This window comes from Streptomyces sp. NPDC002868, from assembly GCF_055563295.1.
In genome coordinates this window covers 1-228,748 of the sequence record NZ_JBVHDR010000011.1, presented here as the reverse complement: position 1 = coordinate 228,748, position 228,748 = coordinate 1, and the positions used below count along the sequence as shown (strand labels likewise).

Here is a 228,748-nt window from a genome sequence, read left to right as displayed (position 1 = left end):
GTCGGCCTCGCCGTGGTCAACATTCCGATGCTCACCAAGATGGGCTTCGCCGCGGCCGGCACGGTCGTGATCGCGGTACTCATCGCGCTCACCCTGATTCCCGCGCTGCTCGGCTTCGCGGGCAACCGGGTGCTCGGCCGCAAGGTCCGCAAGGGCAAGCCGGTCGGCGAGAAGCCGAACATGGGCACCCGCTGGGCACGCTTCATACTGCGCCGCCCGGTCACCGTGCTGCTCGCCGGTGTGGTGGGCCTCGGCGCCATCGCGATACCGGCCGCCTCGCTGGAGATGGGTCTGCCCGACGACGGCTCGCAGCCGGTCAGCACCACTCAGCGCAAGGCGTACGACCTGCTGTCCGACGGCTTCGGCCCCGGCTTCAACGGCCCGCTGCTGGTGGTCGTCGACGGCGACAAGGCCGCGGCCGACCGTACCGTCAAGGAGATCAAGGGCCTCGACGGTGTCGCGGCCGTCACCCCGCCGGCGCTCAACAAGGCCGGCGACACCGCGATGGTGACGGTCGTACCGAAGGACCGGCCGTCCTCGGTCGAGACCGAGGAACTCGTCCACTCCATCCGGGACGGCAGCGGCGGCGATGTGCTGGTCACCGGCGCGACGGCGATGAACATCGACTTCTCGCAGAAGATGAACGACGCGCTGCTGCCCTATCTCGCGCTCGTCGTCGGACTCGCCTTCCTGCTGCTGATGGTGGTCTTCCGCTCGGTGCTGGTACCGCTCAAGGCGGCCCTCGGCTTCCTGCTCTCCGTCGTCGCGGCACTCGGCGCGGTCGTCGCCGTCTTCCAGTGGGGCTGGCTCGGCTCGCTGTTCGGCGTGGAGCAGACCGGCCCGATCATGTCGATGATGCCGATCTTCATGGTGGGCGTCGTCTTCGGTCTCGCAATGGACTACGAGGTCTTCCTGGTCACGCGGATGCGTGAGGCGTACGTCCACGGGGAGCGGCCCGGCGAGGCGATCGTCACCGGCTTCAAGCACGGGGCACGCGTGGTCACCGCTGCCGCGGTGATCATGATGGCGGTCTTCTCCGGCTTCATCGGCTCCAGCGAGCAGATGGTCAAGATGATCGGCTTCGGCCTCGCGATCGCGGTCTTCTTCGACGCGTTCGTGGTCCGGATGGCGATCGTGCCGGCGGTGCTGGCGCTGCTGGGCCACAAGGCGTGGTGGCTGCCGCGCTGGCTGGACCGGGCGCTGCCCAATGTGGACGTGGAGGGCGAGAAGCTGCACAAGGAGCTCGCCGACCGTCCCGAGGGCGCCGACCCCGAAGACCCGGACGAGGAGCGGCAGTTGGTACGCGTCTGACGCACACGCGTCTGACGCACAAGGCCCCCGGGGGTGCGACCAAGGGGCGCGGCGTAGCCGCTCCAGTGGAGCCGGTGCTTGCACCGGGGGAGCGCGCGTCCCCGGTAGCGCGACGGCACCGTGGGGACGGGGGCCGTCGCGGAACACAGTGGCCGTGCTCGTCACCCATGGGTGACGGGTGCGGCCACCGCGTATGTGTGGCGCAGGAAGCGGATCAGCGACTTGGAGTCGAACTGCACCACCGCTACGCCATCCGGGGTATGGAACTCCACAACCGCCTGGACCCGGCCGCAGGGCCAGATCTCGACATCGCCCCGGCGGGCGGGCGCGCGCAGCCCCGTCTCCAGCAGTTCACGGGGGAAGGTCCACTCGCGGCCGCTGGGGAAAGCGAAGCGCACCGAATCCGGGCTGTCGCCGGGGTCGTAGCGGAGGGCGACGCGGACGGACCGGTGCTGCGGAGCGTCGGTGACGATCCGGGCCAATGCGTAATCTTCGACGACTGTGGACATCGCCCGCTCCTCACACTCGCCTACCTTGTCCTCTAATGTCCCACATTTCGGGGCGGAGGCTCGAACGTTATTCGTGACAGACACGCTCTTGCGAACTGTTTGCAATAAGGCACTATCATTGAACAGTTATTCATCTGTCCGAAGCGGAGCCCGACATGCATGTCCCCGACGGATTCATCAACGCCCCGGTATCGGTGGCCGCCGGAGTCGCAGCCGCCGGTGCCGTCGCCGTCAGCCTGCGCGGCGCCCGCCGTGAGCTGGGTGCATCCCCGGTCGCGCTCGCCGGCGCCGAGCGGACCGCGCCGCTGGCCGGGCTGGTCGCGGCGTTCATCTTCGCCGTACAGATGCTGAACTTTCCTGTGGCGGCCGGCACCAGCGGACATCTGCTGGGCGGCGCGCTCGCCGCGATCCTCGTCGGCCCTTACACCGGCGTGCTCTGCATAGCCGTCGTCCTCCTGATGCAGGGCATCCTGTTCGCGGACGGCGGCCTCACCGCGCTCGGCGTGAACATCACCGTCATGGGCGTGGTCACGGTCGTCGTCGCGTATGTGCTCTTCCGCGGCCTGGTCAAGGTGCTGCCGCGGACCCGCCGCTCGATCACCGTCGCGTCCTTCGTCGCCGCGCTCGCATCCGTACCGGCCGCGGCCGGCGCCTTCACCCTGATCTACGCCATCGGCGGGACGACGAACGTGCCCGTCGGCAAGGTCCTCACCGCGATGGTCGGCGTCCATGTCCTGATCGGCATCGGCGAGGCCGTGATCACCATGCTGACCGTCGGCGCCGTCATCGCTGTCCGGCCCGACCTGGTCTACGGCGCGCGGGGTCTGTCCACCCCGCTCAAGCTGCGCGTCGGCGGCGAACTGGTCGACGCCGAGCCCGCCGCCGTGCCCGCACCCGTGCCGGTCGCCGCCCGCTCGCCGAAGAAGGTCTGGGCCACCGGCCTGGTCACCGCCCTCGCGCTCGCGGGCTTCGTCTCCTTCTACGCCTCCGCCAGCCCCGACGGCCTGGAGAAGGTCGCCACCGACCAGGGCATCGACAAGAACGTCGAGGAGCATGCCGCCGCCGGCTCCCCGCTCGCCGACTACGGCGTCAAGGACGTTTCCAACGCCCGGATCTCCGGCGGTCTCGCGGGGGTCATCGGCGTCGGCGCAACGGTAGTGGTGGGCAGCGGGGTCTTCTACGCGGTGCGCCGCCGCCGTACGGACGAGCCCGCATCCGCCCCCGTACGCGAGACCGTCTGACATGGGGGCCGGCCACACCCACAAGCTCTTCCGGCACGGGCACTCGCCCGTCCACGCCCTGCCTCCGCACTGCAAGCTCGTGGCCGTCTTCTGCTTCGTGCTCGTCGTGGTCTCCACACCGCGCGAGGCCGTGTGGGCTTTCGGCCTGTACGCGGCGCTGCTCGCCGCGGTCGCGGCCGTCGCCCGCATCCCCGCCGGATTCCTGCTGCGCCGTCTGCTGATCGAGATCCCGTTCGTGGCCTTCGCGCTGCTGATGCCGTTCGTGGTGCCGGGCGAGCAGGTCTCCGTACTGGGCATCTCGCTGAGCGTCCCCGGCCTGTGGGGCGCGTGGAACATCCTCGCCAAGGGGACGCTCGGCGTCGCCGCGTCCGTGATCCTGGCCTCGACGACCGAGCTGCGTTCGCTGCTGCTCGGACTGCAGCGGCTCAAACTGCCGCCGATGCTGGTCCAGATCGCGTCCTTCATGATCCGTTACGGCGATGTCATCACCGACGAGATGCGCCGGATGTCGATCGCGCGCAGGTCGCGCGGCTTCGAGGCGCGCGGAGTGCGCCACTGGGGCGTCCTCGCCAAGTCCGCGGGCGCGCTCTTCATCCGCTCCTACGAGCGCGGCGAGCGCGTCCATCTGGCGATGGTGAGCAGGGGGTACGCGGGGACCATGCCGGTCATCGACCAGGTGACCGCCTCCCGGGCCCAGTGGTCGTACGCCGTGGCCCTCCCGCTGACCGCGCTCGCCGTCTGTCTGCTGGGATGGACCCTATGACTGCGTCTCCTGCGTCTCTTGAAGTGCGGGGCCTCGCCTACGCCTACCCCGACGGCCATCAGGCGCTCTTCGGCGTCGATCTGACGGTCGGGCGCGGGGAGCGGGTCGCCCTGCTCGGGCCCAACGGCGCGGGCAAGACCACGCTCGTCCTGCACCTCAACGGCATCCTGGCGGGCGGTGTCGGCTCGGTGTCGGTCGCGGGCCTGCCGGTCGCCAAGGCGAATCTCGCCGAGATCCGCCGCCGGGTCGGCATCGTCTTCCAGGACCCGGACGACCAGCTGTTCATGCCGACGGTCCGGGAGGACGTGGCCTTCGGCCCGGCGTCGTCGGGCCTGCGCGGCGCGGAGCTGGAGGCGCGGGTCGCATCGGCCCTGACCCAGGTGGGCATGGCGGAGTACGCGGACCGGCCGCCGCACCATCTCTCCTTCGGCCAGCGCCGCCGGGTCGCGGTCGCCACGGTTCTCGCAATGGAGCCGGAGATCCTCGTACTCGACGAGCCCTCGTCCAACCTCGATCCGGCGTCGCGGCGCGAACTGGCCGACATCCTGCGGTCGTTGGACGTCACCGTGCTGATGGTCACGCACGACCTGCCGTACGCGCTGGAGCTGTGCCCGAGGGCGGTGGTGCTCAGCGAGGGCGTGATCGCGGCGGACGGGCTTACGCGGGAGCTGCTGGGAGACGAGGACCTGATGCGGGCGCACCGCCTGGAGCTGCCGTTCGGCTTCAACCCCTGGGCAACGGTCTGACCGGGGCTCCGCCCCGAACCCCGCGCCTCAATCGCCGGCGGAAACCAAGCCCGTTGGGGGTCCCCCCCGGACGAAGTCTGGGGGAGATTGAGGACACTCCCCCTACGCCCGGAGGGCGTGGGGGGACCCCCAGAAGGGCGTACGGGGGTCCGGGGCGGAGCCCCGGTTTCGGGAAGGGGCGGGTAGGGGAACAACCCACCCCCCGCGGCCTCGCCGCGCGCCGCACCCGCACCATGGAGGCATGAGAACCGCAGTCCAGGGCACCGTGGCCGCCGGCTTCGAGCCGGTCCGGCACGCCTTCGTACGCAACTTCCAGCAGCGCGGCGAGCGCGGCGCTGCCGTCGCCGTCTACCAGGACGGGCGAAAGGTCGTCGACCTGTGGGCCGGCAGCCGGGACGTGGACGGGCACGAGCCGTGGGCCGTGGACACCGCGCAGGTCGTCCGTTCCGCGACCAAGGGCCTCGCCGCGGCCGTCGTGCTGCTGCTCCACCAGCGCGGCCAGATCGACCTGGACGCCCCGGTCGGCACGTACTGGCCGGAGTTCAAGGCGGCCGGCAAGGAGCGGGTCGTCGTACGCCAGCTGCTCTCGCACCGCGCCGGGCTGCCGGTCCTCGACCGCCCGCTCACCCCGGCCGAGGCGGCCGACGGCGTGACCGGCCCCGCGAGGATCGCCGCGCAGCGCCCCGTCTGGGAGCCCGGCACCGACCACGGATACCACGCGCAGACGTACAGCTGGCTGCTCGGCGAACTGGTCCGCCGCGTCACCGGCCGCACCATCGGCCGCTGGGTCGCCGAGGAGATCGCCCGCCCGCTCGGCCTCGACTTCTGGATCGGGCTGCCCGATGACGAGGCGGGCCGGGTGGGCCGCATCGGTCCGGTCGATGAGCCCGCCGCGGCCGACGGCGGCGGCCTCAAGCTGCGCCCCAAGCCCGCCGTCTCCGAGGCCTACCGCAACCCCGAGTCCCTCACCCGCCGCGCCTTCGGGGCGATCGACCCGGCCGCGGACGAGAACGACCCGGCGTTCCGCGCCGCCGAACTCCCCGCGTCCAACGGCATCTCCACAGCCCGTGCGCTGGCCCGCTTCTACGCGTCGACGATCGGCGAGGTCGACGGCGGCCCCCGGCTCTTCGCCCCGGCCACCCTCACGCTCGCCCGCACGGAGGAATCGGCGGGCCCCGACCGCGTCCTGGTCGTCCCCACCCGCTTCGGCCTCGGCTACATGCTGCACGGCCCCGCATCCCCGCTGCTCGGCCCCGGCTCCTTCGGCCACCCTGGCCGCGGCGGCTCGCTCGGCTTCGCCGACCCCGAGTCGGGCATCGCGCTCGGCTACGCAACCAACGGCATGCGCAAGGGAGTTACGGCGGATCCGCGGGCCCAGGCGCTGATCAGGGCGGTACGTTCAGCGATATGAGCGGCCAGATGAGCAGCCAGACGGGACGTTTCGAGGGGCACGGCGTACTGATCACGGGCGCGGCGCGCGGCATCGGCGAGGCGACCGCGCGCAGGCTCGCCTCCGAAGGAGCCCGGGTCCTCGTCACCGACGTGGACGCCGAGCGCGCCGCGAAGACGGCCGGGGACATCCCGGGGGCCGCGTCCTTCGGCTGCGACGTCGCCGACCGTACGGCGGTCGAAGCGGCCGTCGCGTACGCCGTCGAGCGCTTCGGCACCCTGGACGTGCTGGTCAACAACGCCTTCTCGTGCAGCCTCGACACCCCGATGTTCGAGGACCAGCCGGACGACACCTGGCGCCGGGACCTGGACATCAGCCTGACCGGTGCATTCCGGTGCGCCCGCGCCGCGCTGCCCTACCTCGCCGCGTCGGGCCGCGGCGCGATCGTCAACATCGGCTCCGTCAACGGCGAGCAGGACTTCGGCAACCACGCCTACAGCGCGGCCAAGGCCGGCCTGGCCTCCCTGACCCGCACCCTGGCGGGCGACGCGGCAGCCCGCGGCGTCCGCGTCAACCAGGTCAACCCGGGCACGGTCCGCACGCCCTCCTGGTCCGGGCGCGAGGCACAGCTCGACGCGGTGAGCCGCCTCTATCCGCTGGGCCGGGTCGGCGAGCCGGAGGACATCGCGGCTGCGGTGGCGTTCCTGGCCTCGCGCGACGCGGCCTGGATCACGGGCACGACGCTGCGCGTCGACGGCGGACTGCTCGCGGTGAACACGCCATTCGGCCAGGCTCTGGCAGGGGAGTGACCCGCAGTCACTGCGCCGGTCCGGCGGCCACGCAGAACTCATTGCCCTCCGGGTCGGCCATCACGATGTGATGGCCGTCGAACTCCTCCAGGACGCTCCCCCCGGCCTTCACCAGCCGCTCGGACTCGGCCCGTATCCTCGCCCACCGCTCCTCGGGGCTGCCGTGACCAGGCACCCGGATGTCCATATGGAGCCGGTTCTTCGCGGTCTTCGGCTCGGGCACCTTGAGAATGCACAGCCGGGGCCCGACGCCGTCGGGATCGCAGAGCCACGCACCGTCGTCCTCGTCCTCGTCGTCGTCCAGGTCGAACTGCGCGAGCCACTCCTCGCGGGTCTTGAACGGAGCGGGCGGCGGCTCGTCGATGTACCCCAGCGCCAGCTTCCAGAACTCCGCGAGCAGCTGCGCGTCCGTACTGTCGAGCGTCAAATCGATTCTGGCTGCCATGACTGGACCGTACTGCCCGCCTATGACAATCGAGGCTCTGCACGGCGCTGCCCGGCCGCCAGCACGAACGTGACGGAGATCAGCAGCGCCCACGCCCCGAACTTCGCCACGGACACCGGCTGCCAGCCGGTGAGCTGGTCCGGATAGCTCCAGGCGCCCGCATACGTGGCGATGTTCTCCGCGACCCAGAGGAAGAAGCCGATGAGGACGAACGACAGGGCGAGCGGCATCCGGTATTCCTGCGCCCCGACGCGGAAGCGCACCCAGGTCCCGGCGGTCGCGCACAGCAGCGCGGCGGCCAGCGCCCAGCGGAGGTCGGGCAGCCAGTGGTGGCTGAAGAAGTTCAGATAGACCGCACCGGCGAGCGCAGCCATGATCCGTGGCCGGTAGTCGTCCAGGCGCAGCTCGAACAGATGCCAGGCGCGGCAGACGTAACTGCCCACCGCCGCATACAGAAAACCGCCGTACAGCGGCACACCGGCGACCTTCGTCAGCGCCTCCTCCGGATAACTCCAGGACCCCATCCGCACCTTGACCAGCTCGAAGAGCAGCCCGATGAGATGGCATCCGACGATCACCGCGGTGTCGCGCGCGCTGTCCCAACCGAGCTTCCTGGCCAGCGCCGCGAGCAGGATTCCGTACAGCAGCACCAGGTCGTAGCGCGCGATCGGCAGCTCGGGCAGCAGGCCGGAGACCGCGATGCCGCCGACGAGCGCGAAGGCGAAGGCGCAGCAGCGGGCCTGAAGCCAGCCGAAGCGGAGCAGCTGACGTGTCCAGTGCGTGATCGTCCCCATGGCGGGAAGGACGCCCGGAGCACGTCCCGCGGTTCGATCGGCGGTTCGACCGGCGGTCCGGGTGGGTCAGCTCGCGCGCAGCATCAGGCCGATGCCCACGACCATCAGCCCCGCCGCCGCGATCCTGGGACCGCCGAACCGCAGCACGGGGCGGGACCGCACCTCTCGACGTGCCACCGCTACCGGGCCCGCCCGTCGTTGCGTACGCCGACCTCCACATCGAAGGGCTCACCGACGGCGACGTGCGTGGCGGCGCCGTCCGCGGTGAGCGCCGGGCGCTGACCGGTGTCCAGGGTGGTCGCCCGCAACTCGTCGGTATTGCTGCGGATATCTGGTCCGGTGGAGGGCCCGCCCGGCTTCGGCACCAGCCGCAGAGCGCCCGACGTACCCTGCGTGCCCCTCTCCAGGCCGGGAGGCATCATCTCGTGGACCCAGTAGCTGAAGGACGCTTCGCCCACCTGCTCGCCCACGCGGATCCTCAGTGGAGAGCTCAGCCCGTATGTCGTGCCGGGGACCACAGGCGTGGCGATCTCACAGGCAACGGTCTGGTAGCGGAAGCGCTCCTTCGGCTTGGAGTAGACGCAGTTGCTGTGGTCGCCGAGCATCTCAAGGCCGCCCTGGAGGTCCGCAAGAACGATGTGGATGACCTTCGGGGCGCGTCTGCCGACGTTGCGAATCTCCAGGGGCACCTCAAACGTGCCTCCGGCCGCGACGCGCGCGCGGTCCGGAGGCGCGGCGAACACCACCTCAGAGTCCGTGCCTCTCGGTTCCGGCCCGCCGGGCGTCTTCCGCCCTTCCGAACACCCGCCCAGCATCAGGGCCGCGGCGAGAGCCAGGGCGGCGGACCGGGGGGTGGCACTGGTGCGGCAGAGCATGCGGGATCCCCATGGTGTGCGACGGCGTCGTGCACGGTTGGACACGTGCGCTGGCCCAGGGGTTGTACCCGCCCAGCCGCGGAGCTGGGCCATGCGAGCACGTATTCGCAGTGGGACGTCAGCGAGCGTTCAGCACCTGGGCGACCACCGGTCCTGCCGCGTCGCCGCCATGCCCGCCGGACTGCACGACCGCGGCCGCGGCCAGGTCGTCGGCGTACCCGGTGAACCAGCTGTTGGACTTGCCCTGTCCGTCGACCTCCGCGGAGCCGGTCTTGGCGCCCTTGTCGCCGCCGACGCCGGCCATCGCGGACTGGCCTGTTCCGTACTGCGCGGTGGCGCGCATCATTTCGCGCAGCGCCTGTGCGATGGAGCCGGGCAGCGGCTCTGCCTTGGCCAGCTCACGGTTGTCGAGGGACTGCGGGACGATCACCGGCTGGCGGAAGCCGCCGCTCTTCGCGGTGGCGGTGATGGACGCCATGCTGAGGGCGTTCATCGTGATCTTGCCCTGCCCGATGTACGAGGCGGCGGTCTCCGCACCGGCCGACTCGGGCACAGTGCCGTCGACGGAGACGATGCCCGTCTGCCAGTCGAGGCCGATGCCGAAGTACTTACGGGCGGTGTCGCCCAGCGCCGTACCGGCGATGTTCTTCTCGGTGAGGGGCTTGATGGCCTTGATGAAGGCCGTGTTGCACGACCGCCGGAAGCTGTCCTTGAAAGTGCCGCCCTTGATCTCGAACTTCTTGAGATTCTCGAACGTCACCCCCTCCCACGAGACGGTGGGCGGACACTCCACCTTCGCCCCTGGGCCGCCCACGATCCCGTTGTCCATCATCATCGTCGCGGTCACGATCTTCATCGTGGAACCGGGCGCCTGCGCGCCCATCATGGCCGTGTTGTAGCCCTCGGCCGGGCTGTTGGCGACGGCCCTGATCTCGCCCGTGCTGGGCTTCATCGCGACAACCGAGGCGTGGCTGTACTTCTTCACCGCCGTCTCGGCGGCCGCCTGCACATCCGCGTCCAGGGTGGTCTTGAGCGTGCCCTCCTTGCCCTTGGTCAGGGTCAGCAGGGTCTGGTCGGGCGTGGATTCGTTCGTGGAGGTGATGGCCAGTTCGACGCCGGCCGTGCCGCCCGCGTCCTCGCCGTACTTCTTGCGCAGCGAGTCCAGAATCGGCCCGAGCGACGGGTACTTCTCCTTCGTCAGCTCCCGGTCCTTGCGGTCCACGGCCTTGATCGGCGGGGCCGAAGCCTTGTCCGTCCTGAGGGTGGTGCCCTTCGTCAGCTTCGGGTGGACGACGGTCGGCGCCCAGTTGACCAGTGGCCTGCCGGTGGTCAGCCCGCGAACCACGGTCAGCTCGGAGGAGTACGCCCAGGGCTTGCTCTGCCCGTCGTACGTCACCGTCGCCTTGACCGTGAACGGCACCTTGGCGCCGACCGCCTTCCCCGGCGTGATCACGGCCTCGGAGACATGAGCCTGCTCGCGGTACCCGGCGATCAGCGGCTCGGCCTCCGCCGCGTTGTTGGTCAGCTGCGCGGCGTCCGGCGCGTTGCCCCCCGCCCACGCGGCCAGAAAGTCCTTCGCGGTCTTGTCGATCTCATCGGCGTCCGGCGGCCCGGTCTTCTTGGGCGCGGATGCGGACTTGGTGTCCGCGCCGTCCCCGCCGGTCAGCCCGCTGTACAGGTTGTAGCCGCCGTAGCCCACGCCACCGGCGACCACCAGGAATACGCCGCCGACGACGGCGACCTTCGCTCCACTGCGCATCTGTGCAGTCCCCCTCCCCAGGAGCTCCTTGACTGCGCCTATTGAAAAGCGTGTTCAAGGACATGCAACCCGTGCACTCTACGGGACAGGGGTGACAGGAGCGTCGGCCTTTATCGGACCGCGATGCCCTGGCCCGGTTCCAGCAGGTGGGCCTCATCCGCCACCTTGGACTCAGAGGCATCTCCTCGGCGCGGCTGACCGAGGCGCAGACCATCGCCCCGGTCGTCCTTGTGCAGTCGTACAACCAATGGCTCCCCGATGTCAGACACAGGGACGAGCACACAGGCGGTCCGCGCCCCTAGCGTTCGCACCACCCGAGAGGTGAGGGAGCACGTAGCGATGCCCGAGAGCGCAGCGCCACAGCAGTACTTCGTGGTGATCGGCAGCGACATGGCGCGCAGGGTATGCGGTCTGCTGCAGTCGGCCGGACACCTCGTGCGCCACCTCGACCGTCCCACCGACGAGGATCTGCGCCGGGCGCTGCGGCGGGAGGTGGCCGGCGTCGCGGTGCTCCTCGAGGACGACGTCGAGTCCTTGCGCTACGCGCTCGCCGTCGAGCACATCCGCCCCAACGTCAAGCTGGTCGTGACGGTCTTCGACCGGACGGTCGGCGAGCAACTCCTGCGCGTACTCCCGAACTGCCAGGTCACCTCGCCGGCCGATGTCGCCGCACCCGTTCTCCTGGCCGCCTGCCTCCAGCCCGGTCTGCTGAGCCTCACCCGGACACCCGCGGGCCACACAGGCGCCCGCTGGCACGACGACGCTGTGCACCTGGAGCCGTGGCGGCCCCCACGCTCGCTGCGATGCCGGGCCCGGCTGGGCAGGATCCGAGGGCAGCTGCGACCGCACGACGGCAGCTCGCGGATCATGCTGACGGGTCTGGCCGGGCTGCTCACGGTGCTGCTGGCCGACTGGGCCTGGGCCGTGGCATTCCACCACCGCCCGCCCGTCGAGGCGCTGTTCGAAGCAGCGCGAACAGTATCCGCCGTCGGCCCGGCAGCCGCCCATGGCTCGGACACCTATCTGGCGTTCTCTGCCGTCGCGATGCTCGTCACCATTGTTTTCACTGCGGTCTTCACCGCGGGCATGGTCGATCGCCTGCTGGGGCCGCGCGCGGTAGGCATCGTGGGCTCTCGTGCCCTGCCGCGGGCCGGGCATGTGGTCGTCGTCGGGCTCGGACAGGTCGGCCTGCGCCTGTGCACCCAGCTGCAGGCTCTGGGCATCGGCGTGATCGCGGTCGAGCGGAATCCGGCCGCGCCGAACCTGCGCCTGGCCAGGGCGCTGGGCGTGCCCGTGGTCGTCGCCGACGCGACCGACCGGTTCGTGCTGAGCACGCTCGGTCTGCCGCAGGCCCAGGCGCTGGCCGCCGTGGCCTCCGACGACCTGGACAACATCGCCGTATCGGTGGCGGCACTGGCCGTCGCGCCCGAGTTGCGCGTGGTCATGCGCGCGGGCGAGCACGAGGCCATCGCGGAGACCCGCTCCCTGTTCCGGATCGGCGACGTCCACGACCTCAACAGCCTGACCGCCGCGTATACGACCGCGAGCCTGAGCGGGCTGCGGCCGCGGGGCGTCGTGACACACGGCAAGCGGCTGCTCGTGCAGCGCGGGGACGGGGCTTTCGTGCCGTGGCCACTGGCAGACCGCTGCGATCACCCGCAGGAAGGCGACGTCCGCGCCCAGATCGCCGCCGCGCATCTCCCCGGCTGACATCCGACCACCTGGCCGTCAATGTCCCAACAGCCACCGGCTGCCGGGACCTTTGCCGTATCGCCGTCGCCGCGCCGTCGCCGCGCCGTCGCCGCGCTGTCGCTGTGCTCGTAGGGCGAATTCCGCCGCAGATCCGCGACCACGTTTGAGCATGTGTCTGAACAGAGCTCTGGCGGGCGTGACATCTGTCCATGGTGGCCCGGCCGCGTTCGCTCCTACCTTCTGTGTACCCCGATTCCGCGCGCCGGGTCACCCCCCTGGCGTTCCCTACCGTCACGTGTCCTCGCCCCCGGCGGCTCCTTGTACGCGAGCCCGATCGGCCGGGCGGCCGTCCTCACCCGACACGTGGGCACCGGCAACGGCGAGCAGGCTGCGAACAGGCAGACCTGCTGCGCCGGGTCGGCCTTCCGGCCTTCCCCGTGGTCGTAACACACCGTCGTCCCACCCGTGCTCGGCACGTGCACGACCGACAGGCCGGTTTTGCCCCGATCCTTCTCTCTGTAAGGACTGAGCATGAGCGCGCAACCCACAAACACCGACGTGGCTCCGTCACCCCGTGAGAGCAGGCAGACGCCTTCCGCGGACGGCCTCCGTCCCGGGCTCAAGAACCGTCATCTGTCGATGATCGCGATCGGCGGTGTGATCGGCGCCGGCCTGTTCGTCGGTTCCGCCTCCGGGATCGCGGCCGCCGGCCCCGGCATCCTGCTGTCGTACGCCCTGGTCGGCACGATGGTCGTCTTCGTCATGCGGATGCTCGGCGAGATGGCCGCGGCCCACCCCACCTCCGGCTCCTTCTCCGCCTACGCCGACCGGGCACTGGGCCGCTGGGCCGGCTTCTCCATCGGCTGGCTGTACTGGTTCTTCTGGGTCGTCGTCCTGGCCGTCGAGGCCACTGCAGGCGCGAAGATCCTCCAGGGCTGGGTTCCGGCGGTCCCGCAGTGGGGCTGGGCCCTCATCGTCATGGTGGTCCTCACGGCGACCAACCTGGCCTCGGTCGGCTCCTACGGCGAGTTCGAGTTCTGGTTCGCCGGGATCAAGGTCGTCGCCATCGCCGGCTTCATCCTGATCGGCGCTCTGGCGGTGTTCGGCGTACTTCCCGGCTCCGGCCACGAAGCCACGGGCCTGGCCAATCTGACCGGCCACGGCGGGTTCCTGCCCAACGGGCCCGGGGCGATCCTCACCGGCATCCTGATGGTCGTCTTCTCCTTCATGGGAAGCGAGATCGTCACCCTCGCCGCCGGTGAGTCCGAAAACCCGCGACGCGCCGTCACCAAGGCCACCAACAGTGTGATCTGGCGGATCGGCGTCTTCTACCTCGGCTCGATCCTGGTCGTGGTCTCTCTGCTCGCATGGGACGACCCGGCGATCAAGGAGAAGGGCTCGTACGTTGCGGCGCTCGACGCGATCGGCATCCCGCACGCCGGCCAGATCATGAACGTCATCGTCCTCACCGCCGTGCTGTCCTGCCTCAACTCCGGCCTGTACACCGCCTCTCGTATGGCCTTCTCGCTCGGCGAGCGCGGCGACGCGCCCGCAGCATTCGCCCGCACGAACAGCCGCGGTGTGCCGCAGGCCGCCATTGTGGGATCGGTCGTGTTCGGCTTCGTCGCAGTCTTCTTCAACTACCAGTGGCCCGACACGGTGTTCCTGTTCCTGCTGAACTCCTCCGGTGCGGTCGCCCTGTTCGTCTGGCTGGTCATCTGCTTCACCCAGCTGAAGATGCGCGCAATCCTGCTGCGCGAGTCGCCGGACAAACTGGTCGTACGGATGTGGCTCTTCCCGTACTTGACGTGGGCGACCATCGCGATGATCTCGTTCGTCCTGGTCTACATGCTGACCGATGACGCCGCTCGCGAGCAGGTGATCCTTTCCGTACTGGTGGCAGCGCTGGTCGTGGCGACCTCGGTGGTCCGGGACCGACTGCGCACGGACACCAGGCAGGCGCTCACGAAACCGTAGTGCGCCCACCGAACCGCTCGGGCTCGCCCGGACCGGACCTGCCCGAGCGGTACGAAGGGTGACGGCAACGTTGAGAAGCCGTTGTCGTACCGAACAAGATCGTTTGAGTTTCCGCTGAGTGGGCGTGAACTCCGTCTCGGCGAGAGAGACATCGCGGTTGGTCATCGCGCGGGAGACCGTGACCGAGGTGCTGTCCCCGCCCGCCGATGCGCGCGTGCGCCCTCATCGTCGTAGTTGCCGCTACACCGACCGAGTAGCTGCCCTTGCGCCTAGCCGGTGGGCCGGGGCGGCCCAACCATACGAAGGGCTCGCCCGGTCCCGAAGAAGAACGTAGGGAAGGTTGAGTGGCGCGCTGGAGATCCAGTTGGCGGCGGTGGCGGCACACGCGTACGCCGGCCGCCCGGAGCCGGTGGCGGAGCTGACCGAGCGGCTGCGCACACTCCTCGCCGCCCCGCGATACACCCCCGTCGAGCTCCCGGTGTCCGGGACGGTGCTGCACGCCCTCGGCCTGGCCGGAATCGCGTCCGGGGCCACCTCCGCCGTACGGCTGATCGCGCTGGCCGAACGGATGCGGGTACAGCGTGAGTTCCAGCCGACGATGTCCTCGGCCCGCGCCCGGCCGAGGACGCGGACGGGGCGGCGCACGCCGACGCGGTGTCGGAGTACGCCGCCCTGGGGCGGGACGGGCTGCGGGAGGTGGCCCGCGCTCTCCTGCCGGCTACTTCGGGTCGCGGTTGAACTTCGAGGTCGACCAGAAGTAGCCGAGCACCGCGAGGCCCAGGCACCAGGCGACGGCGAGCCACCCGTTGTTGCCGATCTCGCTGCCGAGCAGCAGCCCGCGCAGGGTCTCGATGGCCGGGGTGAACGGCTGGTACTCGGCGATCGGCTGGAACCAGCCCGGCATCGCGTCGATCGGGACGAAGGCGCTGGAGAGGAGCGGCAGCATGATCAGCGGCAGCGCGTTGTTGCTGGCGGCCTCGGCGTTCGGGCTGATCAGGCCCATGCCGACCGCGATCCAGGTGAGCGCCAAGGCGACGAGTGCGACCAGCCCGAACGCCGCCAGCCACTCCAGGGCCGTGGCATCGGTGGAACGGAAGCCGATGGCCACGGCGACGGCGCCCACGAGCACCACGCTCGTGATCGACTGAAGCACGCTGCCGACGACGTGCCCGATGAGCACGGACCCGCGGTGGATCGCCATCGTGCGGAAGCGGGCGGTGATGCCCTCGGTCATGTCGTTGGAGACGGACACCGCGGTCCCGACGACGGTGCCGCCGATGGTCATCATCAGGATGCCCGGGACGATATACGCGATGTACTCGGAGCGGTCCGCGCCGCCGCCGCCGATGCCCGCGCTCATCACGTCGCCGAAGACGTAGACGAAGAGCAGCAGCAGGACGACCGGGGTGAGCAGCAGGTTCAGGGTGAGGGACGGGTAGCGCCGCGCGTGCAGGAGGTTGCGCCGCAGCATCGTGTTCGAGTCGCGCACGGCGAGGGAGAGGGAGCTCATCGGACGGTCTCCTTGGGCTGGTTGGGAAGGTGGCTGCTGCTGCCGCCGGTCAGGGCGAAGAACACGTCGTCGAGGTCGGGGGTGTGCACGGTCAGCTCGTCCGCCTCGATGCCGGCCGCGTCCAGCCAGTCGAGGATGGAGCGCAGCTCGCGCTGGCTGCCGTCGCTGGGGATCTGCAGCGACAGCGCCTCGTCGTCGCGGGTGACGTCGCGCAGGGCGAAGGCGGCGGACTGGTACGCGGACGGGGCGGAGAAGCGGAGCCGGACATGCCCGCCGGGGATCAGCCGCTTCAGCTCTTCTGCAGTGCCCTCGGCTGCGATCTTGCCGTCGTTGAGCACGGCGATACGGTCGGCGAGCTGGTCGGCCTCCTCCAGGTACTGGGTGGTGAGGAAGACGGTGACGCCGCCGGAGACCAGCTCGCGGATGATCTGCCACATGTTGTGGCGGCTGCGCGGGTCGAGGCCGGTGGTCGGCTCGTCGAGGAAGATGATCCGCGGGTTGCCGACCAGCGTCATGGCGAGGTCGAGGCGCCGCTTCATGCCGCCGGAGTAGGTGGAAGCGGGCTTCTTCGCGGCCTCGACCAGGTCGAAGCGCTCGAGCAGCTCGGCGGCGGTGCGGCGGCCCTCGCTGCGGGAGAGGCGGTGCAGGTCCGCCATGAGGAGCATGTTCTCCTCGCCGGTGATCAGGCCGTCGACGGCGGAGAACTGCCCGGTGACGCCGATCGCGGCGCGCACCGCCTGCGGGTCGGCGGCCAGGTCGTGGCCGCCGACGCGTATGTCGCCGGAGCCGGCGTCGGCGGAGATGAGAGTGGAGAGGATCTTGACGACGGTGGTCTTGCCGGCGCCGTTCGGGCCGAGCAGCGCGAAGACGGTGCCTGCCGGGATGCGCAGGTCGATCCCGTCGAGGACGAGCTTGTCGCCGTAGGACTTGCGCAGGCCGACGGTGGAGACGGCGGCGGGCGGCTCCTGGCCGTTGGCGCGCTTGGGCGTGGACATGACAGATGAACGCATGCGACTCTCCCGATCGAAGGCTGGAATGGAGTGAAGGGTGGACTCTCAGGCGCGGGCGCGGGCGCGGCGCACGTCGATGTTGCCCCAGCGGGTCCGGGCGCGGACCTCGACGGTGTCCTCGGTCTTCTCCGGGGGTCCGGAGGCGTCGAGCGTATTGCGCACCTGCCCGCGGCCGGAGCTGACGTCGAGCCAGGCGGCGGTGCCCTCGCGGATGCCGACCTCGATGGCGCCGTAGGAGGTCTCCAACTGGACGGTGCCGCGGGCGACTTCGGCGACGCGCAGGGTGCCGTGGGCGGTGGTGGCGGCGACCGAGCTCTCGGCGCGCTCGATGTCGATGTCGCCGTTGGCGCCGCTCACCCGCAGGTCGCCGGTCGCGGCGCCGACGGTCGTGGTGCCGTGCGAGTTCTTCAGGACGGCGGGACCGTCGACGGTGCCGACGCGCAGGCTGCCGGAGCTGGTGGTGATCTCGGCCATGCCCTCGATCCGGTCGACGGTGATCGAGCCGTGGGAGGCGGTCAGCTGGAGCGGCCCGGTCGTGTCGAGGCGGACGTCACCGGACGAGGTCTTCACTCGGACCTCGCCGAGCCGGCCCTCGCCGAGCACCTGGGTCCAGGCGCCGGTCATGTCGACGCGCGAGCCCGTGGGCAGTTCGACGGTCACGTCGACGGTGCCGGGGCGCCCGAGGGGATTGCGTGGCTTGGGCGTCCTGACGGTCAGGACGCCGCTCGCGTATGTGACCTCGGTCTGGTCGGCCGACCGCACGTCCTGGTCCCGCTTCGGGTCGCGGGGCTGCACCTCGACGACCGTGTCGAGGCGGTCGCCCGCGGTGAACTGGATGGAACCGGCGTGCACGTGGGCGTTGACCGAGATCGGCTGGGGAGTGTCGAAAGAAGGCATGGCTGTACCGTCCTTATGAGTCGTTGAGTCGTCCCCGCTGGTGGGACGTGGTGTGGGTGAAGTGGGGCAGGCGCGGGCGCGGGCTAGCTCACCCAGCCCGTGAAGTTCTGTCCGATGGTGCGGGTCTTCTCCGTCGGCCGCGGCCGCGTGCCGCCGTCGACCGCGGCCGACACGACGCGTACGAGCCATGCGTTGACCGACAGGCCCTCGCTGGCCGCCGCCTCCTCGGCGCGGGTCTTGAGGTGGGCGGGCAGGCGCAGATTGACGCGGGCGGTGCCGCCCTCGTCCGTGTCGGCGGGGACCGGGGCCGGTGCGGGCGCCGGTGCGTCGAGCGGTTCGGTCCGGTCCTCGTGCTGCGGCAGCACCACCACGAAGTCGGGGTCGAGGCCACGCAGTCGTACGTCGACCGAGCCGGGGGCGAGTTCACGGGTGATCTCGTCCGTGGCGGCGGACAGCACATTGAGCAGGGTCAGGCGGGTGGCCGACTCCAGCGGCGCGGTCAGCCGCTCGGCGAGCTCGCGGGCTTCGTCACCCCCGGCTTCGGCGGCCACCGCCAGTTCCCTGCGGAGTGTTTCGACGTACGGCGTGAGGTCCATGGCGCAATAGTGGCACCAATGTGGCGCCCCAGGCAAGTCTGGTGGCACCTTGCGCGAGGTGGACTTGAGGATGGTCGCTCTGACCTGCGGAAACGTGAAGAGGGCGACCTGAGTCATTGTGACGCCATGCGTGCTCATGTGCTTTTTGGAGCACGGAATGGCACCGAGTGGCACCGGACGGCGCCGAACGGTGCCACTCGGCGCCATGTGATGCCATGTGATGTCGCAAGGGGGTGGTCTGCCCCCGCCTCGCGGTCTGCCGCTGGGCCGAGCCCACCCGAGGCGGCACGATCGGGCCCGCCCCGCCTAGCGGGTGTCGAGGTTCGAATCCTCAGGGCAGAGGACAAGACAGCCTGCGCATCAGCTGCCGAGGCGGCAGGGGTGCCGGCTGGTCCGGGGTGATTATTCCGGCCTGTTCCATCCGGCGGAGCTGATACGCCACCGATGAGGTGTTCGACAGGCCGACGCGGCTACCGATCTCGCGAATCGTCGGGCCCTCCGCGTGATCAGCGATCCACTCCGTGATGCACCGAATGATGCTCACCTGCCGCTCGGTGAGGTGATCGGCCATGGGTCTCCCCTTCCTTCTGTGAGCGGACACGCTCGCGCAGCTCCACCCTGGCCGCCGGCGACCGGCCATGATCGGTGCCCCAGAACGGATGCACAGCGAGACGGCAGGACAGCCGCAGCAGACGGCGGCGCAGTGCTGTGTAAGGGACCTGGCGGTCAGCAAGCTCCGCGTAGGTGCGGTTCCAGGCGCGCTGGGCCTCCATCAGGTCGGACGGGAATGAGGTGTGGGCCATGCTCTAATTCAATCATGTGTTCGATTTAAGGCGCATCAGAGACACACGCCTCCATGAAGGTCGATCTGGCTGGCCGACCCGGGCGGAGACGGGACCCGCTTCCTTGCGCGTGCTGAAGCTTTTGAGGCGATTTAGGCTGAGATCCCGGCGGCGGAGGAGGCGGCTCATGCCCAGGCCCGTATGGAGCGGCGCTATCTCGTTTGGCCTGGTCACCATCCCTATCAAGGTGCTGCCGGCCACCGAGAACCGCTCGATCAGCTTCCATCAGTTCCATGTGGAGGACGGGGGGCGGATCCGTACGCGCAAGGTGTGCGAGATCGATGGCGAGCAGCTGCGGGGCGACGAGATCGGCAGGGGTTACGAGGTCTCGAAGGACACCATCGTCGAGGTCACTGATGAGGACCTGGACAGCATGCCGCTGCCGACGGCGAAGGCGATCGAGATCGTCGCGTTCGTGCCTGCTGACAGCATCGACCCGGTGCGGATCGGGGACTCGTACTACCTGGCCGCAGACGGGGCCGTTGCCGCCAAGCCCTACGTGCTGCTGCGCAAGGCGCTGGAGCGCAGCGCGAAGGTCGCCGTCGCGAAGTTCGCCTGGCACAACCGAGAGCGCCTCGGTCTCCTGCGGATCAAAGAGGACGCGATCGTCCTTCACGCGATGCGGTGGCCCGACGAGATCCGCGACCCGGCCGAGCTGACGCCGAAGCCGATCGAGCTGGACGACGAGGAAGTCGACGCCGCGATCCAGCTCATGGAAACCATGGCGACCGACGACATCTCCGGATACACCGACCACTATCGCGAAGCCCTCGAAGAGGTCATCGCAGCCAAGGCCGCAGGGAAGCAGCCGCCCAAGGTGGAGGGCGAGCCGGAACCTGCCGGACAAGTCGTCGACCTGATGTCCGCGCTCAACGCCTCCGTCCAGGCGGCGAAGAAGTCGCGTGGCGAGAGCGGCGAACATGCCACCGTGCATGAAATGCCGAAGAAGCGCACCGCGAAGAAGACAACGGCCACGGCCAAGAAGAGCACGGCGGCCGCCAAGAAGACCACGAGCAAGAAGACGGCTGCCAAGAAGGCCGCCGGCAGAAAGCCGAAGAGCGCCTAGCCTCGGACAGGCGCGCAAGGCGCTCGCTACTGGGCCGTCTGTGGGCCGTCCAGCGGCGGCCCACGACGACCAACGAGGGCCGACAACGACCACGGTGGGCACGACATCTGTGGGAGCCGTTCCCGCCTCGTTGCTGCTAGACCCAGGTGTCCAGCCACATTCTGTTCCGCCAGTCCTCCAACGGGATCGTCGTGCCCGTGTACAGCGGATAGAAGTAGATGAAGTTCCAGATGATCAGCAGCACCAGCACGCCCGCGCCGATCGCCCCGATCGCCCGCCGTCGTTCGTCCGAGCCCGGTGGGCCCAGCATCGCGCCGATCATCATCGCCACCGCCAGGCACAGGAACGGCACGAAAACGACCGCGTAGAACAGGAAGATCGTGCGCTCCTGGTAGAAGAACCAGGGCACCCAGCCCGCCGCGACCGCGCAGGCGATCGCGCCCGCGCGCCAGTCGCGGCGGAACAGCCAGCGCCACAGGATGTAGCAGATCGCGAAACAGGCCGCCCACCACAGCAGCGGCGTGCCCAGCGCCAGGACCTCGCGGGCGCACTTGTCCGCCGCGTCCGACGGGCAGCCGTCCACGCCCGCCTTCGGGTCCTCGTAGAAGTACGAGACCGGGCGCCCCAGGACGATCCAGCTCCACGGGTTCGACTGGTAGGTGTGGCCCGAGGTGAGGTTGACGTGGAACTCGTAGACCTCGTTCTCGTAGTGCCACAGGCTGCGCAGCCAGTCCGGCAGCCAGGTCCAGCTGCCGCCCTTGCCGTCCGTCTGCGCCCAGTTCCGGTAGTAGCCCTTGTCAGTGACGATCCAGCCGGTCCAGGAGGCGATGTACGTGACGATCGCGACCGGCACCGTCGACACGAAGGCCGGTACGACGTCCTTCTTCAGCACCGCCTTGTACGGCTGCACCGCGCCCGCCGTCCGGCGCGCGCCCACGTCCCACGCCACCGTCAGCAGGCCGAACGCGACCATCACATAGAGGCCGTTCCACTTGGTGCCGGCGGCCAGGCCCAGCATCACGCCCGCCGCCAGGCGCCACGGACGCCAGCCGAGCCGCAGGGTCTCTGCGACCGTGGCGTCCGGGCGCAGCAGGCCCTCTTCGTCCGTCGGCAGCGCCGCGGCGAGGCGTCTGCGCGCCCAGTCCCGGTCGATGAGCAGGCAGCCGAAAGCAGCCAGCACGAAGAACATCAGCACCAGGTCGAGCAGCGCGGTGCGGCTCATCACGAAGTGCAGCCCGTCCACCGCGAGCAGCGCGCCCGCCAGGCAGCCCAGGAATGTCGAGCGGAACAGCCGACGGCCGATCCGGCACAGCATCAGCACCGACAGCGTGCCGAGCACGAAGACCATGAAGCGCCAGCCGAACGGCGTGAAGCCGAAGAAGTGCTCGCCGAGGCCGATGACCCATTTGCCGACCGGTGGATGCACCACATAGCCGGGGTCGGTCGGGATGGTGACCTTGTCCGGGTTGGCCAGGATCGCCTTGTCGATGTCCTTCGGCCAGCTGGCCTCGTAGCCCTGATTGATCAGCGCCCACGCGTCCTTGGCGTAGTACGTCTCGTCGAATATCACCGCATCGGGCTTGCCCAGATTCCAGTACCGCAGCACGCCCGCGACGAGCGCGACCAGCAGCGGCCCGCCCCAAGCCGCCATGCGCAGGAGCGGGTTCACCACCGTCGGCGGGATGCCGAAGACCGGCCACACCCGCTCGGAGGGGCGCGTGTATGGCGGCTCCAGGCGTTCGCGCAGCCCGATCACGGGCCGGGGCGCGTAGCCGAATCTGCGCAGCCGCTGCTGCCAGCCGGGCGGCTGTGGATCGGCGTCCTTGCCCTGAAGGGTCTGTGGCGCGGTACTGGTCACCGCGCCATCGTAGGGAACGCGACTGTGCGAGTCGTACGTCCGGTCCTGCGAGGATGGCGTACGTGAACGGAATGCTGGTACTCGCAGGGACTCCCATCGGCGATGTCGCGGACGCGCCGCCCCGGCTCGCCGCCGAGCTGGAGAGCGCCGACATCGTGGCCGCGGAGGACACCCGGCGGCTGCGCCGCCTCACCCAGGCCCTCGGTGTGCACACGCAGGGGCGGGTCGTGTCGTACTTCGAGGGCAACGAGTCCGCCCGTACGCCTGAGCTGGTCGAGGCGCTGGCCGGCGGCGCCCGGGTGGTGCTGGTCACCGACGCCGGAATGCCGTCCGTATCCGACCCCGGCTACCGGCTGGTCGCCGCCGCCGTCGAGAAGAACATCAAGGTCACCGCGGTACCGGGACCGTCCGCCGTGCTGACCGCGCTCGCCCTGTCCGGGCTGCCTGTGGACCGCTTCTGCTTCGAGGGCTTCCTGCCGCGCAAGGCGGGCGAGCGCCTCGGGAGGCTGCGGGAGGTCGCGCAGGAGCGGCGGACCCTGGTGTATTTCGAGGCGCCGCACCGGCTCGACGACACGCTCGCCGCGATGGCCGAGGTGTTCGGCGCCGAGCGCCGCGCCGCCGTCTGCCGCGAGCTGACCAAGACATACGAGGAGGTCAAGCGTGGCGGCCTCGGCGAGCTGGCCGCCTGGGCCGCCGACGGCGTACGTGGCGAGATCACCGTCGTCGTCGAGGGCGCGCCGGAGGCCGGACCCGGCGAGCTCGACGCAGCCGAACTGGTGCGCAGGGTGCGGGTGCGCGAGGAGGCGGGGGAGCGGCGCAAGGAAGCCATCGCGGCGGTCGCCGCGGAGGCGGGGCTTCCCAAACGCGAGGTGTTCGATGCCGTCGTCGCGGCAAAGAATGCGGATCGACCGGCCCCCGCAGACGGTAAAGGTCTATCGTGAAAAGCAAAGCGCAGACCGCGTCCTGGGCCTTGCTGGCATGGGAACGCCAAAGACCACACCAATAATCGACAGGCGCTGATGCGCTCCCGCCGGAATGGGCGTCCACTGAATCAGTGGAGAGGAGCTGGCATGAGTGAGATCACAGGCCCCGCCAAGGTCCACGAGGCGTACGCCTTCGCCTGCATGCGCTGCGGGCACGGTTGGGAGCAGTCCTACGAGATTGAGCACCACATCGACGGCTCGGGCCAGGAATACGTTGTCTACAAGGCCGACGGCCGACGGGTGCCGTCCCCGCTTTCGAGCCCGACCTGCCCCACCTGTGGCGGACATGTCGTACGGATCATGAGGGCGGGACAGGTCTCCTCGGTCCGGGACTCGATCATGAACATGTTCAACCCGAGCCTTGAGAAGAAGACCGTGACGGAGGCCGGGTCGGCGCCCGCCGAGGCCGCCGACCGGCCCGGGCACGCCGCGCGTGCCGATCAGCCTGCGAAGTCCGCGGATCCCGAGCGGTCCGCGGAGCCCGAGCAGTCCACGCAGCCGGAGCCGGCCGCCGGACAGCCGGAGCCGGCCGAAGCGCCTCGCCACTGGCATCTCTCCGACCTTCTGCACCCCTTCAACCGCAAGTGAGGCCTTGGGCGCGGGCCTCGTAGGATCGCGCCCATGAGTTCGAAGTCCGCCCCGCCGCCGCTGCCCGAACCGCTCAGCGTGCCGGTCGCCGATTCGCACACCCACCTGGACATGCAGGAGGGCACGGTCGAGGAGGCGCTCGCCCGGGCCGCCGCGGTCGGGGTGACGGCCGTCGTACAGGTCGGCTGCGACATCAAGGGCTCTCACTGGGCCGCACAGACCGCTGCGGCCCACGACAGCGTGTACGCCGCGGTGGCCCTGCACCCCAATGAGGCCCCGCGCATCGTGCTGGGGGACCCTGACGGGTGGTCGCGGCAGGGGGCCCGCGAGGCCGGTGGCGACAGCGCCCTCGACGACGCGCTGGGCGAGATCGACCGGCTGGCCGCCCTCCCGCAGGTTCGCGCCGTCGGTGAGACGGGCCTGGACTACTTCCGTACGGGCCCCGAGGGCATCGCCGCCCAGGAGCGCTCCTTCCGTGCGCACATCGAGATCGCCAAGCGGCACGACAAGGCCCTGGTCATCCACGACCGCGATGCGCACGCCGACGTGCTGCGGATCCTCGCCGAGGAGGGCGCGCCCGAGCGGACCGTCTTCCACTGCTACTCCGGTGACGCGGAAATGGCCGAAGTGTGCGCGGCCGCAGGCTACTTCATGTCCTTCGCCGGCAATGTGACCTTCAAGAACGCCCAGCCGCTGCGCGATGCCCTCGCCGCCGCCCCGCGGGAACTCGTACTCGTCGAAACGGACGCGCCCTTCCTCACGCCGGCGCCGTACCGCGGACGGCCCAATGCGCCGTATCTCATTCCGGTCACGCTGCGCGCGATGGCGGTGGTGAAGGGGCTCGACGAGGACACGCTGGCCGCGGCGATCTCGGCCAATACGGCGGAGGCGTTTGGTTACTGAGAGGCAGCGGCGGACAGGGTAGCGTCGCGACGCTGCGTAGTCGAATTGCTTTGGAGAGTGACCGAGGTCCGCTAGTGTCCCGGCCCGCAGCGCCATCAGGCGGACCGGACCTTACGGAGCGTCGTGAGCAATTCGCAGGGCAGTCACCATGCCGTACGCGGCGGTCTGAGTGCCGCCACCGGGACAGCAGAGCCGTACGAAGCGCCCGAGACGTCGTACGCGTACGAAGCGCCCGAGACGTCGTACGAGGCCTACCCGCCGCCCCTCGTGCCCACAGCGCCGACGCTGCCGCGCCAGGGCTCGGCTGCGGCCCCGGCCCCGGCCTCGGCAGTCTCCGGGACCGGCGGCCGCGCCGAAGCCCGCCGGGCCGCCCGCCGCCGCAAGGCAGGCGAGACGCCCGACACCCTGCGCCGGCTCGTCCCGCATGCCCTCGTCGTCGCCTTCCTGGCCGGCGGCACCTCGGCGTTCGTCGCCAGTGACAAGGCGGTGCGGCTCACCGTCGACGGCGTACCGCGCACCATGCACACCTTCGCCGACGATGTGCAGGAGCTCCTCGACGACGAGGGGCTCGACGTCAGCGCGCACGACATCGTGGCCCCTGCCCCCGCCGCGGCCCTCGCCAGCGGTGACGAGATCGTCGTCCGCTACGGCCGGCCCGTCACCCTCACCCTGGACGGGCAGCGCCAACGCGTGTGGACCACCGCCCGCACGGTCGACGGCGCACTGCGCCAGCTCGGGGTGCGCGCTCAGGGCGCGTATCTGTCCGTCTCGCGCTCCATGCCGATCTCCCGCGACGGCCTTGCCCTCGATGTGCGGACCGAGCGGACGGTGACCTTCATGGCCGACGGGCGCGAGCACACCATCCGTACGAACGCGGCGAGCGTGCGTGAGGCCCTGGACGAGGCCGGGATCGCGCTGCGCGGCGAGGACACCACGTCCGTGCCGCCCGACAGCTTTCCGCGCGACGGGCAGACCGTCACCGTCATGCGGATCACCGGCACCAGGGAGGTGCGCGAGGAGCACATCGACTTCGACGTCGAGAAGGCAGAGGACCCCTCGCTGTTCTCCGGCACGGAGGTCGTCGTACAGCAGGGCAGACCGGGCGCGCGGCGGGTCACGTACACCCTGCGCACCGTCAACGGCGTCAAACAGAAACCGCAGAAGGTCGCCGAGGAGGTGGTGCGGGAGCCGGTCGTCCAGCGGGTGAAGGTGGGCACCGAGCCGCTGCCGAACTCGGTGGCGGGCGCGGACCGGCTGAACTGGGGCGCTCTCGCGCACTGCGAGTCCGGCGGGCGGGCGGGTGCGGTCGACCCGTCGGGGACGTACGGCGGGCTGTACCAGTTCGACACCGGGACCTGGCGGTCGCTGGGCGGCAGCGGGCGGCCGCAGGACGCGCCCCCGGAGGAACAGACGTACCGGGCGAAGAAGCTCTACGTGCAACGGGGGGCGAGTCCGTGGCCGCACTGCGGCCGTAGGCTGTATCAGTGAGCACCACTGAGCCCGACGCACTCCTCGGCCCCGCCGACATCCGTGAACTGGCCGCAGCGCTGGGCGTACGCCCCACCAAGCAGCGCGGCCAGAACTTCGTCATCGACGCCAACACGGTCCGCAGGATCGTCCGTACGGCCGGGGTGCGCGAGGACGACGTGGTCGTCGAGATCGGCCCCGGGCTCGGGTCGCTGACGCTCGCCCTGCTGGAGGCGGCTGACCGGGTCGTCGCCGTCGAGATCGACGATGTGCTTGCGGGCGCGCTGCCGTCGACGATCCTGGCCCGTATGCCGCAGCGAGCCGCGCGCTTCTCGCTGGTGCACTCCGACGCGATGCTCGTCGAGGAGCTGCCGGGACCGCCGCCGACCGCGCTGGTCGCCAACCTTCCGTACAACGTCGCCGTGCCGGTCCTTCTCACCATGCTGGACCGCTTCCCGACGATCGAGCGCACGCTGGTGATGGTGCAGGCGGAGGTCGCGGACCGGCTCGCGGCGCGGCCCGGGAACAAGGTCTACGGGGTCCCGTCGGTCAAGGCCAACTGGTACGCGGACGTGAAGCGGGCGGGCTCGATCGGGCGCAATGTCTTCTGGCCCGCGCCCAATGTCGACTCGGGACTGGTCTCGCTGGTGCGCCGCGATCCGCCGAAGACATCGGCCACGAAGGCGGAGGTCTTCGCGGTGGTCGACGCCGCGTTCGCGCAGCGGCGGAAGACGCTGCGGGCGGCGCTTGCGGGCTGGGCGGGGTCGCCCGCCGCCGCGGAGACCGCACTGGTCGCGGCGAGGATCTCACCACAGGCGCGCGGCGAGTCCCTGACGGTGGAGGAGTTCGCACGGATCGCGGAGGCCAAGGCGTGAGCGTGACGGTACGAGTGCCGGCGAAGGTCAATGTCCAGCTGGCGGTCGGCGCGGCGCGCCCCGACGGCTTCCACGACCTCGCCAATGTCTTTCTGGCCGTCGGCCTGTACGACGAGGTCACGGTGACACCGGCCGAGTCGCTGACGATCACGTGCTCCGGCCCGGACGCGTCGCAGGTCCCGCTGGACCGTACGAACCTGGCGGCCCGCGCGGCGGAACTCCTCGCCGGCCGCCACGGCATCGATCCCTCCGTCCACATCCACATCGCGAAGGACATCCCGGTCGCGGGTGGCATGGCGGGCGGCAGCGCGGACGGCGCGGGCGCGCTGCTCGCGTGCGACGCGCTGTGGGGTCTTGACTCGCCGCGCTCCGAACTCCTCGCCATCTGCGCCGAGTTGGGCAGCGACGTGCCGTTCAGTCTGGTGGGCGGCGCGGCGCTGGGCACGGGCCGCGGCGAGCAGCTGACCGAGCTCGAGGTCGGCGGAGAGTTCCACTGGGTGTTCGCGGTGGCGGACGGCGGCCTGTCGACGCCGGCGGTGTACGCCGAGTTCGACCGCCTCAACGAGGGCGTCGCGGTCCCCGCCCCGGCCGCGTCCGGGCCCCTGCTCGAAGCCCTCCGCACCGGTGACGCGACGGCCCTGGCGGCGGCCCTGACGAACGATCTACAGCCCGCGGCCCTCTCGCTGCGCCCGTCCCTGGCCGACACCCTGACGGCGGGCACGTCGGCGGGCGCGCTGGCGGCCCTGGTCTCGGGCTCGGGCCCGACGACGGCGTTCCTGACGAAGGACGAGGAGTCGGCGGTGGCGGTGGCGGAGGCGTTGCTGCGCTCGGGCACGTGCAGGGCGGCGAGGGTGGCGGTGTCGCCGGCGCGTGGGGCGACGGTCGTCCGGTACGGGGTTTCTCCCCGACTCCGCCCCTTGCCGTAACTGGGGGCTGCCCCCGGAGCCCCGGTCCTCAGGCGCTGGACGGGCTGAATCCGTGGGCCCCGGGGCCTGCGGGGCGTCCGGGGCGCTGATGCCCGGTCGCAGCCCGGCCCGAGGCCGTGCTGCGACCGGACTCCGGATCAGGCGCCCCGGATCAAGGGGTGTTGATCAGATCGTGCGGGGCACCGTCACCGTGCGGGCGCCGGGCTTACAGCCCAGCACGACCTTGCGGAGCGCGATGTTGTTCTTCAGGTTCTCCTGGAGGCGGTGTTGGGGGTTGGCGATCACCTGGATGTAGTAGGTGCCGTTCGGCAGGCTGGTGACGTCGAACGACTGGCCGCCTATAACCGTCCACGTGTGCGATCGGTTACGGGCGGCTTCGAACGATCTTCCTTGCGGCGGATCCGCCTTCGCCTCCGCGGCCGTGGACTTGGCCTGACGACGGCGGTGGCACCCGTGGCGACTAGGCTGGAGGATCGATCGATCCCCTCATCTGGAGTGTTGATGGCCGTTAACTTGGTCAATGTCGAGGCAGTCAGCAAGGTGTACGGAACACGTGCCCTGCTCGACGGGGTCTCCCTCGGCGTGTCCGAGGGCGACCGCATCGGCGTCGTCGGCCGCAACGGCGACGGCAAGACCACCCTCATCCGGTTGCTCGCCAAGCTGGAGGGGCCCGACACCGGACGGGTCACCCAGAGCGGCGGGCTGCGGCTCGGGGTGCTCACGCAGCACGACTCCCTCGACCCGGCGGCCACCGTTCGGCACGAAGTCATCGGCGACATGGCCGACCACGAGTGGGCCGGCAACGCTCGGATCCGCGACATCCTCACCGGGCTCTTCGGCGATCTGCACCTGCCGGGCTTCGAGCAGGGGCTCGACACGGTCATCGGCCCGCTCTCCGGCGGAGAGCGCCGCCGTATCGCGCTCGCCAAGCTCCTCATCGCCGAGCAGGACCTGATCGTCCTCGACGAGCCCACCAACCACCTCGACGTGGAGGGCATCGCCTGGCTGGCGAAGCATCTGCGGACGCGCCGCTCGGCGCTCGTCTGCGTCACCCACGACCGCTGGTTCCTCGACCAGGTCTGCACACGGATGTGGGACGTCCAGCGCGGCTCGGTCTTCGAGTACGAGGGCGGCTACAGCGACTACGTCTTCGCGCGCGCCGAGCGCGAGCGCATCGCCGCCACCGAAGAGGCCAAGCGGCAGAACCTGATGCGCAAGGAGCTGGCCTGGCTGCGGCGCGGCGCCCCTGCCCGTACGTCCAAGCCGCGCTACCGCATCGAGGCCGCCAACGAGCTGATCGCCGATGTGCCGCCGCCCCGCGACACCAGCGAACTGATGAAGTTCGCCAACGCCCGCCTCGGCAAGACCGTCTTCGACCTGGAGGACGTGACCGTCCAGGCCGGGCCGAAGCTGCTGCTGAAGCATCTGACCTGGCAGCTCGGCCCGGGCGACCGCATCGGTCTGGTCGGCGTCAACGGCGCCGGCAAGACCTCGCTGCTGCGCGCGCTCACCGAGGCCGCCCGCAGCGGCGGCGATGTGCAGCCCGCGGCCGGGCGGATCGCCGTCGGCAAGACGGTGAAGCTGGCTTACCTCTCGCAGGAGGTCGGCGAACTCAACCCCGCCCTGCGGGTGTTGGAGGCCGTACAGCAGGTACGGGACCGCGTCGACCTCGGCAAGGGCCGGGAGATGACCGCGGGCCAGCTGTGCGAGCAGTTCGGCTTCACCAAGGAGAAGCAGTGGACGCCCGTCGGCGACCTGTCCGGCGGTGAGCGCCGCCGGCTCCAGATCCTGCGGCTGCTGATGGACGAGCCGAACGTCCTCTTCCTCGACGAGCCCACCAACGACCTCGACATCGAGACCCTCACCCAGCTCGAGGACCTGCTCGACGGCTGGCCGGGTTCAATGGTCGTCATTTCCCACGACCGGTTCTTCATCGAGCGGACGACGGACAAGACCTTCGCGCTGCTGGGCGACGCCACTTTGCGGATGCTGCCGCGCGGCATCGACGAGTACCTGGAGCGCAGACAGAAGATGATCGAGGCCGCCGCCCCGGCGCCGGCCGCCGCGCCCGCCGCCCCGACGACCGAGAAGTCGGCGGCGGACGTGCGCGCCACGAAGAAGGAACTGCAGCGGATCGAGCGGCAGTTGAACAAGTTCTCCGACCGGGAGACCAGCCTGCACGCCCAAATCGCGGACAACGCCACCGACTTCGAGAAGGTGGCGAAACTGGACGCGGAACTGCGTGAACTGATCGGCGAGCGCGACGAGTTGGAGATGCGCTGGCTGGAGCTGGCCGAGGATGCGTAGAGGCGGCGTGCAGGTCTCGTAACGAGGGCATCACGGGCCGGTCCTCCCTTGGGAACAGGGGTGGACCGGCCCCTCGTTGCAGGGCCCCCGAGTGATAGAAATAAGCCCCGCTCGACTGACTTGATACAGCGGATCCATGTCCGAAACGCTCCTTTCCGGGTCAAGTGCCTGCCGGAATAGCGGGGGAGACCGGCCGGGCAACGGACCGTACGAAGGGGGAAGCGCTGATGACTCAGCCGCCCAGCCAGCAACCGCCGCAGGGAGGCTACGGGGGAGCTCCTCAGGGCCCTCCTCCCGGCGTGCCCCAACCGCCCGCGCAGCCGCCGCAGATGCCGCCCGCTCCCCAGGGCCCGCCGCAGATGCCGCCCACGCCGCCGGCCGACGCGTCGGCTCCGGCACCGGCTCCGGCTCCCGGTTACGGATATCCGCAGACGCCGCCCGGACAGCCCGGCTACGGCTACCCGCAGCAGGCCCCCGGCCAGCCCGGTCCGTACAACCAGCCGCCCGGCCCGTACAACCAGCAGCCGGGTCCCTACTCCGGCTACCCGGCGCAGCCGCAGTACCCGGGCGCGCCCGTCCCGCCCGGCGGCAGCGGCGGCGGCAACTTCTTCACGAGCAAGCCCGGCATCATCATCGCCGCGGCTGTGGCCGGACTGCTGGTGATCGGCGGCGGCACCTGGTTCGCGCTCAGCGGCGGTGACGACAAGAAGGACGACAAGAACGTCAGCAAGAGCGATGACCCCAAGCCCTCCGGCTCGGAGTCCGTCGACCAGGGTGACGGCAGCGGCGACGGCCGCGAGGCCAACGACGACCTGAACGCCGGGCGCAAGCCTGGCGAGGCGAAGGTCATGTTCCTCACGAAGAACGACGTCGACCTGCCGCGCAACGGCGCCGAGGTGTTCGGCCCGTGGGTGGTCGGTGACACCGTCGTCAAGGGCATGTACAAGGAGGTCGTCGGCTACTCGGCGACCGACGGCAAGAAGAAGTGGACCCTGCCGCTCGGCACCGAGATCTGCTCCGCGCCGAGCCAGACCACGGTCGACGGCAAGATTGTCGTGGGCATCAAGGACGGCCTCACCGAGAAGTCCAAGTGCCTCGATCTGCAGATGATCGACCTCAAGACCGGCAAGGCGGGCTGGAAGAAGCCGATACCGAAGGCCAGCGGCGCCTTCAGCTCGCTCTCCGACTTCACCCTGTCGATCAGTGGTAACACCCTTGCTGCGGGTGGCACCGGCAACTCCTACGGCTTCTCGATCGCCGACGGCCGGCAGCTCTTCAAGGGACCCACCGAGGGCTGCAAGCCGTTCGCCTTCGCCGGCGGCCCCAAGCTGCTCGCCGCCGCCAGCTGCCCGACGTCGGACTACAACAAGCCCAAGCACCAGCTGTCGGAGGTCGATCCCACCACCGGCAAGGCCAAGTGGACGTACAACGCCCCCGCCGGCTGGGAGATCGACAAGGTCTACTCCGCCAGCCCGCTCGTCGTCTCCCTGACGCAGCGTGAGCCGAAGAAGTGGTCGATCGTCGCGCTCAAGGACAACGGCACGCTGCGCTCGCAGATCGACGGCGGCAAGGACAAGTTCCAGCCGCGCTGCGGCGGCGCGTTCGTGATCTTCGGCCAGAACCTCGAGGGCTGCACCGGTGTTGCCGCCGACGCCACGAGCTTCTACATGGCCACCGAGACCGCCTACGGCACCGCCAACGAGGTCGTCGCGTTCAGCCTCGACACCGGCAAGGCCAAGTGGCGTTCGTCCGCCGACGGCAAACGCCAGATGACGCCGCTGCGCACGGAGGACGGGAACGTTCTCGTCTACATGAACGCGTCGTACGACGCGGGCGGTGCGGTCGCCACGATCGCGCCGACGGGTGGCGCGCCGAAGGTGCTGCTGCAGCACCCGGCCTCGACCGCCCAGATCGAGAGCTCCTTCTACTCCCCGAAGTTGGTGTACTCGGACGGCCGGTTGTTCATCGCCAGCGGCCGGGTCAGCGCCGGCAACGACGCGGAGGAGAAGGAGACGAAGACCATGATGGCCTTCGGCAAGTGACGCGTCCTGAGCCTTCCGACCCACTTCCTTTCTCCACGCATCCTTTCGAGGTAAGCACGCCATGACGCAGCCGCCACCGCCGCCGAACCAGCCCCCGCAGGGAGGGTTCGGGGCGCCCCAGGACCCTCCGCCGGGAGGCTTCGGAGCCCCCACGCCCCCGCCCCCGCAGAACCCTTCGTACGGCTATCCGCAGACGCCGCCGCCCGCTCAGCCTCCGCAGGGCCCGCCGCCGGGACAGCCCGCTTACGGCTACCCGCAGGCACCGGGTCAGGCACCGGGTCAGGCACCGGGTCAGGCGCCCGGTCAGCCCCCCAACTACGGCTACCCGCAGGGTCCGCCGCCTGCCCAGCCGGGCTACGGCTACCCGACCCAGCCCATGCAGCCGCAGCCTCAGTACATGCCGCCCCAGCCCGGCGGCCCCGGCAGCGGCGGCGGTAAGAAGCTCAGCACGCAGATGCAGATCATCATCGCGGCGTCCCTCGCCGTGGTGCTGATCGTCGCCGGCGGCATCTGGTACGCCTCCTCCAACGACGGTGGCGGCGGCAAGAAGGACGAGAGCAAGAACAGCTCGGACGCCGGGCCCGCGGGCTCCACCGGCGGCGACAGCGGCGGCAAGGCCGCCGATGGCCCCGGCAAGGAGAAGGCGCCCGCGAACGTCAACTCCAAGGTGGCCTTCCAGCTGCCGGAGCCCGCGCGCACCGACATCACCAGCGTCAAGGGCTCCTGGGTCACCGACAAGGCCTACGTCAAGCCCGGCGTGAACTCCCTCGTCGGCTACGACGCGGCCAAGGGCACCCCGCTGTGGACCCTTTCGCTGCCGGGCCAGATCTGCGCAGCGTCCCGCCATGTGTCCGAGGACAACAAGGCCGCGATCGTCTACGAGGCCACCAAGCGGGTCCCGCCGAAGAACTACCAGCCGTGCACCGAGGTCGGCGTCGTCGACCTCAGCGCCGGCAAGCTGCTGTGGAGCAAGTCCGTCAAGGGCACGTCCCGGGGCGACGAGAAGATCAGGTTCAGCGAGGTCACCCAGAGCGGCACCACGGTCGCCGCGGGCGGCACCGACGGCGGCGCGGCCTTCGACCTCACCAGCGGCGGCGTCCGCTGGAAGCCCACGGCCAACGCCGAGGGCTGCTACGACATGGGGTACGGCGGCGGCCCGGCGCTCGTCGCGGTCCGCAAGTGCGGTTCGTACGACAGCCCGCAGGTCATCATCCAGGGCCTGAACCCGGACAACGGCACCCCGGCGTTCTCGTACAAGATGCCGGCCGGCGTGGAGTACGCGAGCATCCTCTCCAGCAAGCCGCTGGTCGTCGCCGCAGACGTCGGCGACACGGGCTCGGGCGGTATCTCGGACTTCTTCTCGCTCGACGACAAGAGCGGGACGCTGCGCGCCAAGATCCCGGCCACGGGCGACAAGTACCAGGCGCGGTGCGGCTCCACCGAGGTCGAGACCTGCCAGAAGGCCGTCGTCGGCAACGGCCGGCTGTATCTGCCGACCGCTGACCACGAGGGCACCGGGGAGTACGGCGACACCAACGAGATCGTCTCCTTCGACCTCGCCACCGGAAAGCCGACCAGCGGCCGGGCGGACGCGGGCGACCGGTACACGATGTTCCCGGTGCGCATGGACGGCGGCAACCTCATCGCCTACAAGTGGCCCCCCTACGACAAGGGCGGCCAGGTCGTCAGCATCGACGGCAGCACCTTCAAGCAGACGGTCCTGATGGAGAATCCGGCCGACAAGGCGGTGCGGGAGGCGGAGACCAGCTTCTCCTCGGACCACGCCGAGTACCGCTATGCCAATGGGCGGCTGTATGTCGGGGCGGTTCTGATGAGCAAGCCGTCGTCTTCCTCGTCGTCCTTCGGGAAGAAGTACCTGGCTGTCGCCTTCAGCACGGCCGACTGATTTCCGGACAACTGGGCAGGTGGCCCGGCACATCGGTTTTCCGATGTGCCGGGCCACGGCCATAAGTAGCCCTGTTTGGAGAAGAATTCGGCACTCTGGGGGGCTTTTGCCGAGTTAGGGGAGCGCGATGTCGAACAAGCGTGTAGCTTGCCGGGGCAGGAGGGCCGGGGGGCCAGCTCCAAGGGGGAGGGTTGCTCGATGGGCGTGCGGCTCATGGTGCTCGATGATCACCGACTGCTCGCCGAGGCACTCGCCTCGGCCTTGAAGCTGCGTGGGCACCGGGTGCTCGCGGCGGCGGCCCCCGCGGCCGGCGCCGCCGACCTGGTGGTCAGCAGGGCGCCCGAGGTGTGCCTGCTGGGCACCGCGACGCCCGCGGAGCCGGGCGCGTTCGACCCCATCGTCAAGATCAAGCGGGAGCGTCCGCAGGTGGCCGTGGTGGTGCTCGGTCCGGTGCCGAGTCCGCGCGGGATCGCCGCGGCCTTCGCGGCCGGCGCCTCCGGTTACGTACGCCACGACGAGCGCATCGAGGGCGTCGAGCGCGCCATGGTCAAGGCCCGGGCGGGCGAGGCGGTGGTGGCGCCGCAGCTGCTGCAGGGTGCGTTCGCGGAGCTGCTCAACCCGGTCGCGCAGCCGGACGACGAGGGGCAGCGGCTGCTGCAGCTGCTCACCCCGCGCGAGGTCGAGGTGCTGGTTCGGGTCGCGGAGGGCGAGGACACCCGGCTGATCGCGGCCGGCATGGGGATCGCGCCGAGCACGGCCCGTACGCATGTGCAGCGGGTACTGATGAAGCTGGGGGTCGGCTCCCGCCTTGAGGCGGCGGCGCTGGCCGCGCGCACCGGGCTGCTCGACCGGGCGGCGATCGTCTCGTCGGCGCCCGGTCAAACGGCGGATTAGGACCGACCGCATCCAGGAGTACGTGCGCTCGATCACCCAGCGCTTGCCGGCCTGGATCGGGCCGGAATGTCCCGCCGGGCTGTCAGGTCCTGCGCGTCGGTCGAGCGAACTGCGGCACCAGCCGTTCGAGTTCCCGCGTCGGCAAGGCCAGCTCCGCCCAGATCACCTTGCCCTCTGCGGTGTACCGCGTCCCCCAGCGTTCGGCTGTCTGGGCGACGAGGAAGAGCCCGCGGCCGCCCTCGTCCGTGACGGCGGCGTAGCCCAGATGCGGTGACGTGCTGCTGGTGTCGGAGACCTCGCAGATCAGCGTCCGGTCGCGCAGCATCCGCACCCGGATGGGGCCCGTGGCGTGCCTGATGGCGTTGGTGATCAGCTCGCTGAGGATCAGCTCGGCCGTGAATTCCACCTCCTCCAGGCCCCATTCCGCCAGCTGCCGGGCGGCCTCGGCGCGCATGCCCGCCACCGCCGCGGGATCCGACGGCACGTCCCAGTCGGCCACCTGATCAGGGCTCAGCCCGCGCGTACGGGCGACGAGCAGCGCGATGTCGTCGGTGGCACGCGGGGGCAGCAGGGCGTCGAGCACCACCCGGCAGGTCTCCTCCGGCGGCCGCTCCGCACTGGCGAGGGCACTGCGCAGCAGCTCCAGTCCGACGTCGAGGTCCCGGTTGCGGCTCTCGATGAGCCCGTTGGTGTAGAGGACCAACTGGCTGCCCTCGGGCAGCTCCAGCTCCGCCGCCTCGAAGGGCAGGCCTCCCAGGCCGAGAGGCGGGCCGACGGGCAGCTCGGCGAATTCCACGGTGCCGTCCGGGTGGACGAGCGCGGGCAGCGGATGTCCGGCACTGGCCACGGTGCAGCGGCGGGAGACCGGGTCGTAGATCGCGTATAGGCAGGTGGCGCCCAGGACGCCGCCGACGGCGGCGCCTTGCTTGCCACCGTGGTCGGCGCCGCCGATGTCGGCCGCCGCCTCGTCCTGGTCTATCCGGGCGACCAGTTCGTCGAGGTGTGAGAGGAGTTCGTCAGGCGGCAGGTCCAGCGAGGAGAAGTTGTGCACCGCCGTACGCAGCCGCCCCATCGTGGCGGCCGCGTGCAGCCCGTGCCCGACGACATCGCCCACGATCAGCGCAACGCGCGTGCCCGGCAGCGGAATGACGTCGAACCAGTCGCCGCGCACCCCCGCCTGCGCGGGCAGATAGCGGTAGGCGGCGTCGACGGCGTTCTGCTCGGGCAGGCCGCGGGGCAGCAGACTGCGCTGCAGTGTCTCGGCCATCGTGTGCTCGCGGGTGTAGCGGCGGGCGTTGTCGATGGACACCGCCGCGCGGGCGACCAGCTCCCTGGCGAACGACATGTCGTCGGGCACAAACGATTCCCTCCCCGTCAGGCGGTAGAAGTTGGTTGTGCCCAGCACGACGTTCCGGGCGCGCAGCGGAACGGAGATCGTCGAGTGGAGGCCGTAGTCGATCATCCTCGCGGCGCGCTCGGGATGCGGTTTTCGCCACAGTGCCCAGGCCGGGCCGCTCAGGTCCGGGATGACGACCGGCTCCCCGGACAGGAGATCCCAGGGCATCCCGGGCGGCCCGTATGGGACGAGGTCGCCCACCTTGAGGAGGGGATGGTCCTCGGCGACTCCGCTGAGTGCGGTGCGGAGCATCTCGCCCACCCCGGTCGGCGGATCCTCACCCCGCAGCACGTTCTCGAACAGGTCGACGGTGACGAAGTCCGCGAACCCTGGGGCGACGTACTCCGCCAGCTCCTCCGCCGTACGCCGCACGTCGAGCGTCGTGCCGATCACCGCCCCGGCGTCGTACAGCAGCTTCAGGCGTCTGCGCGCCAGTTCGGCCTTGCCCGAGAGGGCACGCAGCTCGGTGGCGTCGCGCAATGTCGCGACGCCGCCGGGTGGGCCGCCGGCCCGGTCGGTCGGCCGGTGGTTGACGGCCAGCAGTCGGTCATGGCCCGAGTGCACCTCGTCGATGGCCTCGCGCTCCGAGGCGAGCAGAGCAGCCAGCGTCGGGGCGAGGCCGAGATCGCTGACGTGACGGCCCTCCGCGTCGGGCGGCAGCTGGAGCAGTCGGCGGGCCTCTTCATTGGCGAGTATCAGCCGCCGGTCCCCGTCGGTGACCAGCACACCTTCGCGGACGGATTGGAGCACCGCGTGCTCGTACGTTCGGGCCGTCTCGGCCGGATCTGGACCGTGTGTCTGGCGCCGCAGCCGTTTGCGCACCAGCGCCGTCACGGCGGTGGCAAGGGCGAGCGCGGCGGCCGCCGCTCCGAGTCCGACCGGAAGCCGGCGGTCGGCCAGGCCGCTCACGCTCACGGGCTCGAGTCCGAGGGAGAATATACCGAGGCGGACGGGCGGAGCCCCGGATCGGTCGAAAGCGTTGACCATATCCTCATTATCGGATATTGGCTGCTATTTGGGCCGAGGCGATGGCCATCAGGCCGATCACGCCCGCCTCACGTTGGGGGGCCTGCCGCCCCATCCGCGCCGGCCAGACCTACGTTCAGGGGTTCATTCGGCGAGGGGCCTCTTCGTGCGTGGCCAGGCGGGATGTGGAGTGCCGGCCGCGGCAGTAGGGGCCCCTGGATATGGCTAACGGCGACGTGTCCTCGGACGTGGCCCTTGGTCCTGGAACCCAGTTCACTCGTGAGAGTTCTAATCCGACCTCTTGTTCGTATCTGCGTGCAAGCGCTCTCTGTGTTCCGCCCACCCATTGACGTCACTGTTGGCTCGTGGTTTGTTATGTGCGGTTCTGTTTGGTGGGAGTGAGGGGCTCCACGGTGAAGAAGACGTCGACCCGGCTTGCCGACGGTCGTGAGCTGCTCTACTACGACTCCCGCGACGACGCCGTACGGGACGCCGTTGACCGGCGGCCGCTCGATCCCATCTCCACCACCTCCGAGGTCCGCCGCGACCCGTTGCTCGGCGACTCGGTCGCCATCGCCTCACACCGCCAGGGCCGCACCTACCACCCGCCGGCCGACGAATGCCCGCTCTGCCCGTCCCGGGACGGCCGCCTCAGCGAGATCCCGGCCGCCGACTACGACGTCGCCGTCTTCGAGAACCGCTTTCCCTCCCTGGCCGGCGACTCCGGCCGCTGCGAGGTCGTCTGCTTCACCTCCGACCACGACGCCTCCTTCGCCGACCTCAGCCAGGAGCAGACCGCGCTGGTGCTGGAGGCCTGGACCGACCGCACCGCCGAGCTCGCCGAACTCCCGCAGGTGGAGCAGGTCTTCTGCTTCGAGAACCGGGGTGCGGAGATCGGCGTGACACTCGGGCACCCGCACGGCCAGATCTACGCGTACCCCTTCGTCACGCCGCGCACCGCGCTGATGCTGCGCTCGGCCGCCGAGCACCGGGCGAGGACCGGCCGCAACCTCTTCGACGACATCGTCGAGCGGGAGCGCGCCGAGCGCGCACGGGTGGTACTGGAGAGTGAACACTGGGTGGCCTTCGTGCCGTACGCCGCGCACTGGCCGTACGAGGTGCACCTCTACCCTCGGCGGCGCGTGCCGGACCTCCGGGCGCTGGAAAACGCGGCGCGCACAGAGTTCCCACAGATCTATCTGGAACTGTTGAGGCGCTTCGACCGGATCTTCGGGGAGGCCGAGCCGCCGACGCCGTACATCGCCGCCTGGCACCAGGCGCCCTTCGGTCAGGTCGACCGGAGTGATTTCGGGCTGCATCTCGAGCTTTTCACCATCCGACGGACTTCCGGCAAGCTGAAGTTCCTCGCGGGTTCCGAGTCCGGTATGAGCGTGTTCATCAACGATGTGCCGCCGGAAACCGCGGCCGAGCGACTGCGAGAGGTAGCGAGCGAGTGAGCAAGTACTTGGTGACGGGCGGGGCCGGATACGTCGGCAGTGTGGTGGCGCAGCACCTGCTGGAGGCGGGGCACGAGGTGATCGTCCTCGACAACCTCTCCACCGGCTTCAGGGAGGGCGTGCCCGCGGGCGCGGCCTTCGTCGAGGGCGACATCCGCGACGCCACCAAGTGGCTCGACGCCTCGTACGACGCGGTACTGCACTTCGCGGCCTTCTCGCAGGTCGGCGAGTCTGTGATGCACCCCGAGAAGTACTGGGCGAACAACGTCGGCGGAACGATGGAGCTGCTCGCGGCGATGCGCTCCGCGGGGGTGCGCAAACTGGTCTTCTCCTCCACCGCGGCCACGTACGGAGAGCCGGTCTCGACCCCGATCACCGAGACCGACCCGACCGCGCCGACCAGCCCGTACGGTGCGTCGAAGCTGGCCGTCGACCACATGATCACGGGTGAGGCGGCGGCGCACGGTCTGGCGGCCGTGTCCCTGCGGTACTTCAACGTGGCGGGTGCGTACGGCAGTTGCGGCGAGCGCCACGACCCCGAGTCGCATCTCATCCCGCTGGTGCTGCAGGTGGCGCTCGGCCGACGCGAGTCGATCTCGGTGTTCGGGGACGACTATCCGACGCCGGACGGCACCTGCGTACGCGACTACATCCATGTCGCGGACCTCGCCGAGGCGCATCTGCTGGCGCTGGGCGCGGCGACGGCGGGGGAGCATCTGATCTGCAACCTCGGCAACGGAAACGGGTTCTCGGTGCGCGAGGTCATCGAGACCGTACGCAAGGTCACCGGGCACCCGGTCCCGGAGGTCGTGGCCCCGCGTCGCGGAGGCGACCCGGCGGTACTGGTCGCCTCCGCGGCCATCGCGCGGGAACGGCTGGGCTGGCGGCCGAGCCGCGCGGACCTGGCGGGCATCGTGTCGGACGCCTGGGACTTTGCCCGGGGGAGGGAGAGCGTGTCATGAGCGAAGGTGTGTGGGCGGCACCCGGCAGGGTGAATCTGATCGGTGAACACACCGATTACAACGACGGTTTCGTGATGCCCTTCGCGCTGCCGCACACCACCGTCGCGACGGCGGCCCGCCGGGACGACGGCGTACTGCGGCTGCACTCGGCGGACGTCCCCGGCGGCATGGTCGAACTGCGCGTCGACGACCTCGCGCCGGGGCGGGGGCCGGGCGGCTGGACCGACTATCCGGCGGGTGTGGTGTGGGCGCTGCGGGACGCCGGCCATGCGGTGGGCGGCGCGGACTTCCACTACGAGTCGACGGTCCCGGCGGGCGCCGGGCTCTCGTCCTCCGCCGCACTCGAAGTCGTCACGGCCCTGGCCTTGAGCGACCTGTACGAACTGGGCCTGGAGCGGGGGCGGATGGCCCGGCTGTGCCAGCGCGCCGAGAACGTCTACGTCGGCGCGCCCACCGGGATCATGGACCAGACGGCCTCGGCGTGCTGCACCGCGGGCCACGCGCTGCACCTGGACACCCGGGACCTGTCGCAGCGCCAGATCCCGTTCGACCTGGCGGCGCTCGGCCTGGAACTCCTGGTGGTCGACACCCGGGTCAAACACGCCCACAGCGAGGGCGAGTACGGCAAACGCCGCGCGGGCTGCGAGGCGGGCGCGGCGGCGCTGGGGGTCCTCGCACTACGGGACGTCTCGTACGCGGACCTTGCGGCGGCCCTGTCCCTGCTGGACGACCCGGAAGTACGCGCCCTGGTCCGCCACATCGTGACCGAGAACCACCGGGTGGAACGGGTGATCGCCCTGCTGGAGGCGGGCGAGGTCGAAGCGATAGGCCCGGTCCTCACCGAGGGCCACGCGTCACTGCGGGACGACTTCCGCGTCTCCTGCCCGGAGCTGGACCTGGTGGTCGAGGCGTCGCTGTCGGCGGGCGCGCTGGGCGCGAGGATGACGGGCGGCGGCTTCGGCGGCTCGGCGATCGTCCTGACGCAGACGTCGACGTCGACGACGCTGAAGAAGTCGCTCCTGGAGGCGTTCGCGTCGACGGGTTACGAAGAGCCACGGATCTTCCCGGCAGCCCCGTCCCCGGGAGCGCGCCGCGTGTCCTGAGGGGAAGTTGCCCACCCACCCGCCCTTGAATCGGGGCCACGGCCCCCACGCCCCCCGCGGGCAGCCACGGCAGCTTCGCGCCAGGCGGATGCGCTTGCCGGGTTGCGGCGGCGTCGTGCCGCGAGGGGGCGCGTCTGTTGCGGTGGCTCCGCGCCGGGCTGGGGCGCGGGCAGCCACGGCAGCTTCGCGCCGCGAGGGGCCGTCTGCTTGCGGCGGCTCCGCACCGGGCGGTTGCGCTCGCCGGGTTGCGGCGGCTTCGTGCCGGGCGGTTGCGCTCGCCGGGTTGCGGCGGCTTCGTGCCGGGCGGTTGCGCTCGCCGGGTTGCGGCGGCTTCGTGCCTGGGGAAGCCCACGCGCAGGGTTGAGGCGGCGTCGCGGGGAGGGGCGCGTCTGTTGGGCGGCTCCGCGTCGGGCTGGGGCACCCCCCACTGCGCCCCCGCGGGGGGTTGCGGCAACTTCGCGCTGCGAGGGGCCGTCTGCTTGCGACGCATGCGCCCGCCGACTGCGGCGACGCACCTGGGGAAGCCCACGTGCCGAGTTGCGGCTTCGTGCCGCGGGGAGGGACGCGTCAGGTTGCGGCGGCTTCGCGTCGCCAGGCGGCCCGCCTGCCGGGGCGCACGTTCGCGCCGCGAAGCCGGCGTCTCGGGGGCGTGGGGGCGTCAGCCCCCGCCGTCCCCGTACCCCCTTGGGGGTCTGGGGGCTTGCCCCCAGTTCGGGAAGGGGCGGGGAGGGGAGAACGCCGCCCCCTCAACCACCGTCCCCCAGCCGCTTCACCAGCAAGAACTCCGTCGCCCCCGGCGGATACTCCTCCACCCGCCCCACCACCTCATACCCCCGCCCCCGGTAAAACCCCGGCGCCTGAAAGTCCCACGTCTCCAGCCGCGCATACCCGCACCCCCGTTCCTCCCGCGCCAGCCGTTCCGCCTCCCCCAGCAGACGCTTGCCCAGCCCCGCGCCCCGGTGCGTCTCCGCCACCCACAGCAGGTCCATGTGGAGCCAGCGCGCCCACGTCAGGGCCGTCAGGCCGCCGGCCAGTTCGCCCGTCCCGTCCTCCACCGCCCAGACCTCCAGCGGCACTTCCTCCTCGTGCGGCGTACCCCGCAACCTGCGTATCGCCGGGGACCGTTCCGCGTTGTCGGACTCCAGCCGTTCACCGAGCAGCCTGCGTCGATCTTTGTCGACTTCCGCCTCAATACGAAACATGTGGCACACCCTAAACACCCTGGCCAATCAGTTCTGCAAATAGCCTTCCGCTCCAGCCACCCAGCCGTAGTCTGATGCTCAGCACCGGTGGGGGCCGGTGTCGATCAGGGGGCGAGACAGTCGGGTACGACGCCCGGGGCGGGGTATCAGTCACAGCACGGCGGCGGCCGAGCGACCGCTGTACTACCCCATTTCTCCGGGCGCCGTACCCGCGCCGGTCTCTCCTCCGACACTGGGGGTGTCTGTGGTTCGTATCCGGGTCCTGGTGGTGGACGACCACCGAATCTTCGCCGAGTCGCTCGCTGCCGCCCTCGCGGCCGAGCCCGATGTCGACGTCGCCGCGGCCGGCAGCGGCCCCGCCGCGCTGCGGTGTCTGGAGCGGGCGGCCGCCGAAGGGCGCAGGTTCGACGTCATGCTCGTCGACGCCGACCTCGGCGCCCAGGTCGTGCCCGGCGCCCGTGCCGTCGTCGCCCGCGCCGTGCCGGACAACGGCGAGGACGGCCTCGTCGACGGCATATCCCTGGTCGCGGGCGTCCGTTCCGGCCAGCTCGCGGTCCGTACCGTCGTGCTCGCCGAGAAGGACGACCCGCGTCGTGCCGCCCTCGCGCTCCAGGCCGGCGCCTCCGGCTGGGTCGCCAAGGACTGCTCCCTGCAGCGGCTGCTCGCGGTGATACGAGGCGTCCTGCGGGACGAGACGCATCTGCCGCCCGCCCTGCTCACCGGCGTACTGCGGGAGTTGACCGCGGCGCGCAAGCACCGCACCGAGAGTGAGCGGCTCGTGGAGTCGCTCACGCCACGCGAGCGCGAGGTGCTGCGCTGCATGGTCGCCGGTCTGGGGCGCAAAGCCGTGGCCGAGCGCCTCTTCCTGTCCCCGCACACCGTCCGGACGCATATGCAGAACGTTCTGGGGAAGCTGGGCGTGCACTCCACGCTCGCCGCGGTCGCCCTCGCCCGCCGCGCCGGCGTCGGCCCGGTCGACCTAGCCGGGGATGTTGTCGAACGGGGCGGTCAACTGGCGTAGCAGCGCCGCCAGTTCCGCCCGCTGCGCCCGCGACAGCTCCGCCAGGATCGCGCGTTCCTGCGCGAGCAGCCCGGCCAGCGCCTGGTCCGCGCGGTCCCGCCCCTCGGGCGTGAGCCGCACCAGCACCCCGCGCCGGTCGGAGGGGTCCGGCAGTCGCTCCACCAGGTCCTTCTTGGCGAGCCGGTCGATGCGGTTGGTCATGGTGCCCGAGGTGACCAGCGTCTGGGTCAGCAACTGGCCGGGTGAGAGCTGGTACGGAGCCCCCGCGCGCCGCAGCGAGGTCAGTACGTCGAACTCCCACGGCTCGAGATTGTGCTCGGCGAAGGCGAGCCGGCGGGCCCGGTCCAGATGGCGGGCGAGCCTGGAGACGCGGCTGAGCACCTCAAGCGGTTCCACGTCGAGGTCGGGGCGCTCACGGCGCCATGCTGCGACCAGTCGATCGACCTCGTCCTCCATGTCGATCAGTGTAGAGGGTCTGTCGATGTGAAGTCTCTTGACATCAAGATATATTCGGGTTCAGGCTTGGGCATGGTCGGGCCGGGACATCGTTCCGTTTCGGCGCACCGTTCCTGCAAGGGGGCTCGAACATGCATTCCGTACCAACCTGGGATCCACATCAATACCTGCGTCACGCCGGGCATCGCACCCGCCCGTTCATCGATCTGCTCGCCCGGATACCGCAGCTACCGAATCGCGATATGCCCGCCCGTATCGCGGACATCGGCTGCGGCCCCGGAAACGTCACCGCACTCCTCGCCGACCGCTGGCCCACCGCCCACATCACCGGCTTCGACCTCTCGCCCGAGATGCTCGCCATTGCCGACAAAGAGCACGCCGGCACCACATTCGGCGGCGGCTGGCTCGACTTCAGGCCCGCCGACGCCGCGCACTGGACACCCGACGAGCCTTACGACCTGATCGTCTCCAACGCGGCCCTGCAATGGGTGCCCAACCACCCCGAATCGTTTCCTCTCTGGATCGAGAACCTGGCCCCGGGCGGCACCCTCGCCTTCCAGGTCCCCGGCAACTTCACCTCACCCAGCCACGCACTCCTCGGCGAGCTCTGCGGAACCCCGCAGTGGCGCGCCCGCCTCGGCGACCACGGTCGCCGCTTCGTACACATACTGGAGCCCGCCGACTATCTCGCCCGCCTGGTGGACCTCGGCTGCCGGACGGACACCTGGGAGACCACGTACTACCAACTCCTCACCGGGGACGACCCGGTGCTGGACTGGGTCAAGGGCACCGCCCTGCGCCCGGTCCTCACCGAGCTCGCGGACGAGCCCGACGCCGCGGACGAATTCCTCGCCCAGTACCGCGATCTGCTCCGCAAGGCATACCCGCCGGGCCCGCACGGCACGGTGTTCCCGTTCCGCCGGATCTTCGCCGTCGCACGAAGGGGGTCGTGATGCTCGCCGCCGTCGACCATGTCCAGCTGGCCGCACCTCCCGGGTCGGAAGACGATCTGCGGACGTACTACACCCATGTGCTCGGTATGACGGAGATCCCCAAGCCTCCCCTGCTCGCGGCCCGCGGCGGCGTCTGGTTCCTGGGGCACCTCCCACGCCGGAGGCTGTGGGGGACCGGGCTCGTCCGGCTCCATCTGGGCATAGAGGCGGATTTCAGGGCCGCGAAGAAGGCCCACCCGGGGCTGCGGGTCGCGGACATAGAGGCGTATGCGGCACGACTGGAGGAGCGCGGCGCCAAAGTGGTCTGGGACGACAACCTCCCCGGCCACCGCCGCTTCTACTCCGAGGACCCGGTCGGCAACCGGCTTGAGTTCCTGGAAGCGGTCACCTGAGCGCGGCAAGCCGGCTGATGCAGGACGGGCCGGAGTCAGCCGTACCAGGTGGCGTTGCAGATGTAGACGCATGCATGGTGGGGCACCGAGAGGAAGCTCATGACGCCGCGGCCGCCGAGAAGGTCGAATTCCCGAAGCCCGCCCTCCCGGTCGACGGGCCTGCCGACCTTCCCGGCGTCGCGCCCGAGCGCCGCGAGTTCCGTGGCGAGCCGCTCGACTTCCGCCACGACGCCGGGCGACAGCCCGTCGGTGATGTACTCCGCGCTGGGGTTGTAGTCCCAAGACCAGTCCGTCACAGGCCTGCCTCTGCCTCTGCGGTCTCTCGGATCCGTCGGATCTCGATGATGGCCTCCGCCGGGTCCTGCTCCCCGGCGTCCACGATCCATTCAAGCTCGTGCAACCGCGCGGCTCGCTCCGGATGCCGCTCGGTCGCGACGAATACCGCCCAGGAGTGCACAAAGGCCCGCAGAGGGGCGAGGCTCTGCGTCTGCTGCGCGTTCGTAGTCGCCTCGAACAGGTGCTGCGTGAGCGCCGGAATCCGACTGGGTGCGATCCGTGCGACCGCGGCCCGCAGTGCGTCGGGCGTGAGCTCGGGCATGGGAATGAGGGGCTCGTACGGGCCGTCGGGCTGCTCGCTCACGCTTGACCTCCGTTGCGGGCGGTTCGGTCCTCGTACCGTACCTGCCGGGCTCTGCGCGGGGTGTGCGTACGGCCCCGGCCGGAGCCGGTCACTGGGCGGCGCCGGTGTCCGGCCGTGCTCCCCGGCTCTCGGCGATACGGAGCGCGTTGCTCAGGCTTAGATCAGCTGGCCCGCCAAGACGCGTAGGTCTACTCAACTGTGTCCGCCCGGTCAGACTTTGATGGCAAACAGTCAAGGTGCAGGACGCCGGACAAGGGTGGGGCGAAAGGGCGAGCACACGGAAGTGAAGCGCCCCGCCCCCACCGGACATTCGGTGAGACGGGGCGTTCCGTGCCGACGCTCAGATTCAGCACAGCGTGCAGTACGTGTGCGACTGCGTCGAGGTGCCCATCGGGGACGGCACGACCGGGATCCGTGACTCGAAGGCCACACCGGGGCCCGTACTCGCCTTCACCACCGACGCGTTCGCCGCGTTTCTCAGCGAGGTCAAGGGCAGCGGGACCTGAACCCCTGCCGTCTGACACGACCACCTCCGGAACAAGGCGATGAGGACTGCCCCAGTAGGGACACCGTTGGGAAATAGGGTTCGGCCACGGACGCATCCGGCCAGACGTGAAACCGGCGCGGTCACGCCGACGCTGCCATCACCGTCGCCCCGTGCTGCCGGGGGGCTGGTCCCGTCCGTGCTGCTGATCGTGATCCGCGACATCGTCACGACCGTGGCCAGAACCAGCATCAGTGGCCTGATCCTGAAGGTGGGTCAGGGCGACTGCACGCCCCGCCATTCCCAAACCGCAGCGTCCGCACTGCTCACCGCTCTGATTACCCATGACGACGGGACCATGCACCGTTCTACTGCCGCTTGGCCGACCAGGCCGGTCAGTACCTGCCGCAGCATGCCGAATACTGTCAACATCCCGTACTACCGCTACCGCACGATAGCGCTCGCCGGATAGCGAGGGCGGCTCCCAGCATCAGCACCCACCCGCACGGTTGGCAAGAACGAGGGCGTCGCGGTAGCGAATGGCGGGGCCGTCGATGGTGAGACCGGGTGAGACCGGTCTGAACTGGACAATAAAGGTCCTCTTTAAGCCGAGGAACTTGCAGCTCTGCTCATGTCGATACAGTTCAGGAGACAACGAAGGTATCGGGGAAATGCCTACGGTGCCTGATAATTGGGGGGACCATGAATTACAGACTCACTGTCAGCACGAGCAGACATCCGGTGCGCGCTCCGCGGCGTAGTTTGACGCTGTTAGCCACTGTCCTTGTGGCTGGCCTGCTTTCCGGAGTATCCCCAGCTTACGGTACCTCGGAGGAAGCCTCATCTGTACCCCTCAGTGAAGTCGATTCTGCTGCCCTCGCGGAGGCAAGCAGAATTCATCTGCAGCGCCGGGCGGATCTCGTGACCGACACCGGAGAGCAAGCACAGCAATCCATTTCTTCCTCCGCTTTGGGGTCGGCTGCCAAGCAAGAGCTCCAGCAGGCCGCCGTTGCCCTGAGGCAGCGCGGACAACAGCTCAAGGAGATCAATGGGGGCTACACCAAGGCCGAGGTCGCGGTCACCGTGGACAGCGCTGAGGAGTCCGCCGGTACTGCCACGGTGAAGGTCACGGAGGACACGAAGCTCTACTTTCCAGACGTTCAGCCCGGAGAGCCCGAGTTTGAAGAGTTCGAACTCCCACACGTGCTGACCTTCAACCGCACGGAAAACGGCTGGCTTCTCCATGCTGACCAAGCAGAAGTAGATGTCAACGGTCCAGCGGCCACCACGCAGCTGAACACTCCTGCCCCCATCATCCACCCCGAACCGCCGTACTACCCGCGTCCCACCGACCCTCCTACAGAACCGGAGACCGTTGAGGGGCAAAGGGAGGAAGGGGCGGCGTCGACCGAGCGACCTGCCGTCGTGGAGTCCGGCAACAAGATTACTGCGGCAGGTCTTTCCTACAGCAAAATGGCTCAGTACGCCGACAGGTACTGGAAGCGCCCGAACAGCGACTATCGCGTGTACGGCAACGACTGCACCAATTTCATATCCCAGGCCATGCGCGCCGGTGGATGGGGCACGACGTCGGGGAGTGCGGCGAGCCGGAAGAACAACAAGAAGTGGTTCTACGGCAGCTTCACCTGGACAACGAGTTACACCTGGGCGGGGGCAGAGAACTGGTACTGGTTCGCGTCACGACACTCGAAGCGGACCAAGCTGCAGAACAACGTGTGGAAACTGGCATACGCAGATGTGCTCCAAGCTGACTGGAACAGAGACAATACGATCGACCACACAATGATTGTCACGGCAACCGGCCACAACGAGCGCTACCTCACCTACCACACCAGTAACACGCATAATCGAAAGCTCAGTTCGCTACTGGCCGCCCGCCCCAATGCCTGGTGGTACGTGCACCGCACGTGACCAGCGATTTGTCAGGAGGAGAAGGTGAAGAAACGGTCGGTCATGGCTCTGGCCTCGTCCTTTGCTGTTTCGATCGGCCTGCTCGCCGGCTGCTCTGGTGCAGCAAGTGGTGACGCAGGTGCGGAGACCGAACGTGGTGCTGTCGACGCTTACGTAGACGCCCTCAACTCCGGGGATGAGGAGGCGCTTGCCGGACTGGCGCCTCCTGGGAATGAAGCGGAGGAGGAGGCGGCGACACTCATCCGCGAGAACGGCGGGCGCTCCCTGAAGGTGGAGCAGGTCGACATCGCGCACGAGTTCGGCCCCGATTTCGCGTCGGCAACCCTGGTGGCACGGGACAAGAGCGGCGACGAGCTCCGAGCCACCCTCAGCCTGAGCAAGGCGGACGACAACTGGTACGTCGACATCGGCGAGAACCCGCAAGGGCGACAGAAATCACCGGCCGCGACATCGACTCCGTAACCACGCTCGGGAGAGCTCTGAGTGGTGCCTGCGGGGCTCGCCCCGCAGGCACCAGAACGCGGCCTCTGTAGTCAGCGGTGCTGACAGCGAACGAGCCCCGCCAACGGGAACGCCGCGTCCCACCGGACATCCGGTGGGACGCGGCGCAGGGTGCGTCTGCGGATGAGCGCGTGGCTCAGTACAGCGTGGTGTACGTGTTCCAGCCGTTGCCGATCTTGGCCTTGGCGTTGAACCCGCCCGTGGCCCTGGCGGTGTAGCGGTACAGCTCTCCCGCGGCGTTGGCGCCGACCAGGTCCGCCCGGCCGTCCCCGTCGAGGTCGCCGGGGGCCGACAGCTTGGTGTACGTGTTCCAGCCCGAGCCGATCAGCGTCCTCGCCTTGAACGGCGCCGAGGCGACGCCCGTACCGGCGTACAGATACAGCCTGCCGTCGGTGCCGCGGGCGATCAGGTCGCTGCGGCCGTCGCCGTTGATGTCGCCGGCTCCGACCAGCTTGTTGAACCCGTTCCAGCCGCTGCCGACCTTGAGCCGGGCGGCGAACTTCGAACCAGTGCCGTCCCCGCGGTAGAGATACAGCGCACCGGAACCGTCACGCGCCAGCAGGTCGCCCTTGCCGTCGCCGTTCAGGTCGCCGGGGCCGGTGAGGAGGTTGTAGACGCCCCAGCCGGAGCCGATGACAGCGGCCCGGTCAGAGGGGTAGCTGTGGTTGTACAGCGTGCCGTTGTACAACTCCAGAATGTCCCCCCAGCCGTTGCTGTCGAGGGACGACGCGAAGGTGAGCTTCGCGCCCTTCCAGCCGCCGACGACGCCCACCTGGTAACGGGCGCTCAGCAGACCGTTGTTCAGCGCGTAGTAGGTGAACAGCGTGCCGTTGGTGTCCAGCCCGAGGACCTCGTCCTTGCCGAGGTGCGGGTTGTTGCCCGCGCCGGCGAACTGCGCCACCGCGTTCCAGCCCGACCCGCCCGACACACGGGGGAGGAACTTGCCCGTCCCCGTGGACTCGTAGGTGTAGAGCAGGCCCGATGGCGTACGGGCGACGAGGTCGCCGAGACCGTCGCCGCTCTGGTCGTCGAGGCTGAGGATCTGGTTGTAGCCGTTCCAGCCGGGGCCGACGCTGACGCGGCCCTTGAAGGGCGAGTCGGGGTTGGGGTTGCCGGAGTAGAAGAACAGCTCGCCGCCCGGCGTACGGGCGAAGAGGTCGGCGATGCCGTCGCTGTTGACGTCGTTCACGCCGATGAGCTGGTCGTACCCGCCCCAGCCGGAGCCGACCTTGACCCGGGCGGCCATGGGGGCGGCTGCCCCCGGGGTCGTCCGGTACAGATACAGGTCGCCCGACGGCGTACGCGCGAGGATGTCGCCGCTGCCGTCGCCGGTCAGGTCGCCGGGCGAGAAGACCTTGTTGTACGCCTGCCAGCCCACTCCGGACCAGATGATCGTGCCGTGGTCGGGGGAGCTCCGGTAGGCCGAGAGCCGGCCGCTCGACAGCAGGGTGAAGTGGACCGGTCCTGCCGCCTCGAGACCGGCGACCGAGAAGACGTCCTTGAACGTCTCGTTCGCGGTCTCACTGGTGTCGAAGAGGTACTCGTAGGAAGTGGTGCCGCTGGTCGGCGCCACATAGATCCTGCCGTTGCCGGCACGGTAGAGAAGATCGGTGAAGCCGTCGCCGTCGATGTCGCTGCGCGGCTTGGCGACCGGGACGTCGGCCGCGTCCGCCGCGGAGTGCTGCTTGGCGCCGTGCTTGGGAAGCGTCAGCTTCGGCTGCTCAATGCTCGGCCTGGTCTGCTCGACCGGCGCCGGCGGCGGCACGCTGTCGTCCGCCGCCGCAGGGACGGTGAGCAGCATGCCTGCCGAGACGGCGAGTGCCGTGCAGGCCGCGATCCTGCGGGCGCGTCTGAAGCGCACGCCGACGGGACGGCCGGGTTCCACTGAAGACAAGGTCCCCCCCTGGGGAAAATGGTGGAACCGGGTTGAAGACGTTCGCAGTTGCTCTTTTTGAGTGGCGAACCGTTCCCCGGATAGCCGCAAATTCTACAACTGTGGAATCCGGGCCGGTAGATGGGCAGGGGACCGAAGAGACGTCAGTTCTTGCGGTGCCCTATCAGTCGCGGCTTCTGCTCAAGACCGTCCAGGCCGTGCCACGCCAGATTCACCAGATGTGCCGCGACCTCCGCCTTCTTCGGCCGGCGGGCGTCCACCCACCACTGGCCGGTCAGCGCGACCATGCCGACCAGTGCCTGCGCGTACAGCGGGGCGAGCTTCGGGTCGAAGCCCCGGGCCTTGAACTCGAGGCCGAGGATGTCCTCGACCTGGGTGGCGATATCGCTGATCAGCGAGGCGAAGGTGCCGGTCGACTGGGCGACCGGAGAGTCCCGGACGAGGATGCGGAACCCGTCCGTATACCTCTCGATGTAGTCGAGGAGCGCGAACGCCGCCTGCTCCAGCAGCTCCCGCGGATGCCCCGCGGTCAGCGCGCTCGTCACCATGTCGAGCAGCTGGCGCATCTCGCGGTCCACCACGACGGCGTACAGCCCCTCCTTGCCGCCGAAGTGCTCGTACACCACCGGTTTGGAGACGCCCGCCTTCGCGGCGATCTCCTCGACCGACGTGCCCTCGAAACCCTTCTCGGCGAACAGGGTGCGGCCGATGTCCAGCAGCTGCTCCCGGCGCTCCGCCCCGGTCATCCGGACCCGGCGCGCGCGCCGGCTCCCGGAGGGCCGGCTCTTGTCCGGTTTGCTGGTACTGCCGTCGATCGCCACGTCGTCAATCATGCCGCGTCGGCGGTGTGGCTCTTGCGGCGGGCGTCGATACGGGACGCATCGGGCCAGCGCACGTCGTACGCCCAGCCCAGCTGCTCGAACCAGCGGATGAGCCGGGCGCTGGAGTCGATCTGGCCGCGCAGCACGCCGTGGCGTGCGCTCGTCGGATCGGCGTGGTGCAGGTTGTGCCAGGACTCGCCGCAGGACAGCACCGCGAGCCACCACACATTGCCCGAGCGGTCACGGGATTTGAAGGGGCGCTTGCCGACCGCGTGGCAGATGGAGTTGATCGACCACGTGACGTGGTGCAGCAGGCAGACGCGGACCAGCGAACCCCAGAAGAAGGCGGTGAACGCCCCCCACCACGACATGGTGACCAGACCGCCGACCAGCGGCGGGATGGCCAGCGAGAGGATCGTCAAGTAGATGAAGTCGCGGGAGATCCGGCGGATCGCCCCGTCCTTGATCAGATCCGGCGCGTACTTGTGCTGGGGCGTCCGCTCCTCGTCGAACATCCAGCCGATGTGTGCCCACCACAGGCCCTTCATCAGCGCGGGGACGGTCTCGCCGAAGCGCCACGGCGAGTGCGGGTCGCCCTCAGCGTCCGAGAACTTGTGGTGCCTCCGGTGGTCGGCCACCCAGCGCACCAGCGGGCCCTCGACGGCCAGCGAGCCCATGATCGCGAGCGCGATGCGCAGCGGGCGCTTCGCCTTGAAGGCGCCGTGCGTGAAATAGCGGTGGAAGCCGATCGTGATGCCGTGGCAGCCGATGTAGTACATCGCCACCAGCAGCCCCAGATCGAGCCAGCTCACGCCCCAGCCCCAGGCCAGCGGCACCGCCGCGAGCAGGGCGACAAAGGGCACCGTGATGAACAGCAGCAGGGCGATCTGCTCGATCGACCGCTTGCTGTCCCCGCCCAGGGTGGCGGAAGGGAGGTCGGGCGACGGCGTCTGAGGGACGTCGTCCAGCAGATCAGGGCTTGTCGTCATGGGGTTCCCCTGTGGGGTGAGAGTTACAACAGAAACCGCATTACGGACGCGTAACCTACGGCATCGTAAGTATGGCAGCGCGCAGCCTCGCGGCAAGAGACCTGTGGATAACGTCAGGGAAATGGACACCTATCCTGGGTGTCGTCGGACAGCGCGGTCCGCAGCCTCCAGAACCCTCCAGACGTGCTCAAACACTGCAAGGAGCCGCACCTGTGAGCAGTGCCGACCAGACCTCCACCGCCAGCGCCGAAATGCGCGCCGACATCCGCCGCCTGGGCGATCTACTGGGCGAGACCCTCGTCCGGCAGGAGGGCCCCGAGCTCCTGGAGCTCGTCGAGCGGGTCCGGGCCCTGACGCGCAGCGACGGTGAGGCCGCAGCCGAGCTGCTCGGCGACACCGACCTGGAGACCGCGGCCAAGCTGGTGCGCGCCTTCTCCACCTACTTCCATCTGGCGAACGTCACCGAGCAGGTGCACCGCGGCCATGAGATGCGTGAGCGGCGGGCCGCCGAGGGCGGGCTGCTGGCCCGTACCGCGGACTGGCTCAAGGACGCCGACCCCGAGCATCTGCGCCAGACCGTCAAGAATCTGAACGTACGGCCGGTGTTCACCGCCCACCCGACCGAGGCGGCGCGGCGTTCCGTACTGAACAAGCTGCGCCGTATCGCCGAACTCCTCGAGGCCCCGGTCAGCCCGGCCGACCGGCGCCGGCACGATCTGCGGCTCGCCGAGAACATCGACCTGATCTGGCAGACCGACGAGCTGCGTGTGGTGCGGCCAGAGCCGGCCGACGAGGCGCGCAACGCGATCTACTACCTCGACGAGCTGCACGCGGGCGCCGTCGGAGACGTGCTGGAGGACCTGTCCGCGGAACTGGAGCGGGTGGGCGTCGAACTGCCCCCGGAGACACGGCCGTTGACCTTCGGCACCTGGATCGGCGGCGACCGTGACGGCAACCCCAATGTCACCCCCGCGGTGACGTGGGAGGTGCTGATCCTGCAGCACGAGCACGGCATCGGCGACGCCATCGAGGTCATCGACTATCTGCGCGGACTGCTCTCCAACTCCATCCGCTACGCGGGCGCCACGGAGGAGCTGCTCACGTCGTTGCAGAGCGATCTGGAGCGGCTGCCGGAGATCAGCCCCCGCTACAAGCGGCTGAATGCCGAGGAGCCGTACCGCCTCAAGGCCACCTGCATCCGGCAGAAGCTGGTCAACACCCGGGAGCGGCTCGCCAAGGGCACGCCGCACGAGGAGGGCCGCGACTACCTCGGCACCGCCGAGCTGCTGCACGACCTCACCCTCATCCAGACGTCGCTGCGCGCGCACCGCGGCGGCCTCTTCGCCGACGGCCACATGGACCGTACGATCCGCACGATCGCGGCGTTCGGGCTGCAGCTCGCGACGATGGACGTACGCGAGCACGCGGACGCGCATCACCATGCGCTCGGGCAGCTCTTCGACCGGCTCGGCGAGGAGTCCTGGCGGTACGCGGACATGCCGCGGGACTACCGGCAGAAGCTGCTCGCCAAGGAGCTGCGCTCGCGGCGGCCGCTGGCGCCGACACCCGCGCCGCTGGACGCCGCGGGGCAGAAGACCCTCGGCGTCTTCCACACCGTCAAGGAAGCCTTTGAGCGCTTCGGGCCCGAGGTCATCGAGTCGTACATCATCTCGATGTGCCAGGGCGCGGACGACGTCTTCGCCGCGGCGGTGCTGGCGCGTGAGGCCGGGCTGATCGATCTGCACGCGGGCTGGGCGAAGATCGGCATCGTGCCGCTGCTCGAGACCACGGACGAGCTGAAGGCCGCGGACGTCATCCTGGACGGGATGCTCGCCGATCCCTCGTACCGGCGGCTCGTCTCGCTGCGGGGCGACGTCCAGGAGGTCATGCTCGGGTACTCCGACTCGTCGAAGTTCGGGGGCATCACCACCTCGCAGTGGGAGATCCACCGGGCGCAGCGCAGGCTGCGTGATGTGGCGCACCGGTACGGCGTACGGCTGCGGCTCTTCCACGGCCGCGGCGGCACGGTCGGCCGCGGCGGCGGCCCCTCGCACGACGCGATCCTGGCGCAGCCGTGGGGCACGCTGGAGGGCGAGATCAAGGTGACCGAGCAGGGCGAGGTCATCTCCGACAAGTATCTGATCCCGTCGCTGGCCAGGGAGAACCTGGAGCTGACGGTCGCGGCGACGCTGCAGGCGTCCGCGCTGCACACGGCCCCGCGCCAGTCGGACGAGGCGCTGGCGCGCTGGGACGCGGCGATGGACACGGTCTCGGACGCGGCGCACTCGGCGTACCGGCGCCTGGTCGAGGACCCGGACCTGCCCGCGTACTTCTTCGCCTCCACGCCGGTGGACCAGCTGGCGGATCTGCACCTGGGCTCGCGGCCGTCCCGCCGGCCGGACTCGGGGGCGGGCCTCGACGGTCTGCGGGCCATCCCGTGGGTCTTCGGCTGGACGCAGTCGCGGCAGATCGTGCCGGGCTGGTTCGGCGTCGGCTCGGGCCTGAAGGCGCTGCGTGAGGCGGGTCTGGACACGGTCCTGGACGAGATGCACGAGCAGTGGCACTTCTTCCAGAACTTCATCGCGAACGTCGAGATGACGCTGGCCAAGACGGACCTGCGGATCGCCCGGCACTACGTGGACACGCTCGTCCCCGATGACCTGAAGCATGTCTTCGCCACGATCGAGGCGGAGCACGCGCTGACGGTCAGCGAAGTCCTGAAGGTCACGGGCGGCGAGCGGCTGCTGGGCTCGAACCCTGTGCTGCAGCAGACATTCGGCATCCGCGACGCATATCTGGACCCGATCTCCTACCTGCAGGTCTCGCTGCTTGCGCGCCAGCGCGAGGCGGCGGCCCGGGGCGAGGAGCCGGACCCGCTGCTGTCGCGGGCGCTGCTGCTGACGGTCAACGGTGTGGCGGCGGGGCTGCGCAACACCGGCTGACGACACGCGAAACGGCCCCCTCCCCGCGCGGGGAGGGGGCCGTTCCTGGTGTGCGTCAGTGCCTTGGCACTCGTCAGTGCTGCTGGGCCTTGCGGCGGCGCGCGATCAGGTAGCCGCCCGCGCCGACCAGGGCCGCGGCGACCGCCGAGATCGCGCCGATCGGGGCGCTCGAGCCCGTCTCGGCGAGGTCACCGCCGCCGGCCGGGGACGGGGACGGGGCGGCCGTCGGAGCCGTGGAAGCGGAGGAGGTGGGCTTCGCCGTCGGCTCCTCCGAGGGCTTCTCGGAGGGCTTCTCCGAAGGCTTGCCGGTCGGCTCCCCGCTCGGCTCGCCGTCGTCCTCGCAGTCGGTCCAGAAGACCTTGTGCTTGGCCTTGCCGTGCTCACCGTCGAAGTTCCAGACGAGCTTGTAGTGCCCGTCGGGCAGGGTCTTGTCGTCCGTGCGGCCGTGACCCTCGCCGTCCAGGGTCAGTGAGCCGCTGTCAGCGACCGTGCCCTTGGTGCCGGTGGGCGGCATCTCGACGATCTTCCAGTCGACTTCCTGGCCGCCGTCGAAACCGAAGGCGTCGAGGTAGAAGGAGCAGACGTGCGGCTCGTTCTTGCGGAGCTCTTCGCCGGTCTTGGCATCGTGGATTTTCACGGTGCCGTTGTCGCCGGGCGGGGTGGCGAACGCGGATGGAGCGGCCGACAGCGAGAGCGCCGCTGCTGCCACCAGGGCGCCTGTGGACGTAAGGGTGCGCATGGGCAATCCAACGTGAGAGAGGGTGGGTGCCGTGGGGGGCGGCTCAGCGTCCTGTGAACTCGCGCGCCCGTCAAGCCAACTAGTGACGCATCTGCACCAAGAGTCAGCACTTGTCCCTATAGTCCTGGATAACGATCAGGTGAATGCGGGGTTCAGGCAAGGGGGTTGGGGGCTCCGGGAGTCCGGGCTCAGAGCGCGAAGAACGCTCCCATCAGCAGCGCGCCGCCCGCCGCCGCCGTCGCCCAGGCGAGCCGGGTCAGTCTGAGGCCGCCGCCGATGACAAGGGCAGCGAGGAGTAGTGCGCCGCCGAACGGGAGCCAGGCGTGAAGGGCGCCCGCTGTGCCTGTGCGGACCACTTCCTCCGTGCCCGGCTTCACCACCACCGGGAGCTTCGCGCCCTTCTTCACGGCGATCGACTTCTCGATCGTCATGCCTGTGCGGGGCGCGGCCGAGCCCTCCGGGTCGTACGGTCCTGTGCAGGTGTCCGCGCCGCAGCCGGCGACCGTGAGCGTGCCGTGTTCCCGGCCCTTCGCGAGCAGGACGTGCTGGGCCGTGCCCCACGACGACCAGAAACCGGCCACCAGTAGCAGCGCGGCGACACAGGCCATAGCCGCCCGGCGACCGTAGAGGAGCAAGTGAGTCCGGTTCACAACGCGCGATCCTTGGCCATGCGACCGCGCTCGGTCAACCTAGGGCCCGGCCTTATCAGGAGTTGTACGTACTTTGCGCCCGCTCCAGGCCCTCCGCCATGAGGCACTCCACCGCGTCCGCCGCCCGGTCCACCAGGTAGCCGAGTTCCTTGCGCTCCGTGGACGAGAAGTCCTTCAGTACGAAGTCCGCGACCTGCATCCGGCCCGGCGGGCGGCCGATCCCGAACCGCACCCGGTGATAGTCCGCGCCCATCGCCTTGGTCATGGACTTCAGGCCGTTGTGCCCGTTGTCGCCGCCGCCCAGCTTCAGCCGCAGCATGCCGTAGTCGATGTCCAGCTCGTCGTGGATCGCGACGATGTTGGAGACCGGCACCTTGTAGAAGTCGCGCAGCGAGCTGACCGGGCCGCCGGACAGATTCATGTACGACATCGGCTTGGCGAGGATCACCCGCCGGTTCTCAGGCCCGGGCGCGCCGATCCGTCCCTCCACGACCTGCGCCTGCGCCTTCTGTGCACGTTTGAACTTGCCGCCGATGCGCTCCGCGAGCAGGTCGGCGACCATGAACCCGACGTTGTGCCGGTTCGCGGCGTAGTCGGGCCCGGGATTGCCGAGGCCCACGATGAGCCAGGGGCTGTTCACCTCGGACATCTGCGCTGCGTCTCCTCGCGTAAGGCGTAAGGGCGTTCGTACCCACAGGGAAACGGGGTGGCGGGCCGCAGCCCGCCACCCCGTCAAGCCAAGCTCAGGCAGAGCTTACGGCTCAGGCCTCGGCGGCCTCTTCACCCTCGGCCTCGGCCTCGGCGGTCGGCTCCTCGGCCTGCGCGGCCAGGACCTGCAGGACGACGGTGTCGTCCTCGACGGCCAGGGTCGTGCCGGACGGCAGCGGCACGTCCTTGGCGAGGATGGAGTCACCGGCCGCGAGGCCCGCGATGGAGACCGTGACGGACTCGGGGATGTGCGTGGCCTCGGCCTCGACCGGCAGGGCGTTCAGCACGTGCTCGACCAGGTATGCACCCGGGGCCAGCTCGCCCTCGGTGTGCACGGGGATCTCGACGTTGACCTTCTCGCCGCGCTTCACGATGAGCAGGTCGACGTGCTCCAGGAAGCCCTTGATCGCGTCACGCTGCACGGCCTTCGGGATGGCCAGCTCGGTCTTGCCCTCGATGTCCAGGGAGAGCAGAACGTTGGACGTACGCAGGGCGAGCAGCAGCTCGTGGCCCGGCAGCGTGATGTGGATCGGGTCGGAGCCGTGACCGTACAGAACACCGGGAACCTTGTTCTCGCGGCGGACGCGACGGGCCGCACCCTTGCCGAACTCGGAACGGATCTCGGCGGCGAGCTTCACCTCGGACATGTGCACTCCTCGTATTGCAGAAAAAACTCTGGTGGCGGTCACCCGGCCACGACAGGCCTGCTACGAAGAGCGCGTCGATAACGGACCGCCGCACCGAAAAGTGCGGCCTCCCTCGCCGAGCAACTTCGACAGTCTACTCGGAGTGCCCCGAGCCACCCAATTCGATCAAGAGGTCCCGAGCTCAGCCACCGGCAGGGCATGAGAAAGGGCCGCTCCCGGCGGGAACGGCCCTTTCTCGTACGTCCTTCAGCCCTGCTCCTCGAAGAGGCTCGTCACCGAACCGTCCTCGAACACCTCACGCACCGCACGCGCGATCGTCGGCGCGATCGACAGCACCGTGATCTTGTCGAGCTCCAGGTCGCCCGGGTCGGGCAGCGTGTTCGTGAACACGAACTCGCTCACCTTGGAGTTCTTCAGACGGTCCGCGGCCGGGCCGGACAGGATGCCGTGCGTCGCCGTCACGATCACGTCCTCCGCGCCGTGCGCGAAGAGTGCGTCCGCGGCGGCGCAGATGGTGCCACCGGTGTCGATCATGTCGTCGACGAGGATGCAGACGCGGCCCTCGACCTCACCCACGACCTCGTGGACGGTCACCTGGTTGGCGACGTCCTTGTCGCGGCGCTTGTGGACGATCGCCAGCGGGGCGTCGAGGCGGTCGCACCAGCGGTCGGCGACGCGCACCCGGCCGGCGTCGGGGGAGACGACGGTGAGCTTGTTGCGGTCCACCTTCGCGCCCACGTAGTCGGCAAGCACCGGCAGCGCGGAGAGGTGGTCCACCGGGCCGTCGAAGAAGCCCTGGATCTGGTCGGTGTGCAGATCGACCGTGAGGATGCGGTCGGCGCCCGCGGTCTTCAGCAGGTCGGCGATCAGCCGGGCCGAGATCGGCTCGCGGCCACGGTGCTTCTTGTCCTGACGGGCGTAGCCGTACGACGGGATGATCACGGTAATGCTCCGGGCGGAGGCCCGCTTCAGAGCGTCGATCATGATCAGCTGCTCCATGATCCACTTATTGATGGGAGCCGTGTGGCTCTGCATCAGGAAGCAGTCCGCACCGCGGGCCGACTCCTGGAAGCGGACGTAGATCTCGCCGTTCGCGAAGTCGAAGGCCTTCGTCGGCACCAGGCCGACACCCAGCTGGTGTGCGACCTCCTCGGCCAGCTCGGGGTGGGCGCGGCCGGAGAAGAGCATCAGCTTCTTCTCGCCGGTCGTCTTGATCCCGGTCACAGCACTGTCTCCTCAGACGTGTTCTCTGGCCACGGGCGTACTGAGCGTGAGCCAGCCGAATTTGTGTGCACGTATCACGGTACGCCGAGATCGACGCACCCGTTTCCGGTCAGTTCTCGTCGGCGACCGGTTCCGTTGCCACCTGCGCTGCTTGTGCGGCGGCGCTTCCGGGGCGCTTCCGAGCCACCCAGCCCTCGATATTCCGCTGCTGGCCGCGGGCGACGGCCAGCGAACCGGCCGGTACATCCTTGGTGATGACCGAGCCCGCCGCGGTGTACGCGCCGTCCCCGATCGTGACGGGAGCCACAAACATGTTGTCCGAGCCGGTCTTGCAGTGCGAGCCGATCGTGGTGTGGTGCTTGGCCTCGCCGTCGTAGTTCACGAACACGCTCGCGGCGCCGATGTTCGTGTACTCGCCGATCGTCGCGTCGCCGACGTAGGAGAGATGCGGCACCTTTGTGCCCTCCCCGATCGTGGCGTTCTTCATCTCCACGTACGTACCGGCCTTGGCCTTCAGGCCGAGCCGGGTGCCGGGACGCAGATACGCGTACGGGCCGACCGACGCCGACTCCCCGATCTCCGCGTTGTCCGCCACCGTGTTGTCCACCCGCGCGCCCGCGCCGACCGTGGTGTCCTTCAGCCGCGAGTTGGGGCCGACCTCGGCGCCCTCGGCGAGATGGGTCGCGCCCAGCAGCTGCGTCCCGGGGTGCACGATCGCGTCCGGCTCGAACGTCACCGTCACATCCACGAGCACCGACGCCGGGTCGACGACCGTGACACCGGCCATCATCGCCCGCTCCAGGAGACGCTCGTTGAGCAGTTTGCGCGCTTCGGCCAGCTGTACGCGGTTGTTGATGCCCAGGATCTCCCGGTGGTCGCCGGCGACGGACGCACCGACCCGGTGACCGGCCTCGCGCAGGATGCCGAGGACGTCGGTGAGGTACTCCTCGCCCTGGCTGTTGTCCGTACGCACCTTGCCGAGCGCGTCCGCGAGCAGCTGCCCGTCGAAGGCGAAGACCCCGGAGTTGATCTCCCGGATCGCGCGCTGCTCCTCGGTGGCGTCCTTGTGCTCGACGATTGCGGTGACGGCGCCGGTGACGCCGTCCCGCACGATCCGGCCGTAGCCGGTGGAGTCCGGAACCTCGGCGGTCAGCACGGTGACGGCGTTGCCGTCGGCGGCGTGCGTCGCGGCGAGCGCGGTGAGCGTCTCGCCGGAGAGCAGGGGAGTGTCGCCGCACACGACGACGACGGTTCCCTCGGGGGTCTGGCCGAGCTCTTCGAGGGCCATCCGGACGGCGTGCCCGGTGCCGTTCTGCTCGGCCTGGTAGGCGGTGCGGGTGCCGGCGTACTGCTCGGCGAGATGTCCCTTGACCTGCTCACTGGCGTGGCCGACGACGACGACGAGGTGCTCGGGGTCCAGCTCGCGCGCGGCGGAGACGACGTGTCCGACGAGCGAGCGCCCGCAGATTTCGTGCAGGACCTTGGGGGTCTTCGACTTCATGCGGGTGCCCTCACCCGCTGCGAGGACGACGACGGCTGCCGGGCGGTTGGCGCTCACGGGAATGCCCTTCGGCTTCGGGTGGTGGACATCCGAAGGATACCGGGGGGTTTCAGGAGTGAAATAAGGGCGGGTCCTGACAGTGAGAGTCAGAACCCGATGAAAGAGGCTCCCCCGCCAGGACTCGAACCCGGACTAATGGCACCAAAAGCCACTGTGCTGCCAATTACACCACAGGGGATAGCTGAGTCGATCATTCCGGACATTACCCCCGGGCTGCCGACTGGGCACCCCACACTATGCCGTACCACCCGCCCTCGGTGCGACGGTACTTGTCCTCAGGCTGCCCCGCACTCCCCACAAAAGCCGCCCCGCACTCCCCGGAAAATGAGTCGCACCCGCCCGTAGGCTGGAAGGCATGACCACAACGGGGGAACACCAGGACGGCACGGGCACGACCGCCCGTGGCTGGCTGTGGTGGAGACGGTGGCGCAGTGTCGCGTTGGACGTGGGGCTCGGGATCGTCTCCGCTTTCGAGTGCGCTCTGGAGGGTGTGGGGTTCGCGGACAAGGCCGCGATTCCCGTGCCCGTCGGGGTGCTGTTCGGGCTGGTCGTCGGGTCCGTGCTGGTGCTGCGGCGGCGGTGGCCGATCGCCGTGGTGCTGGTGTCGATCGCGACCACGCCCGCCGAGATGGGCTTTTTGATGAGCATCGTCGGGCTCTACACGCTCGCCGCGTCCGATGTGCCGCGCCGGATCACCGCGACGCTCGCCGGGATGTCGCTGACCGCGACGCTGATCGTGTCGTTCGTGCGGGTACGCCAGGAGGTGCAGTCCGCGGACTTCGATCCGGAGCCCGGCGCCTGGTACGTACCGACGATGGCGGGCTTCATGTCGCTCGGCCTGACCGCGCCGCCGGTGCTGCTCGGTCTCTACATAGGGGCCCGACGCCGGCTGATGGAGAGTCTGCGGGAGCGCGCGGACAGCCTGGAGCAGGAGCTGTCGCTGCTGGCCGACCGGGCCGAGCAGCGGGCCCAGTGGGCGCGTACGGAGGAGCGGACCCGGATCGCGCGGGAGATGCACGACGTCGTGGCGCACCGGGTGAGCCTGATGGTCGTGCACTCGGCCGCGCTGCAGGCGGTGGCGCTCAAGGACCCGCAGAAGGCCGTGAAGAACGCCGCGCTGGTGGGGGACATGGGCCGGCAGGCGCTGACCGAGCTGCGCGAGATGCTCGGCGTGCTGCGGGCGGGCGACGACGAGCAGCGGTCCGCGAAGCCGGTGCCGCTGGCCGCGGTGGGCGTCGCGGCGGCCGCAGCCGCGGCCGCCGCCGCCGAGGACGGGCCGTGTCTCGCCGACCTGGAGGGTCTGGTCGGCCAGTCGCGGCAGGCGGGGATGGTGGTCGAGCTCGTGGTCCAGGGCGAGGGGCGGGAGTATGCGCCGGAGGTCGAGCAGACTGCATACCGCGTCGTCCAGGAGGCTCTGACGAACGTCCACAAGCACGCGGCCGGCGCGAAGGTGATGGTGCGGCTCGCGCACCGCGGGGCCGAGGTCGCCATGCAGGTGGAGAACGGCGCCCCGGACGCCGACGGTGCGGCAGCGGCCGCGAGGCTGCCGAGCGGCGGCAACGGCCTGGTGGGGATGCGGGAGCGGGTGCTTGCGCTGGGCGGGGTGTTCGTGTCGGGGCCGACCGACGTGGGCGGCTTCCGGGTGTCGGCGGTGCTGCCGGACCGGGACGGGTACGGCGAGCAGCAGCTCTGACCTGTACTGGCCTGTACTGGCCTGTACCGGCCTGTGCTGACCTGTACTGATCGGCCTCGGTCGGCCCCTGGCGGCTCCGGTCGGCCCTGGGCTCAGCCGAGCATGAGCCGGGCCGGCTGGGCGCCCGTGACCAGCGTGGCGAGCGCCTGGTCGATGTCCGGGCCGAGGTACCAGTCGCCGGTGTGGTCGAGGCTGTAGACCCGGCCCTCGACGTCGATGGCCAGTACCGCCTGGTTGTCGCCCTCCTCCCCGAGCGGGGAGATCTCGGTGTCCAGCGCGCGCCCCAGATCGGCGAGGGTACGGGCGAGGTGGAGCCCGGCCAGCGGGTCGAAGCGCACGGGCGTGGGGGCCGTCTGCCGGCCGGGGCCGGGCGCCGTGACGCGCAGCCCGCCGAATTCCGCCCAGGCCTCGACGGCCGCGGGGAACACCGCGTGCCGGTGGCCGGCCGGCGAGGCGTGCGCGCGCAGCGTGTCCGCCCAGTGCTCGGCCAGCTTGATGTCCCAGCGGCCGGGCTGCCACCCCGCCTCGCGCAGGGCGGCGTCGACCGCGACCGGGAACCGGGTGGTGCTGAGGTGGTCGGGCATCGGTGCGGGTTCAGCCGTTCTTGGGTGCGGTCGGGGCGACGGGGCGTACCCCGAAGTGGTCGAGCATCGCTGTACAGGAACGGCAGGGCGGTGCGTAGCTGCCGTGCAGCGGGTCGCCGTCCTCCCGGATGCGGCGTGCGGTCAGTTTCGACTGTTTGAGTGTGCGCCGCGCCTCGCTGTGGGTCAGCGGCTTGCGCTGGGCCCGCTTCGAGCGCTGCGACTCGGCGGCGGTGAGATGGCGCGAGAGCAGGATCGCCTCGGGGCAGCGGCCGGTGAAGCGTTCGCGCTGGCCGCTGGTGAGGGTATCGAGGAAATCCTGTACGAGCGCGTGAAGCACGGGCGGCTGGTCGCCCTTTCCCGCGGTGCAGGTGAGGGTCTCACCGCGGACGGAGAGGGCGGCGGCGACGGCGGGCAGGATGCCGTCGCGGCGGTGGTTCAGGGCGGGCGGGCGGTGGGCCTCGGTGCTGCTCCAACTGAGGCGTGGATCACCTGAGGTGCCAGACGTACTTGGTTGCGCTGTGTGCATGGTGCTGTCGTCCCCTCCCCTGCAATCCCCCGAGTTGCGGGGACAGCCTGCCAAATGGGGCGGGGGGTGCGGAAGCTGGGGCACTGAAACGTGTCGACCCGTCGGCAAACGGTCACTCGATTGTGACTGTTCGTGACGGAACCGGAGCGTCGGTTCTCCCTATTGCCGCACCGCATAGGCTGTCCTGAACCAGCCGGAACGCAGCAGGGGGCATACCGCCATGACGACAGGTCGGCAAGGGCTGGGGGCACCTCCCGGCCCCCGGGCCGGGGGACAAACCGCGCCACCTAACGCGGCCTACGCCGGGCAGGTCGTGAACTTCCCGGATCCGGTCCGGGCCTCTCGCCACCCTAGAGGTGTGCGCGTGGACGAGAACGGCTATCCGGACTTTTCGCTGTACGCGCGTGCCGCCGCGCAGATTGCCGAGCCCCCGGAGGGCTTCGGCGTCGATGAACTGCGGCTCACCGACTATGTATCGGCGAATGCGGCGTTGCACGCCGACGGCCATGCGCTGTGGGACACGATTCCCGCGGTCGCCACGCCGCACGGCTGGACCTGGCACCACGTGCCGGGCACCCGCCGTCTCGAGCTGGTCCCGGTAGAAGTGAAGGCGCTGCTGCGGCATCACGGCGGCCTGGCGACGACGCCGGTGGACCAGAGCAAGCGGGGCACCCGGCCGCTGCAGGAGACCCGCCCCGCGCACTTCGGCCTGCCCAAGGGCGTGGTGTCGGTGACGGAGCATCAACTGCTCGGTGTCGAGGAGGACTTGGGATACCGCCTGCCGGGCGCCTACCGCTCCTTCCTCAAGGCGGCGGGCGGCTGCGCCCCGGTCGGGGCGGCGCTCGACGCCGAGTTGGGGCTGCTGGTCGACCAGCCGTTCTTCACGGTGCGGGACGAGGCCGGGGCCAATGACCTGGTGTACGTCAACAAGTGCCTGCGGGACCACCTGACCAAGGACTACCTGGGCGTCGCGTTCGTCCAGGGCGGGATCCTGGCGGTCAAGGTCAAGGGCTCGGCGGTCGGCTCGGTGTGGTTCTGCGCGTACGACGACGCACGGGACCAGGACGGCTGGAGCGTGCAGGAGCGCGTGGAGCGGCTGCTGCTGCCGTGCGGCGACGACTTCGACGGTTTTCTGCAGCGCCTGGCGGGCAATCCGCCGGAACTGGAGACCGTGGCGAACCTGATGGTGGACGGCGGCTTTGCGCACGCCGTCCCGATCTCGGACGAGGGGTGACGGTCCGATGGTGACCTTCGCGCAGGCGCAGGAGCGCGCGGAAGAGTGGGTCAACGGCGATGTGCCCGCGTATCAGCACCGTGAGGTGCGGGTGCGGGAGTTCGAGCTGGGCTTTGTGGTCTGGGCGGAGGACCGCGAGGGCGGGGCCCGTTCCGACGGCGGGCAGCAGCGGCTGGTGATCGCCCGCGACAGCGGTGAGGCGACGCTGTGGCCGGGGCTGCCGGTGGGTGAGGTGATCCGCCGGTACGAGGAGGAGTACGGGATCCAGGAGGAGGCCGCTGCCGCGCCGGAGCCGCCGCAGCGCATCGACCTGAATCAGACGTCGTTCCTGTTGAGCCCGCCGGAGTGGCTCCAGGAGGCGGCGGACAAGCTGGGGATCCCGGACCGGCGGTCGCCGGAGTCGGGCGCGGCGGCTTCGGGTTCGGCTTCGGGTTCGCCGGAACCGGCGGGTGCGGGTGCGGGTGCGGGTGCGCCGTCGTCCGGGGCCGACTGGTCGGCCCCCGCTGCCGCTTCGGATGCGACCGGCCCCAACGCATCGCAGGCGGGCGGGAGTTCGTCCGCCCCCGGGGCGGCGTGGCCCGCGGCCGGGTCCTCGGGCGGCGACGCCTCTCAGGGCGGGTCGCTGTGGCCCAGTGCCGGTGGCGGCGGCGACTACGAGCCGACGGCATCCGACGGTGTGCCCGCCACGCCGTCCGGGGCCGCTGCGTGGACGGACACCAACGCCGCGGGGTCGGACGACGCGTCCGTGCCGCTGCCGGCCACGGTGTTCGCGCCGCCGATCTCCGGCACCGACGACGATGACACCCCGCCGCCCGTGGTGGGCGCGGATGCGCCGACGGCGCTGATGTCGGGCGGCAGCCAGTTGCCGCGGACCGCGGTCGCCCCGGCGCTGAACCAGCAGCCTGGGGGGCCTGCCGGTCCGGGCGCGGCCGACATCGCCGACGCGGCGACGAGCAAGGCGGTCCTGCCGCCGCGTGGCTCGCGCGGAAGCGGTCCGACGACTCCGCCGCCGCCCGGTGCTCCCGGCACTCCGGGCGCGCGGCCGGGGGCGACGCCGCCGCCGTCGGGGCCGGGTGCTCCCGGTGCTCCGGCGGCCGGCTATCTGCCGACGCAGCTCGTCTCGCAACTGGGTCCGGAGGGGCCGCAGCCGCCCGGCCCGCCCGGTGCGCCCGGTGCTGCTCCGACGCCTCCGGGTCCGCCCGGTGCGCCGACGCCCCCCGGTGGGCCCGGTGGTGGCGTGCACCATGCCGCGACGATGCTTGCCGGACCCGCCCAGACGGGCTCCGGTGCGCCACAGCCGCCTGGTCCGCCCGGCCCTCCTGGTGGTACGCCGCCGCCCGGTGGTGGCGTGCACCATGCCGCGACGATGCTTGCCGGACCCGCCCAGACGGGCCCCGGTGCGCCACAGCCCCCTGGTCCGCCCGGTGCTCCGACGCCCCCGGGGCCGCCCGGTGGTGGCGTGCACCATGCCGCGACGATGCTCGCCGGACCCGCCCAGACGGGCTCCGGTGCGCCACAGCCGCCCGGTCCGCCCGGCGCGCCCCCCGGCCCGCCGCCCGGTGGTCCCGTACAGCATGCGCCGCAGCCACCCGCGTACGGCTATCCGCAGCAGCAGCAGCCGCCGTCCGGCATGCCGACCGTCGGCCCCGGCTACCAGGCCGTGCTGCGCTACCGCGCGCCCGACGGCTCAGAGGCCCAGCTGATCCGCCGCTCGGCGCCCGGCACTCCGCACCCGGAGTGGCAGATCCTGCATGAGCTGCGCGCCATGAACGTGCCGCCGCAGCAGGTGCTGGAGCTGCACACCGAGCTGGAGTCGTGCGAGCTGCCCGGCGCCTACTGCGCGCGGATGATCCGGGAGACCTGGCCGCAGGTGCGGATCACCTCTGTCGCTCCGTACGGCAGGGATCACGCCAGCCGGCAGCAGGGCATGCAGCATCTGCTCACCCACCAGGGCGAGTTGCACCAGGTCGCGGACGGCCCGGCGCGGCCCGCGCCGGTGCGGGCGCCGCTGCCGCAGGTGGCGCCCGCCCCGCCGATCCCCCCGGAGGGGATCGCGCAGGAACTGGTGGGCGCGTTCGGACCGCAGGGCATCTGCCGGTTCGACCAGCGGGCCGTCTCGCGTCAGGGAGTGCCGGAGATTGTCGCGGCCACGCTGGTGTGGGCGGGGCTGCCGGGCGACTTCAACCCGTTCTTCTGGGCACAGCCGGCCCAGCCGGTCGTCCCGACGCTCGCGGAGCTGGCGGCACAGCGGCAGATCCAGCCCGCCTCCGACGCGGGTTCGTACCTCGTGGTGGGCAGCGACTTCGGCCGCGCGATCTGCGTTCAGTACGGCACGGCGCATATCGTGGCGGTGCCGGTGGAGGCGGGCCCGGGCGGTCAGCCGGTGGCGCCGCAGTTCGTGAACAGCGGGCTGCCGGAATTCACCCGCTGCCTGGCGCTGCTCGGCCGGATGTGGCGGCTGCGCTTCGGGCTCAACCCTGAGCAGGCCGGCCGCTGGACGGTCGACTTCCAGGCGCAGCTCGCCGCGCTGGACCCGGCGGCGCTGGCGTCGCCGGAGAGCTGGTGGTCGGTGCTGCTCGAGCAGATGTGGGACGGACTGCTGTAACGCCGTACGTGACGAGTCACCGGGGCGCCCGGCCTGCACATCAGGCCGGGCGCCCCGCCGTTTCTCCCGATTCCGACTTCTTTCGCAAAGTGGCGCACCCTTGACCGGTGTGCATGGGAGGAGTGTTGCGTTTTGAGCACTTCACTTGGATCCAGGAGGATATGAGTCAATCGCGTTGTGTGTCGGAGAGAGGCTTGAAGGATGAGTGCTGCATCGGTGTCACCTCACGGCTTCGTCGCCGTACGGGGCCGTGGCTACCCGCTGAAGGAGACCGACGCCTACGTCACCTCCCTGTCCCAGGACCGCGACGACGCCTGGGAACGCGCCGCGCGCCTCACCGTCCTCGCCAGAGAGATGGAGGCGGAGGCGGCCGGTCTGCGCGAGAGGGTCGCGGCGCTCGCCCCGCCGACGTACGAGACACTCGGCCGACGCGCCGAGTGCCTGCTGGCGCTGGCCGTTGAGGCGTCCGAGGAACTGCGGGCCACGTCCCAGGACGAGGCGCAGGCGGTGATCGAGGCGTCCGACGCGGCCGCCCGCCGGACGCGCGACGCGGCCCGCGAGCACGCCGATTCGGTACGGGCGGACGCCGAGGCGCGGGCCCAGCAGATCCTGCTGGCCGCGCAGGCCACGGCGGACGAGACCCGCATCGAGGCCCGCCGCGAGGTCAAGGAGCGGCGCGGCGAGGCGGTTGCTGCGTGGAAGGAGATGCGCCTGCGCACCGAGAGCGCCCTGGCCGACCTGGAGACGGAGCAGGCCGGCCGCTGGGAGGCGGTGGAGCGCGAACTTGCGGACTGCTCAGCCGAGTTGGACGCGCGCCACGCCGAACTCACCGCCGACGCGGAGGCGGGCCTCTCGGAGGCCAAGTGCATCTTCGCCGAGTCGGAGGAGTACACCCGCCACGGCCAGGAGGACGCGGAGGCCAGGGCCGCAGAGCTGCTCGCCGACGCCCAAGCGTGCGCGGAGCGGATCGCGCGCGAGACGGAGCGGCTGCTGCGGGAACACGAGGAGTCCCGCGAGGAGATGGAGGCGCACATGGCGCACATCAGCAACAGCCTGGCGGCCCTGACAGGCCGCGCGGCGGCGGAGGGCTGAGGGGGCCCTCCGCCGATTGCGCGGGGCTTGTTATTTCACCGAGGCGGGCGGCTCGACCGGGACGACGGGCTTGTTCTGGCAGCCGAAGGACTTGGCCACGACCCGGGCGGAGTGCAGCAGGTGAGTGAAGTGGGTGCGGGCGCTCGTGTCCCCCGTGAGGGTGTCCGACATCGATCCCTCGATCGGTACGCCGTTCTCCTGCTTCGCGGGCGTGCCGGGGATCTTGCACTTGACGAACACGAAGTATCGGACCTCGTCGTCGAAAGGCCGACGGATCAGTCTTACGTCGGAGTTCACGGGTATCACAGTCGGTTTGCCCTCCTTCCCGGAATCAGGGAAGGGGACATCAAAAGCGAGAATGGAGGGGCCGTACTCAATGGCGAGCTCCTTTCCCGGATCATTGACGTCCATACTCGCCCTGCATACGTCGGCTTCCGCGAACGAAGGGATCCCGGTGCTGTCCGGATCCCAATTGCCCGCCTGCTCGTAGAACAGCGAACGGGCTTTCTTCAGATCGACGTTGCTCTTCATACGGGCCTTCCCCGGGCCTCCCGTACGTTCTTCCAGCCAGTTCACACCGGCGCTGCCCAGGAGTTCTCTGCAGGTGGCCTGCTCGGCGGCTGCAGAGTCCTCGCTCTTGTCGGCGGTGCATGCAGCCATTCCCAGCAGCAAGAGCGCCAGGACGGGCAATCGGACGGTCTTCAACATCAGTATCCTCGGGCGTTGTCGGTGTCACTGCGAGCCCTGCCGGCCTGGTGTTCCTTCTCCGCTTCGACCGACAGATCCCATATCTCATCGCTGGACATGCCGTGCTGCTCCGCCCAATTCAGGAGCGGAGTCATCGCGTTGCGCTCGCCCTCGTCCCTCGCCTTGGCGATGCCCTCGAGCGACTCGTCGGTGTTGTCGAACTCGTTCTCCTTGAGCCAGTCGATCGTCTGGGTCGCAAACTGGGTTTCCGCAGCGCCCCCAACCACCTCGAAGGCAAGGGGGACGGCGATGGCCGCGGCGGCACCGGTGGGAACGACAACGGCCGCGCCCACGCCTGCGGCTGTCCCGATGACGGCCTCGGCCGCGAAATTGCGCCACTCGCCCTGCTTCTCGAGTTCCCTGTTCCGATCCTCCTTCACACCGTGGAATTCCTCGCCGATGCTCTCGGAGCGAACCTCGTCCAGCAGCCCGTGCATCTTGATGCTGTGCATGCCGACGCGCTTCGCGTCGCCCAAGTCGTCGCCCTGCGCGGCCATCGCGCTGGCGCCGTAGATCTGCTGGGCCGTGGACACCGTGTCGTACGAATCCTTGTCGGACGCCAGCGCCCTCAAGAAGCTCGTGCTGTCCATCGAGTCGAAGTCGCGGAGATGGTTCTTGCCGGCGCCGAAGAGGTCGTCCCGCCCGGCGCGCTCTCCGCTGCCGCCGAAGTTGGCAGTGGAGTAGTTCAGGCTGTCGATGTGCCCGGCCGCCATGTTCGCCAGGCTGTCGCGGACTCCATCCTGTTTGTCGATGGTGTCGGCCGTCTTGTAGTGGTCCACGACCCGCTCCATGAGCTCGGTCCGCTGATCACGCGCCGCGATCTGTTCCTTGGTGTCCATCGGCGGGATGGACGGATTCTTGTCGTCGTACGCGTACCCCAGCGTCGCCGACTCCAGCGCATGCCCGAGATTCGTGTACCCCGTGGTCTTGCCGTCGTCGTCGGTCGGCCACTTGCGTGCGTCCTGGCTGTCCTTGTCGACCAGGTAGTCCCAGTTGCTGAGGGTATCGAGGTCGTCCTTGGCGCCGCGGCCGGAGGAGCCGTTGAAGAAGTCCATTGAGGCCTCCGGGTTGCGGCCGAGGGCCTCCAGGAATCCGGCGACCGGGTCGCTGTCCGGCTTGGTGGAGCCGGGCGGGTAGTTGAGCTGGGCCGGGTGGGCGGGGTTGTCCCAGACCCAGTGCGGGCCGCCCAGCTTGCTGTTGCTGCGCTCGAAGTCGACCAGCTTCTCGCCGTACGTGTTGAGGAAGTCGGTGTCCCACTTGCCCTTGGTCATCAGGCTGCTCATGACCTGGTAGCCATACGGGGCGCTCATGATCCCGGAGTGCTTGATGCGGTCGTCGCCCGCCGCGATGATGCCGTCCTTCCACTCCCGCATGTCTCGGGAGTCAACATGCGATGCGGTGGCCAGGGTGATGCCCAGGTTGTCCTGCACCGTGGCGAGGATCTTCGCGCGGTCGCCGGTCGGGGTGTCCCCATGGCCCGGGTCGGCGAGGCTGCGCCAGAACTGGAGCGTGCCCTCGGGGCCCATCTTGGTCGCGAAGCGCTCGGCGAAGGCAGGGTTGTCGCGCTGGTACTTGGCGATCTCGTTGAAGTGCTTCAGCTCGGCGTCGGTCATCTTGTCGCGTTTGGCGGCGAGCCTCGCCAGTTCGTCGGCGTCCTCGATGCCCTGCTGCCGGTCGGCGTCCCTGAGGCCCTTGAAGCCCTTCTCGTCAAAGTCGTACTTGCTCTCGGCGTGCTCGCGCAGCGCCCGCGCGGCGATCCGGTCGGTCTCGTTCGCGCGGGCCAGGATCCTGCCGACCTCGGCGGCGGCCGTGTCGACCTCCTCCTGGGTCGGCGGTTCGAGCTTCGCGTTGCCCGAGACGGCGGACGGCGGGAGGGCGGAGCTCGCTCCGCCCTTTTCATTGATGTAGATGTGCCTCTTGGACCACTTGTCGATGGTGGTCCGCATGTCTTCCTTGTGCTTCTTGAGGTCGGAGTGGGCCTCCTGCAGGATCTTGTGAATGCTGCGGGCCTCGGTGACCATGTCGTCGAACTGGCGCGCCGTCGCCGTGGTGAACGCCTTTGTGACGGCGGCGTTGTCGCCCTTCCAGTCCGCGGCGTTGGCCTTGCGCTCCAGGTCGGCGGCGTTGATGCCGCCGTCGCCCCCGTCGGCGAGCGTGATCAGCTTGTTGAGCATCTGCTGCCACTGCGTGACCGCGGTGTTCAGTTTGCCGAGGTTCAGATCCTGCAGTTCCCAGCACGTCACCATGTCGAGCTCCCCGTTTCCCCGTTGCCCTCGTCTTTACTTGATCTGGTCGTAGATGCGCGACACGGTCATCGTCTTGCCGTCCAGGGCCTGCATCCCCAGGTTGATCTTTGTCTCCTGCTTTGCATGTGTGGATCGTGAATAGTCGAGGTGGTTGGAGATGTGCCCGCAGGCCTCTTTGAGGGTGGCCAGCTTGGTGCTCCAGGCGTCGTGCACCTCGAGGAGGCCCGCGCCCATGTCCAGGCCGCCGTTGAAGAGCTCGTTGGAGGCTTCGAACGTGGCCACGCGTGCGTGGTCGCCGTCGGTCGACAGCTGCTCGCGCAGGGAGCGTGCCATGTCGCCGAGTTTGCCCAGCTCGTCGTCGTGGACGGTCAGATCACTCTGCCCGCCGCCTCCGCCGCCGCCTTCAGCGGGCAGTTGATTGAGCCGTGTCTGCGCCGAACCGGACTTGGCCTGCTCCCACTCGTCCCACGCCATGGGCTGCCCCCGTCATAACTCTTGTGATGTGCATGACTTCACTCCGTTCCACCGTAGTCGGGCATCATGTGCGAATGGCAAGCGGGCAAGCCCGGAGCGGTGAGAACTTCACGAAGATCGCACAACAGATCCTCCCCGGGCCGTTTCCTGAAGCACGCACGCGGTGGCTACTTCTCGGGCTGGTCGGCGATGATCGGGAAGCGGCGCGGGGCGACGAACACCAGGACCAGCAGGGCGACTCCGGCCGCCGCTGCCGCGCCCACGTAGACGTAGTCGACCGCAGTCGCGACCGCACGCCGCAGATGGTCCGCCGACTCGTCCGTAGCCAGCGTGCGCGCCACCGAGTCGAGGTCGCCGCCGCCGAGGCGAGCCGCCAGCACTCCGTTCGCGATCGCACCGAAGAGGGCCGCGCCCACGCTCTGGCCGACCTGGCGGCAGAAGAGGACGGACGCCGTTGTCGTACCCCTCTCCGCCCAGGGGACCGTCGACTGGACGCCGACGATCAGCGGGAGTTGGAAGAGGCCGAGCGCCGCGCCGAGGAGCAGCATGATCAGGGCCGGCTGCCAGGGTTCGGCGGGGTGGGGGAGCAGCGGGAAGGCCAACAGGATCAGCATCGCGAGCGTGATCCCGACGACCGCGGTGAGCCGGAAGCCGATCCGCGTGTAGACCCGGTTCGACAGCGCCGCGGTGATCGGCCAGCTCAGTGTCATGACGGAGAGTACGAATCCCGCGGCGATCGGCCCGAGGCCAAGTACTGACTGGGCGTACGTCGGGAGGAAGACGGTCGGGGCCACCATGAGCAGGCCCAGCGCGCCGAGCGCCAGATTGACCGCGGCGATCGTGCGGCGGCGCCAGACCCAGCCGGGGATGATCGGCTCCGCGGCCCGCCGTTCGATGACGACGGTCACGGCGACGAGGACCGCGCTGCCGCCGAGCAGTGCGAGCGACGGGGTGGAGAGCCACGGCCAGGCGATACCGCCCTGCACGAGCGCGAAGAGCAGCAGGCTGCCGGTGAGGAAGACGGCCAGTGCGCCGGGCCAGTCGATACGGGGGCGGGGTCCCCGTTCCCGTACTGGCTCGGTGAGATGGCGGGCGACCAGCCACAGCGCCACTGCCCCGACCGGCAGATTGATCAGGAAGATCCAGCGCCAGTCTGCGTACCCGGCGAGCAGCCCGCCGATCGCCGGCCCCGCCACCGCCGAGACCGCCCACACCGTCGACAACTTCGCCTGGATCTTGGGGCGTTCCTTGAGCGGGTAGAGGTCGGCGGCGATGGTCTGCACCGTGCCCTGGAGCGCCCCGCCGCCCAGGCCTTGCACGACCCGGAAGGCGATCAGCGAGGCCATGTTCCAGGCGGCGGCGCACAGCAGCGAGCCGGCGAGGAAGAGGATGATGCCGGCGATCAGTACCGGCTTGCGGCCGAAGGTGTCGGAGAGTTTTCCGTAGACGGGGAGAGAGACGGTGACGGCGAGCAGATAGCCGGAGAAGAGCCAGGAGAAGACCGAGAATCCGCCGAGGTCGCCGACGATCTGCGGTACGGCGGTGGACACGATGGTGCCGTCCAGTGCGGCGAGCGCCATGCCGAGCATCAGGGCGGCGACGACCCGGCCGCGGCGGCCGCGCGGGGCGGCGGTTGCAGCAGATGCCTTCGACGTGGACGCCTCCGCTGCCGCCGCCCCGCTCGCCGCCCCGGATGTCTCGCCGTCGGCGCCCGTGCTGCCCGTACTGCCGCCCGTGGCGCTCACCCCTGAATCCTTTCCCCCTGCACGTATTTCCCGGGACAGCCTCTCACTTGAACCTCACGCAGGGGGAGGGTGCAGGCTCGACCCGTGCCGTTCCACCCGGAGGTGGAGTCCCCCTAGGGGCTCCTCCTTACTGATGGCCAGGGGTGGTTCGTCCCGGGGGACGACGAGGTGGCGGGGGTCAATTCCTTAGCTTGGTCTTACGGCCGCAGCTGAGGCCCGCACCACCGGGGGGTGGGGAAAACCCCCGGTTCAAGACTGCGCTGCGCACCAGCGCGCCGGACCGCTTCCGCCGACAGACTCGAACCCGTACTCGCATCCGTACTCGCATCCGTACTCGGACCGTACGCGGCGACACCAACTCATCACCGATTTAGGAGACATACCGTGACAACGGCTGTGACCATTCCCCGGCACGGGGACACCGGAGGGCGTACGGCCGTCGCCGCGCGAGGGCGGCAGGTCGTCAAGGCGTACGGCTCCGGGGAGACCCGCGTCGTCGCGCTCGACCATGTCGACGTCGACATCGCCCGCGGGCAGTTCACCGCGATCATGGGCCCGTCCGGGTCCGGCAAGTCGACGCTGATGCACTGCCTGGCCGGCCTCGACACCGTCACGTCGGGCGAGATCTACCTCGACGAGACCGAGATCACCAAGCTCAAGGACAAGAAGCTCACGCAGCTGCGCCGGGACCGGATCGGCTTCATCTTCCAGGCCTTCAACCTGCTGCCGACGCTCAACGCGCTGGAGAACATCACGCTTCCCATGGACATCGCCGGCCGCAAGCCGGACGCCGCCTGGCTGAACCGGGTCGTCGAGACGGTCGGCCTCATCGACCGCCTCAAGCACCGGCCCACCCAGCTCTCCGGCGGTCAGCAGCAGCGCGTGGCCGTGGCCAGGGCGCTGGCCGCCCGACCCGAGATCATCTTCGGCGACGAGCCGACCGGAAATCTCGACTCCCGCGCGGGCGCCGAGGTGCTGGGCTTCCTGCGCCGCTCGGTCGACGAACTGGGCCAGACCATCGTGATGGTCACGCACGACCCGGTGGCCGCCTCGTACGCGGACCGGGTCCTCTACCTCGCCGACGGCCGGATCGTCGACGAGATGTTCCGGCCGACCGCCGACGCCGTACTTGACCGTATGAAGGACTTCGACGCGCGGGGGCGGACGTCGTGACTGTATGGAAGACCTCGATGCGCAACTTCTTTGCGCACAAGGGGCGAATGGCGCTCTCGGCCGTGGCGGTGCTGCTGTCGGTGGCCTTTGTGTCGGGGACGCTTGTCTTCACCGACACGATGAACACGACGTTCGACAAGCTCTTCGCCGCGACCGCGTCCGATGTCACCGTCAGCCCCAAGGGCTCCGGCGACGGCGGCGACGACAACGACAACCCGCAGACCGGCAAGCCCGAGTCGCTTCCCGCCTCGCTCGTCGAGCGGGTGGCGAAGGCCGACGGCGTGAAGTCCGCCGAGGGCGCGGTCGTCAGCATGAGCGTGACCGTCGTCAACTCCAAGAACAAGGACATGGGTTCCAGCAGCGGCGCTCCGACGATCGCCGGCAACTGGACAGAGAATGACCTCAAGTCGATGGACATCACCTCCGGCCACGCACCGCGCGGACCCACCGAGGTGATGGTCGACGCCGACACCGCCGAGAAGCACAACCTGGGGCTCGGTGACGAGCTGCGCACCATCGCCGTCACCGGCGACTTCACCGCCAAGATCTCCGGCATCGCCTCCTTCAAGGTCACCAACCCGGGTGCGGCCGTCGTCTACTTCGACACCGCCACCGCGCAGCGTGAACTGCTCGGCAAGGAAGGCCTGTTCACCCATGTGTCCGTCACAGCGGCCGAGGGCGTGAGTGACGAGCAGCTCAAGCAGAACGTCGCCACGACCCTCGCCGGTCCCTTCAAGCTGCAGACGGCGAAGGAAGCCGCCGACTCGAGCCGCGAAGACGTCGGCTCCTTCCTCGACGTGATGAAGTACGCGATGCTCGGCTTCGCCGGGATCGCCCTCCTCGTCGGCATCTTCCTGATCGTCAACACCTTCTCGATGCTGGTCGCCCAGCGCACCCGCGAGATCGGCCTGATGCGGGCCATCGGCTCGAGCCGCAAGCAGGTCAACCGCTCCGTGCTCGTCGAGGCGCTGCTGCTCGGCATCGTCGGCTCGATCGCGGGGGTCGCCGCCGGCGTGGGGCTGGCCGTCGGGCTGATGAAGCTGATGGGCTCCATGGGCATGCACCTGTCCACCCAGGACCTGACCGTGAAGTGGACCACCCCGGTGGTCGGACTCGTCCTCGGCATCGTCGTCACCGTCGTCGCCGCGTATGTCCCGGCCCGGCGGGCCGGCAAGGTCTCCCCGATGGCCGCGCTGCGCGACGCCGGTACCCCGGCGGACGGCAAGGCCGGCTGGATCCGGGCCGGTATCGGCCTCCTGCTCACGGGTGCCGGTGCCGCCGCGCTCCTGGTCTCCACCCAGGCCGACAAGGCGAGCGAGGGCTCGATGTTCCTCGGCCTCGGCGTGGTCCTCTCGCTCATCGGGTTCGTGGTCATCGGCCCGCTGCTCGCGGGCGTCGTGGTCCGGGTGATCAGCGCGGTCGTCCTGCGGATGTTCGGCCCGGTCGGGCGGCTCGCGGAGCGCAACGCGCTGCGCAATCCCCGTCGTACGGGAGCGACCGGCGCCGCCCTGATGATCGGCCTCGCCCTGGTGGCGTGCCTGTCGGTGGTCGGCTCCTCGATGGTCGCATCGGCGACGGACGAGCTCGACAAGTCTGTCGGCGCGGACTTCATCGTCCAGTCGGGCAAGGGCCAGCCGATCATGCCGCAGGTCGAGAAGGCGCTGAAGTCGGCCCCGCACATCGAGCACGTCACCAACTACAAGGGCGTGCAGACGAAGCTGACCTCCCCCGACGGTAAGACGGAGGACGAGGAGATCGTCGCGGCCGACCCGACGTACGCACAGGATCTGCGCCGCGAGACCGTCGCGGGCGAGCTCTCGGCGGCGTACGGGAAGAACGCGATGTCGGTCGGCGACACCTACGCCAAGAGGCACGGCGTGAAGGTCGGCGACAAGATCAAGGTTGCCTTCAAGAACGGCCGGACGGCCGAGCTGAAGGTCGCGGCGATCACCTCCGACGACGGGAACGTCGACAAGGGCGCGATGTACACCAACATCACGACCGCCGCGCAGTACGTCCCCGCCGACAAGATGCCCAAGAACCTGATCATGTTCGCGAAGGCGGAGGACGGCAAGGAGAAGGAGGCCTACGCGGCGCTCAAGGCGTCGGTCGCCAAGTACCCGCAGTACAAGGTGCAGAACCAGACCGACTTCAAGCAGGACCTGAAGGACCAGATCGGCCAGCTGCTGAACATTGTCTACGGCCTGCTGGCGCTCGCGATCATCGTCGCGGTGCTGGGCGTGGTGAACACCCTCGCCCTGTCGGTGGTCGAGCGGACCCGGGAGATCGGCCTGATGCGCGCCATCGGCCTCTCGCGCCGCCAGCTGCGCCGCATGATCCGCCTGGAATCGGTGGTCATCGCCCTCTTCGGCGCGCTGCTCGGCCTCGGCCTGGGCATGGGCTGGGGCACGACGGCGCAGAAGCTGCTGGCGCTCGAGGGCTTGGGGGTCCTGGAGATCCCGTGGCCGACGATCCTCACGGTGTTCGTGGGGTCGGCGTTCGTGGGCCTGTTCGCGGCACTGGTGCCGGCGTTCAGGGCGGGCCGGATGAACGTGCTGAACGCGATCGCCACGGAGTAGGGGGGGCGGCGGCGCGTTACGGTAGGGGGTCCTGGCCCCGGGGTGTTCCTCCAAACACCCCGGGGCCGGGGTGTGCTCCCGTACGAATGCCTCCCGGACCACGTCCTGGGCCCCATGGAGAGCCCCGGTCATCAGGTGCACCTGCCCGACCTGCTGTTTCATGGGGTGCGGCGCAGAACTCCCCGGACTCCTCGCCGGTCGATGCGGCTCCCGGTGGACGCACGCGTGAGGGTTCCGGACGCGGCTGTCACCGCCGCGTCGTACGCTGGAGACCCCCGGCCCGTTCGACGTGTCGGGCGGTTCGCGTTGCCCACCCCCCGCCCCGGATGGAAGCCCTTCATGAGCCTGCACGGTCTGCTCGATGCCGTCGTACGTGACCCGGCGCTCGCCGACGCGGTGAAGGCTGCCGGTGACGGCCACCGTATGCATGTCGACCTGGTCGGCCCGCCCGCCGCCCGCGCCTTCGCGGTGGCCGCGCTCGCCCGCGAGTCCGGGCGGCCGGTGCTGGCCGTCACGGCGACCGGGCGTGAGGCCGAGGATCTCGCGGCGGCGCTGCGCTCGCTGCTGCCCGAGGAGGGCATCGCCGAGTACCCCTCGTGGGAGACGCTGCCGCACGAGCGGCTGTCGCCCCGTTCCGACACGGTGGGCCGCAGGCTCGCGGTGCTGCGCAGGCTGGCCCACCCGGCGGAGGACGACCCGGCCGCCGGACCGGTCTCGGTCGTCGTCGCGCCCGTCCGTTCCGTGCTGCAGCCGCAGGTCAAGGGGCTCGGCGACCTGGAGCCTGTGGCGCTGCGGACCGGGGAGAGCGCCGATCTCGGTGAGGTCACGGAGGCGCTCGCCGCCGCCGCGTACTCCCGGGTCGAACTGGTCGAGAAGCGCGGCGAGTTCGCCGTCCGCGGCGGCATCCTCGATGTCTTCCCGCCGACCGAGGAACACCCCCTTCGGGTGGAGTTCTGGGGCGACGACGTCGAGGAGATCCGGTACTTCAAGGTTGCCGACCAGCGCTCGCTCGAAGTCGCCGAGCACGGGCTGTGGGCGCCGCCCTGCCGCGAGCTGCTGCTGACCGACGACGTACGGCAGCGGGCCGCGGCCCTCGCCGAAGAGCACCCCGAGCTGGGCGAGCTGCTCGGCAAGATCGCCGAGGGGATCGCGGTCGAGGGCATGGAGTCCCTCGCGCCGGTCCTCGTCGACGACATGGAGCTGTTGATCGACGTCCTGCCGAAGGGCTCGATGGCTGTCGTTTGCGACCCGGAGCGGGTACGTACCCGGGCCGCGGATCTGGTGGCGACGAGCCAGGAGTTCCTGCAGGCGTCCTGGGCGGCGACCGCGGGCGGCGGGGACGCCCCGATCGACGTCGACGCGGCCTCGCTGTGGGGGATCGCGGACGTACGGGACCGGGCGCGCGAGCTCGGCATGATGTGGTGGTCCGTATCCCCGTTCGCCGCCGACGAGGAGCTGTCGGACGACACGATCAAGCTGGGGATGCACGCCCCGGAGATGTACCGCGGCGACACGGCCCGCGCGCTCGCCGACACCAAGGGCTGGCTCGCGGACGGCTGGCGCACGGTGTACGTCACCGAGGCGCACGGCCCCGCGGCCCGTACCGTCGAGGTGCTGGGCAGCGAAGGCATCGCCGCCCGCCTCGACGCCGACCTCGCCGAGCTCTCCCCGTCCGTCGTCCATGTCGCCTGCGGCTCGATCGACTACGGCTTCATCGACCCGGGCCTCAAGCTCGCGGTGCTGACCGAGACCGACCTCTCCGGCCAGAAGGCGGCCGGCAAGGACGGCCAGCGGATGCCGGCCAAGCGCCGCAAGACGGTCGACCCGCTCACCCTGGAGGCGGGCGACTACATCGTCCACGAGCAGCACGGCGTGGGCCGGTACATCGAGATGGTGCAGCGCACCGTGCAGGCCGCGACCCGCGAGTATCTGCTCGTCGAGTACGCGCCCGCCAAGCGCGGCCAGCCCGGCGACCGGCTCTACATCCCCACCGACCAGCTGGAGCAGGTCACCAAGTACGTCGGCGGCGAAGCTCCGACCCTGCACCGGCTCGGCGGCGCCGACTGGACGAAGACCAAGGCGCGCGCGAAGAAGGCGGTCAAGGAGATCGCCGCCGACCTGATCAAGCTGTACAGCGCCCGGATGGCCGCCCCTGGCCACGCCTTCGGCCCGGACACACCCTGGCAGCGGGAGCTGGAGGACGCCTTCCCGTACGTCGAGACGCCCGACCAACTCTCCACGATCGCCGAGGTCAAGGAGGACATGGAGAAGACGGTCCCGATGGACCGCCTGATCTGCGGCGACGTCGGCTACGGAAAGACGGAGATCGCGGTACGGGCCGCGTTCAAGGCCGTCCAGGACGGCAAGCAGGTCGCGGTCCTGGTGCCGACGACCCTGCTCGTACAGCAGCACTTCGGCACCTTCTCCGAGCGCTACTCCCAATTCCCGGTGAATGTACGGGCGTTGTCCCGCTTCCAGTCCGACGCGGAGGCGAAGGCGACCCTGGAGGGCCTGCGGGACGGCTCGGTCGACATCGTCATCGGCACGCACCGCCTGTTCTCCGCCGAGACGAGGTTCAAGGACCTGGGACTGGTCGTCGTCGACGAGGAGCAGCGCTTCGGCGTCGAGCACAAGGAGCAGCTGAAGAAGCTCCGCGCGAACGTCGACGTACTGACCATGTCGGCAACCCCCATCCCGCGCACCCTGGAGATGGCAGTGACCGGCATTCGCGAGATGTCGACGATCACAACGCCCCCGGAGGAGCGGCACCCCGTGCTCACCTTCGTCGGGCCGTACGAGGAGAGGCAGCTGGGCGCGGCCATCCGCCGTGAACTGCTGCGCGAGGGCCAGGTCTTCTACATCCACAACCGGGTCGAGTCGATCGACCGGGCCACGGCCCGGCTGCGCGACATCGTGCCCGAGGCCCGCATCGCGACCGCGCACGGCCAGATGCACGAGTCGGCGCTCGAGCAGGTCGTGGTGGACTTCTGGGAGAAGAAGTTCGACGTCCTCGTCTCGACCACGATCGTCGAGTCGGGCATCGACATCTCCAACGCGAACACATTGATCGTCGAGCGCGGCGACAACTTCGGTCTCTCGCAGCTGCATCAGCTGCGCGGCCGGGTGGGCCGGGGCCGCGAGCGCGGTTACGCGTACTTCCTCTACCCGCCGGAGAAGCCGCTCACCGAGACCGCCCACGAGCGCCTGGCGACCATCGCGCAGCACACCGAGATGGGCGCGGGCATGTACGTCGCGATGAAGGACCTGGAGATCCGCGGCGCGGGCAATCTGCTCGGCGGCGAGCAGTCCGGCCATATCGCGGGCGTCGGCTTCGACCTGTACATCCGCATGGTGGGCGAGGCGGTCGCCGACTACCGCGCCGCGGTCGAGGGCGGCGTGGAGGAAGAGCCCCCGCTCGAGGTCAAGATCGAGCTCCCGGTCGATGCGCATGTCCCGCACGATTACGCACCGGGGGAGCGGCTGCGCCTCCAGGCGTACCGCGCGATCGCCTCCGCCAACTCGGAGGAGGACATCAAGGCGGTCCGCGAAGAGCTCACGGACCGCTACGGCAAGCTCCCCGAGCCGGTCGAGAACCTGCTCCTGGTGGCGGGCCTGCGGATGCTGGCCAGGGCGTGCGGGGTCGGCGAGATCGTGCTGCAGGGCTCCAACATCCGCTTCGCGCCGGTGGAGTTGAGGGAGTCGCAGGAGCTGCGGCTCAAGCGTCTCTACCCGCGTACGGTCATCAAGCCGGCGGTCCACCAGATCCTGGTGCCCCGCCCGACGGCGGGCAAGATCGGCGGGAAGCCGGTGGTGGGGCGGGAACTGCTGGCGTGGACGGGCGAGTTCCTGACGACGATTCTGGGGTCTTAGCCGCCGTGCTTCCGCGCCGGCAGGAGGGCCGGCAAGGTCGAGGACTACGAGGTGGAGATTTTCGGCCAGCACATCCCGGTGGCACCGTCCCGGTGGAGCCACCGCCCCTGCAGGTCACGGGAGCCGTGGCCACCGGGACCGGGCTGGCACTCTCCGTGCGCACCTCACCCGACCACGCCGACCAGCCCGTTCGCGTCACCCCCTATGGTGCAGCTGTGCCTGCAAGAGAGTCACGCCGGGGAACGTCGCATCAGGCTTGGCGGCGTACGAGAAGAGCCTGGCAATGTGCACTGGGTCGCCGATTTCGGGGCCTTGCATCATAAGTACGGCTTGAGTGCATCTCCGGTGCCCCTCACCAGCCAGGTCAGCCGGGCCGGTTCGGCGGCTCCTCGTCCTCGCCCTCATCCCTGAGATCGGCCTCGCGCAACGCGCGTGCAGCGCGGCGCCAGGAATCCAAAACGCCAGGGAGTTGGTCCAGAATGCCCTTGACGACGAAGAGCGTCACAGTGATCACGCCTGAGATCGTCAAGATAGCGAGGGTAAGGCTGTCTCCCATGGTCCGGCCTCTCTGATGAGTGGCCGAACCTCTCCCGACGGGATCAGTTCGACCATTTCTAAACATGGTCGAACCGACTTCCCGCCGGCACAGAAATTCAGTTCGGGGGCAGGGAGCCCCCTGTGCAGGTACTGCGGGTCATACGTGGAGCAGGGGTGGCCTTGCGAGGGCCAACAGTGCACACAGGAAGTGGTGCCGGCCACTGATCCCGCATACATCTGTTCTTCCTGGCACCCCAGCTCTGAGGCCGGGCCGCCCAGGGAGCGGACAGGCCAGTCAGTGACGGACCTGAGATTGCTTGGACTCTAGCGGGGGCTCGCAGCGGCAGTGGAGAATCGCCGATTGCGGCGCAGGGCACAGTCCCTTGTGCGATCCTGGCCCGCTGTTCAAGTGCCGAGGCCGAGCTGACTCCGTCGTGCTGTGTTGTCTGGAACGGGGCTCTGACCTGGGCCTCCTCATGAAAGTCGTGGCCGTCCCTGTATGGGGGGAGGGCTCCGGGGCGGGTGACCAGGGGCGTTCCGGCGTCGTGCGGAACTCGCGTACTGCGCTTGGGAGGTGCCTATGAAGGCGGTGAACTCGCGGGTGACGCGCTACCGGTGCAAAGTCGGTGGGTAACCGGAGTGATGCGCGTGCCTGCGGGTTCACCCCCTTCCTGAAGCAGCTCGTCCCAGTCGGTGTGGGGGAGCCATGCCTTGCCCATGAGATCTGCCTGAAAACCATGACTTCATGAAAGAAGGGATCAAGCGAAGACAGCGTGACCGCGGCAGGCCCCGCTGGGCGCCCGTCCGACCTCAACCCTGATACGTGCGTGGCTAGTTCCCGAGGATCGTCTCCCGCGCTGCGCGGGCCAGGACGGCTTGCTGGCGCGCGTTGAGACCCATGCGATTCCAGTGAAAGATGACGTGGCGGGCCAGGACGTTGCGTGTACCGAGACCGAGCCGTCCTTCGCGACCGGCGAGGGCGAGGGCTGGGCGGCACCGAAGGCCGGCCGCCACCGCGCGACTGGAATCCACCGACCACACGCCCGCGTGCGTACGCCACAGAGGCAGTTCGGTCCACTGCCGCACCGCGTGCTCGATGAGCACCTCCGGCTTCACCCACACCGGATGCCCGTTCCCCTCGGTGACGGCGAGGCAGGCGAGCAGGAAGTCTCCGAAGCTCATCCCCTCGGGATGGGCCACGTTATAGGCGCCACCGGTTGCCGCAGACGCCTGATCCACGGCGAAAGACGCCACATCGCGCACGTCGACCGGCTGGATGAACCGGTCGACGGGAGCCGGCGCCAGTACCTGTCCGCCCAGGCGAGCCCGGTTCAACCACCACGGCAGCCGCCCCACGTACTCCCCTGGTCCAAGAATGACCCCCGGCCGCAGAAACACCGCCTCGTCGCCGAACGCCCGGTCCCCGCCGGCCTTCTGAAACTCGTACTTGGTGGGTGAACCATCCACGCCGGTATAACCGAAGGACTCGTCCGCGTCCGACGGGCACTCCAGCATCTCGGACGACTCGGTCAGGGGCTGGTGCGGCCACCCCGCGTACACCGACACGGTGGAGACATGCACCCACCGGGATGCCGCATCCCGCAGTGCCTGTGCAGCCAGACGCACGTCGCGCGGCGGCAGCTCGGAACTGGACGTATCGATGACGGCGTTCCAAGGGCCCTGGCTGGAGAGCCGGTTGAGGTCTGCCGTCTCCGTTCGGTCTCCGTGAATCGCCCGCACCCCTGGTGCGTCCTGTCCCGACCGGCCGCGGTTGAACGCCGTCACGTCCCAGCCGCGGCGCAGCGCCTCTTCGACGACGCTCTTGCCCAGGAACCACGTGCCGCCCAAGACCAGAATCCTCATGCCCAAGATCCTGCCTTTCCCGAGGTCCCGGACCGGCGGGTCAGCCGGCGGCGGGTCCGGTGCCGGGGCCGACCGCTGCGGCAAGCTCCCGGAGCCGGTCGAGAACCTGCTCCTGGTGCCCCGCCCGACGGGTCGCGAATTCGAGAGCGTTACGCAGAGAAACTGCGTGCCTGGAGCGGGTGTCCTGGGTGATAGAGCGCTCGGGCACGGGCAGAGTCGATTGGACCGTCCCCCTGGATATGCAGGAAATGGTCCAGCTGCCACGCCTGTGAACTGCGGGCTTGGCGATTGGTCGTCGTAACCCACGGCGGGTAGACGCGGAACGCCCGCTTCCCGCCGGAACCGTTTCTTGATACGACGTCCCGTTCGCAGAGCACGTCTCGCGGAAAGACGAACTGTCCGAAATGGTGGCTGTCACGGGTGCTGATGACGAAGAGGTCGACGGGGTCCTCAGCATCGAAGGGCTGGATCGGCCCGCCAGCGGACCTCTTCCATACGGTGACGAATTGGCCGGCCTTCGTCGGGGTTGTCTTGGCTACACGGAACCTGATGGAGAAGCCGTCCAGAGTGAATTCGTGGGCTCCGTACTCAGCACTCTCCGCCTCGGGTACCGGCCGTGAGCAGCTGAACCCGTTCGGGTCATAGACCAACGTCTTCGCCGAGAGGAAGTCGCTATGGATCGGTCCCGTTGTCATTCCTTCATCCTGTCATCGGCGATCGCCGATGACGTTGGCGGGGAGCGGGCCCTGGTGTGCCCTGAAGGTCAGGCCGGTCAGGGCGCGGAAGACGTCCTCCGCAGAGCGGCCCTCCAGTTGCCGGTCCAGGTTGTGGCTCAGCAGCAGCGTGGCGAAGCCGTGGGCGATCGACCAGGCGGCGATGCCCATCAGGTCGGCGTCCTCGGCCGGGGCCGCCTTTTTCTCGACTCCCGCGCGGAGCTGTTCCGCCGCGCGGGCCTTGGCCGCCAGTAGGTCCGGGTCGTCCGGGCGGAGCAGGTCCGGCTGGAACATGACCTGGAAGTGGGCCGGGTGATCCATCGCGAAACGTACATACTGCACGCCCCGTTCGCGCAGGTCCGGGGCGTCGGCGAGGGAGTGGGCCAGCAGGTCGTAGCCCTCCGTCGCGATCGCGGTGAGCAGGCCGCCGCGGTCCTTGAAGTGGTGCGCGGGGGCCGCGTGCGAGACGCCCGCGCGGCGGGCCAGGTCGCGCAGGCTCAGGGCTGAGGGGCCCTCGGTGGCGATGACGTCGAGGGCGGCCGTGAGGACGGCTCGCCGCAGATCGCCGTGGTGGTAGGTGCGCTGGCTGGTCATGGTCAGCAGGTTACGCCCAATCTAGGCGTTGACAAGTTTGGCGTCGAGGAGGAATCTAGCCGGTGACAAGATAGGGATGGGTGGAGGAGGAGACATGTCGGAGGAGCTGGGCAGGGTCCGTCAGATGTGGCATCTGCTGGAGCCCCTGCACGCCGTGCTCTACTACGCGCCGGAGGCCTTCGAGGAGGCCACCGCCCTCGGCTACAAGACCGACGAGCGCTGGCCCAGCTACTTCGCCTGGCGTGCCGCGCCGCTGGGGGCAGCCGGGGCGGGGCGGGTGACCTCGGCGTTCTACAGCTTCAGCCCGCGGATGGTCGGGGAGTACGTTCCCGCCGCGTGGGAGATCGCCTCGCCCGGCGACGTACTCGACGCGCGGCTGCGGGCCGTCGACCGCACCTACCGGAAGATCTTCGGGGAGCGGGTTGACGCGCCCGGGACCGCCGAAGCGGCCGTGCTCCTTCGGCGGGCCGCCGAGGCCGCGAATACCGCCGGGCGGCCCCTCGCCGCCGCCAACGCCGAACTCGCCTGGCCGGACGAACCGCACCTGGTGCTCTGGCAGGCCGCGACGATCCTGCGTGAGCACCGCGGGGACGGGCATCTCGCCGCACTGCTCATCGCCGGGCTCGACCCGGTGGAGGCGCTCGTCTCCTTCGCGGCCATCGGCGCGGCCTCGGTGGAGCGGTTCGCCAGCCGCGGCTGGAGCCCGGAAGAGTGGGCCGCGGGGCGTGAACGGCTGGTCGTGCGCGGGCTGTTGGATGTGGAAGGCGTGGTCACGGAAGCCGGGCGGGAGCTGCGGGCCGAGGCCGAGCGGCGTACGGACGAACTGGCCGCCGCGCCCTGGGCGGCCCTCGGTACGGAAGAACGGGACCGCCTGGCGGATCTGCTCGGCCCCCTCTGGGTCGAGGTGCTGGGCGCGGGCGTGCTGCCCGCCGAGAACACCCTCGGCATCGGCAAGGTGTGACGCGACCCTGCCCGGGCGCGGGAACGTGACACCGCCCGCGGGGGCCGGCTCGGCTCCGGGGGCGGTGCGTGTGCGTGTGTATGTGTGCGTATCGCTGTCGTAATGAGATGCCTTCCGCAGGGGGTAGGGACACTTTCGACGCTACGCGCACCCTCCCCCTCGCGCGCGCTGGAACCTGGCCCGGTTGAGCCATAGCGGTGCACACCAGGGCAAATATGCCGTGATACGGGCGAACTGCTTTGCTGCGTACGCCACTTGGGCTCAGTAGGGTACGAAGGTGAACAGACCCGGGGAACGAATATCGCACGTGCTCGCGGCCGTACTGACGACTGCGGTCGCCGCGGCGGTGCTCACCGGCTGTGACGGATCCGGGCTCTCGGGTGACTCCAAGCCCTCGGGCTCCGGACCGGGCTCCGGTTCTGCGCCGGCCCCCGCCGGCAGTGGCACCAGCCCGCTGGCCAACCCCGAAGGCACGAAGCCAGGCCTGGCCCCCCTCACTTCCGAGCAGGACAGGGCCGCCGCCCGCCGGTTGATCGAGAAGGTGACCATCAAGGGCCGCGGCCCCAAGACCGGCTACGCCCGCGAACGCTTCGGCTACGCCTGGATGGACACCGCCGACGGCGTCCCGCTGGCGGGCAACGGCTGTGACACCAGGATTATCTCTATGCTCCGATCCCTGACCGAGACGTTCTCGCAGCGTATGCAGGGGGTGGCCTGCTGTGGGTACTGAGAGGCACACGGGTCACAGGTCTGCCGTGTGTACCCGCTGGATGAGGCCGGTGCTCGGCGCGGCCGTTGCCGTGGCGCTCCTCGCGGGATGTGACGGCCTTGAGGCGGGCGGTACTTCCTCGGGTTCCGGATCCACCGCAACCGACGGGCGGGCAGTGAGCCCGTTGGAGAACCCCGACGGGACGAAACCGGGGCTCGCTCCTGTTACGTCAGCGGAGGAAAAGTCGCGGGCCCGCAAGCTCATCGAGGAACTACCCACTAAGGGCCGTGGCCCGAAGACGGGCTATGCCAGAGACGAATTCGGATACGCGTGGATGGACACGGCAGACGGGGTGCCGCTGGCGAGGAACGGCTGCGACACTCGAAATGATCTTATGAATCGCGACGGTGAGGGGCTGCGTTTCCGGGACGGTTCCGACTGCGTGGTCGCCTCGATGACGCTGCACGACCCCTACACAGGCCGCACCATCGAGTGGCGAAAGCAGGATGCCATGGAGGTGCAGATCGATCACGTAGTGCCGCTGTCGTACAGCTGGCAGATGGGTGCCGCCCGCTGGCCGGAGGGCAAGCGTCGGCAGTTGGCGAACGACGTGCTCAATCTGCTTCCGGTCGAAGGACGCGCCAACTCAGCCAAGCAGGACTCCGGACCCGCCTCCTGGCTCCCGCCGAACAAGCGGATCCGTTGCGCCTATGTCGTGCGGTTCGCGCAGGTGGCCGAGAAGTACGCGCTGCCGGTGACGGCCCCGGACAAGGACATGATGCTCGCCCAGTGCAGTGGCTGACGCTGCGGTCCTGGTTGACCAGGCGCCGAGATGGCTGGCATCAACCGCTGTGCCGGGGTGGTTCCCAGACTGAGCAGTCGTGCGCGAAGAGCACGCGGCGGGGGTCGAACTCGGTGAGCCGCTCCAGCCATGACTGATAAGTGGGAAGCGGCGGTTCGAGGCCCTGGAGGGCGGCCTGGCGGGCCAGGTGGTCCGAGGCGAAGTGGGATGCGAAGTCGTGTGCCTGGCCGGCGAGGACCACGGTGCCGTCGTTCTCCCGGATGACGAGCGACTGGTGCCCGGCGGTATGCCCGGGGGTCGGGACGATCCGGACTCCTGGCCAGACCTCGGCTTCTCCGGTGATCTCCTCGTAGGTGGCGCCGGGGAAGTCGACGAGTTCGTCGATGGTGTAGCCGCCTCGGCAGGCAGTGGCCAGCTCCACGGACTGCACGAGGACGGGCTTGCCGCCCAGCAAGGGATTCCCGCCGCAGTGGTCGAAGTGGAGATGGCAGTTCACCACCAGGGAGATGTCCGTGAGGGTGACTCCTGCGGCCGCGAGGGCTGCCTCGAGTGGCCTGCGGTGAGGGCGGTAGTGGGCTTCGGTTTCCGGGTCGGCAGCGCCGACGCCGGTGTCGAAGAGGAGCAGTCCCTCGTCACGCTGCACGAGATAGGCGAGGACGGGTTCGACTCGCGGCTGCGAGCCACCGGTTTCCGATGCCGGCCGGACGAAGTAGCCCAGGTCGAGTCGGCGTAAAGCCGTCTGCTTGCTCATCGGGTCATGCTGGCAGGCGGCAGCGTCCCTTGCCGGGGCTTTCCCCGACAGCGGACTCGGGTCGGCCCGCGGGCGGTCGTCGGCGCCCCTGGACGGGCCGACGCACCGGAGGCGTAGTGGTTGTCGGAGACGGGCCTCCGACGACCACTCGGCGTCAGTGGTTCGGAACTGCCTGCATCGCCCTGCGGAGACCTGTGCGGGCAGCGGCGAGTTCGTCCTCCGACGTGTGCAGGCGTTGCTCCAGCACGGTTTGGCGATCCCGGGCCTCTGCCAGTTCGCGGCTCAGCGCAGCATTCTGTCGCTCCAGCTCCTGAACTCTGTCGATCAGATGGCTGCGGTTCGTTTCCTCCAGCTCCGCCCCCAGCGAGAGCTGTACGCGTTCACGGAGCCGGCCCCGCTCCTTCTTGAGGTCCTTGATCTCGTCCCGTGCCAGGGCAAGTTCCGTCTGCAGTCCGGCAGGCGACAGCTGTTGCCCACCACGTGGGGCAGGGCAGGAGAGGCCCTGCTCGCGTTGGGTGGTCATGGCGCCCTGAACGGCGTCCCGTACCTGAGGCTGGTTGTAGATGAACCAGGTGGATACCGATGCGTCTCGGGCGACTTGAGCGATGTTGATGCGTTGGCCTGCGCTGAGCAGGTCACGTACGACGGCGAGTGTGCGCGCGGTCTTGGCCTCGCTGTCCTGGACACGGCTGGCGCGCAGCCGTTCCACTCGGGCGTCCCGGCTTTGTGTGTCGGAAGTCGGTGTCCGCTTCATTCGGGGCTCCGTGTCGTCAGCGCCTCTACGGGGAGGAAGCTTGCGGCCGAGCGGGCCTTGCGAAGCTCGCGTGAGGCCGATTCGACGGCGGCCCGTTCCTCGGTGGGCATGGCGTCGAGCTTGCGTCGCATCTCGACGGCCGACTTCGAGTAGGCGTGGATCTGGTCGTCGAGGTTGCGCACGACCCACTCAGCGGCGTCCATGGCCAGGGCGGCCTCCTTGTCGGCCCGTAGGTCCGCGATCTGTTGTTCCAGGGCGGGGAGATAGGAGGGGTCCGGCCGATAGAAGTCGCAGCCGGCGCACTGGAAGCGGATGCGGCAGTGCCCGCCACCGGCTTTGACGTTGCTCGGCTCGGTGCAGCCGCCGTACGGAACTCCGACGCTCTCCACCTCGTAGGCCAGGGGATCGCCGAAGGCACGCGAGTCGCCGTGCCGGTCGACGGCGAGCGCCGCGACCGTCCTGACCGCCTCCTGTTTCCGGCCGAGGGAGATTCTGTAGTAGCCCATGGTGACGTCCAGCGAACGGTGGTCCATGAGTTCGCGCAGCACATCGGGGCGGGTCCCGGCGTCCGCATGGCGCTGGGCGTACGCGTGGCGGAAGCCGTACGGGACGATCTGGGTGCGGTCGTACGCGAGCGGCTCGCCGTCGTCGTCCAGGCGCTCGTCCACGAGGTCCGGAATCAGCTCGTCCACCCAGTCGCGGAAGACCCTGCTGCAGAACTGCGAGGAGGTCAGATTGCCGCGACGAGGGCGGTTGCGCTGCCCCGGGGAGGGAAACAGCCACTGCGCGCAGGCCGGCACGGTGGGTAGCCGGTCGAGTTCCTTCTGCCATGTCTCGATCGTCTTGGCGGTCCTCTCCGAGATCGGCAGCCGACGTCCGTGCCGCCGCCGCTTGTGGTTGTCGTAGATCAGCGTCGGCTTGCCGTCGACCCACTCCAGGCAGTCGCGGCGCAGGCTCGTGACCTCACCGGGGCGGCGGCCGGTGTCCCGGAGGATCAAGTAGGCCACCTGATACATCCGCGCGAAGTCGGTGGCTGTCCAGCCACCGCTCTCGTACGCCGTCGAGGTGCCCAGCAAGTCGATGTTCGCGTCGAGTTGGGCAATAACGTGTTCAGGGAGAGCTCGGCCGATGTCGTCCTCGGACACCTCCACCGCGGCTATGGTGTGGAAGCGGGGGTTGAGCGCGAAGCCGCCGGGCAGGTGGTCCATCATCCCGGCCTGTCGCGCGTATTCCAGGAACGTGCGCCAGTGGCGGAGGAGCGCCCGGCGGTGGCTGGTGGAGTAGTCGTGGCCGTCCTCAGGGCGCTTCGTGATGCGGAACAGGTCCACCACGGCGTTCATATCCGCCATCGCCAGCCGCTGCGGTTCCTCGCCGTACGGGCGGCTCGCCAGGGCGCCGGAGGCGATCGTCGCTGCATACACGGTCTGCCTCAGATCCTGGACGTTCGGACGAGCTGTACGGCCGTACTCCTTGACCAGTTCCCGCAGCCAGCTCTGCCGCACGGGCCGGAAGTCGATGTCACCGCAGTCGATGCTCACGCAGTGCGGCGGCTAGCCTGCCCCGCATGCAGCTGATCATCACGACGCTCGCCGAGCGGCCCGAACTCCAGGGCCCCATGTGGCAGATGCTCGACACCTGGCCGAAGTTTGTGATCAACGACCCGGTGGGCTGGGCGAACATCGGGCGGATCGTCGCCGAACTGCCGGAGTACGTGCTGGTCGCGACCGACCCGGACGGCCGGGTGGTGGGCCGGGCGTTCAGCGTGCCGTTCCTGATGGCGGCGGAGGGGCGCGGCGGGCTCCCCGAAGGCGGCTGGGACCAGGTGATGCTGTGGGCCTTCTCCGATCTGCGGCACGGGCGTACGCCGGACACGGTGAGCGCGATCGAGATCACCGTCGCCGAGGACCGGCAGGGTCAGGGCATCTCCGGCCGGATGCTGGCCGCGCTGCGCGAGAACGTCCGCAGGCTCGGCTTCCAGGAGCTGGTCGCGCCGGTGCGGCCGAGCGCGAAGAGCGGTGAACCGTACGCCCTGATCGAGGAGTACGCGCACCGCACCCGGGCCGCCGACGGTCTGCCGTACGACCCCTGGCTGCGGGTTCATGTCCGGGCCGGCGGGGTCGTCGAGTCGGTGGCGCCGGCCTCCATGACGGTCTCCGGGTCGCTGAAGCAGTGGCGTGAGTGGACCGGGCTGCCCTTCGAGGAGTCCGGTCCGGTGGAGGTGCCGGGCGCGCTGGTGCCGGTGCACTGCGAGGCGGAGCGCGGGTACGCGGTGTATGTGGAGCCCAATGTGTGGGTGCGGCACCGGGTTTGACGCGAAGAGGCCGCCTCACGGGCGGCCTCCAGCGGTTGTACTTCACTGCTCGCGGCTGTACGTCACTGCTCGCCGAGCTTGTCCAGGTCGAGGATGTCCTTGGCCGCCGGCTTCTTCGCCGCGACCGGCTTGTTGTACGCGGAGAAGGTCATCGTGCCCGGCTCCTCGCCGCCCACCTGCTCGACCTTCAGCAGATACGGCTCGCCCTCGGTGGCGACGTACAGCGTGTAGGTCGCCTCGCCGTCCGACTCGGTGAGCTTCAGCGCCTTCTGGCCGTTGACCGTGGTCTCCCCGGCCCGGCGGGCAGCGTTGTCGTTCGCCTCGAGTTCGGACAGCACGCTGTCGAGGTCGCAGAGTTCGAGGCTGTCCTTGGCCTCGGGGTCGGAGACGTCCGTCAGCATCCAGCGGCCCTTGAGCGTCTTGATCACGGCGTCGGCCTCCGCGGCCGGTTCGCCCTTGCTCTGCTCCCGGAGGAAGGCCTCGTCGAACCGCATGTACGCGGTGTTCCCCGTCTTGATCAGCTCGACCGTGCCGTCGCTGCCGACGGACAGCGTGCCCTTGCAGTCGCCCTTGGTGCTGATGGCCATGAAGCCCTTGGTGGGTCCGTCGGCCGTCTTCATCGTGATGTCGAGGGTCAGGGAGGTGGCCGCCTTGGTGGCTCTGGCCGCTCTGTTGGCTATCTCGGGGCCGGACAGGCCCGCGAACGGCTCGGTGGCCTTCTTGTCCTTGGCGTTCTCCTTGGCGCCCTTCGAACTCGCGGAGCTCTTCGACCCCTTGGAGGCGGGCTCCGGGTCGAGCGGTCCGCAGGCCGCGCCGCCGAGGGCGACAACGGCGGCGAGTACGGCGAAGGCGGTGCGACGGCGGCGGGCGGGAGCGATGGCATGCATGGCGTGTTCTCCGGGTGGAAAGGGGGGTGGGTCAGGGACGGGTGTGGCGGATCAGAGCTTCAGCTCCCACTGCGAGGCGTCGTACGTCAGACCCGGGCTGACCTCGACCGTCAGCTCCTTGGCGGCGGCCGGGGCGTCGAAGGCGAACCGTACCGTGGACTTCTTGCCGGGCAGGATCGTGCCGCTGAAGCCGCTGCCGACCTTCTCGTCGAAGATCTGCTCGGCGTTGACGCCGTCCTTCCCGGCGCGGGCGTCCGTCGTCAGCAGCGTGGTGTCGAACTTCTTCTTGCCGCCGTTCTCGACGACCACGGTCACCTCGTACGCCTTGTTGCCCGCGGTGTGACCGGCGGCGAACTCGCTCGGGGTGTACGCCTTGGGCGCGGAGACCGTGATCTTGAGGTCGTCGTCGTAGACGGCGGTGTCACCGGCCGCGAGGCCCGCACCCTTCCCCTTGGCGTCGCCCTTCGCCGCACCGTCGCTCTTGCCGGCGGCCGGCTCCTTCGACGCGGTGGTGCCGGTGGCCGCCTTGTTGATCTCGTCGACCGCCTCGTCCACGGCCTTGAAGGTGAGTACCGCGCCGACGACCGAGAGGATCAGCGCGACCAGTCCGAGGACCGCGCCGGTGGTGGTCGCACCCTTGTTGGCGGCCTCGCCGCGCTTGACGCGGCCCCGTCCCGACAGGCCCAGGATCAGGGCGATCAGGCCGAGGATGCCGGCCAGCCAGAAGAAGAACGGGATCAGACCGGAGACGGTGCCGATGATGCCGAGCACCAGCGCGGCCGTGCCGAGGCCGTTGCGCATCGGGACCGGGGGCGGTGCCTGCTGCCCGAACTGCGGGGCGCCGTACTGCGGCTGCTGCATGGAATGGGACATGGATGTCCTCCGGGGACGTGGAGTGTGGTGCGGACTTGCCGAAAGTCCCGTGTAGCGACGGGTTAATGAGACCAGGGGCTGTGAACCGAGTCAACACGATTCACGAGATTCCGGTTCACTCACACTGTGAAGGGATGCATCATTCGTGCGCCGGTATGCTCGGCGACACAGCAGACGGGCAGGACCGGCTGGCGTGGGAGAGGGAGGCGGCCAGGTGCCGGAGAACGCAAGCGAGGTGACGGCCGCCGGGATCGCCCGGCTGGCAGGAGTCGGACGGGCCGCGGTCAGCAACTGGCGGCGACGGCACGCGGACTTCCCCAAACCCGTGGGCGGCACCGAGACCAGTCCGTCGTTCGCCCTTGCAGAGGTCGAGCAGTGGCTGCGTGACCAGGGGAAACTCGCCGAAGTCCCGCTGCGCGAACGGGTCTGGCAACTACTCGCCGACCACCCGGCGACAGCCGCCACCGCACTGGTCCAGGCAGGCTGCACCCTGCTGCTCGTACGGGACAGGCCGAGCCTGTGGCAGGAGCTGACGGCCGCCTCCGACAAGCGCATGGCGGAACTGCTGCCGACCGCGATGGAGCCGGTACTGGCGGCGCGCTTCGGCGAGGACCGAGGTGACCTCTTCCGTGAGCTCGGGGCCTCCGAACGCTCCTCGGGCGTGCCCTCGATCGCCGGAGGGGTTCACAGCGTGCCCCTGCTGCGCTCGGTCGCCGAACTCGCCGCCGAGCTGGGCCACCGGGAGACCTACGAGTTCCTGCTCGGGCGCTTCCTCGACACCAACCTCCGCCAGTACACCCTCACGCCTCCCGGCCCCGCCGCCCTCATGGCTGCCGTCGCCGGGCCCGCCGCCACCGTGCACGACCCGGCCGCCGGAGCAGGCACCCTGCTGCGCGCCGTCGAGAACCCCTCCGCCCTGTACGCCCAGGACGCCGACCCCGACCTCACCGCGCTCACCGCGCTGCGCCTCGCCCTGCACTCCGACGCCACGGTCCGCGCCCGCTGCGGCGACACCCTGCGCGCCGACGCCTTCCCCGAGGCCTCCGTCGACGCCGTGCTCTGCCACCCGCCGTTCAACGAGCGCAACTGGGGCCACGACGAACTCGCCTACGACCCGCGCTGGGAGTACGGCTTCCCGGCCCGCACCGAGTCCGAACTGGCCTGGGTGCAGCACGCGCTGGCCCGACTGCGCCCCGGCGGCACCGCCGTCCTGCTGATGCCGCCGGCCGCCGCGTCCCGCCGCTCGGGACGCCGTATCCGCGCGGGCCTGCTGCGCCGCGGCGCGCTTCGGGCCGTCGTCTCGCTGCCGGCCGGCGCCGCGCCCCCGTACGGCATCCCCCTCCACCTCTGGGTGCTGCGCAGGCCCGAGGCGGGCAAGCCGCCCGCGTCCGAACTGCTGCTCGTGGACACCGCCGAGCTGGCCGGAGCCGGCGGCGGCCGCGACAAGCTCGACTGGCAGGCCGTCCAGAGTGCCGTCCTCGACGCCTGGCAGCCCTTCGACCGGCACGGCACGGCCGAGGAGCGGCCGGGCGTCAGCCGCGCGGTCCCGGTCATCGAACTCCTCGACGACGACGTGGACCTGGCCCCCGCCCGGCACCTCCCGCCGCCGGCCGCGGGCGGCGGCGCGGCCGAGCTGCTGCGCGTACGGGACCGGCTCGCGGACACCCTCCGGCTGACCGGCGAACTCACCCCGGCGCCGTCCGCCCACGACCGGCCCGCGCCCTGGCCCGCCACCACGGTCGGCGAACTGGCCCGCGCGGGCGCGCTGGTGATCCGGGCCGGCGGCACGGGCGCGTCGTCCGGTGCTGCCGTACCCGTACTCAGCGAGCAGGACGTCCTCGCCGGCACCGGGCCTTCGGGCACGCTCCCCGAAGGACCCGACGAGGAGGCCGTACTCGTCGCGGAAGGCGATGTCGTCGTGCCGGTGCTCGGTGGCGGTTCGGTCGTACGCGTCGTCGACGCGGCGACGGCGGGCGCGGCGCTCGGCCGCAACCTCCAGCTGCTGCGCCCCGATCCGGCGGCGCTCGACCCATGGTTCCTCGCCGGGTTCCTGCGCGGTACCGCCAACACCCGGCAGGCCAGCAGCTATGCGTCCACCTCGACCCGGCTGGACGTACGCCGACTGCAGCTGCCCCGGCTGCCGTTGGCCGACCAGCGGCGGTACGGTGAACGCTTCCGCGCACTGGCCGCGTTCGAGGACGCGCTGCGACTGGCGGGGCGGCTGGGGGAGCAGCTGGTCCAGGGTCTGTACGACGGTCTGGCGGACGGCAGTCTCACGGCGTGACCGGTTCGACAACGGTTCCGTACAACCCGGCAGCCGTTGTCCGTGTCGGTGTATACGCTCGTCCTCGCAAACCGCCTCGTCCCCAGGCCTTCAGGAGCACCAATGCATGGCCCCGGCTATATGCCGCCGCAGCCTCCGCGCGACATACCGACGTCGGTGATCGTGCTGCGGGTGCTCTTCGCGATACTCCCCGTCTTCAGCTGCGGGATGCTGGCCTGGGGCACGATGCTGCGGCTCGCACTCGTCACCAAGCGCGCGCTCGACTGGGTGCTCTTCGCGGTGGTGCTGGTCTCCTTCATTGCCTGCTTCGGCACGTTGCTGTCGGACCCCACCGAAAACCTGACCATGACCCGGTCGGATGTGTCGATCGGCATCATGCTCGCCGTTGCCCTGGCCGTCGTGCCCTACTTCCTGTACGCGGACATCAAGCACTTCTCTTCCCGGGTCGCGCAGCCGTACTACGGGCCCACCGTGCCCTACGGCCTGCCGCCGCAGGCACAGCCGCTGGCGCCGAAGCCGCCCGTGGCCGGATACGGCTACCCGACGGTCCCGCACCAGTCCCAGCCCCAGCCGCAGTCCCAGCCCCAGCCCCAGCCCCAGCCCCAGCCCCAGCCTCAGCCGCAGTCCCAGCCCCAGCCGCACTCCCCGTCCGACAAGCCCCGCATCGACCAGGTACGCGCCGAGCTCGACGAGCTCAGCGACTACCTCCGCAAGGAGCAAGGCCGGGAGCAGGGCCCGGAGCAGGGCCGGTGAACGGACGCGTCATCGCGAGCCGTTACGAGCTCTCCACCGTCATCGGCCAGGGCGGCATGGGCCAGGTCTGGACGGCGTACGACAACCGCCTCGACCGCCGCGTCGCCGTCAAGCTGCTCCGCCCCGACCACATGGCCGCGGCCGCCGCCGCCGACGACATGCGTCGCCGCTTCGTTCGCGAGTGCCGGGTCACCGCCCAGGTCTCGCACCCCGGTCTGGTCACCGTCCATGACGCGGGCAGCGACGGCGAGGAGCTCTTCCTCGTCATGCAGTACGTCGAGGGCGCGGACCTCGCCGACCATCTCGCCGAGCAGGAGCCGTACCCCTGGCCGTGGGCCGTCTCGGTCGCCGCCCAGCTGTGCGCGGTGCTCGCCGCCGTGCACGCCGTGCCGATCGTCCACCGCGACCTCAAGCCGCGGAACGTCATGGTGAAGCCCGACGGTACGGTCACGGTCCTCGACCTCGGCGTCGCGTCCGTCATCGACGTGGACACCACCCGCCTCACACACACCGGATCGCCCATCGGCAGCCCCGCCTATATGGCCCCCGAGCAGGCGATGGGCGGCGCGGTCGGCCCGTACACCGATCTCTACGCCCTCGGCGTGCTGCTGCACGAACTCCTCAGCGGGAACGTCCCGTTCGCGGGCTCCACCGCGCTCGGTGTGCTGCACCGCCATCTCTACGAGCCGCCGCTCCCGGTCCGCCAGCTGCGCCCCGACATCCCCGAACCGCTCGAAGCACTGGTCCTGCGGCTGCTCGCCAAGGACCCGCAGCACCGCCCGACGGGCGCGCAGGAGGTGTACGAGGCTCTCGCGCCGCTGCTGCCCAGCCGCGGCGCCCCCGCAGGACCGCTCGACCCGACCCGGCCCTTCCTGCGCCCGCACGCCCCCTGGCCGGACCGCGTCACCGCCCCGCCGCCGCCCATGACACCCCCGACTCCGCCGGCGCCACGCCCCGATGTCGCGGCCGCCGTCGACGAGGTCAAGCGCCTCCTCGGCGAGGGCAGCATCACCCAGGCCGTGGACATCCTCGGCGGGATCCTCCCGGCGGCCGCCGCCGAACACGGCGAGCACTCGCCGGTCGTACGGATCCTGCGCAAGCAGTACGCGACGACGCTGATGGACGACGGGCAGTACCGCCGTGCGCTTCCCGAGCTGCGGCGGCTTGCCGACGACCGGGCCGCCGAGGCGGGCCCGGCCGACCCGCAGACGCTGCAGTACCGCTACGACGCGGCGCAGTGCCTGGAGCAGCTGGGCGAGGCGGCCGCCGCGCTCGCCGAGTACCGCGCCGTCCTGCCGTACTACGAGAACAAGCAGTCGGGCGGCGCGGACGCGGCCCGCGCCTTCGACGTCCGCCACCGGATCGGGAATCTGCTGCTCGCGGTGGGCGACCACACGGCGGCGAGGCACCAGCTGCAGGGCCTGCTGTACGACGCCGAGCGGGCGTTGGGGCCGTACCACCAGCTGCCGGTCGAGCTGCGACGCGCGCTCAACCGGCAGCAGCAGTTCCACAGCAAGTAGCCGCGGGAGCAAGCAACCACGGGAGCACGTACCCGCGGGACTCTCGCCGGACGATCAGTTCGCGCGCAGATACGCCGAGGTGGACACCCGCCCCAGCAGGCTCAGCCGCGAAGTCCCGCTCGCCAGGTGCTTGTCCAGGGCGTCCTGCACCCCGGGCCAGGCCTTGTCGCCGTAGTCGTCGAGGACCACGATCCCGCCCGGGGCCACGATCTGCTCGACCCATTCCAGATCGGCCCGCACCCCGTCCATGGAGTGATCGCCGTCCACCACGATCACTCCGTACTCCCGGTCGGAGACGGCGGCCCGCACCTCCGGATCACCCGAGAAGCCCTGCTGGATTCGCGCGTCGATCACCGAACCGACGCCGCCGAGTGCCAGGTTGGCCCGTACGACGTCCTCGCGCACCGGCGTGCCGGTGGGATCCGCGCCCTGCGGGGCGGCGCCGGGCTGAAGCTGCGCGCCCGCCAGCGGATCGACGATCGTCAGATGCGGTTCGAGCCCGGACCGGTGCAGCATCCGCAGCAGTCCCGCGGCGAACATCCCGTACAGGGTGCCGATTTCGAGGACATTGCCGTTCGGCGGGGAGAGCAGCGGCACCGTGGCGAGCTTTCCGCACACGTTGGAGGTGGACCCGGCCAGCCTGCCCACGCCGAGTGACTCCAGGGCGATCACCGTGCGATAGGCGACGGTCACATTGCGGAGAGCGTGTTCACTGCCGTCCGCCACGCCCTGGATCTGACGCGCGAGGGTGTCGATCTGGGCGGCGGTGGGCGTCCGGTGGCCGCTTCGACCCGTCCCGTCGACGAGCAGGCCGAGTCCGTACTGCGGGTTCTGCAGGGCGGCCACTTTTCGGTGGAGAGCGTCGAGATCGGTCTGCAAGGCCTGCGTGGCACGCTTCACATGCTGCTCGATGCGCCGTTCGATCATGGTGTCGGCTGGGCTCAAGACCCACTTCGCCAGCCGGTTCCGAAGGAGAGAGGGCATGCCGGGGAAGGTACGCCGGAGCGCCGCCGCGCGGGCCACGGCGGGATGCTGCGCAGATGAAGTCCTGATGGCTTTGCGGCGGCGGAATTGTGACGTCGTTACGACGGAATGCCGCGTCCCCCTTAGGGGGCTCCGCCCCCGTTGCCCGGTCCTGGGGCGCTGGACGGGCTGGATGTGCTGCCCGTCCAGCGCGCCCGCAGCAGGGGCAGCAGAGCGAGGCCCCCAAGTGCCAGCAGCCCCGCGGCCCCGATCGCCGCGCCCGCCTTCAGGCCCGGTGGGCGGAACGAGCAGTCGACCGTCGTCGCCTTGCCCTCCAGAGGTACGGCGACGAGCCCGAGGTAGGAGTCCGCGGGCCTGCCGTTGCAGCTCCAGCCCGCGATCCGGGGCGCGGCGAGGACAGCCGTCCTCTGGGTGCCGGGCGGGAGTTCGGCCCGTACGCCGCTGTCGGTGACGTTGAGAGACACCGGCCCTGTCGTCTTCAGCTGGTCCACCGCGGCGGTGAGCTTCGCCCGGTCCAGACAGCCCACGGTTGTACGAGGGTTGCCACGGCTGTAACTGATCGTCGCACCGGGGGAGTTCACTGTTCCGAGCGAGGTGAGCACGGCACGCCGCTTGGGCTGTCCGCCGCGCAGCGTCACCTGCTCGTTGTCGCCGAGGCGGGCCTTGCCGGTGTAGTTCGGCGCCCAGAGGAAGACCTCGCTGCCGACCGGGCAGGAGCCGTTCACCGGAGAGTCGTAGACCTGCGAGCCGAGCAGCAGCTCCTGGTTGCGGAACGGGTTCCAGTTGTAGCGCCCCGCGGGACCTGCGGGCCGCACCGTCAGCAGCGGCGGCGTCCGGGCGGCCCGAGTCATCTCCGGGTGCTGTCCCGGCTTGGTGCGTACCCGTGCGCCGACGGCGAAGATCGCGTCCGTGACCGGGTTGTCCAGGGACTGCACACTGCGGCCGTTGGACGTCCAGCCCGCGCCGAGCGCGGCCAGCGTGCGGGTGTACACATCGGGCGTGTGGCTGCTGTAGTACGCGCCGCCCTGGCCGCCCATCAGGATCGGATCGTTGCCGGTGATCTGGTCGCGGCCCGGGTCGGTGCGGTAGCGCGGCCAGCCGTCGGCCTTCGCCACGGCCGCCGCCCGCTCGCTCTGCGGCTCGCCCCAGGCCGGGTAGTCGTCCAGCCTGCCGAGCCGCTGCCGGTCGGCGTACGCGGTGGTCGCCGCTGCCTGCCCGATCAGAGCGCCGCTGAGCAGCAGCGCCGCGACCACGGCGTACTTGCCGCGCCTGGCGAGCAGCAGACCGCCCGCCACCGCCGCGATCCCGGCCGCGAACAGCGGGAAGGTCCAGGCGGTGACGAGGTCGCTGGTGGAGGCGGTGAGTGCGATCACGGCCACCACGGCGCCGCCGCCGACCAGGGCGCGCCGCCCCGGCCAGTCGTACGAGAGGCAGATCCAGGCGGCGATCACGAGAATCCCGGCGAAGACGAAGGTCTGCCGGTACGGGCTGCCGTTGGGCGTCGCGAAGACATGCCACACCAGATGCGTCGGCGCCCACTGGAGTGACACCAGGGTCGCCGCCGCGAGACCTGTCCACACCCACCGCTCGCTCCGTGGCACCGCGCTGTTGAACGCGAGCGTGCAGGCCAGCAGCAGCGCGCCGCTGCCGAGGAAGACCGCGGGCGTGAAGAAGCTGTACGTCGCCGGCAGCGTGCGGGCGAACACATCGGCCCAGCCGGCCGGCGCGAACTCCTTCGTCCACCCCGGATAGGCGTGCTTGGAGCCGAGGAAGACGGGGATCAGGACGGGCGCGGCCAGCGCGATGCCGAGCAGTACGGCCCGGGCGGCCCGCAGCAGTGCCCGCATCCGGTCCCGTACCGCCGTCTCCTCCAGCAGCAGCCGCACGAGAAGCACCAGCGCGGCCCCGATGGTCGCCATGTACGCGGTGTAGAAGTTGGCGATCCACACCACCGCGACGACCATCGGGCCGAGAACCGGCCGGCGTGCCGTGCGTGCCCACTCGCCGACCAGGCACAGCAGCGGGAAGGCGACGAGGCCGTCCATCCACATCGGGTTGTACGAGGCCTCGACGACCGACCAGCCGCACAGCGCGTACGAGCCGCCGAGCACCGCCGCCATCCACCAGCGCCCGCCCGTGTCCTTGCGCAGTGACAGCAGCAGCCAGGTCATGGCCGCGGCCGCGGTCGCCATCTTCAGCAGCGTGATCACATAGACGGCGAGGTCGATCCGGTCCCGTGGGAAGAGTCCGACCAGTAGCGAGTACGGGCTGGTCAGATAGGTCCCGAGGTCGGGCAGAAAGCTGGTGCCGTATCCGGACTGCCAGTTCAGCAGCAGTCCGCCGTCGGCCCGCCCGTGCAGCAGATCCCACAGGTGCGCATGAAATGGCACAAACTGATTGCCGAGGTCGTTCACGCTGCGGGTGTGCGGTCCGAAGGGGAAGCTGCGGGCGACGGCGTCACCGGCGCACACGGCTCCCACGGTGATCAGCGCGGCGAGGGCGGCGGCGCGGCCGCGCGCGGATTGCAGAGTCGACATGATTCCTCGAATATGCCAGCGTGGATGGTGAAAACATGTCGTGGGAAGCCCAGTTCACGAAATGGTCGCCTGAGCGTCATGCAGGGAATCCGCATGGGACATTCGGGTGGGTTGTTGTTCTTCCGTGCTGATCTCGATAGTTGTTCCGTGCTTCAACGAAGAGGAGATCATCGGCCGCTTCCATGAACATGTGACCGCAGAACTCTCCCTGCTCGGGCAGGAATTCGAGTTGGTCTATGTGGACGATGGAAGCCAGGACCGGACGCTCCCTCTCCTCGAGGAGATCGCCGAGGCCGACCCTCGTACCCGCTATGTCTCCTTCAGCCGCAACTTCGGCAAGGAGGCGGCGATGCTCGCCGGGCTCCAGCATGCCGAGGGCGACGCCGTGGTCATCATGGACGCCGACCTCCAGCACCCGCCGGAGCTGGTCAGGCGCATGCTGCAGCTTCATGAGGAGGGCTTCGACCAGGTCATCGCCCGCCGCACGCGCAAAGGCGACCGGGTCACCCGCACCCTCACCGCCCGCGCCTACTACTGGCTGATCAACCGGCTCGTCGACGTCGAACTCGTCGACGGCGTGGGCGACTTCCGGCTGCTGTCGCGCCGCACGGTGGACGCGATCCTCGAACTCACCGAATACAACCGCTTCTCCAAGGGCCTGTTCGCCTGGGTCGGTTTCCGCACCACGACCTTCGAGTACGAGAATGCGGTGCGTGAGCAGGGCCGCTCCAAGTGGAGCTTCGGCAAACTGCTCAACTATGGCCTCGACGGCCTGCTCTCCTTCAACAACAAGCCGCTGCGGGCCGCCGTCTATCTCGGGCTGCTGCTTGTCACGCTCGCCATAGCGTATTCCGCCTGGATTGTCGGTGTCGCCCTGGTGAACGGCGTGGACACCCCCGGGTATGTCACCCTTCTGGTGGCGGTCACGGCACTCGCCGGCGTGCAGATGCTGATGCTGGGGGTGGTCGGCGAGTACGTCGGCCGTATCTACTACGAGGTGAAGCGGCGACCGCACTTCCTGGTGAAGGCCACCAACGCCGGCCTTCCGCACCAGCAGGAAGGTGAGCGGCACAAACGCAACGGGGAGCTCGTAAGACGATGACGGTCCGGGTCCAGCTGGTCAGGTTCGCCCTGGTGGGGGTGGTGAACACCGGGACGTACTACGGCCTGTATCTGGCCCTGCTCACCTGGCTGCCCTATGTGGCGGCGCATGTCGTCGCCTTCGCGCTGAGCATGGTCGGGTCCTTCTTCCTGACCTCGTACTTCACATACAGGACCCGTCCCACCTGGCGGAAGTTCCTCCTCTTCCCGCTCACCAACGCGGCGAACTTCGTCGTCACCACGAGCGGCGTCTATCTCCTGGTGGACGTGTTGCACTTCGGCAGCCGCTACGCCCCGCTGATCGCGGCGGGTGCCGCCGTCCCGATCACCTTCGTCGTGTCCCGGACGATCATGCTGCGCCCGGAGCCGGCTCGCCCGGCGGCGCAGGTTGAACGCCATGTGAACGTGTGCGTCGCAACTTCCGGCGAATCGTCGGTCGAATCAGTGGCCCAGGCCAGGGAGACTGCCTAACATCGATCACCGCAGGGTCTTGTGCATCGTCGCACAATCACGCCGCACGCCGGGAGGCTCCTTTGCACCGCCGCCGTCGCACCGCGCTCACCGTCTCAGCCGCGCTGCTCGTCGCCGCGCCCCTCCTCGCCGCCTGCGGCAGTGAGGCTCACCCAGGGGCCGCCGCCGTCGTCGGTGGGGAGCGGATCGAGGTGTCCACCGTCCAGGCGAAGGTGAAGGACGTGCGCGCCGCCCAGCAGCGCTCCCCCCAGTCCGCCCAGCTCATCAAGGACAGCGGGCAGCTCAGCCGCGCCAAGCTCTACGACCTGATCGTCGAGCGGGTCGTCCAGCGCGCCGCCGACGACGCCGGGGTCGAGGTCAGCCGCAAGGAGATCCAGGACGGGCGGACCGCCCTCGTGCAGCAGTCCGGTGGCGAGGAGCAGCTCGCGGCCATGTATCTGCAGCAGCGCGGCGTCGCCCCCGACCAGCTGGGCGACGTCGTACGCCGCGACATCCTGGTAAGCAAGCTCGCCGAGGCCCTCGGCGCGACCAACACTCCCGAGGGTCAGCAGAAGCTGAACCAGGCATTCACCGCCGCCGCCAAGGCGCTGGACATCGACGTCAACCCCCGCTTCGGCACCTGGGACGACCGGAAACTCGAGCTCGGCAACTACAAGGCCCCGTGGATCACCCAGGTCAGCAAGGAGCCGGAGCCCGTCGAGGCGGGTGCGTAGCGGCGCGAGGTAGGTTCGAGGGGTGACCACAGAAGCACCAGTCGCCCCCGGCCGAATCGTTCTGCTCACCGCAAGCCACCGCGTCGCGCCCGGGCTGCTGTCCTGGCCCGCGTGGCAGACGCTGCACGCCGCCGACCGGGTGCTCTGTGCCGACGGGGCCCACCCCCAGCTGCCGTATCTCCGCGAGGCCGGTGTCGCCGTGGAGATAACGGCCGTCACCGCGCAGGAGCTGGTCGACGCCTGCGCCGGGGGTACCTCTCAGGCCGAAGGCTCTGGGGGAGGCCGCACCGTCGTGGTCGTCCCCTCCGGCGAGGGCGATACGGCCCTGACCGACGGGCTCGCCCGGCTCGCCGGGTCCGGGCGGGTGCAGATGCCGGACCTGGAGCTGCTCCCCGGCTCGTACGACCTGCCCGGCGCCCGTCTCCTCGACCTCGTCCAGGTCATGGACCGGATCCGCGCCGAGTGCCCCTGGTCGTCGACCCAGACCCACAAGGGCCTCGCCAAATACGGCATCGAGGAGGCGTACGAACTCGTCGAGGCGATCGAGGACGGCGACCGCGACGAGCTGCGCGAGGAGCTCGGGGACGTACTCCTGCAGGTCATCTTCCACGCGCGCATCGCGCAGGAGGACGAGGAAGAGCCGTTCTCCATCGACGACGTCGCCGGGACGATCGTCGAGAAGCTCATCCACCGCCACCCGCACGTCTTCGGCGACGAGCACGCCGAGACGCCGGAGGACGTGAAGGAGCACTGGCTCCGCACGAAGGCGATCGAGAAGCAGCGCGACTCCGTGACGGACGGCGTGCCGCTGGGCCAGCCCGGCCTCGCCCTCGCCGCGAAGCTCGCCGGCCGGGTCCGTACCGCCGGCCTCGACGTCCCGCTCCCCGCCGGCCCGGGCACCGGCTACGAACTGCTCGCCCTCGCCGTCCGGGCGGAGGAGTCCGGTACCGACCCCGAGGCCGCCCTGCGCGCCGCGGCCCGCGCCTACCGGGACGCGATCCGCGCCGCCGAGGGACAGGAGTGAGCGCTCAGCCCGAGCTGTTCACCTGGGAGTTCGCCACCGACCCCTACCCCGCCTATGCGTGGCTCCGGGAAAACTCGCCGGTCCACCGGACCACCCTCCCCAGCGGGGTCGAGGCATGGCTGGTGACGCGGTACGCCGATGCCAAGCAGGCCCTCGCCGACCAGCGGCTCAGCAAGAATCCCGCGCATCACGACGAGCCCGCCCATGCCAAGGGCAAGACGGGGATCCCCGGCGAGCGCAAGGCTGAGCTGATGACCCATCTGCTGAACATCGACCCGCCGGACCACACCCGGCTGCGGCGGCTGGTGTCGAAGGCGTTCACCCCGCGCCGGGTTGCCGAATTCGCCCCGCGTGTACAGGAGTTGACGGACCGGCTCATTGATGGGTTCGTGGAGAGGGGGGAGGCGGATCTGATTCATGAGTTCGCGTTCCCGCTCCCCATCTATGCCATCTGCGACTTGCTCGGCGTCCCGCGCGAGGACCAGGACGACTTCCGCGACTGGGCCGGGATGATGATCCGCCACGGCGGCGGGCCGCGCGGCGGCGTCGCCCGTTCTGTGAAGAAGATGCGGGGCTATCTCGCGGAGTTGATCCACCGAAAGCGGGAGGGGCCCGGGGAGGACCTGATCTCGGGGCTGATCCGGGCCAGCGACCACGGCGAGCACCTCACCGAGAACGAGGCCGCTGCCATGGCCTTCATCCTTCTCTTCGCGGGTTTTGAAACTACCGTGAACTTGATCGGCAATGGGGTATATGCCCTGCTTCGTAATCCGGAACAGCGGGAGCGGCTCCAGACGTCTCTCGCCGCCGGTGAGACCGAGCTACTGGCCACCGGTGTCGAAGAACTCCTGCGCTACGACGGGCCCGTGGAGCTCGCCACCTGGAGGTTCGCCACCGAGGCGCTCGTCATCGGCGGGCAGCGGATCGCGGCGGGCGATCCCGTACTCGTCGTACTCGCCGCCGCCGACCGGGACCCGGAGCGGTTCGCCGACCCGGACAGCCTCGATCTGTCCCGGCGGGACAACCAGCATCTCGGGTACGGGCACGGCATCCACTACTGCCTCGGCGCGCCGCTCGCGCGTCTCGAGGGGCAGACCGCGCTCGCCACGCTGCTCAGGAGAATGCCGGACTTGCGGCTTGCAGGCGATCCGGCCGATTTGCGGTGGCGTGGGGGTCTCATTATGCGCGGATTGCGCACTCTGCCGGTTGAGTTCACTGCTCGACAGATCTGACGCTTTGTCAAGACTGTGACTTTCACGTGATCTCCGCTGCATCGACTTGTGACTTCCGTTCGAATGCGGCTACGTTCACCGTCGTCTCAGTAGTCACGTGAAAGGCAACCGCATGCGTTCCGGGAACGGGCGACACCGCCGACCTCGTCAGGCTCCTGCCATTGTTGTCGCGGCAGGGGTGACGGGATCGGCCATCGCCATCCCCCTTCTCGGCGCCGGTTCGGCCTCCGCCGCCGACGCCTCCATGTGGGACCGCGTCGCGGAGTGCGAGAGCGGCGGCATGTGGAGTGCCGACCTCGGCAACGGGCACTACGGCGGGCTGCAGTTCTCGCAGGAGGCCTGGCAGGACTTCGGCGGTACGGACTACGCGCCCCGCGCCGACCTCGCCAGCCGCTCGCAGCAGATAGCGGTCGCCGAGAAGGTCCTCGACGCACAGGGCCCCGCGGCGTGGCCCGGCTGCGCGGCACTCGCCGGCCTGAAGAACGACGGCGCCGCCACCGGCGTCGACCCGGGCATCGTGCCGTCGTCCGAGCAGAGCACCCCGGTCGAGTCGCTCATACCCACGACCCCCTCCGCCGAGCCCACCACGGCGGCGTCTGCCGAGCCGACCGCGGACCCGGCCGAGTCGGCCGAGCCCGCCGAGTCGGCGGCCGCGGACGCGGCGCTGGGCGCCGACAGTGGCAGCGGCAAGCACCGTGGCGAGGCCGCCCCGGAGCAGACCGAGCCGGGCAATGCGGACAATGAGCGCGAAGTGGGTCGTCATGCCTCGCGAGGTGACGGTTCGGCACGCGACAATGCGGGCAACCCGGATGAGGAAGGCGAGACGGGCAATGCGGACGCCGCGCCCGGTGAGTACACCGTCCGGCCGGGCGACAGTCTGTGGGCCATCGCCGACAAGCAGAAGCTCTCCGGCGGCTGGACCGCGCTCTACGAGGCGAACCAGCAGACCGTCGGCGCCGACCCCGATCTCATCCTTCCTGGCCAGAGCCTTGATCTGGGCGTGAAGTAGGGGTAATTCGCCGCCAGTTCAGGGTCAGTTTCGCGGGCATATGTCCGAGTCTGCGCAAGTGAGACAAGGGTCTCTTTGTCCCAACTGCTGTGACTTGCCCGGCGGAACCACTCATTCCGCCCTTCACCTGCGGAAACGGGAGTGACTGGGGCGGCGAGATGGGCGATTTCTCCCCGATGTTCACCTTTGAACATCGGGGAGAGGTGTGTTTACGGTCTGATCGCTCGCCACCGCGGGCACCGCTGACCGTCACGCCGAATCCTGCCGACGGTCGGGGGGAGTAGTCGTCGCGCAGAGCGCCGAAGGCAGGAGCGGGGGACCCAAGGTAAGTGCCGGCCCCGGCCGTTGAGATCGACGGCTCCAACCGGCTTGGGGTGAAGCCGCGCGCAGGACGCGCGGCCGGGCAACTCGTCGGCCCGAACCCGACAGCTCACCTCGTAGGCGTCGGTGAGGAGATGTTCCATGCTGTTTTCCAGCAAGGGCAAGCACCGTCGCCCGACCGTTTTCAATCGGACTACGCGTTTCGCCGCCATCGCCGGCGTCACCGGTGCGGCCGTCGCCGCCCCGCTCCTCGGCGCCACCTCGGCGTCCGCCGCGACCACCTCCGAGTGGGACCAGGTCGCCCAGTGCGAGTCCGGCGGCAACTGGTCCATCAACACCGGCAACGGCTACTACGGCGGCCTGCAGTTCTCGGCCTCCACCTGGGCCGCGTACGGCGGCACGCAGTACGCCGCGAGCGCCGACCAGGCCTCCAAGTCCCAGCAGATAGCGGTCGCCGAGAAGGTCCTGGCCGGCCAGGGCAAGGGCGCGTGGCCGAACTGCGGCGTCAACCTGTCCAACGCCGCGAACGACGGCGGCTCCGCCGACGCCGGCACCACGCAGCCGGCGCAGCCGAAGCGTGCCGAGGTTCCCACCACCCGCTCCGAGCGCCCCGCCGCTCCGGCAAAGCCCGCGAAGCCCGCCGCGAAGGCCAAGGGCTTCAAGAAGGGCGACGGCGAGTACAAGGTCAAGGCCGGCGACACCCTCGGCAAGATCGCCGAGACCGAGAAGGTCAGGGGCGGCTGGCAGAAGCTGTTCGACCTGAACAAGGACATCATCGACGACGCGGACGTCATCTACCCGGGCCAGCAGCTCCACCTGAGCTGACCCGCTCCGCCCGAGCCGGCTGCCCCGGCTCCGCCCGAGCTGACCCCCCGGGCCCCAGAGCACCCCGGTCCGGCGCGCTATCCCCCGTACGCGCCGGGCCGGGGTTCTGCCTTGTCACTGCCTGTTCATGCCCTTTTCCGTCCCAGCGGGCGGGCACCGGCCGACCGATGCCCCGGAGCCGGTTAGGCTCTTGCCGCAAGGCCACGGAGACCCTGCACTGCCCTGCACTGCTTGTGTCCCACTGCTTGAGTCACATTTAGCGTCACATCCCAGAAGGAGATGCTCGTGCCGTCCATCGACGTCGTCGTAGCCCGGGAAATCCTGGACTCCCGAGGCAACCCCACGGTCGAGGTCGAGGTTGGCCTCGACGACGGCAGCACGGGTCGTGCTGCTGTTCCGTCCGGCGCCTCCACCGGTGCGTTCGAGGCTCTTGAGCTCCGCGACGGTGACCAGAACCGCTACCAGGGCAAGGGCGTCGAGAAGGCCGTCCTCGCCGTCATCGAGCAGATCGGCCCGGAGCTCGTCGGGTACGACGCCACCGAGCAGCGCCTGATCGACCAGGCGATGTTCGACCTGGACGCCACCCCGGACAAGTCCTCGCTCGGCGCCAACGCGATCCTCGGCGTCTCCCTCGCCGTGGCGCACGCCGCCTCCGAGGCCTCCGATCTGCCGCTCTTCCGCTACCTGGGCGGCCCGAACGCGCACCTGCTGCCCGTTCCGATGATGAACATCCTGAACGGCGGCTCGCATGCCGACTCCAACGTGGACATTCAGGAGTTCATGATCGCCCCGATCGGCGCGGAGTCCTTCTCCGAGGCCCTGCGCTGGGGCGCCGAGGTCTACCACACCCTCAAGAAGGTCCTGAAGCAGAAGGGTCTGTCCACCGGCCTGGGCGACGAGGGCGGCTTCGCGCCGAACCTCGACTCCAACCGCGCCGCGCTGGACCTGATCCTCGAGGCCATCAAGGAAGCCGGCTACGCCCCCGGCAAGGACATCGCGCTCGCGCTCGACGTCGCCGCGTCCGAGTTCTACAAGGACGGCTCGTACGAGTTCGAGGGCAAGTCCCGCTCGGCCGCCGAGATGACGGAGTACTACGCGGAGCTCGTCGCGGCGTACCCGCTCGTCTCCATCGAGGACCCGCTGTTCGAGGACGACTGGGCCGGCTGGAAGGTCCTCACCGACAAGCTGGGCAGCAAGGTCCAGATCGTCGGCGACGACCTCTTCGTCACCAACCCGGAGCGCCTCGCCCGCGGCATCGAGGACGGTGCCGCGAACGCCCTGCTCGTCAAGGTCAACCAGATCGGTTCACTGACCGAGACCCTGGACGCCGTCGAGCTCGCCCAGCGCAGCGGCTTCAAGTGCATGATGTCGCACCGCTCCGGCGAGACCGAGGACGTGACCATCGCCGACCTGGCGGTCGCCACCAACTGCGGCCAGATCAAGACCGGCGCCCCGGCCCGCTCCGAGCGCGTCGCCAAGTACAACCAGCTGCTGCGCATCGAGGAGATCCTCGACGACGCCGCGGTGTACGCGGGCCGCTCGGCGTTCCCGCGGTTTCGCTATGCGAACTAATAAGCACAGCAAGGGCTGACGCTCTCCCTTACGTACGTCCCCGGCCGCGGTCCCGTACCGTGTCCGGGGACGTACGTACGTATTGGGGAGGCGGGACATGGCCGGGCAGGACCGCGATCGGTTCTCCACCGCGACCAGGATTCGGCTGCTCGGCGAGCAGACCGCCGCTCGCGTCTACCGGTCGCAGAACCGCAGGCAGGCCCGCCGCTCCCGGCTCACCGGCCGCGCGGCCTTCCTGGCCCTGGTGGTCTGCTCGCTGGCCGTCGCGCTCGCGTATCCGATGCGGCAGTACGTCTCCCAGCGCGCCGACATCGCCGACCAGGAGCGCCGGATGGCGGACGCCAAGGAGCAGGTCGAGCGGCTGAGGGACGAGAAGGCGCGGCTCCAGGACGACATGTACATCCGGCGCCTCGCCCGCGAGCACCTGCATCTCGTGGTGCCGGGAGAGACCGGCTACATCATGATCAACCCCGAGGCCGCCGAGAAGCGCCGCACCGAAGAGGGGGCGACCGACCGCCCCTGGTACTCGAACGTCTGGGACGGCGTCGACAACGCCGACCGCACCAAGTAGCAGCCACACAGAAGCACCGCTAGAACCAAGGCAGGCATGGAAACGCCCCCTCCCACCACCGCCCCGACCGAGCCCACCGACGCGGACATCGCCGCGTTCAAGAAGCAGCTCGGCCGTCCGCCGCGCGGACTGCGCGCCATCGCGCACCGCTGCCCGTGCGGTCAGCCCGACGTCGTCGAGACCGCGCCGCGGCTCCCCGACGGCACCCCCTTCCCGACGCTGTACTACCTGACCTGCCCGCGGGCCGCCTCGGCGATCGGCACGCTGGAGGCCAACGGCGTGATGAAGGAGATGAACGAGCGCCTCGCGACCGACCCGGAGCTGGCTGCCGAGTACCGCGCCGCCCACGAGGACTACATCGAACGCCGCGACGCCATCGAGGTACTGGAGGGCTTCCCGAGCGCGGGCGGCATGCCGGACCGGGTGAAGTGCCTGCACGTCCTGGTCGGCCACTCGCTCGCGGCGGGACCCGGCGTCAATCCGCTGGGCGACGAGGCGATCGCGATGCTGCCCGAGTGGTGGCGCAAGGGCCCGTGCGTCACGCCGTTCGAAGGAGGGGACGAGAAGTGACCCGGGTCGCCGCCATCGACTGCGGTACGAACTCCATCAGGCTGCTTGTCGCCGACGCGGATCCGGCCACCGGTGAGCTGGTCGACCTCGACCGGCGGATGACGATTGTCCGGCTCGGCCAGGGCGTGGACCGGACCGGGCGGCTCGCCCCCGAGGCGCTGGAGCGGACCTTCGCGGCCTGCCGCGAGTACGCCGCCGTGATCAAGAAGCACGGCGCGGAGAAGATCCGCTTCGTGGCCACCTCCGCCTCGCGCGACGCGTCCAACCGGGACGACTTCGTCCGCGGAGTGCTCGACATCCTGGGCGTCGAACCCGAGGTGATCACCGGGGACGAGGAGGCGGAGTTCTCCTTCACCGGCGCCACGAGGGAGCTGCCGGGCCACGAGGAGCGCCTGGTGGTGGACATCGGCGGCGGCTCGACCGAGTTCGTCGTCGGCCATGAGGAGGTCGAGGCCGCGCGGTCCGTGGACATCGGCTGCGTACGGCTGACCGAGCGGCACATCCGGCACGATCCGCCGACGCCCGAAGAGGTCGCCGCGATCCGCGCCGACATCGAGGCCGCGCTCGACCTCGCCGAGGAGACCGTCCCGATCCGTGAGGCGCAGACGCTGGTCGGCCTGGCCGGGTCGGTGACGACGGTGGCGGCGATCGCGCTCGGTCTCGACGAGTACGACCCGACGAGGATCCACCACGCACGGGTCCCCTACGCCCGGGTCAAGGCGATCAGCGACGCGCTGCTGAAGGCCGACCACGAGCAGCGCGCCGCGCACCCGGCGATGCACCCGGGGCGGGCCGACGTCATCGGGGCCGGGGCGCTCGTACTGACCGCGATCATGGAGCGGATCGGGGTGCCCGAGGTGGTCGTGAGCGAGCACGACATCCTTGACGGGATCGCCTGGTCGATCGCTTAGAAGCGGCCTCTGAACCGGCCTCTGAATCAGCCTCTGAACGAACTTCGTGAAGTTCTTCACAAGGAAAAGGCCCCTGACGGGCCCTGTGGGGGGCCGAAAGGCCCCTCCGGCCCGTCCGCCCCGTCCCGTGGGGTGTATTCGGGGCGGTGCGGGGCGCGTTACGGGGGCGTGTACCGGGCCGCTGGTTCACCTACGGCAGGTCCCTTAGGGTCCAGCTCACGAGGGGTGAACAACGCTTCCCCTTATACCGTGGTTCCCCCGCCGCGCCATGACCTCGGTCACGTGGGCCGCGCAGTGTAGCAGAGGTGGGTCGACACCTTGTGAAGGGGCTCACGAGCACCCCCCCTGAGAGGGGTGGATACTCGATGGCATGAGCACCACGGAGCGTCCCAGGATCCTCGTTGTAGGCGGTGGGTACGTAGGCCTGTACGCAGCTCGTCGCATTCTGAAGAAGATGCGCTACGGCGAGGCGACCGTCACGGTCGTCGACCCGCGCTCGTACATGACGTACCAGCCCTTCCTCCCCGAAGCTGCCGCCGGCAGCATCTCGCCTCGGCATGTCGTCGTCCCGCTGCGACGCGTGCTGCCCAAGGCTGAGGTGCTCACCGGCCGGGTCACCACCATCGATCAGGACCGCAAGGTCGCCACGATCTCGCCGCTGGTCGGCGAGGCGTACGAGCTGCCCTTCGACTACCTGGTCGTCGCGCTCGGCGCGGTCTCCCGCACCTTCCCGATCCCCGGCCTCGCCGAGCAGGGCATCGGTATGAAGGGCATCGAAGAGGCCATCGGCCTGCGCAACCACGTACTCGAGCAGCTCGACAAGGCCGACTCGACGACCGATGAGGACGTCCGCCGCAAGGCGCTGACCTTCGTCTTCGTGGGCGGCGGCTTCGCCGGCGCGGAGACCATCGGCGAGGTGGAGGACCTGGCGCGCGACGCGGCCAAGTACTACACCAGCGTCAAGCGCGAGGACATGCGCTTCATCCTGGTCGACGCGGCCGACAAGATCCTTCCCGAGGTGGGTCCGAAGCTGGGCAAGTACGGCAAGGAGCACCTCGAGGGCCGCGGCATCGAGATCTACCTGTCGACCTCGATGGACTCCTGCGTGGACGGCCACGTGGTGCTGAAGAACGGCCTCGAGGTCGACTCCAACACCATCGTGTGGACGGCCGGCGTGAAGCCGAACCCGGCGCTGGCGCGCTACGGCCTGCCGCTCGGCCCGCGCGGCCATGTGGACTGCACCGACAAGCTCCAGGCCAAGGGCACCGACTACATCTGGGCCGCGGGCGACAACGCGCAGGTCCCGGACATGGCGGCCCGCAAGGCCGGCGTCGAGAACGCCTGGTGCCCGCCGAACGCCCAGCACGCGCTGCGTCAGGCGCGGGTGCTCGGCGACAACGTCATCTCCGGCATGCGGGGCTTCCCGCAGAAGGAGTACAGCCACGCCAACAAGGGTGCGGTGGCCGGTCTCGGCCTGCACAAGGGCGTCGCGATGATCGTCATGGGCAAGATGAAGATCAAGCTCAAGGGCCGTCTGGCGTGGTACATGCACCGTGGCTACCACGGCCTGGCGATGCCGACGTGGAACCGTAAGATCCGGGTCTTCGCGGACTGGACGCTGGCGATGTTCCTCAAGCGCGAGGTGGTCTCGCTGGGCGCGATCGAGACGCCGCGCGAGGAGTTCTACGAGGCGGCCAAGCCGGCTCCGGCGGCGGTAGTGCCGGCCCCGGAGAAGGCGAAGGCCTCCTAGCTCAGGCAAGCCCGCGAAGGGGCCGCCCGCCATCCGTGGTGCGGGCGGCCCCTTCGCTGTGTCCGGGCTCGTTCGCTGTGTCCGGGCTTGCCCGCGAGCCCGTCCTCATCCCCGAACGCGTGGCCGTTCCGCCAAATACATGTGGCGAGCATGTATTTTGCCTGGGCATTGCGCGCCGCCGGGAAGCACGCACAGTGGTCGGATTGTTCTCAGGAGTGCACCGCGCTGCCACCGCAGCCTGGTGCAGGAGCATTTCTGGGATCCATCGTCACGGAGGTGTGCGCCATGGGCGACGCCGCGCTGCGGCTGACCACTCTTGCCGAGGAGTTGCTGGGAACCCCGCTCCCGGTCCGTATCCGGGCCTGGGACGGTAGTGAATCCGGACCTCCAGACGCTCCCGTACTCGTCATCCGGCACCGCCGTGCCCTGCGCCGGCTGCTCTGGCGGCCTGGGGAGCTCGGGCTCGCGCGGGCCTGGGTGGCCGGCGAGATCGATGTCGACGGGGATCTGTACCACGCCCTCGATCTCCTCGCCGGGCTGATCTGGGTTCGCGGCGACGGGGGCGAGGACAGCAGCAACCGGATTCTCGACCCCAGGCTGCGCGCCGCAGCCCGCGGTCTGCTGAAGATCGGCGGGGCGCTGCCCCCGCCGCCACCGCCCCCCGAGGAAGTCCGGCGGCGCGCCGGGCCGTTGCACACCAAGCGCCGTGACAAGAAGGCCATCAGCCACCACTACGACGTCGGCAACAACTTCTACGCGCTCGTCCTCGGCCCTTCCATGGTCTACTCCTGCGCCTACTGGCAGGACGGCGGCACTCTCGAAGACGCCCAGCGCGACAAGCTCGACCTCATCTGCCGCAAGCTCGCCCTCAAACAGGGCGACCGGCTCCTCGACGTCGGCTGCGGCTGGGGCTCCATGGCGGTCCACGCCGCCCGCGAGTACGGCGTCCAGGTCACCGGCGTCACCCTCTCCCGCGAGCAGGCCGCCTACGCCCGCAAGCGCATCGCCGAAGAGGGCCTCACCGACCGGATCGAGATCCGCGTTCAGGACTACCGGGACGTCAGGGACGGCCCGTACGACGCCATCTCCTCCATCGGCATGGCCGAACACGTCGGCCAGGTCCGCTACCACGAGTACGCCGACCAGCTCTTCTCGCTCCTCAAGCCCGGCGGCCGGCTGCTCAACCACCAGATCGCCCGCCGCCCCGAAGGAGACGAATCCGCCTACCACGTCGATGAGTTCATCGACCGATATGTTTTCCCCGACGGCGAACTCGCTCCCCTCGGCCGTACCCTCGCCACCCTGGAGGAAGCCGGTTTCGAAGTCCGCGACGTCGAGTCGATCCGCGAGCACTACGCCCTCACCCTGCGCCGCTGGGTCGCCAACCTGGAGGCGAACTGGAGCCAGGCCGTGCGGCACAGCTCGCCGGGCCGGGCCCGCGTCTGGCGGCTCTACATGGCCGCGTCCGCGGTCTCCTTCGAGCGGAACAGGATCGGCGTCAACCAGATCCTGGCCGTGAAGACCCCCGAGAGTGGGGAGTCCGGGCTGCCGCTGCGGGCCCGCGACTGGCACTGAGCGCGTACGCAAGGGGCCCCGCGACCGACTCCCGGTCGCGGGGCCCCTCGCATCCCGTACTGCTACTCCGTCTTGATCGCCGTCAGCATGTTCAGCTTCGCTGCACTGCGGGCCGGCCACAGGGCGGCCAGCACCCCGACCACTCCGGCGAGCAGCAGGAAGATCCCGATCCGGTCCCACGGCACGACCAGCGCGTACCCGGGGATCTCCGACTTGATCGTCTCGCCGATCGCCCAGGCCAGGAAGGAGCCGAGCGCAACACCGATCACCGCGCCGAAGAGCGAGATCACCACCGCCTCCAGGCGGATCATGCGCTTGACCTTCCGGCGGTCCAGGCCGATCGCCCGCAGCATGCCTATCTCCTGCTGACGTTCGAAGACGGACATCGCGAGGGTGTTGATGACACCGAGCACCGCGATGATCAGGGCCATCGCCAGCAGTCCGTACATGATGTTCAGCATGGTGTTGATCATGCCGCCGAACATGTTCCGGATGTCCTGCCGGTCCATGATGCTCATCGCCGGGTTGTCACCCAGCGCGTCCACCAGCGCCTGCTCGTTCGCCTTGCTCGCGCCGCCGTCCATCTTCACCCAGACCTCGGGGATGTACGGCTTCGGCTCGTAGGGAGCGACCAGCGACGTCGACAGCAGGACCGGCGAGAGGAACTCGTTTTCCTTGTAGACCGCGCCGACCGTCAGGGTCTTCGTATCCGCCTTGCCGCCGTCACTGTCATTGCCGAACCTGACCGCGACCGTGTCGCCTGCCTTCCAGCCGTTCGACTTGGCGGTCTTCTCGGCGACCGCGATCTGGCCCTTGCCGAGCGTGGTCATGGAGCCGGAGACCGTCTGCAGATCGAAGACCTTCTCCACGTCCCCGGGGGTGACCGCGGAGGCGGAGTGGAACTCGTCCTTGATCTCCACCGAGGTGGCCTGCTGTGGGGAGACCGCGCTGACGCCCTTCGCCTTTTCCAGTGCGGTGAGCGCCGACTTGTCGAGGGCGCCGCCGCCCGCCATGGTGACCATGTAGTCGGCGCGGATGTTGTCCGTGGTCAACTTGTCGATGGCCTGGCCCAGCGTGACACCGATGACCGTGAGGCCGGTGACCAGCGTGAGGCCGATCGCCAGCGCCGAGGCGGTGGCTCCGGTACGGCGCGGATTGCGGACCGCGTTCTGCCCGGCCAGCTTGCCGGACACCCCGAACACCCGGTGCAGCAGCGGCCGTGCCAGCGCGATGACCGGGCGGGACAGCAGCGGGATCAGCACGATGATGCCGATCAGCGTCAGGAACGCGCCGACGCCGATCACCATCCGGCCCGCTTCCTTGCCCATCGCCGCACCGGCGAGGATCGCCCCCGCACCGGCCAGCGTGATGACACTGCCGAGGGTGTTGCGTACGACCAGGGACTTGGTGGTCGCGGGCAGATGGGCGCTGCCCATCGCCGCCACCGGCGGGATCTTCGCGGCCCGGCGGGCGGGCAGCCATGCGGCGAGCACGGTGACCAGTACACCGACGGCGAGTGCGGAGGCGATCGCGGTGGGCGAGACGACCAGTGGACCGGCGGGCACCTTCGCACCGAAGGAGCCCATCGCGGACCGCAGCCCGGTCGCCAGCCCGATACCGAGGACGAAGCCGATCACGGCGGCGAGCGCGCCGACCACCAGTGCCTCGAGCATCACCGAGCGCTTGACCTGCCGGCGGGAGGCGCCGACGGCGCGCATCAGCGCCAGTTCCCTGGTGCGCTGGGCGACCAGCATGGTGAAGGTGTTGGCGATCAGGAAGATGCCGACGAAGAGGGCGATGGCCGCGAAGGCGAGCAGCATCGTGTTGAGGTTGGACAGGCCCTGCTCGATCTCCCGGGCCTGGTCGTCGGCGAGCTGCTTGCCGGTCTGCGCCTCGGCGTCCTTGGGCAGCAGCGGCTTGACCTCGTCCAGGATCTTCTGGTCGGAGGCGCCGGCCGCGGCGGCGATGGTGACGTCCTTGAAGTAGCCGGGCTGCAGATAGAGCTTCTGGGCGACCGGAGTGTCGAAGAGGACGAGGCTGCCGCCCGCGTTGACGGCGCCGTCCTCGGTGGTGAAGACACCGGAGAGGGTGTAGTCCTTCGCCGGGCCGTTGGTCGCCACCCGCACGGTGTCCCCGACCCGGTACTTGCCCTTGGCCGCGGAGTCCTCGTCGAGGGCGATCTGACTGTTCTTCACCGGGCCCGAGCCGTCGGTGAAGGTGTACGCGGCGTCCTTGCCGTCCTTGCCGGGGGCGAAGTTGGCGCCGGTGTTGGACCAGCCGTTGCCGATCAGCTTGCCGTCCTGGTCGGCGACCCCGGCGAAACCGGAGACCCGTCCGGTGGCCTCGGCGACCCCGTCCAGACCGCGGATCTTCTCCAGGGTCTTGGTGTCGATGTTGGCGTTCTTCTGGCCGTCGGTCTGGTCGCCGAAGGTGGTGACGGCGACCGCGACGTTGTCGTAGCTCTTGGCCGACTGCTTGCGGTAGGCGTTGCCGAGGGTGTCGGTGAAGACCAGGGTGCCGGAGACGAAGGCCACGCCGAGCATCACGGCGAGCACGGTCATCAGCAGCCTGGCCTTGTGCGCGAGCACATTGCGCAGGGCGGTTCGGAACATGTCTGTGTCAGTCCTGGGGTGAGAGCCGGAGGGTGGGGAACAGCGGTCGTTCAGCTGGTCCGGCCCTTGGCGTCGAACTCCTTCATCCGGTCGAGGACGCCGTCGGCGGTGGGGTGCAGCATCTCGTCGACGATCCGGCCGTCCGCCAGGAAAATCACCCGGTCGGCGTAGGAGGCGGCCACCGGGTCGTGGGTGACCATGACGACGGTCTGACCGAGTTCACGCACGGAATTGCGCAGGAAGCCCAGTACCTCCGCGCCCGAGCGCGAGTCCAGGTTTCCGGTCGGCTCGTCACCGAAGATGATCTCCGGCTGCGAGGCGAGGGCGCGGGCGACGGCGACGCGCTGCTGCTGGCCGCCGGAGAGCTGAGTGGGGCGGTGGCTGAGCCGGTCCTGCAGGCCCACCATTTCGATGACCTGCTGCAGCCACTGCTTGTTGGGCTTACGTCCCGCGATGTCCATCGGGAGAGTGATGTTTTCCAGGCCGGTCAGCGTCGGCAGCAGGTTGAACGCCTGGAAGATGAAGCCGATCTTGTCCCGGCGCAGCTGGGTCAGCTGCTTGTCCTTGAGGGAGCCGAGCTCGGTCTCACCGATCCGTACGGACCCGGAGCTGAAGCTGTCCAGGCCGGCCACGCAGTGCATCAGCGTGGACTTGCCGGAGCCCGAGGGGCCCATGATCGCGGTGAACTCCGCCTGCCGGAAGTCGACGGTGACCCGGTCGAGCGCGACCACCTGGGTCTCGCCCTGTCCGTACACCTTGGACAGATCCGTGGCGCGGGCGGCCACTGCGGTGGCGCGGTGAGCGAGGGGGGTGGTGGTCACGAGTGGGCTCTCCTGTCGAGGTGATCTGCGGGGACGAGACCATCCTGTCCGCCGTTCGGCGGCGAGTCGTCAGCCCCGGTGCCCGTTCCGGGGGCCCTCTTCAGTCGGACCGCAGCGCCGGATCGTCCTCCTTTGGTATGACGGCGTCCCTGAGACCCGGCGAGGGAGGGGGCGTGGAGGAGGCGGCGGAGGAGGGGCGGCGACTTTCCGTCATTCCCGCGCGCGGACGGTGGCGGCCACGGGCCGGGCAGGGCGGGTACGAATGCCCCCTTACCTGCACTGACGCACCCTCAGAAGTCAATAAAATAAGACAACATCGGGCCACTGGTGCCGCGGACCGGGGGATCTACCCGGATAGGCTCAAGTGCCAACGCGAACCCGCGCGCCACGCCCGGATGGTGGAATGCAGACACGGCGAGCTTAAACCTCGCTGCCCCTCGGGGGCGTACCGGTTCAAGTCCGGTTCCGGGCACCACACCGCCCTCTGCGCCAGGCGGTGCCCGCCCCGGCGGACGCCGCTGCGGTCACGATCGCGGAAAGATCCTCCCCGAGCACTAGGGTGCTTCTTTTGCTCCCGCATTACTCTTGACTCCAAGGCCGCGCAGGGTGGCCATGGAGGAGTGAGATGAGGAGCAGTAACCCGGTCTTCTCGCGACGGGGGTTCAGCCGCGACAATGGCTACGCGGGGTTCAACGCGCAGCAGCCGCAGGCCGGGGGCCCCGCCGTAGGAAACAACCCCTACGCCCAGGGCACGGCCGCCCCGTACGCGACCAACCCGTACGCACCCGCGGACACGCAGTTCGGCGCGGGCCCGCAGGCCCCCGCCCGTCCCAATGTGATGACCATCGACGACGTCGTGGCGCGCACCGCCATGACGCTCGGCACGGTCGTCCTCACCGCCGTACTCTCCTGGGTCCTGCTGCCCGTCGACGAGGCCAACATCGGCAAGTCGTACGGCATCGCGATCGGCGCGGCCCTGGTGGCCATGGTCCTTTCGCTCATTCAGGCCTTCAAGCGCAAGCCGGTGCCGGCGCTGATCCTGGCCTATGCCGCCTTCGAGGGTGTCTTCCTCGGAGTGATCTCCAGCGCGGTCAGCACCTACATCAGCCCGGGCACAGTGATGCAGGCGGTGCTCGGCACCATGTGCGTCTTCGCCGGTGTGCTCATCGCGTACAAGACCCGGCTCATCCGGGTCAACCGCCGCTTCTACGGCTTTGTGATGGCCGCGGCCATGGGCTTCATCCTGCTCATGGTGGTCAACCTGCTGTTCGCCGTGATCGGCGGCGGTGACGGCCTCGGCTTCCGCAGCGGCGGCCTCGGCATCCTCTTCGGTGTCATCGGCGTCATCCTCGGTGCGTGCTTCCTGGCCCTCGACTTCAAGCAGGTCGAGGACGGGGTCGCGTACGGCGCTCCGCGTGAGGAGTCCTGGCTGGCGGCCTTCGGCCTCACCCTGACCCTGGTGTGGATCTACCTGGAGATGCTGCGACTGCTGTCGATCCTCAACGGCAACGACTGACCGTCCGGGACCGGCTCTGTCCGGGACCGGCCGTCCAGGCCGTGACGAAGGGCCCGCGGGGGTTGCCCGCGGGCCCTTCGGCGTCTCGGGACCTAGAGCAGTTTGCGCGCGGCGCGCCTCAGGTCGTACTCATGGATGATCGCTTTGGCATGTCCGTACGCGAGGTTGTGCTCGCTCCGGAGCCAGCTGACCTTCTCCTCGAAGCGGAAGAGGGAGGGGCCTTCATCGACGGTGCGGAGCCAGTCGGAAATTTCACGACCGGTGCAGTGGGGGATTCGGGAGAGCAGGTTGCGATGGGTCTCTTCGGAGAAGACTTGGGACATCGGCGCCTCCGGACGCTTTGCGCGTGTGGTCCTTAACGCCACCGTGCCTGAGGGTTCGCGTATTGGCAACAGTGCCGGGGTGGCGCGTAGGGTCGCGGAGTGCTTGATACCACCGAGCTGACGGCCGCCGTAGACCGCTTCGCCGACCGTCTGCGGGCCGCCCCGCAGAGCCGGCTGAGCCGGGGTGCGGCGGCCGAAGGGCTGGCGCTGGCCAGGGAGTTGGCGGTGCGGGCCCAGCGGATCGAGGCGCCCGGGGAGGCGCCGCGGATCATGCCGGAGGCGGGCCTGTTCGCAGTTGCGGATCAACTTAACGTCGCCGGGAACGATTTGGCCGAAGCGCTGCGAACGGCCCCGTCCCGGTCCCTGAGGGAGGTGGACGAGGCCGTGGGTCTCGTTGAAGCGGCCGCCCGGCGGGCGGGGCTGTAAGCCCGTGAGCGGGTCTACAGCGACGCGATGACGCGGTCCGCGAGGATATAGACGCTCTCCTGGCCGCACGCGAAAGTCAGGGCATAAGCGCCCGCGACGCCGGAGCCGCCCAGCAGCACCGGGGTGTCGCCGGCCCGCAGCGCCTCGGCGAGCTGCTCGGCGGTCTCGCGGTGGCCGGGGGTCAAACAGAGCGTCGTGCCATCTGCGAAGACGTACACATCGAGCGTGCCGAGCGGTCCCGGCCGTACGTCGGTGAGGGCCGTGCGCGTCTCGGCGAGCTCCTCGAGGCGGGCCACGGTGCGCTCGTGGTCGGTGACCACCGGGGTCTGGACCGGGACGAAGTCCGGGTGCGAGGGATGGCGGCGGCGGGCCGCGGCCAGCTCGGGGGAGTCCTCGGCGAACTCCGTCACCTCGGGCAGGTCCGCCAGCTCGTCGAGCGCCTCGGCCGCCTCGAAGTCCATCGCCTCAAGGCCGGCGAAGTCAGACTGGCGCGGGACGTAGAAGGGCAGCTCGTCGCCCGGGGCGGCCAGGCCGCCCAGCAGGGAGGGAGCGTCCGCCGCGTCGCGGGACTCCTGCGCGGCCCAGAAGGCGCGCGCCTCGGCCAGTTCGCGCTCCCGCTCCTCGGCGAGCGCCTCGGCGACGGCGGCGCGTATCTCGGCAGCCGGGGCGGTGCGGGCCTGCGGTACGGAGGCGATGCGGCTGGTGCCGTGCGCGGTGACCAGTTCGGTGCGCAGGGCCGTGACCTGCTTACGGAGCCCGTGGGCGGCGTGCAGGGCAGCGGCACCCACGGCCGTGGCTGCGGCCGTGGTCAGCAGCAGGGCAAGAGACATTGCGCTCACTGACTTACTCCCGGTTTCACTCGATCCCCCCGACTTCCTACATCAGCTTGCGGTCAGCGCGCGCCCCCTGTCAGTGCATTACGTCACGAATTGGACAGGACTTTGTGTCCCGTGTTTAGCGTGAATGTAGTGCTGACCTGGGAAAAGGGCTCTCCCCCAGGAGGTAGGTCACATCCTGGGGGAGATTCGGTCACGACTCGAGTTCCGCGCAGGCCCGAAAGCCCTAGCTGAGGCGCTCCAGGACCATGGCCATGCCCTGGCCACCGCCCACGCACATCGTCTCCAGGGCGAACTGCTTGTCGTGGAACTGGAGGCTGTTGATCAGCGTGCCCGCGATCCTGGCGCCCGTCATGCCGAAGGGGTGGCCGACGGCGATGGCGCCGCCGTTGACGTTCAGCTTGTCCAGGTCGACGCCCAGGTCGCGGTAGGACGGGATGACCTGCGCGGCGAAGGCCTCGTTGATCTCGACCAGGTCGATGTCGCCGATGGTCAGCCCGGCGCGGGACAGCGCCTGCTTGGACGCCTCGACGGGTCCGTAGCCCATGATCTCGGGAGAGAGGCCGGAGACGCCGGTGGAGACGATGCGGGCCAGCGGGGTCAGGCCCAGCTCGCGCGCCTTGGTGTCGGACATGATCACGAGAGCCGCGGCGCCGTCGTTCAGCGGGCAGCAGTTGCCGGCGGTGACCAGGCCGTCGGGGCGGAACACCGGCTTGAGGCCCTGGACGCCCTCGAGGGTGACGCCCGCGCGCGGGCCGTCGTCCTTGGAGACGACCGTGCCGTCGGGGGTGGTGACCGGAGTGATCTCGCGCTCCCAGAAGCCGTTCTTGATGGCCTCCTCGGCGAGGTTCTGGGACCGCACGCCGAACTCGTCCATGTCCTGGCGGGTCACGCCCTTGAGGCGGGCCAGGTTCTCGGCGGTCTGGCCCATCGAGATGTACGCGTCCGGGATCAGGCCGTCCTCGCGCGGGTCGTGCCAGTTGGCACCCTCCTGCTCGGCGCGGGCGGCGGTACGTGCCTCGGCCTCGGCGAAGAGCGGGTTGTGGGTGTCGGGCAGGGTGTCGGAGTTGCCCTTGGTGCTGCGCGAGACCGTCTCGACGCCCGCGGATATGAAGACGTCGCCCTCGCCGGCCTTGATGGCGTGCAGCGCCATACGGGAGGTCTGGAGGGAGGAGGAGCAGTAACGGGTGATGGTGCAGCCCGGGAGGTGGTCCATCCCCATCTGCACGGCCACGATGCGGCCGAGGTTGTGCCCCTGCTCGCCGCCGGGCAGACCGCAGCCGAGCATCAGGTCGTCGATGTCCCTGGGATCGAGCTCAGGGACCTTGGCGAGCGCGGCCTGGATGATCGTGGCGGTCAGGTCGTCGGCGCGCAGCTCCTTGAGGGAGCCCTTGAAGGCCCGGCCGATGGGGGAGCGGGCAGCAGAGACAATCACGGCTTCGGGCATCACAGCTCCATAAGGGGCGAGGCGGTGGGGCAGGACTGTCTGGGAAGTTACCCGTCCGTATCGCTGGGGTCACGGGCCGGGTCGTGTGATGCGGACCTCTTTTCTAAGCGATCGCTCAGCTCCTCCAGTATGCGCCCGCGCTGCGCGGGCGACGGCAGCTTCCCGCCGCGCCGCCCGGGACGCGCCCGCGCCGTCCGCGCTATGCCCGCCGTACTTCCGACGGCGACGGTGCCGGTGCCGGTTCCGTCGTCGGGGGCGGCTCCGGGAGGCGACGCCGGCGACGGTGCTTCAGGAGCGCCCACGGGGCCCTCGCGCCCGTGACCTCCGTGCCCGCCTCCGCCGCCGCCGTGGCCGCCGCCCGCGCCACCGGGAGCATGTCCTCGTCGCGGTCCGCGTCCAGGTGGTCGGTCTCCGGCCACAGGCCCAGCACCGCGCACAGAGTCGGCAGCATCGCCATCGCCGCCGTCGCGTAGCCCTCCGCCGACGGGTGGTAGTTGTCCGCGCCGAACATCTCCCGCGGGTTCGCCGCGAACTCCGGGCCCAGCAGGTCGCCCAGCGACACCGTACGGCCGCCCTGCTCCACCACCACGATCGTCTGCGCCGCCGCCAGCTGGCGCGAGACCCGGCGGGCCAGATAGCGCAGCGGCTGGTACACCGGCTCGATAGTGCCCAGATCAGGGCAGGTGCCCACCACCACCTCCGCGCCCGCCGTACGCAGCCTGCGCACCGCGGAGGAGAGCAGCCGGACGGAGTGCGTGGGCGGCATCCGGTGCGTCACGTCATTCGCGCCAATCATGATCACGCAGACGTCCGGGGTCCGGGACCGGTCCGCGAGCAGCACCGTGACCTGGCGCTCCAGATCGGTCGACTGCGCGCCGGGCAGGGCCACATTGCACACCTCGACCGGCCTCTCGGCCACGGCCGCGAGTCCGGACGCGAGCAGCGCCCCCGGCGTCTGGCCCGCCCTGCGTACGCCCTGCCCCGCCGCCGTGGAGTCCCCGAGCACGCCGAGGAGGAGCGGATCGCTGTGCCCGAAGGCCAGTCCGTACAGGCCGTCACCGCGCGGCGGGAGCGGGGCCGTGCCCCCGCCCACCGAGCGTTTCGCCAGCTGGACCTCCGCCAGTACCAGCCCCACGGCCGCCGCTCCGAGCAGCCCGATGCTGCCGCCGCCGTAGGCCGCGCCCGCGGCGATGCGTCGTGCCACCCTCGCCCTCGACACAGTCCGAGCCACCTCCTCGTAGCCGCCTCGTAGCTCTGCGTCGCAGCTCTACGTCGTCATCAGCTAACTGCCCCGTGGCTACCGTCGCCCAATCACGCGCTGCTCCGCTTACGCTGGCCGCATCACTACGGAGATCCCGGAGAACATTGTGCGCATCCACCACTCGATGATCAGTCTCGTCGGCAACACCCCGCTGCTGAAGCTGAACAGCGTCACCGCAGGCATCCAGGCGACCGTCCTGGCCAAGGTCGAGTACTTCAACCCTGGCGGGTCGGTCAAGGACCGGATCGCCCTGCGCATGATCGAAGCGGCCGAGGAGAGCGGAGCGCTGCAGCCCGGCGGCACGATCGTGGAGCCGACCAGCGGGAACACCGGCGTCGGTCTTGCCATCGTGGCTCAGCAGAAGGGCTACAAGTGCATCTTCGTCTGCCCGGACAAGGTGTCCACGGACAAGATCAATGTGCTGCGTGCGTACGGCGCCGAGGTCGTCGTCTGCCCCACGGCCGTCGACCCCGAGCACCCCGACTCGTACTACAACGTCTCCGACCGGCTGGTGCGGGAGACGCCCGGCGCCTGGAAGCCCGACCAGTACTCCAACCCGAACAACCCGCGCTCGCACTACGAGACGACCGGCCCCGAGCTGTGGGAGCAGACGGACGGGCGGATCACCCACTTCGTCGCGGGCGTCGGCACCGGCGGCACGATCTCCGGCACCGGGCGCTACCTCAAGGAGGTCAGCGACGGCAAGGTCAAGGTCATCGGCGCCGACCCGGAGGGCTCCGTGTACTCCGGCGGCTCCGGCCGGCCCTACCTCGTCGAGGGTGTCGGTGAAGACTTCTGGCCGACCGCGTACGACCGGACCGTGACCGACGAGATCGTCGCCGTGTCCGACAAGGACTCCTTCCAGATGACGCGCCGGCTCGCCAAGGAGGAGGGGCTGCTCGTCGGCGGCTCCTGCGGCATGGCGGTGGTCGCGGCGCTGCGCGTGGCCGAGGGGCTCGGCCCGGACGACGTGGTGGTCGTGCTGCTGCCGGACAGCGGCCGCGGCTATCTCTCCAAGATCTTCAACGACGAGTGGATGGCGGACTACGGCTTCCTGGAGGACTCGGGCCCGTCCGCAAGCGTCGCGGATGTGCTGCGGCACAAGGAAGGCGGCAAGATCCCGAGCCTGGTGCACATGCACCCGGAGGAGACGGTCGGCGAGGCGATCGAGGTGCTGCGGGAGTACGGCGTCTCCCAGATGCCGATCGTGAAGCCGGGCGCCGGTCACCCGGACGTGATGGCCGCCGAGGTCATCGGCTCGGTCGTCGAACGGGAGCTGCTGGACGCGCTGTTCGCGCAGCGCGCCTCGCTGGGCGACCCGCTGGAGAAGCACATGAGCGCGCCGCTCCCGCAGGTGGGCTCGGGCGAGCCGGTCGGCGACCTGATGTCGGTGCTCGGCGCGGCGGACGCCGCGATCGTGCTGGTGGAGGGCAAGCCGACGGGTGTGGTGAGCCGTCAGGACCTGCTGGCGTTCCTCGCGGGCGGCGGCAAGTAGCAGCCGGGGGACGGGAGTTCGCTCTGTGCGCGACCGGGGCGCTGTCGGGTGCGACCCCCGCTGCGCCTTCCGGGGATGACCCCCGGCCCCCGCGGAGGGCCCTGGTCGCGAAAACGGTACGAGCGCGACACGTACGCGCAGCACCCGCTTAACACGCGTCCGGCACATTGGTGGATGTCGGCAGGGGGCCCGGGCAGGGATCCCGGCCGGCACCCAATGCGGCGTCTAGGACCTCCGGAGCGGCTCCCGGACCTCCCAAGACGCCCTGGACGCGGAGACCGGCCCTGACCCGGGACCGTGTCCCACGCGGGGACCGCCGTCGTCCCGCCCCCCGGTTCACCGGGGGTGCGGCGGTCCCCGCGTCCTATCTTTTTTGTGGCTCGGTTCTCCCCCTACCTTCGGCGGGGGGACCCCCACGGGGCGCCGCTGTGCCCATCAGCGGCCTCCGGCCGCGGGCGGTGTCGACGGTCGATCGTGCTCGACCTCCCCCAGACTTCGTCCGGGGGGACCCCCAACGGGCTTGAATTTCCGCCGGTCCGGCTTGATCTTCCGGCGGACGAGGTGAAAAACAGCCCCGCCGGCGATTGAGGCGCGGGGTCCGGGGCGGAACCCCGGGCTACTCCTCCCAGCCGGACTTGTCGCGCTCGCGCGACCCCCGCAACCACGGCCAGCCCCGCGCCGCATGCACCGCGTTCACGCCGACGATCCCGAACCAGGCAACGACCAGGCCCGGCAGGTCGGCATTGACCACGGCGATCGCCGAGAGCGGGACGGCGAGGATCATCGAAATGATCCCGAAGCCGAAGCGCTCCCCGAAATTGGCCTCCGCGGACTGCGGCGGGCGGGCGCCCCGGGCGACCACCATCTGCTGTTCGGCCAGTTGGCGCCGGACACGGCGGTCCACCGCGCCGTCGAGGCGCTGCTCGACCTTCTCCAGGAATGATTCGACGAGCGCGGAGTCGTACTCTTCCCCCAGCTCGCGGCGGGCGTGCAGGGTGGCGTCGAGCTCCTTTTTGAGCTCAGGGTCGCGGGCTTCCATAACGCTTCACGCTACGGGCGGGTGGCAGCCGCGTCAGTGGGGGTAGCCCCACTGTTTGTCCCTAGGGCTACCTGGGGGGTGAGGATCGTACGGTCCGCGATGAGCCATCGGTTTCAGCTTCCCTTCCTGGCGAGCCCGTGCTGCTTCGCCCAGGCGTTCGCGACGTCCTCCGGGTCCTTCTTGTCCTTGTCGACCTGCCGGTTGAGCTCGGTCAGCTGCTCCGTGGTCAGTACGGCGCCGAGCCGGGCCAGCGCCTTGCGCACGGTCGAGTCGGCCTTGCGGTCCGCGATCAGCGGGACCACATGCTGACCGGGGATCAGGTTCTTGGGGTCGGCGAGGACCACCCAGCCCTCGGCGGCGATGTCGGTGTCGGTGGTGAAGAGGTTGGCGACGTGCACGTCGCCCTTCTTCAGCGCGCCCTTGACCAGCGGCCCGGAGGAGTCCAGCGACTTGAACTCCTTGAATTCCACGCCGTATTCGTCCTTCAGGCCGATGACGCCGACGACCCGCTTCTTGACCTCCGGGGCCGCGCCGATGACCAGCTTGCCGTTCTGCTTGGCGAGGTCGCCGAGGGTTTTGAGGCCGTACTTGTCGGCGGTCTCGCGGGTGACGGCGAAGGCGTCGGAGTCCTCGGCCAGGCCGTACGGGAGGATCTGCAGGCCCTTGGGGAGGACTATGGCGAGGGCGTTTTGCATCTCGCCCTCCTCGGTGCCCTTCGCCTTCGGGTCGAGGTAGTGCAGCAGCGCGCCCTGGTACTCGGGGAGCAGATCGATGTCGCCGCCGCGGAGTGCCGGGATGAGGATCTCGCGGGTGCCGAGGTTGGGGCGGACCTTGGTCTTCACACCGGCTGCTTCGAGCACGGCCGCGTACAGGTAGCCGAGTATCTGGTTCTCGGTGAAGTTGGCGGTGCCGATGGTGACGCCGTCCTTGCTGGAGCCGCCTCCTGACACGTTGCCGCCTTCGCCTTCGAGGGAGGTGATGCCGCTGCTGCAGGCGGCGAGAGCGGGGACGGAGGCCGCGGCGAACAGGCCGCCGAGGAGGGTACGTCGGTTCATGGCTGAAGCTCCTCAGTGAGCGGCGGTGCGGTGGCGGAAGAGGACACGCTGGAGGGCGGCGAGCCCCAGGTCGAGTACGACGGCGACGATCGCGACGAGTACGGCTCCGCCCAGGACCTGGACGAGGTCGCGCTGGGCGAGGCCGTCGAAGACGTACCGGCCCAGTCCGCCGAAGCTGACGTACGCGGCGATGGTGGCCGTCGCCACGACCTGGATCAGGGCGAGCCGCAGCCCCGTCATGATCAGCGGCAGCGCGAGCGGGATCTCGACCTGGAACAGGACCTGGTGGCCGCGCATGCCCTGGCCGCGGGCGGCGTCCTTCACCTCGGGGTCGACGGCGGTCATGCCGGCGTAGGTGTTGGTGACGATCGACGGGACGGCGAGGGCGACCAGCGCGACGTACACCGGCGTCATGGACAGGCCGCTGGCCAGGAACACCAGGACGACGAGGCCGACGGTGGGCAGGGCCCGGCCGAACGACGAGAGGTTGATGGCGAGGAACGCGCCGCGGCCGGTGTGCCCGATGAGCAGGCCGACGGGCAGCGCGATGACGGCGGCGATGAGGGTCGCGAGGAGCGAGTACTGGAGGTGCTCGGTCAGTCGGTGGCCGATGCCGTCGGGTCCCGTCCACTGCTCGCCGCTGACCAGCCAGGAGCCGAGGTTCTTGAAGAGCTCGTACATGTCGTCAGGCCCTCTCACGCTTTGAATGTTGCAGCCTGGTCCAGGGGGTGAGGACGTACTGCACGGCGACGAGCAGCGTGTCCGCGATCAGCGCGAGGAGGAGGGTGAGGACGACGCCGACGACCACGGGGGTGGGGAAGTTGCGCTGGAAGCCGTCAGTGAAGAGCTGGCCGAGGCCGCCGTCGCCGATGTAGGTGGCGACGCTGACGAGCGAGATCGACATGACGGTGGCGATGCGCACGCCGGCCACGATCACGGGCAGCGCGAGGGGCAGCTCGACGGTGAGGAGGGTACGCAGGGGGCGCGTCCCCATCGCTTGGGCGGCTTCCTTGGTCTTGGCCGGCACGGAGTCGAGGCCCTCGACGGTGTTCCGGAGCAGGACGACGAGGGTGTAGATCGTCAGGCCGATGACGGTGGTGGTGCGGGTCAGCCCGGAGACCGGGAGGAGCAGCACGAACACGGCGATGGAGGGGATGGTGAACAGGACGTTGGAGAGCCCGAGGAGGAATCCGCGGAGCGGCTTGATCCGGTGGGCGACGACGGCCAGGGGGAGGGAGATGAGCAGCCCGAACAGGACTGCGGAGAGGGCGGCTTGGAGGTGGGAGAGAGTGAGGGTGGTGAGGTCGCCGGCGTGGTCGGATATCCACGACCATTCGATGGTCACGAGGTGCCGCCCTTGAGGGGGGTGGTCGCGGTGTCCGTCGCGGACCCGGCCAGGTCCGGCCCGGTCCCGGTCGCCGCCGAGCCGTGCCACTCGCCCGCCTTGTCGTGGATGACCTCTCGTGCGCTCACGCCCGTCAGGACGCCGTCCGTGTCGACCCGGGCGACCAGGCCGGCCGGGGACGCGACCGACTCGTTGAGGGCGGAGAGGAGCGAGTCACCGTCGCGCAGCGGGCGCACGGGGAGCAACTGCGCGTCACCGGCCACGCCTTGTGCGGGCAGCGCGTCCGTGTCGAGCCAGCCCTGCGGCTCGCCCTTGGGCGAGACCACGAGCCGCCAGCGGCCGTCCGCGGCCGCCGCGGCGACCGGCTCGTCCGCCCGCAGCGCGGCGGCCCGCTGCTGCGGGACTCCCGCCAGTGTCGAGAGCGACAGCAGCTTCAACCCCCGCTCCGCGCCCAGGAAGTCCGCCACGAAATCGTCCGCCGGGCGCGCCAGCAGTTCCGCCGGGGTCGCGCACTGGACCAGATGGCCGCCTGTGCGGAACACCGCTATCCGGTCGCCCAGCCGGACCGCCTCGTCGATGTCGTGCGTGACGAACACGATCGTCTTGCCCAACTCCTGCTGAAGACGCAGCAGTTCGTCCTGGAGCTGGGTGCGGACGACCGGGTCGACCGCACCGAACGGCTCGTCCATCAGCAGCACCGGCGGGTCAGCCGCCAGCGCGCGGGCCACGCCCACCCGCTGCTGTTGCCCGCCCGAGAGCTGGTGCGGGTAGCGCTTGCCGGCGTCGGCGGTGAGACCGACCGTCTCCAGCAGCTCGGCGGCCCGCGCCCGCGCCTTGCGCCGGCCCCAGCCCAGCAGCAGCGGCACCGTCGCGATGTTGTCGAGGATCGTGCGGTGCGGGAACAGGCCGGACTGCTGGATGACGTATCCGATGGAGCGGCGCAGCTGAGCCGCGTCCTGCGTCAGAACATCCTTGCCGCCGACGTGGATCGTGCCCGAGGTCGGCTCGACCATTCGGTTGATCATGCGGAGCGTCGTGGTCTTACCGCATCCGGAGGAGCCGACGAGCACGGTGATACCGCCGTCGGCCATCTCCAGGGTGAGGTCGTGGACTGCCGTTGTGCCGTTGGGGAAGCGCTTGTTCACTGCTTCGAATTTGATCATCATTCGTCCCTTGCCCGGCCTGCATATCGTCATGCAGAGTTCTCGGTGTCTGAATAAGTTGTCAATGCCCCGGGGTAAATCACTCGTTACGGATGCTCGGAAGGCAGGACAAACCGTCCGAAAAGGAAGGGTTTGCGCGTTATGTCGTCCCACATGGTGGACTCGCCCACCGGCATCGTGGTCCTCGACGGACAGAGCCTCCCCGTCGCGGACGTCGTCAGGCTGGCCGTCGGCGCGGCCCGTCCCGTACCCGGCTCGGAAGCGATCAAGCGCGTCGAGGCCGCCTGGGACGCCGCGCGGGAGCTCGCCGCGTCCGGCCGCGTCTACGGGCGCTCCACCGGCGTCGGCGCCAACCGGAACGAGGACGTGCCCACCGGGGCCGCCGCCGACCACGGTCTGCGGCTGCTGCGCTCGCACGCCGGTGCGATCGGCGATCCGCTGCCCGCCCGCGAGGTCCGCGCCATGCTCGCCGTACGGGCGAACCAGCTGCTCGCGGGGGGTGCCGGCCTGCGTCCCGGCGTCGTCACCGCGCTCTGCGAGGCGCTGGAGAGCGGCGCGTACCCGGTCGTCAACGAGTTCGGCTCGGTCGGCACCGGCGACATCGCGGCCCTCGCCCAGATGGGGCTCGCCCTCGCCGGCGAACAGCCCTGGAATGCCGACGCGGGCGGCCCGCCCCCCGAGGCGCAGGCCCTCGACAACAACGACGCCCTCGCCCTGATCAGCTCCAACGCCCTCACCCTCGGCCAGGCCGCGCTCGCCCTCGACGAGCTGCGCGCGCTCGTCTCGGCCACCGAGCTGGTCGCCGCTCTCTCGCTGCTCGCGGTCGACGGCTCCTACGAGGCGTACGCCGAACCCGTGCACGCGGCCCGCCCGCACCCCGGCACGTACGCCGTCGCGGCCAGGATGCGTCGGCTGCTCGGCGCGCCCGAGCGGCCGACCCCGCCGCTGGGCCGGATCCAGGACCCGTACGGATTCCGCTGTCTGCCGCAGATCCACGGGCCCGCGCAGGACGCGGCGGACGCGCTGGAGCGAACCCTCGCGGTCGAGATCAACGCGGCCGCCGAGAACCCGCTGATCCGGGCCACAGACATGGCCGCCTACCACCACGGCGGCTTCTACATGGCGCAACTCGCCCTGGATCTCGATCACTTCAGGCTCGCCATCACCCAGACCGCGAGGCTGTCCACCTCCCGGCTCTCCGCCCTGAACGAGCCCGCCTTCACCCGGCTGCGGCCCTTCCTCGCGGACGCGGAGGCCGCGAGCTCCGGCGTGATGATCCTCGAGTACGCGGCGGGCGCGGCCCTCGGCGATCTGCGGGCCTTCTCCGCGCCCGCGTCGCTCGGCCACGCGGTACTGTCCCGGGGCGTCGAGGAGCAAGCCAGCTTCGCCTCGCTGGCCGCGCGCCAGACGCTTCGGGCGGGGGGCGCGTACCGTCTCGTGGTCGGCTGTGAACTCGTCGCGGCGGTACGGGCGTTGCGCCAGCGCGGGCTGCGGCCCGACCCGGAACTCCCGGTGGGCCGCGCCTTCGAGCTGGCCGAGTCGGTCCTCGACGAGGACGTCGCCGACCGGCCGCTCACCGACGATGTCACGCGGGCGGCCGGGCTGCTCGACCGGTTCACGGACCTGATGAGGGACACGACGAGGGGGATGGCATGAACGACAGCGCTGCCGCGCGACTGCAGCAGCTTTTCGAGGGCCACCGGCTCACCCCGACGCAGCGGCGGATCGCGCACAGCATGGTGCGGCGGGCGGCCGATGTGCCGTTCCTGTCCAGCGTGGAGCTCGCCGAACTGGCCGGTGTCAGCCAGCCGTCCGTCACCCGCTTCGCCGTCGCGCTCGGCTTCGACGGCTACCCGGCCCTGCGCCGGCATCTGCGGGAGGTCGCGCCCGCGGAGAGCGAGGCCGGCCCGGACGCGTACAACGAGTACCAGCAGGCGGTGCACGCCGAGATCGAGAACCTGCGCCACCTGGCCGAGCTGCTCGCCGACCCGTCCCCGGTCGAACGCGCGGGCCGGCTCCTCGCCGCGTCCCGCCCGCTGCCGGTGCTCGGCCTGCGCGCCGCGTCCTCGCAGGCCAGGGGCTTCGCGTACTTCGCGGCCAAGGTCCACCCGGACGTACGCCTGCTCGACGAGGGCGGCACGATGCTCGCCGACCGCATCGACGCGGCCCGCCGCGCGGGCGCGAGCGCGCTGATGTGCTTCGCGCTGCCGCGGCACCCCAAGGAGGTCGTGGAGGCGCTGGCGTACGCACGCTCGGCGGGCCTGACGGTGGTGACGGTCGCGGACTCGGCCTTCGCCCCGGTGGCCGGCCACAGCGACCTGCTGATCCCGGCGGCGGTGGGCACCGGCCTGGCCTTCGACACGGCGTGCGCGCCGATGCTGCTGGGCCGGGTGCTTCTGGAGGCGATGTGCGACGACCTGCCGGACGCACAGGCGCGCCTGGAGGAGTTCGACGCGAGGGCGGCGGCGCGGGGCCTGTTCGTGGAGTAGGGGTCTGCTCGTGGAGTAGCCGGAGGGGCTCCAATCGAGCCCCTCCGGCGATCCGGCCGCGGGCGGTCAGATCTCCAGCTCGGCCTCGATCTTCCTCAGCTGATGCGGGCCATGGCGAGGTTCGCCCGGTCCTTGTCGAGCGCCAGGTAGAGGAACAGGCCGTTGGCTCCCCGGCCCTTGAGCAGCCGGATCAGGTGGTACTGCGAGCCGAGGGTGATCAGGATGTCCTCGATGCCGTCCTTGAGCCCGAGCTGCTCCATGGTGCGCACCTTGGCGCGCACCACATCGGTGTTGCCCGCCGCGGCGACCGTCAGGTCCAGGTCCTTTCCGCCTCCGACAGTGCCGAGGGCCATTCCGCTGGTGTAGTCGACGAGGGCGCCCTCGATGACAGTGGTGGCTTCCTTGAGGGCGCGTTCGGTGTTGGCCATGAGATGCGCATGACGCGTCACGACCAGGCGGTCCGGCATGCCCTCATTCAGGCGGCCGACGCGCGGGCGGCGGCGCGGGGGCTTTTCGTGGAGTGGTCGCCCGTCCGGGTGAGCGATGGCAGAGCCTCGCCGGGGGCGATCGGTGCTGCCGGCGGCCTCACTCCTCGCCGCGCACCTTCATTACCACCTTGTTGATCGCCCACAGCACGAGCCCGATCGCGAGCAGCACCCCCGCCCGGATGTAGACGTCCGCGGCCCTCTCCGAGAGCGGGCTGGCCAGGATGATTGAGGTGATCGCGCCGAGCACGGGCAGCGGAGTCCAGGTGCGGAAGTGCGGGTGGTCCACGGGGTCCTTGCGCAGGACCAGTACGGCGACGTTGACCACCGCGAAGACACACAGCAGCAGGAACGCCGTGGTGTCGCCGAGTCCCTCGATCTCGCCGGTGCACACCAGCCCGATGGCGATCACCGTGACGAAGATGATCCCGGTGACGGGGGTGCGGCGGTTGCGCAGCACCCGGCCCATGCCGCGCGGCAGCACCTTCTCGTTGGCGAGGCCGTAGCAGAGCCGCGAGGCCATCATGATGTTGATCAGCGCGGAGTTGGTGACGGCGAAGAGCGCGATCAGGGCGAAGAGCCTGGGCGGGAAGTCGACCCCGCCGGCCTTGACGACTTCCAGCAGCGGGCCGCTGGACTTCTCCAGCACGGTGTACTCGACCAGTAGCGAGGACACCAGCGCGACCAGCACATAGATCGTGCCGGTGACGGCGACGCCGATGAAGATCGCCTTGGGGAAGGTGCGGACCGGGTCCTTGGTCTCCTCGGCCATGTTGACCGAGTCCTCGAAGCCTACGAAGGCGAAGAAGCCGAGCGCGGTCGCCCCCAGCACGCTGGTGAGCAGCGCGTATCCGGTTCCTTCGGCCTGGAACTCGCCCAGCCGGGACGGTTCGCCGTCGCCCGCCAGCACGGCGTACAGGCCGATCGTGAGGATCACCAGCAGGCCTGTCAGCTCGACCAGCGTCAGCACCACGTTGGTCTTCACCGACTCGGACACGCCGCGCAGCGCCAGGCTCGCGAGAGCCAGGATGAAGATGATCGCGATCAGCGTCGACGGGATGGCGTCGGTGAACTCCTGGAAGTAGTCGCCGCTGAAGGCACGCGCGGCGGCGCTCGCGGACGAGAGCCCCGAGCACATCACCATGAAGGCGACGATGAAGGTCAGGAAGTGGACCTTGAATGCCTTCTGTGTGTAGAGCGCGGCGCCCGCGGCCTTCGGGTACTTGCCGACCAGTTCGACGTACGACGCCGCGGTGAGGAGGGCGACCACGAAGCCGATGGCGAACGGCAGCCACAGCGCCCCGCCGACCTTCCCCGCGACCTTGCCGGTCGTGGCGTAGATGCCGGTGCCCAGGATGTCGCCGATCACGAACAGGATCAGCAGCTTCGGGCCGATGGCACGCTTGAGCGGCGGCTGGTCGAGCGGCGTCGTGGCCGGTGTGCCGGTCGTGGACATGGGGCGGCCCTCCGGTCGGTGGGATGACAGAGAAGATCTGCCCCATGCGCGGTACGGAATACCTCAGACGCCGCCGGTCAGCGCATCCGGGTGATCGCCGCCGGACTCGTTGACGATCTCCGCCGGGCTCTGCGGAGCCCGTACGGTCGCGAACTGCACCGCTCCGTCCGCACCGGCCCCGAAGCCATAGACCCCGGGCCGCGGAAGACTGTTGTAGCCGTAGTGGTTCGAGAAGTAGTACGCGCCGGTGTCCAGCGCCGCGATCACATCGCCCTGCTCCAGCAGCGGCAGCGGCCGCGCCTCGGCGAGCAGGTCGCCCGCGAAGCAGGCCGGTCCCGCGACGTCCTGCCGGACGTCCGCACCGGCCTTCGGGACGCCCTTGGAGTCGTACGCGGCGATGCGCAGCGGCCAGGAGATCGGGTCGTAGACGGTACGGGTGGCGACCTGCACGCCGGCGTGGGTGACCGCGATGGGGCGGGAGCCTGCCGTCTTCGCGTACTCGACGCGGGCGAGGACCGTGCCGTGCTTGGCGAGCAGGGACCGGCCGAACTCGGTGACCAGGCCGTAGCGCCCGTCGAGCAGCCCGGGGACCTGCTCCCTGAGCAGCCCGGCGTACTCGGCGAAGGTCGGGGTCTCCTCGTCGGAGGCGAAGTTGACCGGGAGGCCGCCGCCGATGTCGATGGTGTCGATCTGCTGCCGCCCGGCCGCGGCGTTGATCTCCTCGGCGAGCTCGTACACCGCTCGGACGCCCTGTGCCATCAGGGTCAGCGGCATGCCCTGCGAGCCGGAGTGGGTGTGCAGCCGGGTCAGCCACGGGCGGTCGAGATACGCGCGCACGACCCAGTCGCGAGCCCCGTCGTCGCGCAGCGCGACCCCGAATTTCGAGGTGGGGGTGGCTGTGGACAGCGCCCCGATGGCACCGCGGCCGATTTGCGGATTGACGCGCAGGCCCAGCGGGGAGCGGCTGCGGGCGGAGGAGACGAGGGCGTCGATGCGCGCGAGCTCCTGCGGATTGTCGGCGTTGACCGCGATCCCGAGGGCGAGCGCTTCGCGCAGCTCGGAGGGGGTCTTGGCGGGGGAGTCGAGAACCGTGCGGTCGGCGTCCACGCCGGCGGCCCTGGCCAGTGCCAGCTCGCCCGGACTCGCGACCTCCGCGCCGATGCCCTCGGCGCGCAGCAGCGCGAGTACGGGAACGAGGGGTGAGGCCTTCACGGCGAAGGCGTGCAGCACGGGTGCGTCGGTGACGGCAGTGAATGCCGCCCGCAGCGCGGCGGCGGAGGCGCGAATGCCGGCCACGTCGAGGAGGGCGGCGACCGGCTGCGCCTCGCTGAGAAGTCCCTGCTCCACTGCCGCTCGTACGGCCTGATCCCGACGGTCTGAAGCCATGTCCGCCAGCCAATCATCCGGGAGGCTGCGGCGCAGCTGTTGACTAAGACTATTCATCCAGACAGGATGTGAATAGATGAGCCAACAGTCATGGTCGCAGTCGCGAGGAGGCATTGCCATGTCAGGACCCCGCCCCGTACGGGCACCGCGCGGTACGGAACTGAGCGCCCTGGGATGGCAGCAGGAGGCCGCCCTCCGCATGCTCCAGAACAACCTCGACCCCGAGGTCGCCGAGCACCCGGACAAGCTCGTCGTCTACGGCGGCACCGGCAAGGCCGCCCGCGACTGGCGCTCCTTCGACGCGATGGTGCGCACGCTGCGGACGCTGAAGCAGGACGAGACGATGCTCGTCCAGTCCGGCCGCCCGGTCGGCGTGATGCAGACGCACGAGTGGGCGCCGCGCGTGCTCATCGCCAACTCCAACCTGGTCGGCGACTGGGCGAACTGGGAGGAGTTCCGGCGGCTCGAGGCTCTCGGCCTCACCATGTACGGTCAGATGACGGCCGGTTCGTGGATCTACATCGGCACGCAGGGCATCCTGCAGGGCACGTACGAGACGTTCGCCGCGGTCGCCGCCAAGAAGTTCGGCGGCACGCTGGCCGGGACGATTACTCTCACCGCCGGTCTGGGCGGGATGGGCGGCGCGCAGCCGCTCGCCGTGACCATGAACGACGGCGTCGCGATCTGCATCGACGTCGACCCGCGCGCGATCGAGCGCCGTATCGAGCACCGCTACCTGGATGTGCGCGCGAACTCGCTGGAACACGCCCTCCAGCTCGCCGTCGAGGCCCGCGACGCCCGCCGCCCGCTCTCCATCGGCCTGCTCGGCAACGCGGCGGAGCTGCTGCCGCGGATGCTCGCCGAAGGCGCGCCGATCGACATCGTGACCGACCAGACGAGCGCCCACGACCCGCTGTCGTACCTGCCGATCGGCGTCGACTTCGACGACATGCAGTCGTACGCGGCGGAGAAGCCGGCGGACTTCACCCAGCGCGCGCGTGAGTCCATGGCCAAGCATGTGGAAGCCATGGTCGGCTTCATGGACGCGGGCGCCGAGGTCTTCGACTACGGCAACTCGATCCGCGGCGAGGCCCAACTGGCCGGTTACGACCGGGCGTTCGCCTTCCCCGGCTTCGTCCCGGCGTACATCCGGCCGCTGTTCTGCGAGGGCAAGGGCCCGTTCCGCTGGGCCGCCCTGTCGGGTGAGGAGTCGGACATCCACAAGACCGACAAGGCGATGCTCGAGCTCTTCCCCGAGAACGAATCCCTGCACCGCTGGATCAAGATGGCCGGCGAGCGCGTCCACTTCCAGGGGCTGCCGGCCCGTATCTGCTGGCTCGGCTACGGCGAGCGGGACCGCGCGGGCGAGCGCTTCAACGACATGGTGGCGTCCGGCGAACTGGCCGCCCCGCTGGCGATCGGCCGCGACCACCTGGACTGCGGCTCGGTGGCGTCCCCGTACCGCGAGACGGAGGCCATGCTCGACGGCTCGGACGCGATCGCCGACTGGCCGCTGCTGAATGCGATGGTCAACGTCGCGTCCGGCGCGAGCTGGGTCTCCATCCACCACGGCGGCGGCGTCGGCATGGGCCGCTCCATCCACGCGGGCCAGGTCTCGGTGGCGGACGGCACGAAGCTGGCGGGCGAGAAGATCCGCCGGGTGCTGACGAACGACCCGGGCATGGGCGTCATCCGGCATGTGGATGCGGGCTACGACATCGCGGAGTCGGTCGCGGACGAGCGGGGCGTGCGTGTTCCGATGCGGGAGGGCGGGACGGCGTGACCGAGGAGACTTTCCCCCACCCCGCCCATTCCCGTAGCCGGGGCTCCGCCGCGGACCCCGGTCCTCAAACGCCGGACGGGCTGGGTGGGCCGGACGGGACCGGTGGTGGGCCGGACGGGGGCGGGGCTGGGGAAAGCTCCCCCTCCTTCCACGAAATGTGGCGGGACCTCGCGCCCATTGGGCGCGACGCCGACACCCGTGGGTACAGGAGGTACGCGTGGACCGAGGCCGACCGCGACTGCCGCGCCTGGTTCCAGGCGCAGGCCGAGTCCCGCGGTCTCGCCTACGAGGTCGACCGCAACGGCAACCAGTGGGCGTGGCTCGGCGCTGCGACATATAAGGACGTCGCCGCCGGGGACGCCGTCGTCACCGGCTCGCACCTCGACTCCGTCCCCGACGGCGGCGCGTTCGACGGTCCCCTCGGTGTCGTCTCCTCGTTCGCGGCGCTCGATGAACTCCGCCGCAGAGGAGCGCAGTTCACCCGGCCCCTCGCCATCACCAACTTCGGTGACGAGGAGGGCGCCCGCTTCGGCCTCGCCTGCGTCGGCTCACGCCTCGCGGCCGGACAGCTGACCCTCGAGGCGGCCCACCGGCTGCGCGACGCCGACGGGATCACCCTCCCGCAGGCCATGGAGGCCGCTGGATACGACCCGGAAGCCATCGGCCCGGACCCCGAACGGCTCGCCCGTATCGGCGCGTTCGTCGAGCTCCACGTCGAGCAGGGCCGGGCCCTCGACCTGTCCGGCGACCGGGTCGGCATCGCGTCCGCGATCTGGCCGCACGGCCGCTGGCGGTTCGACTTCCACGGCGAGGCCAACCACGCCGGCACGACCCGGCTCGTCGACCGCCGCGACCCGATGCTGACGTACGCGGAGACGGTCCTCGCCGCGCGCCGCGAGGCGGAACTCGCGGGCGCGGTCGCCACGTTCGGCAAGATCGCAGTCGAGCCGAACGCCGTCAACGCGATCCCCTCGCTGGTGCGCGGCTGGCTGGACTCCCGCGCCCCCGACCAGGCCACGCTCGACACCGTGACGGCCGGGATCGAGAGAGCCGCGCGCGAGTACGCAGACCGGCACGGGGTGGACCTGTCGGTCGTACGGGAATCCTTCACCCCCGTGATCGAGTTCGAGCACGCGCTGCGCGACGAGCTGAACAAGATCCTGGGCGGGGCGGTCCCGGTCCTCGGCACGGGCGCGGGCCACGACGCAGGTATTTTGTCCGGATCCATCCCGACGGCCATGCTGTTCGTACGGAACCCCACGGGCGTTTCGCACTCCCCGGCGGAGTTCGCCGCCGAGGACGACTGCGTGGCCGGGGTGCTCGCACTCGCCGACGTACTGGAGGGCCTCGCGTGCAGGTGACGTACTGGGCACAGAACGCCTGGCTGGAGACGAACGTCGAGCCGGGCGTGGCGCTGGAGGTGACCGACGGCCGGATCACCGCCGTACGCAAGGGGGTCGAGGCCCCGCCGCCCGGCGCGGTGGCGCTGCGCGGGCTGACGGTCCCGAGCCTGGCGAACGCGCACTCGCACGCCTTCCACCGGGCGTTGCGCGGGACGGCCCAGGTGGGCTCCGGGACGTTCTGGACCTGGCGCGAGGTGATGTACCAGGTGGCGTCCCGGCTGACGCCCGACTCGTACTTCTCCCTCGCGCGGGCGGTCTACGCGGAGATGGCGCTGGCGGGAATCACGGCGGTGGGCGAGTTCCACTATCTGCATCACGCGCCCGGGGGTGCGGCGTACTCCGACCCGAACGCGATGGGCGAGGCGCTGATCGCCGCGGCGGCGGATGCGGGGATCCGGATCACGCTGCTGGACACGGCGTATCTGTCGTCAGGCTTCGGTCAGGCCCCGAACAAGCATCAGCTGCGATTCTCCGACGGCACCGCACAGGCGTGGGCGGAGCGGGCGTCCGCGCTGAAGGACAGCGATCACGCGCTGATCGGCGCGGCGATCCATTCGGTACGAGCAGTCCCGGCCGGGCAGCTGAGCACGGTCGCGGAATGGGCCGCGGCCCGGCAGGCCCCGCTCCACGTCCACCTCTCCGAGCAGACGGCGGAGAACGACGCGTGCCTCGCCGCGCACGGGTGCACCCCGACGCGGTTGCTCGCCGACCACGGCGTACTCGGCCCACGTACGACGGGCGTCCACAACACGCATCTGACGGACGAGGACATCGCGCTGCTGGGCGGCACCACGACGGGCACGTGCATGTGCCCGACGACGGAACGCGACCTGGCGGACGGCATCGGCCCGGCGGCGGCGCTGCAGCGTGCGGGCTCCCCGCTGTCGCTCGGCAGCGACAGCCACGCGGTGATCGACCTGCTGGAGGAGGCGCGCGCGATGGAACTGAACGAACGCCTGCGCACGCGCACCCGCGGCCACTGGACCGCCGCGACGCTGCTGCGCGCGGCGACGGCGGACGGCCACGCGGCCCTCGGCCGCCCGGACGCGGGCCGCCTCGAGCCGGGCGCGCTCGCGGACTTCACGACGGTGGCGCTGGACTCGGTCCGCACGGCGGGCCCCGTGCCGCGCCTCGCGGCCGAGACGGCGGTCTTCGCGGCGACGTCGGCGGACGTACGCCACACGATCGTGGGAGGCCGGCAGGTTGTGCGGGACGGGGTGCACGCGCTGATCCCGGACGTCGCGGCGGCCCTGGCCTCGTCCATCGCGGCGCTGCGCGAATGACCAGCCCGGGCCCCTGCTGGGGCTCCCCCAGACCCCGCTCCTCAATCGCCGGAGGGGCTCCCTTGGAGCCGCACCACGTGACCGTTCGCCAGTGAAGAGGAACCCATGACCACCACAGTCATCACCAACATCGGCAGCCTCGTCACCAACGACCCCGCCCTCGGCGACGGAACCCCCATCGGGCTCCTCCAAAACGCCGCCGTCGTCATCGACGGCGACCGCATCGCCTGGACCGGCCCCGCCGCAAGCGCGCCCGACGCCGACGAGGCGTACGACGCCGGCGGCCGCGCCGCCGTCCCCGGGTTCGTCGACTCCCACTCGCACCTCGTCTTCGCGGGCGACCGCACCCAGGAGTTCAACGCCCGGATGTCCGGCCGCGCCTACTCCGCCGGCGGCATCCGCACCACCGTCGCCGCCACCCGCGCCGCCACCGACGAAGAACTGAGCGCCAACGTCGCGAAGTACATGGCCGAGGCCCTCCGCCAGGGCACCACCACCTTCGAGACCAAGTCCGGCTACGGGCTCACCGTCGAGGACGAGGCCCGCGCCCTGCGCATCGCCGCGCTCCACACCGACGAGGTCACCTACCTCGGCGCGCACATCGTCTCGCCCGACTACGCAGACGACCCCGCCGCATACGTCGCCCTCGTCACCGGCGAGATGCTCGACGCCTGTGCTCCGTACGCCCGTTGGGTCGACGTCTTCTGCGAGAAGGGCGCCTTCGACGGCGACCAGGCCCGCGCGGTCCTCACCGCCGGCAAGGCGAAGGGCCTGCACCCCCGTGTGCACGCCAACCAGCTGAGCTACGGCCCCGGCGTACAGCTCGCCGTCGAGCTCGACGCCGCGTCCGCCGACCACTGCACGCACCTCACCGACGCGGACGTCGACGCCCTCGCGAGCGGGAACACGGTCGCCACGCTGCTGCCCGGCGCGGAGTTCTCCACCCGCGCCGAGTGGCCGGACGCCCGCCGCCTGCTCGACGCGGGCGTGACCGTCGCGCTGTCCACGGACTGCAACCCGGGCTCGTCGTTCACGTCCTCCGTCCCGTTCTGCATCGCCCTCGCCGTACGGGACATGAAGATGACCCCCGACGAGGCGATCTGGTCCGCGACGGCCGGCGGGGCGCGGGCGCTGCGCCGTGACGACGTCGGCCGTATCACCCCCGGCGTCCGCGCCGACCTGGTGCTGCTCGACGCCCCGAGCCATGTCCACCTCGCCTACCGGCCGGGCGTCCCGCTCGTCTCGGACGTATGGCGTCAGGGCAAGAGGTGCCGGTAGCTGTCCGGGTTCTCCTCCAGGAACTCGCTGAAGCTCTTCGCCGGGTGCCTGGTCAACCGCGGTACGGCATCGGAGACGGTGGCCATCTCCCCGGCGGCGATCGCCTCGTACGAGGACACCCAGCCGGTGACCTCCCAGTCCTCGACGCCGTAGTGGGCCCGTGAGGCGTACGCCTCCTCACGCGTCTCGGCCACATAGGTGACCGTGCGCCCGGTGACCCGGCTCAGCTCCGCGGCAACCTCGGCGAGGGAGAGCGCGACGGGCCCGGTGACGTCGTACGTCGCCCCGTCGTGCCCATCGCCGAGCAGCGCGGCGGCGGCCACGTCCGCGATGTCCTCGTGCGCGACGGCGGCCACCCGCCCCTCGCCCGCGGGCCCGCGGATCACCCCGTCCGCCCCGGCCATCGCGGGCAGCTCGGCCAGATAGAAGCTGTCCCGCAGGAAGGTGTACGCCAGCCCCGTGCCCCGGATGTACTGCTCGGTGTGCCAGTGGTCGCGGGCGTACGTGAACGTCGCGTCGGCCGCGGCGCCCAGGAAGGACACGTACACGATGCGCTCGATCCCCGCCGCGACGGCCGCGTCGACGGCGCTGGTGTGCACCCGCACCCGTTCGCGCGCCTCGTGCGCGGAGACGAGAAACAGCGTCCGCGCCCCGTCGAGGGCCCGCCGCATCGCTTCCCCGTCCCCGTAATCGGCGGCGGGCCCGATGTCGGCCCCGGCCAGCGCGGGCAGCCGCCCCGGATCCCGCCCAAGCAGCCGAACGGGGGCCCCGGCCCCGACAAGCCGACGGGCAACCCGCCCCCCGACGCGGCCGCTGGCTCCGGTGACGGCGATGACAGGTGGCATGGGGGTGTCCTCTCGTCGTGCTGCCTGCTCCGAGGCTACGGCCGGGCTTTCACCGAATCCGGTGAGCAGCGCTTCGACCGCGAAGCGGCAGCGCTCCGCGTCGTCCACCCCGGCTCCAGCAGCATCGGCAACCAGGACGTGCTGCTGGATGAGGTGACGGATCCCGTCGGCGTCGGCAGCGTAGTCGCGGTGGGCTTTCACCAGGTCGTACACGGGCGCAATGTCTGAGAGCACCTTGCTCACCCCTGGGACGTGTCCATCGGAGGACGGGGCGGCGGGGCAGTGCCGTCGGTCAACCGCCGTACTTTGCGCCGACGAACATCAACGCCACAAAGATCAGCAGCACGAACCCGAGGATGCAGCCGCACCCTGAGCTGTCAAGTGACTGAACCGAGGTTTTGTTTGATTCACGCAGGAACAACCATGCGGCGATCCCAAGCACCAGAAGTATCGGAACAACTGCATCAACCATGGCGTCCCCCACTGCTCGCCGTTGGGCTACCGCCCAACATGCCTATCACTGAGCGCCAGAGAGCTTACTGATTCCGCTGGATTCCTCCCAGCGCAGCCGTGTCGGGCAATGCCTCTCCGTGCCCCGCGCCCGAATTGTCAGGCGGCGCGCGGCGCAGGCGGGCACCTTCGTTAAAGGGGCATCCAGCAAAGCCAGTCGGCGGTCCGCCGGGGCCTGGAAACCACCGCCCCGGCGCAAGGAGCCTCAGGCTGCGCGCAGTTCCGCGATCACCTTGATCGCCTCGGCGGTCAGATCGGCGGGGCACCCCCAGTAGTCGTAGATGCCTCCACGGCCGCGGTTGCTGCCGCAGACGACGAAGACTCCCGTGCCCAGCCGCGCCTTGAGGTGCGTGGCCAGCCAGCCGACGAAACCGCTGTTGTCCGCCCCGTCCGGGAAGTGGAAGGAAAAGATCCCGAACCGTTCGGCGTCGTTGGCGTCGTCGGCATCGCCGCCGCTTCCCGCGGCGGGAACCAGGCGGCTCCAGCTGTCCTCGTCCCGGACCACGGCCAGCGTGTCCGAGGTGAGAGCCGGCGGCCGGTCGGCCGGGAACTCCTCAAAGAGCCACAGGCCTTCATGGATCACGAAGTCGGCTCCGGCGATCACGCGTTGGAGGCGCTCTTCGGTCTGCTGGGCGGTCTCGACACTGACACTGACCATGAGCGCGCTCCTCGATGTCTGAGATCTCTTTGGGCGGACGTCCCCTGTCGGCGGCCGCGTGACCAGTCTTCTCAGCCAGTCCTACACCTGAGGCTTCCAGACGTAGCGGACGTCCGGCTCATGTTCCTCATTGCGCAGTCCGTCGGTGCGCTCAACCGCGATGAAGCCGTGCCGCTCGTAGAACCGTTGTGCCGATCCGTTGACCTGGAACGTCCACAGTCCCAGTCCGTCGGGCCGCTGCTCCTTGGCCAAGTCCACGAACCGGTCGCCCACACCCCGGCCGCGCCACGACGGATCGAGGTAGAGCTGTTCCAGCTCCCCGCCGTCGAGTACCAGGAGCCCGACCACGGAGCCCTCGGCGACGGCTACCCAGGTCTCGTACTGCGGCACGACCACGTAAGTGAACCAGTCCCGCACCTCGTCGTCGCCGTGCGCGCGGCGCACCGTCGGCAGCGCAGCGGTGAAGGAGCGCAGCCACACGTCGGCCATGTCGGCCGCGTCAGAGTCATCCGCACGCCGAAAGACAAGCTCAGCACTGTTCACAGCGCGCGACTGTCGCAGATGAGTGATCCTGACGCATCCGAATTTAAGGTCGCTGCCCATCAACGATCACTGACGTCATGCGGACCGTAGGGTGTTGCACGTGAATCGGCACATAGATTTCGAGCGCCTGCACAACTTCCGGGACATGGGCGGCTATCGCACCCAGGACGGACGTACCGTGCGCTGGGGCCGCCTGTACCGGTCCGACTCGCTCTCCAAGCTCCAGGGAGCCGACTGGGACCGTTTCCTTTCGCTGGGCGTGCGCACGGTGATCGATCTGCGCTACCCGTGGGAGATCGAAGCCAAGGGCCGGGTGCCCGGAGCGGAGCAGCAAACCTACGTCAACCTCAGCGTGGAGCATCGTCCTTACGACCAGGCGGAGATCGACCCCGGCCTCGACCCCTGGCGCTTCCTCGCCGACCGCTACGCGGAGGTCGCCCTCGACGGCGCCGAGCAACTGAGGCAGGCACTCGAGGTCATCGCAGCCGAGAGCGCCCCGCAGGTCTTCCACTGCGCCTCGGGCAAGGACCGCACCGGGCTGCTGGCCGCCCTGGTTCTCTCGCTCCTGGGTGTGGGCGTGGACGACATCGCCGCGGACTTCGCACTCACCGAACAGGCCACGGACCGGCTGATCGCAGACTGGAAAGCAGCCAACCCGGCCCGGACGCTGACGTGGCCCGGCTACGGGCGAGCACCGGAAGAGGTCATGCGGCTGTTCCTGTCCGACCTGGCTGCCACCTACGGCTCGGTGCACGACTACGCGGTCAAGCACCTCGGCGTCGACGAACCCTTGATCTCCCAGCTACGCACGCAGCTCCTGGACTGATTCTCGCGACGGCGACCAACGCTCGGCGGATATCAGGTCACCCGCCCCTCACCTTCCCGCACGCGCGCGTTCAGGATCAGCAGCACCCCCGCCCACAGCATCCACAGCGCCAGCAGCAGCGGCGTGAACCACGCGCTGACCGGCCCCGCCAGCGACAGCACGGCCACCACGAAGCCCGCCCAGCCGAGCCAGGCCGGTACCGCGCGGGTCTCCTGTGCCGCGCGCCAGATCGCGAAGAGCATCACCGCCGCGCCCGCCATCGCCGCGACCATCGCGCCGTACGCCACGTGCAGCAGCAGGATCGCGGCGAGCGAGGTCGCCGGGACGACCGGGAAGACGTCGGAGTGGTTCACCGTGATCGCGAAGATGTTCCCGGCGAGCGCCGCGACCATGAGGAACACGGTGAACACCGTGCCGCCCACCAGCACCAGGTGCGAGCGGTTGCCGGCCAGCCGGGAGAGTGCGACCAGGAAGAACAGGAACAGCAGCCCCGCCGCCAGCAGGATCAGTGTCGCCGCTTCCGAGAGGTCCCGGTTGCTGTCCTTGGCGTAGAAGAGCACGACCCTCCTGATCGCGCCCCTTCCCTCGATGTCGGGTGTGCGCATCCACAGCACATGCCCGGTGATCAGCAATGCCGCGGCCGCCAGACCGGCGATCCCGGGCCACAGGTCTCTGTGCGGGGCGGGTTCCGCGTGCGGAGCGGGTTCCGTGCTCTGCGACGCCATCATCGTGGCCTCCCATGCGAGCATCCCCGAGAAGGGCCTTTTGTTATTCTTTGACGTTCCTATTCCATTTTGTCACCTGCTCGCAAAGGCCGTACGGCGTGCGTGGCACAGTGGGCCGATGAAGACCATCGGGCTGATCGGCGGCATGAGCTGGGAATCCAGCGCGGAGTACTACCGGCTCCTCAACGAGCTTGTACGTCAGCGTCTCGGCGGGCTGCACTCCGCCAAGTGCCTTCTCCACTCCCTCGACTTCGCCGAGATCGAGGAGCTCCAGGTCGCGGGCGAGTGGCAGCGTGCCGGCGAGATTCTCGCCGAGGCCGCCAGAGGGCTCCAGGCCGCGGGCGCGGACTTGCTGCTGATCTGCACGAACACCATGCACAAGGTCGCGGGCCAGGTGGAGGCCGCCGTATCGGTCCCGCTGCTGCATCTCGCGGATGCCACCGCCGATGCCGTACGGGCCGCGGGCATCGGCCGCGTCGGGCTGCTCGGGACCGCCTTCACCATGGAGCAGGCCTTCTACCGGGACCGGCTGGCCGGGCACGGGCTCGACGTGCTCACGCCGGACGGCGAAGGGCGTGCGCTGGTGCACCGGGTGATCTACGAGGAGCTGTGCCTCGGTGTCGTACGCGAGGAATCCCGCGCCGCCTACCAGGACGTCATCGGCAAGCTCGTCGCCGCCGGGGCGGAAGGCGTCGTACTCGGGTGCACCGAGATCGAGTTGCTGATCCGGGACGAGGACAGTCCCGTGCCCCTCTTTCCGACGACCCGGCTGCACGCCGAGGCCGCCGTGGACGCGGCGCTGCGGTAGCGGCTCGCGCTACGGGCCAGAGGCTCGCCCCGCCGGCAGCCTCGCCCCACGGGCCAGGGGGGCGAGCCAAAGGCCTCAGGGCCGCGGGCGTACCGGCAGCTTCTGCACGCTGTTGCCGACGAAGCTTGCGTGCCGCGGCAGTTCCGCCTCCGGGATCGCCAGGTCCAGCTCCGGGAAGCGCGCGAAGAGCTGCTCCAGCGCGATCGTCGCCTCCATCCGCGCCAGCGGCGAGCCCAGGCAGTAGTGCGGGCCGTGCCCCAGCGAGAGATGCCGGGCGCCGCCGCTCCTGGTGATGTCGAAGCGGTCCGCGTCCGGGCCGTGCGCGGCCTTGTCGCGGCCCGCGGCCGAGTAACCGGCAAGCACTGGCGTGCCCTTGGGGATCAGCGTCCCGTCGAGCGTGAGATCACGGGTCGGATAGCGGAACGGGAAGAAGCTGACCGGGCTGTCCCAGCGCAGCGTCTCCTCGACCACGTCCGACCAGGACGCCTTGCCGGACTGTACGAGCTCCAGCTGGTCCCGGTGCGCGCACAGCGCGCGGACGGCGTTGGTGATCAGGTTCAGCGTCGTCTCGTGCCCGGCGATGATCATCAGCAGCAGGGTGCCGATCAGCTCGTGCTCGCTGAGCCGGTCGCCGTCCTCCTCGCGGGCGGCGATCAGGGCGCTGGTCAGGTCGTCGCCCGGGTTCTCCATACGGGTCGCGGCGACCGACGCGAGGACCGCCACCATCTCCCGGTTCGCCTCCATCGCCTCCTCGGGGCCGATGGAGGTGCTGACCACCTGGTTCGACAGATGGTGCAGCCGGTCCTGGTGCTCGGCGTCCACACCGAGGAGTTCGCAGATCACGCCCATCGGCAGCGGCAGCGCGAAGTGGGTACGCAGATCGGCCACGCCGCCGCCCGCCGTGGCCGCCTCGCCCAGGCCGTCCAGCAGCTGTGCCGTCACCGTCTCGATCCGCGGCCTCAGCTCCTCCACCCGCCGTGCCGTGAACGCCTTGCTCACCAGCGAGCGCAGCCGCCGGTGGTCCGCGTCGTCGGCGGTGATCATGCCCTGTACGGTCGCGAAGGTCTTCAGCGGCCAGCCGTCGGGTATCTCCCCGTCGCGCAGCGCGGTGAAGTGCTCGGCACCCTTGGCGACATCGGGGTGGGCGAGGAACTCCTTGAGCGCGTCATGGCCGAGCACAGCCATGCCCGCCACATCACCGGGGAGCACGACCGGAGCGACGGCGCCTTCGGCGAGCAGCCGGGCGTTGTCCGCGTGCGGGCAGCCGCCGGCCGGGTTCATCCGGTGCGGGGTGTCACGTGAGGTGGTCAACTGGGCTCTCCTCCGGCGACGCGGCAGCAGGAGCGATCCTATGAGCAACAGGAGTGCGTGCGAACGTCAGTTGGACAACTCCCGCTCACATTGCCGACGCGTCGGCCCCCCCTTTCCCCTCCCGTCACTCGGGCATCAGCTGTATTCAGCCATTCCGGTTCCTTCACGGATCCGTCACAAGAAGGGCGTCGCTCCCTACCCTGTCGGGATATAGCCCGGTACCGTCCTGTCCCGGGGAAGCTCAAGGGGGAGGACCGGGGGGTCGAGTTGAGCGGTGTACGCATTCGTGTGCTGAAACCGGACGAGTTGGGCGAGGCGGAGGCCGAGGCCTGGCGGGAACTGCGCGCCAAGAGCGGGGCGCCCGCCAATCCGTTCATGGAGCCCGAGTTCACCCTGGCCGTCGGCCGGGTGCGGCCCGCGGCCAGGGTGGCGGTGCTGTGGGAGGACGGGGAGCCGGCCGGCTTCTTCCCGTACGAACAAGGGCCGCTCGGTCACGGCCGCGCGATCGGCCTGGGGGTCAGTGACTGCCAGGGCGCGGTCCTGCGCCCGGGGCTGACGATCGCGCCCCGTGAACTGCTGCGGGCCTGCGCGCTGTCGGCCTGGGAGTTCGACAATCTCGAAACGGGTCAAGGCGTGTTCCAGCCGGACGCCGCCGAAGAGTTCGCCTCTCCCGTCATCGACGTCGGCGCGGGCTACGCGGCGTACGAAGAGGTGCTGCGCGCCCAGTCGCCCAAGTTCCTCAAGACGACGCTGGCCAAGGAGCGCAAGCTGGGGCGGCAGGTGGGCGAGGTGCGGTTCGTCTTCGACGAGCGCGACCCGGCCGCGCTGCGCACCCTCATGGAGTGGAAGTCCGCTCAGTACCGCAGGACCGGCCGCCGGGACCGCTTCGCCAGGGAGTGGATCAGCACCCTCGTGCGGCTGCTGCACGAGACGCGCACGCCCGGCTGCTCGGGGGTGCTCTCCGTGCTGTACGCCGCGGACCGGCCCGTCGCCGCGCACTTCGGGCTGCGCTCCTCCACCGTGCTGTCCTGCTGGTTTCCGGCGTACGAACCCGAGTTCGCGAAGTACTCACCGGGTCTGATCCTGCATCTGCGGATGGCCGAGTCGGCCGCCGCGGAAGGCATCGGGATGCTCGATCTGGGGCGCGGGGCGGCCGAGTACAAGGACGCGCTGAAGACCGGCGAGCTGCGGGTGTACGAGGGCTCGCCCGTACGGCCGGGGGCGCGGGCCGCTCTGTACTGGCTGAGCCGCGAGCCCGCGCGCCGCGCGCACAGTTTCGTACGCGGCAGACCGCGGCTGGCCGAATACGCGCAGAAGACGCTCAACCAGATCGGCAGGCTGCGGGGCAACTGACCGCCGGAGCATCCGCGCAAGCGGGGGGAGTCTTGTGAACAGCACACCGCACAGACGGAACACGCCGGGCACGGCGCCCGGGCAGGTCACGGCACCCGGGCCCGACGCGGCGCGCGGACAAGGCGCTTCGCGCACGCCTCGGTTCGCCGAGATCCAGGTGGCCGAGCTGGACCTGGAAGGTCCCGACGGAGCCGTGCTCAGCTTCGGCCCCGCGCAGGCCGGCGGCCCGGCCGTCCGGGGCGGCGACGTCTATGCACTCGTACGTCTCCGCGGCCGCCCCGTCGCCACCGTCGTCTGCCGCGTCCCGCCCGGCAAGGCGCCCGCCGACGCCGTCGCCGCGGCCGCCCGCGCGGCCCTCGCGGGCCGCGAGCCCCCCGCACCGGCCCCGCCCGGGGATCCGGTGCGTGCAAGCGTCGTCGTCGCCACCCGTGAGCGCGCCGACCAGCTCGCCCGCGCGCTCGACTCGCTGCTGGAGCAGGACCACCCGGACTTCGAGATCGTCGTCGTCGACAACGCGCCCGTCACCAGCGCCACCCAGGATCTCGTCGAGAACAAGTACGGCGAGCGCGTCCGGTACGTCCGCGAGTCCGTGCCCGGCCTCGCGATCGCCCACAACCGCGGGATCGCCGTCGCCGACGGCGCGGTCATCGCCTTCACGGACGACGACGTCGTGGCCGACCCGCACTGGCTCACCGCGCTCACCGCGCCCTTCGCCGCCGACCCGGGCCTGGGCTGCGCGACCGGGCTGATCCTGCCCGCCCGGCTGCGCACGCCCGCGCAGATCCTCCTGGAGAGCCACGGCGGCTTCGCCAAGGGCTTCGAGGCGCGGCTCTACGACCCGGCGCACCCGCCCGCGGACGAGCCGCTCTTCCCGTTCACCGCGGGCAGCTTCGGCTCCGGCGCCAACATGGCCTTCCGTGCCACGGCGCTGCGGGACATCGGTGGCTTCGACCCCGCCACCGGCACCGGCACCCCCGCCAGGGGAGGTGACGACCTGTACGCGTTTGTGAGCGTCCTCGCCGCCGGGCACCGGCTGCGCTACACACCCGACGCGCTCGTCTGGCACCACCACAGGGAGACCTGGCAGGACCTGAGGAACCAGGCGTACGGATACGGCGCCGGCCTCACCGCGTATCTCACCGCCCTCTTGGTGCGCCGCCCCGCCCTGCTGCCCGCGCTGCTGCGGAAGCTGCCGCGCGGCCTCGCGCACGCCCGCACCATCACCGCCCACCGCGAGGCTGCCGGGGCGGCGGTGCCGGGGGCGCACGGGGCGCAGGACTATCCCTGGCCGCGCCAGCTGTCCCGGCTCGAGCGCCGCGGCATGCTGGCCGGGCCGGTCGGGTATGCGAAGGCACGCCGACGGGTCCGGGGCGTGCCGCTCCCCTGGGACCAGCGGAGGGAGAAGTGAGAGGCGATGGTGCGACGATGCCCCGGATTCCCGTACTGCTCTACCACGCCGTGATGGACGATCCGCCCGACTGGATCGCCGAATTCACGGTCACGCCAAGGGACTTCGGCGCACAGCTGGACGCGATCGTGGCCAGCGGCCGCACCCCGGTCCCGATCAGCGCTCTCGTGAGCCACCTCGCCGGCCGCTCGCCGCTGCCGGACCGGCCCGTCGTCCTCACCTTCGACGACGGCTTCGCCGATCTGCCCGGCCCCACTGCCGAGGCGCTCGCCTCGCGCGCGCTGCCCGCCACCGCGTATCTCACCACCGGGGCCATCACGCCCGGCCGGCGCAGCCTGCTGCCGCCCGCGCCGATGATGACGCTCTCCCAGGCGCCGCTCCTCGAGCGGTACGGCATGGAGGTTGGCGCCCACACCGTCACGCACCCCCAGCTGGACACCCTTCCGCCCAGCGCGCTCCGCCGGGAGCTGCACGAGCCCAAGGCGGTGCTGGAGGACGTACTCGGCCATGAGGTGGCGCATCTCGCCTATCCGCACGGCTACAACAGCCCGGCCGTGCGCAAGGCGGCTCTCGGCGCCGGCTATGCCTCCGCGGTCGCCGTCCGGCACGCGCTGAGCTCCGAGACCGACGAGGCGTACCGCATCGCCCGCCTCATCCTGCGACGCACCCACACGGTCGCAGACATCGAGGCATGGATGGACGGGCGGGGCGCTCCGGTCGCGCCGTTCCCCGATTCGCTGCCGACGATCGGCTGGCGGCTCTACCGACGGGCCCGTGCGGCCGTCAGAGGCCCGGTCTTCGCGGGCTAGGCCATTTCCACGATGCGGAATGTGAGAGTTGTGGCATTCCGGGTAACTGCACAGTATGAATGCATTCATGTACGCACAGGCCGACCAGCTCGCGGATCCTCTCGCCCGGGGGCTGGGGGCCTCCATCGCGCCGGTCGCCGCCGTCGTGGTCATCGGCGTGGTGATCTTCGTCGCGGCGATGTGGGCGAACCGCAGACGCCCCTACGAGCCGCCGAGCCCCGAGGAGCAGCCGCGGCCCCCGGAGCACCCCACCCACCTTGGGGAGACCCGGGAACCCGACGACGACTTCGGTGCCGAGGGCGGGAAGCGCCGCGTCCTGCCGCACGAGATGAAGGGGTACGGGAACTTCGGATCCCACACGTCTCACGGCGAACGGCCCCCCGACGACGAGAACAGCGGAGGAGCGTCCGGCAGTGGCCGGGTCGGCGGCTGACCAACAGCGCGACCGGGCGCGACCGGGATTCGTCATGGCCGCGGCTGGTTGAAGTACGGGTCGGAGACCGCCTTGCGCAGGCTCTTCCAGGACTCGTCCCTGGCCAGTGAGAGGTCGCAGCCGGGACCCGGGTCCCGGTAGTTCCACTGGAGCGCGGCCCGTACCCCCTCCAACTCCTTGACTACACGCGGCACTTGCTCGTACCACTCGGCCTGGGCGGACGGCTTCGCGGGATCGTCCGCCGTGCCGAACTCCGAGAGCATCAGCGGCTTGTCCGCGGAGAGGTTCTCGCGGATCCATTCGTGGGACGCCGTCTGCGTCTCCTCGAAGCTCTGCCATTCGGCCTTGTGGCAGCGGAAGTAGTTGTACTGGTTGTAGCCGATCCAGTCGACGTACGCGTCGCCCGGATAGAGCGTGCGGAACAGCTCACTGTGGCCGGTGTAGCCGGTGATGACCCACGTCCACACCACATTCGTCACACCCAGCTCACGGAACCGGTCATGGATGTGCCGGTAGGCGGCGACGTACTCGGCGGGTGTGCCGTTGGCGGGCGTGCGGGTGTCCATCTCCAGGTCGAAGGAGAGGAACAGCGGCTTGCCGTACGCCTTGATCCGCTTCGCCTGGACATCGATCACGCTCTTGTCGAGCGCCCCGGAGGCGATCTGCTTCCAGCTGGGCTGCTGCGCCGGGGTGCCGCTCCACCACTTGCTCTCCCAGGACAGCAGCAGCATCCGGTCCTTGCCGACGCGCTGCTCCTGCTCGGTCAGCAGCTGTCCCTCCAGGCCGTCCAGGGACATGTCGTGGTACGTGTAGACGATGTCCAGCGTGCGGCCGATGCGCTTCTCGTAGGCGAGGACGTTCTCTTCGAGGTCTGGCTTGGCGTGCCGTACGTATGCGCCGAACCAGGCGCCGCAGCGCGGCACCAGCAGTTTGGTCGGCCTGCATTCGGCGCTGTGCGCCGAGGGGTTGGAGTCGTCGGAACCGGAGGACGTGAGGGCGAGTACGCCCACGAGCAGCACGCCGACGAGGGCTGTGGACACGGCCCACCTTCGTCGTCGGTCGTGCGGCCTGCGATGGATGCCTGGCGCCCCGCGAACGGGGCGTCGGGGTAACGTCACAGGGGTGAGCCTTTCTGTGGCGGCGAGGACGCGCGCGCCGTCCGTGTCCGGCCGGGCAGCTGCGGACAGCAGGCGGCGAGCATTGTCAGCACAGTGAGCAGCACCAGGACCCGCAGGCCGCTGAACGCGTGCGCGGCCATCAGCGCCGTGGCGCAGATGAGCGTCGCGCTCACACTCAGGAAGGCCGCGAGGACGAGCTGCTCCAGACGGTCGGAGTCCCGTTCGAAGCCGCGGTCCCAGCTCTCCACCGGCCCGACCGCCTGATGACGCGTCAGGGCGGGCCCGTAGATACGCAGGACGGCGGCGCCGGGACCGGCGAGCAGGAATACGGCGACGGGGGTGACCCGCAGCGGTGATCCGGCGGCCAGTGTGGTGGCGCCGACGGCGCACCAGCCGGCGAAGGGCGGCAGCAGCCGGATCGCGAGCGACTGAGGTCTCATGGGGTCCTCCCCGGCGAGCTGTCGGTGCGCTTCAGTTCGTAGATGACGCCTGCGCTGTTGCGGCCGACCCGCTCGAACAGCGGTGAGGCCGCGACGGACTTCTCGATGCTCCGCAGCTGGTCGCCGGTGAGCATGCCGTTCATCTCGGAGTTGGCGATCTGGCCCTGGGTGAGCAGGAAATACGCCTTGGCGGGCGGTTCCACCGCGGCCATGTCCCGGGCGAGCGTCCCTGCCGGGTCCTTCAGGATCTTTTCGACATGGCTCTTCTCGTCGTCGAGGAACCAGTAATGCTGCACATTCCAGTACGAAGCGTACGCGAGCGGGTAGTTGCGATGGGCGGCAACGACAAGAGAACCCTGAGGCGCCCGGTCGAAGACCTGCTGGACCAGCGCCACCTCCTGCGGCGGGAAGTAGCTGAGCCTGTCCTTGCCCGAGTAGCTGGGCACGAACGCCGCCGTCAGCGCCAGCAGCACAACCCCGGGCAGCACCGCGAACCGCAGGCCCACCGCGGGCTGCGGGACCCCGTGCCCGCCGGGCTCCGCGGCCAGCGGCCGCACCGCGGGCAGCAGCGCGGCCGCCGCGAAGAAGCACGCGCCCGGGAGCATGAACAGCAGCACCCGGAAGATCATTTCGCTGCCGTAGTCATTGGCCACCAGCATCAGCAGCGGGACCGCGGCGAGCAGCAGCAGCGGCCGGGCGCGGTGCCGCAGCACCCGCCGGCTCAGCACGCCGATTGAGGCGAGCAGCAGTACGGAGGCCGAGAGGATCCGGGACACCCAGGAGACGATCACCGGTCCGGTGCCGGTCGGCGTCGACCCGTAGCCCGTCTCCAGATTGCCGCTCACATCGCCGAAGGAGCTGATCATCTCGGGCACCGCCTCCCGCAGGAACGGCAGCGAAGCGGTGAGATTCCACGCCAGGAACACCAGCAGCAGAGTGATCAGCAGTGTCCAGTCGCGGTAGCGCCGAGTCAGGCACAGCGCGCCGAGACTCGCCACCAGCAACACCGGGGTGAGCTGGTGGGAGATGACGATGGCAGTGATCAGCGGGATGAGCAGGGCGGTCCACAGCACCTGCCGCGATCTGCGGCCCCGCGCGGGGCGCTCGCCGCGGCGCAGCACGATCGCGATCACGCCGAGATACAGGGCGAGGGCCACCGACTGCGGCGAGAAGTAGTCCTGCCCCACCCAGTTGGCGACGTAGAAGAGCCAGAGAGCGGTCCAGATCAGGCGGCGGTCCTGGGTGAAGGTGCGGTAGATCAGCAGCAGCGGCGCGAGCAGCAGGAGACTGGAGACCAGCGGCCACCAGGCCATGTACATCGCCGCGTTCTCCACCCCGGTCAGCTGCACCAGCGCGGCCTGCGCGGCGAAGAACCCGGGCCACTGGTCGTAGACGGCCATGTCGCCCAGCTGGTCGCCGCGCTGGAGACCGCCCGCGGTGAGCAGATGCTCGATGACCGCGTCGTGCTTCCACGCCCAGGAGTACAGCGGGGTCGGGTAGACGAGCGCCTGGGTGGCGCGCTCCAGCACGATCAGGCCCACGGTGTACGCCAGCGACCAGCTGTTGCCGCGCAGCGGATCCCGTACGCAGACCCAGAAGCCCACGGTCAGCAGCGCCAGCGCGACCCAGAAGACGACCGGCAGCGCCCCGACGAGCCCGAAGTCGCCGAGCCGGGAGGTGTCGGTGCGCACCATGGCGTACGCCCACAGGGCGAGCGCGCCGGCCAGCGGGGCGGCCAGCCGCAGCGGCACCGACCAGCGCGAGTGGTCGGCGGCGGGCAGGTCGGCAAGATCCATCGCGGGATCCTTCCTGGCCCGCTGATTGGAGGCGGCCACGGGTCTCCCGGTTTCGGTGGCTGGCTGTTGCACGCTTGTTCCCCCTGGTGGTTCAGTTCCGAGCCGGCGTCGAACGCGCCGCGCGTATCCAGATCAGTGCCAACGCCGCGCAGGTGAGGCCCACTTGGAGGGGGAGCGCGACGGGCGCGAGAGGTCTCTGCAGCGCCCAGCCGCACACCGCGAGCAGCCACAGTGCCCCCCACTGTGCCGCGACGGGCAGCTTGATCGTCCGGAGAATTGCCAACACGGCGACCAGGCCGAGGAGTTGGCAGACTGCCGGCAGCCAGCGGAGCAGCGGCTCGGGGCTGTCGAGTCCCGCGGCCGCCGCGAGGAAGCCGGCCAGGGTGTCGTACCAAACGCCCTGGACGGGCTCCGGTTCCCGGCCGAGAAGCGCGGGCGAGGTGTGCAGCGCGGCGAAGGTGACCAGCAGTCCGGCTCCGAGCAGCGCCGGACGCGGGCGCAGCAGCGAGCAGGCGGCGCTGTGGACGACGATCAGCAGGACGCCCGCGGTGAGGGTGATCGGCGGCAGCGACTTCAGCAGCTGTGTGCCGGAGAGGTGGTCCATGGTGATGTCCGGGGCCTGGAGCAGGGGCGCCCAGAACAGCACGGCCGCGAGCCCGAGCAGCAGCCAGAGCGCGAGGGCCAGCCGCCCCTCACCCGGGTCGGGCACCGGCTGCCGCGCGGGCGCGGGCTGCACGCCCCCGCCGACGTCCCCACTGCCCGCCCGCCGAGCCGGATCGCGTACGTAGACGGGGATGCCGAAGGCCGGCGTCGCCATGTCGTCGTGCGCACCCCGCAGATACGCCGTCTGCCGCGCCCAGTCCTTCCCGTACTCCTGCGCGTACTCCGCCGCCGCCTCCTCGCGCCGCTCGGCGGCCCGGCGCGCCCAGGTCGTGCCGTACGCCTCCTCCTCGGAGGTGCCGCGCCGCACCAGCCGGGTGAACAGGCTCGGCCGGGGCTCGCGGGCGGAGAGCACCGCGCGCAGCCCCGGCGCGGAAACCGCCGCCATCACCGTCATCGACAGCAGCAGCCCCAGGCCGGCGCCGGAGATCCCGACGGGTCCGAGCAGCAGCGCCGCGCTGCCCAGCACCAGCGCGCACATCGTGCCCTGGAGGGCGGCGAGCACGCCCGTACGTCCCTGGACGCGCAGCACCCCGATGTACAGCTCGACGACGACCCGGGGCAGGGCGGCCGCGGCCAGCAGCCGCAGCACGGTGGTGCCGTGCGCGGCGTACTCCTCGCCGAACGGGGCGAGGATCTGCGGGGCGAAGACGACCAGGAACACCACGACGGGCACCAGCAGCACGGCCATCCGGCGCAGCGCCCCACGGACCCCGCCGGCCAGGCTCTCCGGGCTGTGCGAGGCGTGCGCGGTCAGCGAGGAGGCCATGTTGATGGCCATGAACTCCATCGTCCCGCCGACGGTGTACGCGATGTAGAAGAAGCCGTTGTGCGCGGCGTCGAAACGGACCGCGACCATCACCGGTAGCAGATTGATCATCGCCAGCGAGAACAGCGACCCGACCGAGTCGCCGGCGAGGAAGCGCCCTATGTCGCGCATCCGCAGCAGCTCGCGGTGGCTGTCGGCCGCGGCCTGGCGGGGGATGAGCCGGCGGAAGATCAGCCAGCCGAGCGGCAGCACGGACAGAGCGATGGCCACCGCCCAGGAGACGAAGATGCCCAGCACGGGCAGGGCGGTGGCGAAGACGGCGAGCAGCAGCAGCTTGCCGATGGAGAAGACCGCGTTGCCGACCGGCACCCACACGGCCTTGCGCAGCCCGGTCAGCACTCCGTCCTGCAGGGTCAGCAGCGCCCAGCCGACGCAGGACGCGGTGAAGAGCAGGCCCGCGCTCACGCCACCGAGGGGTGCGTACGAAGGGCCCCACAGGTCGAGCGTGAGCAGGAAGGCGACGGAGGCGAGGCACACCACCAGCGAGCTGACGGCGTACGCGCGCCACACCAGCGGCCCGGTGGCGCGTCCGGCCCGCGGCACGTACCGCACCACCGCGCCGATCATGGTGGTGGCGGTTATGGAGGCCAGCAGCCGCATGGCGGCGATGGCGGCGGAGCCCTCGCCGACGGCCTCCTCGGTGTAGTAGCGGGCGGCGACCAGCCAGAAGCCGAGGCCCAGTGCGGCGGAGACGCCGGTGGAGAGCATCAGTGCGTAGGCGTTACGGAACATCGAGTCGCCGCTGGGGTGCTCGGCACTCACGGCGCCGCTGTCCGGCTCGTTGCCGTCCGGCTCGGTGCCGGGCAGTGCGTCGCCGGACGCGTCCGGCCGGCGAAGCCTGGTCGTATCAGCCACTGTCCCCGCCCTGCGGGCCGGTGGCCCGGTCTGTGTCGCGGTGGGCGAGCGCCGCCGGGACCTCCGCGGGCCTGGCGCCCAGCCCTGTGAGGACGGATATCGCCACCTCGGCCCGGAGCGGGTCGACGGGCAGCGCGTGCCGGGCGAACCAGGCGGCCGGTCCCGGCGCGGGCGACGGGTCGGTGAAGAAGTCGCCCGCGTACGCGTCCAGCGGCGGGTCGTAGAGATAGCCGACGGTGATCCGGCGCCGGGCGAGCGCGGCGATGGCGGCGTCACGGTCCTCGACCAGCAGCGGCACCCGGAACAGCGGCTGCGCGGGTCCCGGCCGCGGTAGCGCCCACCGGGTGGCCGACAGCGCCTGGACGCCGGCCCGGTGGCCGGCCAGCCGGCTTTCGAGGCGGGTCAGCAGCCGCTCGGTGCGCCGCAGCCGCAGCCCGCCCGGTCTGAGGCGGTAGTCGTGCATGTCCACCCGTATCCAGGAGTGGAAGTCGGCGAGCGCGGGCGCCGCGGACTGCGCCCTTTTCAGCTCGCCGGGCCGCAGCTCCATCCGGATGTCCTCGCGCTCCTCGAGACCGAGCAGCCGCAGGGTCGCGCGGGCCGCGCCGACGAGCCGCAGTCCCCGCACACCGGCTTCGGCGTACGGCCGCAGACCGTAGGCGAGCTCCGCCGACAGCCGCGCCGGTTCGAGGAGTTCGTCCCGGGCCCGCTCAAGACCCGCCCGCAGCGCCGGATCGGCGACAGTGAGGAATCCGCCGGTCTTGGCCCCGGTGTGCTTGGAGAGGCTGAAGACGGACGCGTCACCGAAGGTCCCCACCGGTTGCCCGGCCACCGTGCTGCCGATGGCGTGCGCGGCGTCCTCGAGCAGCGGGATCCCCAACTGGTCGCAGCGGGCACGCAGTTCGGGAGCCGGGTCGGGATTGCCGTACAGATTGGTGGTGAGCACGGCGGAAAGACCGCGCCATACGGATTCGGGGACGGCCGCCAGGTCGATGGAGCCGTCCTCGGCCCTGAGCGGCGCCTGTACGGGGCGCAGTCCTGCGGCGAGCACCACGAAGAAGATGACGTCGTCGTTGACCGGCGACATCAGCACCCGCCCGCCGGGCCGGCACCAGTGGCGCAGCGCCACATAGAGCCCCAGACGGCATGACGGCACGTACAGACATTCTCTGCCCAGGCGGTGGCGCATCAGCTCTTCCAGTGGTGCGTACGCCGCCGGGCAGCCCTCCCCAAGAGCCATGTTTGTCCCCCCACTAACCCCGTGCTCAATGTGGACCAATCCGGACTGCCCCGTCAATAACGGGGAAGGGCCCATTCCTTGACGGAATGGGCCCTTCGGCGGCCGGTGGGGCGCGTCCCCGCGGCGTCGCGCCTACTCCTCGAGCGTCAGGCCCTTCCTGAGCCTGACCAGGGTGCGGGACAGCAGCCGGGACACATGCATCTGCGAGATCCCGAGCTCCTCGCCGATCTCCGACTGCGTCATGTTGGCGACGAAGCGAAGGGAGAGAATTTGACGGTCCCTTGGCGGAAGGCCTGCGATCAGTGGCTTGAGCGACTCGACGTACTCGATGCCCTCGAGCCCGTGGTCCTCGTAGCCGATGCGGTCCGCCAGGGCGCCCTCGGTCTCGTCCTCCTCGGGCTGGGCGTCCAGCGAGCTCGCGGTGTACGCGTTGCTCGCCGCCATGCCCTCGACGACCTCGTCGTTGCTGATGCCGAGCTTCTGGGCCAGCTCGTCGATGGTGGGTGCGCGGTCGAGCTGCTGGGCGAGTTCGTCGCCCGCTTTTGCGAGGTCGAGCCGCAGCTCCTGGAGCCGGCGCGGCACCCGTACCGACCACGACGTGTCGCGGAAGAAGCGCTTGATCTCGCCGACGATGGTCGGCATCGCGAAGGTCGGGAACTCGACGCCCCTGCTGAGCTCGAAGCGGTCGATCGCCTTGATCAGGCCGATGGTGCCGACCTGGATGATGTCCTCCATCGGCTCGCTGCGGGAGCGGAAGCGGGAGGCGGCGAACTTGACCAGCGCCAGGTTGAGTTCGACGAGTGTGTTGCGCACGTAGGCGTACTCGTGCGTGCCCTCTTCGAGGTTTTCGAGCCGTCCGAAGAGCGTCTTCGACAGGGATCGGGCGTCCAGCGGCCCCACCTCGTCGAAGGGCGGGATCTCCGGGAGGCCTTCAAGGCCTTCCAGCTGCTCGGACTGGTCGCCGGCGGGGGTGGGCAGTGCCGACGGCGCGGTGGGGGTACGCGATTCGTCGAGCCGGGGTGACATGGTCTCCTCCATCGTTCTCGGCATATGGCCGCCGATGCCAATACATGCTGCTGCGGTGAGCGGCGCCTCCAAAGCCGGCCGTGGTTGGTTGTGTCCTTACTAGGCCTACCCGCTCCATGTGGACAGTTGCAAGTGTCAAATGTCCCGAATGTCGGGTTTGATGGGGAGTTCGACTGGCCGGTCGGCGTACTGAAGGCGTAATGTTCGACGGACGTCAGCGCCGTCTGTCGACGGCGTCCGGCGCGAAGAGCGACACGGTGGACGAAGCGGCGAAATCGGCGAGTACGCAGTGAATACGCAGCGAACGACACGGCGAAGAGGGACGGCCATGGACCGCGGGACGGTCGGCAGCGCGAATCGGGGCCGGCTTCAGGTCGAGGTTCGGACCGAGGGACACAGCGAGGTTGTGAAACCGGCGGGTGAGTTGGATCACCACACCGCCGAACTTCTCCGCGCGCCCTTGGACGACGCACTCGCGCAAGGCCGTGCACGCCTGGTCATCGACTGCTCACAGCTCGAGTTCTGCGACTCGACCGGGCTCAATGTGCTGCTCGGCGCCAGGCTGAAGGCGGAGGCCGCCGGGGGAGGGGTCCATTTGGCCGGGATGCTGCCTGTAGTGGCAAGGGTCTTCGAGATCACCGGGGCGGAGGCGGTCTTCACCGTGCATGACTCGCTCGAAGAGGCCCTCTCCGACTGACCGGCCCCCTGTAGTCCGCGTCACGCTTACCGCGTCGGCGTAGTGGGTGTTGTCACGATTCGGCAGGGCAGGAGAACCTCCGCAGAACGTTGACCACCCAGCACTCTGAGTATCGAAGTAATGGCGAATTGGTGAATCGGTGAGGTGAAGCGCTGATGAGCACCACCCGGCAGCAGCAGCCGGGCGACCTCGGCCCCGAGCCGAGCGCCGCCGGCGCCGCCGGCTCCTCCGGGGTGCCCGGCGGGGCGGTGCGCAGCCTTGCCCTGGGCAGCGCCAGCGGCATCGTCCCGCTCGCCCGCGACTTCACCCGCCAGGCGCTGTACGACTGGGGCTGGCTGCCCGCCGCCACGGCCGACCGCCGCGCGGCGGCCGAGGATGTGCTGCTGGTCGTCTCCGAACTGGTCACCAACGCCTGCCTGCACGCCGAGGGGCCGGAGGCGCTGAAGGTCGGCTGCGACGGCAAGGTGCTGCGCCTGGAGGTCTCGGACCGCGGCACCGGGCAGCCCGCGCCGCGCACCCCGCACCGGGCCGGGCGGCCCGGCGGACACGGCATGTTCATCGTCCAACGCCTCTGCATGGACTGGGGAGTTGTACGCGTTCCCGGCGCGCCGGGCAAGACGGTGTGGGCGGAGCTCGCCGCCCCGGTCTAGCGCCGTCGCCCTGCCTTCGTGCTGGTGTACGCAGGTTTTGAATCTCTTGTAGAGCACGTCAATACGGCGTGCTCTTTGTCTTCCCTCCCCAAGGTCCCAGGCGTACCTTGAGCGCCCGATCTGATGTGTCGTCAGTAACTTCGGCGACTCGCGACAGTAACTTCCGGCGTGAGGGGAACTCGAGGTGTCGTACCAGAAGCGGACAGCTCTCGCGCTGGCAGCAGCGGTGGCGGGCTCGGTGGTGCTGATGGCCGCCCCCGCCGCCCATGCCAGTGTTGTAGACGTCGACTACCAGTGTCAGACGCCGATCGGGCCCAAGGGCGCGGTCTCGCCGATCGACATCAAGGCCGTCAAGAGCGGCAGCGGCTACCGCCTGACCATGTCCTTCCAGAAGGGTGTCTCCTCCAGCCCGGTGGAGCTCGGCAAGGGCGCGATGAAGCCGAGCGCGCTGATCAAGCTCGGCGGGGTGGGAGAGGGCACGGTTTCGGTGTCCGGGCCGGCGAACGCCGCGGCGATCCCGGCCAACACCCCCATCAAAATCAATGACTTGACGGGTACGTACACCCCCAAGAAGACCGGCAAGGCCACCTTCACCGCCGGGGTGCTGACCATCAAGGCGCTCGGTACGACCACCACCTGCACGCCCAGGAACAACCCGAAGCCGTCGCTGGAACTGGATGTCACCGCGGCGTCCGGCACCGGCCTCCAGACCACGCCCTCCGGCGGTGACGAACTGCCCAGGACCGGCCCGCTGGACTCGGCCATGGCGCTCGGCACGCTCGGCGGCACCGTGTTGCTGGCCGGGGCGGCCGGGGTGCTGTGGCTGACCAGGCGCGGTCAGCGGACCGCGAGCTGACCCGTGCGGATGCGCTCCCTCCTGGCCGTCGTCGCCGCGCTGGCGTGCGCGCTGAGCGCACCAGCGGCGCGGGCGGCGGACGCGGCCTGGACGGTGGAGCCGGGAGGCGGCGGCAGGCCGTACGTCTATCTGGAAGGCGTGCCGGGCGCAGTGCTGGAGGACAAGCTGTCCGTGACGAACCCGGGCGCGAAGCCGCTCACCGTGCGCCTGCGCCCGGCCGACGCGTACAACACCTCCTCCGGCTCTTTCGCCGTGCGCGGCGCCCGCCAGTCCAAGGGCGCGGGCACCTGGATCACCCTCGCCTCCGACCGGGTGACGGTCCCGCCGCGCACCCGCGCGGAGATCCCCTTCTCGGTCACGGTCCCGCCGGGCGCGCTCCCGGGCGACCATCCGGGCGCGGTCATGGCGGCGGTGGGCGAGCGGGAGGCGGGCGTACGGATCCATCTGCGCGTCAGCGGCCCGACGCTGGCGGCGCTCACGGTGGAGGACGTACGAGTCTCGGGCGGCATCATTCGCTGCACTCTGGTGAACCGCGGCAATACGGCCCTGACCCCGCGGCTCACGGTCCGGGCGGACGGCCTCTTCGGCCAGGTGCTGCGCCGGGCGCCCCGCACACTCCCGGAACTGCTCCCCGCCCAGCGCGTCACCCTCACCGAGAAGTGGCCGGATCACCCGTCCCTGGACTCGGTGAAGGTCCATGTCGAGGTGACGGCCGAGGGCGACGCGCGGGCCGAGGCTTCGGCGTCGGCGACGTTCGTGCCGTGGGGGACGGTGGCCGGCGCGGCCGCGGCACTCCTGGCGGCTTCTGGCGGCACGGCGCTGTGGTGCGTACGGCTCAGGAGATCAACCGGCCGGATGCCGGACGGTAACGGTGCGGAACAGGCGGACGGGCAGCGCGAGTTGACGGGAGCAGCCAGGTGAGCACCAAGGGTCTGAGGGCGACGGCGGCTGTGCTCGTGGCGCTGGCGCTCGTACTGCTGCCAGTGCTGCCAGTGCTGCCCGCGCACAGCGCCGCCGCGGCCGACCCGAAGCCCAAGGTCACGCTCTCGCAGACGCAGGCCGGCAAGGGCGGGGACATCACGGTCAGCGGCACCGGATGGCGGCCCAACACGCTCCTGATGATGCTCATGTGCGGGCAGGCTGTCCCTGACAGAGGCGTGATCGGCGGCACCAACGCCTGCGCCAACTCCGACGGCCGCGCCGTCACCACTGACGCCAAGGGTGCCTTCAGCAAGAAGATGCCGGTCGCCGAGCCGCCCAAGCCCTGCCCCTGCGTCGTGCACGTGGCGACCGTAACCGGTGAACAGGCCACCGTGGACGCCCCGTTCACCGTCGCGGGCCACCCCACCGCACCGCTGCCGCAGCCCACCGGCGGCAAACTCGCCGTGCTCGCCGCCACCCGGCTCGAAGGCGACTCCGGCATCCTCGTCTTCTTCGGCGCCCCGGCATCACGCACACTCGAATTCACCGTCGGCAACCTCGGCTCAGCGCCGGTGCGGGACCCCGTCTTCCAGGTCGGCACCGCGCACGGTGTCTTCGCCCCGCAGTGGGAGGAGCAGCAGTGGCGCGGCACCATCGCGCCCGGCCGGAAGACGCTGGTCAAGCTGCCCGTCCAACTCTCCGCGGGCGCGCACGGCGACTACCAGATCTCCGTGAAGTACGGCACCAAGGTGCTGGCCGAACAGCCGTGGGGAGTCGGCCGCCCGTGGGGCGTCACGATCTTCTGGATCCTGCTCGCCGTCGTCGTGCCCGCGGCGGTGTTCCGCATCGGCATGGCGATCGTCGACCGCGTCCGCCCGCGGGTCCGCCCCCGCGGCACCGGCCGCCACCGCAGCGCACAGGTGGAAAGCCGGCCGGCCGGCACCCCGACCACCACGGCGGCTCTGCCGTGGTTCACACCTGACTCCGCACCGTCAGAGAACCGGTCCACGACGAAGGGACATTCGTGAGCACGCAACGGAGGATGAGCGCGGCCGGAGTCGCGCTGATGCTCGGCGGCGCGGGGATTTTGCTGGCCGCCGGCCCCGCCCAGGCAGCCGAGGTCGCATACAAGACGGAGTGCATCCCACCGCCCATCTCGGGGCTGCCACCCGTGCAGGGCACCACGAAGGTGCAGATCACCGCGCCCGCCGAGGCCAAGGTCGGCGACGAGGTCGAGGTGGTGTGGAAGTTCGTCGAGGCGGCTTCCAAGAACCCCGACATCCTCGACCTGGAGAAGGACACGGTGAAGCCGACCGGCACGCTCAAGGCGGCCGGCGCGCAGACCGCGGACATTGCCATGGAGGGGCCGCGGACGAACCCGCCGATCCCGAAGAACAGCCCGATGAAGCTGTCCGACATGAAGGGCAAGATCAAGCTGACCAAGGCGGGCGAGATCACGCTCACGCCCGACGCGTACAACATCAACGTCTCCAAGCCGATGTCCACCGACACCAAGTGCACGCCGAAGGAGACGGTCAAGGCCGCGGCGACGATCAAGGTGTCGGACGGCGGCGGCACTTCGGGCGGCACGACGTCGGGCGGAACCACCTCGGGCGGTACGACGGCCGGCGGGACCACGTCCTCCGGCACCACCACCGCCGGAGGCACGACCAGCGGCGGCACCACATCCGGCGGCGGCGACGGCGGCCAGAGTGACTTCCCCGGCAAGGAGGTCAGCGTCACCTTCGAGTGCAAGTCGCCGGGACCGGCGAGCATCAACTCCAAGGTGACCATCAACGCCAAGAAGAACGGCGGGAGTTACGACCTCGTCGTCAAGACCGCCAAGGGCGTCATGAACAGCCCGGCCGCGCTACCCGCGGGCGCCCTCAAGCCGTCCATGGCGGTCCTTCTCGGCGGCGCCGACAAGGGCACCGTCCCCGTCACAGGCCCCGCCAACAAGGATCCGCTGGAGCAGGGGAAGCCCGTGGACCTGCCCGACATGGCCGGGACGTACAAGCCGGGCGCCAGCGGCAAGTCGACGCTCAGCCCCGGGACCCTGACGATCGACGTCACCCTGGGCGGCCAGAAGATCAGCATCCCGTGCACGGTCAAGGGCAAGGCGGAGGCCTCCCTCCAACTCGACACCGCGGCCCAGCCGGGCGGCGCGAGCGGTGGCGGCAGCGCGGGCGGCAGCTCCAGCGGCGGCGCGGCGAGCGGCGGTTCGAGCACCAGCGGCGGCCTGGCCCAGACGGGAGCCGAGGACAACGGCGCCCTGCGCGCCCTCGCCCTGGTCGCCGGCACGGTGATCCTGCTGGGCGGCGCGGTGTTCACGTTCACCCCGTGGCGCCGGCTGCGCGGCACGCGCTAGCGGGCCCGGCACGGCGAAGGGCCGTCGCACCGAATCCGGTGCGACGGCCCTTCGTCTGCGCAGGAGCTACGTCAGTGGACGTCGCCCATCAGCGTCTCGACCTTCTTGCGGTACATGTAGATCGCGAAGCCGGCCGCGGAGGCGAGCAACGCCTGCATGGCGATGATCGAGGTTCCGTTCAGGTCGACACCCGCGAGCGAGAGCAGACCCGTGGTGCAGTCACCGGCGGTGACGGCGAGGAACCAGACACCCATCATCTGGCTGGCGTACTTCTGCGGCGCCATCTTGGTGGTGACCGAGAGGCCGACCGGGGAGAGGCACAGCTCGGCGATCGTCTGGATCATGTAGATCGAGACCAGCCACATCGGGCTGACCTTCGTGCCGTCACCCGCCAGGCCCATCGGCACGATGAAGACGAAGAACGAACCGCCGACGAGGACCAGAGCCATCGCGAACTTCACGATGGTGCTGGGCTCCTGGTTCTTGCGGGCCAGCCACAGCCACATCCAGGCGAAGACCGGGGCGAGCGCCATGACGAACAGAGGGTTCAGCGACTGGAACCAGGTGGCCGGGAAGGCGAAGCCGAACAGGCTGTCGCCGGTCTTGCCGTCCGCGAACAGAGACAGCGTGGAGCCACCCTGGTCGTAGATCATCCAGAAGAGGGCGGCGGCCACGAAGAACCAGATGTAGCCGCTCATCTTTGACTGCTCGGCCGTGCTCAGGCTCTTGTCGAGCTTGATGCGGACAAGCACGGCGATCGGGATGATCAGACCGGCCAGGGTGAGCGGTACCAGCGCCCAGTTCAGGGTGTACTTGCCCGCCATGACCACGGCGCCGTAGAAGCCGGCGATCACGACGACGGCGACGGCGACCTTGAGCAGGATGCTCTTGCGCTCGGCGGCGTCGAGCGGGTTCGGGACGACGCTGCTCTTCTCGCTCAGGCTTCGGGTGCCGATCAGGAACTGGGCCAGACCCAGGGCCATGCCGACCGCGGCGAGCGCGAAGCCGAGGTGCCAGTTGTGCTTCTCGCCGACGGTGCCGATCACCAGCGGCGCCGCGAACGCGCCGAGGTTGATGCCCATGTAGAAGATCGTGAAGCCACCGTCACGGCGCGGGTCGTCCGGACCGTCGTAGAGGTGACCCACCATCGTGGAGATGTTGGCCTTGAGCAGACCGGAGCCGACCGCGACGAGGATCAGGCCGACGAAGAACATCGCCTGGCCCGGGACGGCGAGCGAGAGGTGACCGGCCATGATCACGAAGCCGGCGATGGTGACGGTCTTGCGAGCGCCCCAGACACGGTCACCGAACCAGCCGCCGGGCATGGCCATGAGGTAGACCATCGAGACGTAGACGGCGTAGATCGCCGATGCCGTCGCCGCGGTCATCGCGAGGCCGCCGCCCTGGCTGCCGGTTGCCGCGTCGGCACCACCGGAGACCAGGTAGAGCACGAGAAGGGCGCGCATGCCGTAGTAGCTGAAGCGCTCCCACATCTCCGTCATGAAGAGAGTGGCCAGGCCGCGGGGGTGGCCGATGAAGGTCTTCTCGGAGCCAGGGGTACTGGCCGAGTCCTTCGTCAGGCTGGACGCCATGGTCGATCCTTGCTTGATCGGGACGCGGCGCTTTGTGAGCGGTACGCGCCCGGTGGGGGGTTGGCCGGCACCGGCAAGGGACGCGTCCCGCCCCACGCCTGAGGGGTTCGCTCCGGTACGTCGGAGACGGGGGGACTGTCCGCACCGGATCCACGCCCCGCGCGCCATCGCGCTCGGGGCCCGGCCCACAGGTCATTCACTGTCTTCGAGACTGGCAAGCCAACCTCGCGCAGCAAAGAGACCCTTGGCGCGTGTCGCGTGCCAAAGGTCCCGTGTAGTGCTACAGGCGTCGCATCACCATACGACATGACACTGCGGCATATGGAAGGACTTGAGATATGGATCACAGGCGTTCCTGGAACTACCTGCCCTGAATCGAAGGTCGTAGTCATGATCGCATCCCACACCCACAGGGCTTGACGATCACGCACCGACGCGCACGTCTTGCGGTCTACCATCACCCCATGACCCGTGTACTGCTCGCCGAGGACGACGCTTCCATCTCGGAGCCGCTGGCCCGCGCCTTGCGCCGGGAGGGTTACGAGGTCGAGGTCCGGGAGGACGGTCCGACCGCGCTCGACGCAGGACTTGCCGGTAGCGTCGACCTGGTGGTGCTCGACCTCGGACTGCCCGGCATGGACGGCCTGGAGGTCGCGCGGCGGCTGCGTGCCGAAGGCCACACGATCCCGATCCTGGTGCTGACCGCCCGCGCGGACGAGGTCGACACCGTGGTCGGCCTGGACGCCGGCGCGGACGACTATGTCACCAAGCCGTTCCGCCTCGCCGAACTCCTCGCCCGGGTACGGGCCCTGCTCCGGCGCGGTGCCACCGAGCCCGTTCCGGCGCCCTCCACCCATGGCGTACGGATCGACGTCGAGTCGCACCGGGCCTGGATGGGCGACGAGGAGCTGCAGCTCACGGCGAAGGAGTTCGACCTGCTGCGGGTGCTGGTCCGGGACGCGGGCCGGGTGGTCACGCGCGACCAGCTGATGCGCGAGGTCTGGGACACGACCTGGTGGTCGTCGACCAAGACGCTGGACATGCACATCTCGTGGCTGCGCAAGAAACTGGGCGACGACGCGGCGAACCCGAGGTACATCGCGACGGTACGGGGCGTCGGCTTCCGCTTCGAGAAGAGCTAGCAGGGCTACGGGCCGGGGCCCGCACGCCCTCGTAACATCGCGTCCCGCCCGGAGGGCACATTGCGCCGCCGTCTGATCAACTCCACGCTCGCCGTCGTGCTGGTCGTCATCGCCGTCTTCGGCGTCTCCCTCGTCCTCGTCGAGACCCGCACCATCAGCAGCAGCGCCCAGGAGAGCGTGGACTCCGAGGCCCTGCGCCTCGTCAGCATCGTCGACAGCCGGCTCATCGGCGGCGAGCCCGTCAACCCCGACATCCTCGCCGAGCAGAGCGGCGCCAAGCGGTACGCCCTGATCGAGATCCCCGGCCGTGGCCCCATCGAGATCGGCGAGCGTCCCACCGGCAGCGTCATCCGCGGCACCGCGGAGGGCGAGCGCGGCGAGACCGTCACCGTCGAGGAATCCCGCTCCTCCGTGACCCGCGAGGTCGGCCGGAGCCTGCTGATCATCGGCGCAGTCGCCCTGCTCGCGGTCATCGCCGCCGTGCTGCTCGCCGTACGCCAGGCGAACCGCCTCGGCTCCCCGCTCACCGACCTCGCCGAGACCGCCGAACGCCTCGGCTCGGGCGACCAGCGCCCCCGCCACAAGCGCTACGGCGTTCCCGAGCTCGACCGGGTCGCCGACGTCCTCGACGCCAGCGCCGAGCGCATCGCCCGAATGCTCACCGCCGAGCGCCGGCTCGCCGCGGACGCCTCGCACCAGCTCCGTACGCCGCTGACCGCACTCTCCATGCGGCTGGAGGAGATCACCGTCACCGACGACCTGGAGACGGTGAAGGAGGAGGCGAGCATCGCGCTGGCCCAGGTGGAGCGGCTCACCGACGTAGTGGAGCGGCTGCTCACCAACTCCCGTGACCCGCGCACCGGTTCGGCCGTCACCTTCGATCTGGACGAGGTCGTCAAGCAGCAGCTGGAGGAGTGGCGGCCGGCCTACCGCAGCGCGGGCCGGGCCATCGTCTGCTCGGGACGGCAGGGCATGCGGGCCGTCGGCACCCCGGGCGCGGTCGCCCAGGTGCTCGCCGCGCTGATCGAGAACTCCCTGATGCACGGCGGCGGCACGGTGGCCGTGCGCACCCGCGCCACCGGCAATCAGGCCGTGGTCGAGGTGACCGACGAGGGCCCCGGGGTACCGGCCGACCTCGGCGCGCGGATCTTCGAGCGGACCATCAGCGGCCGCAACTCCACCGGCATCGGACTGGCCGTGGCCCGCGATCTGGCGGAGGCGGACGGCGGCCGTCTTGAGCTGCTCCAGCAGCATCCGCCGGTCTTCGCGCTGTTCCTGAGCCGGGTGGCACGCAGCCGCAAGGACCACCTGCGCAAGGACGACCCGCGCAAGGACGACCCGCCCACCGTCAGATAGCCGGCCGCGGACTTGGTCAGCCGCGGACCTTGTCGGGCTGCGGCCGCCGCTGCCCCAGGAACGACTCCGCCGTCTGCACGGCCTCGCGCGCCGGCAGCGCCCGGAACACCCAGGTGCGGTACGACCAGAAGCGGAACAGCGTCGCGATGCCGATGCCGAGGAACTTGAAGAAGTTGCTCTGCAGCGGACTGTCCCAGCCGAAGCCGTACGTCGCGGCGTACAGCACCCCGCTCTGGATCACCAGACCGACCAGGCTGAACAGGAGGAAGAGCGTCAGCTCCTTGGTCCTGCGGCTCTTGTCGCGGTCCCGGTAGGTGAAGTACCGGAAGCCCAGATAGTTGAAGCCGATCGCGACAACCGTGGCGATGATGCTCGCCCGCACGACAGGGATGTCCGTGAGATGCCGTACGAGATTGAAGACTCCCAGGTCCACCAGGAGCCCCACGCCACCCACTGCGCCGAACTTCGCGAACTCGCGAGCCAGCTGCTCGAGCCGCACGCGCAGTGCGCTTCGTTCACTCATGGTGATCGCTAGCCCCGTTCGGGTCGGTGTCGTCGACCCAGCCATGCTATCCAGCACCCCCCGGCTCCCGCCTTTCGGACGGCCGCGATGGTGTGGCGAGGCTGTGACAAGGCAGACGGTACCCGGGTCCGGGACCGCGGGCGGCAGGGGCTTCCCGGGGCGGCGGATACCCTAGGAGGGTGACGTTCCCGGTAGTCGGCATGGTCGGCGGCGGTCAGCTCGCCCGTATGACCCACGAGGCGGGTATCCCCCTCGGCATCAGATTCAAGCTCCTCAGTGACACCCCGCAGGACTCCGCGGCCCAAGTGGTCAGCGATGTCGTCATAGGCGACTATCGCGACCTGGACACGCTGCGTGAGTTCGCGCGGGGCTGCGATGTGCTCACTTTCGATCATGAGCACGTCCCGATCGAGCACCTGCGGGCCCTGGAGGCGGACGGCATCCCCGTCCGGCCGGGGCCCGACGCTCTGGTGCACGCGCAGGACAAGGGCGTGATGCGCGCGAAGCTCGACGAGCTCGGCGCACCCTGCCCGCGCCACCGCATCGTGGCGGACCCCGCCGATGTGTCGGCGTTCGCCGATGAGGTCGGAGGCTTCCCCGTCATCCTCAAGACGGTGCGCGGCGGCTACGACGGCAAGGGCGTCTGGTTCGTCCGCACGCAAGAGGACGCCGAGGCACCGTTCAAGGCCGGCGTCCCCGTCCTCGCCGAGGAGAAGGTCGACTTCACCCGCGAGCTGGCGGCGAACATCGTCCGCTCCCCGCACGGCCAGGCCGTCGCCTACCCCGTCGTCGAGTCCCGGCAGGTCGACGGCGTCTGCGACACGGTGATCGCGCCCGCGCCCGGTCTGGACGAGGAGCTGGCCGGCCAGGCCCAGGAGCTTGCCCTGCGCATCGCGAAGGAGCTCGGCGTCGTCGGCCACCTCGCGGTCGAGCTTTTCGAGACGACGGACGGCCGCATCCTGGTCAACGAGCTCGCCATGCGCCCGCACAACTCCGGCCACTGGACCCAGGACGGCGCGATCACCTCGCAGTTCGCCAACCATGTCCGCGCCGTCCTCGACCTCCCGCTCGGCGACCCGCGCCCGCGCGGCACCTGGACGGTCATGGCGAACGTCCTCGGCGGGGACTACCCCGACATGTATCAGGCGTATCTGCACTGCATGGCCCGCGACCCCCAGCTCAAGATCCACATGTACGGCAAGGACGTGAAGCCCGGCCGCAAGGTCGGCCATGTCAACACTTACGGCGACGATCTGGAGGACGTGCTGGAGCGCGCCCGTCACGCCGCCGGCTATCTGCGAGGGACGATCGTTGAGTAACCCACTGGTCGGCATCGTCATGGGCTCGGACTCCGACTGGCCCGTCATGGAGGCCGCGGCGCAGGCCCTTGACGAGTTCGAGATCCGGTACGAGGTCGATGTCGTCTCCGCGCACCGGATGCCGCGCGAAATGATCGCGTACGGAGAGGAGGCCGCGGACCGCGGTCTCAAGGCGATCATCGCGGGCGCCGGGGGAGCGGCCCATCTGCCGGGCATGCTCGCCTCCGTCACCCCCCTCCCGGTCATCGGCGTCCCGGTACCGCTGAAGTACCTCGACGGGATGGACTCGCTACTGTCCATCGTGCAGATGCCGGCGGGCGTGCCGGTCGCCACGGTCTCGGTCGCCGGAGCCCGTAACGCGGGCCTGCTCGCGGCCCGCATCCTGGCCACCCAGGACAGTGAACTCCTCGCCCGTATGCGGGAGTTCCAGCAGGAGCTGAACGACCAGGCGACGGAGAAGGGCAAGCGGCTGCGTACGAAGGTCGAAGGTGCGGCCGCCTTCGGCTTCGGGAAGTAACACCGCCATGGACTTTCTCAGCCGGGCACGGGAACTCCTCGCCGAACACCCCGTCGTCGACGGGCACAACGACCTGCCGTGGGCGCTGCGCGAACACGTCCGCTACGACCTGAACCGTATGGACATCGCCGCCGACCAGAGAGGCCGGCTGCACACGGACATCCCGCGGCTGCGCGCCGGCGGGGTCGGCGCGCAGTTCTGGTCCGTGTACGTACGCAGCGACATGGCCGGGGACGACGCGGTCAGCGCGACCCTGGAGCAGGTCGACGGGGTACGCCAGCTGCTGGAGCGCTATCCGGCCGACCTGGCCGCCGCACTGACGGCGGACGACATGGAGAAGGCGCGCGGCGAGAGCCGGATCGCCTCGCTCATGGGCGCCGAGGGCGGGCACTCCATCAACAACTCGCTCGCCACGCTGCGGGCGCTGTACGCGCTGGGCGTGCGCTATATGACGCTCACCCACAACGACAACGTCCCGTGGGCGGACTCGGCGACCGATGCTCCCGGGGTCGGCGGCCTCTCGGACTTCGGTCACGAGGTCGTACGGGAGATGAACCGCACCGGCATGCTGGTCGACCTCTCCCACGTGGCCGCGTCCACGATGCGCGACGCGCTCGCCACGTCGGCCGCCCCGGTCGTCTTCTCGCACTCCTCGTCCCGGGCGATCTGCGACCACGTACGCAACATCCCCGACGATGTGCTGGCGCTGCTGCCCGCGAACGGCGGCGTCGCGATGGTCACGTTCGTACCGAAGTTCATCCTCCCGCAGGCCGTCGCCTGGACCCAGGCGGCCGACGAGAACATGCAGACGCACGGCTTCCACCCCCTGGACACGACGCCGGACGCGATGCGGATCCACGCGGCCTTCGAGGAGGCGCACCCCCGCCCGGTGGCCACCGTCGCGACGGTCGCGGACCACCTCGACCATATGCGCGAGGTCGCCGGCGTCGACCACATCGGCATCGGCGGCGACTTCGACGGCACCGCCTTCACCCCGGCCGGCCTGGACGACGTCGCGGGCTATCCCAACCTGATCGCGGAGCTGCTGCGGCGCGGCTGGTCGGCGTCCGACCTGGCGAAGCTCACCTGGCAGAACGCGGTGCGCACGCTGCGCGCGGCGGAGGACGTCGCCCGCGATCTGCAGACGCAGCGCGGCCCGTCGAACGCGACGATCGGGCAGCTCGACGGCTGAGTGCGGTCCGCTCGACGGGTGAGTGCGGTACGGGGCCCGGGGTCAGGTTGCGTACCCCGAACGCACCACCCACCGTGAACCGTCGGCGCTCCCGTGCCACGGTGGCTCTACGGCACGGTCGTTCGAGGCTCGGAGCACCCGCCATGGCAGATCTGCAGGACGAACCCCAAACCGCCACCGGCGCGGTCGGCAACTTCGGCGACTTCGGCGACCTCGACGCCCTCGGCGACCTCGACTCCCTGGCGCCGCCCCGCACCGGGGCGTCGGGGGAGTCGGCCGCGCCGGTCGAGCCGGTCGCCGGGAGCCTGGAGCGGGCACGGGAACTGCTTGCCGCGCACCCGATAGCCGACGGTCTCAGCGGTCTGGCCCAGGCGCTCAGGGACACCCCGTCGCACGACATCGAACACGGCGAGCGGACGCTGGAGACGGACATACCCCGGCTGCGGGACGGCGGCGTCGGCGCGCAGTTCTGGTCCCTGCATGCCCCGTCCGAGATCACCGGTGACGGCACGCTGACCGCGACGATGGAACAGCTCGACCTGGTCCGCTCGCTGGTGGCCGGCTATCCCGAAAGCATGCGCCTGGCGCTGAGCGTCGACGACCTCGCCGACGCGCGCAACTGCGGCCGCATAGCCGTGCTGCTCGGCCCGGTGGCGGGCCCGGCCCTGGGCGACTCGCTCGGCACGCTGCGCGCGTACCACGCACTGGGCGTCCGCAGCCTGACCCTCGCGGGCACCCGCTGGACCCAGCGCACCGGCCTGACCTCCTTCGGCCATGAGGTCGTCCGCGAGATGAACCGCCTGGGCATCGTCGTCGACCTCTCCGGCTGCACGCCCGAGACGATGCACCGGGCGCTGAAGGTCGCCCAGGCGCCGGTCGTCATCTCGCACCACCCGGAACGGGTCCCGGACGACGTACTGCGCCAGCTCCGCGCCAACCGCGGCGTCTGCATGGTCCCTTGCACGGCCGCCTCCCTCCGCGAAACGGCGGACCACCTGGACCATGTCCGTGACGCGGTGGGCCCGGAGTCGGTAGCCCTCACCGGCGCTTACGACACGGGTGCCCACCACGCCCCCGACCTGGCAGACGTGTCCTGCTTCCCCCGCCTGATCGCCGAACTCCTGGACCGCTCCTGGCCCGAACCGGACATCGACGCGCTGACCTGGGGGAACGTATACCGGGTCGTGAGGGACACGGATTTCGTGGCCAGGGCGATGCAGGACCGCAGGTCGGCGTCGACGGCACGGGTGACGACGCTGGACGACGCGTAAGAGCTTGGAAGCCTGGCCCCGCTCAGCACGCGCAGAGGCAGAAGGGATGCCCCGCCGGGTCCGCGTACACCCGCCAGGACCGGCCCCTGTCGTCCGCGTCCAGCGGCTTCGCGCCCAGTGCCAGCGCTCCCTCCTCCGCCGCGTCCAGGTCCTCCACCGTCAGGTCCAGGTGGAACTGCTGCGACGCGTCGGGTGCCGGCCACTTCGGCGGTACGAAGCCCGGCGCCGCCTGGAACGCCAGCGGGGTGCCCGGGGCGCCCGTCAGGGAGACCCAGCCGTCGCCGTCGGATTCGATGTCACCGCCCAGCAGCCCGGCGTAGAAGCGGCCGAGCGCGACAGGGTCGGGACAGTCCAGCACCACAGTTCCCAGCGTGGCGATGGCCATGGTCAGCTCCTCTGTTCGGGTTACCGGTGCAATGCCGCAACCGGTAACGGTTACCCCATGCTCCCGCACCAGAGGTAACGTCGCAACCATGAATGAGAGGGCAGCCGCGCCCGGGGGCCTCGCGCTGGTCGAGGCCCTGGTGAACACGCTGAACATCGAGAACGGCGCCGACTTGCTCGACACCGCCGAGGGCCGCGCCGCCTTCGGTCTCGCCGAGCGCGACGTCCCCGCTGCCCGGGAGCTCCGCGAGGCCCTGCGCGGCGCCTGCCTCGCGCACGCCGGGCACCGATCGCCGGGCCGCTCGCCCGCCGCGCTCGACCGGCTCCTGGCCGGGGCCCCGCTGTATGTCACCGTCGCCGAGGACGGCGCCGCGGCACTGCGCCCCGCGACCTCGGACGGCCCGCTCGTCTCCCGTATCGCAGAGGCCATCGCAGCCGCTGCCGCCGACGGGACATGGGCGCGCCTCAAGGCGTGCGAGGCCGAGGACTGCCACTGGGCGTACTACGACCGCAGCCCGGCCGGCCGCAGCCGCTGGTGCTCGATGGCGGTATGCGGCGCCCGCGCGAAGATGCGCACGTACCGCGCCCGCCGCACGGCGACAGGCTGACGGACCCTCAGGCCCGCGGCCGCGCCGCGAATGGCGAAGGCTCAGGCCGGCCGCCGCGCCGCGAATGGCGAAGGCCCAGGCCGGCCGCCGCGCCGCGAACGGCGAGGCTCAGGCCCGCGGCCGCCCCATCGCCCGGTACGTCCAGCCCGCCTCGCGCCACTTCCCGCCGTCCAGCGCGTTCCTGCCGTCCAGCACGATCCGGCTCGTCGCGACCTCGCCCAGCATCGCCGGGTCCAGCTCGCGGAACTCGCGCCACTCCGTCAGGTGCAGCACCACATCCGCGCCCCGCACCGCCTCCAGTGCCGAATCCGCGTACCCCAGCGTCGGGAACAGCCGCCGTGCGTTCTCCATGCCCTTGGGGTCGTACACCGTGACCTGGCCGCCCTGCAGATGGATCTGGCCCGCCACATTCAGCGCCGGCGAATCCCGTACGTCGTCCGAGTCCGGCTTGAACGTCGCGCCCAGCACGGCCACCCGCTTCCCCAGGAAGGAGTCGCCGCCCACCGCGTCCCGCGCCAGCTCCACCATGTGCCCGCGCCGTCGCATATTGATCGAGTCGACCTCGCGCAGGAACGTCAGCGCCTGGTCCACGCCCAGCTCACCGGCCCGCGCCATGAACGCCCGGATGTCCTTCGGCAGGCAGCCGCCCCCGAAGCCGACGCCCGCCCGCAGGAACTTCTTCCCGATGCGCTCGTCGTGCCCGATCGCCTCCGCCAGCTTCACCACATCGCCGTCCGCGGCCTCGCAGATCTCGGCCATGGCGTTGATGAACGAGATCTTGGTCGCCAGGAAGGAATTCGCCGCGGTCTTCACCAGCTCCGCCGTCGGGTAGTCCGTCACCACAAACGGCGACCCCTCCTCGACGGGCGTCGCGTACACCTCGCGCAGCAGCTTCTCGGCCCGCTCGCTGGTGACGCCCACCACGACCCGGTCCGGGTGCAGCGTGTCCTGCACGGCAAAGCCCTCCCGCAGGAACTCCGGGTTCCAGGCCAGCTCCACGTCCCCCGGCGCCTTCTCGGCGAGCAGCTCGGCCAGCCGCTGCGCCGACCCCACCGGGACGGTCGACTTGCCGACGACGAGCGCGGTCCGCGTCAGTACCGGCGCCAGCGACTCGAAGGCGGAGTCGACGTACGACATGTCACAGGCGTACTCCCCGTGCTTCTGCGGGGTGTTCACGCAGACAAAATGAACGTCCCCGAACTCCCCGATCTCCTCCCAGGAAGTCGTGAAGCGCAGCCGCCCGCTCGATCCCTCGATCCCCGCGACATGCCTGGCGAGCAGCTCCTCCAGCCCCGGCTCGTACATCGGGACCTTGCCCGCAGAAAGCATCTCGATCTTCTCGGGCACGATGTCGAGTCCGAGCACTTCGAAGCCCAGCTCCGCCATGGCCGCGGCGTGCGTGGCGCCGAGATATCCGGTGCCGATCACGGTGATCTTGAGGGCCATGCGGTGCTCCAGGGAAGTGCGGGCTCGGAATGCGTGCCCGAGCATAGCCGTGCCCTCTCGGGGCACGTTTCCCCCTGTCACACCAGCTGTCGCCAAGGTCACGTATGCCTGGCTGCGGCAGCCCTCTAAAATTAGGTTACTTAACGGTAGTTAGCGTTCCTTGGGGAGTGAGAGACCTTGGCCGGATCGACCGGTAACTCGGCATTTGACCTGTACCGCCCGTCCGAAGAGCACGACATGCTCCGCGACGCCATCCGCTCGCTTGCCGAGGCAAAGATCGCTCCGTTCGCCGCAGAGGTCGACGAGCAGGCCCGATTCCCGCAGGAGGCCCTCGACGCCCTGGTCTCCGCCGATCTGCATGCGGTCCACGTCCCTGAGTCCTACGGCGGCGCGGGCGCCGACGCGCTGGCCACCGTCATCGTCATCGAAGAGGTCGCGCGCGTCTGCGCCTCCTCCTCCCTGATCCCGGCCGTGAACAAGCTCGGCTCGCTCCCGGTGATCCTCTCCGGCTCCGAGGACCTCAAGAAGAGGTACCTGGGCCCGCTCGCCAATGGCGACGGGATGTTCTCGTACTGCCTCTCCGAGCCGGACGCCGGTTCCGACGCGGCCGGTATGAAGACCAAGGCCGTGCGCGACGGCGACCACTACATACTCAACGGCGTGAAGCGCTGGATCACCAACGCCGGCGTCTCCGAGTACTACACGGTGATGGCCGTCACCGACCCGACCAAGCGCTCCAAGGGCATCAGCGCCTTCGTCGTCGAGAAGTCCGACGAGGGCGTCTCCTTCGGCGCCCCGGAGAAGAAGCTCGGCATCAAGGGCTCCCCGACCCGGGAGGTCTACCTCGACAACGTCCGCATCCCCGCCGACCGCATGATCGGCGAGGAGGGCACCGGCTTCGCGACCGCCATGAAGACCCTGGACCACACCCGCATCACGATCGCGGCCCAGGCCCTCGGCATCGCCCAGGGCGCTCTCGACTACGCCAAGGGCTATGTCCAGGAGCGCAAGCAGTTCGGCAAGCCGATCGCCGACTTCCAGGGCATCCAGTTCATGCTCGCCGACATGGCGATGAAGCTGGAGGCCGCCCGCCAGCTCACCTACGCCGCGGCCGCCAAGTCCGAGCGCGTCGACAGCGACCTCACCTTCTTCGGCGCGGCCGCCAAGTGCTACGCCTCGGACGCCGCCATGGAGATCACCACGGACGCGGTCCAGCTGCTCGGCGGCTACGGCTACACCCGTGACTACCCCGTCGAGCGCATGATGCGCGACGCCAAGATCACCCAGATCTACGAGGGCACGAACCAGGTCCAGCGGATCGTCATGGCCCGCAACCTGCCGTAAGCCGGCATACGAAATTCGGCATACGAAGGGGGCCCGCACCGGACGTTTCCGGTGCGGGCCCCCTTCGCATCGTCCCGTCAGCGGTCCGAGGTGACCGTGACCTTCTCGTCGTTCTTCAGCTGCTGCACCAGCTGCTTCACCTTCGCCTTGTCCCAGACCAGGTTCCCGCCCCTGCTGCCCGAGATCGGCATGTTCATCGACTTGCCCTCGCCGCCCGTGACGCCCTTCATCGCGAAGAACATCTTGCCCAGCGACCACAGGGACATGTCCTTGTCGACGATCAGGGTGTCCAGGCCCGCGCCCATCGTCGGGTAGAGCTTGAACGGGTTGAGCAGCGTGCCCGGCGTCGCCGTCTGGCTCGCCAGGGCCGCAAGGAACTTCTGCTGGTTCTTCGTACGGTCCAGGTCGCTGCCCGCGAAGGCGTACCGCGTACGCACGAACGCCAGCGACTGCTCGCCGTTCAGCGTCTGCTTACCCGCCTGGAAGTCCGCGCCCGACTTCTTGTCCTTGAAGGCCTTCGGGATGTCGATCTCCACGCCGCCGATCGCGTCGACGATGTTCGCGAAGCCCGCGAAGCCGATCTCGACGTAGTGATCGATGCGCAGGCCCGTGTTGTGCTCGACGGTGCGGACCAGCAGCTCCGGGCCGTCCTCCGCGTACGCCGCGTTCAGCTTCACCCGCCGGCCCTCGGCCGGGAAGAACTTGCCGGACTCCGAGCCCTTGAAGGACGGTATCTCCACGTCCGAGTCGCGCGGCAGCGAGATCAGCGTCGGGCCGTTCGAGCCCTCGTGCAGGATCATCATCGAGTCGGTCCGCTTGCCCTCGGCCGAGCCCGTGTGGAGCTTCTTCTTGTCGTCGGCCGACATGCCCTCGCGGCTGTCGGAGCCCACGATCAGATAGTTCGTGCCTTCGCCCTCGCCCGGGCGCTCGATGACCTTGGAGAGGTCGACCTCTCGCTTGAGCTTGGAGTCGGCCCAGAAGTACGTGCCGATGGAGACGGCGAGCAGTACGACGACCAGGGTCAGCGAGCCGACCTTGAGGCGGCGGCGCCAGTTGGGGGCGGGCCGGCCGTCGTAGGGCCGGCCGTCGTGCGGCGGGCCGCCGTTGCCGCCACCGGGGCCGCCGTAGACCTGGCCCGTGTTGTAGCCGCTGTCGTAGCCCTGCTGGTCATAGCCTTCGTCGTACCCTCGCGACTGCGGCGGGACCCCGCCGCGCGGGGGTGCGGCCGGGCGCTGCACATGGCGCATCACTCGCGCGCCCTCGGGTTGAGCGCCGCCGCTGCCGCGGCCGTAGCCGGCTGCGTTGTTGTTGCCGCGGTCGTCGGACCATCCATCGGGCCAGTCATTCATGCGGACCAGTGTGCAGGGCGGGCCCCCGGCGCCCACAAGGCGGGTGGGGGAATAGGGGCAGGGCTGTTGCGAAGCTGATGCAATGCGATCGCCGCAGAGCCCCCGCATATGGTGGAGGGCATGACAGACCAGGCCCAGCACCCGGAGGCAGAGATTCCGGGCAAGCCCACCGCGGCGTCCCGAACCACCCTCAGCCACATCATGACCGGCAGTGACACCAATCTCCTCGGCACGGTGCACGGCGGTGTGATCATGAAGCTGGTGGACGACGCGGCGGGTGCGGTCGCGGGCCGCCACTCCGGCGGGCCCGCGGTCACCGCCTCCATGGACGAGATGGTCTTCCTGGTCCCGGTCAGGGTCGGCGATCTAGTGCATGTGAAGGCCCAGGTGAACTGGACGGGCCGGTCCTCGATGGAGGTCGGCGTACGGGTCCTGGCCGAGCGCTGGAACGAGTCGACCCCGGCGACCCAGGTCGGCAGCGCCTACCTCGTCTTCGCCGCCGTCGACGGGGACGGCAAGCCCCGACCCGTACCGCCGGTGATCCCCGAGACCGAGCGGGACCAGCGGCGCTACCAGGAGGCGCAGATCCGGCGTACGCACCGGCTCGCCCGGCGCCGTGCGATCAAGGAGCTCCGGGACAAGCGCGCGGCGGAGGGCCTGGAGGACTAGGGCGTGTCCAGGGGCGAGGCGCGGGAGCTGGGGCGGAGCCCGGCTACGGGCAGACCACCTGGTCGCCGGTGACCGCGCCGAACTCGCCCGGAGGCGGCTCCTCCGCCCGCACCCGCGTCACTCCCTTGTAGTCCGTCCCGGCCGTCACCTTCATTGTCCGCCCCTGCCCCTTCACCGCCCGCAGCTCGCACCCCGGCAGCGCCGCAGCCAGCGATCTCGCCGAGCGGTCCCAGCGCGGGTCGTACGTCACATAGCTGTGGCGCACCTCGCTGCCGCCGAGGTTCAGCGGAGCGCGGGTCGTGTTGAAGCCGGTGGCGCGCAGCGCATCGTCGACCGTTCTGCCCAGGCCGTCGGTGAGCGTCCCGTTGTAGACCTGCACCCGGATCTGCCGCGGCGACACATCCACCGCCGCCGCCTGCGGCCTTTTCGGGCGGTTCGGCGCGAGCGGCTTGTCCTCGCGCAGCGTCTGGAACAGCTTCCTCGACTTCGCCTCGTCCCACTTCACCGTCGAGCCGATGCCCTTGACGTGGTCGCTGGAGTCGCGGAGCGGCACGGATGTGAACTCCGACGAGGCTGCGGTGAAGCCCCGCATCGCCTTGCCCAGGGCGAGCATCTCCTCGGCGCCGAAGCCCTTGTCGGCCCGTACGGAGCTGAGCATCGTCGAGGAGACCTCGCGGAGCCTCACCGGGTTCAGCAGCGCACCGCTGTCGGCCGCCTGGTGGATGAGGGCTGCGAGAAAGCGCTGCTGGCGCTGCATCCGGCCCAGATCGGCCGCCCCGTCGATATGGCGCGAGCGCACGTACTGCAGTGCCTTCCCGCCGTTCAGCTTGTGGGTGCCGGCAGCGAGATTCAGCCCTGTGTACGAGTCCTTCATCCGCCGGGGTGTGCAGATCTCCACCCCGCCCAGCGTGTCCACCGTCTTCATGAAGCTGGTGAAGTCGACCTCCAGATAGTGGTCGATCTTCACTTTGGTCAGGTGCTCGACGGTCCGCACGGTCAGACTCGGCCCGCCCTTCGAGTACGCCGCGTTGAGCTTCAACTGGTGCTTCGAGTGGCGTTTGCCGGTGGTCGGGTCGGTGTGCTCGGGGATCTCGACGTAACTGTCCCGCGGCAGGCTCACCACGCTGGCGCGTTCCCGGTCCCCCGAGATGTGCACCAGCATGATCGTGTCGGTGCAGCGGCAGGGCGCGCCGCCGAGCCGGTACTTGCGCTTCTCTGCCTTCGTGATCTTGTCGCGGCCGTCGGTGCCGACGACCAGGAGGTTCATGCCGTGGCCCGCCTCGGGCCGGTTCTTCATGTCCTTGAACGCGTCCACCCGGTCGATACCGGTGTCCACACTGGTCACCACCGCATGCCCGATGCCGCCCGCCGCCAGCACCAGGACCGAGAGCGTGGTCGCCGCCCGCATGCCCCAGCGCGGCCGCTCGACCGGCCGTCTGGTCCTGATCCGGGCGTTTTGCCGGGGACGGCCGGAGGGGGACGGCCGGGAGCGGGGCGGCGTGGGCAAGGGGGGAAACCTCCGCGGGCGACAGGGGGATCCCGCACACCGTAGGGCCGTACGATCTGCGCCGACCTGCAGCGACCGGCCGCCGCGCGTTCGTGTCCCCCATTCGCGGTAACGTGTCGGGCGATGAACGCCACGCCCCCTGTCTCCGTGATCATGCCGGTCCTCAATGAGGAGCGGCATCTGCGCAACTCCGTCCGTCACATCCTCGAGCAGGAGTACGACGGCGAGATGGAGGTGGTGATCGCGCTCGGGCCGTCCACGGACCGTACCGACGAGATCGCCGCCGAGCTCGTACGGGAAGACCCTCGCGTCCACACCGTCCCGAATCCCACCGGCCGCACGCCTGCAGCGCTGAACGCCGCCATCAAGGCCTCCCGTCACCCGATCGTGGTGCGGGTCGACGGCCACGGCATGCTGTCGGCGAACTACATCGCCACCGCGGTCCGGCTGCTCGAGGAGACCGGCGCGCAGAACGTCGGCGGCATCATGCACGCCGAGGGCGAGAACGACTGGGAGCACGCCGTCGCCGCCGCCATGACCTCGAAGGTCGGCGTCGGGAACGCCGCCTTCCACACCGGCGGCACTGCGGGCCCGGCCGAAACCGTGTATCTGGGTGTCTTCCGGCGCGAGGCGCTGGAGCAGCAGGGCGGCTACAACGAGGAGTTCATCCGCGCCCAGGACTGGGAGCTGAACTTCCGCATCCGCGAGGCGGGCGGCCTGGTCTGGTTCTCGCCCGAGCTCAGGGTGCAGTACCGGCCGCGGCCGAGCGTGCGCGCGCTGGCGAAGCAGTACAAGGACTACGGCCGCTGGCGCCATGTCGTCGCCCGCTTCCACGAGGGCTCCATCAACCTGCGCTACCTCGCCCCACCGACCGCGGTCTGCGTGATAGCCGCGGGCATCCTGGTCGGCGCGGCTCTCAACCCCTGGGGCTTCATCGTCCCGGGCGGCTATCTGGCCGCGATAGCCGCGGGCTCCCTCCCGGCGGGCAAGGGCCTGCCGCTCAAGGCGCGCCTGCAGATCCCCGTGGCGCTGGCCACCATGCACATGTCGTGGGGGTACGGCTTCCTCACCAGCCCGCGCGCACTGGCGAAGAAGGTCATAGCGAGCCGCCGCCCGGCCGTGAAGGCCGAGACCGCCTGACTCTCGCACGCCTCTGACAGATACGAGAGGGCCCCGGGTGCACGCGCACCCGGGGCCCTTCGCGTCCGGGCTACCAGGTGAAGCCGTCCTGCACGGGCATGCAGTACTCGTCGTTGTCGCCCTTCAGCGCCTTCGCCGAGGCCGGGGTCTTGTTGTCGTCCTGCACCGACTTCGGGTACGCGTCGCCCTGGCGCCAGTCCGCGCCCACGATCAGCGAGATACCGGTGGCATCCGTCGACTTCTTCACCGAAGTCAGCGGAATCCCGAGGGACTTGGCGACCGCCTGAGCATCGCCCTCGAGCTCGGCGTTGGAGAACCGGATGACCGTCTTCTTCTGCGGGTCCCTCGTGGCGTCCGCCCTGGCCTGTGTAAAGCCCTTGTCGGACAGGATCCCGGCGACCGCCGCCGCACGGCCCTTCTCGGCGAACTGGCCGTCGCCCGAGGTGCCGTTCTGCACCATCACCGCGATCTCACCGGGCGCCGCAGCCGGGTCCTTGGACACGGCGGGCGTGGTGGTGGCCGGCTTCTTCTTCGACGCCTTGCCGTCCAGCGGAATGTCCTCGCGGACCATCCGGAACAGCTGCTCGGCGTCGCCCGGCTGGGGCTCGACTTTGCCGGCGAACCCCGGCCGCTGGGTGTAGAAGTTCGGCATCGTGGTCATGGTGATCCGGCCGGTCGGGACGCTCTTGAGCTCCTCGCCCAGGTCGAAGAGCTGTTTGACGGAGTTGATGCCCTTGTCGACGGTGAGCGCTCCGATGGCCGCCTCGGCGAGCTTGCGCAGCTTGTTCGGGTCGGTGAGCTTGGTGTTCTTGCGCAGCTCCCGGACCATCGAATTCATGTACATGTGCTGCGCGCGGGTGCGGGCGAGGTCGGTGCCGTCGTCGAAGCCGTAGCGCGTACGCAGCCACTGGAGCGCCTGCTCGCCCTTGACGGGGTGAGTGCCCGCCTCCAGCTTCAGTCCGGAGCCCTCGCCCTTACTGTTGCGCGAGTAGACGTTCCTCTCGACGCAGACCGGGACGCCGCCGATGGCGTCGGCCATGGAGACCACACCCGCGAAGTCGATCATCATGAAGTGGTCGATGGTGATGCCGGTGAGCGCGTACCAGGTCGCCACCGTGCAGCCGGGCCCGCCGCGGCCGAGCGACTCGTTGGTCAGCCTGAAGCCGGTCGCGGCGAACGTCTTGTCGGTGTCCGGGTCCTTGCACTCGGGGATCTTGAGCACGGTGTCGCGCGGCATGCTGATCACCGAGATATTGCTGCGGTCGGCCGAGAGGTGCAGCAGCATCTGCACATCCGCGAGCGGCTGTCCGCCGAACGTCTTCTTGGCGCCGCCGAGCTTCTGGTTCTCCTTGGAGTCCCGCGCGTCCGAGCCGATGAGCAGGATGTTCAGCGGGACCTGACCGGCGGCGTTGGCCTGGTGCTCGCGCATCTTTTTGCCGAGCGTGAGGTCGTCCTTCTTGAGCTTGCTGTTGAGGTGCTCGTAGTAGAGGTAACCGGCGCCGGCCGTGCCAAGTATCAGCAGCGACAGCACGGAGGCGACCCAGCGAAGTATGCGGCGTTTGCCCCGTTTTCCGCGCCGCGGGCCGCCGTGCCGGTGTCCGGCCTCGTGGCCGCCGCCTTCCCCGGGCCCGCCGTCCGGCCCATCAGGACCGGCCTGTCTGCCGGTTCTCCTCCTGCGGCCTCCGGCGGCCTGGTCGACCCCCTCGCCGTACAGGCTGTCGTCCCAGCCCAGTTCGCGGGCGTGCGGAACGCGATGCCGCGTCCCCTCCCCCCGCACGCTGTTCTGTCCCACCCCGGGTCCCCCCTGTCGTTCAGGCGCTCCTGATGACCCGGTGTTCCGGCGTCACTTGGCACACACCTGTTTGTCCGCTTCGACCTTCTGCACACCCTCCGGCGCCTTCGCCGGACCGGTGATGGGCACACCCGCGCGCTCGAAATCCGCGCCGAGGGTCAGCTGCATGGCCTCAAGACCCACTGCGTCCTCGGTGCCCGGCTTCAACGCCGTCGCCGGCAGGCCCATGAGGTCCGCGAGCTTGCGGGCCTGATCGGCCTGGTTCGGCGCGTACGTCAGCGTCGTCTTGGGAAGCTTGCTCGGGGCATTGCCCTCGTTGCTCGACTTCAGTACGCCCTGCTCGTTCTGCAGCCAGGTCAGGGTCGTCAGCGCCGCCCCCCGCGTATCGCTGCCGTTGAAGACCGCGACCCGCACCTCGGACGCGGCCGCCCTGGTCCCCTTGAGCAGGCCCTGCTGCTTGTTCTTTGCGTCCTGTTGCTGCTGCTTCACCTCCGTGAGCGAGGTGTCGTTCTGAATCATCGAGAACAGCGGTTCGGCCTTGGCCTCGTTGAGCAGCACGGTCGCGCCGTCGGTGTTGTCGACCACCGGCACGGTCGCGAAGGTGATGTTCTTCGGGTCCACCTTCGACAGCTCCATGCCGAGATCGCGCAGCCTGGAGATCTTGCCTATGCCGTCGTCGACGGTGAGCGCCTTGGTGGCGGCCTCTGCCAGGTCCCACATCTTGGAGGGGCTGGAGAGGGTGTCGCTCGACTTCATCTTGCGGATCAGCGAGCTCAGGAACTGCTGCTGGATCTCGATCCGGCTGAGGTCGCCGCCGAAGCCCACCGAGTGGCGCGTGCGTACGAACGCCAGCGCCTGCTCACCCTTCACGACGTGCTTGCCCGCCGTGAGGTTGAGCTTGGAGTCCTTGTCCTTGATGTCCTTGGCGAGGCAGACCTCGACACCGCCGACCGCGGTGGTCATCGTCTTGACCGCGTTGAAGTCGGCCATCATGAAGTGGTCGACGGTGACCCCGGTGAGCTCCTTGACCGTACGCATGGTGCAGCCGGGGTCGCGGCCGAACTGGCCGAGGCTCTCGTTGAACCGGGTCTTGCGCGTGCCAGGGATGTCCTTGGTGCCCTCTGAGGTCTTGGTCTCGCAGGTCGGGATGCTGGTGATCAGGTCTCGCGGGATGGACAGCGCGGTCGCGTTCGTCCGGTCCTTGGAGACGTGGAACAGGATCGTGGTGTCGGCGTGCCCGACGCTGTTCTTGTCGCCGTAGGACTCATTGCCCTCGCCGGACCGCTTGTCGGTGCCGATGACGAGGAGGTTGACGGCCTGGTCCTTCTTGAAGCCGCCGGTGCCGGCGCCCCCGACGTCGACCGTGTTCAGGTTCGAGTCGAAGTGCTGGTAGACGAGATACGCGCCCACGGCGGCGGCGACCACGACAAAGGCCGTCACGCCGCCCGTCCATAGAAGCGCCTTCTTCTTGCGGGACTTGGGCTGCTTGCGCTTGCGCCGGCCCGCCGTGGGGGGAGTCGTACCGCCGGAGGCATTGCCCGCACGGCGCGAGCGCTGACCCGGCACCTCCCGCTCGGGAGACGCGGTCCTGCGGTCCCGCGGACTTCTCGGCGCCGGAGTTCTGGGAGCGCTTGTCGACGCGGACGACTGCTGTGCGGATTGGTTCAGTCGCAATTCGTAATTGCCGGTCTGCGGGTTGAGGACCCACTGGTCGGCGGGGTCGATCTCGTCCGCCCGTCCACGGCTTTGCGCATCCACGGTTGCCTGAGTCCTCCGTCGGTGCCACGCGAGGCGCCTCCCCCGAAGGGCGCTCGGTCTTTCGGTCCAGCAGTGCGCGACCCAAGGTCGGAGCACCAGATCGCGTCACACTATCCGTCCAGTTCAGCGTCGAGCGACGTCAGTGACAAATTCCACGCTCCTTACAAGCGGGCATTCCGCCCAATCGTCATGGACTGCTGACTCCGACTTGGCCATCGCTTTACTCGCACGTGCTCTCGGCGGCGGTCGTGCCGGAGAAAACCGGTGTCGGTGTCGGTGTCGGTGTCGCGGACCCGCTGTCGTCCGGCTTTTCGTCGGGCGAGGATTTCTTCCGCGAGGGCCTTTCCCCGTTGTCCTTGTCCGGGGCGACGGTGACAGGCATGTCCTCGCGCAGTCGCTTGAAGAGCTGAGCCGCGTCGGGCTCCACGAGCTCGTCGCGGTTCGGGTCGGCGCTGTACGGCTGCCGCGGAACGGTGAGGAACTGTACCTTTTCGGTTGGAATGCTACGGATTGAGCGGGTTAGTTCGTAGAGATCCTTCAGCGAGCTCAGACCCGGGTCGGTGGTCAGTGACTTGGTAGCCGCGTCCAGTACCGGGAAGAGCCGGGTCGGATTGAGCAGTACGCCATTGCTCTGCACCTTCTTGACCAGTGCGCCGAGGAACTGCTGCTGGCGTTCCATGCGTTCGGTGTCACTGCCGTTGCCGATGGACTTGCGGGCCCGTACGAAACCGAGGGCCTGCTCGCCGCGCAGCGTCTGCTTGCCCGCGCGCAGCTTGAGGTGCGCGTCCGCGTCGTCGATCGGCTCCTTGAGGCAGATCTCGACCCCGTGCACGGCGTCGACCATGCCCTTGAAGCCGCTGAAGTCCACCACCATGTGGTGGTCGATGCGGACGCCGGTGAACCGCTCGACGGTACGGATCGTGCAGGCCGCGCCGCCGAACTCGAACGCCCAGTTGAACTGCGCGAACTGTGCCTTCGTACGGGTGTGGTCGGGCTTGCGGCAGCTCGGGATGCTGACCATCAGGTCACGCGGGATGGACATCGCCGTCGCGCTCTTCCGGTTCCCGGAGATGTGCAGCAGGATCGTGGTGTCGGAGCGCTGACTGCCGCCGTCGTCGCGGCCGTACTTGCTGTTGCCCTCGCCGGAGCGGGTGTCGGAGCCGAGGAGCAGGATGTTCTTCGCGTCGCGCGCGAGGGCCTTGGGCCGCTCCTTCTCGTACGCCTCGAGCTCGGAGGCCGCGGTGATGTCGGTGGTGATGTTGGCGTCGAACTTGCGGTAGAACCACCATCCGACGGCGGCGGCGGCGAGGACGACGGCGGCGGTACCGAGGGCGATCCAACGCAGCAAGTGATGCTTGCGGTTGGGGGTTTCTGCGTCCGCGCCGGCCGCGTCCGCCTTTGCCGGACCCTCGCCGGTATCAGCCTCGCCCGTACTACCAGGCCCGCGCGTTCCGGTCGGCGGCTCGTCATCGGCCGGGCCGTCCGGTTCGGCGGGCGTGCCAGCACTGTCCGTCACGTCTGCGTCCATCCTTCATGGCGTCGGCGGCGCGCTGGGTCGCCGATCGCAGGACTAGACGGCTGAACCTCGCGCTTGGTTGTGCGTTGAAGCACGCGTATCGCCGATCATCCACCGGAGTTGACGCTCAGGCCGGGGGGCTCGGCCCGGGTGTGCGCCACACGAGTGGACCTCAGAGGGTTGTCACACCGCGGTGTTCGTGACGCGCTCGCTCTCGATCCGCTTCTCGAGGCCCTCCTGGGACAGCTCGCCGAGGTTTCGGCAGAGCACCACCGACCCACCAGCCGCAAGCGGCGCGTACAGCCCGGCCGACAGCCCCTCCCACGAGTCGTACCCGCGTCCCGTCAGCAGCCGCGAGCCGGGCGCAAGGCCCATGCCGGCCGCGTCCGCGCGGGCCCGCTCCACCAGCTCGGCGCCCGTCAGTTCCCTGCCGCCCACGGTGAGCGCGGGCGCGGACGGATCCACCGGTGCGTACGGCGCGAAACGGTCGCCCTGACCGGGCACCTCCACCGCGTAGTCGACGAAGCCCGCCGGCGGCTGCGGGAACCGCCCGCCAAGCGGCCGCAGCGCGAGCGCCACCCGCTCCCCGGAACAGGCGCGCGCCTCCTCCAGCGTGTCCGGACCGCTGACCACGAGATCCGCGTCCGCCGGGTCGCCGCCCACCTCGACGCTCACGCCGACCGAGGAGCAGGCGAGCAGCCAGACCGCGCTCTGCCAGTGCGCGGGAAGCAGCAGCGCGAGCCGGTCGCCGGGCCCGGCGGCCAGGTCGCCCTGGAGTAGATTCGCCGTCTTTGCCACCCAATTGGCGAAGGTGGCCACGGACAATTCGACCCGCTCACCGGTGGCGTCGTCGTAGAAAGTGACCAAGGGGCGCGCCGGGTCCGCGGCGAGCGCGGATCGCAGCAGGTCGGCAGGGGTACGGTCGCTGGCGTTCACCCGCGCAAGGGTACGCGGCGGGGCGGGCGGGAAGCCGCCGTACCGGTGACGGGGTCCTCCGGTCGGACCGATGGGCGGTCAGTTTCCCGGATAGCGGAGTCGGCGACCCCGGCTCAGGATCGTCATCATGCGTGGATTTCTTGCTTCTTCCGTCGGCGTCGCGTGCATAGCCGCGCTGATATTTCCGCTCTCGCTGCTCTCTGGCGCGGCCGCCGCGCCCCCACAGGTGCCGGATCTGCCCGGCTCCACCCAGTCGCTGCCGCTGGCGCCGATCGGGGAGGGGGCGTCGGACCGGTCCCGCGGCCCGGCGACGGAACAGGGGGTGACGGAACGTGATGTCAGACCCTTTTACCTCGTCGGCGTCGTCTGGGACGACGTGAACGCCGAACTGCACGGCACGGTCCAGGTCCGAACCCGCGCCGTCGGCTCCGGCGAATGGTCCGGCTGGCAGGACGTGGAGACCCACAACCACGAGCACGGCGCGGACCCGGACAGCGCGGAGAGCGAGTCGGGGAAGGTGCGTGGCTCCACGGCCCCGCTGTGGGTGGGCGAATCGGACGGCGTGGAGGTCCGCGTACGTTCGGACGCGGCCGGAACGCCACCACTGCCCGAGGGCCTGCGCCTCGAACTCGTGGACCCGGGCGAGGGACCCGCGTCCGAGGGAGCCGCGCCCGTGGAGCCCGCGTCCGAGGAACCGGCGCCCGCGGCGCCCGCGTCCGAGGGAGCCGCGTCCGAGGAACCGGCGTCTGAGGAGCCCGCGTCCGACGAACCCGCGCCCGAGGAACCCGCACCCGCGGGAGCCGGCCGGGCGACCGAACCCGCACTCGCACCCCCGGACGGGAACGTGCTCCCGGAACTGTCACGAGCCGAGACAGAAGCTGAGGCGGACCCGGCCGTCGCAGGCGCGACGCCGTACATCGGACCGCGTCCGCGCATCATCACTCGCCAGGGATGGGGCGCCGACGAGTCGCTGCGCGAGAAGACCTTCGTCTACACGACGTCCGTGAAAGCCGCTTTTGTACACCACAGCGCCACCGGAAACAACTACACCTGCGCGCAGGCGCCCTCCGTCCTGCGCAGTATCTACCGCTACCACGTCGTGAGCAGTGGCTGGCGCGACTTCGGCTACAACTTCGCCGTCGACAAGTGCGGAAACATCTACGAGGGGCGCGCGGGAGGCGTGGCCAAGGCGGTTCTCGGCGCGCACACGCTGGGATTTAACACGAATAGCGTGGGAATTGCCGTGCTCGGCACGTACAGTTTCTCCACCCCACCGGCCGCCGCCGTCACCGCGGTCGCCCGGCTGACCGCCTGGAAGCTAGGGCTGTACGGCGGCAATCCGCGAGGCAAGGTGGTGCTGACGTCGGGAGGGAGCGGTAAGTACGCGAAGGGGGTAAGGGTCAACTTCAATGTCATTTCCGGGCATCGGGACGGATTCTTCACGGACTGTCCGGGGGCCCTCCTCTACAGCAGGCTCGGCACCGCTCGGAGTGCCTCGGCCAAGTACCAGGGACGCGCCTGAAACAGGGAACGGACCGCACCAACCAGCTGCATAAACTGGCCGGTCTCGAACGAGTGACCAAGACGAGTGACCATGCCGGCCCCAGCAGGAAGCAGAGACGACAAGGTGACAGAAGCGATCCTCCTGGTCGGCGGCAAGGGCACCCGGCTGCGCCCGCTCACCGTCAACACGCCCAAGCCGATGGTTCCGGCGGCGGGCGTCCCGTTCCTCACGCATCAACTGGCACGGGCCAGGGCGGCGGGCGTCGAGCACATCGTGCTGGCGACGTCGTATCTGGCGGAGGTCTTCGAGCCGTACTTCGGAGACGGCTCCGCGCTCGGTCTCCACCTGGAGTACGTCACCGAGGAGGAACCGCTCGGCACGGGCGGCGCGATCCGCAATGTCGCCTCCCGGCTGCGGTCGGGCCCCGAGGACCCCGTGCTGATCTTCAACGGCGACATCCTGACAGGCCTGGACATCGAGGCGCTGGTCACCACGCACCGCTCGTCGGGCGCGGACGTTTCCCTCCACCTCACCAAGGTCGAGGACCCGCGGGCGTTCGGTCTGGTCCCGACGGACCAGAGCGGCCGGGTCACGGCCTTCCTCGAAAAGCCGCAGACCCCCGAGGAGATCGTCACCGATCAGATCAACGCGGGCGCGTACGTCTTCCGCCGCTCGGTCATCGACACGATCCCGACGGGCCGCCCGGTCTCGGTGGAACGCGAGACGTTCCCCGACCTGCTGTCCTCGGGAGCCCACCTCCAGGGCATGGTCGACTCCACATACTGGCTGGACCTCGGCACCCCGCAGGCCTTCGTCCGCGGCTCGGCCGACCTGGTGCTGGGCCGCGCACCGTCCCCGGCGGTCCCGGGCCGCCGCGGCGACCGCCTGGTCCTGCCCTCGGCGTCGGTTGCCCCCGACGCCAAGCTCACCGGCGGCACGGTCATCGGCGCGAACGCGGTGATCGCAGAAGGCGCCCGCATCGACGGCAGCGCGGTCCTGGAGGGCGCGATCGTGGAGGAGGGCGCGGTGATCTCCTCCTCCCTCATCGGCGCGGGCGCCCGAATCGGCGCGCGCACGGTGCTGTCGGGTGTGGTGATCGGCGACGGCGCGGTGGTGGGGGCGGACAACGAACTGCGCGAGGGCGCGAGGGTGTGGTGCGACGCGGTGCTGCCGCGGGCGTCGGTGCGCTTCTCGTCCGACCAGTAGCGGGGCTCCGCCCCGGACCCCGCGCCTCAATCGCCGGCGGAAATCAAGCCCGTCCGGCGATTGAGGACACTGCCCCCAGTCAGGGGAAAGCCCGCCGCGGGCGACGCGGGCCCGTAGTCTCGTCACCGTGGCAGGACGCTTCGCACAGAACCAACCCACCCGCACCACCGTGCGAGGCGGTCACACCACCGTGCCCGCCCCCACCGGCATCCCCAGACAGGCGTCCGCGTCCCACACCCGCCGCTGGACCCCGCCCGGCCCCCTCGACCTCGGCCTCGTCCTCGGCCCCCTCCGCCGTGGGCCCGCCGACCCCACCTTCCGTACCACCCCCGACGGCTCCGTCTGGCGCGCAACCCGTACGCCCGACGGCCCCGGCACCCTCCGGGTCGCCCTCCGGCCGGCAGCCGCGCAGGCCGAGGCCGAAGCGTGGGGCCCCGGCGCACAGTGGCTGCTCGGCCGGCTGCCGGAGCTGCTCGGGGCGCAGGACGAGCCGGACCTCTTCGAGCCCCGCCACCGCCTGGTCGCCGCGTCCCAGCGTCGCTGCCCCGGCCTCCGCCTCACCCGCACCGGACTGGTCCTCGAGTCCCTGATCCCCTCGATCCTGGAGCAGAAGGTCACCACGGACGAGGCGTACCGCGCCTGGCGGCTGCTCGTACGGAAGTACGGCGAGCCCGCCCCCGGGCCGGCCGACGGTGCGCACCGTATGCATGTCATGCCGGACTCGTCCGCCTGGCGGATGATCCCGTCCTGGGAGTGGCACCGCGCCGGCGTCGACAACAAGCGCGCCTCCACCATCCTGCGCGCGGTCCGCGTCGCCCGCCGTCTGGAGGAGGCAGCGGCGATGGAGCCCCAACAGGCCCAGGAACGACTGGAGTTGATCCCCGGCATCGGTCCCTGGACCTCCGCCGAGACGGTCCAGCGCAGCAACGGCGCCCCTGACGCGGTCACCGTCGGCGACCTGCATCTGCCCGGCATCGTCGGCTACGCACTCGCGGACGACCGCAACGCCGACGACGCGGCGATGCTCGAACTCCTCGCCCCCTACACGGGCCAGCGCCACCGCGCCGCCCGCCTCATCCTTCTCGGCGGCCGCACCCCGCCCCGCCGCAAGCCGAAGATGCCACGCGTCGACATCGGCGCGCTGTAGAACGACGAGGGCCCGGTCGGAAACCGACCGGGCCCCATGCCTCACCTGCGTCAGCCGATGGCCATCTTGTTCTTCCAGCCGCCGTCACTGTTGCCGACGATCTCGACTCCGCCGTGCGTCATCTCGCCACGCGTCCCCGCGTAGAAGCGGACGGCACCGTCCGCCCGCAGTGTCCAGATGTCAGGGATGCCGTCCTTGTTGGCGTCGGGTGTGCCCACAAGCAGCCGGATATTGCTGGTGGCCCAGGCGGAGGCGCCGTACTGCTCGTCCACGCCCTTGGCCGAATTGGCCCCGGCCGCCAGCGAGTTGAGGTCGACGCCGCCTGAGGCGCCCGCCTTGCCCGTACGCAGCAGGAGTCGCCCGGTCACATCGGTCCGGTAGATGAGGTCGGTGACTCCGTCGCCGGTGACGTCCTGGACCGTCACGATGTCGCGTTCCGTCCACGGGGAGCTGGACAGCTGGGTCGCCTGCTCGACGGAGGCGCCGTTGTAGCCGATCAGCACCCAGAAGGCGTCGCCGACGGTGAGGAAGAAGTCGGCCTTGCCGTCGCCCGTGGCATCTCCGGCGGAGACGATCTGGGTGATGCTGTCCGGGGCGGGCGCGTTCGAAGGCAGCAGGATCTGCTGGCGCTTGTCGATGTTCACGCCGCCGTATCCGTCACCGGGATACACCCACAGCTTGCCCTCCCGGCGGGCGACCAGGTCCTGCAGACCGTCGCCGCCGTAGATGTCGCCGAGGTGGGTGATGAGGGTGTTCTTCCAGTACCCGGACGGGGCCGCGACATAGACGGGGAGCCCGTCGTCGCCGTTCGGGTCCTTGGCCGGATTCCCCTTGTACGCACCGGACATGGAGTAGTCCAGGTCACCGGTGCCCTTCGTGAGGTCGGTCGTTGACTCGGACGCGTACAGCCGCAGGTTGCCGTTGGCGTCGACGACCAGCAGGTCGGGGAGCGCGTCACCGGTGAAGTCGCCAGGCTTGTCGGCCTGGTCGCGCGGGGTGACGTAGAAGAAGTACTTCAGCGGCTCCGAGACATGCCCGGCGTCGTCCACCGCTCGCACATACAGGACGTTGGGTCCGGCGAGTGGGGGCTTGGCATTGGACACCGTGGTCAGTGTGGTGACGGCAGCGCCGTTCGTGCGCGGCACCGAGAAGGGGTACGAGGCCTGGTTGAAGCCGTACTCGAACTTCACCACATCGGTCTGCGCGGCCTTGAAGGTGAAGGAGCCCGCGGTGCCGAACTTGACCGTGCTCCACTTCGAGTCCTCGGCCTCGTTGTTGAAGCCGTTGTCCTTGGCGTCGGCGTCCGGGAAGTGCGGCGAGGTGACGGTCGGCGGCGACGGCTTGGCACTGTCGAACACGAACCGGCACGGGGTCTTCGAGGGCGAATACCCAGAGGTCGCGCCGAACTTGTCGACAGCCTTGGCACGCCACGAGTAACTGGTGCCGTTCTTCAGGCCGCTGGTGGAGAAGGGGTCGGTGTGCACCCTCGCCGAGCTGGTCTGGCTGCCGACCGACACCCTGCCCTTGCTGCCGAGCAGGTTGGCGGTGCTGCCTCCGGTGGGCCACAGATCGAATTGGACCGCCGCGAGATTGTCGTCCTTGTCGCTCGCGTCGGCCCACAGGGTGAGGGAGGAGGAGCCGAGGTTGATGTACGGATACGTCGTGTCGCAGCTCAGGCCGGGGTCGAGGTCCAGGCCGGTGGGCGGGTCGGGCGGACGGTTGTAGCTCAGGTCGATGTACGGGTCGCTGCCGCCGTTCGCCTGGAACTTCTTCCAGGAGTACTGGGAGTTCTCGTCGGTCGCCCTGAAGCCGATGGTCATCGTCGGCCAGCCGCCCTTCACCGCGCGCTGGGCCGTGGACTTGACGTCGAAGGCGACATAGTCGTCACGGCAGTTGCTCTTGTATCCGTGCGCGAAGCTGTCCCGGCCGATCTTGTTGCCGTCGTTCATCGACGGCGCGTTCTTCCAATTGGTCTTGGAGCTGACCGAGCCCGTGAGGTGCACGGACATGCTGCGCGCCTGGCAGGACCAGGAGTAGGTGTTCAGGGCCCGCAGAGTGGCCTTGCTGACGGTCGCGCCCTTGAGGTCGCGGTCCCAGTCGATGGTGAAGAAGGAACGCGAGGTGCCCCAGGTGTCGGACTCGAAGCCGACCCGGGCCTCGTGCGTGCCGCCCTTGTTGAAGTTCTTGCCGTTGTAGAAGTTCGCGTAGGGGTGCCGGCTGTACGCCGTGGTCCAGTCGTTGGTGTGCTTGCTGACCGAGGGATCGATGAACACCGGGTAGACCGTGCTGGGGTCGGCGAGGAAGTCCTGGTCCGGGATGAACACCCAGTTGCCGTCGTCCAGATGTGTTTCCACGAGCGTGCCGTTGGAGTCCGGCTGAGGGCCGTTGAGCGAGGGCAGGGAGAGGGTGGCCGCGGCGCCGGTCTGCGAGGGCTCCGGGGACGGCTCGGACGGAATGGGCGGGACCGTTGATCCGGGTTCGGTGGCGGACGGGTCCGGCGCCTCGTCGGAGGCCTCGGGGAGCACCTCCTTGAAGGGGTCTTCCACATCGCCGTCCTGGACGGAGTCCGAGGGTTCGGGAGTGGCCGTCTCCGACTCCGCGGGATCCGGCGTCGTCCCGGCAGACTCGGAGGGCAGCACCTCGGGTGCCGGGGTGGCATCGCTGCCCGCCTGCCCGTCGGTGAGCGCCGGGACGCCCGAGTTGTCCCACATCAGCGGGGTCGGGGACTCGGCTATGTCATTGCCGCCCTGGTCCTGTGCGCTGACGATGCCGGACACCGGGTCCAGGGAGAAGTTGAGGTCGGGAGAGGAGAGCCCGTAGGCCAGGCGCGCGACCCGGGGATCGGCGGCCGCCGTCCGGTTCTTCACGACGAGCAGCTGGGCGAATCCGTTGTCGTCCGAGGTCAGGACCAGATCCGCGCCCGGGAGGATCTCCGGATAGAGCGCGCGCGGGCCGTCGATGATGGGCGTGGGAATGGCACCCGGCCACGCCAGCACGATGTCATGGCCGTCGACGGTGATGGTGGCGAGGGTGTTGCCGGTGCCGGGCGTGATCGCCCCCGGCAGCAGCGAGACGCGCCGCACGGAGTCGCGGGACGCGCGGTTGCCGCCCTTGGCCTTGGTGCCCCCCTTGGCCTTGGTGCCCGCGGAGAAGACCATGCGGACGTTGGTGGCCTTGGGGGCCCAGCCGCCCTCCACTCGCTCCAGATCGGTGTCGATGGCCTTCCACACGCCGTCGACCTTGGCGCGGATCGGGCTGGCGTGGATGCGCCGGTGCATCAGCCCGTCGGGCATCGCCCAGGTGGTGGCGTACGACGTGCGCAGCGCGGTCGCCTCAACCGCCTTGCCGGACTTCTTGGCCTTCACTGCGGCATCGGCCTCACTCAGCGGCGCGCTCTGCCGGCTGCGTGGCTTGGCCGAAGGCCGCTGCTCCTCGTGGCTGTTCAGGCCCACGTAGGTGAGGCCGGAGGCCAGGACGACGGCGGCCGCGACCGCGGCGAGTGGTCGGCGTCCGGGCATGCGGCGCCATCTGCTCGTCATGAGCGAGGTTCCCTTTCCCCCCTCGGAAACCAGTTACGGCATACCGCCGACCGGCCTCCTGTAGCTGGTCACGCGGGCACAGCAAGGCGGGCCCGGGCGTGACGGATGCGAGCAGATCATGACCCACGCCGGATCGGCCGTCACGTGTCGGCGAGGGAACCGCCGTTGGGGCTGGTCCGTCTCTGAAGTGAGCCAAAGAGATGTCGCCCTGGCGGACAAGGCGATGAGCCGCAGTCGGAGATTGGGCCTTTCCGTCGCGAATCCGGGCATAATCCAGGGTGATTTCAGGCCATGTGGACGGTGGGCTCCGTAATGCGGCAGAAGGCTTGAATTCCCTGATGAGGCACGGCTCGCCGGGTCTTGCGGCTTAACCATGATCCTGCGATGGACATGGCCGATTTGTTGCTGTGATCACCATCACTTGATCACTTGTGGTCTGGTCTTTCTTCACGACTGCCCCACACAATCGCCCCATTCATTGACTTCACCCGCGGTCTGCCCAGGCGCCGCTTTTTGTCGTCCGGGGGGACTTCGCTGTGCCAGCTCTGCCGTCCGTACGCCGACGTCTGCGCGCCCTCTCGGTGCCGGCCGCTGCCGTACTGCTCGCCCTGACCCTTCCGGCTCAGGCAATAGCCCTGCCACCGGACCCCGCCAGCGACGAAGTCCCGCGCGAGGAACTGGTCCTGGAGGCCCTCCCCAAGGGGCAGTTCGTCCCGGAGAAGAGCGGAAACGCCGGCCTCGCGCGTATCGGCGCCGAAGCCCCCGTGACGCAGTCCGAGGCCCCGGCGGGCACCACCACCCCGCCCAAGGCCGACACGGGCAACGTCGAGTTCAGCGCCCCCGTCCAGCCCGCGGCGTTCACCACCGGCACGGCCTCGGCCACCCCTGTGGCGCTCGAGCCCGCCGAAGATCTCCCGGTGAAGCTCGGCCAGGCCACCGGCGCGGAGGCCCCCACCGGCACCTGGCAGGTGTCGATCACCGACCGCGCCGACCCGCTCGCCAAGGGCATCGACGGCGCGCTGCTCACGGTGACCGCGCCTGCTTCCGGCTCCGTCCCCGTCTCCGTCCAGCTGGACTACAAGGCGTACCAGAACCTCTATGGCGCCGACTGGTCCTCCCGGCTGCGCTTCGTCCAGTTCCCCGAGTGCTATCTGACGACCCCCGCGGTCGAGGAGTGCCGGGCGTACGAGGAGCTGGAGACGGTCAACGACTCCAAGACCAAGTCGATCACGGCCACGGTCGACACGGCGGCGGACGGCACCGTTACCCCGGCCGCGGCGCCGCAGCTGGGGTCGACGCCTTCCGGTGTCATGCAGGCCGCGTACGTCAAGCCCGCCGCGACGTCCGCAACCACGGGCGGCGACCGGGCCGTCCTCGGCGCCGTCGACTCGGGCGCGGGCGAGGGTGGCTCCTTCAAGGCCACCCCGCTGATCTCCAACGGCCAGTGGGCCGCGGGCAGTTCCTCCGGCGCCTTCACCTGGTCGTACCCGATCACCGTGCCGCCGACTCCGGCCGGCCCCGCGCCGAAGATCGCACTTGGCTACAACTCCCAGGCGGTGGACGGCCGGACCGCCACATCCTCGCCCCAGGCTTCCTGGATCGGCGAGGGCTGGGACTACGACCCGGGCCACATCCAGCGCCGCTACCGCACCTGCAAGGACGACACCAAGGCCGTCAACGGGAACACGCCCAACAACACGGCGAAGAAGGATGAGACGTCCGACCTGTGCTGGGTCTCGTCCAACGCCGTGATGTCGCTCGGCGGGAAGACCGTCGAGCTGGTGCGGGAGAGCCCGGACTCCGACATCTACCGCCCGAAGGACGACGACGGCACCCGTGCCCAGCTCAAGACCGGCGGAAGCAACGGCGACAACAACGGCGAGCACTGGGTAGTCACCACCACCGATGGCACCAAGTACTTCTACGGGCTGAACAAGATCGGCGGCGGCCACGCGGACTCCGGTTCGGTCTTTACCGTTCCCGTCTATGGCAACCACCCCGGCGAGCCCTGCCACGCCTCGACCTTCGCCGCCTCCCGCTGCAACAGCGACACCCAGAAGCAGCAGGCCTGGCAGTGGGGTCTGGACAAGGTCGTCGACGTCCACGGCAACGCGATGGTCGTCAACTGGCACCAGTCGACGAACTACTACGCCGTCAACGAGAAGACCGAGACCCCCGAGAAGTACGTCCGCGGCGGTCTGCCCGACTCCATCGAGTACGGACTGCGCGACGACAACCTCGGGGGCACCCCCACCGCCAAGGTCAACTTCTACCTCTCCCAGCGCTGCCTGGAGAGTGCCACCGTCTGCGCGTCCGAGAACTTCGACAAGACCGACGACCCGGCCGCCTACCGCTACTGGTGGGACAGCCCCGGCAACCTCAACTGCAAGTCCACCTCGAAGCTGTGCCCGGCCTTCCCGTCCTTCTGGAACCGGATGCGCCTGGGCAAGATCGAGACGTTCGCGCACCGCCCCGGCACCACCGGTCTGCAGAGGGTCGACACGTTCGTCCTCAACCACTCCTTCCCGCGTGACTGGTACGACACCTCCCCGGGGCTGTGGCTCAACTCGATCACCCGCTACGGTTATGCCCCCGGCGCCACCAGCGGCACCCTCCTGACCGAGTCGGGCGTCAGCTTCGAGAAGTATGTGGTCGGCCCGAACGATCCGCTGAGGCACCTCAAGGACCAGCAGCTCCCCAACCTCGTCCCCCGGGACGGCAACGACGCCCGCCCCGGCTTCAAGCGCCCCCGCATCGGCACCGTCTCCACCGAGCACGGCGGCGACATCGAGGTCATCTACCGCGGCGGCTGCAAGGTCCAGCCGAGCGTGGCCCCCGAGGACAACAACGGCACCTGCTACCCCGTGCGCTGGTCCCCGGACGGCGAGGAGAAGCTGCCCAAGCTCGCGTGGTTCAACAAGTACGTCGCCGACACCGTGATCGAGACCGATCGGATCACCGGCGTCTCGGCGCGCGTCGTCACCAAGTACAAGTACGCGGACGCTGCCTGGGGCAAGAGCGACGACGAGTTCACCAAGCCCGATCTGCGCACGTACAGCGAATGGCGTGGCTACCAGACGGTGACCACGGTCAAGGGCAACGAGACCAAGAGCTCCAAGAGCACCGACCCCGAGACCCAGTCGTACGCGGTCTCCCGCTACTTGCGAGGCGCGGGCGGCGCCGTAAAGGACTCCACCGGCACGGTCACGCTCGTCGCTGACGACCAGGACCAGTACGCCGGGATGGTCGCCGAGTCCATCAAGTACAGCGGAGCCGGCGGCCGTATCCTCAGCCGCACCCTCACCCAACCGTGGTCCGTGCAGACGGCTTCCCGCGCTCGCGACGGCGGCGCCGGAGCGCTGCTCGCACACCGGTCCGGCATCAAGCAGGTCGACACGATCCAGACGGTCGGCTCCAGCTGGCAAGGGGTGCGCACCACAACCGAGCACGACACTACGTACGGACTGCCCATCCAGACGCAGACGGCCGTGGTCAAGCCGAACGGCACCGGTGAGACGCTCAGCGACTACACCTGCACGAAGACGTCCTACGCGAACAGCGTCGCCCGGCATCTGATCGGCCTGACCAAGGACGTGCGGACGACGGCCACTTCCTGCGCCGACTACGCCGGCGCCGACCCGGGCACCCAGTTGATCAGCGCGTCCCGCATCCACTACGACGGACTGGCCTACGGCGCCGAGCCGGTGAAGGGGCTGGCCACGACCACCGCCGACACCAACGGCGAGGGCACCGCCTACGCGGTGCTCACGACGATGCAGTACGACCCCCTGGGCCGGATCCGCAAGGTCACCAAGCCCCTGCTCGGCACGACCGAGACCCAGTACACCCCGGGTGACTCCGGTGGTCCGGTGACGTCGATCAAGACCATCAACCCCAAGGGCCACTCCAACACCACAACGTTCGACCCCGGCCGCGGACTGCCGATGACGGCCACCGACCCCAACGGCCGTACGGCGCGCAACGAATACGACGTCTTCGGCCGGCTGGTCAAGGGCTGGTCCCCTGCGCGCTCCTCCGGCAACCAGGATCCGGACGTGCAGATCGCCTACCAGATGGCCGACGCGTCCACGTCCGTGACCAAACCCTCGGCCGTCACCGTGCAGACCATCAAAGACGACGGGACCTCGGCCAAGCAGGTCACCATCTACGACGGCCTGATGCGCCCGGTGCAGACCCAGTCGCAGGCGCACGGTCCGGGCCGGATCGTCACGGACACGCGGTACAACGACCACGGCAAGGCCTGGGAGCAGACCAGCGGTTACCTGGCCAAGGGCGAGCCGGCGACCTCGCTCTTCAAGCGCCAGTCGGACAGCCTCGTCCCCAGCCTGACCAGGACGTTCTTCGACGGCCTTGAGCGCCCGGTGCGGGTGGCGACCTACCACGGCACCACGTTCCTGCACAACGACTCGACCACGTACGGCGATACGACCACCTACGTCCGCCCGGCAGGCGTCAGCGACCCCGCCACCAAGACGTTCACCGACGCCATGGGCCGGGTCACGAAGATCCTGCACTACACCAACACGAACTCGTCGCTGTCGCGCGAGACGACGTACGGGTACGACGCCCGGGGTAACCAGACCAAGGTGACCGACCCGGCGGGCAACGTCTGGTCGTCCATCTACGACGCCCGCCGCAGGGTCGTCTCCAGCACGGACCCTGACATGGGGACCACGACGACGACCTACGACGAGGCCGACCGACCCGTCAGCGTCACCGACTCCCGCAGCACCGTCTTCACCTCGTACGACCAACTGAGCCGGGTCTCCGCGGTTCGCGAGGGCTCCGCCACGGCGGCCCCCACCAAGTCGTACACGTATGACACCCTGCCGGGTGCGCTCGGCCTGCCCGTCTCCTCGACCCGGCACGACGCGAGCGGCGACTACGTCAACCGCATCACGGGCTACGACATCGGGTACCGGCCGACCGGCAACGAGACGGTCATCCCGGCGAACAGCATGACCACCGGGATCTCCGGCACGTACGCGTACTCCTACACGTACACGCCGACCGGGAAGCCGCTGACGGCCACCCTGCCGGCGAAGGGCGGCCTGGCCGCGGAGAAGGTCGTCACCCGCTACAACGAGGACGGCCTGCCCGAATCCACCTCGGGCGCCACCTGGTACACCGCGGACGTCACGTACTCGCCGTACGGCGAACCGATGCGCACGGTCAGCGGCCCGCAGCCCTACCGGGTGTGGACCACCAACTTCCTCCACAACAACACGGGCCAGCTGCAGCGCACCGTCGTCGACCGGGAGACCGCGAAGAGCCGGGTCAGCGACACCCGCTACTCCTACGACTACGCCGGAAAGATCACCTCGATCGGCCACAAGATGTCCGATCCGACGACCGGCGCGGCGACGAACGACAACCAGTGCTTCACGTACGACGCGATGGGCGAGCTTGTCCACGCCTGGACCTCGAACCTGCCCTCGTCGGCGGGCGGCGCGGCCTGCCAGAGCCCGGGCGGCTGGTCCTGGGGTTACCGGAGCGACGGCCTGGCCACGCGCGGTCCGGTCGCGGAGGCGCCGGACACCGTCGGCGACGCCACTACCCCGGACACCGCGCTCGCCGACTCACTGAAGAACGCGGGCCCGGTGAACGGCACGGTCTCCGGCGGAACCACGGGCTACTGGGACAGCTACTCCTTCGACGTCACCGGCAACCGGGCCAAGCTCACGGTCCACGACCCGGCCGACCCGACGAAGGACGTCACCCGCACCTACGGCTACGGCACGACGGTCGCGGGCAACGGCCCCAACCCGCCCTTCAAAATCCAGCCGCACACGCTGGCGTTCGTCAGCTCCACGACCGCCGGGGATGGCAGCACCTACCAGTACGACTCCGTGGGCAACACCAAGGTCCGTGACCTGCCCGCCACCACGCAGCAGCTGACCTGGACGCGGGAGAACAAGCTCGACACGATCACGGACGACGGCGTCACCACGAAGTACGTGTACGACGCCGCGGGCAACCGTCTGCTGGAGAACAGCCCTTCAGGCAGCGTCCTCCACATGGGCGAGACCGAGCTGACGACGTCGGCGGCGGGCGTGATCACCCGGGCCACCCGCTCGTACTCGCACGCAGGCGCCCCGACGGTCCTGCGCTCCACCACGAACGGTGCGACGACCGGCCACAAGCTGGACGTCCTGATCAGCGACCACCTGGGTACGTCGAACACGGTCATCGGCATGGCCACGAACCAGCCTGTCTCCCGCCGGGCGTTCAAGCCGTACGGAGAGGTTCGCGGCACCAAGACATCGTGGCCGAACAAGCGCACCTACCTTGGCGTCGGCATCGACGATCCGTCGGGCCTGACCCACATCGGTGCCCGCGAGTACGACCAGGCGGCCGGCCGCTTCATCTCGGTGGACCCGGTGATCGACTTCGCAAATCCGCTCCAGATGAACGGCTACGCGTACAGCAACAACAGCCCGATCAGCTCGTCCGACCCGTCGGGGCTGTTCTGCGACGGCTGCAGCGCGGGCGGCGCGGACACGGTCTGGACCGCGGACCACGGCCCGGGCTGCACGACGGAAGGCTGCTACGACACCGACGGCAAGTTCATGTACGACGTCTACACGCCGCCGCCGCCGAAGGACCAGAAGCCCGGCAAGACCGTCAAGATCACGCGAGATGGCGATGGCGTCGTCTGGATCGAGAAGATGAGGGTTCCCCCTGCGGCGGAGCTTCAGGCCCTGTTCCCGCAGTTCAAGACGGAGGATGAGCGCCTCAAGCAGTGGGCCCAGGGCAAGTGCCACGACCCTGACCAGCAGGGCGACTTCTGCCAGGCTGCCGAGGAACTGGGCCTGGTCTCGTACGAGCAGTCCCCGTTCCAGAAGATCGTCACTGCCATCATCGTGGGCGTCGTCACCCCGGACGTGGGAGCCTGGAAGGGCTGCCTCGGCGACGGAAAGTTGTCCGCCTGCGGCTCCGCTGCGCTCGACCTGCCGATAGGCAAGCTCGCTAAGGGGCTCAAGGTCACCTACAAGGTGGTCGACAAGGCCGAGGACCTTGAAGACAGCAAGGCCGTCGACGCCCTCGAGACTGTCGTCCGGACCTGCGCCACCAACAGTTTCCTTCCCGGAACACTCGTCCTGATGGGCGATGGCACCACCAAGCCCATCGAGGACATCAAGGCCGGGGACAAGGTGCTGGCCACCGACCCCGAAACCGGCGAGACCGGGATCAGGACCGTCACGGCACCGCTCAAGGACATCGCCGAGAAGCGCCTCGTCCGGGTCACAATCGACTCGGATGGCACGTCCGGTGACAAGACTGCGCAGATTACCGCCACGGACGCTCACCCGTTCTGGGTGCCTGCGCTGGGTGAATGGCTCGACGCTACGAACCTGATCGCCGGCCAGACGCTTTCCAGCGGCTCCGGTACCTCCGTCCGGATCGTCGCGGTGGACCGCTGGACCCAGCGTTCCACCGTGCACAACCTGACGGTGGCAGACCTGCACACCTACTATGTGGTCGCGGGCGGCACACCAGTGCTCGTCCACAACAGCAACCCGTGCAAGCTTCTGTCCCGGCCCAATGCCATCGCGCGGGCGATGGGGTACTCCGCCAAGGAGATCAAGGACGCCATTCACAAGGTGAAGGCGCAGGGTGGCTGGCGCGGGATAGGTGGCAACAGGAACCCGGACATGCTCGTCGACACCGACAGCGGTGACGTGTACCCCCAGATGCCGAGCGGGGAGCCTGGCGAAGTGATCGGAAACCTCTTCGAGTACCTGAAGGACAAGGATTGATGGAGGAGCTGGAGGATCGATGGATCCTGGGCCTTCGGGGCATCCCGGTAGTCGCCGTCTCGCGTGGCGCGGAGTGTCCAGAGCTGGCCGTGACTCTGGCCGACGGGACAGAGATCATGGTCTCCGGATCGTGGAAGCTGACGCAGGGGGCGGCTTCAGCGCCGGGTGCGACCCCGCTTCCCACCGAAGAACTGGAGAGAGTGGTGGGCTCCGCCGTCGCGTCGGCGGTGGCGTTCAAAACGGGAAACCTACGGGTCGTCTTCAGGACGGGGCTCCATCTGAGCGTCCGGGGAAAGGATCCCGGGATCGAAGTACGGGTTCAGAAGCCCGGTGACTTCGACTGGTCATCCCGAGACGGAGCGTGTGTCATGAACGTGCTCGGTTCCGGCACTCCGTAGACGCGGCGGCGGCCCCCTCTGAGATTCATCAGAGCGGGCCGCCGCCGTTTTCGGTGCATTCGGACTCAGTCAGCGCACTTCGATGAAGGCGTCGGACCGCCGCGCCGGGCGTTCCTTCGGCGGTGCGGCCGCGTGTCCCACCGCCACCGCGCCCATCGGGTCCCAGTCTTCCGGCAGGCCCAGCACATCCCGTACCACCTCGCGGCAGAACATCGTCGACGACACCCACGCCGAGCCGAGCCGTTCGCCCGCCAGTGCCACCAGGAAGTTCTGCACGCCCGCGCCCGCCGCGACCACGAACATCTCGCGTTCGGCGGTGTCCCGGCGCGGATCCCCGTAGTAGTGCGAGCCGTCCATCACCAGGCAGGGGACGACCAAGTACGGCGCCTTGCGCAGGACATCGCCCCGCTTCACCCGCTTCGCGACGGACTCCTCCGACTTGCCGTCGCGCCGCAGATCCGCGATCCACGCGTCCCGCATCCCGTCCAGCAACTCGGCGCGGGACGAAGCGGATTCGAGCAGTACGAAGCGCCACGGCGTCGTGTGATGCGGCGCCGGAGCAGTCACCGCAGCCGCGACCGCCCGCCGGACCGCCCCGCCGTCCACGGGCTCGTCGGTGAACTCCCGCACCGTACGGCGCTGGGTGACCGCCTCCCGTACCGCCTCCGACGTACCGAGGCGGAACATGTCGTCCGCGGCGGTGCGCACCATCGCCCGGGCGCCGTCGCCCTCCTCGACCAGATGCGGCAGACCGCGCACCACTGCGACCGGCAGACCCTCCGCCTTGCCCTTCACCAGGTCACCGGCGGCGGCCAGTTCGTCCGCGGTGGCGACGACGGTCGCGCTCAGCGGATTGCCGTGCGCATCAGACCCACCCCGCAGATCGTCGAGGACCCGCACTCCGGCCGCGCCGATCGCGACATCCGTCAGGCCGTTGCGCCAGGGCCGCCCGAAGGTGTCCGTGACGATCACGCCGACGTCGACGTCCAGCGCCACCCGCAGCCCCTCGCGGATCGCGCGCGCCGAGGTATCAGGATCGGCAGGCAGCAACAGCACAGTCCCGGCAGGGGTGTTGGAGGCGTCGACGCCGGCCGCGGCCATCACCAGGCCCTGCCGGTTCTCGACGATACGCAGGGGCCCGCGTCGCGCCACCACGCGTACCGTCTCCGCGTCTATCGCCGCCTCACGGTCCGCCGCCTCGACGACCCGCCCCTCCGCCTTGCTCACGATCTTGGACGTGACCAGCAGGACGTCGCCGTCCACGAGCCCCGGCTCCGTGGCGGCGATCAGCTTGGCGAGGTCGTCGCCCGGCCGGACCTCGCCAAGACCGGGCAGCGCCCAGACGCGGTACGAGGGAGAGGGAGAGGACGAGGGCGGGCTCACGCCCGTACCTCCTCAGCCAGCTCCAGCGCCTGCCGCGCCATCTCCGCCGTCGCGTCCAAGTCCGTCATCAGCAGCGGCACCGCCCGGCAGCGGATCCCCGCCCCTTCGACCTCCGCCACCGCACCCGCGTCCACCGTGTCGACCAGCCAGCCGTCCAGCAGCCCGGAGCCGTAGTGCTGGGCGACGGCCGCGGCGGTCGCCTCCACGCCCACCGCCGCCAGCACCTTGTCGGCCATCCCGCGCACCGGCGCGTCCCCGACGATGGGGGACAGGCCCACCACCGGGACGCCGGCCTCGGCGATGGCCTCGCGGATCCCGGGCACCGCCAGGATCGTGCCGACGCTGACGACGGGGTTGGACGGCGGGAAGACGATCACGTCCGCGGAGGCGATCGCCTCCAGCACTCCCGGCGCGGGCTTCGCCTGGTCCGCACCGACCGGCACGACGGCCTCCGCGGCCACGGACGCCCGCAGCTTCACCCAGTACTCCTGGAAGTGGATGACCTTCCGCTCGCCCTCGACCTCGACGGCGACATGCGTCTCCACGCGGTCGTCTGACATCGGCAGCAGCCGCACGCCCGGATTCCAGCGCGCGCAGAGCGCTTCGGTGACGGCGCTGAGCGGATAGCCCGCGGCGAGCATCTGCGTACGGACGATGTGCGTCGCGAAGTCGCGGTCACCGAGGCCGAACCACTCGGGCCCCACGCCGTAGGCCGCGAGCTCTTCCTTGACCCGGAAGCTCTCGTCCGTACGCCCCCAGCCCTGCTCCTCATTGATGCCACCGCCGAGGGTGTACATCACGGTGTCGAGGTCGGGACAGACCTTCAGCCCGAACAGATGGATGTCGTCACCGGTGTTGCCGATCACCGTGACGTCCGCTTCGGGCGCGGCCTGCTTGAGACCGCGGAGGAAACGGGCGCCGCCGATGCCGCCGGCCAGAACCACAATGCGCATGAACAGCAGTCTGTCAGGCGGGCACGACGTCGCGTTCGGCCGGGGAGCACTGGGCATGATGCATCGGCATCTCGGTCAGACCCGGGTAGTAGATGTGCAGACTGACGGCCGGTTCGAGCGAATCATTGACGACTTCGTGCACATAGCTGGGCGCGAACACTCGCTGCGCGCCGGCGGCGAGAGACCGGGAGGCCTGCTCGCTGCGCTCGGTGAGCTCGCCGTCGAGGACGGTCAGGACGCCTGACGACAGTCCGTGGTCGTGCAGCCCGCTGCCCTGACCGGGGACCCAGGACAGCAGCCACACCTCGTAGCCGGGTCCGGTGCGCAGCCGGTGGTACCAGCGGGAGGTGGTGTCGTACTGGACGAGGTGGGCCCACTGCGCGCGGTCGGCGGCGATGGAGCGGGCCAGCCCCACGAAGTCGGCGACGGTGGCCGGGTGCTCGCGGGCGGGCTGGAGCAGGTGCTGTACGGCGAGGATGTCGCCGGCGATCTGGAGGTCGCTGTCGCTGTTCATGGGTGCGGTGGTTCCTCGGCAGAGAACGTGAGTTGCAGTGCTGGGGCCCCGGACGGAGTCCGGGGGGAGGGTGTCGCAGGACATGCGGTGCATGCGGGCTGAGCTGCATGCGGTGAGTGGCTGGAGCGCTACGGCGCAATCAACAGCTGGAACAGCAACAGCGCGCCTGGACAGCGCTGCGGAACCCACGGAGTGGGGTCGCGATGTGCGCTGAGGTCGCTGGCATGCAATCAAAGGTGACGGCTGGGGTCCTTACTGTCAACTCAATGACCGATTTGGCGGTAATGTTTCACCTCATCCGGTTACTGGGTGCGGAGAAAGGTTTGTGCAGCCGTGGCCGCGGAGACATGGCGCAGCAACCGTGCTCGTAAACGTCGTTGCGGCCCCGTGATCGGACTGTGATCCGGATCGCTTAAATGGTTCGATCGCAACAAGATCGAACCCTGCGGCGTCTTCTCCTCGTGAGAGGAGGGTGCGGGGCAGGCCTCTGGCATGTGTCAGGTTTTTGATGATTTGAACACTTTCCGCATGGCTTTGGTTCCGCAGAGTGAATACCGGGCCCAATAGCAGATCTCAGCTTGACTGGCCCGGAGCCGCACACTTGTAATTTCACTCGTGTCGTTCGGCCGAAAATCGACAACGGCAACATCACGGGGACGCAAAGACAGATCGAGGGGCGCACATGACCGAGCTGTTCGAACAACTGCTGGTCGAGGACGCGGACGAGGAACTCGGCTGGCAGGAGCGCGCGTTGTGCGCCCAGACCGATCCCGAGTCCTTCTTCCCCGAGAAGGGCGGTTCCACCCGCGAGGCCAAGAAGGTCTGCCTCGCCTGCGAAGTCCGCTCCGAATGCCTTGAGTACGCCCTCGCCAACGACGAGCGATTCGGGATCTGGGGCGGCCTGTCCGAACGCGAACGCCGTCGGCTGAAGAAGGCCGCCGTCTGAAATCCGCACCGATATCCGAAGCCCGATCCAAAGTCCGATCCGGGGCTCGATCCCGGGCCCGATCCGAAGCCCGACCGGTAACCGAAGCTCGACCCGAGGCCCCACCCCGGGCCCGACGAAACACCACAAGCAGGTACGTAACCCTCGGTCCGCCGACTGCATCATGACCGCAGTCGGCGGACCGTTCGTGTACCAGCCGTTAGTGTGGGGCCCCGTCCGAGACGCTCCAACGCCCCTACGGGGCGACCCCCCGGCCGGAGGGCCCGTACCTCAATGTCCGCCACCACAGCCGCGTTCGCCCCCGCACACCCGCCCGAGTTCCCGCGGCACGTCGTCACCGCCGTGCTCGTCTCCCACGACGGCGCACGCTGGCTCCCCGACGCCCTCGCCGGACTCCTCGGCCAGGAACGCCCCGTACAGAACGTCGTCGCCGCCGACACCGGCAGCGCCGACGACTCCGCGCGGCTGGTCACCGAGGCACTCGGCGCCGAGCGCGTACTGCACCTCGCCCGCCGCACCGGCTTCGGAAGCGCAGTCGAGGAAGCGGCCCGCACCGCGGGCGTGCTCACCCCCGACGACCTGCCCTACCTGAAGCGGCCCAGCGGCTGGGATCCTGCCACCAGGAGCTGGCGCGACGACGCGTACGACATGCCCGAACTGCCCTACGGCGAACCCGTCCAGTGGCTGTGGCTGCTCCACGACGACTGCGCACCCGAACCCGACGCCCTCGCCGAACTGCTGCGCGTCGCCGACTCCGACGAATACGCCGCCATCGTCGGCCCCAAACTCCGCGGCTGGTACGACCGCAAGCAACTCCTCGAAGCAGGCGTCTCCATCGCCAACAGCGGACGCCGCTGGACCGGACTCGACCGCCGCGAACAGGACCAGGGACAGCACGACCAGATCCGCTCCGTCCTGTCCGTCTCCTCCGCCGGCATGCTCATCCGCCGCGACGTCTTCGAGCAGCTCGGCGGCTTCGACCGGCGACTGCCCCTCATGCGCGACGACGTCGACCTGTGCTGGCGCGCCCACGCCGCCGGCCACCGCGTCCTCATCGCCCCCGACGCCGTCATGCGGCACGCCGAAGCCGCCGCCCGCGAACGCCGCACCGTCGACTGCGCCGGCCGCTCCGTCGCCAGCCCCCACCGCGTCGACAAGGCCGGCGCCGTCTACACCCTGCTCACCAACTCACGCGGCGCCGCCTTCCCCTACGTACTGCTGCGCATCGTCTTCGGCACCCTGCTGCGCACCCTCGCCTACCTCGTCGGCAAAGTCCCCGGCCAGGCCGTCGACGAAGTCATGGGCCTCTTCGGCACCCTGCTGCGGCCCGAACGGATCATCGCCGGACGCCGCAGGCGCGCCAAGCAGGGCGGCGCCGTCGAAGCGGGCGAACTGCGCCCGCTCTTCCCGCCGCCCGGCGCGACCATCCGCGCCACCGTCGAACAGGTCGCGGGCCACGTCGGCGGCGGCTCCGACGCCGACTCCGGCGGCTCACGCCACGGCGCGGTCGAATCAGGACCCGGCGGAGACGACGCCGACTTCCTCGAGATCGAACAGTTCGCACGCCTGAAGAAACTCGCCCGCAAGCCGGGGCCGGTGCTCTTCGCCGTACTGCTCCTCGTCTCGCTCGTCGCCTGCCGCGGACTCTTCGGCAGCGGCGCGCTGGCCGGCGGCGCACTCCTGCCCGCCCCCGCCGACGTCTCCGACCTGTGGTCCCGCTACGCCGACAACTGGCACCCTCTCGGCACCGGCGGCACCCAGACCGCGCCCCCCTACCTCGCTGTGCTCGCGGCCCTGTCCACCCTGTTTCTCGGCTCCACCGGCTTCGCGCTCACCGTGCTGCTCGTCTGCTCGGTCCCGCTCGCCGGACTCACCGCCTACTTCGCCTCCCGCCCCATCGTCGAATCCCGGCCGCTGCGGGCCTGGGCGAGCATCGCGTACGCCTTCCTGCCCGCCGCGACCGGCGCACTCGCCACCGGACGGCTCGGCACCGCCGTCCTCACGATCCTGCTGCCGCTCATCGCCCGGGCAGGCGTCGCGGCCCACGGACTGCGCAGCGGCACCGGCGGCGGTCGCGGCAGCTGGCGCGCCACCTGGGCGTACGCGCTCCTGCTCACCCTCGCGATGGCGTTCACGCCCATCGTGTGGCTGATCGCGCTCGTCCTCGGCATCGCCGTCCTCGGACTGCGACGTGACGACATCACGGCGTACGGGCTGCGCTTCCTCGCCGCCCTCGGCGCCCCGCTGCTCGTCCTCGCACCCTGGTCGCTGACCCTGCTGACCGGCCCGTCCGCCTTCTTCCGCGAAGCCGGACTCGAATTCGGCACCGGATCGGCGAGCGCACTCGACCTCCTCGGCATGAGTCCCGGCGGCGCCAAGGCCGCAGGCGGAATCCTCTTGATCGGCATCGTCCTGGCGGCACTCGCCGCCCTGCTGCGCGGCGAACGGCAGTTCGCGATCCGTGCCTCCTGGGCCGTGGCGCTGGTCGGACTCGTCTTCGCGGTGATCGCCAACGGCTCCGGCTGGGCAGGCCCGGCCACCCTCGTCTACAGCATCGCCCTGCTCGCCGCAGCCGTACTCGGCGCCGAAGGCGGCCGTGCCCGCGTCGCCGCCCAGGACTTCGGCTGGCGCCAGCCCGTTGCCGGCCTGATCGCCCTCGCGGCCGGCCTGGCACCCCTGCTCGCCGCGGGCAACTGGATGCTCAGCGGCGCCGCAGGCCCGCTGGAGCGGCGCGACCCCGTCCAGGTGCCCGCGTTCGTCGCAGAGGAGAGCGACACCCGCGACCAGCCGCGCACCCTCGTCCTCGGCGGCACCTCGGCCGCCAAGGTCTCGTACACCCTCGTACGCGGCTCCGGCGGCCGGCTCGGCGACGCCGAACTCGCCGAGGCGGGCGGCAGCGACCCCCGCCTCGACAAGATCGTCGCGAATCTCGTGGCAGGCTCCGGCGCCGACCAGACCAGCCAGCTCAGCGGATTCGCCATTCGCTACGTACTCGTACGCGACGGAGCACCCCGCCAGACCAGCCGCGTCCTCGACGCCACACCCGGCCTGAGCAGGCTCAGCCAGCTCGACGGCAGCGCACTGTGGCGCGTCGACCGCCAGGTCGCCAGGGCCACCATCGTCAGCGGCAAGGGCGACCCGCTGCCCGTCGCGTCCGACGCCGTCGAGGCCCACGCCAAGATCCCGGCGGGTCAGTCGGGACGGGTGCTGCGCATCGCGGACCGCGCGGACGACGGCTGGCAGGCCACGCTCGACGGCCGCGTACTGAAGAAGACCACCGTCGACGGCTGGGCCCAGGGCTTCGAACTCCCCGCCGAGGGCGGCCGGCTGGATCTGACGTACGACGGCCCCGCCACCCACACCGGCTGGATCTGGGCCCAGGTCGGGCTGGCGCTGGTGCTGCTGGTCCTCGCACTGCCGGGCAGGCGGCGGGAGATCGACGACGACCTGCCGGACGAGGAGATCGCGGTCCCCGCCCAGGCGGTGGAGGGCGAAGGGCGCAGGGCGCGCAGGCTGCGCGCGCAGGCGGAAGCGGAGATGGAAGCGGAGGCCGGGACTTCGTCGTCTTCGTCGTCCTCGTCGTCTTCGCCGCCCGAGGCTGCTGCGGCCCACCCCGATCCGTACGCTCAACTCCCCGCCGAACAGAACGCCTTCGCGCAGCAACAGCAAGGGGAGCAGCAAGGGGGGCAGCAGCAGTCGCCCTATGTGGCGGTGCCGCAGCAGCAGTACGGCGAATGGGACGCGCAGTCGTACGCGGACGCCGGATACGCCGCCCCGTACACCAACGAGCAGTACCAGGGCGCCACGTACGGCGCCGAGCAGCAGTATGGCGGTGAGCAGTACCAGCAGTCGTACCAGCAACAGCCGTACCAGGGCGAACAGTTCCAGGATCCGTACCAGGCCGACCAGTACCAGCCCGCGTCCTACGCCGACGGGCAGTACCAGGACGGGCAGTACCAAGAGGGTCAGTACGACCCTTACGCCTACGGCAGCGAGACCGACCAGCACCCCGACCCGAACGGCAACGCCGGCAACGCAACGCGAGGCGAGTCAGAGTGAAGCGCACAACCATCTCCCTGCTCGCCACCGCCACCGCCCTCGCCGCGGTCACCGGTGTCGCCGCGCTCACCGCGCCGGACGGTGGTGCGGCGACGGACGCCAAGGCCCCGGCGCGGCTTCCGGTCGAGCGCTCCAGCCTGCTCTGCCCCGCGCCGAGCAGCTCTGAGATCGCGGAGACCGACTACACCTCCTTCACCCCGGCGGGAACGGCCGGGGACGCGAAGGACGGTACGGCCGAACTGAAGCGGTCCACGGCCGTGTTGACGGACCCGGACACCGCGCCCAAGAAGGACGACGCGACGACGAAGGACGGGGCCAAGAAGGGCGACGCGGCGAAGGGCGCGAAGAAGCCGGCGCCCGGCAAGCCGGTGCTCGCGCTGAAGGCGCCCGGCAAGCCCGTCGCCGCCACGGCCGAGGGCGGCGATGCTCCCGCCCTCGTCGGCACGGCCACCGGCCGCCTCGCCCCCGGCTGGACCACCCAGCAGACCACGACGGTCACCGCGGGCGGCTCGCGCGGCCTGCTCGGCCTGAGCTGCACCGGGCCGGACACCGACTTCTGGTTCCCCGGCGCGTCCACGGCCGAGGACCGGCAGGATTACGTCCACCTCACCAACCCGGACGACACCGCGGCTGTCGCCGACATCGAGCTCTACGGCAAGGACGGCGCCCTCAAGACCACGCTGACCGAGGGCATCCCGGTCCCCGCCGGATCCAGCGTCCCGGTCCTGCTCTCCACCCTGACCGCCGCCGAGCCCGCCGCGGATGTGACCGTTCATGTCACCACCCGTACCGGACGGGTGGGAGCCGTGGTGCGAGCCGCCGACGACAAGGCGGGCAGCGACTGGCTGACCGCCTCGGCCGACCCGTCGGGCACCGCGGTGCTGCCCGGCATCCCGGCGGACGCCACATCGGTACGTCTGGTGGCCTTCGCGCCCGGCGACGACGACGCCGACCTGAAGGTGCAACTCGCGGGCGCGGGCGGCCGGATCACCCCGGCCGGACACGAGACGCTGCACGTCAAGTCGGGCATGACCGCGAGCGTGGACCTGCTGGACGTCACCAAGGGTGAGGCCGGATCGCTGATCCTCAGCCCGTCCCAGAGCGGCCGGGCGACCCCGGTGGTCGCGGCGCTGCGCGTCGTACGTGGCAAGGGCGACAAGCAGGAGGTCGCCTACATCCCGGCGACCGCGCCGGTGGGGGCGCGGGCGACCGCCGCCGACAACCGGGCCAAGGGCTCGACGCTCTCCCTGACCGCGCCGGGCGCCACCGCGCAGGTCAAGGTCACCGCATCGGCGGGCACGCAGGGCGGCACCCAGGTCGTCAAGACGTACACGGTCAAGGCCGGTACGACGCTGGCGGTCACCCCGCCCGTCCCGGCCGGTCTGAAGGGCTCGTACGCGCTGACGGTGGAGACGCAGTCGGGCGGCCCGGTGCACGCGTCGCGAACGCTGGCGCTGCCGCAGGACGGCATCTCGATGTTCACGGTGCAGACGCTGCCGGACGACAGGGGGACGGTGGCGGTACCGGATGCCGAGCAGGACCTGTCCGTACTCGACGACTGACGACTGACGACTGACGACTGGCGACTATCGGATGTCGATTGACGGATGACGATTGACGGCTGACAAATTTTGAAATCTGTCAGCCGTCAGTCCTGCCCGTACCGCGGATCCACCGACTCCGGCGCCAGCCCCAGCAGCTCCGCGACCTGCTCCACGACCACCTCGTGCACCAGCAGCGCCCGCTCGTCGCGATTCTTCGTGCGGATCTCGACGGGTCGCCGGTAAACCACGATCTGGGCCGGCTGTCCCTTGTTCGCCGGAACCGAGCTGCCCAGCGGCACCGACCCCTCCGGCGCGCCCGGCACGTCCAGTACCAGGAAATCCACGTCGGCCAGCTGCGGCCAGCGTCGTTCCAGCCGTTCCACCGAGTCCTGCACGAGGTCCCGGAAGGACTCGGCCCGGCTCGCGGCGAGGGGTACCTGGGGCGGGGCGACGGGCCCGCGCATGCCGCGGCCGTGGCGGTCGCGACGGCGCGGCCGTGGCTCGGTCGGGCGGGGAGGTACGGGACTGTCCATCACTGACGCAGAGTAGCTCTCCCCGGCGCGCGGCGATCGAGTGTGCGCGCCGGGCGGGAAGCTTGTCGCTAATTGAACATTCCGGCCAAGCTTGGGCCCGATTGCATGCCTCCCCGCGATCGCCGATCTCATCGTGATTGACCTCATTTACACCAAGTCATGACCGGACCACGGGCGGTCGTCGACCGCGCGCTTCTCTTTCCGTGCAGGTCAGGGCAGTTGCTGAGGGAGTCGCCACGGACGATGTCACAGCACGACACGGTGGAGTGACCTGGTGGAGAGTCGTCGCAGCCCGCTCAAGAGTGCGGTACCGTCCAACGTCGTGAGCCCTGTACGTCGCTGTTCGCGCACCGCGTGCGGCCGCCCTGCCGTCGCGACACTGACGTACGTCTATGCCGACTCGACTGCGGTCCTCGGCCCGCTCGCCACCTATGCCGAGCCCCATTGCTATGACCTGTGCGCCGAGCACAGTGAGCGCCTGACCGCCCCGCGCGGCTGGGAGGTCGTCCGGCTCACCGACGGCTCCGCCCCGCCCCGGCACAGCGGTGATGATCTCGAGGCGCTCGCCAATGCCGTACGGGAAGCGGCCCGCCCTCAGGGGCGTGCGGCCGAGGCCGGTGCGCAGAACGGCCGGCGGGCGGCGGACCCGATGGAGGTCGCACGCCGCGGCCATCTGCGGGTGCTGCGTTCCCCGGACTCCTGAGCCCCTCGCGCCACCTCGGTGCCCCTCGCGCCACCTCGGGCCCATCACTCACTCACTGAATCCCGTACTTGAATCCTGTACGGACCATTGGCCTCCGCTTGTCGCGGACACGACCATTCCTCCACTCGTGAGAATCCGCTTTCCGCATCACGGAATCCGGAGGTAGGTCTGTCGCGTTCGTGCAGCGACTGGAACCAGTCGCCGCCTCACTCGCTCTGTCCGCCTTAGTCGCCGCGTTTCCGCTGGTCACCGTTCTGGTGCTGCTCGGCGCCGTACAGATGAGAGCCCACCGCGCCGGGCTCGCCGGATTCGGCGCGCCGGTCGCGATCTGTTCGGTGATGCTCGTCGCTCTCGGCTTCGACCCGGTCAAGGCGGCGGTGATCGCCCTCGTCGCCAACACCGCGCCCGTCGCCTTCGTCACCATGGGCGCCCCCGCGGTGACGCTCGCGCAGGTCACCGGCCTGCCGCTGGACTCGGTCGCCTCGGTGGTCGGCCGGCAGACTCCGCTGCTCGCCCTCGTCGTACCGCTCGTACTGGTCTGGCTCGTCGACGGGCGGCAAGGTCTGCGCGAGACCTGGGCGCCTGCGCTGGCATGCGGATTCGCCTTCGCAGCTGCCCAGTTCGCGGCGGCCAACTATGTCTCGGCGCAACTCGCCGACATCGGAGCGGCGTTGGTGGGAGCGGCCGCGCTGGTCGCGGTGCCGGGCGCGCGCAAGCCGGCCGCGGAGGCGGTGCGGGCGGCAGTGCTGACCGGCGTACGGAGCGAGGACCTGGACCGCGAGGACCCGCGGCGCGAAGTGGTGCGCGCCTACGCTCCGTACGCCCGGCGGGGAGCGGGTCGGCGCCAATGCGTTCTCGCTGCCGCTGATCTCGACGGGCGGGACGCTGGTGCTGCTGGCGGGTGTGGTGACGGCGTTCGTGCGCGGCAGGCGAGTGGGCGGCGACAAGATGATCTCCCCGCAGAATCTGACGATCGCTTGCGCGGCGGTGGGGCTCGCGGGGAAGGAGGGCGATCTGTTGCGCAAAGCGCTGCCGTGGAGTCTGGGGCTGCTCCTGGTGGTGTGTGCCTGATTGTTACGGCACAGAGCACGGCCGTGCTGGGCTGGATGCTCCCCTGGTTTGTGCGGGTACTTTGTGGTGACCGCAGAGATTCCTGGAGGGGTGGCCCGTGACTGCTGATCTGTCGCAGATCGTGAAGGCGTACGACGTTCGCGGGGTGGTGCCGGATCAGTGGGACGAGTCACTGGCCGAGCTGTTCGGCGCAGCGTTCGTCCAGGTGACGGGCGCGGATGCGATTGTCGTCGGCCATGACATGCGGCCGTCGTCGCCGGGGCTCTCGGGGGCGTTCGCGCGGGGGGCCGCGGCCCGGGGCGCGGATGTCACGTTGATCGGGCTGTGCTCGACGGACCAGCTGTACTTCGCGTCGGGGGTGCTGGACCTGCCGGGTGCGATGTTCACCGCGTCGCACAACCCGGCGCAGTACAACGGCATCAAGATGTGCCGGGCGGGCGCGGCGCCGGTGGGCCAGGACACGGGTCTGGCGGACATCCGCGCGCTGGCCGAGTCCTGGTCCGAACAGGGCGCCCCGGAGCCCGCGGCCGATCGAGGCAAGGTGACGCAGCGGGACACGCTCACCGACTACGCGGCCCATCTGCTGTCGCTGGTGGACCTGTCGTCGATGCGTCCGCTGAAGGTGGTCGTGGACGCGGGCAACGGGATGGGCGGCCACACGGTCCCGACGGTTTTCGAGTCCCTGCCCGTCACTCTCGTACCGATGTACTTCGAGCTGGACGGCACCTTCCCCAACCACGAGGCGAACCCGCTGGACCCGGCGAACATCGTCGACCTCCAGGCCCGCGTTCTCTCCGAGGGCGCGGACCTGGGCCTGGCCTTCGACGGGGACGCGGACCGCTGCTTCGTGGTGGACGAGCGGGGCCAGGGCATCTCGCCGTCGGCGATCACGGCACTGGTCGCGGCGCGCGAGCTGGCGAAGCACCCCGGCGGGACGGTGATCCACAACCTGATCACGTCGTGGTCGGTCCCGGAAGTGGTCCGCGAGCACGGCGGGACCCCGGTCCGTACCCGGGTCGGCCACTCCTTCATCAAGCAGGAGATGGCCAGTACGGGAGCGATCTTCGGCGGCGAGCACTCGGCGCACTACTACTTCCGCGACTTCTGGAACGCGGACACGGGCATGCTGGCGGCCCTCCACGTCCTTGCGGCGCTGGGCTCGCAGGAGGGCCCGCTGTCCGGGCTGGTCGCGCAGTACGACCGCTACAGCGGCTCGGGCGAGATCAACTCCACGGTCGACGACCAGGCGGCCCGCACGGCGGCGGTGAAGGCGGCGTACGCGTCCCGCGAGGACGTCACGATCGACGAACTCGACGGCCTGACGGTGTCGACGAAGGACTGGTGGTTCAACCTCCGCCCGTCGAACACGGAGCCGCTGCTGCGCCTGAACGTGGAGGCGCGTGACGAGCAGACGATGGCAAAGGTGAGGGACGAGGTGCTGGGACTGGTCCGGGGGGCGTGAAGCCCGGACCAGGGGCGCGGGGCGCGGCCGGGCTGCTACGTATGGGGAACAGCCCCCGCACCGGCCGGGCGGGAACGAAGGAACAGCCCCGTACCGGCCGGGCGGGAACGGGGAACAGCCCCCGTACCGGCCGGGCTGGTACGTACGGGCACCAGCCCGTACCGGCCGGACGGGCACGGGGAACAGCCGCCCGTACCCCCAGAACGCGCCGCCCCCCGCCCCCCAGCGGTACGCTGACGTCGCTCGATCCGGATCACCGCGACCGCATGTGCGACATGCGGAATGCCCGAAAGGACACCCCACACATGCCGCTCGAAGCCGGCCTCCTGGAGATCCTCGCCTGTCCGGCCTGCCACGCCCCCCTCAGCGACCGCACGGCAGCCGACACCCCCGAGCTGATCTGCACCGGCAAGGACTGCGGCCTGGCCTACCCCGTACGGGACGGAATCCCCGTCCTCCTCGTGGACGAGGCACGCCGCCCCGCCTGACCCACCACCGCACGGCGATCGGAGGCCCACCCCCATGCTCGACGAGTCGCTCCTCGACGAACCGGAAGCCCTGGCCCGCGCCGATCGCCGAGGACTGCTCCGAGGCGCCGCCGAGGCCGGGGCGCGCCTACGCACCGCCGCCCGGCACGCCGCCGAGGCCGGTGTCGCCGAGCTCACCCCCGAGGGCCGCCCCCGCGCCGTCCTCCTCGCGGGCTCCGGCACCGCCGCCACCGGCGTCGCCGACCTCATCGGCGCCCTTGCCGGAGCCTCCGCCCCTGTCACCCGGCTCCACCCCACCGGCGTAGCCCCCGCCGCCGGCGCGCTGCGCTGGGCGCTCCCCGGCTGGGCGGGCTCCGTGGACCTTCTCCTTGTCGCGACCACCGACGGCAGCGAACCCGGCCTCGCCCTCCTCGCCGAGCAGGCGTACCGCCGCGGTTGCAGCGTCGTCGCCGTCGCCCCCGAGCGCTCCCCGCTCTCCGAGGCCGTCGACGGCACGCACGGCCTGGTGGTCCCCATGGCCACCGCCCCGCACGAGACGTACGAGGAGATCCAGACCGCGAGCCCCGGCGAGCTGTGGGCCCTGTTCACCCCCCTCCTGGTCCTCCTCGACCGTGTCGGCCTGCTGGAAGCGCCCCCGGAGACCCTCGCCAAGGTCGCCGACCGCCTCGACCACACCGCCGAACGGTGCGGCCCGGCCATCGCGACGTACAGCAACCCGGCCAAGACGCTCGCCGCCGAGCTCGCCGACAGCCTTCCGCTCATCTGGACAGAGGGCGCGGGCGCCGCCCCGGCAGGCCGCCGTTTCGCCGCCGTACTGGCAGAGCTGGCAGGCCGCCCCGCCCTCGCCGCGGAACTCCCCGAGGCGCTCCCCGCCCACGGTGTGCTGCTCGCCGGCGACTTCGCGGGCGGCGCCGACCCGGAGGACTTCTTCCGCGACCGTGTCGAGGAGCAGCAGGCGCTGCGGGCCCGTGTCGTACTGCTGCGCGACCGCCCCGTCGGCGGCCTGAGCGCCGCGCCCGCCGCCCGGGAACTGGCGCTCAGCCACGACACCGCGATCAGCGAGCTCGAACCGGAGGAGGGCACCGATCTCGAGTCGATCGCCGAACTCCTCGCCGTCACCGACTTCGCCGCCGTCTACCTGGCCCTGGCGGCCTCCCACACCCCCAAGTAACGACGCCTCCCGCAAGCACCAGGAAGACAGGAAGAACCGGGAAGACCATGGATCGCCTCTCCAACACCGTGCGCCCCTACGCCTGGGGCTCCACGACCGCCATCCCGGAACTGCTCGGCATCGCCCCCACCGGCGAGCCCCAGGCCGAGATGTGGATGGGCGCCCACCCGGGAGCGCCCTCCCGCGTCACCCGTGACACGGCCGAGCAGCCGCTCTCGGGGGTGATCGCCGCCGAGCAGCCGCTCTCCGACGTGATTGCCGCCGACCCGGTACGCGAACTGGGCCCAGCGGCCGTCGAGAAGTTCGGCCCGCGCCTCCCCTTCCTCCTCAAGCTCCTCGCGGCCGGCGCCCCCCTCTCCCTCCAGGTCCACCCGAACCTCTCGCAGGCGAAGGAGGGTTACGCAGCCGAGGAGAGCGCGGGCGTCCCGATAGATGCCCCGCACCGCAACTACAAGGACGCCAACCACAAGCCGGAACTGCTCTGCGCGCTCACGCCCTTCGACGGCCTGTGCGGATTCCGTACGCCCCTCGAAGCCGCTGATCTCCTCGCCGGACTCGACGTGGACTCCCTCAAGCCGTACGTCGACCTCCTGCACGCCCACCCGGAGGAGGCCGCGCTCCGCGAGGTCCTGACCGCGGTGCTGACCGCCGACCCCGACGAGATGACGGTCACCGTCGCGGAGGCCGCGGCCGCCGCGGAACGGCTTGGCGGCGCCTACACCCCGTACGCCTCGATCGCGCACCACTATCCCGGCGACCCCGGCGTCATCGCCGCCATGCTGCTCAACTACGTCCAACTCCAGCCAGGCGAGGCCCTGTTCCTCGGCGCCGGCGTCCCGCACGCCTATCTCAACGGCCTCGGCGTGGAGATCATGGCCAACTCCGACAACGTGCTGCGCTGCGGACTGACCCCCAAGCATGTGGACGTCCCGGAACTGCTGCGTATCGTCCGCTTCGAGGCGAGCGACCCCGGCGTCCTGCGCCCCGAGGCCTCGCCCTCGGGCGAAGAGGTCTACGACACTCCGATCGACGAATTCCGTCTCTCGCGATACGTCCTCGCGCCGGACGCGACGCCCCGCGACCTCACCGCACCCACCCCGCAGATCCTGCTCTGCACGGCGGGCAGCGTGACGGCCGGCGATCTGACGCTCGCCCCGGGCGAGTCGGCGTTCGTGCCAGCGGGGGACAAGACGGAGATCTCGGGCACTGGCGGCGGCGCGGGCACGGTCTTCCGCGCCACTGTGGTGGCCTGACGCGGCGCCATCTTGAGGGGCTGCAACAATGGCGCATCGCAAAGACCGGGCAAAGTCCGGGCGGCGACCCACGCAGGCACGAAGGGATATCCGGCACATGAGCGCGTCAGGCGGAACCAAGGCGATCGTGGCGGCACTCGCCGCCAACCTCGCAATCGCGGTAGCGAAGTTCGTTGCGTTCCTGTTCAGCGGCTCGTCGTCGATGCTCGCTGAGAGCGTCCACTCGGTCGCGGACTCCGGCAACCAGGGTCTGCTGCTCCTCGGCGGCAAGAAGGCCAAGCGCGAGGCGACCCCGCAGCACCCCTTCGGCTACGGCCGTGAGCGCTACATCTACGCCTTCCTCGTCTCCATCGTGCTCTTCTCGGTCGGCGGCATGTTCGCCATCTACGAGGGCTACGAGAAGATCAAGCACCCGCACGAGATCGAGGCCTGGTACTGGCCGGTCGGCGTCCTCGTCTTCGCGATCATCGCCGAGACGTTCTCCTTCCGTACGGCGATCAGGGAGTCCAACGAGACGCGCGGCAAGAAGTCGTGGACGGAGTTCGTGCGCCACGCCAAGGCCCCCGAGCTGCCGGTCGTGCTCCTCGAAGACCTTGGCGCGCTCGTCGGTCTGGTCCTGGCGCTCGGCGGCGTGAGCCTGGCCCTGGTCACGGGCAACGGCGTGTGGGACGGCATCGGCACGCTCTGCATCGGCGTCCTGCTCATCGTGATCGCACTCGTCCTGGCGGCCGAGACGAAGTCGCTGCTGCTGGGCGAGGCCGCGGGTATCGACGACATCGAGAAGATCAAGGCAGCGGCGGTGGACGGTGAAACGGTCACCGGCATCATCCACATGCGTACGCTCCACCTCGGCCCGGAGGAACTGCTGGTCGCGGCCAAGGTCGCCGTCCAGCACGACGACACGGCCGCGGAGGTCGCGGCCGCGATCAACGCGGCGGAGGAGCGCATCCGCGCCGCGGTCCCGATCGCACGCGTGATCTACCTGGAGCCGGACATCTACAGCGAGTCGGCGGCAGCGGCGGGCGTCAACCCGGCGAAGTCCCCGGGCGGCCCGGGCCCGGACGTCGCCCACTGAGCTGCGTACGACTGAGCTGAGTACGACGAGACGGCCCCCCGCCCACACGGGCGGGGGGCCGTCTCGTCGTATCCGTACGCGCTACTGGATCTCACGCAGCACGTCGAGGACCGCCGCCTCGTCGGGCGCGGCCGACAGCCGGTCCCGGAAGCCGGTGTCCATGAGCTTGCGGGACAGCATCGCCAGGATCCGCAGGTGCTCATCCCCGGCGGCTGCCTCAGGCACCGTGATCATGAAGATCAACTTGGCCTTCGTGCCGTCGAGCGAACCCCACTCGACGCCCTCCGCCGACCGCGCGAATCCGACGATCGGCGCGGTGACCGCATCGGTCTTGGCGTGCGGGATGGCGATCTCCTCGCCGAGCCCGGTCGTGCCCTGCTCCTCGCGGGCGAACGCGGCCGCCACGAGCGAGTCGGGATCGGCGACCTTGCCGGTGGTGGCGAGCATCGCGGCCATCTCGCGGATGGCGGCGTCCTTGCTGTCGGCGGCCAGCTGAACCTTCACGGTCTGCGCGGTCAGATACCCGGACAGCACCTGGTCCTCGGACGGTTCGGCTGCGGCGGGCGGGGGAGTGAGCGACTTCTCCGTACGTACGCCTCCGGGGCCCGAGAGCTCCGTACCGACACCCGTACCGGCACCGACCCCGGCGAGTACCGGTTCCGGCGCCACCCCCAAGCCAACACCGGCACCCGCGCCGGCAGGCACGAGGGCACCCGCCCCCGCAGCGCCACGGTTCTTCCGCTCCTTGATGTCGATCAGCGCATTCGTGGTGATCGCGGTGACGACGGTGCCGATGGCGACGGCCAGGAAGAACATCGGCACCCCACCGACCGCGCCGAGCACGGCCACAATCGGGCCACCGTGCGGAACCGCGTCCTTCACACTGGCCAGACCGGCGATCCCACCGGCCACCGCACCACCGAGCATGTTCGCCGGAATGACCTGGGCGGGCCTTGCCGCCGCGAAGGGGATCGCACCCTCGGAGATGCCGAACATGCCCATGAAGATCGCGGCCATGCCGGTCTCCCGCTCCTGCTCCGAGTAGAGCCGCCGCCGGATCAGCGTGGCGAGTCCCTGCCCCAGAGGCATGACCGGAATCGCAGCCGCGCACATACCCATGACGGTCTGGTTGCCGGTCGCGATGAGCCCGGCGCCGAACAGGAACGCGGTCTTGTTGACCGGCCCGCCCATGTCGAACGCGATCATGAGCCCCAGAATCGCGCCCAGCAGAATCGCACTGGTCCCGGTCATGCCGCTGAGCCAGTCGGTGAGATGCGTGAAGACCCACGAGATCGGCCTGCCGATGACGTAGATGAAGAACAGCCCCAGCGCCGTCGTCGCGACGATCGGGATCACGATGATCGGCATGATCGGCCGTGCGAAGTTGGGGACCTTGACCTTCTTGATCCACAGCACCAGATATCCGGCCAGGAAGCCGGTGACGATCGCGCCGATGAAGCCCGCGCCGGCCTTCGAGTCGTACAGCTCACCGGTGTTGGCTATCCAGCCGCCGATCATGCCCGGCACGAGCGCGGGCCGGTCGCCGATCGCGTAGGCGATGTAGCCGGACAGGATGGGGATCATCAGCGTGAAGCCGATGACGCCGATGGCGTTGACGTGAGCCCAGAAGGTCCCCTCCGGGATGATGTAGCCCTTTGAGGTCGCGTCGCCGCCCAGTGCCAGCGAGATGGCGATGAGCAACCCGCCCACCACCACGAACGGGATCATGTACGAGACACCGTTCATCAGTGCCTTGTACGCGGCGCTGCGCTCCTTACCACCACCGCCCGAGCCGCCCGAGCCGGTCGGCAGCGTGGCGCCCCCGCCTCCGCTGCCCGCCCCGTGCACCGGCGCGTTCTGCACGCGCTCGATCAGGCGCTCGGGGTGGTGAATGCCCTCGGCGACACCGACGACCAGCACCTTCTTGCCCACGAACCGACTGCAGTCGACGTCCTTGTCGGCGGCGATGATGACGCCGTCCGCGTCATTGACATCGTTGTCAGTCAAGACATTCTCGGCCCCGATGGAGCCCTGCGTCTCCACCTTCATCTCGATGCCGAGCGCGTCTGCGGCCTGCGCCAGCTTCTCCGCGGCCATATATGTGTGGGCGATGCCTGTGGGACAGGCGGTCACCGCAATCAGCTTCAATGTCCGCTGCTCGCTCGCCGGACTGGTCACGTGGTTCTCCTTACACTTCGTGGCGCAGATCGTGCGGATGTCCCCGATCCGCAGAGCATCGTGCACCAGACAAGCGCGCCACAAAAGCCCCGCGGCCCTACTTGTCACGGCCGACGGACCCTGAATGTGGCCGGAACCCGGCCGTGGGCGGGCTGGGGCCCACTGCGCCGATCGGTGTAGATTCGTGACCAGAGTCAGACGTCGCTGCTGATGGCGGTCGGGCGGTCCCGTTGTGCGGACCGGCCGAGGGAGAGAGGGCCTCCGACGGACTGCACTGCGAGGGCCCGGGCATTGGTATGCCTATGGCCGCCGCAGAGTCAGCCGTACCCACCCTCGACCCAACCACGAGGAGCAGCTCGCATGACGACTGTCGCCACCGGCCAGGACTTCAAGGTCGCCGACCTTTCCCTCGCCGCCTTCGGCCGCAAGGAGATCACTCTCGCCGAGCATGAGATGCCCGGTCTGATGTCGATCCGTAAGGAGTACGCCGCCACGCAGCCGCTGGCCGGCGCGCGTATCACCGGCTCGCTGCACATGACCGTGCAGACCGCCGTACTGATCGAGACGCTGGTCGCGCTGGGCGCCGAGGTGCGCTGGGCGTCCTGCAACATCTTCTCCACCCAGGACCACGCGGCCGCGGCGATCGCGGTCGGCCCGAACGGCACCCCGGAGGCGCCTCAGGGTGTGCCGGTCTTCGCCTGGAAGGGCGAGACGCTGGAGGAGTACTGGTGGTGCACGGAGCAGGCGCTGACCTGGCCGAACACCCCCACCGGCGGCCCGAACATGATCCTCGACGACGGCGGCGACGCCACGCTCCTGGTGCACAAGGGCGTGGAGTTCGAGAAGGCCGGGTCGGCCCCGGACCCGTCGACGGCGGACAGCGAGGAGTACGGGTACATCCTGACCCTGCTCAACCGCACCCTTGGCGAGTCCCCGCAGAAGTGGACGCAGCTGGCTTCGGAGATCCGCGGCGTCACTGAGGAGACCACGACCGGTGTGCACCGGCTGTACGAGATGCACCGCGACGGCACCCTCCTGTTCCCGGCGATCAACGTCAACGACGCTGTGACCAAGTCGAAGTTCGACAACAAGTACGGCTGCCGGCACTCGTTGATCGACGGCATCAACCGTGCCACCGATGTGCTGATCGGCGGCAAGACGGCGGTCGTGTTCGGTTACGGGGATGTGGGCAAGGGCTGCGCGGAGTCCCTGCGCGGGCAGGGCGCCCGGGTGATCGTCACGGAGATCGACCCGATCTGCGCGCTGCAGGCGGCCATGGACGGCTACCAGGTCGCCACGCTGGACGAGGTCGTCGACAAGGCCGACATCTTCGTCACGACCACGGGCAACAAGGACATCATCATGGCCGCGGACATGGCCAAGATGAAGCACCAGGCGATCGTGGGCAACATCGGCCACTTCGACAACGAGATCGACATGGCCGGCCTGGCGCAGATCCCGGGCATCGTCAAGGACGAGGTCAAGCCCCAGGTCCACACCTGGACCTTCCCCGACGGCAAGGTCCTGATCGTGCTCTCCGAGGGCCGTCTGCTGAACCTGGGCAACGCGACCGGTCACCCCTCGTTCGTGATGTCCAACAGCTTCGCGGACCAGACGCTGGCCCAGATCGAGCTGTTCACCAAGCCCGAGGAGTACCCGACCGACGTCTACGTGCTGCCCAAGCACCTGGACGAGAAGGTCGCCCGGCTCCACCTGGACGCGCTCGGCGTGAAGCTGACGACCCTGCGCCCGGAGCAGGCCGCCTACATCGGCGTCGAGGTCGAAGGCCCGTACAAGTCCGACCACTACCGCTACTGATCGGCTACTGACACACCCTCAGCAGCAGGTACCAGCGGTACCAGGCAGGCCCCCGCACCCCCGTGTCGGGGGCCTGCCCCGTACCGTCCCCGAACGGCTCCGGCTCCGGTTCCACATCCAGAGCCTCACCGCACAAGGACACCTACGCCCCCATGCCCCGCGGCCGCTATTCGCTCCACGATCCGCACGATCACACCCCCCTCGGCGAAGAACACTTCCAGTGCGCCCCCGGCCCCTCCGGCTGGCGTTACGTCTCCCAGATCACCACCCCCTCCGGCGACCACGCCGGCTCCGTCGACCTCGCCCTCGACGAACTCGGCCGTCCCATCCGTCTCGAACTCCACGCCGCGAGCTGGCAGGTCCGCGGTGCCGCCCTCGACGGCGTCACCTGGGTCCGCACCGACCCCACCGGCACTCATGCCACCGAAGGCAATGTCCGCGCCCACGCCTTCACCGGCACATCCCCTGCTTTCCTCGTCGCCACCGCACGTCTCCTACGCCTCACCCCCGGCTCCCCCGCGACGCGCGTCCGCCTCGTCGCCTTCACGGATCCTGTCCTCGCCCCTCGCACTCTCGACCAGTCCTGGGCCCTGATGAAGAGTGAAGCGCATGCCACTGACAATGGCCCCCTGACAGTGGACGAATACCAGGTCAGCGCCCTGGACACGGGTGAGCAGCACATCGTTCACATCGTCGGCGACGTGGTCCTCGCGGCCCCCGGCATCGAACTGGAAGACCTCGAGACCCCGCCCTCGGTCTTCCCCTGACTTCTCCCGGTGGCTTCTGCCGGCGACCGGCCTACGCAGGCGGTGCGAATCCGGTGGTGGGAGGCGCGTCGGCCACGGCCTCGGAGGCGGGCTTCGACACCGGCTCGGCCCCTGTTGCCACCCCGAGCGGCACATCTGCTCCACGAGCACCGTCGGCCCCTGCAGCCTCAACCGCATCGGCGATCACCGGTCCCGCGGCACCCGGGCGCGCGTCTACCGGTCCTGCGTCAACCGGTCCTGCGTCCATCGGTCCCGCAGCGCCTGCGCCCACCGCGCCCACGGCTGCTGCACCACCGCCCCCTGCCATTGCGGCTGCCCTCGCCTCGGCTCCGAAGGCCCGACGGGCGTCACGTGCCTGCCGCTCATTCACCACGGCTGCCAAATACGCGGCCGACGGCACTCCTTCCGGCGCGGGAGCCCCCGTGCACGCCGCCAGATCACCGGCCAGCCGCCCCGCCATGGACCAGCTCACCGCCGGGTCCAGCTGCCTCATCCGCGTCAGGTACTGACGTATCGCAAGCCAAAGATCGTCCGGCACCCCCGACAGATCGAGCTCGGCGAACCGCCCGACGAGCCACGGCGGCGGAGGCGGCACCACCGTTCCCCGCGCGGCCGGCATCCGTTCCCGCACCACCAGCGTCCCCGCGAACACGTCCCCTATCCGCCGCCCCCGCGCCGACACCAGGGAAGCGATACAGGCGATGACCCCGAACGACATCAGGATCTCCACCACGCCCATCGCTCCACGCACCAGCGCATGCCGGAACCGGATCGGCCCACCGTCGTCCCGCACCACCCGCAGCCCACAGGCGAGCTTCCCGAGTGAGCGCCCATGGCTGAGGGTCTCCACGGCTATCGGCGCGCCCACCAGGACCAGCAGAAACGTCGCGATCGAAACCGCCATGACTGCCGCCTCGTCCAGCGAGGCAGTCGCCAACGCGAGCCCGATCGATATCAGGAGATACACGGTCCACACGACTACTAGATCGATCACGAGGGCGAGCGCCCGGCTCGGCAGTTTCGCCGGCTGCAGCCCTAGTACAACCGCATCCCCCGTCACAAGCGCACTCACCGCTGCCCGCCTCTTTCCGTAGATCTCCACTGCCCCCTGATTCCTCAGTCTGCCAAGCTGGCCCGCAGCGCGTCGCAGTAGTGCAGTAGTGCCGCAGTAGTGCAGTAGTACGGACCGTACGCACCCAGTGCCTGGAGCAGCAGCCGACCATGGACCTCGATGTCTTCGTGACCGCCCACCGCGCCGAGTGGGACCGCCTGGACCACCTCCTGCACCGCGGACGCCACCTCACCGGCGCCGAGGCCGACGAACTCGTCGCCCTCTACCAGCGCACAGCCACACACCTCTCCCTCATCCAGTCCAGTGCCCCCGACCCGATTCTCACGGGCAAGCTCACCCAGCTCGTGGCCCGCGCCCGCTCCACCGTCACCGGCACCCGACGCGCCACCTGGCGAGACGCGGTCCGCTTCCTCACCGCAGGCTTCCCCGCTGCTGTCTACCGGTCCCGCCAGTGGTGGATACCCACCGCGGTCCTCTCCACGGTCCTCGCCGCGATCATCGGCTGGTGGATCGGCACCCACCCCGAGGTCCAGTCGGCGATCGCCGCCCCCGAAGAACTCCGCCAGCTCACCCGCCCCGGCGGTGAGTACGAGACGTATTACTCCAGCCACCCCGCGGCCTCCTTCGCCGCCCAGGTCTGGACGAACAACGCCCAGGCCGCCGCCATGTGCCTGACTCTGGGCGCGTTCCTCTGCCTCCCGGTGATCTGGATCCTCTTCCTCAATGTGCTGAACCTCGGCGTCGGCATCGGCCTGATGTCATCGGTGGGTCGCCTCGACGTTTTCCTGGGCCTTGTCCTCCCGCACGGCCTGCTCGAACTGACCGCAGTCTTCGTCGCCGCGGGCACAGGCCTCCGGCTCGGCTGGACAGTCATCGACCCAGGCCCTCAATCCCGCCGCACAGCCCTCGCTCAACAGGGCCGCGCTGCGATCGGCATGGCCATCGGCCTGGCCCTCGTCCTCTTCGTATCGGGCGTGATCGAAGGCTTTGTCACCCCCTCGGGCCTGCCGACCTGGGCGCGCATCACCATCGGCATCGTCGCTGAGCTGGCCTTTCTGGCGTACGTCTACATCCTGGGCGGCCGAGCAGCCCGAATGGGCGACATGGGCGACGTGGAGGCGACAGACCGCAGCGCCGAACTCCCGGCCGCTGCCTGATGTGCGATCGCACGCTCTGACCTGCTACTCTCCTCTTCGCCCCACGAAACCCATTGACACGGGAGCAGTGGGGAGGTAGATTCAAACGGTTGCCTCGGACTGGACAAGTGCGAGTGTGACCGTTAGTGTCTCTCTCGCTCTCGACGGGAATTGAATTTCCGCAGAGCCTCTCGATTCTTAATCCGGATCACGAAGGTCGATTAGGTCGACCGAAATGCTTCTGATAATGTCGGGTCAGCCGAAAGGCAAACAGGCCACTCCAATCGGCCACTGGATTCGAATTCCTCGCCGGAAACGGAATGGAAAAAGAGTCTGGTAGGGTTGGAAACGCAAGACCGAAGGGAAGCGCCCGGAGGGCCCCATGAAAAGGGTCTGAAGGAAGCGTCCGTTCCTTGAGAACTCAACAGCGTGCCA

The 228,748-nt window shown here is 69.9% G+C and carries 189 protein-coding genes, 2 tRNA genes, 5 pseudogenes and 1 riboswitch (1 of these 197 cut by a window edge); of the genes and pseudogenes, 108 read left to right on the top strand and 88 right to left on the bottom strand.

The genetic code is table 11. The annotated features are described in order from the left end of the window. Nucleotides 1-1,311 carry the 3' portion of an MMPL family transporter gene (locus ACZ3H8_RS29580; protein ID WP_467407094.1) on the top strand. It extends 867 nt beyond the left edge of the window, so 1,311 of the gene's 2,178 nt are visible here — the last part of the coding sequence; the start codon falls outside the window, past its left edge; its stop codon occupies nt 1,309-1,311. A gap of 161 nt (nt 1,312-1,472) precedes the next feature. Here ACZ3H8_RS29580 and ACZ3H8_RS29575 read toward each other — a convergent pair whose 3' ends face one another. After that, nucleotides 1,473-1,820 carry an SsgA family sporulation/cell division regulator gene (locus ACZ3H8_RS29575; protein ID WP_356229144.1) on the bottom strand — a complete coding sequence of 116 codons (348 nt, stop codon included), beginning with the start codon at nt 1,818-1,820 and terminating at the stop codon, nt 1,473-1,475. A gap of 155 nt (nt 1,821-1,975) precedes the next feature. On the opposite strand from ACZ3H8_RS29575, the gene ACZ3H8_RS29570 reads away from it, so the two are divergent. The 5 genes from ACZ3H8_RS29570 to ACZ3H8_RS29550 all read left to right on the top strand — a co-directional run bounded on the left by ACZ3H8_RS29570 (nt 1,976) and on the right by ACZ3H8_RS29550 (nt 6,769). Continuing rightward, on the top strand, nt 1,976-3,061 hold the full coding sequence (locus ACZ3H8_RS29570) for an energy-coupling factor ABC transporter permease (protein WP_467407091.1): 1,086 nt from the start codon (nt 1,976-1,978) through the stop codon (nt 3,059-3,061). 1 nt (nt 3,062) lies between these two features. Continuing rightward, on the top strand, nt 3,063-3,824 hold the full coding sequence (cbiQ, locus tag ACZ3H8_RS29565) for a cobalt ECF transporter T component CbiQ (protein WP_307662911.1): 762 nt from the start codon (nt 3,063-3,065) through the stop codon (nt 3,822-3,824). Beyond that, nucleotides 3,812-4,570, top strand: coding sequence for an energy-coupling factor ABC transporter ATP-binding protein (locus ACZ3H8_RS29560; protein ID WP_467407088.1), 759 nt, complete (start codon nt 3,812-3,814; stop codon nt 4,568-4,570). The genes cbiQ and ACZ3H8_RS29560 overlap by 13 nt, the downstream gene beginning before the upstream one ends. A gap of 241 nt (nt 4,571-4,811) precedes the next feature. Then, complete coding sequence (locus ACZ3H8_RS29555; RefSeq protein ID WP_467407087.1) at nt 4,812-5,981, top strand: serine hydrolase domain-containing protein; 1,170 nt, start codon at nt 4,812-4,814, stop codon at nt 5,979-5,981. Continuing rightward, a complete protein-coding gene (locus tag ACZ3H8_RS29550; RefSeq protein ID WP_467407085.1) occupies nt 5,978-6,769 on the top strand; it encodes an SDR family NAD(P)-dependent oxidoreductase in 792 nt (263 codons plus the stop codon). The genes ACZ3H8_RS29555 and ACZ3H8_RS29550 overlap by 4 nt, the downstream gene beginning before the upstream one ends. 7 nt (nt 6,770-6,776) lie before the next feature. Here ACZ3H8_RS29550 and ACZ3H8_RS29545 read toward each other — a convergent pair whose 3' ends face one another. From ACZ3H8_RS29545 to ACZ3H8_RS29530, 4 genes are all read right to left on the bottom strand, one after another. Then, entirely contained in the window at nt 6,777-7,214 is a 438-nt protein-coding gene (locus ACZ3H8_RS29545; protein ID WP_467407082.1) for a VOC family protein, read from the bottom strand. A gap of 20 nt (nt 7,215-7,234) precedes the next feature. Further along, nucleotides 7,235-8,008: a DUF817 domain-containing protein gene (locus ACZ3H8_RS29540; RefSeq protein ID WP_467407080.1), complete on the bottom strand. Its 774-nt coding sequence runs from the start codon at nt 8,006-8,008 to the stop codon at nt 7,235-7,237. 179 nt (nt 8,009-8,187) lie between these two features. Beyond that, on the bottom strand, nt 8,188-8,697 hold the full coding sequence (locus tag ACZ3H8_RS29535) for a hypothetical protein (protein ID WP_467407077.1): 510 nt from the start codon (nt 8,695-8,697) through the stop codon (nt 8,188-8,190). 304 nt (nt 8,698-9,001) lie between these two features. Next, nucleotides 9,002-10,642: a penicillin-binding transpeptidase domain-containing protein gene (locus ACZ3H8_RS29530; RefSeq protein WP_467407074.1), complete on the bottom strand. Its 1,641-nt coding sequence runs from the start codon at nt 10,640-10,642 to the stop codon at nt 9,002-9,004. Nucleotides 10,643-10,981: 339 nt separating this feature from the next. Here ACZ3H8_RS29530 and ACZ3H8_RS29525 point away from each other — a divergent pair, with 339 nt between their 5' ends. The 3 genes and pseudogenes from ACZ3H8_RS29525 to ACZ3H8_RS29515 all read left to right on the top strand — a co-directional run. Beyond that, a complete protein-coding gene (locus tag ACZ3H8_RS29525) occupies nt 10,982-12,352 on the top strand; it encodes an NAD-binding protein (protein WP_467407072.1) in 1,371 nt (456 codons plus the stop codon). Between the two features lie 513 nt (nt 12,353-12,865). Beyond that, the gene (locus ACZ3H8_RS29520; RefSeq protein ID WP_467407070.1) at nt 12,866-14,311 is read left to right on the top strand and encodes an amino acid permease; all 1,446 of its coding nucleotides are present in this window, start codon (nt 12,866-12,868) and stop codon (nt 14,309-14,311) included. A gap of 349 nt (nt 14,312-14,660) precedes the next feature. After that, nucleotides 14,661-15,049 (top strand): annotated as a pseudogene (locus ACZ3H8_RS29515) (AfsR/SARP family transcriptional regulator); the annotation flags it as partial. Here ACZ3H8_RS29515 and ACZ3H8_RS29510 read toward each other — a convergent pair. From ACZ3H8_RS29510 to ACZ3H8_RS29490, 5 genes are all read right to left on the bottom strand, one after another. Then, nucleotides 15,030-15,821 carry an ABC transporter permease gene (locus ACZ3H8_RS29510; protein ID WP_467407068.1) on the bottom strand — a complete coding sequence of 264 codons (792 nt, stop codon included), beginning with the start codon at nt 15,819-15,821 and terminating at the stop codon, nt 15,030-15,032. The pseudogene ACZ3H8_RS29515 and the gene ACZ3H8_RS29510 sit on opposite strands and share 20 nt — an antisense overlap. Continuing rightward, nucleotides 15,818-16,831 (bottom strand): ATP-binding cassette domain-containing protein, encoded by a 1,014-nt coding sequence (locus ACZ3H8_RS29505; RefSeq protein ID WP_467407067.1) that lies wholly within the window; start codon nt 16,829-16,831, stop codon nt 15,818-15,820. Before ACZ3H8_RS29505 ends, ACZ3H8_RS29510 begins: the two co-directional genes overlap by 4 nt. 45 nt (nt 16,832-16,876) lie before the next feature. Further along, on the bottom strand, nt 16,877-17,728 hold the full coding sequence (locus tag ACZ3H8_RS29500) for a DUF4097 family beta strand repeat-containing protein (RefSeq protein ID WP_467407065.1): 852 nt from the start codon (nt 17,726-17,728) through the stop codon (nt 16,877-16,879). Between the two features lie 83 nt (nt 17,729-17,811). Continuing rightward, a complete protein-coding gene (locus tag ACZ3H8_RS29495; protein WP_467407063.1) occupies nt 17,812-18,324 on the bottom strand; it encodes a toxin-antitoxin system HicB family antitoxin in 513 nt (170 codons plus the stop codon). 331 nt (nt 18,325-18,655) lie between these two features. Continuing rightward, nucleotides 18,656-18,895 (bottom strand): LexA family protein, encoded by a 240-nt coding sequence (locus ACZ3H8_RS29490; protein WP_467407061.1) that lies wholly within the window; start codon nt 18,893-18,895, stop codon nt 18,656-18,658. A 398-nt stretch (nt 18,896-19,293) separates the two neighbouring features. Here ACZ3H8_RS29490 and ku point away from each other — a divergent pair, with 398 nt between their 5' ends. Then, complete coding sequence (gene ku, locus ACZ3H8_RS29485) at nt 19,294-20,232, top strand: non-homologous end joining protein Ku (RefSeq protein ID WP_467407060.1); 939 nt, start codon at nt 19,294-19,296, stop codon at nt 20,230-20,232. Nucleotides 20,233-20,368: 136 nt separating this feature from the next. On the opposite strand, the gene ACZ3H8_RS29480 is transcribed toward ku, so the two are convergent. After that, complete coding sequence (locus ACZ3H8_RS29480) at nt 20,369-22,090, bottom strand: dolichyl-phosphate-mannose--protein mannosyltransferase (protein WP_467407058.1); 1,722 nt, start codon at nt 22,088-22,090, stop codon at nt 20,369-20,371. A gap of 53 nt (nt 22,091-22,143) precedes the next feature. Between ACZ3H8_RS29480 and rsmI the strand changes: the two genes are divergently transcribed. The 6 genes from rsmI (at nt 22,144) to ACZ3H8_RS29450 (ending at nt 27,832) form a co-directional block, all read left to right on the top strand. Continuing rightward, nucleotides 22,144-23,031, top strand: a complete 888-nt coding sequence (rsmI, locus tag ACZ3H8_RS29475) for a 16S rRNA (cytidine(1402)-2'-O)-methyltransferase (protein ID WP_467407057.1) — start codon at nt 22,144-22,146, stop codon at nt 23,029-23,031. Nucleotides 23,032-23,160: 129 nt separating this feature from the next. Next, on the top strand, nt 23,161-23,661 hold the full coding sequence (locus tag ACZ3H8_RS29470; RefSeq protein ID WP_467407055.1) for a hypothetical protein: 501 nt from the start codon (nt 23,161-23,163) through the stop codon (nt 23,659-23,661). A 33-nt stretch (nt 23,662-23,694) separates the two neighbouring features. Then, entirely contained in the window at nt 23,695-24,564 is an 870-nt protein-coding gene (locus tag ACZ3H8_RS29465; protein WP_467407054.1) for a TatD family hydrolase, read from the top strand. A gap of 123 nt (nt 24,565-24,687) precedes the next feature. Further along, nucleotides 24,688-26,052: a ubiquitin-like domain-containing protein gene (locus ACZ3H8_RS29460; protein ID WP_467407052.1), complete on the top strand. Its 1,365-nt coding sequence runs from the start codon at nt 24,688-24,690 to the stop codon at nt 26,050-26,052. Further along, a complete protein-coding gene (gene rsmA, locus ACZ3H8_RS29455) occupies nt 26,049-26,906 on the top strand; it encodes a 16S rRNA (adenine(1518)-N(6)/adenine(1519)-N(6))-dimethyltransferase RsmA (RefSeq protein WP_467407051.1) in 858 nt (285 codons plus the stop codon). Before ACZ3H8_RS29460 ends, rsmA begins: the two co-directional genes overlap by 4 nt. Next, the gene (locus tag ACZ3H8_RS29450) at nt 26,903-27,832 is read left to right on the top strand and encodes a 4-(cytidine 5'-diphospho)-2-C-methyl-D-erythritol kinase (protein ID WP_467407050.1); all 930 of its coding nucleotides are present in this window, start codon (nt 26,903-26,905) and stop codon (nt 27,830-27,832) included. Before rsmA ends, ACZ3H8_RS29450 begins: the two co-directional genes overlap by 4 nt. Nucleotides 27,833-27,983: 151 nt before the next feature. On the opposite strand, the pseudogene ACZ3H8_RS29445 reads toward ACZ3H8_RS29450, so the two are convergent. Further along, nucleotides 27,984-28,168, bottom strand: a pseudogene (locus tag ACZ3H8_RS29445) (lysyl oxidase family protein); the annotation flags it as partial. 165 nt (nt 28,169-28,333) lie between these two features. Between ACZ3H8_RS29445 and ACZ3H8_RS29440 the strand changes: the two are divergent. The 4 genes from ACZ3H8_RS29440 to ACZ3H8_RS29425 all read left to right on the top strand — a co-directional run bounded on the left by ACZ3H8_RS29440 (nt 28,334) and on the right by ACZ3H8_RS29425 (nt 34,981). Continuing rightward, nucleotides 28,334-30,139, top strand: coding sequence for an ABC-F family ATP-binding cassette domain-containing protein (locus ACZ3H8_RS29440; RefSeq protein ID WP_467407048.1), 1,806 nt, complete (start codon nt 28,334-28,336; stop codon nt 30,137-30,139). 227 nt (nt 30,140-30,366) lie between these two features. Next, nucleotides 30,367-32,181, top strand: a complete 1,815-nt coding sequence (locus ACZ3H8_RS29435; protein WP_467407047.1) for an outer membrane protein assembly factor BamB family protein — start codon at nt 30,367-30,369, stop codon at nt 32,179-32,181. A gap of 61 nt (nt 32,182-32,242) precedes the next feature. After that, nucleotides 32,243-34,087 carry an outer membrane protein assembly factor BamB family protein gene (locus tag ACZ3H8_RS29430; protein WP_467407045.1) on the top strand — a complete coding sequence of 615 codons (1,845 nt, stop codon included), beginning with the start codon at nt 32,243-32,245 and terminating at the stop codon, nt 34,085-34,087. A gap of 198 nt (nt 34,088-34,285) precedes the next feature. Further along, nucleotides 34,286-34,981, top strand: a complete 696-nt coding sequence (locus ACZ3H8_RS29425) for a helix-turn-helix transcriptional regulator (protein ID WP_467407043.1) — start codon at nt 34,286-34,288, stop codon at nt 34,979-34,981. An 82-nt stretch (nt 34,982-35,063) separates the two neighbouring features. Here the strand turns inward: ACZ3H8_RS29425 and ACZ3H8_RS29420 are convergent. Next, nucleotides 35,064-37,322: pseudogene (locus tag ACZ3H8_RS29420) on the bottom strand (ATP-binding SpoIIE family protein phosphatase); the annotation flags it as partial. Between the two features lie 434 nt (nt 37,323-37,756). On the opposite strand from ACZ3H8_RS29420, the gene galT reads away from it, so the two are divergent. From galT to galK, 3 genes are read left to right on the top strand one after another with little or no spacing between them, the layout of a single operon-like run. After that, a complete protein-coding gene (gene galT / locus ACZ3H8_RS29415) occupies nt 37,757-38,800 on the top strand; it encodes a galactose-1-phosphate uridylyltransferase (protein ID WP_467407041.1) in 1,044 nt (347 codons plus the stop codon). Then, nucleotides 38,797-39,762 carry a UDP-glucose 4-epimerase GalE gene (gene galE, locus ACZ3H8_RS29410; RefSeq protein WP_467407039.1) on the top strand — a complete coding sequence of 322 codons (966 nt, stop codon included), beginning with the start codon at nt 38,797-38,799 and terminating at the stop codon, nt 39,760-39,762. Before galT ends, galE begins: the two co-directional genes overlap by 4 nt. Next, nucleotides 39,759-40,865, top strand: coding sequence for a galactokinase (galK, locus tag ACZ3H8_RS29405; RefSeq protein ID WP_467407038.1), 1,107 nt, complete (start codon nt 39,759-39,761; stop codon nt 40,863-40,865). Before galE ends, galK begins: the two co-directional genes overlap by 4 nt. Before the next feature lie 746 nt (nt 40,866-41,611). Here galK and ACZ3H8_RS29400 read toward each other — a convergent pair. Continuing rightward, entirely contained in the window at nt 41,612-42,067 is a 456-nt protein-coding gene (locus ACZ3H8_RS29400; RefSeq protein WP_467407036.1) for a GNAT family N-acetyltransferase, read from the bottom strand. A gap of 244 nt (nt 42,068-42,311) precedes the next feature. Here ACZ3H8_RS29400 and ACZ3H8_RS29395 point away from each other — a divergent pair, with 244 nt between their 5' ends. After that, nucleotides 42,312-43,088 (top strand): LuxR C-terminal-related transcriptional regulator, encoded by a 777-nt coding sequence (locus tag ACZ3H8_RS29395; RefSeq protein WP_467407306.1) that lies wholly within the window; start codon nt 42,312-42,314, stop codon nt 43,086-43,088. On the opposite strand, the gene tamR is transcribed toward ACZ3H8_RS29395, so the two are convergent. Beyond that, nucleotides 43,047-43,544, bottom strand: coding sequence for a MarR family transcriptional regulator TamR (gene tamR / locus ACZ3H8_RS29390; RefSeq protein WP_307662936.1), 498 nt, complete (start codon nt 43,542-43,544; stop codon nt 43,047-43,049). The genes ACZ3H8_RS29395 and tamR overlap by 42 nt on opposite strands. 131 nt (nt 43,545-43,675) lie before the next feature. Between tamR and ACZ3H8_RS29385 the strand changes: the two genes are divergently transcribed. Both ACZ3H8_RS29385 and ACZ3H8_RS29380 read left to right on the top strand, forming a co-directional pair. Continuing rightward, on the top strand, nt 43,676-44,497 hold the full coding sequence (locus ACZ3H8_RS29385; protein WP_467407033.1) for a trans-aconitate 2-methyltransferase: 822 nt from the start codon (nt 43,676-43,678) through the stop codon (nt 44,495-44,497). Beyond that, complete coding sequence (locus ACZ3H8_RS29380) at nt 44,497-44,889, top strand: VOC family protein (RefSeq protein WP_467407031.1); 393 nt, start codon at nt 44,497-44,499, stop codon at nt 44,887-44,889. The genes ACZ3H8_RS29385 and ACZ3H8_RS29380 overlap by 1 nt, the downstream gene beginning before the upstream one ends. A 35-nt stretch (nt 44,890-44,924) precedes the next feature. Here the strand turns inward: ACZ3H8_RS29380 and ACZ3H8_RS29375 are convergent, their stop codons facing one another. After that, nucleotides 44,925-45,185: a hypothetical protein gene (locus ACZ3H8_RS29375; protein WP_467407029.1), complete on the bottom strand. Its 261-nt coding sequence runs from the start codon at nt 45,183-45,185 to the stop codon at nt 44,925-44,927. After that, nucleotides 45,182-45,529, bottom strand: coding sequence for a hypothetical protein (locus ACZ3H8_RS29370; RefSeq protein ID WP_356232337.1), 348 nt, complete (start codon nt 45,527-45,529; stop codon nt 45,182-45,184). Before ACZ3H8_RS29370 ends, ACZ3H8_RS29375 begins: the two co-directional genes overlap by 4 nt. A gap of 365 nt (nt 45,530-45,894) precedes the next feature. Between ACZ3H8_RS29370 and ACZ3H8_RS29365 the strand changes: the two genes are divergently transcribed. From ACZ3H8_RS29365 to ACZ3H8_RS29350, 4 genes are all read left to right on the top strand, one after another. Further along, nucleotides 45,895-46,035, top strand: a complete 141-nt coding sequence (locus tag ACZ3H8_RS29365; RefSeq protein WP_467407026.1) for a DUF397 domain-containing protein — start codon at nt 45,895-45,897, stop codon at nt 46,033-46,035. Nucleotides 46,036-46,212: 177 nt separating this feature from the next. Further along, nucleotides 46,213-46,485, top strand: a complete 273-nt coding sequence (locus ACZ3H8_RS29360) for a hypothetical protein (protein ID WP_467407024.1) — start codon at nt 46,213-46,215, stop codon at nt 46,483-46,485. A 449-nt stretch (nt 46,486-46,934) separates the two neighbouring features. Continuing rightward, complete coding sequence (locus ACZ3H8_RS29355) at nt 46,935-47,945, top strand: amidase domain-containing protein (RefSeq protein ID WP_467407023.1); 1,011 nt, start codon at nt 46,935-46,937, stop codon at nt 47,943-47,945. Nucleotides 47,946-47,987: 42 nt separating this feature from the next. After that, nucleotides 47,988-48,407, top strand: coding sequence for a nuclear transport factor 2 family protein (locus tag ACZ3H8_RS29350; RefSeq protein WP_467407020.1), 420 nt, complete (start codon nt 47,988-47,990; stop codon nt 48,405-48,407). Between the two features lie 175 nt (nt 48,408-48,582). On the opposite strand, the gene ACZ3H8_RS29345 is transcribed toward ACZ3H8_RS29350, so the two are convergent. The 3 genes from ACZ3H8_RS29345 to ACZ3H8_RS29335 form a co-directional block, all read right to left on the bottom strand. Then, nucleotides 48,583-50,331, bottom strand: coding sequence for an FG-GAP-like repeat-containing protein (locus ACZ3H8_RS29345; RefSeq protein WP_467407305.1), 1,749 nt, complete (start codon nt 50,329-50,331; stop codon nt 48,583-48,585). Nucleotides 50,332-50,483: 152 nt separating this feature from the next. After that, entirely contained in the window at nt 50,484-51,173 is a 690-nt protein-coding gene (locus ACZ3H8_RS29340) for a TetR/AcrR family transcriptional regulator (RefSeq protein WP_356232078.1), read from the bottom strand. Continuing rightward, nucleotides 51,170-52,150 carry an acyl-CoA desaturase gene (locus ACZ3H8_RS29335; RefSeq protein WP_467407018.1) on the bottom strand — a complete coding sequence of 327 codons (981 nt, stop codon included), beginning with the start codon at nt 52,148-52,150 and terminating at the stop codon, nt 51,170-51,172. The genes ACZ3H8_RS29340 and ACZ3H8_RS29335 overlap by 4 nt, the downstream gene beginning before the upstream one ends. Before the next feature lie 212 nt (nt 52,151-52,362). Here ACZ3H8_RS29335 and ppc point away from each other — a divergent pair, with 212 nt between their 5' ends. After that, nucleotides 52,363-55,092, top strand: a complete 2,730-nt coding sequence (ppc, locus tag ACZ3H8_RS29330; RefSeq protein ID WP_467407015.1) for a phosphoenolpyruvate carboxylase — start codon at nt 52,363-52,365, stop codon at nt 55,090-55,092. Between the two features lie 73 nt (nt 55,093-55,165). Here ppc and ACZ3H8_RS29325 read toward each other — a convergent pair whose 3' ends face one another. From ACZ3H8_RS29325 to ACZ3H8_RS29295, 7 genes are all read right to left on the bottom strand, one after another. Then, entirely contained in the window at nt 55,166-55,831 is a 666-nt protein-coding gene (locus tag ACZ3H8_RS29325; protein ID WP_467407014.1) for a PT domain-containing protein, read from the bottom strand. A 188-nt stretch (nt 55,832-56,019) separates the two neighbouring features. Then, the gene (locus ACZ3H8_RS29320; protein ID WP_467407304.1) at nt 56,020-56,439 is read right to left on the bottom strand and encodes a hypothetical protein; all 420 of its coding nucleotides are present in this window, start codon (nt 56,437-56,439) and stop codon (nt 56,020-56,022) included. Between the two features lie 97 nt (nt 56,440-56,536). Beyond that, nucleotides 56,537-57,130 (bottom strand): aminoacyl-tRNA hydrolase, encoded by a 594-nt coding sequence (gene pth / locus ACZ3H8_RS29315; protein ID WP_467407012.1) that lies wholly within the window; start codon nt 57,128-57,130, stop codon nt 56,537-56,539. Nucleotides 57,131-57,242: 112 nt separating this feature from the next. Beyond that, a complete protein-coding gene (locus ACZ3H8_RS29310) occupies nt 57,243-57,836 on the bottom strand; it encodes a 50S ribosomal protein L25/general stress protein Ctc (protein WP_467407010.1) in 594 nt (197 codons plus the stop codon). Between the two features lie 246 nt (nt 57,837-58,082). After that, on the bottom strand, nt 58,083-59,060 hold the full coding sequence (locus tag ACZ3H8_RS29305; RefSeq protein WP_307662944.1) for a ribose-phosphate diphosphokinase: 978 nt from the start codon (nt 59,058-59,060) through the stop codon (nt 58,083-58,085). Between the two features lie 109 nt (nt 59,061-59,169). Beyond that, nucleotides 59,170-60,618 carry a bifunctional UDP-N-acetylglucosamine diphosphorylase/glucosamine-1-phosphate N-acetyltransferase GlmU gene (gene glmU, locus ACZ3H8_RS29300; protein ID WP_467407006.1) on the bottom strand — a complete coding sequence of 483 codons (1,449 nt, stop codon included), beginning with the start codon at nt 60,616-60,618 and terminating at the stop codon, nt 59,170-59,172. 109 nt (nt 60,619-60,727) lie between these two features. Further along, a tRNA-Gln gene (locus ACZ3H8_RS29295) sits at nt 60,728-60,799 on the bottom strand. Between the two features lie 177 nt (nt 60,800-60,976). On the opposite strand from ACZ3H8_RS29295, the gene ACZ3H8_RS29290 reads away from it, so the two are divergent. After that, entirely contained in the window at nt 60,977-62,314 is a 1,338-nt protein-coding gene (locus ACZ3H8_RS29290) for a sensor histidine kinase (protein ID WP_467407003.1), read from the top strand. Between the two features lie 92 nt (nt 62,315-62,406). Here the strand turns inward: ACZ3H8_RS29290 and ACZ3H8_RS29285 are convergent, their stop codons facing one another. Further along, nucleotides 62,407-62,898: an SUKH-3 domain-containing protein gene (locus ACZ3H8_RS29285; RefSeq protein WP_467407002.1), complete on the bottom strand. Its 492-nt coding sequence runs from the start codon at nt 62,896-62,898 to the stop codon at nt 62,407-62,409. 10 nt (nt 62,899-62,908) lie between these two features. Then, nucleotides 62,909-63,424, bottom strand: a complete 516-nt coding sequence (locus ACZ3H8_RS29280) for a YwqJ-related putative deaminase (RefSeq protein WP_467407000.1) — start codon at nt 63,422-63,424, stop codon at nt 62,909-62,911. A 220-nt stretch (nt 63,425-63,644) separates the two neighbouring features. Between ACZ3H8_RS29280 and ACZ3H8_RS29275 the strand changes: the two genes are divergently transcribed. From ACZ3H8_RS29275 to ACZ3H8_RS29265, 3 genes are all read left to right on the top strand, one after another. Then, nucleotides 63,645-64,658: an HNH endonuclease gene (locus ACZ3H8_RS29275; RefSeq protein WP_467406998.1), complete on the top strand. Its 1,014-nt coding sequence runs from the start codon at nt 63,645-63,647 to the stop codon at nt 64,656-64,658. Between the two features lie 7 nt (nt 64,659-64,665). After that, the gene (locus ACZ3H8_RS29270) at nt 64,666-67,263 is read left to right on the top strand and encodes an SUKH-4 family immunity protein (protein ID WP_467406995.1); all 2,598 of its coding nucleotides are present in this window, start codon (nt 64,666-64,668) and stop codon (nt 67,261-67,263) included. A 201-nt stretch (nt 67,264-67,464) separates the two neighbouring features. After that, on the top strand, nt 67,465-68,355 hold the full coding sequence (locus tag ACZ3H8_RS29265) for a cellulose-binding protein (RefSeq protein WP_467406994.1): 891 nt from the start codon (nt 67,465-67,467) through the stop codon (nt 68,353-68,355). A 30-nt stretch (nt 68,356-68,385) separates the two neighbouring features. On the opposite strand, the gene ACZ3H8_RS29260 is transcribed toward ACZ3H8_RS29265, so the two are convergent. The 4 genes from ACZ3H8_RS29260 to ACZ3H8_RS29245 all read right to left on the bottom strand — a co-directional run bounded on the left by ACZ3H8_RS29260 (nt 68,386) and on the right by ACZ3H8_RS29245 (nt 73,567). Then, a complete protein-coding gene (locus ACZ3H8_RS29260; RefSeq protein WP_467406992.1) occupies nt 68,386-69,063 on the bottom strand; it encodes a hypothetical protein in 678 nt (225 codons plus the stop codon). Continuing rightward, a complete protein-coding gene (locus ACZ3H8_RS29255) occupies nt 69,063-71,348 on the bottom strand; it encodes a DUF6571 family protein (RefSeq protein ID WP_467406989.1) in 2,286 nt (761 codons plus the stop codon). Before ACZ3H8_RS29255 ends, ACZ3H8_RS29260 begins: the two co-directional genes overlap by 1 nt. 33 nt (nt 71,349-71,381) lie before the next feature. Beyond that, nucleotides 71,382-71,822, bottom strand: coding sequence for a hypothetical protein (locus tag ACZ3H8_RS29250; protein ID WP_398986498.1), 441 nt, complete (start codon nt 71,820-71,822; stop codon nt 71,382-71,384). 167 nt (nt 71,823-71,989) lie between these two features. Further along, nucleotides 71,990-73,567 (bottom strand): MFS transporter, encoded by a 1,578-nt coding sequence (locus ACZ3H8_RS29245; RefSeq protein WP_467406987.1) that lies wholly within the window; start codon nt 73,565-73,567, stop codon nt 71,990-71,992. Between the two features lie 384 nt (nt 73,568-73,951). On the opposite strand from ACZ3H8_RS29245, the gene ACZ3H8_RS29240 reads away from it, so the two are divergent. From ACZ3H8_RS29240 to mfd, 3 genes are all read left to right on the top strand, one after another. Next, nucleotides 73,952-74,740, top strand: coding sequence for an ABC transporter ATP-binding protein (locus ACZ3H8_RS29240; protein ID WP_356225148.1), 789 nt, complete (start codon nt 73,952-73,954; stop codon nt 74,738-74,740). Next, the gene (locus ACZ3H8_RS29235) at nt 74,737-77,319 is read left to right on the top strand and encodes an ABC transporter permease (RefSeq protein WP_467406984.1); all 2,583 of its coding nucleotides are present in this window, start codon (nt 74,737-74,739) and stop codon (nt 77,317-77,319) included. The genes ACZ3H8_RS29240 and ACZ3H8_RS29235 overlap by 4 nt, the downstream gene beginning before the upstream one ends. A 339-nt stretch (nt 77,320-77,658) precedes the next feature. After that, nucleotides 77,659-81,189, top strand: coding sequence for a transcription-repair coupling factor (gene mfd / locus ACZ3H8_RS29230; protein WP_467406982.1), 3,531 nt, complete (start codon nt 77,659-77,661; stop codon nt 81,187-81,189). 364 nt (nt 81,190-81,553) lie between these two features. Here mfd and ACZ3H8_RS29225 read toward each other — a convergent pair whose 3' ends face one another. The 5 genes from ACZ3H8_RS29225 to ACZ3H8_RS29205 all read right to left on the bottom strand — a co-directional run bounded on the left by ACZ3H8_RS29225 (nt 81,554) and on the right by ACZ3H8_RS29205 (nt 84,896). Continuing rightward, the gene (locus ACZ3H8_RS29225) at nt 81,554-81,718 is read right to left on the bottom strand and encodes a hypothetical protein (protein WP_307662958.1); all 165 of its coding nucleotides are present in this window, start codon (nt 81,716-81,718) and stop codon (nt 81,554-81,556) included. Nucleotides 81,719-82,557: 839 nt separating this feature from the next. Beyond that, nucleotides 82,558-83,589, bottom strand: coding sequence for an NAD-dependent epimerase/dehydratase family protein (locus tag ACZ3H8_RS29220; protein WP_467406979.1), 1,032 nt, complete (start codon nt 83,587-83,589; stop codon nt 82,558-82,560). A 40-nt stretch (nt 83,590-83,629) separates the two neighbouring features. After that, nucleotides 83,630-83,797, bottom strand: coding sequence for a hypothetical protein (locus ACZ3H8_RS29215; RefSeq protein WP_467407312.1), 168 nt, complete (start codon nt 83,795-83,797; stop codon nt 83,630-83,632). Next, the gene (locus ACZ3H8_RS29210) at nt 83,739-84,284 is read right to left on the bottom strand and encodes a MepB family protein (protein ID WP_467406978.1); all 546 of its coding nucleotides are present in this window, start codon (nt 84,282-84,284) and stop codon (nt 83,739-83,741) included. Before ACZ3H8_RS29210 ends, ACZ3H8_RS29215 begins: the two co-directional genes overlap by 59 nt. A 12-nt stretch (nt 84,285-84,296) precedes the next feature. Beyond that, complete coding sequence (locus tag ACZ3H8_RS29205; protein WP_467406975.1) at nt 84,297-84,896, bottom strand: TetR/AcrR family transcriptional regulator; 600 nt, start codon at nt 84,894-84,896, stop codon at nt 84,297-84,299. Between the two features lie 94 nt (nt 84,897-84,990). On the opposite strand from ACZ3H8_RS29205, the gene ACZ3H8_RS29200 reads away from it, so the two are divergent. From ACZ3H8_RS29200 to ACZ3H8_RS29190, 3 genes are all read left to right on the top strand, one after another. After that, nucleotides 84,991-85,857 (top strand): SCO6745 family protein, encoded by an 867-nt coding sequence (locus ACZ3H8_RS29200; protein WP_467406973.1) that lies wholly within the window; start codon nt 84,991-84,993, stop codon nt 85,855-85,857. Nucleotides 85,858-86,134: 277 nt separating this feature from the next. Next, nucleotides 86,135-86,587 carry a hypothetical protein gene (locus ACZ3H8_RS29195; RefSeq protein ID WP_467406970.1) on the top strand — a complete coding sequence of 151 codons (453 nt, stop codon included), beginning with the start codon at nt 86,135-86,137 and terminating at the stop codon, nt 86,585-86,587. 40 nt (nt 86,588-86,627) lie between these two features. Next, nucleotides 86,628-87,368, top strand: a complete 741-nt coding sequence (locus ACZ3H8_RS29190; RefSeq protein WP_467406969.1) for an HNH endonuclease family protein — start codon at nt 86,628-86,630, stop codon at nt 87,366-87,368. Nucleotides 87,369-87,408: 40 nt separating this feature from the next. On the opposite strand, the gene ACZ3H8_RS29185 is transcribed toward ACZ3H8_RS29190, so the two are convergent. The 3 genes from ACZ3H8_RS29185 to ACZ3H8_RS29175 all read right to left on the bottom strand — a co-directional run bounded on the left by ACZ3H8_RS29185 (nt 87,409) and on the right by ACZ3H8_RS29175 (nt 90,411). Next, nucleotides 87,409-88,119 carry an N-acyl homoserine lactonase family protein gene (locus ACZ3H8_RS29185; protein ID WP_467406966.1) on the bottom strand — a complete coding sequence of 237 codons (711 nt, stop codon included), beginning with the start codon at nt 88,117-88,119 and terminating at the stop codon, nt 87,409-87,411. A gap of 154 nt (nt 88,120-88,273) precedes the next feature. Beyond that, the gene (locus ACZ3H8_RS29180; RefSeq protein ID WP_467406965.1) at nt 88,274-88,873 is read right to left on the bottom strand and encodes a DUF6262 family protein; all 600 of its coding nucleotides are present in this window, start codon (nt 88,871-88,873) and stop codon (nt 88,274-88,276) included. After that, the gene (locus ACZ3H8_RS29175) at nt 88,870-90,411 is read right to left on the bottom strand and encodes a tyrosine-type recombinase/integrase (RefSeq protein WP_467406962.1); all 1,542 of its coding nucleotides are present in this window, start codon (nt 90,409-90,411) and stop codon (nt 88,870-88,872) included. Before ACZ3H8_RS29175 ends, ACZ3H8_RS29180 begins: the two co-directional genes overlap by 4 nt. 26 nt (nt 90,412-90,437) lie before the next feature. Between ACZ3H8_RS29175 and ACZ3H8_RS29170 the strand changes: the two genes are divergently transcribed. Further along, on the top strand, nt 90,438-91,184 hold the full coding sequence (locus tag ACZ3H8_RS29170) for an N-acetyltransferase (RefSeq protein WP_467406961.1): 747 nt from the start codon (nt 90,438-90,440) through the stop codon (nt 91,182-91,184). A 62-nt stretch (nt 91,185-91,246) separates the two neighbouring features. Here ACZ3H8_RS29170 and ACZ3H8_RS29165 read toward each other — a convergent pair whose 3' ends face one another. Beyond that, nucleotides 91,247-92,071 (bottom strand): hypothetical protein, encoded by an 825-nt coding sequence (locus ACZ3H8_RS29165; protein WP_467406958.1) that lies wholly within the window; start codon nt 92,069-92,071, stop codon nt 91,247-91,249. Nucleotides 92,072-92,122: 51 nt separating this feature from the next. Continuing rightward, nucleotides 92,123-92,944: a DUF4352 domain-containing protein gene (locus ACZ3H8_RS29160; protein ID WP_467406956.1), complete on the bottom strand. Its 822-nt coding sequence runs from the start codon at nt 92,942-92,944 to the stop codon at nt 92,123-92,125. Between the two features lie 214 nt (nt 92,945-93,158). On the opposite strand from ACZ3H8_RS29160, the gene ACZ3H8_RS29155 reads away from it, so the two are divergent. From ACZ3H8_RS29155 to ACZ3H8_RS29145, 3 genes are all read left to right on the top strand, one after another. Then, complete coding sequence (locus ACZ3H8_RS29155) at nt 93,159-95,228, top strand: N-6 DNA methylase (protein ID WP_467406953.1); 2,070 nt, start codon at nt 93,159-93,161, stop codon at nt 95,226-95,228. Between the two features lie 102 nt (nt 95,229-95,330). After that, the gene (locus ACZ3H8_RS29150; RefSeq protein WP_467406952.1) at nt 95,331-95,981 is read left to right on the top strand and encodes a hypothetical protein; all 651 of its coding nucleotides are present in this window, start codon (nt 95,331-95,333) and stop codon (nt 95,979-95,981) included. Continuing rightward, a complete protein-coding gene (locus ACZ3H8_RS29145; RefSeq protein ID WP_467406949.1) occupies nt 95,978-97,501 on the top strand; it encodes a protein kinase domain-containing protein in 1,524 nt (507 codons plus the stop codon). Before ACZ3H8_RS29150 ends, ACZ3H8_RS29145 begins: the two co-directional genes overlap by 4 nt. Nucleotides 97,502-97,555: 54 nt before the next feature. On the opposite strand, the gene ACZ3H8_RS29140 is transcribed toward ACZ3H8_RS29145, so the two are convergent. Together ACZ3H8_RS29140 and ACZ3H8_RS29135 are read right to left on the bottom strand one after the other, a co-directional pair. Further along, nucleotides 97,556-98,485 carry a class I SAM-dependent methyltransferase gene (locus ACZ3H8_RS29140; RefSeq protein WP_398986475.1) on the bottom strand — a complete coding sequence of 310 codons (930 nt, stop codon included), beginning with the start codon at nt 98,483-98,485 and terminating at the stop codon, nt 97,556-97,558. Between the two features lie 122 nt (nt 98,486-98,607). Next, nucleotides 98,608-101,022 (bottom strand): YfhO family protein, encoded by a 2,415-nt coding sequence (locus ACZ3H8_RS29135; RefSeq protein ID WP_467406945.1) that lies wholly within the window; start codon nt 101,020-101,022, stop codon nt 98,608-98,610. A gap of 124 nt (nt 101,023-101,146) precedes the next feature. Between ACZ3H8_RS29135 and ACZ3H8_RS29130 the strand changes: the two genes are divergently transcribed. The 13 genes from ACZ3H8_RS29130 to ACZ3H8_RS29070 all read left to right on the top strand — a co-directional run bounded on the left by ACZ3H8_RS29130 (nt 101,147) and on the right by ACZ3H8_RS29070 (nt 114,667). Further along, a complete protein-coding gene (locus ACZ3H8_RS29130; RefSeq protein WP_467406943.1) occupies nt 101,147-102,124 on the top strand; it encodes a glycosyltransferase family 2 protein in 978 nt (325 codons plus the stop codon). Further along, complete coding sequence (locus ACZ3H8_RS29125) at nt 102,121-102,594, top strand: GtrA family protein (RefSeq protein WP_467406940.1); 474 nt, start codon at nt 102,121-102,123, stop codon at nt 102,592-102,594. The genes ACZ3H8_RS29130 and ACZ3H8_RS29125 overlap by 4 nt, the downstream gene beginning before the upstream one ends. 62 nt (nt 102,595-102,656) lie before the next feature. Then, nucleotides 102,657-103,307, top strand: coding sequence for a SurA N-terminal domain-containing protein (locus tag ACZ3H8_RS29120; RefSeq protein ID WP_467406938.1), 651 nt, complete (start codon nt 102,657-102,659; stop codon nt 103,305-103,307). Between the two features lie 22 nt (nt 103,308-103,329). Beyond that, on the top strand, nt 103,330-104,331 hold the full coding sequence (locus tag ACZ3H8_RS29115; RefSeq protein ID WP_467406937.1) for a nucleoside triphosphate pyrophosphohydrolase: 1,002 nt from the start codon (nt 103,330-103,332) through the stop codon (nt 104,329-104,331). Beyond that, complete coding sequence (locus ACZ3H8_RS29110) at nt 104,328-105,563, top strand: cytochrome P450 family protein (protein ID WP_467406934.1); 1,236 nt, start codon at nt 104,328-104,330, stop codon at nt 105,561-105,563. Before ACZ3H8_RS29115 ends, ACZ3H8_RS29110 begins: the two co-directional genes overlap by 4 nt. A 112-nt stretch (nt 105,564-105,675) precedes the next feature. Further along, entirely contained in the window at nt 105,676-106,572 is an 897-nt protein-coding gene (locus tag ACZ3H8_RS29105) for a transglycosylase family protein (protein ID WP_467406933.1), read from the top strand. A 287-nt stretch (nt 106,573-106,859) separates the two neighbouring features. Then, nucleotides 106,860-107,031: riboswitch (cyclic di-AMP (ydaO/yuaA leader) on the top strand. 3 nt (nt 107,032-107,034) lie between these two features. Continuing rightward, the gene (locus ACZ3H8_RS29100; RefSeq protein WP_467406930.1) at nt 107,035-107,718 is read left to right on the top strand and encodes a transglycosylase family protein; all 684 of its coding nucleotides are present in this window, start codon (nt 107,035-107,037) and stop codon (nt 107,716-107,718) included. Between the two features lie 285 nt (nt 107,719-108,003). Next, entirely contained in the window at nt 108,004-109,290 is a 1,287-nt protein-coding gene (gene eno / locus ACZ3H8_RS29095; RefSeq protein WP_467406928.1) for a phosphopyruvate hydratase, read from the top strand. A gap of 97 nt (nt 109,291-109,387) precedes the next feature. Then, nucleotides 109,388-109,861 (top strand): FtsB family cell division protein, encoded by a 474-nt coding sequence (locus ACZ3H8_RS29090; RefSeq protein ID WP_467406926.1) that lies wholly within the window; start codon nt 109,388-109,390, stop codon nt 109,859-109,861. A gap of 36 nt (nt 109,862-109,897) precedes the next feature. Then, nucleotides 109,898-110,431, top strand: coding sequence for a DUF501 domain-containing protein (locus tag ACZ3H8_RS29085; RefSeq protein WP_467406925.1), 534 nt, complete (start codon nt 109,898-109,900; stop codon nt 110,429-110,431). Then, nucleotides 110,428-111,342, top strand: a complete 915-nt coding sequence (locus ACZ3H8_RS29080) for a Ppx/GppA phosphatase family protein (RefSeq protein ID WP_467406922.1) — start codon at nt 110,428-110,430, stop codon at nt 111,340-111,342. The genes ACZ3H8_RS29085 and ACZ3H8_RS29080 overlap by 4 nt, the downstream gene beginning before the upstream one ends. Nucleotides 111,343-111,712: 370 nt before the next feature. Further along, complete coding sequence (locus ACZ3H8_RS29075; protein ID WP_467406920.1) at nt 111,713-113,092, top strand: NAD(P)/FAD-dependent oxidoreductase; 1,380 nt, start codon at nt 111,713-111,715, stop codon at nt 113,090-113,092. A gap of 285 nt (nt 113,093-113,377) precedes the next feature. Next, on the top strand, nt 113,378-114,667 hold the full coding sequence (locus ACZ3H8_RS29070; RefSeq protein WP_467406919.1) for a class I SAM-dependent methyltransferase: 1,290 nt from the start codon (nt 113,378-113,380) through the stop codon (nt 114,665-114,667). Nucleotides 114,668-114,729: 62 nt separating this feature from the next. On the opposite strand, the gene ACZ3H8_RS29065 is transcribed toward ACZ3H8_RS29070, so the two are convergent. Both ACZ3H8_RS29065 and ACZ3H8_RS29060 read right to left on the bottom strand, forming a co-directional pair. After that, the gene (locus ACZ3H8_RS29065; protein ID WP_467406916.1) at nt 114,730-117,279 is read right to left on the bottom strand and encodes an ABC transporter permease; all 2,550 of its coding nucleotides are present in this window, start codon (nt 117,277-117,279) and stop codon (nt 114,730-114,732) included. Nucleotides 117,280-117,329: 50 nt separating this feature from the next. Further along, nucleotides 117,330-118,100: an ABC transporter ATP-binding protein gene (locus ACZ3H8_RS29060; RefSeq protein WP_307662988.1), complete on the bottom strand. Its 771-nt coding sequence runs from the start codon at nt 118,098-118,100 to the stop codon at nt 117,330-117,332. 389 nt (nt 118,101-118,489) lie between these two features. On the opposite strand from ACZ3H8_RS29060, the gene ACZ3H8_RS29055 reads away from it, so the two are divergent. Both ACZ3H8_RS29055 and ACZ3H8_RS29050 read left to right on the top strand, forming a co-directional pair. Continuing rightward, a tRNA-Leu gene (locus tag ACZ3H8_RS29055) sits at nt 118,490-118,575 on the top strand. Nucleotides 118,576-118,725: 150 nt separating this feature from the next. Beyond that, the gene (locus ACZ3H8_RS29050; RefSeq protein WP_467406914.1) at nt 118,726-119,616 is read left to right on the top strand and encodes a Bax inhibitor-1/YccA family protein; all 891 of its coding nucleotides are present in this window, start codon (nt 118,726-118,728) and stop codon (nt 119,614-119,616) included. 92 nt (nt 119,617-119,708) lie between these two features. On the opposite strand, the gene ACZ3H8_RS29045 is transcribed toward ACZ3H8_RS29050, so the two are convergent. Then, nucleotides 119,709-119,939 carry a DUF4287 domain-containing protein gene (locus ACZ3H8_RS29045; RefSeq protein WP_307662990.1) on the bottom strand — a complete coding sequence of 77 codons (231 nt, stop codon included), beginning with the start codon at nt 119,937-119,939 and terminating at the stop codon, nt 119,709-119,711. A gap of 99 nt (nt 119,940-120,038) precedes the next feature. On the opposite strand from ACZ3H8_RS29045, the gene ACZ3H8_RS29040 reads away from it, so the two are divergent. Continuing rightward, nucleotides 120,039-120,365, top strand: coding sequence for a hypothetical protein (locus ACZ3H8_RS29040; protein ID WP_467406911.1), 327 nt, complete (start codon nt 120,039-120,041; stop codon nt 120,363-120,365). Between the two features lie 14 nt (nt 120,366-120,379). Here ACZ3H8_RS29040 and ACZ3H8_RS29035 read toward each other — a convergent pair whose 3' ends face one another. From ACZ3H8_RS29035 to ACZ3H8_RS29025, 3 genes are all read right to left on the bottom strand, one after another. Then, entirely contained in the window at nt 120,380-121,195 is an 816-nt protein-coding gene (locus ACZ3H8_RS29035; RefSeq protein ID WP_467407302.1) for a hypothetical protein, read from the bottom strand. A 232-nt stretch (nt 121,196-121,427) separates the two neighbouring features. Beyond that, nucleotides 121,428-122,648: an acetyl-CoA C-acetyltransferase gene (locus ACZ3H8_RS29030; RefSeq protein WP_467406910.1), complete on the bottom strand. Its 1,221-nt coding sequence runs from the start codon at nt 122,646-122,648 to the stop codon at nt 121,428-121,430. 199 nt (nt 122,649-122,847) lie between these two features. After that, a complete protein-coding gene (locus tag ACZ3H8_RS29025; RefSeq protein WP_467406908.1) occupies nt 122,848-123,852 on the bottom strand; it encodes an SGNH/GDSL hydrolase family protein in 1,005 nt (334 codons plus the stop codon). A gap of 163 nt (nt 123,853-124,015) precedes the next feature. On the opposite strand from ACZ3H8_RS29025, the gene ACZ3H8_RS29020 reads away from it, so the two are divergent. Further along, nucleotides 124,016-125,404 (top strand): cystathionine beta-synthase, encoded by a 1,389-nt coding sequence (locus tag ACZ3H8_RS29020; RefSeq protein WP_467406906.1) that lies wholly within the window; start codon nt 124,016-124,018, stop codon nt 125,402-125,404. A gap of 616 nt (nt 125,405-126,020) precedes the next feature. Here the strand turns inward: ACZ3H8_RS29020 and ACZ3H8_RS29015 are convergent. The 5 genes from ACZ3H8_RS29015 to ACZ3H8_RS28995 all read right to left on the bottom strand — a co-directional run bounded on the left by ACZ3H8_RS29015 (nt 126,021) and on the right by ACZ3H8_RS28995 (nt 130,006). After that, nucleotides 126,021-126,443: a hypothetical protein gene (locus ACZ3H8_RS29015; protein ID WP_467406904.1), complete on the bottom strand. Its 423-nt coding sequence runs from the start codon at nt 126,441-126,443 to the stop codon at nt 126,021-126,023. A 113-nt stretch (nt 126,444-126,556) separates the two neighbouring features. Beyond that, on the bottom strand, nt 126,557-127,498 hold the full coding sequence (locus ACZ3H8_RS29010) for an ABC transporter substrate-binding protein (RefSeq protein ID WP_467406901.1): 942 nt from the start codon (nt 127,496-127,498) through the stop codon (nt 126,557-126,559). A gap of 12 nt (nt 127,499-127,510) precedes the next feature. Next, nucleotides 127,511-128,179 carry an ABC transporter permease gene (locus tag ACZ3H8_RS29005; protein WP_356225166.1) on the bottom strand — a complete coding sequence of 223 codons (669 nt, stop codon included), beginning with the start codon at nt 128,177-128,179 and terminating at the stop codon, nt 127,511-127,513. A gap of 4 nt (nt 128,180-128,183) precedes the next feature. Then, nucleotides 128,184-128,843, bottom strand: coding sequence for an ABC transporter permease (locus ACZ3H8_RS29000; RefSeq protein ID WP_467406898.1), 660 nt, complete (start codon nt 128,841-128,843; stop codon nt 128,184-128,186). Next, nucleotides 128,840-130,006 carry an ABC transporter ATP-binding protein gene (locus ACZ3H8_RS28995; protein ID WP_467406897.1) on the bottom strand — a complete coding sequence of 389 codons (1,167 nt, stop codon included), beginning with the start codon at nt 130,004-130,006 and terminating at the stop codon, nt 128,840-128,842. Before ACZ3H8_RS28995 ends, ACZ3H8_RS29000 begins: the two co-directional genes overlap by 4 nt. Nucleotides 130,007-130,147: 141 nt before the next feature. On the opposite strand from ACZ3H8_RS28995, the gene ACZ3H8_RS28990 reads away from it, so the two are divergent. Continuing rightward, nucleotides 130,148-131,662, top strand: coding sequence for an aromatic amino acid ammonia-lyase (locus ACZ3H8_RS28990; protein ID WP_467406894.1), 1,515 nt, complete (start codon nt 130,148-130,150; stop codon nt 131,660-131,662). After that, nucleotides 131,659-132,495, top strand: a complete 837-nt coding sequence (locus ACZ3H8_RS28985; RefSeq protein ID WP_467406892.1) for a MurR/RpiR family transcriptional regulator — start codon at nt 131,659-131,661, stop codon at nt 132,493-132,495. Before ACZ3H8_RS28990 ends, ACZ3H8_RS28985 begins: the two co-directional genes overlap by 4 nt. Before the next feature lie 66 nt (nt 132,496-132,561). On the opposite strand, the pseudogene ACZ3H8_RS28980 reads toward ACZ3H8_RS28985, so the two are convergent. From ACZ3H8_RS28980 to ACZ3H8_RS28970, 3 genes and pseudogenes are all read right to left on the bottom strand, one after another. Next, nucleotides 132,562-132,923: pseudogene (locus ACZ3H8_RS28980) on the bottom strand (hypothetical protein). Nucleotides 132,924-133,080: 157 nt separating this feature from the next. Further along, complete coding sequence (locus ACZ3H8_RS28975; protein ID WP_467406889.1) at nt 133,081-134,436, bottom strand: APC family permease; 1,356 nt, start codon at nt 134,434-134,436, stop codon at nt 133,081-133,083. 63 nt (nt 134,437-134,499) lie between these two features. Then, nucleotides 134,500-135,822 (bottom strand): type III PLP-dependent enzyme domain-containing protein, encoded by a 1,323-nt coding sequence (locus ACZ3H8_RS28970; RefSeq protein WP_467406888.1) that lies wholly within the window; start codon nt 135,820-135,822, stop codon nt 134,500-134,502. 118 nt (nt 135,823-135,940) lie between these two features. On the opposite strand from ACZ3H8_RS28970, the gene hutU reads away from it, so the two are divergent. The 4 genes from hutU to hutI all read left to right on the top strand — a co-directional run bounded on the left by hutU (nt 135,941) and on the right by hutI (nt 141,569). Next, nucleotides 135,941-137,605: a urocanate hydratase gene (hutU, locus tag ACZ3H8_RS28965; RefSeq protein ID WP_467406885.1), complete on the top strand. Its 1,665-nt coding sequence runs from the start codon at nt 135,941-135,943 to the stop codon at nt 137,603-137,605. Between the two features lie 155 nt (nt 137,606-137,760). Continuing rightward, nucleotides 137,761-138,966 (top strand): allantoate amidohydrolase, encoded by a 1,206-nt coding sequence (locus ACZ3H8_RS28960; protein WP_467406883.1) that lies wholly within the window; start codon nt 137,761-137,763, stop codon nt 138,964-138,966. Then, nucleotides 138,957-140,291 (top strand): formimidoylglutamate deiminase, encoded by a 1,335-nt coding sequence (locus tag ACZ3H8_RS28955; protein WP_467406880.1) that lies wholly within the window; start codon nt 138,957-138,959, stop codon nt 140,289-140,291. The genes ACZ3H8_RS28960 and ACZ3H8_RS28955 overlap by 10 nt, the downstream gene beginning before the upstream one ends. Nucleotides 140,292-140,396: 105 nt before the next feature. Then, nucleotides 140,397-141,569: an imidazolonepropionase gene (gene hutI, locus ACZ3H8_RS28950; RefSeq protein ID WP_467406877.1), complete on the top strand. Its 1,173-nt coding sequence runs from the start codon at nt 140,397-140,399 to the stop codon at nt 141,567-141,569. Here the strand turns inward: hutI and ACZ3H8_RS28945 are convergent. The 4 genes from ACZ3H8_RS28945 to ACZ3H8_RS28930 form a co-directional block, all read right to left on the bottom strand. Beyond that, on the bottom strand, nt 141,548-142,414 hold the full coding sequence (locus ACZ3H8_RS28945) for an SDR family oxidoreductase (protein WP_467407301.1): 867 nt from the start codon (nt 142,412-142,414) through the stop codon (nt 141,548-141,550). The two genes, hutI and ACZ3H8_RS28945, sit on opposite strands and share 22 nt — an antisense overlap. Before the next feature lie 292 nt (nt 142,415-142,706). Then, entirely contained in the window at nt 142,707-142,886 is a 180-nt protein-coding gene (locus ACZ3H8_RS28940) for a hypothetical protein (RefSeq protein ID WP_307663008.1), read from the bottom strand. Between the two features lie 243 nt (nt 142,887-143,129). Next, on the bottom strand, nt 143,130-143,582 hold the full coding sequence (locus ACZ3H8_RS28935) for a DUF6196 family protein (RefSeq protein WP_467406875.1): 453 nt from the start codon (nt 143,580-143,582) through the stop codon (nt 143,130-143,132). An 81-nt stretch (nt 143,583-143,663) separates the two neighbouring features. Beyond that, nucleotides 143,664-144,071, bottom strand: coding sequence for a GNAT family N-acetyltransferase (locus ACZ3H8_RS28930; RefSeq protein WP_467406873.1), 408 nt, complete (start codon nt 144,069-144,071; stop codon nt 143,664-143,666). A 154-nt stretch (nt 144,072-144,225) separates the two neighbouring features. On the opposite strand from ACZ3H8_RS28930, the gene ACZ3H8_RS28925 reads away from it, so the two are divergent. Next, complete coding sequence (locus tag ACZ3H8_RS28925; protein ID WP_467406871.1) at nt 144,226-144,951, top strand: tyrosine-protein phosphatase; 726 nt, start codon at nt 144,226-144,228, stop codon at nt 144,949-144,951. A gap of 32 nt (nt 144,952-144,983) precedes the next feature. Here the strand turns inward: ACZ3H8_RS28925 and ACZ3H8_RS28920 are convergent, their stop codons facing one another. After that, entirely contained in the window at nt 144,984-145,700 is a 717-nt protein-coding gene (locus tag ACZ3H8_RS28920) for a hypothetical protein (RefSeq protein ID WP_467406868.1), read from the bottom strand. A gap of 94 nt (nt 145,701-145,794) precedes the next feature. Here ACZ3H8_RS28920 and ACZ3H8_RS28915 point away from each other — a divergent pair, with 94 nt between their 5' ends. Next, complete coding sequence (locus ACZ3H8_RS28915; protein WP_467406866.1) at nt 145,795-146,484, top strand: aspartate/glutamate racemase family protein; 690 nt, start codon at nt 145,795-145,797, stop codon at nt 146,482-146,484. 75 nt (nt 146,485-146,559) lie between these two features. On the opposite strand, the gene ACZ3H8_RS28910 is transcribed toward ACZ3H8_RS28915, so the two are convergent. Next, nucleotides 146,560-147,765 (bottom strand): cytochrome P450 family protein, encoded by a 1,206-nt coding sequence (locus tag ACZ3H8_RS28910; RefSeq protein ID WP_467407299.1) that lies wholly within the window; start codon nt 147,763-147,765, stop codon nt 146,560-146,562. Nucleotides 147,766-148,077: 312 nt separating this feature from the next. Here ACZ3H8_RS28910 and ACZ3H8_RS28905 point away from each other — a divergent pair, with 312 nt between their 5' ends. The 4 genes from ACZ3H8_RS28905 to ACZ3H8_RS28890 all read left to right on the top strand — a co-directional run bounded on the left by ACZ3H8_RS28905 (nt 148,078) and on the right by ACZ3H8_RS28890 (nt 151,798). Beyond that, entirely contained in the window at nt 148,078-149,148 is a 1,071-nt protein-coding gene (locus tag ACZ3H8_RS28905; RefSeq protein ID WP_467407298.1) for a GNAT family N-acetyltransferase, read from the top strand. Between the two features lie 151 nt (nt 149,149-149,299). Then, a complete protein-coding gene (locus tag ACZ3H8_RS28900; RefSeq protein ID WP_467407296.1) occupies nt 149,300-150,556 on the top strand; it encodes a glycosyltransferase family 2 protein in 1,257 nt (418 codons plus the stop codon). Nucleotides 150,557-150,573: 17 nt separating this feature from the next. Further along, complete coding sequence (locus ACZ3H8_RS28895; RefSeq protein WP_467406864.1) at nt 150,574-151,365, top strand: polysaccharide deacetylase family protein; 792 nt, start codon at nt 150,574-150,576, stop codon at nt 151,363-151,365. Nucleotides 151,366-151,420: 55 nt separating this feature from the next. Beyond that, the gene (locus ACZ3H8_RS28890; protein ID WP_467406862.1) at nt 151,421-151,798 is read left to right on the top strand and encodes a DUF6479 family protein; all 378 of its coding nucleotides are present in this window, start codon (nt 151,421-151,423) and stop codon (nt 151,796-151,798) included. A gap of 32 nt (nt 151,799-151,830) precedes the next feature. Here ACZ3H8_RS28890 and ACZ3H8_RS28885 read toward each other — a convergent pair whose 3' ends face one another. From ACZ3H8_RS28885 to ACZ3H8_RS28860, 6 genes are all read right to left on the bottom strand, one after another. Continuing rightward, the gene (locus ACZ3H8_RS28885; protein ID WP_467406860.1) at nt 151,831-152,838 is read right to left on the bottom strand and encodes a glycoside hydrolase family 26 protein; all 1,008 of its coding nucleotides are present in this window, start codon (nt 152,836-152,838) and stop codon (nt 151,831-151,833) included. A gap of 74 nt (nt 152,839-152,912) precedes the next feature. Continuing rightward, nucleotides 152,913-153,356, bottom strand: coding sequence for a hypothetical protein (locus ACZ3H8_RS28880; protein WP_467406857.1), 444 nt, complete (start codon nt 153,354-153,356; stop codon nt 152,913-152,915). Continuing rightward, the gene (locus tag ACZ3H8_RS28875; protein WP_467406855.1) at nt 153,353-155,152 is read right to left on the bottom strand and encodes a glycosyltransferase; all 1,800 of its coding nucleotides are present in this window, start codon (nt 155,150-155,152) and stop codon (nt 153,353-153,355) included. Before ACZ3H8_RS28875 ends, ACZ3H8_RS28880 begins: the two co-directional genes overlap by 4 nt. Nucleotides 155,153-155,243: 91 nt before the next feature. Then, the gene (locus ACZ3H8_RS28870) at nt 155,244-157,496 is read right to left on the bottom strand and encodes a lipopolysaccharide biosynthesis protein (RefSeq protein WP_467406852.1); all 2,253 of its coding nucleotides are present in this window, start codon (nt 157,494-157,496) and stop codon (nt 155,244-155,246) included. After that, nucleotides 157,489-158,682 (bottom strand): DegT/DnrJ/EryC1/StrS family aminotransferase, encoded by a 1,194-nt coding sequence (locus ACZ3H8_RS28865; RefSeq protein WP_467407295.1) that lies wholly within the window; start codon nt 158,680-158,682, stop codon nt 157,489-157,491. The genes ACZ3H8_RS28870 and ACZ3H8_RS28865 overlap by 8 nt, the downstream gene beginning before the upstream one ends. A gap of 183 nt (nt 158,683-158,865) precedes the next feature. Beyond that, nucleotides 158,866-159,759 carry an RNA polymerase sigma factor SigF gene (locus ACZ3H8_RS28860; protein WP_467407293.1) on the bottom strand — a complete coding sequence of 298 codons (894 nt, stop codon included), beginning with the start codon at nt 159,757-159,759 and terminating at the stop codon, nt 158,866-158,868. A 328-nt stretch (nt 159,760-160,087) separates the two neighbouring features. Between ACZ3H8_RS28860 and ACZ3H8_RS28855 the strand changes: the two genes are divergently transcribed. The 6 genes from ACZ3H8_RS28855 to ACZ3H8_RS28830 all read left to right on the top strand — a co-directional run bounded on the left by ACZ3H8_RS28855 (nt 160,088) and on the right by ACZ3H8_RS28830 (nt 165,251). Then, entirely contained in the window at nt 160,088-160,456 is a 369-nt protein-coding gene (locus ACZ3H8_RS28855) for an STAS domain-containing protein (protein ID WP_398986362.1), read from the top strand. 155 nt (nt 160,457-160,611) lie between these two features. Then, a complete protein-coding gene (locus ACZ3H8_RS28850) occupies nt 160,612-161,106 on the top strand; it encodes an ATP-binding protein (protein ID WP_467406850.1) in 495 nt (164 codons plus the stop codon). A 184-nt stretch (nt 161,107-161,290) separates the two neighbouring features. After that, on the top strand, nt 161,291-161,962 hold the full coding sequence (locus ACZ3H8_RS28845; RefSeq protein ID WP_467406848.1) for a peptidase: 672 nt from the start codon (nt 161,291-161,293) through the stop codon (nt 161,960-161,962). Between the two features lie 9 nt (nt 161,963-161,971). Then, on the top strand, nt 161,972-162,883 hold the full coding sequence (locus tag ACZ3H8_RS28840) for a COG1470 family protein (RefSeq protein WP_467406847.1): 912 nt from the start codon (nt 161,972-161,974) through the stop codon (nt 162,881-162,883). After that, nucleotides 162,880-163,911 carry a neocarzinostatin apoprotein domain-containing protein gene (locus tag ACZ3H8_RS28835; protein WP_467406845.1) on the top strand — a complete coding sequence of 344 codons (1,032 nt, stop codon included), beginning with the start codon at nt 162,880-162,882 and terminating at the stop codon, nt 163,909-163,911. The genes ACZ3H8_RS28840 and ACZ3H8_RS28835 overlap by 4 nt, the downstream gene beginning before the upstream one ends. Before the next feature lie 14 nt (nt 163,912-163,925). After that, entirely contained in the window at nt 163,926-165,251 is a 1,326-nt protein-coding gene (locus ACZ3H8_RS28830) for a hypothetical protein (protein WP_467407292.1), read from the top strand. Nucleotides 165,252-165,322: 71 nt separating this feature from the next. Here ACZ3H8_RS28830 and ACZ3H8_RS28825 read toward each other — a convergent pair whose 3' ends face one another. Then, on the bottom strand, nt 165,323-166,843 hold the full coding sequence (locus ACZ3H8_RS28825; protein WP_467406843.1) for a peptide MFS transporter: 1,521 nt from the start codon (nt 166,841-166,843) through the stop codon (nt 165,323-165,325). A gap of 464 nt (nt 166,844-167,307) precedes the next feature. Between ACZ3H8_RS28825 and ACZ3H8_RS28820 the strand changes: the two genes are divergently transcribed. Continuing rightward, complete coding sequence (locus ACZ3H8_RS28820; protein ID WP_467406841.1) at nt 167,308-167,985, top strand: response regulator transcription factor; 678 nt, start codon at nt 167,308-167,310, stop codon at nt 167,983-167,985. A gap of 60 nt (nt 167,986-168,045) precedes the next feature. Further along, nucleotides 168,046-169,341, top strand: a complete 1,296-nt coding sequence (locus ACZ3H8_RS28815) for an ATP-binding protein (protein ID WP_467406839.1) — start codon at nt 168,046-168,048, stop codon at nt 169,339-169,341. A 16-nt stretch (nt 169,342-169,357) separates the two neighbouring features. Here ACZ3H8_RS28815 and ACZ3H8_RS28810 read toward each other — a convergent pair whose 3' ends face one another. Next, nucleotides 169,358-169,864, bottom strand: a complete 507-nt coding sequence (locus tag ACZ3H8_RS28810) for a GtrA family protein (protein WP_467406838.1) — start codon at nt 169,862-169,864, stop codon at nt 169,358-169,360. Between the two features lie 200 nt (nt 169,865-170,064). Between ACZ3H8_RS28810 and ACZ3H8_RS28805 the strand changes: the two genes are divergently transcribed. The 4 genes from ACZ3H8_RS28805 (at nt 170,065) to ACZ3H8_RS28790 (ending at nt 174,163) form a co-directional block, all read left to right on the top strand. Then, nucleotides 170,065-171,183, top strand: coding sequence for a 5-(carboxyamino)imidazole ribonucleotide synthase (locus ACZ3H8_RS28805; protein WP_467407291.1), 1,119 nt, complete (start codon nt 170,065-170,067; stop codon nt 171,181-171,183). 19 nt (nt 171,184-171,202) lie between these two features. Next, the gene (gene purE / locus ACZ3H8_RS28800; RefSeq protein ID WP_467407289.1) at nt 171,203-171,700 is read left to right on the top strand and encodes a 5-(carboxyamino)imidazole ribonucleotide mutase; all 498 of its coding nucleotides are present in this window, start codon (nt 171,203-171,205) and stop codon (nt 171,698-171,700) included. Nucleotides 171,701-171,707: 7 nt separating this feature from the next. Beyond that, nucleotides 171,708-172,892 (top strand): dipeptidase, encoded by a 1,185-nt coding sequence (locus ACZ3H8_RS28795; protein WP_467406836.1) that lies wholly within the window; start codon nt 171,708-171,710, stop codon nt 172,890-172,892. A 143-nt stretch (nt 172,893-173,035) separates the two neighbouring features. After that, on the top strand, nt 173,036-174,163 hold the full coding sequence (locus ACZ3H8_RS28790; RefSeq protein WP_467406834.1) for a dipeptidase: 1,128 nt from the start codon (nt 173,036-173,038) through the stop codon (nt 174,161-174,163). 22 nt (nt 174,164-174,185) lie between these two features. Here the strand turns inward: ACZ3H8_RS28790 and ACZ3H8_RS28785 are convergent, their stop codons facing one another. Beyond that, a complete protein-coding gene (locus tag ACZ3H8_RS28785) occupies nt 174,186-174,548 on the bottom strand; it encodes a VOC family protein (protein ID WP_467406832.1) in 363 nt (120 codons plus the stop codon). Between the two features lie 88 nt (nt 174,549-174,636). On the opposite strand from ACZ3H8_RS28785, the gene ACZ3H8_RS28780 reads away from it, so the two are divergent. Further along, complete coding sequence (locus tag ACZ3H8_RS28780) at nt 174,637-175,155, top strand: CGNR zinc finger domain-containing protein (RefSeq protein WP_467406830.1); 519 nt, start codon at nt 174,637-174,639, stop codon at nt 175,153-175,155. Between the two features lie 108 nt (nt 175,156-175,263). Here the strand turns inward: ACZ3H8_RS28780 and ACZ3H8_RS28775 are convergent, their stop codons facing one another. Continuing rightward, nucleotides 175,264-176,601: a UDP-glucose dehydrogenase family protein gene (locus ACZ3H8_RS28775; RefSeq protein WP_467406829.1), complete on the bottom strand. Its 1,338-nt coding sequence runs from the start codon at nt 176,599-176,601 to the stop codon at nt 175,264-175,266. A gap of 177 nt (nt 176,602-176,778) precedes the next feature. Here ACZ3H8_RS28775 and ACZ3H8_RS28770 point away from each other — a divergent pair, with 177 nt between their 5' ends. Beyond that, the gene (locus tag ACZ3H8_RS28770) at nt 176,779-177,945 is read left to right on the top strand and encodes an acyl-CoA dehydrogenase family protein (RefSeq protein ID WP_467406827.1); all 1,167 of its coding nucleotides are present in this window, start codon (nt 176,779-176,781) and stop codon (nt 177,943-177,945) included. Between the two features lie 77 nt (nt 177,946-178,022). On the opposite strand, the gene ACZ3H8_RS28765 is transcribed toward ACZ3H8_RS28770, so the two are convergent. Then, nucleotides 178,023-179,294, bottom strand: coding sequence for an LCP family protein (locus ACZ3H8_RS28765; RefSeq protein WP_467406824.1), 1,272 nt, complete (start codon nt 179,292-179,294; stop codon nt 178,023-178,025). Between the two features lie 120 nt (nt 179,295-179,414). Here ACZ3H8_RS28765 and ACZ3H8_RS28760 point away from each other — a divergent pair, with 120 nt between their 5' ends. Beyond that, on the top strand, nt 179,415-179,963 hold the full coding sequence (locus tag ACZ3H8_RS28760) for an acyl-CoA thioesterase (RefSeq protein WP_467406823.1): 549 nt from the start codon (nt 179,415-179,417) through the stop codon (nt 179,961-179,963). A gap of 43 nt (nt 179,964-180,006) precedes the next feature. Here the strand turns inward: ACZ3H8_RS28760 and ACZ3H8_RS28755 are convergent, their stop codons facing one another. Further along, complete coding sequence (locus ACZ3H8_RS28755) at nt 180,007-181,470, bottom strand: LCP family protein (RefSeq protein WP_467406821.1); 1,464 nt, start codon at nt 181,468-181,470, stop codon at nt 180,007-180,009. Nucleotides 181,471-181,593: 123 nt separating this feature from the next. Here ACZ3H8_RS28755 and ACZ3H8_RS28750 point away from each other — a divergent pair, with 123 nt between their 5' ends. Next, on the top strand, nt 181,594-182,610 hold the full coding sequence (locus ACZ3H8_RS28750; protein WP_467406819.1) for a glycosyltransferase family 2 protein: 1,017 nt from the start codon (nt 181,594-181,596) through the stop codon (nt 182,608-182,610). Between the two features lie 70 nt (nt 182,611-182,680). On the opposite strand, the gene ACZ3H8_RS28745 is transcribed toward ACZ3H8_RS28750, so the two are convergent. The 4 genes from ACZ3H8_RS28745 to ACZ3H8_RS28730 all read right to left on the bottom strand — a co-directional run bounded on the left by ACZ3H8_RS28745 (nt 182,681) and on the right by ACZ3H8_RS28730 (nt 188,612). Then, a complete protein-coding gene (locus tag ACZ3H8_RS28745; RefSeq protein ID WP_467406818.1) occupies nt 182,681-184,402 on the bottom strand; it encodes an LCP family protein in 1,722 nt (573 codons plus the stop codon). A gap of 51 nt (nt 184,403-184,453) precedes the next feature. After that, nucleotides 184,454-186,160: an LCP family protein gene (locus ACZ3H8_RS28740; RefSeq protein ID WP_467406815.1), complete on the bottom strand. Its 1,707-nt coding sequence runs from the start codon at nt 186,158-186,160 to the stop codon at nt 184,454-184,456. Nucleotides 186,161-186,380: 220 nt separating this feature from the next. Then, nucleotides 186,381-187,688 (bottom strand): LCP family protein, encoded by a 1,308-nt coding sequence (locus ACZ3H8_RS28735; protein WP_467406814.1) that lies wholly within the window; start codon nt 187,686-187,688, stop codon nt 186,381-186,383. A gap of 171 nt (nt 187,689-187,859) precedes the next feature. Further along, the gene (locus tag ACZ3H8_RS28730) at nt 187,860-188,612 is read right to left on the bottom strand and encodes a TIGR03089 family protein (protein WP_467406813.1); all 753 of its coding nucleotides are present in this window, start codon (nt 188,610-188,612) and stop codon (nt 187,860-187,862) included. 127 nt (nt 188,613-188,739) lie between these two features. On the opposite strand from ACZ3H8_RS28730, the gene ACZ3H8_RS28725 reads away from it, so the two are divergent. The 3 genes from ACZ3H8_RS28725 to ACZ3H8_RS28715 all read left to right on the top strand — a co-directional run bounded on the left by ACZ3H8_RS28725 (nt 188,740) and on the right by ACZ3H8_RS28715 (nt 192,469). Continuing rightward, the gene (locus ACZ3H8_RS28725; protein WP_467406810.1) at nt 188,740-190,134 is read left to right on the top strand and encodes a peptidoglycan recognition protein family protein; all 1,395 of its coding nucleotides are present in this window, start codon (nt 188,740-188,742) and stop codon (nt 190,132-190,134) included. A gap of 72 nt (nt 190,135-190,206) precedes the next feature. After that, complete coding sequence (gene manB, locus ACZ3H8_RS28720) at nt 190,207-191,322, top strand: mannose-1-phosphate guanylyltransferase (RefSeq protein WP_356227047.1); 1,116 nt, start codon at nt 190,207-190,209, stop codon at nt 191,320-191,322. A gap of 127 nt (nt 191,323-191,449) precedes the next feature. Continuing rightward, complete coding sequence (locus ACZ3H8_RS28715) at nt 191,450-192,469, top strand: DNA-3-methyladenine glycosylase family protein (protein ID WP_467406809.1); 1,020 nt, start codon at nt 191,450-191,452, stop codon at nt 192,467-192,469. A 50-nt stretch (nt 192,470-192,519) separates the two neighbouring features. Here ACZ3H8_RS28715 and ACZ3H8_RS28710 read toward each other — a convergent pair whose 3' ends face one another. Further along, nucleotides 192,520-196,008: a DNRLRE domain-containing protein gene (locus tag ACZ3H8_RS28710; protein WP_467406806.1), complete on the bottom strand. Its 3,489-nt coding sequence runs from the start codon at nt 196,006-196,008 to the stop codon at nt 192,520-192,522. 536 nt (nt 196,009-196,544) lie between these two features. Here ACZ3H8_RS28710 and ACZ3H8_RS28705 point away from each other — a divergent pair. Both ACZ3H8_RS28705 and ACZ3H8_RS28700 read left to right on the top strand, forming a co-directional pair. Further along, the gene (locus ACZ3H8_RS28705) at nt 196,545-203,789 is read left to right on the top strand and encodes a polymorphic toxin-type HINT domain-containing protein (RefSeq protein WP_467406805.1); all 7,245 of its coding nucleotides are present in this window, start codon (nt 196,545-196,547) and stop codon (nt 203,787-203,789) included. Then, on the top strand, nt 203,789-204,187 hold the full coding sequence (locus tag ACZ3H8_RS28700) for a DUF6188 family protein (protein WP_467406802.1): 399 nt from the start codon (nt 203,789-203,791) through the stop codon (nt 204,185-204,187). Before ACZ3H8_RS28705 ends, ACZ3H8_RS28700 begins: the two co-directional genes overlap by 1 nt. A 69-nt stretch (nt 204,188-204,256) precedes the next feature. Here the strand turns inward: ACZ3H8_RS28700 and ACZ3H8_RS28695 are convergent, their stop codons facing one another. Genes ACZ3H8_RS28695 through ACZ3H8_RS28685 form a run of 3 tightly spaced genes read right to left on the bottom strand, consistent with a single transcriptional unit; the run spans nt 204,257 to nt 207,037 of the window. After that, nucleotides 204,257-205,570, bottom strand: coding sequence for a coenzyme F420-0:L-glutamate ligase (locus ACZ3H8_RS28695; RefSeq protein WP_467406801.1), 1,314 nt, complete (start codon nt 205,568-205,570; stop codon nt 204,257-204,259). Beyond that, nucleotides 205,567-206,523 (bottom strand): 2-phospho-L-lactate transferase, encoded by a 957-nt coding sequence (gene cofD / locus ACZ3H8_RS28690; protein WP_467406798.1) that lies wholly within the window; start codon nt 206,521-206,523, stop codon nt 205,567-205,569. Before cofD ends, ACZ3H8_RS28695 begins: the two co-directional genes overlap by 4 nt. A 13-nt stretch (nt 206,524-206,536) precedes the next feature. Continuing rightward, nucleotides 206,537-207,037, bottom strand: a complete 501-nt coding sequence (locus ACZ3H8_RS28685; protein ID WP_467406797.1) for a cysteine dioxygenase — start codon at nt 207,035-207,037, stop codon at nt 206,537-206,539. A 682-nt stretch (nt 207,038-207,719) separates the two neighbouring features. Here ACZ3H8_RS28685 and ACZ3H8_RS28680 point away from each other — a divergent pair. The 3 genes from ACZ3H8_RS28680 (at nt 207,720) to ACZ3H8_RS28670 (ending at nt 213,604) form a co-directional block, all read left to right on the top strand. After that, complete coding sequence (locus tag ACZ3H8_RS28680; RefSeq protein ID WP_023541320.1) at nt 207,720-207,983, top strand: WhiB family transcriptional regulator; 264 nt, start codon at nt 207,720-207,722, stop codon at nt 207,981-207,983. Between the two features lie 273 nt (nt 207,984-208,256). Further along, a complete protein-coding gene (locus ACZ3H8_RS28675; RefSeq protein WP_467406794.1) occupies nt 208,257-212,042 on the top strand; it encodes a glycosyltransferase family 2 protein in 3,786 nt (1,261 codons plus the stop codon). After that, nucleotides 212,039-213,604 (top strand): DUF5719 family protein, encoded by a 1,566-nt coding sequence (locus tag ACZ3H8_RS28670; RefSeq protein ID WP_467406791.1) that lies wholly within the window; start codon nt 212,039-212,041, stop codon nt 213,602-213,604. The genes ACZ3H8_RS28675 and ACZ3H8_RS28670 overlap by 4 nt, the downstream gene beginning before the upstream one ends. An 86-nt stretch (nt 213,605-213,690) precedes the next feature. On the opposite strand, the gene ACZ3H8_RS28665 is transcribed toward ACZ3H8_RS28670, so the two are convergent. Then, nucleotides 213,691-214,119: a metallopeptidase family protein gene (locus tag ACZ3H8_RS28665; protein WP_307665943.1), complete on the bottom strand. Its 429-nt coding sequence runs from the start codon at nt 214,117-214,119 to the stop codon at nt 213,691-213,693. 274 nt (nt 214,120-214,393) lie between these two features. Here ACZ3H8_RS28665 and ACZ3H8_RS28660 point away from each other — a divergent pair, with 274 nt between their 5' ends. The 7 genes and pseudogenes from ACZ3H8_RS28660 (at nt 214,394) to ACZ3H8_RS28630 (ending at nt 221,342) form a co-directional block, all read left to right on the top strand. Continuing rightward, nucleotides 214,394-214,822 carry a DUF3499 domain-containing protein gene (locus ACZ3H8_RS28660; RefSeq protein ID WP_467406790.1) on the top strand — a complete coding sequence of 143 codons (429 nt, stop codon included), beginning with the start codon at nt 214,394-214,396 and terminating at the stop codon, nt 214,820-214,822. 146 nt (nt 214,823-214,968) lie between these two features. Then, nucleotides 214,969-215,994, top strand: a pseudogene (locus tag ACZ3H8_RS28655) (L-lactate permease). Continuing rightward, on the top strand, nt 215,991-217,355 hold the full coding sequence (locus ACZ3H8_RS28650; RefSeq protein WP_467406787.1) for a phosphomannomutase/phosphoglucomutase: 1,365 nt from the start codon (nt 215,991-215,993) through the stop codon (nt 217,353-217,355). Before ACZ3H8_RS28655 ends, ACZ3H8_RS28650 begins: the two are co-directional and overlap by 4 nt. 305 nt (nt 217,356-217,660) lie before the next feature. After that, nucleotides 217,661-217,843 carry a Trm112 family protein gene (locus tag ACZ3H8_RS28645; protein ID WP_307663060.1) on the top strand — a complete coding sequence of 61 codons (183 nt, stop codon included), beginning with the start codon at nt 217,661-217,663 and terminating at the stop codon, nt 217,841-217,843. Nucleotides 217,844-217,877: 34 nt separating this feature from the next. Further along, the gene (locus ACZ3H8_RS28640) at nt 217,878-219,014 is read left to right on the top strand and encodes an SIS domain-containing protein (RefSeq protein WP_467406785.1); all 1,137 of its coding nucleotides are present in this window, start codon (nt 217,878-217,880) and stop codon (nt 219,012-219,014) included. A gap of 47 nt (nt 219,015-219,061) precedes the next feature. Further along, nucleotides 219,062-220,267, top strand: a complete 1,206-nt coding sequence (gene manA, locus ACZ3H8_RS28635; protein WP_467406783.1) for a mannose-6-phosphate isomerase, class I — start codon at nt 219,062-219,064, stop codon at nt 220,265-220,267. A 97-nt stretch (nt 220,268-220,364) separates the two neighbouring features. Then, nucleotides 220,365-221,342 (top strand): cation diffusion facilitator family transporter, encoded by a 978-nt coding sequence (locus ACZ3H8_RS28630; RefSeq protein WP_467406781.1) that lies wholly within the window; start codon nt 220,365-220,367, stop codon nt 221,340-221,342. A gap of 81 nt (nt 221,343-221,423) precedes the next feature. Here the strand turns inward: ACZ3H8_RS28630 and ACZ3H8_RS28625 are convergent, their stop codons facing one another. Beyond that, the gene (locus ACZ3H8_RS28625) at nt 221,424-223,520 is read right to left on the bottom strand and encodes a fructose-specific PTS transporter subunit EIIC (RefSeq protein ID WP_467406779.1); all 2,097 of its coding nucleotides are present in this window, start codon (nt 223,518-223,520) and stop codon (nt 221,424-221,426) included. Nucleotides 223,521-223,880: 360 nt separating this feature from the next. On the opposite strand from ACZ3H8_RS28625, the gene ahcY reads away from it, so the two are divergent. Next, entirely contained in the window at nt 223,881-225,338 is a 1,458-nt protein-coding gene (gene ahcY / locus ACZ3H8_RS28620) for an adenosylhomocysteinase (RefSeq protein ID WP_467406777.1), read from the top strand. Between the two features lie 152 nt (nt 225,339-225,490). Then, the gene (locus ACZ3H8_RS28615) at nt 225,491-226,105 is read left to right on the top strand and encodes a hypothetical protein (RefSeq protein WP_467406774.1); all 615 of its coding nucleotides are present in this window, start codon (nt 225,491-225,493) and stop codon (nt 226,103-226,105) included. A 31-nt stretch (nt 226,106-226,136) separates the two neighbouring features. Here the strand turns inward: ACZ3H8_RS28615 and ACZ3H8_RS28610 are convergent, their stop codons facing one another. Next, complete coding sequence (locus ACZ3H8_RS28610; protein ID WP_467406772.1) at nt 226,137-227,177, bottom strand: RDD family protein; 1,041 nt, start codon at nt 227,175-227,177, stop codon at nt 226,137-226,139. 149 nt (nt 227,178-227,326) lie between these two features. Between ACZ3H8_RS28610 and ACZ3H8_RS28605 the strand changes: the two genes are divergently transcribed. Continuing rightward, complete coding sequence (locus tag ACZ3H8_RS28605) at nt 227,327-228,334, top strand: stage II sporulation protein M (RefSeq protein ID WP_467406770.1); 1,008 nt, start codon at nt 227,327-227,329, stop codon at nt 228,332-228,334. The last annotated feature ends 414 nt before the right edge of the window (nt 228,335-228,748 follow it).

What these genes read in the sequence shown, in the direction of transcription:
- ACZ3H8_RS29575 (WP_356229144.1), bottom strand. Translation starts at nt 1,820, where the DNA reads ATGTCCACAGTCGTCGAAGATTACGCATTGGCCCGGATCGTCACCGAC.
- ACZ3H8_RS29570 (WP_467407091.1), top strand. Translation starts at nt 1,976, where the DNA reads ATGCATGTCCCCGACGGATTCATCAACGCCCCGGTATCGGTGGCCGCC.
- cbiQ (WP_307662911.1), top strand. Translation starts at nt 3,063, where the DNA reads ATGGGGGCCGGCCACACCCACAAGCTCTTCCGGCACGGGCACTCGCCC.
- ACZ3H8_RS29560 (WP_467407088.1), top strand. Translation starts at nt 3,812, where the DNA reads ATGGACCCTATGACTGCGTCTCCTGCGTCTCTTGAAGTGCGGGGCCTC.
- ACZ3H8_RS29555 (WP_467407087.1), top strand. Translation starts at nt 4,812, where the DNA reads ATGAGAACCGCAGTCCAGGGCACCGTGGCCGCCGGCTTCGAGCCGGTC.
- ACZ3H8_RS29550 (WP_467407085.1), top strand. Translation starts at nt 5,978, where the DNA reads ATGAGCGGCCAGATGAGCAGCCAGACGGGACGTTTCGAGGGGCACGGC.
- ACZ3H8_RS29545 (WP_467407082.1), bottom strand. Translation starts at nt 7,214, where the DNA reads ATGGCAGCCAGAATCGATTTGACGCTCGACAGTACGGACGCGCAGCTG.
- ACZ3H8_RS29540 (WP_467407080.1), bottom strand. Translation starts at nt 8,008, where the DNA reads ATGGGGACGATCACGCACTGGACACGTCAGCTGCTCCGCTTCGGCTGG.
- ACZ3H8_RS29530 (WP_467407074.1), bottom strand. Translation starts at nt 10,642, where the DNA reads ATGCGCAGTGGAGCGAAGGTCGCCGTCGTCGGCGGCGTATTCCTGGTG.
- ACZ3H8_RS29525 (WP_467407072.1), top strand. Translation starts at nt 10,982, where the DNA reads ATGCCCGAGAGCGCAGCGCCACAGCAGTACTTCGTGGTGATCGGCAGC.
- ACZ3H8_RS29520 (WP_467407070.1), top strand. Translation starts at nt 12,866, where the DNA reads ATGAGCGCGCAACCCACAAACACCGACGTGGCTCCGTCACCCCGTGAG.
- ACZ3H8_RS29510 (WP_467407068.1), bottom strand. Translation starts at nt 15,821, where the DNA reads ATGAGCTCCCTCTCCCTCGCCGTGCGCGACTCGAACACGATGCTGCGG.
- ACZ3H8_RS29505 (WP_467407067.1), bottom strand. Translation starts at nt 16,831, where the DNA reads ATGCGTTCATCTGTCATGTCCACGCCCAAGCGCGCCAACGGCCAGGAG.
- ACZ3H8_RS29500 (WP_467407065.1), bottom strand. Translation starts at nt 17,728, where the DNA reads ATGCCTTCTTTCGACACTCCCCAGCCGATCTCGGTCAACGCCCACGTG.
- ACZ3H8_RS29495 (WP_467407063.1), bottom strand. Translation starts at nt 18,324, where the DNA reads ATGGACCTCACGCCGTACGTCGAAACACTCCGCAGGGAACTGGCGGTG.
- ACZ3H8_RS29490 (WP_467407061.1), bottom strand. Translation starts at nt 18,895, where the DNA reads ATGGCCGATCACCTCACCGAGCGGCAGGTGAGCATCATTCGGTGCATC.
- ku (WP_467407060.1), top strand. Translation starts at nt 19,294, where the DNA reads ATGCCCAGGCCCGTATGGAGCGGCGCTATCTCGTTTGGCCTGGTCACC.
- rsmI (WP_467407057.1), top strand. Translation starts at nt 22,144, where the DNA reads ATGGCGTACGTGAACGGAATGCTGGTACTCGCAGGGACTCCCATCGGC.
- ACZ3H8_RS29470 (WP_467407055.1), top strand. Translation starts at nt 23,161, where the DNA reads ATGAGTGAGATCACAGGCCCCGCCAAGGTCCACGAGGCGTACGCCTTC.
- ACZ3H8_RS29465 (WP_467407054.1), top strand. Translation starts at nt 23,695, where the DNA reads ATGAGTTCGAAGTCCGCCCCGCCGCCGCTGCCCGAACCGCTCAGCGTG.
- ACZ3H8_RS29440 (WP_467407048.1), top strand. Translation starts at nt 28,334, where the DNA reads ATGGCCGTTAACTTGGTCAATGTCGAGGCAGTCAGCAAGGTGTACGGA.
- ACZ3H8_RS29435 (WP_467407047.1), top strand. Translation starts at nt 30,367, where the DNA reads ATGACTCAGCCGCCCAGCCAGCAACCGCCGCAGGGAGGCTACGGGGGA.
- ACZ3H8_RS29430 (WP_467407045.1), top strand. Translation starts at nt 32,243, where the DNA reads ATGACGCAGCCGCCACCGCCGCCGAACCAGCCCCCGCAGGGAGGGTTC.
- ACZ3H8_RS29425 (WP_467407043.1), top strand. Translation starts at nt 34,286, where the DNA reads ATGGGCGTGCGGCTCATGGTGCTCGATGATCACCGACTGCTCGCCGAG.
- galK (WP_467407038.1), top strand. Translation starts at nt 39,759, where the DNA reads ATGAGCGAAGGTGTGTGGGCGGCACCCGGCAGGGTGAATCTGATCGGT.
- ACZ3H8_RS29400 (WP_467407036.1), bottom strand. Translation starts at nt 42,067, where the DNA reads ATGTTTCGTATTGAGGCGGAAGTCGACAAAGATCGACGCAGGCTGCTC.
- tamR (WP_307662936.1), bottom strand. Translation starts at nt 43,544, where the DNA reads ATGGAGGACGAGGTCGATCGACTGGTCGCAGCATGGCGCCGTGAGCGC.
- ACZ3H8_RS29385 (WP_467407033.1), top strand. Translation starts at nt 43,676, where the DNA reads ATGCATTCCGTACCAACCTGGGATCCACATCAATACCTGCGTCACGCC.
- ACZ3H8_RS29380 (WP_467407031.1), top strand. Translation starts at nt 44,497, where the DNA reads ATGCTCGCCGCCGTCGACCATGTCCAGCTGGCCGCACCTCCCGGGTCG.
- ACZ3H8_RS29350 (WP_467407020.1), top strand. Translation starts at nt 47,988, where the DNA reads ATGGCTCTGGCCTCGTCCTTTGCTGTTTCGATCGGCCTGCTCGCCGGC.
- ACZ3H8_RS29340 (WP_356232078.1), bottom strand. Translation starts at nt 51,173, where the DNA reads ATGATTGACGACGTGGCGATCGACGGCAGTACCAGCAAACCGGACAAG.
- ACZ3H8_RS29335 (WP_467407018.1), bottom strand. Translation starts at nt 52,150, where the DNA reads ATGACGACAAGCCCTGATCTGCTGGACGACGTCCCTCAGACGCCGTCG.
- ACZ3H8_RS29325 (WP_467407014.1), bottom strand. Translation starts at nt 55,831, where the DNA reads ATGCGCACCCTTACGTCCACAGGCGCCCTGGTGGCAGCAGCGGCGCTC.
- ACZ3H8_RS29320 (WP_467407304.1), bottom strand. Translation starts at nt 56,439, where the DNA reads ATGGCCTGTGTCGCCGCGCTGCTACTGGTGGCCGGTTTCTGGTCGTCG.
- pth (WP_467407012.1), bottom strand. Translation starts at nt 57,130, where the DNA reads ATGTCCGAGGTGAACAGCCCCTGGCTCATCGTGGGCCTCGGCAATCCC.
- ACZ3H8_RS29310 (WP_467407010.1), bottom strand. Translation starts at nt 57,836, where the DNA reads ATGTCCGAGGTGAAGCTCGCCGCCGAGATCCGTTCCGAGTTCGGCAAG.
- ACZ3H8_RS29290 (WP_467407003.1), top strand. Translation starts at nt 60,977, where the DNA reads ATGACCACAACGGGGGAACACCAGGACGGCACGGGCACGACCGCCCGT.
- ACZ3H8_RS29285 (WP_467407002.1), bottom strand. Translation starts at nt 62,898, where the DNA reads ATGCCCGACCACCTCAGCACCACCCGGTTCCCGGTCGCGGTCGACGCC.
- ACZ3H8_RS29280 (WP_467407000.1), bottom strand. Translation starts at nt 63,424, where the DNA reads ATGCACACAGCGCAACCAAGTACGTCTGGCACCTCAGGTGATCCACGC.
- ACZ3H8_RS29275 (WP_467406998.1), top strand. Translation starts at nt 63,645, where the DNA reads ATGACGACAGGTCGGCAAGGGCTGGGGGCACCTCCCGGCCCCCGGGCC.
- ACZ3H8_RS29270 (WP_467406995.1), top strand. Translation starts at nt 64,666, where the DNA reads ATGGTGACCTTCGCGCAGGCGCAGGAGCGCGCGGAAGAGTGGGTCAAC.
- ACZ3H8_RS29265 (WP_467406994.1), top strand. Translation starts at nt 67,465, where the DNA reads ATGAGTGCTGCATCGGTGTCACCTCACGGCTTCGTCGCCGTACGGGGC.
- ACZ3H8_RS29260 (WP_467406992.1), bottom strand. Translation starts at nt 69,063, where the DNA reads ATGTTGAAGACCGTCCGATTGCCCGTCCTGGCGCTCTTGCTGCTGGGA.
- ACZ3H8_RS29255 (WP_467406989.1), bottom strand. Translation starts at nt 71,348, where the DNA reads ATGGTGACGTGCTGGGAACTGCAGGATCTGAACCTCGGCAAACTGAAC.
- ACZ3H8_RS29250 (WP_398986498.1), bottom strand. Translation starts at nt 71,822, where the DNA reads ATGGCGTGGGACGAGTGGGAGCAGGCCAAGTCCGGTTCGGCGCAGACA.
- mfd (WP_467406982.1), top strand. Translation starts at nt 77,659, where the DNA reads ATGAGCCTGCACGGTCTGCTCGATGCCGTCGTACGTGACCCGGCGCTC.
- ACZ3H8_RS29220 (WP_467406979.1), bottom strand. Translation starts at nt 83,589, where the DNA reads ATGAGGATTCTGGTCTTGGGCGGCACGTGGTTCCTGGGCAAGAGCGTC.
- ACZ3H8_RS29210 (WP_467406978.1), bottom strand. Translation starts at nt 84,284, where the DNA reads ATGACAACGGGACCGATCCATAGCGACTTCCTCTCGGCGAAGACGTTG.
- ACZ3H8_RS29205 (WP_467406975.1), bottom strand. Translation starts at nt 84,896, where the DNA reads ATGACCAGCCAGCGCACCTACCACCACGGCGATCTGCGGCGAGCCGTC.
- ACZ3H8_RS29200 (WP_467406973.1), top strand. Translation starts at nt 84,991, where the DNA reads ATGTCGGAGGAGCTGGGCAGGGTCCGTCAGATGTGGCATCTGCTGGAG.
- ACZ3H8_RS29190 (WP_467406969.1), top strand. Translation starts at nt 86,628, where the DNA reads ATGAGGCCGGTGCTCGGCGCGGCCGTTGCCGTGGCGCTCCTCGCGGGA.
- ACZ3H8_RS29185 (WP_467406966.1), bottom strand. Translation starts at nt 88,119, where the DNA reads ATGAGCAAGCAGACGGCTTTACGCCGACTCGACCTGGGCTACTTCGTC.
- ACZ3H8_RS29180 (WP_467406965.1), bottom strand. Translation starts at nt 88,873, where the DNA reads ATGAAGCGGACACCGACTTCCGACACACAAAGCCGGGACGCCCGAGTG.
- ACZ3H8_RS29170 (WP_467406961.1), top strand. Translation starts at nt 90,438, where the DNA reads ATGCAGCTGATCATCACGACGCTCGCCGAGCGGCCCGAACTCCAGGGC.
- ACZ3H8_RS29165 (WP_467406958.1), bottom strand. Translation starts at nt 92,071, where the DNA reads ATGCATGCCATCGCTCCCGCCCGCCGCCGTCGCACCGCCTTCGCCGTA.
- ACZ3H8_RS29160 (WP_467406956.1), bottom strand. Translation starts at nt 92,944, where the DNA reads ATGTCCCATTCCATGCAGCAGCCGCAGTACGGCGCCCCGCAGTTCGGG.
- ACZ3H8_RS29150 (WP_467406952.1), top strand. Translation starts at nt 95,331, where the DNA reads ATGCATGGCCCCGGCTATATGCCGCCGCAGCCTCCGCGCGACATACCG.
- ACZ3H8_RS29140 (WP_398986475.1), bottom strand. Translation starts at nt 98,485, where the DNA reads ATGCCCTCTCTCCTTCGGAACCGGCTGGCGAAGTGGGTCTTGAGCCCA.
- ACZ3H8_RS29135 (WP_467406945.1), bottom strand. Translation starts at nt 101,022, where the DNA reads ATGTCGACTCTGCAATCCGCGCGCGGCCGCGCCGCCGCCCTCGCCGCG.
- ACZ3H8_RS29125 (WP_467406940.1), top strand. Translation starts at nt 102,121, where the DNA reads ATGACGGTCCGGGTCCAGCTGGTCAGGTTCGCCCTGGTGGGGGTGGTG.
- ACZ3H8_RS29105 (WP_467406933.1), top strand. Translation starts at nt 105,676, where the DNA reads ATGCGTTCCGGGAACGGGCGACACCGCCGACCTCGTCAGGCTCCTGCC.
- ACZ3H8_RS29100 (WP_467406930.1), top strand. Translation starts at nt 107,035, where the DNA reads ATGCTGTTTTCCAGCAAGGGCAAGCACCGTCGCCCGACCGTTTTCAAT.
- ACZ3H8_RS29090 (WP_467406926.1), top strand. Translation starts at nt 109,388, where the DNA reads ATGGCCGGGCAGGACCGCGATCGGTTCTCCACCGCGACCAGGATTCGG.
- ACZ3H8_RS29085 (WP_467406925.1), top strand. Translation starts at nt 109,898, where the DNA reads ATGGAAACGCCCCCTCCCACCACCGCCCCGACCGAGCCCACCGACGCG.
- ACZ3H8_RS29075 (WP_467406920.1), top strand. Translation starts at nt 111,713, where the DNA reads ATGAGCACCACGGAGCGTCCCAGGATCCTCGTTGTAGGCGGTGGGTAC.
- ACZ3H8_RS29070 (WP_467406919.1), top strand. Translation starts at nt 113,378, where the DNA reads ATGGGCGACGCCGCGCTGCGGCTGACCACTCTTGCCGAGGAGTTGCTG.
- ACZ3H8_RS29065 (WP_467406916.1), bottom strand. Translation starts at nt 117,279, where the DNA reads ATGTTCCGAACCGCCCTGCGCAATGTGCTCGCGCACAAGGCCAGGCTG.
- ACZ3H8_RS29050 (WP_467406914.1), top strand. Translation starts at nt 118,726, where the DNA reads ATGAGGAGCAGTAACCCGGTCTTCTCGCGACGGGGGTTCAGCCGCGAC.
- ACZ3H8_RS29045 (WP_307662990.1), bottom strand. Translation starts at nt 119,939, where the DNA reads ATGTCCCAAGTCTTCTCCGAAGAGACCCATCGCAACCTGCTCTCCCGA.
- ACZ3H8_RS29035 (WP_467407302.1), bottom strand. Translation starts at nt 121,195, where the DNA reads ATGTCTCTTGCCCTGCTGCTGACCACGGCCGCAGCCACGGCCGTGGGT.
- ACZ3H8_RS29030 (WP_467406910.1), bottom strand. Translation starts at nt 122,648, where the DNA reads ATGCCCGAAGCCGTGATTGTCTCTGCTGCCCGCTCCCCCATCGGCCGG.
- ACZ3H8_RS29015 (WP_467406904.1), bottom strand. Translation starts at nt 126,443, where the DNA reads ATGGAAGCCCGCGACCCTGAGCTCAAAAAGGAGCTCGACGCCACCCTG.
- ACZ3H8_RS29010 (WP_467406901.1), bottom strand. Translation starts at nt 127,498, where the DNA reads ATGAACCGACGTACCCTCCTCGGCGGCCTGTTCGCCGCGGCCTCCGTC.
- ACZ3H8_RS29005 (WP_356225166.1), bottom strand. Translation starts at nt 128,179, where the DNA reads ATGTACGAGCTCTTCAAGAACCTCGGCTCCTGGCTGGTCAGCGGCGAG.
- ACZ3H8_RS28995 (WP_467406897.1), bottom strand. Translation starts at nt 130,006, where the DNA reads ATGATCAAATTCGAAGCAGTGAACAAGCGCTTCCCCAACGGCACAACG.
- ACZ3H8_RS28990 (WP_467406894.1), top strand. Translation starts at nt 130,148, where the DNA reads ATGTCGTCCCACATGGTGGACTCGCCCACCGGCATCGTGGTCCTCGAC.
- ACZ3H8_RS28985 (WP_467406892.1), top strand. Translation starts at nt 131,659, where the DNA reads ATGAACGACAGCGCTGCCGCGCGACTGCAGCAGCTTTTCGAGGGCCAC.
- ACZ3H8_RS28975 (WP_467406889.1), bottom strand. Translation starts at nt 134,436, where the DNA reads ATGTCCACGACCGGCACACCGGCCACGACGCCGCTCGACCAGCCGCCG.
- ACZ3H8_RS28970 (WP_467406888.1), bottom strand. Translation starts at nt 135,822, where the DNA reads ATGGCTTCAGACCGTCGGGATCAGGCCGTACGAGCGGCAGTGGAGCAG.
- hutU (WP_467406885.1), top strand. Translation starts at nt 135,941, where the DNA reads ATGTCAGGACCCCGCCCCGTACGGGCACCGCGCGGTACGGAACTGAGC.
- ACZ3H8_RS28960 (WP_467406883.1), top strand. Translation starts at nt 137,761, where the DNA reads ATGTGGCGGGACCTCGCGCCCATTGGGCGCGACGCCGACACCCGTGGG.
- hutI (WP_467406877.1), top strand. Translation starts at nt 140,397, where the DNA reads ATGACCACCACAGTCATCACCAACATCGGCAGCCTCGTCACCAACGAC.
- ACZ3H8_RS28945 (WP_467407301.1), bottom strand. Translation starts at nt 142,414, where the DNA reads ATGCCACCTGTCATCGCCGTCACCGGAGCCAGCGGCCGCGTCGGGGGG.
- ACZ3H8_RS28940 (WP_307663008.1), bottom strand. Translation starts at nt 142,886, where the DNA reads ATGGTTGATGCAGTTGTTCCGATACTTCTGGTGCTTGGGATCGCCGCA.
- ACZ3H8_RS28935 (WP_467406875.1), bottom strand. Translation starts at nt 143,582, where the DNA reads ATGGTCAGTGTCAGTGTCGAGACCGCCCAGCAGACCGAAGAGCGCCTC.
- ACZ3H8_RS28930 (WP_467406873.1), bottom strand. Translation starts at nt 144,071, where the DNA reads ATGGCCGACGTGTGGCTGCGCTCCTTCACCGCTGCGCTGCCGACGGTG.
- ACZ3H8_RS28920 (WP_467406868.1), bottom strand. Translation starts at nt 145,700, where the DNA reads ATGCTCGCATGGGAGGCCACGATGATGGCGTCGCAGAGCACGGAACCC.
- ACZ3H8_RS28915 (WP_467406866.1), top strand. Translation starts at nt 145,795, where the DNA reads ATGAAGACCATCGGGCTGATCGGCGGCATGAGCTGGGAATCCAGCGCG.
- ACZ3H8_RS28910 (WP_467407299.1), bottom strand. Translation starts at nt 147,765, where the DNA reads ATGAACCCGGCCGGCGGCTGCCCGCACGCGGACAACGCCCGGCTGCTC.
- ACZ3H8_RS28895 (WP_467406864.1), top strand. Translation starts at nt 150,574, where the DNA reads ATGCCCCGGATTCCCGTACTGCTCTACCACGCCGTGATGGACGATCCG.
- ACZ3H8_RS28890 (WP_467406862.1), top strand. Translation starts at nt 151,421, where the DNA reads ATGAATGCATTCATGTACGCACAGGCCGACCAGCTCGCGGATCCTCTC.
- ACZ3H8_RS28880 (WP_467406857.1), bottom strand. Translation starts at nt 153,356, where the DNA reads ATGAGACCTCAGTCGCTCGCGATCCGGCTGCTGCCGCCCTTCGCCGGC.
- ACZ3H8_RS28875 (WP_467406855.1), bottom strand. Translation starts at nt 155,152, where the DNA reads ATGGATCTTGCCGACCTGCCCGCCGCCGACCACTCGCGCTGGTCGGTG.
- ACZ3H8_RS28865 (WP_467407295.1), bottom strand. Translation starts at nt 158,682, where the DNA reads ATGCGCCACCGCCTGGGCAGAGAATGTCTGTACGTGCCGTCATGCCGT.
- ACZ3H8_RS28860 (WP_467407293.1), bottom strand. Translation starts at nt 159,759, where the DNA reads ATGTCACCCCGGCTCGACGAATCGCGTACCCCCACCGCGCCGTCGGCA.
- ACZ3H8_RS28855 (WP_398986362.1), top strand. Translation starts at nt 160,088, where the DNA reads ATGGACCGCGGGACGGTCGGCAGCGCGAATCGGGGCCGGCTTCAGGTC.
- ACZ3H8_RS28850 (WP_467406850.1), top strand. Translation starts at nt 160,612, where the DNA reads ATGAGCACCACCCGGCAGCAGCAGCCGGGCGACCTCGGCCCCGAGCCG.
- ACZ3H8_RS28840 (WP_467406847.1), top strand. Translation starts at nt 161,972, where the DNA reads ATGCGCTCCCTCCTGGCCGTCGTCGCCGCGCTGGCGTGCGCGCTGAGC.
- ACZ3H8_RS28830 (WP_467407292.1), top strand. Translation starts at nt 163,926, where the DNA reads ATGAGCGCGGCCGGAGTCGCGCTGATGCTCGGCGGCGCGGGGATTTTG.
- ACZ3H8_RS28825 (WP_467406843.1), bottom strand. Translation starts at nt 166,843, where the DNA reads ATGGCGTCCAGCCTGACGAAGGACTCGGCCAGTACCCCTGGCTCCGAG.
- ACZ3H8_RS28820 (WP_467406841.1), top strand. Translation starts at nt 167,308, where the DNA reads ATGACCCGTGTACTGCTCGCCGAGGACGACGCTTCCATCTCGGAGCCG.
- ACZ3H8_RS28810 (WP_467406838.1), bottom strand. Translation starts at nt 169,864, where the DNA reads ATGAGTGAACGAAGCGCACTGCGCGTGCGGCTCGAGCAGCTGGCTCGC.
- ACZ3H8_RS28805 (WP_467407291.1), top strand. Translation starts at nt 170,065, where the DNA reads ATGGTCGGCGGCGGTCAGCTCGCCCGTATGACCCACGAGGCGGGTATC.
- purE (WP_467407289.1), top strand. Translation starts at nt 171,203, where the DNA reads ATGGGCTCGGACTCCGACTGGCCCGTCATGGAGGCCGCGGCGCAGGCC.
- ACZ3H8_RS28795 (WP_467406836.1), top strand. Translation starts at nt 171,708, where the DNA reads ATGGACTTTCTCAGCCGGGCACGGGAACTCCTCGCCGAACACCCCGTC.
- ACZ3H8_RS28790 (WP_467406834.1), top strand. Translation starts at nt 173,036, where the DNA reads ATGGCAGATCTGCAGGACGAACCCCAAACCGCCACCGGCGCGGTCGGC.
- ACZ3H8_RS28785 (WP_467406832.1), bottom strand. Translation starts at nt 174,548, where the DNA reads ATGGCCATCGCCACGCTGGGAACTGTGGTGCTGGACTGTCCCGACCCT.
- ACZ3H8_RS28780 (WP_467406830.1), top strand. Translation starts at nt 174,637, where the DNA reads ATGAATGAGAGGGCAGCCGCGCCCGGGGGCCTCGCGCTGGTCGAGGCC.
- ACZ3H8_RS28775 (WP_467406829.1), bottom strand. Translation starts at nt 176,601, where the DNA reads ATGGCCCTCAAGATCACCGTGATCGGCACCGGATATCTCGGCGCCACG.
- ACZ3H8_RS28765 (WP_467406824.1), bottom strand. Translation starts at nt 179,294, where the DNA reads ATGAATGACTGGCCCGATGGATGGTCCGACGACCGCGGCAACAACAAC.
- ACZ3H8_RS28760 (WP_467406823.1), top strand. Translation starts at nt 179,415, where the DNA reads ATGACAGACCAGGCCCAGCACCCGGAGGCAGAGATTCCGGGCAAGCCC.
- ACZ3H8_RS28750 (WP_467406819.1), top strand. Translation starts at nt 181,594, where the DNA reads ATGAACGCCACGCCCCCTGTCTCCGTGATCATGCCGGTCCTCAATGAG.
- ACZ3H8_RS28735 (WP_467406814.1), bottom strand. Translation starts at nt 187,688, where the DNA reads ATGGACGCAGACGTGACGGACAGTGCTGGCACGCCCGCCGAACCGGAC.
- ACZ3H8_RS28725 (WP_467406810.1), top strand. Translation starts at nt 188,740, where the DNA reads ATGCGTGGATTTCTTGCTTCTTCCGTCGGCGTCGCGTGCATAGCCGCG.
- manB (WP_356227047.1), top strand. Translation starts at nt 190,207, where the DNA reads ATGCCGGCCCCAGCAGGAAGCAGAGACGACAAGGTGACAGAAGCGATC.
- ACZ3H8_RS28710 (WP_467406806.1), bottom strand. Translation starts at nt 196,008, where the DNA reads ATGACGAGCAGATGGCGCCGCATGCCCGGACGCCGACCACTCGCCGCG.
- ACZ3H8_RS28700 (WP_467406802.1), top strand. Translation starts at nt 203,789, where the DNA reads ATGGAGGAGCTGGAGGATCGATGGATCCTGGGCCTTCGGGGCATCCCG.
- cofD (WP_467406798.1), bottom strand. Translation starts at nt 206,523, where the DNA reads ATGCGCATTGTGGTTCTGGCCGGCGGCATCGGCGGCGCCCGTTTCCTC.
- ACZ3H8_RS28685 (WP_467406797.1), bottom strand. Translation starts at nt 207,037, where the DNA reads ATGAACAGCGACAGCGACCTCCAGATCGCCGGCGACATCCTCGCCGTA.
- ACZ3H8_RS28680 (WP_023541320.1), top strand. Translation starts at nt 207,720, where the DNA reads ATGACCGAGCTGTTCGAACAACTGCTGGTCGAGGACGCGGACGAGGAA.
- ACZ3H8_RS28675 (WP_467406794.1), top strand. Translation starts at nt 208,257, where the DNA reads ATGTCCGCCACCACAGCCGCGTTCGCCCCCGCACACCCGCCCGAGTTC.
- ACZ3H8_RS28665 (WP_307665943.1), bottom strand. Translation starts at nt 214,119, where the DNA reads ATGGACAGTCCCGTACCTCCCCGCCCGACCGAGCCACGGCCGCGCCGT.
- ACZ3H8_RS28645 (WP_307663060.1), top strand. Translation starts at nt 217,661, where the DNA reads ATGCCGCTCGAAGCCGGCCTCCTGGAGATCCTCGCCTGTCCGGCCTGC.
- ACZ3H8_RS28640 (WP_467406785.1), top strand. Translation starts at nt 217,878, where the DNA reads ATGCTCGACGAGTCGCTCCTCGACGAACCGGAAGCCCTGGCCCGCGCC.
- manA (WP_467406783.1), top strand. Translation starts at nt 219,062, where the DNA reads ATGGATCGCCTCTCCAACACCGTGCGCCCCTACGCCTGGGGCTCCACG.
- ACZ3H8_RS28630 (WP_467406781.1), top strand. Translation starts at nt 220,365, where the DNA reads ATGAGCGCGTCAGGCGGAACCAAGGCGATCGTGGCGGCACTCGCCGCC.
- ahcY (WP_467406777.1), top strand. Translation starts at nt 223,881, where the DNA reads ATGACGACTGTCGCCACCGGCCAGGACTTCAAGGTCGCCGACCTTTCC.
- ACZ3H8_RS28615 (WP_467406774.1), top strand. Translation starts at nt 225,491, where the DNA reads ATGCCCCGCGGCCGCTATTCGCTCCACGATCCGCACGATCACACCCCC.
- ACZ3H8_RS28605 (WP_467406770.1), top strand. Translation starts at nt 227,327, where the DNA reads ATGGACCTCGATGTCTTCGTGACCGCCCACCGCGCCGAGTGGGACCGC.